At 59.6% G+C, this 218,697-nt stretch carries 208 protein-coding genes, 1 tRNA gene, 5 pseudogenes and 3 riboswitches (1 of these 217 running past the window's edge); of the genes and pseudogenes, 83 read left to right on the top strand and 131 right to left on the bottom strand.

Annotated elements, in window-relative coordinates; translation table 11 throughout:
• Positions 1 to 1,132: IS21 family transposase (istA, locus tag AB4Z52_RS06015; RefSeq protein WP_442217009.1), on the bottom strand; the 1,132-nt coding region annotated here is incomplete at its 3' end.
• 186 nt (positions 1,133 to 1,318) lie between these two features.
• Here istA and AB4Z52_RS06010 point away from each other — a divergent pair.
• Together AB4Z52_RS06010 and AB4Z52_RS06005 are read left to right on the top strand one after the other, a co-directional pair.
• The gene (locus tag AB4Z52_RS06010) at positions 1,319 to 1,648 is read left to right on the top strand and encodes a hypothetical protein (protein ID WP_442217008.1); all 330 of its coding nucleotides are present in this window, start codon (positions 1,319 to 1,321) and stop codon (positions 1,646 to 1,648) included.
• A gap of 118 nt (positions 1,649 to 1,766) precedes the next feature.
• Positions 1,767 to 2,261 carry an NUDIX hydrolase gene (locus AB4Z52_RS06005; RefSeq protein WP_442216994.1) on the top strand — a complete coding sequence of 165 codons (495 nt, stop codon included), beginning with the start codon at positions 1,767 to 1,769 and terminating at the stop codon, positions 2,259 to 2,261.
• 227 nt (positions 2,262 to 2,488) lie between these two features.
• Here AB4Z52_RS06005 and AB4Z52_RS06000 read toward each other — a convergent pair whose 3' ends face one another.
• The 6 genes and pseudogenes from AB4Z52_RS06000 to AB4Z52_RS05975 form a co-directional block, all read right to left on the bottom strand.
• The gene (locus AB4Z52_RS06000) at positions 2,489 to 2,845 is read right to left on the bottom strand and encodes a DUF982 domain-containing protein (protein ID WP_442216993.1); all 357 of its coding nucleotides are present in this window, start codon (positions 2,843 to 2,845) and stop codon (positions 2,489 to 2,491) included.
• A gap of 241 nt (positions 2,846 to 3,086) precedes the next feature.
• A complete protein-coding gene (locus AB4Z52_RS05995; protein ID WP_442216992.1) occupies positions 3,087 to 3,302 on the bottom strand; it encodes a hypothetical protein in 216 nt (71 codons plus the stop codon).
• A 360-nt stretch (positions 3,303 to 3,662) separates the two neighbouring features.
• Complete coding sequence (locus AB4Z52_RS05990) at positions 3,663 to 4,358, bottom strand: RES family NAD+ phosphorylase (protein WP_442216991.1); 696 nt, start codon at positions 4,356 to 4,358, stop codon at positions 3,663 to 3,665.
• Positions 4,351 to 5,031, bottom strand: a complete 681-nt coding sequence (locus AB4Z52_RS05985; RefSeq protein WP_442216990.1) for a hypothetical protein — start codon at positions 5,029 to 5,031, stop codon at positions 4,351 to 4,353. The genes AB4Z52_RS05990 and AB4Z52_RS05985 overlap by 8 nt, the downstream gene beginning before the upstream one ends.
• Before the next feature lie 165 nt (positions 5,032 to 5,196).
• Positions 5,197 to 5,355: pseudogene (locus AB4Z52_RS05980) on the bottom strand (haloacid dehalogenase-like hydrolase); the annotation flags it as partial.
• 173 nt (positions 5,356 to 5,528) lie between these two features.
• Positions 5,529 to 5,867, bottom strand: a complete 339-nt coding sequence (locus AB4Z52_RS05975) for a DUF2147 domain-containing protein (RefSeq protein WP_442216989.1) — start codon at positions 5,865 to 5,867, stop codon at positions 5,529 to 5,531.
• 328 nt (positions 5,868 to 6,195) lie between these two features.
• Between AB4Z52_RS05975 and dxr the strand changes: the two genes are divergently transcribed.
• Positions 6,196 to 7,371, top strand: coding sequence for a 1-deoxy-D-xylulose-5-phosphate reductoisomerase (dxr, locus tag AB4Z52_RS05970; RefSeq protein WP_442216988.1), 1,176 nt, complete (start codon positions 6,196 to 6,198; stop codon positions 7,369 to 7,371).
• A gap of 19 nt (positions 7,372 to 7,390) precedes the next feature.
• Here dxr and hemA read toward each other — a convergent pair whose 3' ends face one another.
• Positions 7,391 to 8,605 carry a 5-aminolevulinate synthase gene (hemA, locus tag AB4Z52_RS05965; RefSeq protein ID WP_442216987.1) on the bottom strand — a complete coding sequence of 405 codons (1,215 nt, stop codon included), beginning with the start codon at positions 8,603 to 8,605 and terminating at the stop codon, positions 7,391 to 7,393.
• Between the two features lie 414 nt (positions 8,606 to 9,019).
• Between hemA and AB4Z52_RS05960 the strand changes: the two are divergent.
• From AB4Z52_RS05960 to AB4Z52_RS05950, 3 genes and pseudogenes are all read left to right on the top strand, one after another.
• Positions 9,020 to 9,274 (top strand): annotated as a pseudogene (locus AB4Z52_RS05960) (YMGG-like glycine zipper-containing protein); the annotation flags it as partial.
• Between the two features lie 274 nt (positions 9,275 to 9,548).
• Positions 9,549 to 11,477, top strand: a complete 1,929-nt coding sequence (locus AB4Z52_RS05955) for an autotransporter assembly complex protein TamA (protein ID WP_442216986.1) — start codon at positions 9,549 to 9,551, stop codon at positions 11,475 to 11,477.
• A gap of 57 nt (positions 11,478 to 11,534) precedes the next feature.
• Positions 11,535 to 15,719 carry a translocation/assembly module TamB domain-containing protein gene (locus AB4Z52_RS05950; protein ID WP_442216985.1) on the top strand — a complete coding sequence of 1,395 codons (4,185 nt, stop codon included), beginning with the start codon at positions 11,535 to 11,537 and terminating at the stop codon, positions 15,717 to 15,719.
• Here the strand turns inward: AB4Z52_RS05950 and AB4Z52_RS05945 are convergent, their stop codons facing one another.
• A complete protein-coding gene (locus AB4Z52_RS05945) occupies positions 15,720 to 16,148 on the bottom strand; it encodes an Lrp/AsnC family transcriptional regulator (RefSeq protein WP_442216984.1) in 429 nt (142 codons plus the stop codon).
• A 133-nt stretch (positions 16,149 to 16,281) separates the two neighbouring features.
• Here AB4Z52_RS05945 and rocF point away from each other — a divergent pair, with 133 nt between their 5' ends.
• The 3 genes from rocF (at position 16,282) to AB4Z52_RS05930 (ending at position 19,106) form a co-directional block, all read left to right on the top strand.
• Positions 16,282 to 17,217: an arginase gene (gene rocF / locus AB4Z52_RS05940; RefSeq protein WP_442216983.1), complete on the top strand. Its 936-nt coding sequence runs from the start codon at positions 16,282 to 16,284 to the stop codon at positions 17,215 to 17,217.
• Between the two features lie 19 nt (positions 17,218 to 17,236).
• Complete coding sequence (gene rocD / locus AB4Z52_RS05935) at positions 17,237 to 18,436, top strand: ornithine--oxo-acid transaminase (protein ID WP_442216982.1); 1,200 nt, start codon at positions 17,237 to 17,239, stop codon at positions 18,434 to 18,436.
• A gap of 193 nt (positions 18,437 to 18,629) precedes the next feature.
• Positions 18,630 to 19,106, top strand: coding sequence for a chemotaxis protein CheW (locus tag AB4Z52_RS05930; RefSeq protein WP_442216981.1), 477 nt, complete (start codon positions 18,630 to 18,632; stop codon positions 19,104 to 19,106).
• A gap of 21 nt (positions 19,107 to 19,127) precedes the next feature.
• On the opposite strand, the gene AB4Z52_RS05925 is transcribed toward AB4Z52_RS05930, so the two are convergent.
• From AB4Z52_RS05925 to AB4Z52_RS05895, 7 genes are all read right to left on the bottom strand, one after another.
• Complete coding sequence (locus tag AB4Z52_RS05925) at positions 19,128 to 19,376, bottom strand: formate dehydrogenase subunit delta (protein WP_442216980.1); 249 nt, start codon at positions 19,374 to 19,376, stop codon at positions 19,128 to 19,130.
• Positions 19,366 to 20,190, bottom strand: coding sequence for a formate dehydrogenase accessory sulfurtransferase FdhD (fdhD, locus tag AB4Z52_RS05920; RefSeq protein WP_442216979.1), 825 nt, complete (start codon positions 20,188 to 20,190; stop codon positions 19,366 to 19,368). The genes AB4Z52_RS05925 and fdhD overlap by 11 nt, the downstream gene beginning before the upstream one ends.
• A gap of 73 nt (positions 20,191 to 20,263) precedes the next feature.
• Positions 20,264 to 23,143 carry a formate dehydrogenase subunit alpha gene (fdhF, locus tag AB4Z52_RS05915; RefSeq protein WP_442216978.1) on the bottom strand — a complete coding sequence of 960 codons (2,880 nt, stop codon included), beginning with the start codon at positions 23,141 to 23,143 and terminating at the stop codon, positions 20,264 to 20,266.
• Positions 23,144 to 23,148: 5 nt separating this feature from the next.
• The gene (locus tag AB4Z52_RS05910; protein ID WP_442216977.1) at positions 23,149 to 24,705 is read right to left on the bottom strand and encodes a formate dehydrogenase beta subunit; all 1,557 of its coding nucleotides are present in this window, start codon (positions 24,703 to 24,705) and stop codon (positions 23,149 to 23,151) included.
• On the bottom strand, positions 24,702 to 25,181 hold the full coding sequence (locus AB4Z52_RS05905) for a formate dehydrogenase subunit gamma (RefSeq protein WP_442216976.1): 480 nt from the start codon (positions 25,179 to 25,181) through the stop codon (positions 24,702 to 24,704). Before AB4Z52_RS05905 ends, AB4Z52_RS05910 begins: the two co-directional genes overlap by 4 nt.
• Before the next feature lie 159 nt (positions 25,182 to 25,340).
• A complete protein-coding gene (locus AB4Z52_RS05900; protein ID WP_442216975.1) occupies positions 25,341 to 26,237 on the bottom strand; it encodes a LysR family transcriptional regulator in 897 nt (298 codons plus the stop codon).
• 50 nt (positions 26,238 to 26,287) lie between these two features.
• A complete protein-coding gene (locus AB4Z52_RS05895) occupies positions 26,288 to 27,058 on the bottom strand; it encodes an SDR family NAD(P)-dependent oxidoreductase (protein ID WP_442216974.1) in 771 nt (256 codons plus the stop codon).
• Positions 27,059 to 27,152: 94 nt separating this feature from the next.
• Here AB4Z52_RS05895 and AB4Z52_RS05890 point away from each other — a divergent pair, with 94 nt between their 5' ends.
• From AB4Z52_RS05890 to AB4Z52_RS05860, 7 genes are all read left to right on the top strand, one after another.
• The gene (locus AB4Z52_RS05890; protein WP_442216973.1) at positions 27,153 to 27,938 is read left to right on the top strand and encodes a DeoR/GlpR family DNA-binding transcription regulator; all 786 of its coding nucleotides are present in this window, start codon (positions 27,153 to 27,155) and stop codon (positions 27,936 to 27,938) included.
• A gap of 100 nt (positions 27,939 to 28,038) precedes the next feature.
• Positions 28,039 to 29,556 (top strand): glycerol-3-phosphate dehydrogenase, encoded by a 1,518-nt coding sequence (gene glpD, locus AB4Z52_RS05885; RefSeq protein ID WP_442216972.1) that lies wholly within the window; start codon positions 28,039 to 28,041, stop codon positions 29,554 to 29,556.
• Between the two features lie 115 nt (positions 29,557 to 29,671).
• Positions 29,672 to 29,787, top strand: a riboswitch (TPP riboswitch).
• The gene (locus AB4Z52_RS05880) at positions 29,780 to 30,388 is read left to right on the top strand and encodes a YkoF family thiamine/hydroxymethylpyrimidine-binding protein (RefSeq protein ID WP_442216971.1); all 609 of its coding nucleotides are present in this window, start codon (positions 29,780 to 29,782) and stop codon (positions 30,386 to 30,388) included. Its footprint overlaps the riboswitch before it by 8 nt.
• Positions 30,389 to 30,401: 13 nt before the next feature.
• The gene (locus AB4Z52_RS05875; RefSeq protein ID WP_442216970.1) at positions 30,402 to 31,205 is read left to right on the top strand and encodes an ABC transporter permease; all 804 of its coding nucleotides are present in this window, start codon (positions 30,402 to 30,404) and stop codon (positions 31,203 to 31,205) included.
• Positions 31,202 to 32,011 carry an ABC transporter ATP-binding protein gene (locus AB4Z52_RS05870; protein WP_442216969.1) on the top strand — a complete coding sequence of 270 codons (810 nt, stop codon included), beginning with the start codon at positions 31,202 to 31,204 and terminating at the stop codon, positions 32,009 to 32,011. The genes AB4Z52_RS05875 and AB4Z52_RS05870 overlap by 4 nt, the downstream gene beginning before the upstream one ends.
• Positions 31,999 to 33,012: an ABC transporter substrate-binding protein gene (locus tag AB4Z52_RS05865; RefSeq protein WP_442216968.1), complete on the top strand. Its 1,014-nt coding sequence runs from the start codon at positions 31,999 to 32,001 to the stop codon at positions 33,010 to 33,012. The genes AB4Z52_RS05870 and AB4Z52_RS05865 overlap by 13 nt, the downstream gene beginning before the upstream one ends.
• Before the next feature lie 73 nt (positions 33,013 to 33,085).
• Complete coding sequence (locus AB4Z52_RS05860; protein WP_442216967.1) at positions 33,086 to 34,315, top strand: acyltransferase family protein; 1,230 nt, start codon at positions 33,086 to 33,088, stop codon at positions 34,313 to 34,315.
• A gap of 72 nt (positions 34,316 to 34,387) precedes the next feature.
• Here the strand turns inward: AB4Z52_RS05860 and AB4Z52_RS05855 are convergent, their stop codons facing one another.
• Genes AB4Z52_RS05855 through AB4Z52_RS05845 form a run of 3 tightly spaced genes read right to left on the bottom strand, consistent with a single transcriptional unit; the run spans position 34,388 to position 38,185 of the window.
• Positions 34,388 to 35,509, bottom strand: coding sequence for a mandelate racemase/muconate lactonizing enzyme family protein (locus AB4Z52_RS05855; protein ID WP_442216966.1), 1,122 nt, complete (start codon positions 35,507 to 35,509; stop codon positions 34,388 to 34,390).
• Between the two features lie 20 nt (positions 35,510 to 35,529).
• Positions 35,530 to 37,029: an aldehyde dehydrogenase family protein gene (locus tag AB4Z52_RS05850; RefSeq protein ID WP_442216965.1), complete on the bottom strand. Its 1,500-nt coding sequence runs from the start codon at positions 37,027 to 37,029 to the stop codon at positions 35,530 to 35,532.
• A 1-nt stretch (position 37,030) separates the two neighbouring features.
• Positions 37,031 to 38,185 (bottom strand): iron-containing alcohol dehydrogenase, encoded by a 1,155-nt coding sequence (locus tag AB4Z52_RS05845; RefSeq protein ID WP_442216964.1) that lies wholly within the window; start codon positions 38,183 to 38,185, stop codon positions 37,031 to 37,033.
• A gap of 109 nt (positions 38,186 to 38,294) precedes the next feature.
• Here AB4Z52_RS05845 and AB4Z52_RS05840 point away from each other — a divergent pair, with 109 nt between their 5' ends.
• Positions 38,295 to 39,215 carry a LysR substrate-binding domain-containing protein gene (locus AB4Z52_RS05840; protein ID WP_442216963.1) on the top strand — a complete coding sequence of 307 codons (921 nt, stop codon included), beginning with the start codon at positions 38,295 to 38,297 and terminating at the stop codon, positions 39,213 to 39,215.
• Positions 39,216 to 39,279: 64 nt separating this feature from the next.
• On the opposite strand, the gene AB4Z52_RS05835 is transcribed toward AB4Z52_RS05840, so the two are convergent.
• The 9 genes from AB4Z52_RS05835 to AB4Z52_RS05795 all read right to left on the bottom strand — a co-directional run bounded on the left by AB4Z52_RS05835 (position 39,280) and on the right by AB4Z52_RS05795 (position 48,860).
• Positions 39,280 to 39,687, bottom strand: coding sequence for a F0F1 ATP synthase subunit epsilon (locus AB4Z52_RS05835; protein ID WP_442216962.1), 408 nt, complete (start codon positions 39,685 to 39,687; stop codon positions 39,280 to 39,282).
• A 77-nt stretch (positions 39,688 to 39,764) separates the two neighbouring features.
• Positions 39,765 to 41,219 (bottom strand): F0F1 ATP synthase subunit beta, encoded by a 1,455-nt coding sequence (gene atpD, locus AB4Z52_RS05830; RefSeq protein WP_442216961.1) that lies wholly within the window; start codon positions 41,217 to 41,219, stop codon positions 39,765 to 39,767.
• A gap of 23 nt (positions 41,220 to 41,242) precedes the next feature.
• Positions 41,243 to 42,130 (bottom strand): F0F1 ATP synthase subunit gamma, encoded by an 888-nt coding sequence (locus AB4Z52_RS05825; protein ID WP_442216960.1) that lies wholly within the window; start codon positions 42,128 to 42,130, stop codon positions 41,243 to 41,245.
• 45 nt (positions 42,131 to 42,175) lie between these two features.
• Positions 42,176 to 43,705 carry a F0F1 ATP synthase subunit alpha gene (gene atpA, locus AB4Z52_RS05820; protein ID WP_442216959.1) on the bottom strand — a complete coding sequence of 510 codons (1,530 nt, stop codon included), beginning with the start codon at positions 43,703 to 43,705 and terminating at the stop codon, positions 42,176 to 42,178.
• The gene (locus tag AB4Z52_RS05815) at positions 43,705 to 44,271 is read right to left on the bottom strand and encodes a F0F1 ATP synthase subunit delta (RefSeq protein WP_442216958.1); all 567 of its coding nucleotides are present in this window, start codon (positions 44,269 to 44,271) and stop codon (positions 43,705 to 43,707) included. Before AB4Z52_RS05815 ends, atpA begins: the two co-directional genes overlap by 1 nt.
• A 260-nt stretch (positions 44,272 to 44,531) precedes the next feature.
• The gene (locus tag AB4Z52_RS05810) at positions 44,532 to 44,918 is read right to left on the bottom strand and encodes an AGROH133_08824 family phage infection protein (protein WP_442216957.1); all 387 of its coding nucleotides are present in this window, start codon (positions 44,916 to 44,918) and stop codon (positions 44,532 to 44,534) included.
• Between the two features lie 193 nt (positions 44,919 to 45,111).
• Positions 45,112 to 47,334, bottom strand: coding sequence for a primosomal protein N' (locus AB4Z52_RS05805; protein WP_442216956.1), 2,223 nt, complete (start codon positions 47,332 to 47,334; stop codon positions 45,112 to 45,114).
• A 58-nt stretch (positions 47,335 to 47,392) separates the two neighbouring features.
• On the bottom strand, positions 47,393 to 47,887 hold the full coding sequence (locus AB4Z52_RS05800; protein WP_442216955.1) for a GNAT family N-acetyltransferase: 495 nt from the start codon (positions 47,885 to 47,887) through the stop codon (positions 47,393 to 47,395).
• A gap of 19 nt (positions 47,888 to 47,906) precedes the next feature.
• A complete protein-coding gene (locus AB4Z52_RS05795; protein WP_442216954.1) occupies positions 47,907 to 48,860 on the bottom strand; it encodes a GNAT family N-acetyltransferase in 954 nt (317 codons plus the stop codon).
• Between the two features lie 138 nt (positions 48,861 to 48,998).
• On the opposite strand from AB4Z52_RS05795, the gene AB4Z52_RS05790 reads away from it, so the two are divergent.
• Positions 48,999 to 49,934, top strand: a complete 936-nt coding sequence (locus AB4Z52_RS05790) for a tyrosine recombinase XerC (RefSeq protein WP_442216953.1) — start codon at positions 48,999 to 49,001, stop codon at positions 49,932 to 49,934.
• 83 nt (positions 49,935 to 50,017) lie between these two features.
• Positions 50,018 to 51,106 carry a TraB/GumN family protein gene (locus AB4Z52_RS05785; RefSeq protein WP_442216952.1) on the top strand — a complete coding sequence of 363 codons (1,089 nt, stop codon included), beginning with the start codon at positions 50,018 to 50,020 and terminating at the stop codon, positions 51,104 to 51,106.
• On the opposite strand, the gene AB4Z52_RS05780 is transcribed toward AB4Z52_RS05785, so the two are convergent.
• From AB4Z52_RS05780 to sdhC, 17 genes are all read right to left on the bottom strand, one after another.
• On the bottom strand, positions 51,084 to 51,695 hold the full coding sequence (locus tag AB4Z52_RS05780) for a DUF2867 domain-containing protein (RefSeq protein WP_442216951.1): 612 nt from the start codon (positions 51,693 to 51,695) through the stop codon (positions 51,084 to 51,086). The genes AB4Z52_RS05785 and AB4Z52_RS05780 overlap by 23 nt on opposite strands.
• 66 nt (positions 51,696 to 51,761) lie before the next feature.
• Positions 51,762 to 53,168, bottom strand: a complete 1,407-nt coding sequence (lpdA, locus tag AB4Z52_RS05775) for a dihydrolipoyl dehydrogenase (protein WP_442216950.1) — start codon at positions 53,166 to 53,168, stop codon at positions 51,762 to 51,764.
• A gap of 26 nt (positions 53,169 to 53,194) precedes the next feature.
• Complete coding sequence (locus AB4Z52_RS05770; protein ID WP_442216949.1) at positions 53,195 to 53,833, bottom strand: LysE family transporter; 639 nt, start codon at positions 53,831 to 53,833, stop codon at positions 53,195 to 53,197.
• 18 nt (positions 53,834 to 53,851) lie between these two features.
• A complete protein-coding gene (locus tag AB4Z52_RS05765) occupies positions 53,852 to 54,607 on the bottom strand; it encodes an SDR family oxidoreductase (RefSeq protein WP_442216948.1) in 756 nt (251 codons plus the stop codon).
• Between the two features lie 7 nt (positions 54,608 to 54,614).
• The gene (locus tag AB4Z52_RS05760) at positions 54,615 to 55,004 is read right to left on the bottom strand and encodes an MAPEG family protein (RefSeq protein WP_442216947.1); all 390 of its coding nucleotides are present in this window, start codon (positions 55,002 to 55,004) and stop codon (positions 54,615 to 54,617) included.
• A gap of 54 nt (positions 55,005 to 55,058) precedes the next feature.
• Entirely contained in the window at positions 55,059 to 56,297 is a 1,239-nt protein-coding gene (gene odhB, locus AB4Z52_RS05755) for a 2-oxoglutarate dehydrogenase complex dihydrolipoyllysine-residue succinyltransferase (RefSeq protein WP_442216946.1), read from the bottom strand.
• A 26-nt stretch (positions 56,298 to 56,323) separates the two neighbouring features.
• Entirely contained in the window at positions 56,324 to 56,650 is a 327-nt protein-coding gene (locus tag AB4Z52_RS05750) for a YciI family protein (protein WP_442216945.1), read from the bottom strand.
• Positions 56,651 to 56,662: 12 nt separating this feature from the next.
• Positions 56,663 to 59,647 (bottom strand): 2-oxoglutarate dehydrogenase E1 component, encoded by a 2,985-nt coding sequence (locus AB4Z52_RS05745; RefSeq protein ID WP_442216944.1) that lies wholly within the window; start codon positions 59,645 to 59,647, stop codon positions 56,663 to 56,665.
• Between the two features lie 177 nt (positions 59,648 to 59,824).
• Positions 59,825 to 60,727, bottom strand: coding sequence for a succinate--CoA ligase subunit alpha (sucD, locus tag AB4Z52_RS05740; protein WP_442216943.1), 903 nt, complete (start codon positions 60,725 to 60,727; stop codon positions 59,825 to 59,827).
• Positions 60,728 to 60,732: 5 nt separating this feature from the next.
• A complete protein-coding gene (sucC, locus tag AB4Z52_RS05735) occupies positions 60,733 to 61,929 on the bottom strand; it encodes an ADP-forming succinate--CoA ligase subunit beta (protein WP_442216942.1) in 1,197 nt (398 codons plus the stop codon).
• Positions 61,930 to 61,956: 27 nt separating this feature from the next.
• Positions 61,957 to 62,919 (bottom strand): malate dehydrogenase, encoded by a 963-nt coding sequence (mdh, locus tag AB4Z52_RS05730; RefSeq protein WP_442216941.1) that lies wholly within the window; start codon positions 62,917 to 62,919, stop codon positions 61,957 to 61,959.
• A 188-nt stretch (positions 62,920 to 63,107) separates the two neighbouring features.
• Complete coding sequence (gene zapE, locus AB4Z52_RS05725) at positions 63,108 to 64,271, bottom strand: cell division protein ZapE (RefSeq protein WP_442216940.1); 1,164 nt, start codon at positions 64,269 to 64,271, stop codon at positions 63,108 to 63,110.
• Between the two features lie 51 nt (positions 64,272 to 64,322).
• Complete coding sequence (locus tag AB4Z52_RS05720) at positions 64,323 to 64,850, bottom strand: protease inhibitor Inh/omp19 family protein (protein ID WP_442216939.1); 528 nt, start codon at positions 64,848 to 64,850, stop codon at positions 64,323 to 64,325.
• 225 nt (positions 64,851 to 65,075) lie between these two features.
• The gene (locus tag AB4Z52_RS05715; protein WP_442216938.1) at positions 65,076 to 65,855 is read right to left on the bottom strand and encodes a succinate dehydrogenase iron-sulfur subunit; all 780 of its coding nucleotides are present in this window, start codon (positions 65,853 to 65,855) and stop codon (positions 65,076 to 65,078) included.
• A 17-nt stretch (positions 65,856 to 65,872) separates the two neighbouring features.
• Positions 65,873 to 67,729 carry a succinate dehydrogenase flavoprotein subunit gene (gene sdhA / locus AB4Z52_RS05710; RefSeq protein WP_442216937.1) on the bottom strand — a complete coding sequence of 619 codons (1,857 nt, stop codon included), beginning with the start codon at positions 67,727 to 67,729 and terminating at the stop codon, positions 65,873 to 65,875.
• A 7-nt stretch (positions 67,730 to 67,736) separates the two neighbouring features.
• Positions 67,737 to 68,117, bottom strand: coding sequence for a succinate dehydrogenase, hydrophobic membrane anchor protein (gene sdhD, locus AB4Z52_RS05705; protein WP_442216936.1), 381 nt, complete (start codon positions 68,115 to 68,117; stop codon positions 67,737 to 67,739).
• A 12-nt stretch (positions 68,118 to 68,129) separates the two neighbouring features.
• The gene (gene sdhC, locus AB4Z52_RS05700) at positions 68,130 to 68,525 is read right to left on the bottom strand and encodes a succinate dehydrogenase, cytochrome b556 subunit (protein ID WP_442216935.1); all 396 of its coding nucleotides are present in this window, start codon (positions 68,523 to 68,525) and stop codon (positions 68,130 to 68,132) included.
• Positions 68,526 to 68,844: 319 nt separating this feature from the next.
• On the opposite strand from sdhC, the gene AB4Z52_RS05695 reads away from it, so the two are divergent.
• Positions 68,845 to 69,441, top strand: coding sequence for a hypothetical protein (locus tag AB4Z52_RS05695; RefSeq protein WP_442216934.1), 597 nt, complete (start codon positions 68,845 to 68,847; stop codon positions 69,439 to 69,441).
• Positions 69,442 to 69,450: 9 nt separating this feature from the next.
• Here the strand turns inward: AB4Z52_RS05695 and AB4Z52_RS05690 are convergent, their stop codons facing one another.
• From AB4Z52_RS05690 to tsaD, 5 genes are read right to left on the bottom strand one after another with little or no spacing between them, the layout of a single operon-like run.
• Positions 69,451 to 70,101 (bottom strand): class I SAM-dependent methyltransferase, encoded by a 651-nt coding sequence (locus tag AB4Z52_RS05690; RefSeq protein WP_442216933.1) that lies wholly within the window; start codon positions 70,099 to 70,101, stop codon positions 69,451 to 69,453.
• Between the two features lie 33 nt (positions 70,102 to 70,134).
• Positions 70,135 to 70,566 (bottom strand): EVE domain-containing protein, encoded by a 432-nt coding sequence (locus AB4Z52_RS05685; protein WP_442216932.1) that lies wholly within the window; start codon positions 70,564 to 70,566, stop codon positions 70,135 to 70,137.
• Between the two features lie 3 nt (positions 70,567 to 70,569).
• A complete protein-coding gene (locus tag AB4Z52_RS05680) occupies positions 70,570 to 70,863 on the bottom strand; it encodes a YciI-like protein (protein WP_442216931.1) in 294 nt (97 codons plus the stop codon).
• Positions 70,864 to 70,896: 33 nt separating this feature from the next.
• A complete protein-coding gene (locus AB4Z52_RS05675; protein ID WP_442216930.1) occupies positions 70,897 to 71,889 on the bottom strand; it encodes an NAD(P)H-dependent glycerol-3-phosphate dehydrogenase in 993 nt (330 codons plus the stop codon).
• Entirely contained in the window at positions 71,886 to 72,983 is a 1,098-nt protein-coding gene (gene tsaD, locus AB4Z52_RS05670; protein ID WP_442216929.1) for a tRNA (adenosine(37)-N6)-threonylcarbamoyltransferase complex transferase subunit TsaD, read from the bottom strand. The genes AB4Z52_RS05675 and tsaD overlap by 4 nt, the downstream gene beginning before the upstream one ends.
• Positions 72,984 to 73,057: 74 nt before the next feature.
• On the opposite strand from tsaD, the gene hemC reads away from it, so the two are divergent.
• The 6 genes from hemC to AB4Z52_RS05640 all read left to right on the top strand — a co-directional run bounded on the left by hemC (position 73,058) and on the right by AB4Z52_RS05640 (position 78,934).
• Entirely contained in the window at positions 73,058 to 73,987 is a 930-nt protein-coding gene (hemC, locus tag AB4Z52_RS05665; RefSeq protein WP_442216928.1) for a hydroxymethylbilane synthase, read from the top strand.
• A 7-nt stretch (positions 73,988 to 73,994) separates the two neighbouring features.
• The gene (locus AB4Z52_RS05660; RefSeq protein ID WP_442216927.1) at positions 73,995 to 74,723 is read left to right on the top strand and encodes a uroporphyrinogen-III synthase; all 729 of its coding nucleotides are present in this window, start codon (positions 73,995 to 73,997) and stop codon (positions 74,721 to 74,723) included.
• Between the two features lie 80 nt (positions 74,724 to 74,803).
• A complete protein-coding gene (locus tag AB4Z52_RS05655) occupies positions 74,804 to 76,069 on the top strand; it encodes a COG4223 family protein (RefSeq protein ID WP_442216926.1) in 1,266 nt (421 codons plus the stop codon).
• Positions 76,070 to 76,080: 11 nt separating this feature from the next.
• Positions 76,081 to 77,718 (top strand): heme biosynthesis HemY N-terminal domain-containing protein, encoded by a 1,638-nt coding sequence (locus tag AB4Z52_RS05650; protein WP_442216925.1) that lies wholly within the window; start codon positions 76,081 to 76,083, stop codon positions 77,716 to 77,718.
• Positions 77,719 to 77,730: 12 nt separating this feature from the next.
• The gene (locus tag AB4Z52_RS05645; protein WP_442216924.1) at positions 77,731 to 78,216 is read left to right on the top strand and encodes a TerB family tellurite resistance protein; all 486 of its coding nucleotides are present in this window, start codon (positions 77,731 to 77,733) and stop codon (positions 78,214 to 78,216) included.
• Complete coding sequence (locus AB4Z52_RS05640; protein WP_442216923.1) at positions 78,206 to 78,934, top strand: glutamine amidotransferase; 729 nt, start codon at positions 78,206 to 78,208, stop codon at positions 78,932 to 78,934. Before AB4Z52_RS05645 ends, AB4Z52_RS05640 begins: the two co-directional genes overlap by 11 nt.
• Before the next feature lie 14 nt (positions 78,935 to 78,948).
• Here AB4Z52_RS05640 and AB4Z52_RS05635 read toward each other — a convergent pair whose 3' ends face one another.
• Positions 78,949 to 80,205, bottom strand: a complete 1,257-nt coding sequence (locus AB4Z52_RS05635; RefSeq protein ID WP_442216922.1) for an MFS transporter — start codon at positions 80,203 to 80,205, stop codon at positions 78,949 to 78,951.
• A 140-nt stretch (positions 80,206 to 80,345) separates the two neighbouring features.
• On the opposite strand from AB4Z52_RS05635, the gene AB4Z52_RS05630 reads away from it, so the two are divergent.
• Together AB4Z52_RS05630 and AB4Z52_RS05625 are read left to right on the top strand one after the other, a co-directional pair.
• Positions 80,346 to 80,636 (top strand): YggT family protein, encoded by a 291-nt coding sequence (locus AB4Z52_RS05630; protein WP_442216921.1) that lies wholly within the window; start codon positions 80,346 to 80,348, stop codon positions 80,634 to 80,636.
• On the top strand, positions 80,633 to 80,947 hold the full coding sequence (locus AB4Z52_RS05625) for a DUF167 domain-containing protein (protein ID WP_442216920.1): 315 nt from the start codon (positions 80,633 to 80,635) through the stop codon (positions 80,945 to 80,947). The genes AB4Z52_RS05630 and AB4Z52_RS05625 overlap by 4 nt, the downstream gene beginning before the upstream one ends.
• On the opposite strand, the gene ppa is transcribed toward AB4Z52_RS05625, so the two are convergent.
• The 5 genes from ppa to AB4Z52_RS05600 form a co-directional block, all read right to left on the bottom strand.
• A complete protein-coding gene (ppa, locus tag AB4Z52_RS05620; RefSeq protein WP_442216919.1) occupies positions 80,948 to 81,493 on the bottom strand; it encodes an inorganic diphosphatase in 546 nt (181 codons plus the stop codon).
• A 220-nt stretch (positions 81,494 to 81,713) separates the two neighbouring features.
• Positions 81,714 to 82,220, bottom strand: coding sequence for a GNAT family N-acetyltransferase (locus tag AB4Z52_RS05615; protein WP_442216918.1), 507 nt, complete (start codon positions 82,218 to 82,220; stop codon positions 81,714 to 81,716).
• Between the two features lie 200 nt (positions 82,221 to 82,420).
• Entirely contained in the window at positions 82,421 to 84,238 is a 1,818-nt protein-coding gene (gene typA / locus AB4Z52_RS05610) for a translational GTPase TypA (RefSeq protein ID WP_442216917.1), read from the bottom strand.
• 161 nt (positions 84,239 to 84,399) lie between these two features.
• Positions 84,400 to 86,490 carry a M3 family metallopeptidase gene (locus tag AB4Z52_RS05605; RefSeq protein WP_442216916.1) on the bottom strand — a complete coding sequence of 697 codons (2,091 nt, stop codon included), beginning with the start codon at positions 86,488 to 86,490 and terminating at the stop codon, positions 84,400 to 84,402.
• Between the two features lie 115 nt (positions 86,491 to 86,605).
• Complete coding sequence (locus AB4Z52_RS05600) at positions 86,606 to 87,247, bottom strand: LysE family translocator (RefSeq protein WP_442216915.1); 642 nt, start codon at positions 87,245 to 87,247, stop codon at positions 86,606 to 86,608.
• 151 nt (positions 87,248 to 87,398) lie between these two features.
• Between AB4Z52_RS05600 and AB4Z52_RS05595 the strand changes: the two genes are divergently transcribed.
• Positions 87,399 to 87,908, top strand: coding sequence for a MarR family winged helix-turn-helix transcriptional regulator (locus tag AB4Z52_RS05595; protein ID WP_442216914.1), 510 nt, complete (start codon positions 87,399 to 87,401; stop codon positions 87,906 to 87,908).
• Between the two features lie 128 nt (positions 87,909 to 88,036).
• Here AB4Z52_RS05595 and AB4Z52_RS05590 read toward each other — a convergent pair whose 3' ends face one another.
• Positions 88,037 to 89,260 (bottom strand): argininosuccinate synthase, encoded by a 1,224-nt coding sequence (locus AB4Z52_RS05590; protein WP_442216913.1) that lies wholly within the window; start codon positions 89,258 to 89,260, stop codon positions 88,037 to 88,039.
• A gap of 194 nt (positions 89,261 to 89,454) precedes the next feature.
• Between AB4Z52_RS05590 and AB4Z52_RS05585 the strand changes: the two are divergent.
• Both AB4Z52_RS05585 and AB4Z52_RS05580 read left to right on the top strand, forming a co-directional pair.
• A pseudogene (locus AB4Z52_RS05585) lies at positions 89,455 to 89,580 on the top strand (6-aminohexanoate hydrolase); the annotation flags it as partial.
• Between the two features lie 158 nt (positions 89,581 to 89,738).
• Positions 89,739 to 90,896, top strand: a complete 1,158-nt coding sequence (locus tag AB4Z52_RS05580) for a GGDEF domain-containing protein (RefSeq protein WP_442216912.1) — start codon at positions 89,739 to 89,741, stop codon at positions 90,894 to 90,896.
• Positions 90,897 to 90,992: 96 nt separating this feature from the next.
• On the opposite strand, the gene AB4Z52_RS05575 is transcribed toward AB4Z52_RS05580, so the two are convergent.
• Positions 90,993 to 91,223 carry a type II toxin-antitoxin system ParD family antitoxin gene (locus AB4Z52_RS05575; RefSeq protein WP_442216911.1) on the bottom strand — a complete coding sequence of 77 codons (231 nt, stop codon included), beginning with the start codon at positions 91,221 to 91,223 and terminating at the stop codon, positions 90,993 to 90,995.
• 84 nt (positions 91,224 to 91,307) lie between these two features.
• Between AB4Z52_RS05575 and AB4Z52_RS05570 the strand changes: the two genes are divergently transcribed.
• Positions 91,308 to 92,165, top strand: a complete 858-nt coding sequence (locus tag AB4Z52_RS05570; RefSeq protein WP_442216910.1) for an SDR family NAD(P)-dependent oxidoreductase — start codon at positions 91,308 to 91,310, stop codon at positions 92,163 to 92,165.
• A gap of 57 nt (positions 92,166 to 92,222) precedes the next feature.
• Positions 92,223 to 92,864, top strand: a complete 642-nt coding sequence (locus AB4Z52_RS05565) for a LysE family translocator (RefSeq protein ID WP_442216909.1) — start codon at positions 92,223 to 92,225, stop codon at positions 92,862 to 92,864.
• Positions 92,865 to 92,893: 29 nt separating this feature from the next.
• Here AB4Z52_RS05565 and rlmN read toward each other — a convergent pair whose 3' ends face one another.
• The 6 genes from rlmN to AB4Z52_RS05535 all read right to left on the bottom strand — a co-directional run bounded on the left by rlmN (position 92,894) and on the right by AB4Z52_RS05535 (position 97,616).
• Positions 92,894 to 94,132, bottom strand: a complete 1,239-nt coding sequence (gene rlmN / locus AB4Z52_RS05560; RefSeq protein WP_442216908.1) for a 23S rRNA (adenine(2503)-C(2))-methyltransferase RlmN — start codon at positions 94,130 to 94,132, stop codon at positions 92,894 to 92,896.
• 246 nt (positions 94,133 to 94,378) lie between these two features.
• Positions 94,379 to 94,951, bottom strand: a complete 573-nt coding sequence (locus AB4Z52_RS05555; protein ID WP_442216907.1) for an invasion associated locus B family protein — start codon at positions 94,949 to 94,951, stop codon at positions 94,379 to 94,381.
• A 368-nt stretch (positions 94,952 to 95,319) separates the two neighbouring features.
• The gene (locus AB4Z52_RS05550) at positions 95,320 to 95,706 is read right to left on the bottom strand and encodes a YkvA family protein (RefSeq protein ID WP_442216906.1); all 387 of its coding nucleotides are present in this window, start codon (positions 95,704 to 95,706) and stop codon (positions 95,320 to 95,322) included.
• Positions 95,707 to 95,785: 79 nt separating this feature from the next.
• A complete protein-coding gene (locus tag AB4Z52_RS05545; RefSeq protein ID WP_442216905.1) occupies positions 95,786 to 96,091 on the bottom strand; it encodes a 4a-hydroxytetrahydrobiopterin dehydratase in 306 nt (101 codons plus the stop codon).
• A 211-nt stretch (positions 96,092 to 96,302) separates the two neighbouring features.
• Entirely contained in the window at positions 96,303 to 96,896 is a 594-nt protein-coding gene (thpR, locus tag AB4Z52_RS05540) for an RNA 2',3'-cyclic phosphodiesterase (protein ID WP_442216904.1), read from the bottom strand.
• A 66-nt stretch (positions 96,897 to 96,962) separates the two neighbouring features.
• On the bottom strand, positions 96,963 to 97,616 hold the full coding sequence (locus AB4Z52_RS05535; protein ID WP_442216903.1) for an arylesterase: 654 nt from the start codon (positions 97,614 to 97,616) through the stop codon (positions 96,963 to 96,965).
• Between the two features lie 73 nt (positions 97,617 to 97,689).
• Between AB4Z52_RS05535 and AB4Z52_RS05530 the strand changes: the two genes are divergently transcribed.
• The 4 genes from AB4Z52_RS05530 (at position 97,690) to AB4Z52_RS05515 (ending at position 103,122) form a co-directional block, all read left to right on the top strand.
• A complete protein-coding gene (locus tag AB4Z52_RS05530) occupies positions 97,690 to 98,400 on the top strand; it encodes an ABC transporter ATP-binding protein (protein ID WP_442216902.1) in 711 nt (236 codons plus the stop codon).
• Positions 98,397 to 100,943, top strand: coding sequence for an ABC transporter permease (locus AB4Z52_RS05525; RefSeq protein WP_442216901.1), 2,547 nt, complete (start codon positions 98,397 to 98,399; stop codon positions 100,941 to 100,943). Before AB4Z52_RS05530 ends, AB4Z52_RS05525 begins: the two co-directional genes overlap by 4 nt.
• Positions 100,944 to 101,138: 195 nt before the next feature.
• The gene (locus AB4Z52_RS05520; RefSeq protein WP_442216900.1) at positions 101,139 to 101,879 is read left to right on the top strand and encodes a Bax inhibitor-1/YccA family protein; all 741 of its coding nucleotides are present in this window, start codon (positions 101,139 to 101,141) and stop codon (positions 101,877 to 101,879) included.
• Positions 101,880 to 102,564: 685 nt separating this feature from the next.
• On the top strand, positions 102,565 to 103,122 hold the full coding sequence (locus AB4Z52_RS05515) for a GNAT family N-acetyltransferase (protein ID WP_442216899.1): 558 nt from the start codon (positions 102,565 to 102,567) through the stop codon (positions 103,120 to 103,122).
• Positions 103,123 to 103,131: 9 nt separating this feature from the next.
• Here AB4Z52_RS05515 and AB4Z52_RS05510 read toward each other — a convergent pair whose 3' ends face one another.
• The 3 genes from AB4Z52_RS05510 to acnA form a co-directional block, all read right to left on the bottom strand.
• Positions 103,132 to 103,533, bottom strand: a complete 402-nt coding sequence (locus tag AB4Z52_RS05510) for a DUF2794 domain-containing protein (protein ID WP_442216898.1) — start codon at positions 103,531 to 103,533, stop codon at positions 103,132 to 103,134.
• A gap of 303 nt (positions 103,534 to 103,836) precedes the next feature.
• Positions 103,837 to 104,583: a DUF1223 domain-containing protein gene (locus tag AB4Z52_RS05505; RefSeq protein WP_442216897.1), complete on the bottom strand. Its 747-nt coding sequence runs from the start codon at positions 104,581 to 104,583 to the stop codon at positions 103,837 to 103,839.
• 220 nt (positions 104,584 to 104,803) lie between these two features.
• Complete coding sequence (gene acnA / locus AB4Z52_RS05500; RefSeq protein ID WP_442216896.1) at positions 104,804 to 107,494, bottom strand: aconitate hydratase AcnA; 2,691 nt, start codon at positions 107,492 to 107,494, stop codon at positions 104,804 to 104,806.
• 267 nt (positions 107,495 to 107,761) lie between these two features.
• Between acnA and ccmA the strand changes: the two genes are divergently transcribed.
• The 5 genes from ccmA to AB4Z52_RS05475 all read left to right on the top strand — a co-directional run bounded on the left by ccmA (position 107,762) and on the right by AB4Z52_RS05475 (position 110,890).
• On the top strand, positions 107,762 to 108,409 hold the full coding sequence (gene ccmA / locus AB4Z52_RS05495) for a heme ABC exporter ATP-binding protein CcmA (RefSeq protein WP_442216895.1): 648 nt from the start codon (positions 107,762 to 107,764) through the stop codon (positions 108,407 to 108,409).
• A 217-nt stretch (positions 108,410 to 108,626) separates the two neighbouring features.
• On the top strand, positions 108,627 to 109,286 hold the full coding sequence (gene ccmB, locus AB4Z52_RS05490; protein WP_442216894.1) for a heme exporter protein CcmB: 660 nt from the start codon (positions 108,627 to 108,629) through the stop codon (positions 109,284 to 109,286).
• 56 nt (positions 109,287 to 109,342) lie between these two features.
• A complete protein-coding gene (locus AB4Z52_RS05485) occupies positions 109,343 to 110,104 on the top strand; it encodes a heme ABC transporter permease (RefSeq protein WP_442216893.1) in 762 nt (253 codons plus the stop codon).
• 4 nt (positions 110,105 to 110,108) lie between these two features.
• Positions 110,109 to 110,282: a heme exporter protein CcmD gene (gene ccmD, locus AB4Z52_RS05480; protein ID WP_442216892.1), complete on the top strand. Its 174-nt coding sequence runs from the start codon at positions 110,109 to 110,111 to the stop codon at positions 110,280 to 110,282.
• Positions 110,279 to 110,890: a DsbE family thiol:disulfide interchange protein gene (locus tag AB4Z52_RS05475; protein ID WP_442216891.1), complete on the top strand. Its 612-nt coding sequence runs from the start codon at positions 110,279 to 110,281 to the stop codon at positions 110,888 to 110,890. Before ccmD ends, AB4Z52_RS05475 begins: the two co-directional genes overlap by 4 nt.
• Here AB4Z52_RS05475 and AB4Z52_RS05470 read toward each other — a convergent pair.
• From AB4Z52_RS05470 to AB4Z52_RS05445, 6 genes are all read right to left on the bottom strand, one after another.
• Positions 110,879 to 111,475, bottom strand: a complete 597-nt coding sequence (locus AB4Z52_RS05470) for a DUF2585 domain-containing protein (RefSeq protein WP_442216890.1) — start codon at positions 111,473 to 111,475, stop codon at positions 110,879 to 110,881. The genes AB4Z52_RS05475 and AB4Z52_RS05470 overlap by 12 nt on opposite strands.
• Positions 111,472 to 112,119 carry a septation protein A gene (locus AB4Z52_RS05465; RefSeq protein WP_442216889.1) on the bottom strand — a complete coding sequence of 216 codons (648 nt, stop codon included), beginning with the start codon at positions 112,117 to 112,119 and terminating at the stop codon, positions 111,472 to 111,474. Before AB4Z52_RS05465 ends, AB4Z52_RS05470 begins: the two co-directional genes overlap by 4 nt.
• A gap of 104 nt (positions 112,120 to 112,223) precedes the next feature.
• Positions 112,224 to 113,681 (bottom strand): signal recognition particle-docking protein FtsY, encoded by a 1,458-nt coding sequence (gene ftsY, locus AB4Z52_RS05460; protein WP_442216888.1) that lies wholly within the window; start codon positions 113,679 to 113,681, stop codon positions 112,224 to 112,226.
• A gap of 14 nt (positions 113,682 to 113,695) precedes the next feature.
• A complete protein-coding gene (gene mtaB, locus AB4Z52_RS05455; protein WP_442216887.1) occupies positions 113,696 to 114,970 on the bottom strand; it encodes a tRNA (N(6)-L-threonylcarbamoyladenosine(37)-C(2))-methylthiotransferase MtaB in 1,275 nt (424 codons plus the stop codon).
• On the bottom strand, positions 114,967 to 115,872 hold the full coding sequence (gene dapF, locus AB4Z52_RS05450; protein WP_442216886.1) for a diaminopimelate epimerase: 906 nt from the start codon (positions 115,870 to 115,872) through the stop codon (positions 114,967 to 114,969). The genes mtaB and dapF overlap by 4 nt, the downstream gene beginning before the upstream one ends.
• 106 nt (positions 115,873 to 115,978) lie before the next feature.
• Positions 115,979 to 117,019 carry an MBL fold metallo-hydrolase gene (locus AB4Z52_RS05445; RefSeq protein WP_442216885.1) on the bottom strand — a complete coding sequence of 347 codons (1,041 nt, stop codon included), beginning with the start codon at positions 117,017 to 117,019 and terminating at the stop codon, positions 115,979 to 115,981.
• Positions 117,020 to 117,345: 326 nt separating this feature from the next.
• Between AB4Z52_RS05445 and ffh the strand changes: the two genes are divergently transcribed.
• From ffh to leuC, 10 genes are all read left to right on the top strand, one after another.
• Positions 117,346 to 118,929 carry a signal recognition particle protein gene (gene ffh / locus AB4Z52_RS05440; RefSeq protein ID WP_442216884.1) on the top strand — a complete coding sequence of 528 codons (1,584 nt, stop codon included), beginning with the start codon at positions 117,346 to 117,348 and terminating at the stop codon, positions 118,927 to 118,929.
• A 17-nt stretch (positions 118,930 to 118,946) separates the two neighbouring features.
• A complete protein-coding gene (locus tag AB4Z52_RS05435; protein WP_442216883.1) occupies positions 118,947 to 119,249 on the top strand; it encodes a chorismate mutase in 303 nt (100 codons plus the stop codon).
• Between the two features lie 70 nt (positions 119,250 to 119,319).
• Entirely contained in the window at positions 119,320 to 119,694 is a 375-nt protein-coding gene (gene rpsP / locus AB4Z52_RS05430) for a 30S ribosomal protein S16 (protein ID WP_442216882.1), read from the top strand.
• Positions 119,695 to 119,820: 126 nt separating this feature from the next.
• Positions 119,821 to 120,393, top strand: a complete 573-nt coding sequence (gene rimM / locus AB4Z52_RS05425; RefSeq protein ID WP_442216881.1) for a ribosome maturation factor RimM — start codon at positions 119,821 to 119,823, stop codon at positions 120,391 to 120,393.
• A gap of 7 nt (positions 120,394 to 120,400) precedes the next feature.
• On the top strand, positions 120,401 to 121,123 hold the full coding sequence (gene trmD, locus AB4Z52_RS05420) for a tRNA (guanosine(37)-N1)-methyltransferase TrmD (protein ID WP_442216880.1): 723 nt from the start codon (positions 120,401 to 120,403) through the stop codon (positions 121,121 to 121,123).
• 233 nt (positions 121,124 to 121,356) lie between these two features.
• Positions 121,357 to 121,920, top strand: a complete 564-nt coding sequence (rplS, locus tag AB4Z52_RS05415) for a 50S ribosomal protein L19 (RefSeq protein ID WP_442216879.1) — start codon at positions 121,357 to 121,359, stop codon at positions 121,918 to 121,920.
• A 198-nt stretch (positions 121,921 to 122,118) separates the two neighbouring features.
• Entirely contained in the window at positions 122,119 to 122,916 is a 798-nt protein-coding gene (locus AB4Z52_RS05410) for a transporter substrate-binding domain-containing protein (protein ID WP_442216878.1), read from the top strand.
• Positions 122,917 to 122,950: 34 nt separating this feature from the next.
• The gene (locus tag AB4Z52_RS05405; protein ID WP_442216877.1) at positions 122,951 to 123,772 is read left to right on the top strand and encodes an amino acid ABC transporter permease; all 822 of its coding nucleotides are present in this window, start codon (positions 122,951 to 122,953) and stop codon (positions 123,770 to 123,772) included.
• A 67-nt stretch (positions 123,773 to 123,839) separates the two neighbouring features.
• Positions 123,840 to 123,962, top strand: coding sequence for a hypothetical protein (locus AB4Z52_RS05400; protein WP_442216876.1), 123 nt, complete (start codon positions 123,840 to 123,842; stop codon positions 123,960 to 123,962).
• A 71-nt stretch (positions 123,963 to 124,033) separates the two neighbouring features.
• Positions 124,034 to 125,443 (top strand): 3-isopropylmalate dehydratase large subunit, encoded by a 1,410-nt coding sequence (gene leuC, locus AB4Z52_RS05395; RefSeq protein ID WP_442216875.1) that lies wholly within the window; start codon positions 124,034 to 124,036, stop codon positions 125,441 to 125,443.
• 72 nt (positions 125,444 to 125,515) lie between these two features.
• Here leuC and AB4Z52_RS05390 read toward each other — a convergent pair whose 3' ends face one another.
• The 3 genes from AB4Z52_RS05390 to AB4Z52_RS05380 form a co-directional block, all read right to left on the bottom strand.
• Positions 125,516 to 126,055: a DedA family protein gene (locus AB4Z52_RS05390; RefSeq protein WP_442216874.1), complete on the bottom strand. Its 540-nt coding sequence runs from the start codon at positions 126,053 to 126,055 to the stop codon at positions 125,516 to 125,518.
• Positions 126,056 to 126,146: 91 nt separating this feature from the next.
• Positions 126,147 to 126,977, bottom strand: coding sequence for an aldo/keto reductase (locus AB4Z52_RS05385; protein WP_442216873.1), 831 nt, complete (start codon positions 126,975 to 126,977; stop codon positions 126,147 to 126,149).
• Positions 126,978 to 127,101: 124 nt separating this feature from the next.
• Positions 127,102 to 127,650, bottom strand: a complete 549-nt coding sequence (locus AB4Z52_RS05380; RefSeq protein ID WP_442216872.1) for a L,D-transpeptidase family protein — start codon at positions 127,648 to 127,650, stop codon at positions 127,102 to 127,104.
• Positions 127,651 to 127,799: 149 nt separating this feature from the next.
• Here AB4Z52_RS05380 and AB4Z52_RS05375 point away from each other — a divergent pair, with 149 nt between their 5' ends.
• Together AB4Z52_RS05375 and AB4Z52_RS05370 are read left to right on the top strand one after the other, a co-directional pair.
• Positions 127,800 to 128,483 (top strand): response regulator transcription factor, encoded by a 684-nt coding sequence (locus AB4Z52_RS05375; RefSeq protein ID WP_442216871.1) that lies wholly within the window; start codon positions 127,800 to 127,802, stop codon positions 128,481 to 128,483.
• A gap of 15 nt (positions 128,484 to 128,498) precedes the next feature.
• The gene (locus tag AB4Z52_RS05370) at positions 128,499 to 128,954 is read left to right on the top strand and encodes a cyclic nucleotide-binding domain-containing protein (RefSeq protein ID WP_442216870.1); all 456 of its coding nucleotides are present in this window, start codon (positions 128,499 to 128,501) and stop codon (positions 128,952 to 128,954) included.
• Positions 128,955 to 128,960: 6 nt separating this feature from the next.
• Here the strand turns inward: AB4Z52_RS05370 and AB4Z52_RS05365 are convergent, their stop codons facing one another.
• The 6 genes from AB4Z52_RS05365 to tesB all read right to left on the bottom strand — a co-directional run bounded on the left by AB4Z52_RS05365 (position 128,961) and on the right by tesB (position 136,517).
• Positions 128,961 to 129,764: an exodeoxyribonuclease III gene (locus AB4Z52_RS05365; protein ID WP_442216869.1), complete on the bottom strand. Its 804-nt coding sequence runs from the start codon at positions 129,762 to 129,764 to the stop codon at positions 128,961 to 128,963.
• A gap of 140 nt (positions 129,765 to 129,904) precedes the next feature.
• Positions 129,905 to 130,579, bottom strand: a complete 675-nt coding sequence (locus AB4Z52_RS05360) for an outer membrane lipoprotein carrier protein LolA (RefSeq protein ID WP_442216868.1) — start codon at positions 130,577 to 130,579, stop codon at positions 129,905 to 129,907.
• 130 nt (positions 130,580 to 130,709) lie between these two features.
• On the bottom strand, positions 130,710 to 133,379 hold the full coding sequence (locus AB4Z52_RS05355) for a DNA translocase FtsK 4TM domain-containing protein (protein WP_442216867.1): 2,670 nt from the start codon (positions 133,377 to 133,379) through the stop codon (positions 130,710 to 130,712).
• A gap of 279 nt (positions 133,380 to 133,658) precedes the next feature.
• Positions 133,659 to 135,041, bottom strand: a complete 1,383-nt coding sequence (locus tag AB4Z52_RS05350; protein WP_442216866.1) for an ammonium transporter — start codon at positions 135,039 to 135,041, stop codon at positions 133,659 to 133,661.
• 28 nt (positions 135,042 to 135,069) lie between these two features.
• Positions 135,070 to 135,408 (bottom strand): P-II family nitrogen regulator, encoded by a 339-nt coding sequence (locus AB4Z52_RS05345; protein ID WP_111163028.1) that lies wholly within the window; start codon positions 135,406 to 135,408, stop codon positions 135,070 to 135,072.
• Positions 135,409 to 135,632: 224 nt separating this feature from the next.
• Positions 135,633 to 136,517, bottom strand: coding sequence for an acyl-CoA thioesterase II (gene tesB / locus AB4Z52_RS05340; RefSeq protein ID WP_442216865.1), 885 nt, complete (start codon positions 136,515 to 136,517; stop codon positions 135,633 to 135,635).
• 83 nt (positions 136,518 to 136,600) lie between these two features.
• Between tesB and AB4Z52_RS05335 the strand changes: the two genes are divergently transcribed.
• Complete coding sequence (locus AB4Z52_RS05335; RefSeq protein ID WP_442216864.1) at positions 136,601 to 137,815, top strand: ubiquinone biosynthesis hydroxylase; 1,215 nt, start codon at positions 136,601 to 136,603, stop codon at positions 137,813 to 137,815.
• 12 nt (positions 137,816 to 137,827) lie between these two features.
• On the opposite strand, the gene AB4Z52_RS05330 is transcribed toward AB4Z52_RS05335, so the two are convergent.
• From AB4Z52_RS05330 to AB4Z52_RS05315, 4 genes are all read right to left on the bottom strand, one after another.
• Positions 137,828 to 138,016, bottom strand: a complete 189-nt coding sequence (locus AB4Z52_RS05330; RefSeq protein ID WP_442216863.1) for a Trm112 family protein — start codon at positions 138,014 to 138,016, stop codon at positions 137,828 to 137,830.
• Positions 138,017 to 138,025: 9 nt separating this feature from the next.
• The gene (locus tag AB4Z52_RS05325) at positions 138,026 to 138,688 is read right to left on the bottom strand and encodes an LON peptidase substrate-binding domain-containing protein (RefSeq protein WP_442216862.1); all 663 of its coding nucleotides are present in this window, start codon (positions 138,686 to 138,688) and stop codon (positions 138,026 to 138,028) included.
• 112 nt (positions 138,689 to 138,800) lie between these two features.
• Positions 138,801 to 139,772 carry a thioredoxin gene (trxA, locus tag AB4Z52_RS05320; protein WP_442216861.1) on the bottom strand — a complete coding sequence of 324 codons (972 nt, stop codon included), beginning with the start codon at positions 139,770 to 139,772 and terminating at the stop codon, positions 138,801 to 138,803.
• 56 nt (positions 139,773 to 139,828) lie between these two features.
• Entirely contained in the window at positions 139,829 to 140,338 is a 510-nt protein-coding gene (locus tag AB4Z52_RS05315) for a prolyl-tRNA synthetase associated domain-containing protein (protein WP_442216860.1), read from the bottom strand.
• 260 nt (positions 140,339 to 140,598) lie between these two features.
• On the opposite strand from AB4Z52_RS05315, the gene AB4Z52_RS05310 reads away from it, so the two are divergent.
• A tRNA-Gly gene (locus AB4Z52_RS05310) sits at positions 140,599 to 140,673 on the top strand.
• Between the two features lie 362 nt (positions 140,674 to 141,035).
• On the opposite strand, the gene AB4Z52_RS05305 is transcribed toward AB4Z52_RS05310, so the two are convergent.
• The 9 genes and pseudogenes from AB4Z52_RS05305 to AB4Z52_RS05265 form a co-directional block, all read right to left on the bottom strand.
• Positions 141,036 to 141,290 (bottom strand): hypothetical protein, encoded by a 255-nt coding sequence (locus AB4Z52_RS05305; protein WP_442216859.1) that lies wholly within the window; start codon positions 141,288 to 141,290, stop codon positions 141,036 to 141,038.
• Positions 141,291 to 141,393: 103 nt separating this feature from the next.
• Complete coding sequence (locus tag AB4Z52_RS05300) at positions 141,394 to 143,181, bottom strand: ABC transporter substrate-binding protein (protein WP_442216858.1); 1,788 nt, start codon at positions 143,179 to 143,181, stop codon at positions 141,394 to 141,396.
• A 154-nt stretch (positions 143,182 to 143,335) separates the two neighbouring features.
• Positions 143,336 to 143,611, bottom strand: coding sequence for a DUF2160 domain-containing protein (locus AB4Z52_RS05295; RefSeq protein WP_442216857.1), 276 nt, complete (start codon positions 143,609 to 143,611; stop codon positions 143,336 to 143,338).
• A gap of 10 nt (positions 143,612 to 143,621) precedes the next feature.
• Entirely contained in the window at positions 143,622 to 144,428 is an 807-nt protein-coding gene (locus tag AB4Z52_RS05290) for a carbohydrate ABC transporter permease (protein ID WP_442216856.1), read from the bottom strand.
• Complete coding sequence (locus AB4Z52_RS05285; protein ID WP_442216855.1) at positions 144,428 to 145,318, bottom strand: carbohydrate ABC transporter permease; 891 nt, start codon at positions 145,316 to 145,318, stop codon at positions 144,428 to 144,430. Before AB4Z52_RS05285 ends, AB4Z52_RS05290 begins: the two co-directional genes overlap by 1 nt.
• Positions 145,315 to 146,397, bottom strand: coding sequence for an ABC transporter ATP-binding protein (locus AB4Z52_RS05280; protein ID WP_442216854.1), 1,083 nt, complete (start codon positions 146,395 to 146,397; stop codon positions 145,315 to 145,317). Before AB4Z52_RS05280 ends, AB4Z52_RS05285 begins: the two co-directional genes overlap by 4 nt.
• Positions 146,398 to 146,404: 7 nt before the next feature.
• Complete coding sequence (locus AB4Z52_RS05275) at positions 146,405 to 147,493, bottom strand: ABC transporter ATP-binding protein (protein ID WP_442217007.1); 1,089 nt, start codon at positions 147,491 to 147,493, stop codon at positions 146,405 to 146,407.
• A 19-nt stretch (positions 147,494 to 147,512) separates the two neighbouring features.
• Positions 147,513 to 147,692 (bottom strand): annotated as a pseudogene (locus tag AB4Z52_RS05270) (glycerol-3-phosphate dehydrogenase); the annotation flags it as partial.
• Positions 147,693 to 147,694: 2 nt separating this feature from the next.
• Positions 147,695 to 147,847: pseudogene (locus AB4Z52_RS05265) on the bottom strand (FAD-dependent oxidoreductase); the annotation flags it as partial.
• 523 nt (positions 147,848 to 148,370) lie between these two features.
• On the opposite strand from AB4Z52_RS05265, the gene AB4Z52_RS05260 reads away from it, so the two are divergent.
• Positions 148,371 to 149,327: a tetratricopeptide repeat protein gene (locus AB4Z52_RS05260; RefSeq protein ID WP_442216853.1), complete on the top strand. Its 957-nt coding sequence runs from the start codon at positions 148,371 to 148,373 to the stop codon at positions 149,325 to 149,327.
• A gap of 7 nt (positions 149,328 to 149,334) precedes the next feature.
• Here the strand turns inward: AB4Z52_RS05260 and AB4Z52_RS05255 are convergent, their stop codons facing one another.
• The 4 genes from AB4Z52_RS05255 to AB4Z52_RS05240 all read right to left on the bottom strand — a co-directional run bounded on the left by AB4Z52_RS05255 (position 149,335) and on the right by AB4Z52_RS05240 (position 152,459).
• Complete coding sequence (locus AB4Z52_RS05255; RefSeq protein ID WP_442216852.1) at positions 149,335 to 149,949, bottom strand: hypothetical protein; 615 nt, start codon at positions 149,947 to 149,949, stop codon at positions 149,335 to 149,337.
• 89 nt (positions 149,950 to 150,038) lie between these two features.
• A complete protein-coding gene (locus tag AB4Z52_RS05250) occupies positions 150,039 to 150,728 on the bottom strand; it encodes an FGGY-family carbohydrate kinase (protein WP_442216851.1) in 690 nt (229 codons plus the stop codon).
• 84 nt (positions 150,729 to 150,812) lie between these two features.
• Positions 150,813 to 151,457 carry a TIGR02466 family protein gene (locus AB4Z52_RS05245; protein WP_442216850.1) on the bottom strand — a complete coding sequence of 215 codons (645 nt, stop codon included), beginning with the start codon at positions 151,455 to 151,457 and terminating at the stop codon, positions 150,813 to 150,815.
• A 177-nt stretch (positions 151,458 to 151,634) separates the two neighbouring features.
• Entirely contained in the window at positions 151,635 to 152,459 is an 825-nt protein-coding gene (locus AB4Z52_RS05240) for a DeoR/GlpR family DNA-binding transcription regulator (RefSeq protein WP_442216849.1), read from the bottom strand.
• Between the two features lie 560 nt (positions 152,460 to 153,019).
• Here AB4Z52_RS05240 and AB4Z52_RS05235 point away from each other — a divergent pair.
• Positions 153,020 to 153,310 carry a type II toxin-antitoxin system prevent-host-death family antitoxin gene (locus AB4Z52_RS05235; protein WP_442216848.1) on the top strand — a complete coding sequence of 97 codons (291 nt, stop codon included), beginning with the start codon at positions 153,020 to 153,022 and terminating at the stop codon, positions 153,308 to 153,310.
• A gap of 362 nt (positions 153,311 to 153,672) precedes the next feature.
• Complete coding sequence (locus AB4Z52_RS05230) at positions 153,673 to 155,007, top strand: glucoamylase family protein (RefSeq protein WP_442217006.1); 1,335 nt, start codon at positions 153,673 to 153,675, stop codon at positions 155,005 to 155,007.
• A 101-nt stretch (positions 155,008 to 155,108) separates the two neighbouring features.
• On the opposite strand, the gene amaB is transcribed toward AB4Z52_RS05230, so the two are convergent.
• Together amaB and AB4Z52_RS05220 are read right to left on the bottom strand one after the other, a co-directional pair.
• Positions 155,109 to 156,641, bottom strand: a complete 1,533-nt coding sequence (gene amaB, locus AB4Z52_RS05225) for an L-piperidine-6-carboxylate dehydrogenase (RefSeq protein WP_442216847.1) — start codon at positions 156,639 to 156,641, stop codon at positions 155,109 to 155,111.
• Positions 156,642 to 156,687: 46 nt separating this feature from the next.
• Positions 156,688 to 157,971, bottom strand: a complete 1,284-nt coding sequence (locus AB4Z52_RS05220) for an NAD(P)/FAD-dependent oxidoreductase (RefSeq protein ID WP_442216846.1) — start codon at positions 157,969 to 157,971, stop codon at positions 156,688 to 156,690.
• A 177-nt stretch (positions 157,972 to 158,148) separates the two neighbouring features.
• Here AB4Z52_RS05220 and AB4Z52_RS05215 point away from each other — a divergent pair, with 177 nt between their 5' ends.
• From AB4Z52_RS05215 to AB4Z52_RS05205, 3 genes are all read left to right on the top strand, one after another.
• Positions 158,149 to 159,051, top strand: a complete 903-nt coding sequence (locus AB4Z52_RS05215) for a LysR family transcriptional regulator (protein WP_442216845.1) — start codon at positions 158,149 to 158,151, stop codon at positions 159,049 to 159,051.
• A 104-nt stretch (positions 159,052 to 159,155) separates the two neighbouring features.
• Complete coding sequence (locus AB4Z52_RS05210) at positions 159,156 to 159,392, top strand: Lrp/AsnC ligand binding domain-containing protein (RefSeq protein ID WP_442216844.1); 237 nt, start codon at positions 159,156 to 159,158, stop codon at positions 159,390 to 159,392.
• A gap of 205 nt (positions 159,393 to 159,597) precedes the next feature.
• On the top strand, positions 159,598 to 160,803 hold the full coding sequence (locus tag AB4Z52_RS05205; protein ID WP_442216843.1) for a glycosyltransferase family 4 protein: 1,206 nt from the start codon (positions 159,598 to 159,600) through the stop codon (positions 160,801 to 160,803).
• Here AB4Z52_RS05205 and AB4Z52_RS05200 read toward each other — a convergent pair.
• Positions 160,779 to 161,801, bottom strand: coding sequence for a glycosyltransferase (locus tag AB4Z52_RS05200; RefSeq protein WP_442216842.1), 1,023 nt, complete (start codon positions 161,799 to 161,801; stop codon positions 160,779 to 160,781). The two genes, AB4Z52_RS05205 and AB4Z52_RS05200, sit on opposite strands and share 25 nt — an antisense overlap.
• 211 nt (positions 161,802 to 162,012) lie before the next feature.
• On the opposite strand from AB4Z52_RS05200, the gene AB4Z52_RS05195 reads away from it, so the two are divergent.
• Both AB4Z52_RS05195 and AB4Z52_RS05190 read left to right on the top strand, forming a co-directional pair.
• The gene (locus AB4Z52_RS05195) at positions 162,013 to 163,527 is read left to right on the top strand and encodes a lipopolysaccharide biosynthesis protein (protein WP_442216841.1); all 1,515 of its coding nucleotides are present in this window, start codon (positions 162,013 to 162,015) and stop codon (positions 163,525 to 163,527) included.
• A gap of 10 nt (positions 163,528 to 163,537) precedes the next feature.
• Positions 163,538 to 165,403 carry an alpha/beta hydrolase gene (locus AB4Z52_RS05190; RefSeq protein WP_442216840.1) on the top strand — a complete coding sequence of 622 codons (1,866 nt, stop codon included), beginning with the start codon at positions 163,538 to 163,540 and terminating at the stop codon, positions 165,401 to 165,403.
• On the opposite strand, the gene AB4Z52_RS05185 is transcribed toward AB4Z52_RS05190, so the two are convergent.
• The 7 genes from AB4Z52_RS05185 to epmA all read right to left on the bottom strand — a co-directional run bounded on the left by AB4Z52_RS05185 (position 165,366) and on the right by epmA (position 173,512).
• Entirely contained in the window at positions 165,366 to 167,840 is a 2,475-nt protein-coding gene (locus AB4Z52_RS05185) for a glycosyl hydrolase 2 galactose-binding domain-containing protein (RefSeq protein ID WP_442216839.1), read from the bottom strand. The genes AB4Z52_RS05190 and AB4Z52_RS05185 overlap by 38 nt on opposite strands.
• 15 nt (positions 167,841 to 167,855) lie before the next feature.
• Complete coding sequence (locus AB4Z52_RS05180; RefSeq protein WP_442217005.1) at positions 167,856 to 168,815, bottom strand: DUF1839 family protein; 960 nt, start codon at positions 168,813 to 168,815, stop codon at positions 167,856 to 167,858.
• 8 nt (positions 168,816 to 168,823) lie between these two features.
• A complete protein-coding gene (locus tag AB4Z52_RS05175; RefSeq protein ID WP_442216838.1) occupies positions 168,824 to 169,732 on the bottom strand; it encodes an amino acid--[acyl-carrier-protein] ligase in 909 nt (302 codons plus the stop codon).
• A gap of 6 nt (positions 169,733 to 169,738) precedes the next feature.
• Positions 169,739 to 170,920, bottom strand: a complete 1,182-nt coding sequence (locus tag AB4Z52_RS05170) for an acyl-CoA dehydrogenase family protein (protein ID WP_442216837.1) — start codon at positions 170,918 to 170,920, stop codon at positions 169,739 to 169,741.
• The gene (locus AB4Z52_RS05165) at positions 170,920 to 171,171 is read right to left on the bottom strand and encodes an acyl carrier protein (protein ID WP_442216836.1); all 252 of its coding nucleotides are present in this window, start codon (positions 171,169 to 171,171) and stop codon (positions 170,920 to 170,922) included. The genes AB4Z52_RS05170 and AB4Z52_RS05165 overlap by 1 nt, the downstream gene beginning before the upstream one ends.
• 221 nt (positions 171,172 to 171,392) lie before the next feature.
• On the bottom strand, positions 171,393 to 172,451 hold the full coding sequence (locus tag AB4Z52_RS05160; RefSeq protein WP_442216835.1) for a lysine-2,3-aminomutase-like protein: 1,059 nt from the start codon (positions 172,449 to 172,451) through the stop codon (positions 171,393 to 171,395).
• A complete protein-coding gene (epmA, locus tag AB4Z52_RS05155; RefSeq protein ID WP_442216834.1) occupies positions 172,448 to 173,512 on the bottom strand; it encodes an EF-P lysine aminoacylase EpmA in 1,065 nt (354 codons plus the stop codon). Before epmA ends, AB4Z52_RS05160 begins: the two co-directional genes overlap by 4 nt.
• A gap of 151 nt (positions 173,513 to 173,663) precedes the next feature.
• On the opposite strand from epmA, the gene efp reads away from it, so the two are divergent.
• A complete protein-coding gene (gene efp / locus AB4Z52_RS05150) occupies positions 173,664 to 174,233 on the top strand; it encodes an elongation factor P (protein ID WP_442216833.1) in 570 nt (189 codons plus the stop codon).
• An 88-nt stretch (positions 174,234 to 174,321) separates the two neighbouring features.
• On the opposite strand, the gene AB4Z52_RS05145 is transcribed toward efp, so the two are convergent.
• Positions 174,322 to 176,217 carry an ABC transporter ATP-binding protein/permease gene (locus tag AB4Z52_RS05145; RefSeq protein ID WP_442216832.1) on the bottom strand — a complete coding sequence of 632 codons (1,896 nt, stop codon included), beginning with the start codon at positions 176,215 to 176,217 and terminating at the stop codon, positions 174,322 to 174,324.
• A gap of 401 nt (positions 176,218 to 176,618) precedes the next feature.
• Positions 176,619 to 176,698: riboswitch (SAM riboswitch) on the top strand.
• Positions 176,699 to 176,761: 63 nt separating this feature from the next.
• On the opposite strand from AB4Z52_RS05145, the gene metA reads away from it, so the two are divergent.
• The 6 genes from metA (at position 176,762) to AB4Z52_RS05115 (ending at position 182,674) form a co-directional block, all read left to right on the top strand.
• Positions 176,762 to 177,682 (top strand): homoserine O-acetyltransferase MetA, encoded by a 921-nt coding sequence (gene metA / locus AB4Z52_RS05140; protein WP_442216831.1) that lies wholly within the window; start codon positions 176,762 to 176,764, stop codon positions 177,680 to 177,682.
• Positions 177,683 to 177,801: 119 nt separating this feature from the next.
• Positions 177,802 to 178,827, top strand: a complete 1,026-nt coding sequence (locus AB4Z52_RS05135; RefSeq protein WP_442216830.1) for an aldose epimerase family protein — start codon at positions 177,802 to 177,804, stop codon at positions 178,825 to 178,827.
• A 121-nt stretch (positions 178,828 to 178,948) separates the two neighbouring features.
• Positions 178,949 to 179,722 (top strand): GntR family transcriptional regulator, encoded by a 774-nt coding sequence (locus tag AB4Z52_RS05130; protein ID WP_442216829.1) that lies wholly within the window; start codon positions 178,949 to 178,951, stop codon positions 179,720 to 179,722.
• On the top strand, positions 179,719 to 180,750 hold the full coding sequence (locus AB4Z52_RS05125; protein WP_442216828.1) for an SIS domain-containing protein: 1,032 nt from the start codon (positions 179,719 to 179,721) through the stop codon (positions 180,748 to 180,750). The genes AB4Z52_RS05130 and AB4Z52_RS05125 overlap by 4 nt, the downstream gene beginning before the upstream one ends.
• The gene (gene nagA, locus AB4Z52_RS05120; protein WP_442216827.1) at positions 180,750 to 181,907 is read left to right on the top strand and encodes an N-acetylglucosamine-6-phosphate deacetylase; all 1,158 of its coding nucleotides are present in this window, start codon (positions 180,750 to 180,752) and stop codon (positions 181,905 to 181,907) included. Before AB4Z52_RS05125 ends, nagA begins: the two co-directional genes overlap by 1 nt.
• Positions 181,908 to 181,945: 38 nt before the next feature.
• Positions 181,946 to 182,674 (top strand): SIS domain-containing protein, encoded by a 729-nt coding sequence (locus AB4Z52_RS05115; RefSeq protein WP_442216826.1) that lies wholly within the window; start codon positions 181,946 to 181,948, stop codon positions 182,672 to 182,674.
• Between the two features lie 29 nt (positions 182,675 to 182,703).
• Here AB4Z52_RS05115 and AB4Z52_RS05110 read toward each other — a convergent pair whose 3' ends face one another.
• From AB4Z52_RS05110 to AB4Z52_RS05085, 6 genes are all read right to left on the bottom strand, one after another.
• On the bottom strand, positions 182,704 to 185,868 hold the full coding sequence (locus AB4Z52_RS05110; protein WP_442216825.1) for an efflux RND transporter permease subunit: 3,165 nt from the start codon (positions 185,866 to 185,868) through the stop codon (positions 182,704 to 182,706).
• Complete coding sequence (locus AB4Z52_RS05105; RefSeq protein WP_442216824.1) at positions 185,865 to 187,022, bottom strand: efflux RND transporter periplasmic adaptor subunit; 1,158 nt, start codon at positions 187,020 to 187,022, stop codon at positions 185,865 to 185,867. The genes AB4Z52_RS05110 and AB4Z52_RS05105 overlap by 4 nt, the downstream gene beginning before the upstream one ends.
• Before the next feature lie 316 nt (positions 187,023 to 187,338).
• Positions 187,339 to 187,740 carry a response regulator gene (locus AB4Z52_RS05100; RefSeq protein WP_442216823.1) on the bottom strand — a complete coding sequence of 134 codons (402 nt, stop codon included), beginning with the start codon at positions 187,738 to 187,740 and terminating at the stop codon, positions 187,339 to 187,341.
• 188 nt (positions 187,741 to 187,928) lie between these two features.
• Complete coding sequence (locus AB4Z52_RS05095) at positions 187,929 to 189,758, bottom strand: ABC-F family ATP-binding cassette domain-containing protein (protein WP_442216822.1); 1,830 nt, start codon at positions 189,756 to 189,758, stop codon at positions 187,929 to 187,931.
• Positions 189,759 to 189,761: 3 nt separating this feature from the next.
• Positions 189,762 to 190,412, bottom strand: coding sequence for a thiamine diphosphokinase (locus AB4Z52_RS05090; protein ID WP_442216821.1), 651 nt, complete (start codon positions 190,410 to 190,412; stop codon positions 189,762 to 189,764).
• Between the two features lie 72 nt (positions 190,413 to 190,484).
• Positions 190,485 to 191,012 (bottom strand): MarR family winged helix-turn-helix transcriptional regulator, encoded by a 528-nt coding sequence (locus AB4Z52_RS05085; RefSeq protein ID WP_442216820.1) that lies wholly within the window; start codon positions 191,010 to 191,012, stop codon positions 190,485 to 190,487.
• Positions 191,013 to 191,130: 118 nt separating this feature from the next.
• Between AB4Z52_RS05085 and AB4Z52_RS05080 the strand changes: the two genes are divergently transcribed.
• From AB4Z52_RS05080 to AB4Z52_RS05060, 5 genes are all read left to right on the top strand, one after another.
• Positions 191,131 to 192,666, top strand: a complete 1,536-nt coding sequence (locus AB4Z52_RS05080) for an MDR family MFS transporter (protein ID WP_442216819.1) — start codon at positions 191,131 to 191,133, stop codon at positions 192,664 to 192,666.
• A gap of 73 nt (positions 192,667 to 192,739) precedes the next feature.
• Positions 192,740 to 192,854, top strand: a riboswitch (TPP riboswitch).
• 74 nt (positions 192,855 to 192,928) lie between these two features.
• On the top strand, positions 192,929 to 193,930 hold the full coding sequence (thiB, locus tag AB4Z52_RS05075; RefSeq protein ID WP_442217004.1) for a thiamine ABC transporter substrate binding subunit: 1,002 nt from the start codon (positions 192,929 to 192,931) through the stop codon (positions 193,928 to 193,930).
• Positions 193,931 to 193,941: 11 nt separating this feature from the next.
• Positions 193,942 to 195,579 carry a thiamine/thiamine pyrophosphate ABC transporter permease ThiP gene (gene thiP / locus AB4Z52_RS05070; RefSeq protein ID WP_442216818.1) on the top strand — a complete coding sequence of 546 codons (1,638 nt, stop codon included), beginning with the start codon at positions 193,942 to 193,944 and terminating at the stop codon, positions 195,577 to 195,579.
• Positions 195,572 to 196,285, top strand: coding sequence for a thiamine ABC transporter ATP-binding protein (locus AB4Z52_RS05065; protein ID WP_442216817.1), 714 nt, complete (start codon positions 195,572 to 195,574; stop codon positions 196,283 to 196,285). Before thiP ends, AB4Z52_RS05065 begins: the two co-directional genes overlap by 8 nt.
• Before the next feature lie 374 nt (positions 196,286 to 196,659).
• Complete coding sequence (locus tag AB4Z52_RS05060; protein WP_442217003.1) at positions 196,660 to 198,093, top strand: M48 family metalloprotease; 1,434 nt, start codon at positions 196,660 to 196,662, stop codon at positions 198,091 to 198,093.
• 66 nt (positions 198,094 to 198,159) lie between these two features.
• On the opposite strand, the gene AB4Z52_RS05055 is transcribed toward AB4Z52_RS05060, so the two are convergent.
• The 5 genes from AB4Z52_RS05055 to AB4Z52_RS05035 form a co-directional block, all read right to left on the bottom strand.
• Positions 198,160 to 199,023 (bottom strand): RNA polymerase factor sigma-32, encoded by an 864-nt coding sequence (locus AB4Z52_RS05055; protein ID WP_442216816.1) that lies wholly within the window; start codon positions 199,021 to 199,023, stop codon positions 198,160 to 198,162.
• 367 nt (positions 199,024 to 199,390) lie between these two features.
• Positions 199,391 to 199,960 (bottom strand): CarD family transcriptional regulator, encoded by a 570-nt coding sequence (locus tag AB4Z52_RS05050; RefSeq protein WP_442216815.1) that lies wholly within the window; start codon positions 199,958 to 199,960, stop codon positions 199,391 to 199,393.
• A gap of 407 nt (positions 199,961 to 200,367) precedes the next feature.
• Complete coding sequence (fdxA, locus tag AB4Z52_RS05045; RefSeq protein WP_442216814.1) at positions 200,368 to 200,706, bottom strand: ferredoxin FdxA; 339 nt, start codon at positions 200,704 to 200,706, stop codon at positions 200,368 to 200,370.
• A 206-nt stretch (positions 200,707 to 200,912) separates the two neighbouring features.
• A complete protein-coding gene (locus tag AB4Z52_RS05040; protein WP_442216813.1) occupies positions 200,913 to 201,317 on the bottom strand; it encodes an RNA-binding S4 domain-containing protein in 405 nt (134 codons plus the stop codon).
• A gap of 3 nt (positions 201,318 to 201,320) precedes the next feature.
• Positions 201,321 to 204,494, bottom strand: coding sequence for a helicase-related protein (locus AB4Z52_RS05035; protein WP_442216812.1), 3,174 nt, complete (start codon positions 204,492 to 204,494; stop codon positions 201,321 to 201,323).
• 604 nt (positions 204,495 to 205,098) lie between these two features.
• On the opposite strand from AB4Z52_RS05035, the gene AB4Z52_RS05030 reads away from it, so the two are divergent.
• From AB4Z52_RS05030 to AB4Z52_RS05020, 3 genes are read left to right on the top strand one after another with little or no spacing between them, the layout of a single operon-like run.
• Positions 205,099 to 205,461: a hypothetical protein gene (locus AB4Z52_RS05030; protein ID WP_442216811.1), complete on the top strand. Its 363-nt coding sequence runs from the start codon at positions 205,099 to 205,101 to the stop codon at positions 205,459 to 205,461.
• Positions 205,462 to 205,503: 42 nt separating this feature from the next.
• Complete coding sequence (locus AB4Z52_RS05025; RefSeq protein WP_111163067.1) at positions 205,504 to 205,659, top strand: DUF3309 family protein; 156 nt, start codon at positions 205,504 to 205,506, stop codon at positions 205,657 to 205,659.
• Positions 205,660 to 205,712: 53 nt separating this feature from the next.
• Positions 205,713 to 205,964, top strand: a complete 252-nt coding sequence (locus AB4Z52_RS05020) for a YMGG-like glycine zipper-containing protein (protein WP_442216810.1) — start codon at positions 205,713 to 205,715, stop codon at positions 205,962 to 205,964.
• Positions 205,965 to 206,341: 377 nt separating this feature from the next.
• Here the strand turns inward: AB4Z52_RS05020 and phbB are convergent, their stop codons facing one another.
• Positions 206,342 to 207,067, bottom strand: a complete 726-nt coding sequence (gene phbB, locus AB4Z52_RS05015; RefSeq protein ID WP_442216809.1) for an acetoacetyl-CoA reductase — start codon at positions 207,065 to 207,067, stop codon at positions 206,342 to 206,344.
• 75 nt (positions 207,068 to 207,142) lie between these two features.
• Positions 207,143 to 208,324 carry an acetyl-CoA C-acetyltransferase gene (locus tag AB4Z52_RS05010; protein ID WP_442216808.1) on the bottom strand — a complete coding sequence of 394 codons (1,182 nt, stop codon included), beginning with the start codon at positions 208,322 to 208,324 and terminating at the stop codon, positions 207,143 to 207,145.
• A gap of 237 nt (positions 208,325 to 208,561) precedes the next feature.
• Here AB4Z52_RS05010 and phaR point away from each other — a divergent pair, with 237 nt between their 5' ends.
• Positions 208,562 to 209,137: a polyhydroxyalkanoate synthesis repressor PhaR gene (gene phaR, locus AB4Z52_RS05005; RefSeq protein WP_442216807.1), complete on the top strand. Its 576-nt coding sequence runs from the start codon at positions 208,562 to 208,564 to the stop codon at positions 209,135 to 209,137.
• Between the two features lie 183 nt (positions 209,138 to 209,320).
• Here the strand turns inward: phaR and AB4Z52_RS05000 are convergent, their stop codons facing one another.
• From AB4Z52_RS05000 to mtgA, 5 genes are all read right to left on the bottom strand, one after another.
• Complete coding sequence (locus AB4Z52_RS05000; protein WP_442216806.1) at positions 209,321 to 209,725, bottom strand: hypothetical protein; 405 nt, start codon at positions 209,723 to 209,725, stop codon at positions 209,321 to 209,323.
• A gap of 158 nt (positions 209,726 to 209,883) precedes the next feature.
• Positions 209,884 to 210,069, bottom strand: a complete 186-nt coding sequence (rpmF, locus tag AB4Z52_RS04995) for a 50S ribosomal protein L32 (RefSeq protein WP_006724402.1) — start codon at positions 210,067 to 210,069, stop codon at positions 209,884 to 209,886.
• 161 nt (positions 210,070 to 210,230) lie between these two features.
• Positions 210,231 to 210,878: a glutathione S-transferase family protein gene (locus tag AB4Z52_RS04990; RefSeq protein WP_442216805.1), complete on the bottom strand. Its 648-nt coding sequence runs from the start codon at positions 210,876 to 210,878 to the stop codon at positions 210,231 to 210,233.
• A gap of 12 nt (positions 210,879 to 210,890) precedes the next feature.
• On the bottom strand, positions 210,891 to 211,613 hold the full coding sequence (locus AB4Z52_RS04985) for a DUF1868 domain-containing protein (protein WP_442216804.1): 723 nt from the start codon (positions 211,611 to 211,613) through the stop codon (positions 210,891 to 210,893).
• Positions 211,614 to 211,712: 99 nt separating this feature from the next.
• Positions 211,713 to 212,423: a monofunctional biosynthetic peptidoglycan transglycosylase gene (gene mtgA, locus AB4Z52_RS04980; protein WP_442216803.1), complete on the bottom strand. Its 711-nt coding sequence runs from the start codon at positions 212,421 to 212,423 to the stop codon at positions 211,713 to 211,715.
• A 176-nt stretch (positions 212,424 to 212,599) separates the two neighbouring features.
• Between mtgA and AB4Z52_RS04975 the strand changes: the two genes are divergently transcribed.
• Positions 212,600 to 213,514, top strand: coding sequence for a polyprenyl synthetase family protein (locus tag AB4Z52_RS04975; RefSeq protein WP_442216802.1), 915 nt, complete (start codon positions 212,600 to 212,602; stop codon positions 213,512 to 213,514).
• An 18-nt stretch (positions 213,515 to 213,532) separates the two neighbouring features.
• Here AB4Z52_RS04975 and hisC read toward each other — a convergent pair whose 3' ends face one another.
• The 3 genes from hisC to AB4Z52_RS04960 all read right to left on the bottom strand — a co-directional run bounded on the left by hisC (position 213,533) and on the right by AB4Z52_RS04960 (position 217,144).
• Complete coding sequence (gene hisC / locus AB4Z52_RS04970) at positions 213,533 to 214,600, bottom strand: histidinol-phosphate transaminase (protein ID WP_442216801.1); 1,068 nt, start codon at positions 214,598 to 214,600, stop codon at positions 213,533 to 213,535.
• Positions 214,597 to 215,850, bottom strand: a complete 1,254-nt coding sequence (ispG, locus tag AB4Z52_RS04965) for a flavodoxin-dependent (E)-4-hydroxy-3-methylbut-2-enyl-diphosphate synthase (protein ID WP_442216800.1) — start codon at positions 215,848 to 215,850, stop codon at positions 214,597 to 214,599. Before ispG ends, hisC begins: the two co-directional genes overlap by 4 nt.
• Before the next feature lie 103 nt (positions 215,851 to 215,953).
• Positions 215,954 to 217,144 (bottom strand): MFS transporter, encoded by a 1,191-nt coding sequence (locus tag AB4Z52_RS04960; protein ID WP_442217002.1) that lies wholly within the window; start codon positions 217,142 to 217,144, stop codon positions 215,954 to 215,956.
• 241 nt (positions 217,145 to 217,385) lie between these two features.
• On the opposite strand from AB4Z52_RS04960, the gene AB4Z52_RS04955 reads away from it, so the two are divergent.
• Both AB4Z52_RS04955 and AB4Z52_RS04950 read left to right on the top strand, forming a co-directional pair.
• Entirely contained in the window at positions 217,386 to 218,267 is an 882-nt protein-coding gene (locus AB4Z52_RS04955; RefSeq protein ID WP_442216799.1) for a DMT family transporter, read from the top strand.
• 179 nt (positions 218,268 to 218,446) lie between these two features.
• On the top strand, positions 218,447 to 218,697 hold the start of the coding sequence (locus tag AB4Z52_RS04950; protein ID WP_442217001.1) for an amino acid ABC transporter substrate-binding protein. Its footprint extends 523 nt past the window's final position; the window shows 251 of its 774 coding nt (coding positions 1–251); it begins with the start codon at positions 218,447 to 218,449; its stop codon lies off the right edge, out of view.

The following is a 218,697-nucleotide window of genomic DNA, read 5'->3' as shown; positions in this document are numbered from 1 at the left end:
GGGCAGCGATCCGTTCGCCTTTGTAGAAGATCTCGATGGTATTGGCGGTGATCCGCGCCTCGACCTGCTCACGGGCAAAACGGTAGGGCACGGAGTAAAAGTGCTTGTCGATATCGACATGATAATCGAGACCGGCCCGGCGTATCTTCCATTCCGCAAAGACATATCGGTCGACCGGAAGAGGCCGCAAAGCGGGGTAATCAAGCTCTTCGAACAACTGTCGTCTTGTGCGCCCGACACGGCGTAGAACACGGCGATCGTTGAGATCAGCGAGCAATTCGGCAATCGCTACGTTGACCTCGCCAAGGCTGTAGAAGACGCGGTGACGCAGCCGCCCGAGAAGCCAGCGCTCGACGATACGAACTGCCGCTTCGACTTTCGCCTTGTCTCGCGGACGGCGTGGCCGGGTCGGCAGGACGGCACTGCCGTAATGAGCCGCCATCCCGGCATAAGTGCGATTGACCTGCGGATCAAAATGGCAGGCCTTGATCACCGCCACCTTGGCATTGTCAGGGACCAGCAGAGCCGGTGCGCCACTGAAGGCCTCAAGCGCCAGCAGGTGGCATTCGATCCAATCTGGAAGCGTTTCGCTCCAGCGGGCATGAGCAAACGAAAGGCTCGATGCCCCGAGCACGGCGACAAACAGATGTGCTTGCCGCGTCTTTCCCGAAAGTCTATCGATCACCACCGTCACCGTGTCGCCGGCATAATCGACAAAGAGCTTTTCACCAGCCGCATGGTTCTGGCGCATCGTCACCGGCAGCTTCAGCGCCCAACCGCGATAGAGATCGCAGTAGCGGCTGTAGCGATATCCATCAGGATGAAGACCGATATATTCGTCCCAGAGGATCTGCAGCGTGACATGTTTGCGCTTCAGCTCGCGGTGAACATGCGCCCATTCCGGCTCAGCGCTGCGGCGGTGTCCCGTCTTCGTCCCCGCAGCTTTAAACAGAGCCGCCTCAAGGGCAGCATCGCTGACATCGTCGCCCAATGGCCACGAAAGCCCAGCACGCTCAAGCCGGCGTAATGTCTCGCGCACCGTTGAAGGTGCCGCGCCAACGCGCGCAGCAATCGACTTGTGACCGAGGCCTCCCTCAAATCTGTGTCTTAGAATCTCGCGGACACGCCGCATATTCAATCTCTCCGCTGGCATCGCGTTCCTTCCTCTCAGCGCACCGAAAGGAGGAGCTTCTCACCAGCAGGAAACCCCGACAAACACCCCAACCAGGGGGCGGCATCATCTCGGAACGAGGGGGCGGTTAATTCTCGGAATTGGGGGGCGGCATCATTTCGGAATCAGGGGGCGACATGCCTCGGAATTTGCATCTATGAGGCTCTGCTCGATGGAGCAACGGCGGGGCACTCGGGCAAGCAGCTGCATGATTTTGTTGAGAAGCGCTTCCCCAAAACGTCGAGCAAGAGGATCGTGCGCGCTTCTCTGTTGGCGTTGAGGGATCCTCACGTCAAGGATCGCAACATCCTCGACACGATCTATGCGCTCGCAATCAACGAACGCCTGGGTGACGTTGGTCGCGACGACAATCATGACGATCAAGAGGCTTTGGAAGCTCCGGAGCCTTCTGCACCTATCAAACTCAGAAAGCCGAAGGCGGCTGCTGGCGAACTATCGGCCGCAAGTGAGATTTAACAGCGACTGCGATGGGCCGCGCCCTGGATAGGCCGGCAGATGCGGCCGGGGCTCACCAAAGTGAAGCCATCCAAACTTTGGGCTAGCGAGCGATGAGCGGGAAACGAGAGGACCCGAGATGTTTGAAGAGTTGTCAGGAACGGCCACTTTACTGCGACCATCTTGGGAAGCGCGGCCCCGTGGCCATATCAGGCAAGCGGGGGCGATCTGCTATCGTTGGAACGACAAAGACCGGCTGGTTGAAACGCTACTGATCGCGAGCCTGCGCAACGGACGGTGGGGAATTCCAAAGGGACACGTTGAGAGCGGCGAGACGACAAGGCAAGCCGCGCGACGCGAAGCCTTTGAGGAATCCGGGGTTAGTGGCATAGTCGACAAAGACGTTTTCGGCGCTTTCACATATTCCAAAGAGGGCAACCCCAAGCAATTTCACGTCAGCGTTCATTTATTGGCCGTCAAGGAACTGGCAGATAACTTCCCCGAAAAGCAGGTGCGCAAAATAAGGTGGGTTCCCGTTGGCACCGCGATGCGTGATACTTGGCAATCCGGGCTCAGCGGATTGTTCGTGAACCTGTTTTACAAAACGGCGGATGAGTTTCTGGCAGAGAAGTAAGCGCCGCGTGTGTTTCCGCATTTTAATTCGTTCGAGACGGTCCGTTCGGTTTCTTTCCGCAACCGTACCGGTTCGAGAGAATGTGACCTTCCGACCCTCACCCATCGGCGCTAAACACTTGCCGCCGCTTCAATATTTCCCGGAGTAGCGCCAAATTTAGCCTCACTTCGGTGGGGCTTTTCTTTGGCCTAGATCGGAGCGGCCGTTTCGCGTCGAACCAGTTAGCATTAGCGCCAATATTTCCTATGGCCGCGCTTCTTCGGGCGGAGTTTCATGTCAGTCTTTTTTGCGCCGGGCTCCAGCGATGGCGGGGTCAGATGCGGGGGCAGCTCATCCGAGACAAAGATGCCGGCCTCTTTCGCAGCCAGGATAAACGCCTGCCTTGCTTGCTCCGGTGAAAGGTTGCCCTTCATCACCTCGGCGCAGATATCAATAGCCCGCCGGTATCCGTCACCGCAGGCCGGCCATTGCTCCAACAATACGTTCGCAGCGTCCCGCGTTGACCAGACGACACGGTATTCTCCGGCCTTCTCCAACGCCATATAGACGCCGTCCGACCACATCCTATCCGACCCAAGAGCCATGACGCACTCCGCTGGCGGCCACCATTCCTATTCAATGGCGGATCGGGACAATCGTTCCGCGCTGGAAGAAAGCGAAAAAGACCCGCCACCAAGAGTGTGACGGGTTAAGCAATGGGGGTGTTATTTCAATCCAAGTGTGCATTAACATTAGACACCTTGAATATACAATCGTCAAGCGCGAAAGTTGCGCGCCTTTAGCGCCTGCGCCTCATGCATTGCGGTCGATGCGCTCGATCAGTGCTTACCAGTTTCCGGGGGCTGCGGTGTGATCGACACCGGAGAATTCGTTTGCCTTCACTCGATCTAGGACTAGATCCGTTGTCACCTGCTTTTCGTCCGTGACCGAATAGTAGATGGGAGCCGGCCCTTTGCTGAGCTGTTGATACATAAGCAGAGCGGCCTGCTCGGCGCTGTCGGCTTCGGTCTCTTGGGTGGCGGTGACTATGAATTTGTGCATGGCTTGACCTCGGTGTTCAATGAATTCAATGCGTGACGACCAATCGTTGAATTTTGACGCTGACAATTCAGGCGATAGAGATGTTTTTCTAATATTGCCGCTCAACTCGGGAGCGTGACATGATCAAATATCCAGGTTCGGTGATACTCGCCGGGTCCATTTGTCGCTTCTGAGGTTTTCGCGCGAGCACCTGGATCCGCAACTGTGAACCAAAACGGGGGCCAACCTTAAGGGGCAGGTGCCCGCCGCTGAATGGAATTCCCGGCATTGTGATCCACCGACGGGCTGCGTGTCGAATATATCTCGCTCAAGCCTGATCCTTGCACCAAATCCCCGGTGTCGGACTTGCTGCCCTTTTGCCTACATTCCGCCCACAACGTTGACCCCGATCCGCTCGGCGAGAACCAGCAGTTGCGCATAAAAGTGAATGTTCTCCAGCACACTGGTTGAGCTTCCGCTCGGGAGGAGGTCGGCTGCAGGGAGACGATCTCCAAAGAGCACGATAGCGAGCGCACGGTCGTCTTGCCGCGATACCCAACAGAGCCCATCGGCACCAGGGCGCGCGGCATGAATGGCCTCGGCCCACTTCCGCGTGTCCGGGTATTTGTCTTTCTCGGTGTCAATAAGCTCGTTGCGCTGGACGCCGAGCCTCCTGAGCGTCGTTGCGCTGAGGTCGGCAAGATTGAGATCGCGTGTCGGCGTCACCTGCGAATACACCTGATCAACCAATTTCTGTTTGTCGAACGTCTTCAATCCCGCGGCGAACGGCACATCATGGAAAATAGTCTCCATGGCTGCGCAATCGAATGTGCTACCGCCATAAAGCGTGGGGATGCTTTTGCCGCCTGAATCTCTGATCGGGCTGAACCGTGCGTTGCCCTTCAGACCCGGATTGAACTCGCTGCTTCCGTAAATTTCCAGGTGAATGCGATGAATGACCTGGCCCTTAGGCCAGGTCATGACCTTCATAAGTTTTGCAAGGTCGGCAGGCGGTGCTGATAAAGCTGGCAGACGTGTTCTAGTTGCACTACTGGCTCCGGACTTCTTCTTAGCCATGAAGCACGCCAGTCACCTCGTCCTGCGCAGCGGCGACGACGCACTCAGGCTGATCTATCAGCAGGTCTTGCGGCCGCTGCCCACCAAGGAAGCTGTTGATCGAGGCAAACCAATAAGCAAGGCCCCAATCATCCTTCTGTCCGCGAAACACGGTCAGCACTCTCGCCAAGCCTTTGGCCGGTCGATAGTCGGTTGAGGAATCCAGGGCGTAACCCGGAAAGTAGTCCACGCCGCGATGGCGCACCGCGAAGATAAACCCGTCCTTCTTCCATTTGTTCGGCTGGGCACTGGGGTTGCTAGTGCTGAAGCCCGCCATCTCGGCGATCTGTGCCGCAGTCAGCCAATCGCCGCTCTCAAGCACGGCCTTCCGCGCTTGCGCTGTCATGCGCGCCTCGACCAGCTTGTGCTGAGGAAGAGGCACCTCCGGCACGAGAGCCTCGATGATCGAGCGGAACGCAGCGTCCTGGCGCCGTTCAAGGATGCTGCGCACTAGCGGCGCCAGATTTGCCACTGTAGCCGCTAGTGCGCGAACAGAGGCTTCGCTCCCGTGCTCAAACGTCAACGCGATGACCTGTTCCGCGTGCAAGTGGCTTAGTCCGGTCCGGACTTGTTCGGGTGTCCCCGAGAGCGTCCCCACGCCTGACAGCTCAGTGGCTTTTTCAGCGGTGGCCATGGATTTCACTCCAAATTCGATGATCATGGTTATGCATATATCACGATAACTTTGATCATCAAGAAAAAGCTGCCTGCGGAGGAGGCCTGCCAAAATATAAATATCTTTTAAAAAATATTGTTCCGGAGCCGGCTCGGTTGAGCCAGACGATCGGCAAAAATCGCCTCACTTGTCGAATGGATAGATTTTCTTCCAGTCCGACTTCATGTCGACCACCAGCCAATTGCGCCGGTCCGCCTCGCCGAGCGCTTTATCGAGCTTTCCAAACTTCGATTGGCGGTCGTAGGCATATTCGCGCACCGCATCGGTATGGTGGGCGATCATCACCGAATGTGCGCCGCCGCGCAGGGGGGACGAAAATCGCTAACGCCACGGCGAGCGTTGCGATGATGGTGACAAGATATCCCTGTCTTTCGATCGCGCATCCGGGCAGCAGTCTTTTCATGGTCCTCTGCAGATGCGCCTATTGGGACTGCACGGTTCGACAGAAGGCCTGCTTAAAGACGCGTCCAGGTCTGCGTCTCGCAGAATACCTTCATGACGCAGCCTTTCATGTTCATGTTGTTGCCCGAGACTGAGAGGACGCCGTCATAGGTCTTGTCGGAATCAGGATCGGTCAGCCTGCCCGCATAGCTGCCGTCCTTGTCGCTGAACGATCCGATCTTGCGGCCGGCATATTCACCGGTTTTCAGGGTTATGCAATATTCGCCGCCGCATTGGCTGATCGCCGCCGTGCTGCCGTCTTCGGTCTTCCAATCGCCGACAATCGCATCTGCAGCATAGGCAACCCTAGCGGTCAACGCCAGTGCGGCTGCAAGTGCAAATATCCTGATCACGATGTTCTCCCCCTTTCGAACATTGTCGTCCGGCAAAGCCGCTGTCGTCCCGTTAACTCATTTTCCAGCCCGCGAGCAACAGATCCGGCCAGCCATCCCCTTTTCGTTGATGTCCGGCTATAGGTGATATTGCTCGAACGCCACGTCAAGCCTTGACCCTGGACGCGTTGCGAGCACATTTCATTCGCCGCCGGCATCAGCCGCTGCCGCGCTGCGACTTGAGCGCCAGCGGTGGATGGAAGGGAATTTCTGCGGCGTTGCACACTTGCCGCATCTGACGATCCCCTGTAGAGCCGTCTAAGACGTGGGAAAAATGCGGAATACCCCAATGAAAGCGGGCAATCAGGTGCCGCGTCGGCTGACTATTCTCGGCTCGACCGGTTCCATCGGCCAGAACACGCTCGACGTGATCGGCCATCTCGGCGGACGCGAGGCCTTTGAGGTCAGAGCGTTGACGGGAAACGGCAATGTCGCGCTTCTGGCCGAACAGGCAAAGGCAGTCGGCGCCGAACTCGCCGTGACGGCCAGCGACAAGCATTATCATTCGCTGAAAGACGCGCTGGCGGGCTCGGGCGTCAAGGCGGCGTCGGGTCGCTCCGGCCTGGCAGAGGCCGCTGATATCGACACGGATTGGGTGATGGCTGCGATCGTCGGCACCGCCGGCCTTGCCCCGACGCTCGCCGCCGCCCGCCGTGGCGCCGATATCGCCCTTGCCAACAAGGAATGTCTCGTTTCCGCGGGAGATCTTTTCGTCAAGGCTGTTCGAGAAGGCGGCGGCCGGCTGCTACCGGTCGATAGCGAACACAACGCCATCTTCCAGGTGTTGGAGGAAAACCAGCGCCACGCTGTCGAACGAGTGATCTTGACCGCGTCTGGCGGACCGTTTCGAACGTTTTCCCGGCAGGAGATGGCCGACGTCACAGCCGAGACCGCGCGCGCCCATCCCAACTGGTCGATGGGGCTGAAGATCTCGATCGACAGTGCCTCGATGTTCAACAAGGCGCTCGAGATGATCGAGGCACGTCACCTGTTCGACCTCAGGCCCGAGCAGATAGAGGTGGTGGTCCACCCGCAGTCTGTTATCCATTCGATGGTCGGCTATAGCGACGGCTCGGTGCTGGCGCAGCTCGGCGCCCCCGACATGCGCACGGCAATCGGCTACGCGCTGACATTTCCGCGTCGGTCGCATTTGCCGGTGGAGCGGCTTGATTTCGCCAAGCTGTCGCGACTGGATTTTGAAGCGCCTGACGAGGAGCGGTTTCCCGCCCTTCGGCTCGCCCGCATTGCCATGATGCGCGGCGGCGTGCAGGGCGCGGTCCTCAACGGTGCCAAGGAGGTAGCGCTCGAGGCCTTCATCGATGGTCGACTGGGTTTCCTATCGATGGCGAAGGTGGCCGGCGAGATCATGGATCGTCTGGCTCACCTGCCGACAGCTGGCAGCATGGATGATGTCTTTGCCGCAGACGAAGAAGCCCGGCGACTGGCGGCCGGGCTCCTGAACTAATTCGGATCTTAAGTAAGCCTCAGGCGACAGCTCTTGCAAGTGCGCAGCGCGCCCAAAGCGAGTGGACGGCTTCAACCAGATGCTCGATATCGGCGTCGCTGTGGAGCGGGGTCGGGGTGATCCGCAGGCGTTCGGTCTTCTTTGGCACCGTCGGATAATTGATCGGCTGGACGTAGACGCCGAAATTGTCGAGCAGGATATCCGAGATCCATTTGCACTTGGCCGCATCGCCGACCATGACCGGTACGATATGGCTCGGGTTCGGCATATGCGGAATGCCGGCGGCATCGAGCAAGCCACGCAGCTTGCGGACACGCTCCTGATGGCGCGCGCGCTCGAAGCTGCTGACCTTCAAATGCTGGATCGACGCCACAGCTCCTGCGGCCAGAGCCGGCGGCAACGACGTGGTGAAGATGAAACCCGAAGCAAATGAGCGAATGAAGTCGCACAGCGCCGCCGACGCAGCGATATAACCGCCCATGACGCCGAACGCCTTGCCGAGCGTTCCCTCGATCACCGTCACCCGGTCCATCAACCCCTCGCGCTCGGCAATGCCGCCGCCGCGCGAACCGTACATGCCGACCGCATGCACCTCGTCGAGATAGGTCATGGCGCCGTATTTGTCGGCCAGATCGCAGATCTCCTTGATCGGCGAGATATCGCCGTCCATCGAGTAGACCGATTCAAAGGCGATAAGCTTTGGCGCCTTCGGATCGGCGGCCGCAAGCTTGACTTCCAGATCATGCAGGTCGTTGTGGCGCCAGATGACCTTGTCGCACTTGGCATACCGAATGCCCTCGATCATCGAGGCATGGTTGAGCGCATCGGAGAAGACGATCAGACCCGGAATGCGGGCGCCAAGCGTGCCGAGCGCCGCCCAGTTGGAGACATAGCCCGACGTGAAGATCAGCGCCTGTTCCTTGCCGTGGAGGTCGGCAAGCTCGCGTTCGAGGAGAACGTGGTAGTGCGTCGTGCCAGAGATATTCCGGGTGCCTCCCGCACCCGCGCCACAGTGGTCGATCGCCTGTTTCATCGCCTCGATCACCTTTGGGTGCTGGCCCATGCCCAGGTAATCGTTCGAACACCAGACTGTAACTTCCTTGGGGCCATCGGGCGTGTGGCGCGTGGCGCGCGGGAAATTGCCCCGATGGCGCTCCAGGTCGGCAAACACGCGGTAGCGCCCCTCCTGGTGCAGCCCGTCCAGCTCGCCCTTGAAAAAAGCTTCGAAGTCCATCTCATTCTCCAAACCGTGCAACCGTTCTTCATGATTGCCGGACTGCACGTCAACCCCCTGCCACTCTTCTGCGGCAAAAGGCCCTCCCTTTTGAATAACTCTAAACAAAAAAATTGCCAAGGAAACCAGATTTACGATCAATCTGGAGCAAAAGTAGCAGCGGGCCGATTGTGGGCTCCTGCTCGTAGGTTTGTAAATCGGAGAGGGTTGGGTAAGCGTTGAAGCGCAATTTGCGCGCTGCTGCTGCGCAAGCAAAGACGGCAAAGAAAACTGCAAGCAAATGTAGACAATCGTATTTTGCACTATATTTTCAAATACCACGACTGCCCAAGAACGGCCATAACGGCGCAAGCAAATGAAATTGGGGACGGCCCGCGCCGGATTTTCCGGTATGACCAACGTTGGAGAGAGTGAATGAAGAAAGTCCTCGTGTTTGCCTTGATCGGGTTGTCGATAGCAAGCTGCACACCCACTGAACAAGGCGCCGGCATCGGTGGCGCCTCAGGCGCGCTGATCGGCGCTGCCGCAACAGGCAATGTGCGTGGGGCAGCCGTCGGCGGAGCGATCGGCGCCGTCACCGGTGCTCTGATCGGCAGCGTCGCCGAACAGCCCGGCCAATGCTACTATCGTGACCGCTACGGCCGTCGCTATGTCGACGATTGCCCGCGCGGCGGTTACGTGCAGGGCGGTTACCAGGGAGGCTACCAGGACGGTTACAGGCCTCGCTATAACGGCGGCTATCAGGGCGGCGGCTACTGATACATCAATGAAATTGTTTCGAAAGTCCCGGCTAACATCCGGGACTTTTTTTGTCTGCCAAAGCCCCACTTTCCATTATTCAGCTTAAAATGGTACACACGGTTATCTTTTATCGCTATGGTGACCTGGCGTTAACTGTTGGGGACGCAAAGCTGACATATCCTAATGTGACTTAAAGCGGCGCATGCAAATAAGACGCACCGGCCCGGGGATTGGTATTGCGTATCGGCGAGCAGGCACCGTTGCCGCGGTCGCGGTGTGCCTTGCGTTCGGCCCGGGTTTCGCCGGTCAGGCGCTCGCCTTCAAGCTTTTCGGCATCCATCTATGGGGTAAGGACGAGCCGACCGAGCAGGTCATCGATCCTGTCCGCTATACCGTCGATCTGCGCACCGGGGATGCCGACAAGGACCTGAAGGATGCGATCACCCAGAGTTCGATGCTGGTTGCCGACAAGGACAAGCCCGTCTCGGGCGACCTCGGCGCAGTCATCAAGGCCCGCGACGATCGCGAGCGCATACTGGCGGCCCTTTATGAAAAATCCCGCTACGGCGGCGTTGTCACCATCAGTCTCAACGGCACCAATCTGGATGATCTGGCGCCTAACCCGAGCTTCGGACGGGGCAAGCCCGTCGCTGTCGTCATCGATATCGCTCCCGGGCCGCTCTTTAAACTCGGCAAGATCCGCATGGAAGGCGACGCGGCGACCCGTGATCCGCTTAAATACGGACTGACGCCCGGCGGGGATGCCGGGTCGCTGACGATTTTGAAGGCGGGCGACAAGATCGTAGCCGAGCTTAAGAACGAAGGTCGCCCGCTTGCCAGGATCGCTACCCGCGATGTTGTCGCCGATCACGACACCAGTACCGTCGACGTGACGCTGAAGGTCGATGGTGGCCCCGTGGCCCCGATCGGCAATGTCGGCGTCACAGGACAGAAGAGCATCGATCCTGATTTCATCCGCCGCTATTCGCGCATCAACGAAGGCAAGCCCTATTCCCCCGACGACCTTAAGAAGGCATCCGACCGCTTGCGAAAGCTCGGCGTCTTTTCAAGTGTCACCATCCGCACGGCAGACAAGCTTGCGCCAAACGGCTCGATACCGACGACGATCGAAGTGTCGGAGGGCAAGCAGAAGTATTTCGGCGTCGGTGCGCAATATTCCACGATCGACGGCTTTGGGCTTCAGGGCTATTGGGGCAACCGCAATCTTTTCGGGCAGGCAGAATCGCTTCGGATCGAAGGCTCCATTTCAAGATTGGGCGAAACCACCAACTACCAGGACCTGGATTATGCGGCCGGTATCCTCTACTCAAAGCCCGGCGCTTTCTTCCCGGCTGCAACCTTTAACGCGAGCTTGAAGGCAAAAAGCGAACATCCAGACACCTATGACGCCAACTCCGTCACCGCCGACGCGGGCCTGTCCTATGAATTGACGGACTACGACACTATCTCAGGCGGCGGCCGGGTCAGTTACGAAGACAGCCGCACGGACGCCTTCGGCGACCAGAAATATCTGACCTTCTCCATACCGCTCTCCTTTGTCCGCGACACTAGGGACAACAAGCTCGACCCGACCGAAGGCTACCGTGCCACGGCCGATGCGCAGCCGAGCTATGAGGCGCTCGATGGCGCAATCTTCACGTCGCTGGAAGGATCGATCTCCGGCTACAAGGGTATCGGACCCAATGACAATGTCGTATTCGCCGGCAAGCTTGCTGCCGGCTCGTTGGTGGGCGGCGCCGGCATCGAAAGTATCCCGACCACCCGGCGCTTCTTTGCCGGCGGCGGCGGCTCGGTGCGTGGCTACAGCTACCAGGAAATCACGCCCTACAACGCCTTGAACCAGGCCACGGGTGGCCGCTCCTACGCAACGGCCTCCTTCGAGGCACGCGTGAAGATTACTGAGAGCATCGGCTTGGTGCCCTTCGTCGATGCTGGCAGCGTCACCGACAGTACAATTCCGGATTTTTCAGATATTCGCATTGGCGCGGGCCTCGGCGTTCGTTACGCTACACCTTTCGGCCCGATAAGGTTGGACTTTGCCGTTCCGTTGAACAAATACCAGAATGGAACCGCCTACGGCATCTATGCCGGCATAGGCCAGTCCTTTTAACAAGACTCCCAGCGGTAACGCCACGGGCGGTCATGCAACGAGGATAACGTCGCTCTCATGAGCATATTGATCAAAGTTTTAAACGGGTTGATGAAGCTGATCGCCATTCTGGTCTCGGCAGTCGTTGCGATCGCGGTGGCGGTCATCCTGTTTATCGGCTTTGCACCAGCCGTAACCGCCTTGGCAGTCGATGAAGTCGCCAAACTGATCTCGACGCCTGACCGTGTGATCACCATCGCCAAGCCATCCGGCCTGCTGACAGGTAGCTTGACAGCTGGCACGATCACGATCTCCGACACCAAGGGCGCCTTCGCAACGATTGACGGACTGGAAGTCGACTGGTCGCCGATGGCGCTCTTGACAGGCACGTTTCACGCTGAACGTATTGCGGCGGCCAAGGTCGATGTCATTCGCGCTCCGATATCGACCGCGACGCCCGCTTCGCAGACGGCGCAAACCACGTCGAGCGGATTGTCCCTGCCGATCAAGGTGGATGTGTCGTCGCTCTCCCTCCCCGATATCCGTCTGGGCCGCGAGATTGCCGGTCAGGATTTCGCCCTTGCCGCCGGTGGCAGTGTACGTACTGACGCCAACGGCATTGGTTTGATCCTCAACGCCAACCGGCAGGATGTTGCCGACGCAAAGCTCTCTGCCAACGTTGCCTTTGCCCCGGCCGAAAACCGCCTCGACCTCAAGGCGCAACTGGCCGAGCCGAAGGGCGGCATGCTGGCAAGCCTGCTGCATCTTCCCGGAAGCCCGGCGTTGAATATCGACCTGAGCGGTCAAGGTCCGCTGTCCGACTGGAACGGCAAGCTTCAGGCAGCACTTGACGGCCAGCCGACGGCGACGCTCGACGGCCATCATTCGCTGTCCGCCGACGGACTGCACCATCTGCAGGTCAAGGGCGGCGGCAAGGTCGATTCGCTGCTGCCTCCCAATTTCCGCCCGTTGTTTTCCGGCCAGACGACGGTTGATTTTGCAGCGACCTTCGACGGCAAGGGCAAGATCGACATCCAGACCGGCAATCTTGCGACCGGCAGCGTCGTGCTTGCAGCCTCCGGCGCCCTTGATCCGGGTGGAAACAACAATCTGAACGCCAATCTGCTCGGCACGTCAGGACCGGTCGACTTCCGCTGGCCGCTGGACAACGGCGAGGCGCGGGCGCTGATCACACGGATCGACCTTGCCGTTTCCGGGGCGGCGCAATCGGTAAAGATCAACGCTGCAGCTCAAATAGAAACCGCAACCGTGCCGCAGGGCCGGTTCGACAAGATCAACCTGACGGCCAAGAGCGATGCTTTCAACCTGGCGGGCAATTCGGGACCTGTTCAGCTTCGGCTGATCGTCGGCCAGACTTCGTTCGTCGATCCTGACATCAACCGTCTGGTCAAGGCACCGATGACGGTTGCAGCACCGCTGCAACTTTCGCCGGGGAATATCGGCTTCAACGGCACCACCTTCGAAAGCGCCAGCATCGGCGGCACGATCAACGGCCGATATACGCTGTCGTCGAAATTGCTGAATGGCAATTTCAAGGTCTTCGCCCTGCCTTCGGTTCTTCCCGATGCGATTGCCTCGAAATTCGATACGACGGTCTCGGTGGAGGGCCAAGTTGCAGGGACCATTCCAACGAAATTCAATATCTCCAATCTCGGCCTGAAATCCGGCACCGGCGAAGTGAGCGGCAATGTCGCGCTCGAAGAGCAATCGTTGACGGCTGACCTCTCCGGCAAGCTGCTCAATCTGTCAAAGCTCCTGCCCAATGCCGACGGGCAGGCCGATTTCACCCTCAAGGCCAAGGGTCCGCTTTCAGCGCTTGGCGTCGATGCGACGGTGAAGGCCATCAACGTCAAGCTCGCCGGCCGCCTGCTGGACAGCCTCGATATTGTGCTGACGGGAATAGCGGATCCAAAGGCACCGCAAGCCAAGGTCAAGGCAACCGGCTCGATCGACGGCAAGCCGATCAGCGTTGACGCCGACGCGATCTCAAAGGACGGCGCAACGAGTATTCCGGCACTGGCTGCCACCATCGGCGGCAACAAGCTCCAGGGAAAGCTCGATCTCTCGCCAAGTTTCATGCCGACTGGCGCACTGACCTTCGATTTTCCCGATCTCGGCCTGCTTGCCGCACTTGCCGGCCAAAAGGCCGATGGCGATATCAAGGGATCGCTTGACGTTACCAATGCGAACGGAAAGATAGGCCTGAAGGTCAACGCAACGGGCAGCGGTATCCGCCGCGACGACCTGTCGGTAACCAAGCCCGAGATCGCCCTGACAATCGATGACCTGAAGGCATTTTCCGCAAACGGCAGCGTCCGCGCCGCAGAGATCGCCTCCGGCGGCAACAGGATTGCCGGGCTGGGACTGACCTTTACCCAGCAGGGCAATCGCACCGACTTCAATCTCAAGGCCAGCTACGACAACGCTCCGGTGACGTCGAGCGGCAACGTTGAAACCGGCGGCGGACAGACGACTGTCAGCCTGGACAATTTTTCGGCGGCGCCGCGCCAGATCCCGGTAAAGCTCGCCGCGCCCACAAAAGTCATAGTCAAGGACGGCGTAGCGACGCTGAGCGGCCTGACCATCCAGACCGGCAGCGGGCAGGTCAGCGTCAGCGGTACGGCAGGCGATACGCTAAATATCCAGGCAAAGCTCACAAGCCTGCCGGCAAGTCTTGCCAACACCTTCGCACCGACGCTTGCTGCCGAAGGCACGATCTCGGGCACAGTGACAGTGACCGGCAAGGCTGCAGCGCCGGTCGTCGGTTTTCAGGCCGATTGGACGAACGCGGCGACCAGCCAGACAAAATCGGCCGGCGTCGGCCCGCTGGGGATCAAGACAAACGGGCAATTTGCCAACAACAAGGTCACCATCGACCTCAACCTCAGCGGCCAGGGCGGCATGTCGCTCACGGGCGGCGGCAGTGTCGAGGTTGCCGGCAATCGCGCCCTTGCGATGAAATTCGACGGCACGGTGCCATTCAGCGCCGTCTCCGCACAACTGGCAGCGCAAGGTTTCGACATGACCGGCGCGGCAAAGATCGGTTTGCAGATCGTCGGCACGACGGCGGGGCCGACGATCAACGGTACGATCAACATTGACGGAGCGAAACTTGTCGATGTCCGACGCAATCTCGCACTCGACGGCCTTGCAGCCACCATCACCCTTGACGGCAAGACCGCAAATATCACCCGCTTCAGCGGCACGCTTGCAAGTGGCGGGTCGATCTCCGCAAGCGGCACGATTGGCATGATGCCCGATGGTGGCTTTCCCGCCGACATCACCGTCAAGCTGAACAACGCTACCTATGTCGACGGGACGCTGGTGACAGCGACCGTCAATGGCACGCTTGGCGTCAAGGGGCCCATCGTCACCGCGCCGGTTTTAAGTGGCGACCTCAACCTTAGCAAGGCATCGATAACCGTGCCGGAGAAACTGCCGGCCTCGCTGTCGGAACTCAACATAAAGCACAAGAACGCCTCGCCTGCGGTTCGCGCCCAGTTCAAGGACGATAAGCCGCAGGGCCCGAGCGACAAATCGACCAGCCTCGGCCTCGATCTGAAGCTTGATGCGCCATCGCAGATTTTCGTGCGCGGCCGGGGTATTGATGCCGAGCTCGGCGGCAGCATCGTCATCAAGGGTACAGCCTCGGCGCCGATCGTCTCCGGCGGTTTCACCATGCGTCGCGGACGCCTGACGGTTTTAAGCCGCCGTCTGGATTTCACCAACACCAGCAGGATCACTTTTGCCGGCGATCTGACCCCCACCCTCGATATGGCCGCGACGTCGGCCGCCGGCTCGACGACGGTCACCGTCAGTGTCAGCGGCGTTGCAACCGACCCTGCGATTACCTTCTCCTCCTCGCCGGCCTTGCCGCAGGACGAAGTGCTCGCCCAGCTGATCTTCGGCCAATCGATGTCGAAGCTTTCGGCCCTACAGATCGCACAGCTCGCCGATGCTGCCAGTCAGCTTGCCGGCGGCCGCTCGACCTCGCTGTTTGAGGGGCTGCGCAGCCACCTCGGCGTCGACGATCTCGACATCACGACGGACGCGAAGGGACAGGCGCAGGTGAGCGCCGGCAAATATCTGAACAAGCGGACCTATATCGAATTGCAGCAGGGCGCCGCCAATTCCAGCAAGGCGATCATCAACCTCGACGTCGGCCGCGGCGTCAAGCTGCGCGGGGCGGCGGGATCGGATGGTGCCGGTGAAGCCGGTATTGTCTACGAACACGAATATTGATCAGAAGCCGGTCTTGCTGGTCTTCAGTAGAATATTCGATTCCGTCGTATTGATCCCGTCGATCAAGCGTATGCGCCTGAGCGTCTCGTCGAAAGAGGCGAGATCGCGGTCCTCGAGTTCGGCGATGAAGTCCCATTTCCCGTTGGTGCTGTGCAAGGCCCTCACCTGCGGCAGGCCGCGCAACTGATCGGCGACCCGATCGGCCAGTCTGCCCAGAACCTCGATCATCACGATCGCCCGAACCCCGGCGGCTCGTGTCTCGTGGCCGGTGCGGATCGTAAAGGAGGTGATCGTGCCGGTCTCGACCAGACGATCTATGCGGGCAGACACAGTCGCGCGCGAAACACCCGTCATCGCCGCAAGGGAAGAGACGGCAGTACGCGCATTGTGGCGCAACGCGCTCAGGAGGTCGCGGTCAAGATCGTCCATTTGCTTCTCACTTTGCAAAATATGATATCGCAATTTGCATAGATGTACTCCAATTTCGGCACTTTTCCATCTTTTTGCCGTCATCGAAGCGCGCGATAATGTGCTTAACAACAGATCCACCGGAGCGCTGCCGATGAATACGCAACCCACGTCAATCACGCTGATCGGCGTTCCGCTCGAAGAGGGTTCCGGCCGCCGCGGCGCCGCCATGGGACCGACCGCATTGCGGATCGCAGGCGTGGCGACGACGCTCGCCGAACTCGGTCATCACGTCACCGACAGCGGCGACCTGCATCCGGAGCCGGCTACCGACTTGCCGGAGCATCCGCAGGCACATCATCTGAAGACCGTCGGCGCCTTTACCCGCGCACTTGAAAAACGTGTCCACGACGTCGCAGCCGAAGGCGGCTTCCCGCTCATCCTGGGTGGCGACCACAGCTTGTCGATGGGCAGCGTTTCCGGCATGGCACGCCATGCCGCTTCCCTCGGACGCCCGCTGTTTGTCCTGTGGCTGGACGCGCATTCCGACTTCAATTCTCCGGCAACGTCGCCCTCCGGCAACATTCATGGCATGCCGGTCGCCTTCTTTTGCGGAGAGGCAGAGTTTGCCGATATCCTACCGAAGGGCAGGCCGCTGGTCGATCCGCGCCATGTCTATCAGGTCGGCATTCGCTCCGTCGATCCGCACGAGCGGGAAATGATCCGCAAGCACGGCGTCAACGTCTTCGATATGCGCTCGATCGACGAACAGGGCGTCGCTGCCATCATGCGCGATATCCTGACGACCGTCATCAATGCCGACGGGCTGCTACATGTCAGTTTCGATGTCGATTTCCTCGACCCGGAGTTCGCGCCGGGCGTCGGCACCACCGTCCCCGGCGGCGCGACATTCCGCGAAGCGCATCTGGTGATGGAGATGCTCTCTGACAGCGGCCTGGTGTCGTCGCTCGATCTGGTCGAACTCAATCCATTCCTCGACGACCGCGGCAAGAGCGCCCGCGTTCTGGTCGAATTGACGGCAAGCCTTTTCGGCCGACGCATCTTCGACCGTCCGACCCGGGCCGCCTGAGACTTCTGGAGAAACTAGTATGACCACTTCCGCCGACCTCATTGCCACCGAGCAGCGCCTGGGCGCCCACAATTACAAGCCGCTCGACGTCGTCCTGACGCGCGGAGAAGGCGTCTACGTCTGGGATACGGACGGCAATCGCTATCTCGACTGCCTGTCGGCCTATTCAGCGGTCAACCAGGGCCATTGCCACCCGAAGATCCTGGCGGCGATGGTCGAGCAGGCTGGCAAGCTGACGCTGACCTCCCGCGCATTTCGCAACGATCAGCTCGCCTATCTCTATGACGAGCTGGCGGCTCTTACCGGTTCGCACAAGATCCTGCCGATGAACTCCGGCGCCGAAGCCGTGGAGACGGCGATCAAGGCAGTGCGCAAATGGGGCTACGAGGTCAAGGGAGTCCCGGAAAACAAGGCGGAGATCATCGTCTGCTCCGACAATTTCCACGGCCGGACGCTGAGTATCATCAGCTTCTCGACGGATCCGGATGCCCGCACCGGCTTCGGGCCATATACGCCGGGGTTCACGATCGTGCCGTTTGGCGATGCCGATGCCTTGGCCGCCGCGATCAACGAAAACACCGTGGCCGCACTGATCGAGCCGATCCAGGGCGAGGCCGGTGTGATCATCCCGCCGGCCGGCTATTTCACCCGGGTCCGCGAGCTCTGCACGACCCACAAGGTCACGCTGATCCTTGACGAGATCCAGACGGGCCTTGGCAGGACGGGCAAGCTTCTGGCCGAGGAGCATGAAGGCATCGAGGCCGACGTGACGCTGATCGGTAAGGCGCTCTCTGGCGGCTTCTACCCGGTCTCGGCAGTCCTTTCGAATTCGGAAGTTCTCGGTGTCTTGAAACCTGGCCAGCATGGCTCGACCTTCGGCGGCAACCCGCTTGCCTGCGCCGTCGCCCGCGCGGCACTGAAGGTCCTGACGGAAGAAGGCATGATCGAGAATGCGGCCGAGATGGGCGCCTATTTTGTCGACAGCCTGCGATCGATCCGCTCGAACATCGTCCGCGAGGTTCGCGGCCGCGGCCTGATGATGGCGGTCGAGCTCGAGCCGGAAGCCGGCGGCGCAAGGCGCTATTGCGACGCATTGAAGGACCGCGGCATCCTCGCCAAGGACACGCATGGCCACACGATCAGGTTTGCGCCGCCCTTGATCATCACGCGCGAGCAGGTCGACTGGGCGGTTGAGAAAATCAGCGCCGTTCTCGCGTAACCAGGGCTGCAAAGCTGCGAAATCTGGCGTCGCGGTTTAGATTTGGGAAATACTCTTCCGTTACAGTTCTTGCGAAACGTCTCGATGCCCATTTAGCGGCATCGCCGGCGGTTATTCCGAGGGCAAGACCTGCTCGTGCCAATGGTGGTGCGGCGGCTTCTGCCCAGGCTCTGGATAGTTGGGAAGAATTCTAATGGCGACGATCAACTCCACCAGTTTCAGCGGCGACACACTCGAGATCATCGCCTTTCGCCTGCATGACCAGGAATTCTGCGTCAAGACGACGACGATCCGCGAGATTCGCGGCTGGGCGCCGTCGACGCCGATCCCACATGCACCGGCAGACGTCATCGGCGTTATGAACTTGCGCGGCTCGGTCATCCCGATCATCGATCTTGCCTACAAGCTCGGCATGACCAGCACGGTCGCCAACGAGCGCAGCGCAATCGTCGTCGCCGAGGTCCACAATATGGTCATCGGCATGCTCGTCGACCGCGTATCAGATATCCTGACCATCGCCTCCAACGAGGTTCAGCCTGTTCCCGAAGTGACGGCTTCGTTCGACCGCGCCTATTGTGAAGGCATCATCGCCACGGAAAATGGCATGATCTGCTTCTTGAATCTGGCAAAGATGTTCAAGGAAGGCGAAGCCGAAGAGCTGGCAGCGTAATGCGAAGCTCCGCTGGAAATCTTACGGCTGGTCGAGGCTTGCCGGCTCCGGCCGCTTGATCAATGGCGCGGCTTCGAGCACGAGCGGGCTCAAGCCTGGCTCGCCGCCGTCGATCAGCGCGAAGAGCTGACGGCGCATGCGTGGTTCCCAGAATTTATTGATATGCGTCGCCACGCCTAGAGCGGCTTCGTCAGCAGGCTGCGTCTTGAAGAAGCCGCCGATCTGGTTGGCCATGTAGATCAGCTTGGCCTCAATTTTGTCATGCGACATCGGCAACGGCCTCCGGAACGACGCGGTGTGGATGGGTGAAAATCTCGAAATCATCGCCACGCACCAAGGCAATCAACGTCATGCCGGCCTCATCGGCGGTGCGAATGGCAAGCGCCGTCGGCGCGGAAATGGCAATAAGAACTGAGCTTCCAAGAATGGCCGCCTTCTGCACCATTTCGACGGAAAGCCGGCTGGTGACGGCAACTGCGCCCTTGGAGCCCTCGGCCCCGGCGCGAACGACGGCGCCGCAAAGCTTGTCGAGCGCATTATGCCGCCCGACGTCCTCACGGACCGCCAATAGCCCTTGTCCCGGCAGATAGAAGCCTGCCCCATGAACGGCGCGCGTCTCGCGGTGTAGCGGCTGAGCTTCATTGACCAGGGCGATCGCCCTGGTGACATCACCATGCGAAAGCTGAAGGGCGGTCTGCGAGACATCCGGAACCTTGCGAACTGCCTGCTCGATCGACTCGATGCCGCAGAGCCCGCAACCGACCGGCCCGGCCATGTGCCGCTTGCGGGTCCGCAGCGCATCGGCGACCGCGTCGACCAGGGTGATTTGGACGTCTATCCCCTTGTCGCCCTCGACAATCTCGATCGCGGCAATCTCGTTCGTATCGGCGATGATCCCCTCGGTCAGGCTGAATCCGACAGCAAAGTCATGAAGATCCGCCGGCGTTGCCATCATCACCGCATGCGATGAGCCGCCGTAGGAAAAAGCGATCGGCACCTCTTCCGGCACGATCCGCAAGCCAGCGTGAACAACGCCATTGCGGCGGGCTGTCTCTGGAGCATGTGCAGTGGTTCTAAATGTCATGGGGCCTTCCCCGCATCCGGCCTTCGGCCACCTTCTCCTCGCCGAGGAGAAGGTGGAATTGGCGTCGCTCTGATCACTCCGCCGCCTCCAGTTTGCCTGCGATCCGACGGGACTGGCGGGCCTGCTCGTCATATTCGAGCTGCCATTCGGATGGCCCGTTCGAGGGCGAAACCTGCACCGCCGTCACCTTGTATTCCGGGCAATTCGTCGCCCAGTCGGAAAAATCGGTGGTGATGACGTTTGCCTGCGTCGTCGGGTGGTGGAATGTCGTGTAGACGACGCCCGGCGCGACGCGATCGGTAATCAGCGCCCGCAGCGTGGTATCGCCCGAGCGGCTGGCAAGCCGCACCCAGTCCTCGTCGCGGATGCCGCGCTGTTCTGCATCGTGCGGATGGATTTCAAGCCTGTCTTCGCCGTGCCAGACCACATTTTCGGTGCGCCGCGTCTGCGCCCCGACATTGTACTGGCTAAGAATGCGGCCGGTGGTCAAAAGCAACGGGAACCGCGGGCCGGTGCGCTCGTCCGTCGCCACATATTCGGTGCGGATGAACTTGCCCTTGCCACGCACGAAGCCGTCGACATGCATGATCGGCGATCCCTCGGGATGCTGTTCGTTGCAGGGCCATTGCACCGAGCCCATCTTGTCGAGATAATCGTAGGAGACCGACGCGAAGCTCGGCGTGGTCGCCGCGATTTCGTCCATTATCTCGGACGGATGCTGGTAGTTCCAGTCAAGGCCCATGGCCCGAGCCATCTCCTGGGTGACCTCCCAGTCGGCATAGCCGTTGCGCGGCGTCATCACCTTGCGAACGCGGTTGATACGGCGTTCCGCATTGGTGAAGGTGCCGTCCTTCTCAAGGAAGGTCGAGCCAGGCAGGAAGACGTGGGCATAGTTGGCGGTCTCGTTGAGGAAAAGGTCGTGGACGACGACACATTCCATTGCGGCAAGCCCCGCCGCCACATGCTTGGTGTCGGGGTCGGATTGCAGGATATCCTCGCCCTGGATGTAAAGCGCCTTGAAAGTGCCCTCGACGGCTGCGTCCAGCATGTTCGGGATGCGCAGGCCCGGTTCGCTGTCAATCTTGACGCCCCAGAGCTTTTCGAACGTATCGCGTGCCGCGTCGTCCGACACGTGGCGATAGCCGGGAAGCTCATGCGGGAAGGAGCCCATGTCGCAGGAGCCTTGAACATTGTTCTGCCCGCGCAGCGGGTTGACCCCGACGCCGGTCCGACCGAGATTTCCGGTGACCATGGCAAGATTGGCAATCGCCATCACGGTCGTCGATCCCTGGCTATGCTCGGTAACGCCGAGACCATAATAGATCGCGCCGTTGCCGCCCGTGGCGTATAGCCGCGCGGCGCCGCGAACGAGATCGGCCGGCACGCCGGTGTACTTTTCGCTCTCTTCCGGGCTGTGTGCCGGCTCGGCAACGAAGGCTGCCCAATCTTCGAATTCGGCCCAGTCGCAGCGCTCGCGAATGAAGCGCTCGTCAACCAACCCTTCGGTGACGATGACATGCGCAAGCGCCGTCAGAATGGCGACATTCGTGCCGGGCTTGAGAGGCAGATGGTAGGAGGCCTCGACATGGGGCGTTCTGACGAGATCGATGCGGCGCGGATCGATGATGATCAGCTTGGCGCCCTGGCGAAGCCGCTTCTTCAGCCGCGAAGCGAAGACGGGATGGCCATCAGTCGGATTGGCGCCGATGACGACGACGACGTCGGAATGCTCGACACTGTCGAAATTCTGCGTGCCCGCCGAGGTTCCGAAGGCCTGGCCGAGGCCGTAGCCGGTCGGCGAGTGACAGACCCGGGCGCAGGTATCGACATTGTTGTTGCCGAAACCGGCGCGGACCAGCTTCTGTACAAGGAAGGTTTCCTCGTTCGTGCAGCGCGACGAAGTAATACCGCCGACGGAATGTCGGCCATACTGATACTGGATACGGCGAAATTCGCTCGCCACATGGGCATAGGCCTCTTCCCAGGTGACTTCCCGCCACGGGTCTGTGACCTTTTCGCGGATCATCGGGTTGAGGATGCGGTCCTTATGGGTCGAATAGCCATAGGCGAAGCGGCCTTTGACGCAGGAGTGGCCGCGGTTCGCCTGACCATCCTTCCACGGCACCATGCGCACCAGCTCCTCGCCGCGCATCTCGGCCTTAAACGAGCAGCCGACGCCGCAATAGGCGCAAGTCGTCACAACCGAATGCTCCGGCTGGCCGATTGCGATCACCGACTTCTCGGTCAGCGTCGCCGTCGGACAGGCCTGCACGCAGGCGCCGCAGGAAACGCATTCAGAATCGATGAAGTCCTCATGCATACCTGCAGAAACGCGCGAACCAAAGCCGCGACCCTCGATCGTAAGCGCAAAGGTGCCCTGCACTTCCTCGCACGCCCGAACACAGCGCGAGCAGACGATGCACTTGGAAGGATCAAAGGTGAAATAGGGGTTCGATTCGTCCTTCGGCGTCCACTTCAGATTGATGTCGCCGCTGTTGCGGCTCTTGACGTGGTTTTCGCCGTCGTAACCGTAGCGCACATCGCGAAGACCGACCGCTCCGGCCATGTCCTGAAGCTCGCAATCGCCATTGGCAGCGCAGGTCAGACAGTCGAGCGGATGGTCCGATATGTAGAGCTCCATGACACCACGGCGAATATCCTTCAGCCGCCCCGTCTGCGTATGGACGATCATCCCGGGCGAAACCGGCGTGGTGCACGAGGCCGGCGTGCCGTTACGGCCCTCGATTTCAACCAGGCAGAGGCGGCAGGAACCGAACGCATCGACCATGTCGGTGGCGCAGAGCTTCGGCACCTCGATGCCGGCCTCCATCGAGGCTCGCATGACGGACGTTCCCTCGGCGACGGTGATCTCGCAGCCGTCAATGGTGAGCGTCACTTGTTTTTCAAGAAGCGATGCCGGGGTTCCGTAGTCGATTTCTGGGACAAGAGACATGGTTCTTACTCCGCAGCTTCAATAAGAGGTGCCGGAGAAAAGTCCTCCGGAAAATGGTTCATGGCGCTCAACACCGGATAGGGAGTGAACCCTCCCAAAGCACAGAGCGATCCGAATTTCATCGTGTTGCAGAGATCGGCAAGCAGCAGCCTATTTTTCTCCGGCTCGATGCCTTGAGCGATCTTGTCGGCAGTCTCGACGCCACGCGTCGAGCCGATCCGGCAGGGCGTGCACTTGCCACAACTTTCGACCGCACAGAATTCCATGGCGAAACGGGCCTGCTTCAGCATGTCGGCACTATCGTCGAAAACAACGAGGCCCGCATGACCGATGAGACCGTCTTTGGCGGCAAAGGCTTCATAATCGAACGGCGTGCTAAACAGCGAGCGCGGGAAATAGGCGCCAAGCGGCCCACCGACCTGCACCGCCTTGACCGGACGACCGCTGGCGGTTCCGCCGCCGATCTCATCGACGATTTCACCAAGCGACAGGCCAAAGGCCGTCTCGAACAGACCGCCAAATTTGACGTTACCGGCAATCTGCAACGGGATCGTGCCGCGCGAGCGACCCATGCCGAAATCGCGATAGAAGGCCGCGCCCTTGTCCATGATGACAGGAACGGAAGCGAGCGAAATGACGTTGTTGATAACCGTCGGGCAATCGAACAGGCCCTTGTGCGCCGGCAGGGGCGGCTTGGCGCGAACGACGCCGCGCTTGCCCTCGAGGCTGTTGAGCAGCGCCGTCTCCTCGCCGCAGACATAAGCGCCGGCCCCGGTGCGCACTTCGATGTCGAACGCTTTCCCGGAACCGAGAACCGAGGGGCCTAGAATGCCGGCCTGGCGGGCGATCTCGACGGCCGCAATCATCGCCGCGATCGCGTGGGGATATTCCGAACGCGTATAGATGAAGCCTTTCGTGGCGCCAGTCGCAAGCCCGGCAATCACCATGCCTTCGATCAGCACGAAGGGATCGCCCTCCATGATCATCCGGTCGGCAAAGGTGCCGCTGTCGCCCTCGTCGGCATTGCAGACGATGTATTTGCGGTCGCCGGCAGCATCAGCAACGGTATTCCACTTGATCCCTGTTGGAAAGCCTGCGCCTCCACGGCCGCGAAGGCCGGAATCGGTGACCTCCTTGATGACCTCGGCGGCGGACATTTGGGCAGCCCTGCGCAAGCCCTTCAGCCCGCCATGCGCTTCGTAGTCGTCAAGCGACAATGGGTCGGTGATGCCGCAACGGGCAAAGGTAAGGCGGGTTTGCTTTTTCAGGAACGGGAGGTCCTCGACCTCCCCCAGACAGAGCGGATGATCGGCACCTTCGAGCAACCCGGCTTCAAAGAGTTGAGAAACGTCCTTGGCGTTAAGAGGACCATAGCCGATGCGTCTGCCGTCGATTTCGACTTCGACGAGCGGCTCAAGCCAGATCATGCCGCGCGAACCGTTGCGAACGATCTTGGCATCAAGCCCGCGAGCCGAGATTTCCGTAGAGATCGCGGATGCGACCTTTTCGGCGCCAAGACAAAGAGCGGCCGCATCGCGCGGAACGAAGATTCTGACGGTCATCGGCGTGCTTCCAAAATAAGTTCGCCGAGGCTTTCATCGGAAAGCCTGCCGTGCAGTTCGCCATCCAGCATTGCAGCAGGCGAGCAGGCACACAGACCAAGGCAATAAACCGGCTCCAGGGTCACGCTGCCATCGAGCGTCGTCTGATGAAAATCGATGCCGAGCAATTCCTTGACGCGGTCGGCAAGGCGGTCGCCACCCATCGACTGGCAAGCTTCGGCACGACAGAGCTTCAGCACGTGCCGGCCTGCCGGATGGTCGCGATAATCATGGTAGAACGTCATGACACCATGAACTTCGGCGCGCGAAAGATTAAGCGCGCTGGCGATCAAAGGCAGCGTATCCTGCGGCACGTAGCCGAATTCCTCCTGGATCCCATGCAGGATCGGCAGAAGCGGGCCCTCCATCGACTTCATGCTGTCGATGATGGCAGCCGCTCGCGCAGCAGCGTCCCCCGCGGGGATAGACAAATTCATATCGTGCAGCCCTCCCGTGGCAGCCTTGAAACGGAGAGCGGGCCATGGCAAGACGGCCTCGCGATCCAGCGGAGCCGCTATCTCTCAGTTCAGACTGCCAGAATCGCAGAAAACCCGGATTTCATCAATAAGACAGACCCGTTGGTCGATAGGAATTTTCTATCGACCGGCTTCGCTGGCTGCAAAAACCCTTGCCTCATGCAGGAGCGCCGAGACAAGCGGCGTATATGGCTCGCGATGTGTCGCGACCAGGCCGACAAGATGATGCACTTCCGGCTCGACGATCGGTATCAGCTGGATTTCGGATGGAAAACCGAAGGATTCGGCGACGTTTTTCGGCATGATGCTGGCCCACCGACCCGTCAGCACATGGGAAAACAACAGGATCATCGAGTTCGATTCGAGCGAGGGCTTGGCCGCGGCACCGGCCTCGGCAAGATGCCGGTTGATGATCCGCCGGTTCTGCATGTCTGCGGTCAGCAAACAAAGCCTCAGGCTGCCGACCTCTTTCCAGGTGACGCTCCGCCGCTCCGACATAGGACTGCCAAGGGCCGTCACCAGATGATAACGCTCCTCATAGAGCGGAACGCTGGTAACGCGGCCAAGCGGCTCGTTTTCGAGATAGGTGATGCCCGCATCGATTTCGAGATTTTCGAGCAGGCTGAGGACCTGCAGCGAATTGCGCGAGACGACCGAAAAAGTGACATCAGGATGCCGTTCCTGGAAAGGCGTCGTCAACTTCGGGATCATCGCCAGCGCTGTCGGAATGGCTGCAATGCGGATATGACCGGCAAGACCCTTGCGCGCCGCCTTCATCTCCTCGCGCATCGTCCGGCTGTCGCCAACGATCCGCCGTGCCCATTCAAGCACGCGCTGCCCCTCCGGCGTCAGCCCTTTGAAGCGCGATCCGCGAATGACCAGCATGACCCCGAGCTGCTCCTCCAGCTGTCGGATGGCCGCAGACAAGGTCGGCTGCGTCACGCCACAGTCCTCCGCCGCACGGCCGAAATGCTTTTCGTTTGCGAGCGCGATGAAGAATTCCAGCTTGTCGATCATTCGGCGCAGTCCGATCAAGGTCCCGTCGGCACTCAAAGAATACAGCTAAATCAGCAGATAAGCTGTCCGCCGTTGACCTCGATTACCTGGCCTGTGACATAGCCCGAAAGGCTCGAGGCGGAAAGGAAGAGATAGGCAGGGGCGCAATCCTCCGCCGTGCCGAGACGCTGCAAGGGAATGGTCCGGCGCGTCGCCTCCAGCTTTTCCTTCGACGAATAGCGCTCATGGAAATCCGTGACGATCGTTCCGGGCGAGACGCAATTCACCCTTATGCCATCTGGCGCCAACTCCCGTGCCAAAGCCTTGGAATAGGTGGCAACGAAGGCCTTGGACGCCGAATAGATCGCAGAGCCGGCGCTGCCGCCGGTCAGGGCTGATATTGACACAGTATTGACGATCGCGGCCTGCTTGGCGGCCCTCAGCCGCGGCAGCAGGCCGCGCGTGACCTCCACGACCGACGTCTGGTTCAGCTGAACGACGCTTCTGTATTGCTCGTCGGTAAGCTCGCCGGCCGGAAAGCGTCCAAGCATCGTGCCTGCATTGTTGATGAGCACATCGATCCGGCCAAACAACTCGGTCGCGGTATTTACGAACTCGGCGGTCCCACCGTCTCGCAGGAAATCGCCGGGGACGAGGAAGGCGCGTCGTTCGCTTTCGGCCAGAAGCAGAAAATCGGGAAGCTCATGCTCTGGGCGGCGTCCGGTATGGACGATGACGTGCGCACCGCAATCCAGGAACTGTCGAGCGACCTCCAGACCGATACCGCGCCCGGCGCCGGTAACGACGACGTTGCGACCGTCAAACAGTTTCGGATGGAACACGAAAACCTCCCTGGTCGCAATCGACCTGCCGCCAATTGCGCTATTTTCGCTTTATCATATAGTGAAGAAAAACGAAAGAAGAGGAGTTGCCTGCATGTATTTGTCGGGGCGGCAGTCGGAAATCCTTGAGATCGCCAAGGCCGAGGGACGCGTGTTGGTCGAGGAGCTTGCACAGCGCTTCGCCGTCACCCCGCAGACCATCCGGAAGGACTTGAACGACCTCTGCGATAACAGCGTTCTGTCGCGCGTCCATGGCGGAGCCATCTTCCCTGGCGGCACCGAGAACGTCAAATACGAGGCGCGTCGCTCGATCGCGGCATTGGAAAAGCAGGCGATCGGCCGCGAGGCAGCAGCGCTCATCCCAAACAACGCCTCGCTGTTCATCAATATCGGCACGACAACGGAGGCGGTCGGCGAAGCGCTCCGCGATCACCAGGAATTGATGGTCATCACCAACAATATAAACGTCGCCAATAGGTTGCGTCTGTTCCCGTCAATCGAGGTGGTGATTGCCGGTGGCGTGGTGCGTGGCTCGGACGGCGGCATCGTCGGCGAAGCGGCGGTCGATTTCATCCGACAGTTCAAGGTCGACTACGCCGTCATCGGTGCCTCTGCCATCGATGCCGACGGCGCTCTGCTCGATTTCGACTTCCGCGAGGTGAAAGTTGCCCAAGCAATCATCGCCAATGCCCGCCACGTCATCCTTGTCGCCGACAGCACCAAGTTTGAGCGCACAGCACCGGTTCGCATCGGCCACCTGTCGCAGGTTCATACCTTCATAACCGATCAATGCCCGCTGGGTTCGCTGCGCCGCATTGCAGCGGACAGCAACGTGCGCCTGATCGAGATATCTCGGCCCAACGCCTCCAATTTGTCATGAAGCCGAGATATCGGATGTTTCGTTTGACATTCGAATTTCTTTCGTTTTAGGTAAAATAACTTTCGAAAGAGCATCCCCTCCCAGATTTTCGGAGAATGTAATGAGCGGGCCGGTCTACGACATTTTTGTCATCGGTGGCGGAATCAACGGCTGCGGCATTGCTCGCGACGCGGTCGGCCGCGGCTATTCGGTGGCGCTGGCCGAAATGAACGACTTCGCATCGGGAACATCGTCGGGAGCGACCAAGCTCATTCATGGCGGCCTGCGTTATCTTGAGCACTATGAATTCCGACTGGTGCGCGAATCGCTGATGGAGCGCGAAGTGCTCTGGGCCATGGCGCCGCACATCATCTGGCCGATGCGCTTCGTGCTGCCCTATCATAAGGGCGGCATCCGGCCTGCATGGCTGATCCGGCTCGGCCTGTTTCTCTATGATCATTTGGGCGGCCGCAAATTGCTGCCCCCGACCTCGACGCTCGACATGCGCAGCGATCCCTCGGCAAAACCGCTGAAATCGATGTTCACCAAGGCGTTCGAATATTCCGACGGCTGGGTTGACGATGCCCGCATGGTGGTACTGAACGCACGCGACGCTGCCGACCGTGGTGCTGCGATCCTGTCGCGCACCAAGGTCGTGTCGGCAAGACGCGAGGGCGCCGTCTGGTCGATCGAGACCGAGGATGCGATGACGGGCGAAAAGCGGGCGTTTCGCTCGCGCATGCTGATCAATGCCGCCGGCCCCTGGGTCGATCATGTCCTGTCGGGCGCTATTGGCGCCCAAAAGGCCCACAACGTGCGTCTCGTGCAGGGCAGCCACATCATCGTCCGAAAGAAGTTCGACGACCCCCGCGCCTTCTTCTTCCAGAATCCCGACAATCGCATCATCTTCGCAATCCCCTACGAGCAGGACTTCACCCTGATCGGCACGACCGACCGCGACTATCACGGCGATCCGAAGGATGTGAAGATTTCGCCGGATGAGATCAATTATCTCTGCAGCGCCGCATCGGAATATTTCAAGGAGCCGGTTCGTCGCGAAGACATCGTCTGGACCTATTCCGCCGTCCGTCCGCTTTTCGACGACGGTGCCTCAAAGGCGCAGGAAGCGACGCGCGACTACGTGCTGAAGGTCGAAGGCGGCGAGGGTCAGGCGCCGCTTCTCAACGTCTTCGGCGGCAAGCTGACGACTTATCGTCGGCTTGGCGAGCATGCCCTTGAAAAGATCGGCGCGGCAATCGGGGTCAAGGGCAAGCCGTGGACCGCCAAGAGTTCGCTTCCCGGCGGTGATTTCCCCGCAAAGGGTTACGAGGCAGAGGTTGGCTCACTAAAGTCGCGCTACCCCTTCCTCGCAATTGCGCTGGCTCGCCGACTGGTCCGCCGGTACGGCACTCTGGCTGGGAAGTTGCTTGGCGATATCAGCTCGATCGAAGGCCTCGGGCGGAACTTCGGCAGCGACCTCTACGAGGTGGAAGTCCGCTATCTCGTTGCCGAGGAATGGGCCAGAACCGCCGCCGACATCCTCTGGCGCCGCTCGAAGAAGGGGCTCTATCTAAGCGCGCAAGAAGTCCTCGCCTTGGACGAATACTTGGCCGGGCAGACCGCCGGCGTCGGCGCCTGACCGTGAAGCGGCCTGGGTTGCCTGTCGCAATTCAAGGGTCTTCTTTCGGATATTGCCCAGCCTGCGAGGCTGTCTTTTTCCCATTGCGCACTGGCCGAGCCGGTGCTAGCTTCCGCGAAATTCACAGGGGAGCTCCGTATTGCCGGGGCTGAGATGAGAGGCGTCATGCCTCCGGACCCTTCAAAGCTGATCTGGGTAATGCCAGCGGAGCGAGGTCAAAAAAGTGTTCTCAGGCGCACAAGTCTCCCTATATCCGATGTCCGGCAATTTTGCCGAGATCATCCTTGATGCCGTCAAGGGTCTTAATCCCTATCGCGATGCGTTGCGCATCGAGACCGACGACATATCGACACTGATGGTCGGACCGCCCGATGTGCTGTTTTCAGCAATGCGCGACCTGTTCGTCGCCGCGGCAAAATCAGGCGAGCATTGCGTGTTGTCGGCAGCGGTGTCGCGCGGCTGCCCCGGCGAGCCGGACGATCCGGCCTGTGGGACGAGCCTCTTGGAACGCGACGCGTTGCCGCTCTTAGAGCGCATCGACGCTGCCTCGAAGACCGTTGCTGCCGCGCCAGCAAGCGACCAGCCGGCCGCAGCCCAATTCTCGCTCTATGTCATGGGTATCGGCGACCACATGGATGAGATCTATGGCTGCATCGATTTCCTGAAGCGCTCCGGCACATTCGACCGCTCCAAGAATTTCTGCACGAGGCTGCGTGGCGATGCCGGCGCCGTCTTCGCGACAATCCAAGAGGCCTTCTGCCGCTTCGGTCCGCCGGAGGGCCACGTGACGCTGGACATCACCATTTCGGCAAACAGCCCGACCAAAGCCTGATCGGAATCCGGCTATGTCGCAAAAACCCGTACCGGCGCGTCACGCGTTTCATTCTACTTTCGTCGGCGCTGTGCCGGCGGTCGCTGCGGCAGTTGCGTGCCTGCTCGCCTGGGAACTCTATGCCGACCTGTCCGGTATCCGACCCTCGACGCTGCCGGCGCCCTCGCGCGTGCTGGTGCAGGCATGGGTCAACCGTCAGGCGCTGATCGACAATACCTGGCCGACGATCTCCGCAACGCTTGCCGGCTTTGCCTGCTCGCTGGCCGTGGCCTTTGTCTTTTCCGTGCTGATGGATTTTGCCCGTCCTGTTCGCCGCGCACTGTTTCCGCTCTTCGTCATCAGCCAGACATTGCCGCTGGTGGCGATCGCGCCGCTGATCGTGCTCTGGTTTGGCTTCGGCCTGCTGCCGAAAATCCTGCTTGTTGCACTGGTCACCTTCTTCCCGATGCTGGTCGCGTTGTTGCAGGGCTACGAATCGACCGACAAGGACATTGCCGAGTTGCTAACCTCGATGAAGGCGCCTCGCTGGCGCATCTTCCTGGTCGCGCGCCTGCCGTCGGCCCTGCCCTATTTCTTTGCCGGCTTCAGGATATCGATCACCTATGCGGTCGTTGGCGCGATTTTTGCCGAGTATGCCGGCGCGGCCAAAGGCCTTGGCATTTACATTCTCATTGCCAAGAACAATTTCAGGCCGGATCTCGTCCTTGCAGCCGTGTTTCTCAGCGCCTGCCTGACGCTCATCCTCTTTGCCGTCGCCGGGCTGATCGGCCACCTGGCAATGCCGTGGAACCGCAATGGCAAGGAGATAGGGCGATGAATGGTCATCGGCTGGAGCTTCGCGACATCACGAAATCCTTCGGGACAATGCCCGTCCTCGACAACGTTTCGCTGACGATCGGCGACGGCGAATTTGTTTCCATCGTCGGCCCGTCGGGCGCCGGCAAGTCGACGATCCTTCGCTTGTTAAGCGGCAGCGAGCGCAGTGACACTGGAAATATCCTCTTCGACGGCCACCCGCTTGACGAAAGCGGCGCCTCCTTCGCCTTCATGCCCCAACGTGACGCACTGATGCCCTGGCGGCGGATCATCGACAACACGACGCTCGGCCTTGAGGTCAAGGGCATGAGCCGCAGGCAGGCTCGTGAAAGAGTAGCGCCTCTGTTCGAGCAGTTCGGGCTTGCGGGCTTCGAGCATCATTATCCGGCTCAACTTTCCGGAGGAATGCGCCAGCGCGCCGCCCTGCTGCGCACCGTCGTACAGCGCCAGGATATGCTGCTTTTGGACGAGCCGTTCGGTGCGCTCGACGCGTTGACCCGCACCCAATTGCAGGAATGGCTGCAAGAGATGTGGGCCGGCCACCGCTGGACGGCGCTGCTAATCACCCATGATGTGCGCGAAGCGGTTTTCCTCTCTGATCGCATCTACGTTCTGTCGCCACGCCCGGCAGGGATCATTGCCGAGTTTCAGGTACCGCTGCCGCGCCCGCGCAGGCTCGCCGATCTCGGCACCGCTGATGCTCGTGCGATCGAGACCGACATCCTTGAAAGGCTCCTCCATGGCCAAGCCGCTCGACCAGACAATTTGACCCGACCATTTGAAAGGACGACAAAATGCCCCGTTTGACCCGTCGACAGGCGCTCGCCATGACCCTCGCCACAGTGCTGCCCCTGTCTCGCACCGCCAGCGCAGCGGCCGTGCCGACAAAAGTCACCATGGCGCTGGATTGGACGCCCAACACCGACCATATCGGCCTCTTCGTAGCGCAGGCAAAAGGCTTCTACCGTGACGCCAGCCTCGACGTGCAAATCCTGCCCTTCACCGACACTGCTGTTGGAACGCTGATCGCCAACGGCGTTGCCGATTTCGGCATATCGACCCCGATCGGCACCTTCACCCAGCGCGCCGCCGGCGTCGACATCAAGCAGGTCTACGCCATCGTCCAGACGGAGATCGGACGCCTGATCGTCAATGGCGACCGCAAGGATATCGAGCGCCCGAGGGATCTCGATGGCAAGACCTATGGCGGCTTCGGCAGCGCCTGGGAAAGCGCGATGATTGCCGCCATGATCCGCAACGACGGCGGCCAGGGCAAGGTAAACGAGATCATGCTCGGCACCTCTGCCTACGAGGCGCTTGCCAATGGCTCGATCGACTTCACGCTCGAGATCTACACTTGGGAAGGCGTCGAGGCAAAGCTCGAAAACCGGTCGATCCGCCGCTTCCGCTACGCCGACTACGGCATTCCCGATCAGCAGACCATGGCGATCGCATCCAGTGACGCCTATCTCGCCAAGAACCCCGAGACCGCAAAGGCATTCGTTCAGGCAACCAGGCGCGGCTTCGATTATTCTGTCGATCACCCCGATGAATCAGCCGATTTGCTGATTGCAGGATCGGGCGGCGCGCTCACCAACGCCGCACTGGTCAAGGCATCGCTGAAGGAACTGATCGACGGGCATTATCTCAGATCGGCCGATGGCAAGAGCGGCATCACCGATCCGGCCAAGTGGCAGGCAATTGGCGACTTCGTTTTTGCCAATGGCATTCTTCTCGATGGCCAGGGCGTTCGGCTGAAGACGGAACCTGATTTCAACGCCTTCTACACCAACGCCTTCCTCGGCTAAGCGCGCAAACGCCCCTTGCCGCCAGCTCTCCGGCACTCTAACCAGAGGTCAGGAGAATTGGCGGGAGGAACGAATGGATCGCCGGGGACGCCTGGCCGGTGCGGATTTCATCCGGGCGCTGGCCTGCCTGCTGGTGCTGGCCCATCACCTGGTGCTTCGGCTCGACCTTGGCAAGCTATCGCCATCGCTCAGCCCGACATTTGAGTTCTTCCGCTTCGGAAACTATGGCGTCTCGCTTTTCTTCGTCCTCAGCGGCTTCCTGCTGGCTCGGCCCTTCTGGTCGGCGCTGGACAGGGGGCTGCCTCCACCTTCGCTGAAGATCTACGCGCTGCGACGCGCGGCCCGTATTCTGCCGGGATATTGGGTGGCGCTGACCGTCGCTTTCGGCCTCAGCATCTCGGTTTTCCACTTTCCGCTCGACCGGGAGCTCATCGGCCGCTTCCTCGCCGGTTTTTTCCTGATGAGCCAATGGCACTGGCGCACCTTTTTCCCGGTCCAGGTCGACGGGCCGCTGTGGTCGATCTCCTTCGAGGCTACGTGTTACGTGCTTTTGCCGATGTGCCTCATGCTGCTATTCGCGCGGCAATCCGGCCGACGATCGCCCATTGCCATGCGGATCGCTTGGCTTGGCATCATTGCCATCACCCTTTTCGTCCATTGGCTTATTGTGACCTATGTTGCAATCGATGACGCCAGCCGCGGCTGGACATTCGGACTGCTGGGCGGCGCGAAGGAATGGATGCCGCGATTTAACCCGATAGGCTTTTTCGCAATCTTCTTAATCGGCGCATTTGCGGCTGGAATGCGCACCTTGTTGTCGCAACGACGATCCCCGCTTTACGACATCATCGCCACTCTCGCGCTTATAGCAGGGGCTGCCCAATTGGCGCTATCGACCGCGGGCGAGTGGGAGGGTTACGGTTGGCTTGACATCCCCTACAGATTTCCGTGGTTGCCGCTTTGCGTGGCAGTCGCACTGTGTATCCTGCCTGGCTCGATCGTCGTTGGAAGGGTGCTCGACAATCCCGTCACCCGCTTCATCGCCACGATTTCTTTTGGGATTTATATCTGGCAGGACGTTGTCCTCTTGCTCATCGTCCGCCTCGACCCTGCGGCTTTCGGCATCGGTTCCGACGACATGCTGGCCGGCTGGCTCGCCTGGACCCCGGTTGCCGTCGCAATCATATTTCTCCTGGGAACATTGAGCTACTTCTTCATCGAGCGCCCGGTCATCCTTTGGGCGCGCAACCTCGAAGGCGACCGAGCGACGTCCGATAGGCAGCCACAGGTCCCGGTGCAATGAAAAAAGCCGCCCTGCGAAGCGCGCAGGACGGCCGAAACGATGCCTGGCCAGGGAACCAGGCAGCGGCAAGGCTCAAACGCGCGTGGCCTTTAGCCGGTCTTCGTCAAGGACGACGCCAAGCCCGGGCGCTTCGCCGAGTTCAAGCCAGCCATTGTTGTGCTTGAGCGGCGCCGCCATTGGATAGTCGCGGCGGGACTCGCTCCATTCGGGATTGTCGTAGGGATACTCGAGCCAGGGCGCGTCGCCGACGCCGGCGGTCAGATGCGCGTTGGCCAGCACACCGATACCGTTGGTCCAGGAATGCGGCGTGAACATCACACCCGCCTCCCGCGCCTGATAGGCAAGACGCCGACAGCCGGTAATGCCGCCGACAAGCGCCACATCGGGCTGAATGACATCGAAGGCGCGCTCCTCGATGATGTCGCGGAACTCATAGAGCTCGCGGGTCATCTCACCGCCGGCGATCCGCAGGTCGGTCGCATCGCTCAGCCGCTTCATGCCCTTCCGGTCGGAGCGAAACAGCGGCTCTTCCATCCAGTAGATGCCAAGCCGCTCCAGTTCGCGTGCGACCGCCAGGGCATCCTTGAATGTCCAGGGTAATGTCGTGTCCCAAGGCATCCGCCAACCCTGATTGCAGTCCACCATCAATTCGATGCGGTCGCCGACCCTTGCCCTGATGGCCTCCAGGGCCTTGACATCGTCATGCCAGCTGCTGCGACCGCCTGCCGAGGAGGAGAAGCGAACCTTGAGCGCCGGGAACCCCTCGTCGATGTAGCGTTCCGCCTGCTCCGCCATGGCCGAACGTTCGCGCAGCACGCCAGAGGAAGCATAAAGCCTGACACGGTGCGAGCGTCCGCCGAGCATGCGCCAGACCGGCTCGCCGGTGATTTTGCCGGAGAGGTCCCAAAGGGCCAGGTCCATCGGCCAGCAGCGGCCATAGTGAAAATTGATGTGCGAGAGGACTTCGTAGTGCCGTTCGAGATGCCGGGGATCCTGTCCGATGAACAGGTCCTCATGGCCCTCGAAGCCCTTCATCAGGTCGCCGGACCCAATCCCCTGACGGCCGTCATCGTCTGTCACCCGCACGATCGTCGCGTCGAAATTGCGTCGTGGACGGCCGTCCCAGCTTGCCTTGAAAGGCGGGTCCAGCGGCAGTCGATGATGACTGATCTCGATGGAAACGATCTTGCTCATGGTAACGCCCCTCCCTCTCCTCAGCCGAACTGCTGCCAGATGGTCTTGTAGTCGCAATATTTGTCGACCGCATGCACCGAACGATCACGGCCGAAACCGGATTGCTTGAAGCCGCCGAAGGGCGTTGCGAAATTCGACATGTCGTAGGTATTGATCCACACCGTGCCGGCGTGGAGCGTCTCGGAAAAGCGGTGCGCACGATCCATATCCTTGGTGAAGATCGCGCCGGCAAGCCCGTAGATCGTGTCGTTGGCAATCGCCAGCGCCTGCTCTTCGGTATCGAATGGAATTGCGGCCAGCACCGGCCCGAAGATTTCCTCCCGCGCCAGGCTCATATCGTTGGTCATGTCGACGAAGACGCCGGGCGAAATGTAATAGCCCCCAGTCTCGCCCATCACCTGTTCGGCGCCGAAGACCCGGCGCGCACCTTCCTTCTCGCCGGCAGCGATCATCGCCAGCACCTTTTTCATATGCGCTTCCTCGATCAACGCGCCGATCTGCGCCGATGGGTCAAGCGGATGCTTCAGCGCGATATCGCTCTTCGTCACCGCCTTTATCTTTTCGATCAATTGATCCTGTACTGACCTTTGAACGATCAGCCGCGTCGAGGCATGGCAGGTCTCGCCGGAATTGTAGAAGCAACCCCAGGCAACGGCGACGGCAGCAGCGTCCAGATCGGCATCCGCAAAGACCACCAGCGGCGACTTGCCGCCGAGCTCCAGGGCGACCCGCTTGACGTTGGATTGGGCAGCATAGCCCATGATCAGCTTGCCGACCTCCGTCGAGCCCGTAAAGGCGATCATGTCGACATCCATGTGCAGGGCGAGAGGCTTGCCCGTCTCCTCGCCATAGCCGGTGACGACGTTGAGCACCCCTGCCGGAAGACCGGCCTCGAAGGCCAGTTCGGCGAGACGGATGGCCGAAAGCGACGACTGCTCGGCCGGTTTCAGCACGACCGAGTTGCCGGCGGCGATCGACGGTCCGAGCTTCCAGGCATCGATGATCATCGGATAGTTCCAGGGAGTGATGCAACCGACCACGCCGATCGGCACCTTGCGGACCAGAGCCCGGGCGCTCGGCCCTGTCGGCGCGATTTCGTCATACATCTTGTCGACCATTTCGGCGTAGAACTGGATGCCGTCAGCGCAGAGACGAACGTCGACGTTGAGCGAAGCCATGATCGGCTTGCCGACATCGAGCGTTTCCAGCATCGCCAGCTCTTCGCCATTGGCGCGGATCAGCTCCGCCCAGCGAAGCATGATCTTCTTCTTGTCGAGCGGGTCCTTCTTGCGCCAGACACCGCTTTCGAACGCCGCACGACCGGCAGCAACTGCCACGTCGATATCCGCAGCGTTGCCGCGTGCAAGCACAGCCCCTGGCTTGCCATCCATCGGGCGGACACGTGTAAACGTCTCGCCGGAAGCAGAAGTGCGATATTTGCCATTGATGAAGTGACGCCCCTCCAGCTTCAGCTCAGACAGGACTTTTTCCCAGTAGTCTCGGTTGAATTCCTTCGTCATTTCAATTTCCTCTCGCAAGCGCCATGACGGTCGCGGCGAATTGGTCGATGTCGGCATCGGAGACATCGCGAATGGTTGAACGGCGCATCGGCTGGTTTTCGGTTGCGCGCATCTCGGCGGCGAGATCGGCTGCCGTGAACCCGACGAATGCCGCCGGCAAGGCCCGGACAATGCCTAAGCGATCCATGAAGCCTGAGACGAAGGCTGGCAGCATCGAGGCGTCTGCAAGGCCGCAGGCCTTGGCCGCCGCATTGAGTTCTGCGGTATCTGCCTCGACCAGCCAGGCAAGCGTAGCCTCAAAGCCAAGCGCCGTTGCCAGCCCGTGGTGGATGGGCGCAAGGCCGGCAAGGGCATGGCTGACATTATGGGCAAGCGCCGTGCCGCAATTGTCGATCGCGATGCCGGCAAGGCAGGAGCCGAGCAGCACCCTGCCGCGCGCCTCGATATCGCGAGGCTCCTTAACCGCAGTCTCGAGCGAACCGGTGATCAGCCGCAGCGCCTCGTGAGCGTAGAATTGGCCGCCCTGATGGCTGTTGCGGTTGGTCGCCGCTTCGAAGGCATGAATGAAGGCATCCAGTCCGCACCAAGCGGTGAGGTTCGCCGGCAGTGTGGTCGTCAGCGCCGGATCGAGGATGACGATGTCGGCCTTGGTTTCCGCACCCCATATCCAGAGCTTCTTGCCTTCGGGCCCGGCAAAGATATTGGTCGCTGACGTTTCCGAGCCGGTGCCTGCCGTGGTCGGTACCATGATCTTTTTCAGCGGGTTTTTCGGCAGCGGATTGGCGGCAAGTGCGTAATGCATCGGATCCTTGCCGGACGCAGCAGCACAGGCGACGATTTTGGCGATATCGAGCGCAGAGCCGCCGCCAATGCCGATGACGAGGTCGGCGCCAGCAGCCACCGCCATGGCCGAGCGTAGATGCTGAAGCTTCGGCTCTCCGGAAAAATCCGAAAATACCCGCGTCTCGATACCGGCCTCGCTGAGCGCGCGTTTCACCTCGCCGGCGAGACCGGATTGTGCCAGGAAGCCGTCAATGATCACCACCGCGACTGCGACGTCGCCGAATGATTGAGCGGCAGCGGCAAGGCCTGAGAAAGCGCCTTCGCCGAAACGGATATCGGGAATGGGAGAGAGCGAAAATTGCAAGGTGATCACCTGAATGCTTGGACGCTGAATGACGTTACATATTCATGCATCACAATTTCAGATATTCAAATAAGCGGAATTATCGGGCATATTGATGATCTGAGATCATGGAGAGCCTATGCTTGAGAAAATTCCCTTGGAAGCCTTTCGCGTCTTCGATGCCGCCTGCCGCATGATGAATTTCTCGCGCGCCGGGCGCGAGCTGAATATTACCCAGGCAGCGGTCAGCCGCCGCATCAAGGGGCTCGAGGACCATCTTGGCACAGATCTCTTTACCCGCCGCGGCCGCAATCTTGCGCTGACGCCTGAGGGTGAGCGACTGTTCCAGCGCGTCAGGGCAACGCTCGAATATCTGGAAGAGAGCCTTGAACCTTTCAAAAGCGGGACGACGCAACTGATCTCGATAGCCGCCAGCGGCTCAATCTCGCATCTCTGGCTCGGGCGGCGGCTGAAGGACTTCGGCAAGGAAAGCCCTAATATTTCAGTGCGACTGCTGACGACGGACACGCCATCTGAATTGGCGTCCGAGACCAACGATCTCGTCATTCTCTATTCGACCGGCGAGCATCCTCGCTGGAACCTCACGCTGTTAATGAAAGAAATATTGGTGCCCATCGCTTCACCGGACTATTTGGCCCAGCGCGGCCTCACGGGCGATATCCTGACCGCCGAGGCGATCGCCAGGCTTGACCTTATCGACTATGAGCGCTTCAACGCCCACTGGATATCCTTCCGGCAGTGGTTCGGCCGTATCCCCCATCCCCCCAGAAGCAGCCTGCCGCAGCCAAGGCTCTCCTTTTCGACCTATATCATGGCGGTCGAAGCCGCTCTTCGCGGTGAAGGCATCGCGCTTGGAAGCCTGGGCCTGATCGAGGAGCAGCTTAAGGCTGGAGCGCTGGTGACGGTGGGCAGCGACAGGGTCGAGACCGGGTTTGGATATTATCTTGGTACGCCGCGCTTTCGTGCGCTATCGCCGGAGGCAGCGCAACTGCACCAGCATCTCCTGACGACTGACGAGACGCCGCCGGCCGTCAGCTAGTCGGCGGCAACAAAAAAAGCGGCCAGAAGCCGCTTTCTCAATCGCCAGACTGCTCTTAAAGGGTTCAGCTCGGAAGAACCGAGTTACCCAGGTGCGACAGCTCCATGATGAAGTGCTCGAGGCGAGACTTGTGCTCATGATGGAGCGCATCTTCGAGTTCCGCCTTGGCGGCATTGATGCGGCGCGTCAGCTCGTCTCGGCTAAGTTCCTCAACCGGCACGGCGGATTCGGCCAGGATCGTGCAGCCGCTCGGCAGGATGTCGGCGAGGCCGGCAAAGACCACGTAGTCCTTCTTGACGCCGGTGGCAGTGCGAACGCGAATGAGGCCCGGCTTGAGCGTCGTCATGGTCGGAGCATGATGAGCCATAACGGTCATCTCGCCCTCGCTCGCCGGGATGACGACTTCGGTCACCGTCTCAGACAGAAGCAGGCGTTCGGGAGACACCAGTTCGAATTTGAAATTGTCAGCCATGACCCGTCACTTCTCGATTGTCATCAGTGAGAGAGCGGCGCACGAAACGATATCCGCGCGCCTCTCAATTGGCAGCATCAAACGGCAGCAGCCAGCTTCTTTGCCTTTTCAACCGCTTCTTCGATGGTGCCGACCATGTAGAAGGCGGCTTCCGGAAGATGGTCGTATTCGCCGTTCACAAGACCCTTGAAGCCCTTGATCGTGTCTTCGAGAGCGACGAGCTTGCCGGGCGAACCGGTGAAGACTTCGGCAACAAAGAACGGCTGCGACAGGAAGCGCTCGATCTTGCGGGCGCGGGCAACCGACAGCTTGTCTTCTTCCGACAATTCATCCATCCCGAGGATGGCGATGATGTCCTGGAGAGCCTTGTAGCGCTGCAGCGTCGACTGAACCTTACGCGCAACTTCATAGTGTTCCTCGCCGACGACCAGCGGGTCGAGCATGCGCGAGGTGGAGTCGAGCGGGTCGACGGCCGGATAGATGCCCTTTTCAGCGATCGAACGCGAAAGGTTCGTGGTTGCGTCAAGGTGGGCAAACGAGGTCGCCGGTGCCGGGTCGGTCAAGTCGTCGGCCGGAACGTAGATGGCCTGGACCGATGTGATCGAGCCCTTGGTCGTCGTGGTGATGCGTTCCTGCATCTGGCCCATGTCGGTGGCAAGCGTCGGCTGGTAACCAACGGCCGAAGGAATACGACCGAGAAGCGCCGACAGCTCCGAACCCGCCTGTGTGAAGCGGAAGATATTGTCGACGAAGAACAAAACGTCCTGGCCTTCGTCGCGGAAATTTTCGGCAACCGTCAGACCGGTCAGCGCGACGCGGGCACGTGCGCCCGGAGGCTCGTTCATCTGACCGTAGACGAGCGCTGCTTTCGAGCCTTCGCCGCCGCCGTGCTTGTTGACGCCGGATTCGATCATTTCGTGGTAAAGGTCGTTGCCTTCGCGGGTGCGTTCACCAACGCCTGCAAACACCGAATAACCACCGTGCGCCTTGGCAACGTTGTTGATCAATTCCATGATGAGAACGGTCTTGCCGACGCCGGCGCCGCCGAACAGGCCGATCTTGCCGCCCTTCGCATAGGGTGCCAGCAGGTCGACGACCTTGATGCCGGTCACGAGGATTTGTGCTTCCGTCGACTGCTCAACATAGGAAGGAGCTTCCTGATGGATCGAACGACGCACAGATGTCTTTATCGGACCTGCTTCATCAACCGGCTCGCCGATGACGTTCATGATGCGGCCAAGCGTTTCCATACCGACCGGAACCATAATCGGCGACCCGGTGTCGGAAACGGCCTGTCCGCGAACGAGACCTTCAGTCGAGTCCATCGCAACCGTACGGACTTCGTTTTCACCCAGATGCTGCGCGACTTCCAGAACAAGGCGGATGCCGTTGTTGGTCGTTTCAAGCGCATTCAGGATCTTCGGCAGTTCGCCATCGAAACGAACGTCCACGACTGGGCCGATGATCTGCGTAACCTTGCCGGCCGAACCGATTGCAGGCGTCTTCGCTGCGGGGGTAGCTGCCTTAGCCATATTCTTACCCTCTTTCCCTTACCTCAGAGCGCTTCCGCGCCCGAAATGATTTCAATGAGTTCCTTGGTGATCTGAGCCTGACGCTGGCGATTGTAGCTGAGCGTCAGTTTGTTGATCATGTCACCAGCATTGCGCGTTGCGTTGTCCATCGCGCTCATCTTCGCACCCATCTCGCCGGCGACGTTTTCAAGCAACGCGCGGAAGATCTGGACGGATATGTTACGCGGGATCAGATCGGCGAGGATCGATGCCGCATCCGGTTCGTATTCATAGACGGCGCTCGCATGTTCGGCATCGACCACCGGTGCTGCCGCCGTGGCGGAGGCTGGGATCAGCTGCAACGCGGTTGGCACCTGCGAGATCACCGACTTGAACTCGGAATAGAACAGCGTGCAGACGTCGAACTCATCGGCTTCGAACATCTCAATGATGCGCTTGCCAATCTGATCGGCGTTGTCGAAGCCGACACGCTTGACGTCACGCAATTCCTTGCGCTCGACGATCAGCGATGCAAATTCGCGGCGCAGGATGTCATAGCCCTTCTTGCCGACCGTAAAGATCTTCACCGTCTTGCCTTCGGCAACGAGCTTGCGGGCATGGTCACGCGCAAAACGGGCGATCTGCGAGTTGAAGCCGCCGCAAAGACCGCGCTCGGCCGAGCAGACGACCAGGAGATGGACCTTGTCCTGACCCGTGCCGGTCATCAACAGCGGCGCATCGTCGGCATCGCTAATGGCGTGGACGATGTTGTCAAGCACAGCACCCATGCGTTCGGAATATGGCCGGGCGGCCTCGGCCGCCTCCTGCGCACGCCGAAGCTTCGCCGCGGCGACCATTTTCATCGCCTTGGTGATCTTCTGCGTCGCCTTGACGGAGGCGATCCGGTTTTTCAGATCCTTAAGTGAAGGCATCCGTTATCCGTCCTAAAAGTGAAGCCCGATCAGGCAAAGACCCGATTAAGCAAAAGACTTGGCGAAGTTATCGATGGCAGCCTGGAGCTTGCCCTTGATCTCGTCGCTGATTGCCTTTTGGTCACGGATTGCTTCGAGGATGTCCTTGCCCTCCGAGCGGAGGTAGGACAGCAGGCCCTGTTCGAACTTGCCGATCTGGGGAACTGCGACCTTGTCGAGGTAGCCGTTGACGCCGGCGAAGATCACCGCGACCTGCTCTTCCGTCTTCAGCGGCGAGAACTGCGGCTGCTTTAGGAGTTCCGTCAGGCGTGCACCGCGGTTAAGCAGGCGCTGCGTCGAGGCATCAAGATCCGAGCCGAACTGGGCAAAGGCGGCCATTTCGCGATACTGGGCAAGCTCGCCCTTGATCGAGCCGGCAACCTGCTTCATCGCCTTGACCTGCGCGGCCGAGCCAACGCGGGAAACCGAGAGACCAACGTTAACAGCCGGGCGGATGCCCTGGTAGAAAAGGTCGGTTTCAAGGAAGATCTGGCCATCGGTGATCGAGATCACGTTGGTCGGAATGAAGGCCGAAACGTCGTTACCCTGGGTTTCGATGACAGGCAGAGCCGTCAGCGAACCGGCGCCCTTTTCGTCACTCATCTTTGCAGCGCGCTCAAGGAGACGCGAGTGAAGATAGAAGACGTCGCCCGGATAGGCTTCGCGGCCCGGCGGGCGGCGCAGAAGCAGCGACATCTGGCGATAGGCGACGGCTTGCTTCGACAGATCGTCATAGCCGATCAGGGCGTGCATGCTGTTGTCGCGGAAATACTCGCCCATGGCGCAGCCGGCGAACGGTGCCAGGAACTGCATCGGAGCAGGATCGGAAGCGGTCGCAGCAACGATGATCGAATACTTCAGAGCGCCGCGTTCTTCGAGAACCTTGACGAACTGGGCGACGGTCGAACGCTTCTGGCCGATGGCGACGTAGACGCAGTACAGCTTCTCGCTGTCCGGTCCGTTGTCGTGGATGGCCTTCTGGTTCAGGATCGTGTCGAGAATGATGGCGGTCTTGCCGGTCTGGCGGTCGCCGATGACGAGCTCGCGCTGGCCGCGACCGACCGGGATGAGCGCATCGATGGCTTTGAGGCCGGTCGACATCGGCTCATGAACCGACTTGCGCGGGATGATACCGGGAGCCTTGACGTCGACGCGCGAACGGCGGGTCGCGTTGATCGGGCCCTTGCCGTCGATCGGGTTGCCCAGCGCGTCGACGACGCGGCCGAGAAGCTCCGGACCGACTGGAACGTCAACGATGGCGCCGGTCCGCTTGACGATGTCGCCTTCCTTGATGTCGCGGTCGGAGCCGAAGATGACCACGCCGACATTGTCGGATTCGAGGTTCAGCGCCATGCCACGAATTCCGCCCGGGAATTCGACCATTTCGCCGGCCTGGACGTTGTCGAGGCCATAGACGCGGGCGATACCGTCACCGACGGAAAGAACCTGGCCGACTTCGGAGACTTCAGCCTCCTGGCCAAAGTTTTTAATCTGGTCTTTCAGAATTGCGGAAATTTCCGCGGCGCGGATATCCATCAGCCAACCTCTTTCAATGCAAGCTTAAGGGTGGAAAGTTTGGTGCGAAGCGACGTATCAATTTGTCGCGACCCCACTTTCACGATCAAACCACCAAGAATAGACGGGTCCACCGTAACGGCGACCTTAACTTCTTTGCCGGTGACGCCCTTCAGCGCCGCCTTCAATTCTTCTTCCTGCGCCGGTGCCAGCGCATGCGCCGAGGTGACCTCGGCGGTAACTTCACCACGCTGCTCGGCAGCGATGATCCGGAAAGCCCTGATCATGCCCGGTAGGGCGAACAAACGGCGATGGCGCGCAACGACCTTGAGAAAGTTGCCGAAAAAGCCGGATATGCCAGCCTTGGCGGCAAGCGCTTCGATTGCCCTTGCCTGGTCCTCGGAAGAAAAGACCGGGCTGCCAACGAACCGCCTCAGATCTTCACTTTCGTCCAGCATGGCCTGGAAGCGGTCGAGATCGGCAGTCACCTTGTCGACGGCACCTTCTTCTAGCGCCAATTCAAACAAGGACGACGCGTAGCGTTCTGCAACACCTGATACCGGATGGGATGTGTCTGCCACGGGCACAAATTTCCCTGATTACATCCAAGAATTCGGCTTCCGGCGAGCGGATGCCCTATAGTCTTGAATTCGTTTTGATTTCCCCCAGAAAGCAGCAGGAGCTGCCTCCCGCTTCTTCCGAATTTCGGGGTCCGTCTAACATAGGATGTTGAGACTCGCAACACGCGTATCGGCCGAATAAGCCTTTCACATGAATTTCTGCGGGCAAAACGACAAAAACATCATGCGAGGCGCCATTCTACTAATATGCGCCGCATGTCGTCTGCTCAAAGAAAGCCGAAAACATAGAGAAGAGGCAGGGCGGCAAGGATGGCTTGAACAACCAGAAGTACAAGATTGATAAGCACATTTCCCTTGTCGGACATCATCGACAGGATTCGTCCGAAGGCCGCCAGTGCGAACGAACCGCCAAGAGCGAGGTAGACCATCGGCTGGGCCAGGAGGATGGCCGACAACCCCATCCCGAGGTAGAAGCCGCCCATCGTCGAGCGACCCTCGGCATAGGCTCCGGTGCGGCCTTCGCGGGTCTGCAGCCCAAGGAGACGAAAAGTGTAGCCCGGCGCAAACATCATGAAAAAGCCGATGAACGCGGTGAAGGCGGCCGCGCAATAGGCAAGCTGTTCACCAAGGTCTGCCGGAAAATAAAGCTCCATCGATCGTCCCCAAATCACCGTTATATGCAAATCGATTTATTGCATGAAGCTCAGGTGGAGGAAATGTCGAAACAAGTAATGGCACCCGACCATTCCCATCGGCAACAGCCAGAATAAACCATTGGAAAATCAGAGTTTATCCCTTTTGGTATCGCATCCGCTCGAAAAAGGGATAATTGACGACGGAAGATCCTTACAAAAAGCTCTGCGGGTCGATATCGAGCTGGACATGGATCGAGCCGCGCTCCTTTGGGCCTTGCGCCAGCATTGCCCGCAGAAAGCCCTGCATGTCGGAATTTCTCCTCCCGTGCACCAGCAGCCGGAACCGGTGGCGGCCGCGCACCAGGGCAAGCGGCGCTTCCGCCGGCCCGAGCACCGAAATACCCGTCACCTCGGGCGCGGCGTTGCGCATCCCGCGCGCATGGGTCTCCGCATCGCTGCGCGTCTCGGCCGAGACGATGATCGAGGCGAGCCTGCCGAAAGGCGGCAGGATGGCGCGCTCCCGCTCGGCAATTTCCCGCTCGTAGAAAGCAGCCGCATCGCCGGAAACGATCGCCTGCATGACCGGATGTTGCGGCTGATAGGTCTGCAGCAGGCCGTGGCTCTTCAAACCCGTTCGGCCGGCTCGGCCGGTGACCTGCGACAGAAGCTGGAACGTCCGTTCCGCCGCCCGCGGATCTCCGTTTGCCAGTCCAATATCGGCATCAACGATACCGACCAGGGTCATCAGCGGGAAATTATGACCCTTGGCGACAAGCTGCGTGCCGATGACGATATCCGCCTCGCCCTTGGCGATAGCATCTAGTTCCAGCCGCAGCCGCTTGACCCCACCTGCAATATCCGACGAGAGCACGATCGTCCTTGCCTCTGGGAAATGCTTCTCCACCTCCTCGGCAATGCGCTCGACGCCGGGTCCGCAGGCCACGAGGTGGTCCAGCGTGCCGCATTCCGGGCAGGCCTCGGGGGTGCGTTCGGCATGGCCGCACTGGTGGCACTGCAATTGCCTGCGAAACCGATGCTCGACAAGCCAGCTCGAACATTGTGGGCACTGGAAGCGGTGGCCGCAGACGCGGCATAGCGTCAGCGGCGCATAGCCGCGACGATTGAGAAACAACAGGGCTTGCTGGCCGCGCTCCATCGTCTTGCCGACGGCACGTAGAAGAACCGGGGATAAGAAGCCGCCGCGCTCGGGGGCATGCCGGCGCATGTCCACCAGGTGCAGATCCGGCATCGCCGCGTCGCCGAAACGGGTCGGCAGGTGGATCGTGCTATAGCGGCCGCTCTGGCCGTTGACCTGACTTTCGACCGATGGGGTCGCCGAGACGAGCACAACGGGAAAATCGCCGATGCGGCCACGCACGACCGCCATGTCGCGCGCATTGTAAAAGACGCGATCCTCCTGCTTGTAGGCAGGATCGTGCTCCTCATCGACGATGATCAAGCCGAGATCCTCGAACGGCAGGAACAGGGCCGAGCGCGCGCCGGCAACGACCCTGACATCGCCGGTGACCGCCTGCCGCCAGACTTTTTCGCGCGTGCGCGGTGCGAGATCGGAATGCCATTCTGCAGGCTTTGCTCCGAAACGATCCTGAAAGCGTTCGAGGAAACTTGCCGTCAGCGCGATTTCCGGCAGGAGGATCAAGACCTGCTTTTTCTGTCTCAATGTCTCGGCGATCGCCTCGAAATAGACCTCGGTCTTGCCAGAGCCGGTGACGCCGTCGATCAGCGATACGGAAAAAACCGCCTTTTCGACCTCGCTGACAAGATCTTCTGCCGCCTGCCGCTGCGGCCCTTCGAGCCGCGCTGCGGCAAAGCCGGGATCGGGCTTTGCGACGACCGGCGGTGGCGCTAGAAACATTGTCTCGAAAATGCCCTGGCCGATCAGCCCATCGACGACGCTGGTCGAGACGCCGGCGGCATGCGCCAGCCCACTGCGTGTCCAGGACATCCCATCTGCAGCGATTTCCAGCACCTTTGAACGTGCCGGCGTCAGCCGCTCGGGCGCCCCACCGACAAATCTGAGGCCTTCGACCATCGGCTCCGGATCAAACGCAGCCGGAGCTCTCAGCGCCATGCGGGCGACATGTCCGGGCGGCGACAGCGTATAGGCCGAGACCCAATCGATAAAATCACGCATCTCCTTGCCAAGCGGCGGACAATCGAACACCCGCGTGATCGGTCGGAGCTTCTTCGGATCGACCCCGCCATCCTCATCCCCGCCGTCCCAGACCACGCCGATCACCTGTCGGGGGCCGAGCGGGACCTGCACCACCGAACCGGCCTCGACCGCCATGCCTTCCGGCACGGCATAGGAATAGGGCCTCGGCGCCGGCATCGGCACGAGAACAGGCACTGTGCGCGTCACCGGCGCTGCCTTAAAAAGCGCGCCAAAAAGATCGGAAGAATCGTTGCTCATTTCGCCAGACCATGCCCGCAGTCGCCGGAAAATGAAACCGTCGACTGATCGGAAACAATCATGGGATTAGGCAATCGGCCTGATTGTCGTCGCAAGATGGGCGGGTGGACAGCGCCATCAATTCGAGACGATGGGTAGCGCCTCCGATGGAACATGACTTGAAACCCATCGATTCCCAAAAGACAGCCGCCTCATCTGTTCCGGCATGCACAGCAATCGCGCTCGCGCTCACCACTGCGCGCTTTACAAGCGCGGCCACGAGCAAGCGACCGATCCCTTTTCGTCGAGCAGCGGGCGAGACGTAAACACGCCGCATGCGCAGCACCCGCGCGATCTCCGGCTCCTGCGTCAGGCCACCGATGCCCGCAAGCCGCTTACCGTCATAGATCGCAAGGAGGCATTCACCAATTCGGTCAAAGCGGTTGATCCCCTCGTCCCATTCGTTGACGAGCCGAGCCATGTGCCTATGGCCTTCGCGATCCGCTTCGGTTCGCAGAAGCGCGATACCCTCAGGCAATTCCGCAGACACCGGTATGATTGACATCAAAGGCATTACGCAAACCAAAATTCCGTTATCCCGAATGGACAGCGAGGCGACGAACATCGATATCGGTGTCCTGCCCCTGAAGCGAAACGAACCGTGCATCGGGGTCTGCCGCCATATCGTGCACGGTCAGCTTCTCCAGCGCCTTGGTAACCTCGTTCAGATCCCCGTCTAGTTCCTCGGGCTGAATGAGCTCGCCGATCTGGAATTCGAAGCGATCGCCGCGCTTGTTTAGGAGCTCGTGGAAGATGGTCATGTCGCGCAGCTCCGTCGACCATCTGGCTAACCAATAGAACAGGCCGGAATTGCGCGCGGACATGTGGACCGGCAGGATCGGCAGATTGTATTTGCGGGCAAGGCCCACGGCAGAGGTCTTCCAGGGACGCTCATTGAGCCTGCCGTTTGCCCAGAAGGCGATGCGACCGGAGGGAAACAGGACCGTGGCCTTTGCCTCCTTGATCGCCCGGTTTGTCAACTGCAGCGTCTCGCGGGTCTTGAGCTTCGTCTTGTACTCTTCGCGCCACTCGACGGGAATGATCATCTCGGCAAAACGCGGGTTGACGCGGATAGCGTCACGATTGGCAAAGAACATCATATCCGGACGCCGCGATTTCAGCAGATCGAAGACAGCGACCCCGTCGGCAATGCCGGTCGGGTGGTTGCTGACGAGGATGAAACCCCCGGATGCCGGAATGCGCTCCTCATTGGCCACCCTGATATCGAGCTCAAGCACATTGCTCAGATATTCGAACGACTGGAAGCCCGGCATGTTGGCGACGTCATCGGCAAATTCGATTGCCTTGTGATAACGCAGCACAATGTGAAGAAACGGTCGCATCAGCGGCCAGAGCGGGTTGTTGACGATCTTTTGCCCGCGCTCGGCGATCAGCGTGTCGACGATGTGCCCGGGCTGCCCCTGCGAAACCAGTGCAATAGCGCCTGCAAGCTGCCCGAGTGCTGTCGTGGGTTCGCGCCGCGCCATCAAAGATCCTGCCTGGTTGGTGATATTCTATCGCAACGCAATGTGATCGAAGCATGACATCGCTCCCGAAACGTTAGCGATTCCATAACCCTCCTTGCCTCAAAGTGGCAGACTGAATTTCAAATTCAAGAGGTTTGCATGAACGAGCTCTTGATCATTGCCGAGGCCCCTTTGATGGCGGAACGGCAACGCTGGCTCGACGGCTTGAGCAACGAACGACGATTGTCCCGACACACGCTGGACGCGTATGAGCGCGACACGCGCCAGTTTCTGGCCTTTCTCACCGGCCATCTTGCCAGCCCGACGACGATCAAGGACATCCAGGAGTTGCGGCCGGCCGACTTCCGCGCCTTTTTGTCCGCAAGGCGCAGGGATGGCGCCGGCGCCCGTTCGCTCGGCCGCAATCTTGCGGGCCTTCGTTCACTTCTTCGCTACCTGGAAAAGAAAGGTCTGGTCAACGCGGCGGGCGCGGCCGCCGTCCGTTCGCCGAAACAGCCAAAGTCCCTGCCGAAGCCGCTCTCCGACAATCAGGCGATCAATGTGGTCAGCAATGAAGCGCAGCTGCACGACGAACCCTGGATCGCCGCCCGGGATGCAGCGGTGCTGACCATGCTCTACGGCTGCGGCCTGCGCATCTCAGAAGCGCTCGATCTGCTCGCCGCTGACCTGAGACCAGCTGCCACGTCGCTGCGCGTCACCGGCAAGGGCAACAAGACCCGCATCGTGCCGCTGCTGCCGGTCGTCGTGGAAGCTGTCGAGACCTACCGCGAGCTTTGCCCCTACCATCTCGATCCCGAGAGACCGCTCTTTCGCGGCGCCCGCGGCGGCAAGCTGCAAGCTGGCATCATCCAGCGCGGCATGCAGAAACTGCGCAGCGCATTCAACCTGCCAGACACCGCGACGCCGCATGCGCTGCGCCACTCCTTTGCGACCCACCTGCTTGCCGGTGGCGGCGATCTGCGCACGATCCAGGAACTGCTTGGCCACGCCAGCCTGTCGACGACGCAGGTCTACACCGGCGTCGATGCATCCCGTCTGCTTGAGGTGTATGATCGCGCCCATCCCAGGGCATAACGCCCCGTTAACCGAGCGCGTTAAGGGATTATCCGCAACAGGCGCGTAGAGCTTGGACCAACGCCTCTCTTTGGAACGTCAATATGATGTCTGACTTCAGCGAAAGAATGCCGCGCCTGACAGTGCCGAAACCCGGCACGGTTCTCCTGTGGCTTGCCGCATCGCTTCCTTTGGCTCTTTCTGCTGCACTCATCTTTACCATCGCATCACTGACGCCGGCGCGTGCGGACGACGTGGCCTCGGGCTGCACCGGCAAGAACCTTTTGGCCGAGCTTCAGCAAAACGACCCGATCAAGTATGCCGCCATCCTTGCCGAGAGCGACAAGGTTGCGAATGGAAAAAGCATCTTCTGGAAGCTGGAGAAGCCCGGCATCAGGCCTTCGTGGCTGCTCGGCACCATGCACGTGACCGATCCGCGGGTTTTGACCATGCCGAAGGGAGCGCCTGAGGCCGACAAGGCTGCCGACACGATCATCGTCGAATCCGACGAAATTCTCGACGACAAGAAAGCCGCCATGGCGCTGCTGGCTAAACCGGAATTGATGATGTTCACCGACGGTTCGACCATCAGCAAATTCCTGTCGCCGGCAGACAACGCCAAGCTAGAGGCAGGTCTGAAGGAGCGTGGCATTCCGCTTGCTGCCGTCTCGCGCATGCGTCCATGGATGATCTCGAGCGTCGTTGCCTTGCCGCCTTGCGAGATCGCCCGCAAGACCAAGGGTGCCCAGTTTCTTGACCAGAGGATCGCCATCGAGGCCGCTGCCGCCGGCAAACAGGTGAAGGGTCTCGAGACCCTTGGCGACCAATTGCAGGCAATGGCCGATCTTCCGGTGGAATTTCACCTCAAATCATTGATCGAAACGCTGCAACTCGGCGACAAGATGCAGGACGTCGTCGAGACGATGACGGATCTTTATCTCGCAGGCGATATCGGCGCGACGATGCCGATGCTGAAGATCGTCGCTCCCGACGGCAATGACGATGGCAGCGACTACGCCGCCTTCGAACAGCGCATCATTCTCGACCGCAACAAGGTCATGGCCGAACACGCGGCCCCGATCCTTGCCAACGGAAATGTCTTCATGGCTGTCGGCGCCCTGCATCTGACCGGCGACCAGGGGCTGGTCGAACTCTTCCGCAAGCAGGGATTTACCGTGACGGCCGTTGATTGATCGACAGCCGCCGGCCCAAGCGACTAAGTATCGCGATCACAATAAGCCGATGAAACGGCGTGATGGCAGCAATATAGATCCTGCCAAGCATGATCTTGCGCCTGACCAGCGTCGCCACGCTGATTGTTTGGCGGCCACCGCGGTTTGCAACATCGACAATGATGCGAAAATCCAGATGAAGGTCATTGAAGCCGAGCACCACCTGTTGCGCTGACTGGCTCAGCACGGGGAAAGGCCCGACCATTTCGATCGTACCTGGCGAATGGTCTCCCGTTGATTTCAGTCCGAACGGCGCGACGATGATATTTCTAAGCCGCATCAAAAGGCGCACCCAGAGCGGAAAGTGCCCCAGCGCCAGCTTCGCCGCGTCGATTGCCGACACGTTGTTTTCAGGGATATCGAGCTGGTAGCAATCCGCCCAGTCCGCCTGCGGCAAGGCCGCGTTCGGCAATTTGACCGCCACTTTTAAAGGTTTGGCTTGCATCATGGTTTCCAGCGCCTCGGTGACCGTCAGCGCGAGGGTATCACACGGGATCAGGCGTGCTAAACTAGAACGACAACCGCGACGATCTGTAGCGGCGGCCGGCAACCCTTGAATCGAGAAAGCCGTACCCCTGGGTACGGCTTTCCAAAAGTTGGGCCTTGAATTTCAAAGCTACATATGGATCGGCTTGAAGAAGGTCGCCAGCGCTGCTTCCTTGACGGCTTCCGACATCGTCGGGTGGGCATGGCAGGTGCGGCCGAGATCTTCGGACGAACCGCCGAATTCCATCAGCACCGCGATCTCGTGGATCATCTCGCCGGCGCCGAAGCCGACGATGTGTCCGCCGAGGACACGGTCGGTCTCCTTGTCAGCGAGAATCTTCACGAAGCCGTCCGTTGCCAGCATAGCGCGGGCGCGGCCATTGGCCGTGAACGGAAACTTGCCGACCTTGTAGGCGACGCCTGCGGCTTTCAGCTCTTCCTCGGTCTTGCCGACAGAGGCCACTTCCGGCTGGGTGTAGACAACACTGGGGATAACCTCGTAGTTCACATGGCCAGCTTGACCTGCGAGGATTTCGGCGAGCGCAACGCCCTCGTCCTCTGCCTTGTGCGCCAGCATCGGGCCCTTGACGACGTCACCGATCGCATAGATGCCCGGAACGTTGGTCTTATAATGTCCATCGATCTCCACGCGTCCGCGGTTGTCGAGTGCAACGCCGGCTTCTTCGAGGCCGAGATCTGCAGTGTATGGCTTGCGGCCGGTGGCAATCAGCACGACATCGGCATCAAGCACTGTCTTTTCGCCGCCCTTGGCAGGCTCGAACGTGACCTTGGCACCGTCCCCCGTCTTTTCGACGCCCGTGACCTTGGCGCCGAGATGAAAGACGATACCCTGCTTTGCGAGCATCCGCTGGAACTGCTTGGAGACCTCGCCGTCCATTCCGCCAAGGATCGTGTCAAGATATTCGACAACCGTGACCTTGGCGCCGAGGCGCGACCAGACGGAGCCGAGTTCGAGGCCGATGACGCCGCCGCCGACGACGATCATGGTCGCGGGCACCTTGTCGAGCGCGATGCCGCCGGTCGACGAGATAATGACCTTCTCGTCGATATCGACCGACACGCCGGGAATGCCGGCCACATCCGAACCGGTGGCAATGACGATGTTCCGGCCTTCGATCTCCTGGCTCTCACCTTTGTCGTTGGTGACGGAAACCTTGCCGGCGGAGATGATCTTGCCGGTGCCGATGAAGCTGTCGATCTTGTTCTTCTTGAAGAGGAAACCGACGCCATCGACATTCGATTTCACCGTCGCGTCCTTGTGGGCCATCATCTTCGCCAGATTGAGCTTTGCTTGCGCAACCTCGATGCCGAGCGCATCCATGCCATGGCCGGCCTGATGGAACATCTCGGAGGCATGCAGCAGCGCCTTGGAGGGAATGCAGCCGATATTCAGGCAGGTGCCGCCAAACGTCGCCCGCTTTTCAACGACGGCAACCTTGAGGCCGAGCTGGGCTGCCTTGATGGCGCCGACATAGCCGCCGGGGCCGGTTCCGATAATGATCACATCGTAGGACATCGATTAATTCCTTTTGGATTTTTCGGTTAGTCGGCGGCGCGCGCCAACGCAAGGCGAAGGCCGAAGCCGACAAGTGCCGCTCCGGTAATGCGGTTGAACCATTTGCCGCCGGCTATGAAGCGATCGCGAATGGGTTTTACCGTGAAGAAGATCGAGACGCCGGCGAACCAGGCGACAAGCGCCGTTGCCATGCCGATTCCATAGCTGAACTGGATCGGCGCCGGGGTGTCGTGATGGACCAGGGTGGAAAACAGCGACAGGAAGAAAAGCACCGGTTTCGGGTTCAGCGCATTGGTGACGAAACCGGTCGCCAGGCACCGCCAGATGGAAACAGGCTTCTCATCCCGCTCGCCGACGTCGATATCCGCCACCTTGAAACCGGGCTCGCGAAACGACTTGATGCCGAGATAGACGAGGTAGGCAACACCTGCCCATTTGATGAGCCCGAAAAGAAGCAGCGACTTGGAGACGATCAGGCCAAGCCCGAGGATGGTATAGCTGATGTGGAACAGCAGCGAGAAACCCATGCCGAGACCTGTCATCATCGCCGCGCGCCGGCCATGCACGATGCTCTGGCGCAGGATCACGGCAAAATCCGCGCCCGGTGCAACGATGAAGATCGAGAATACGGCCATTAGGCCGAGGAATTCGAGAATATACTGCATGACTGCGTCCCTAGCTTGTTATCGTCCGCCGCTCACATTGAGGATTGCACCGGTTATATAGGAAGCCGAAGGTGACAATAGATAAAGCACCGCATCGGCTATTTCCTGCGCTGTGCCGGCCCGTTGCAACGGAATGGCCGAACTCATGTCTCGCACCCGATCGGGAAGTCCGCCGGAAGCATGGATCTGCGTATCGACGATCCCCGGACGAACCGCGTTGACCCGCACGCTCTCCGTCGCCAGTTCGCGGGCAAGCCCGATCGTAAAACTGTCGATCGCGCCTTTGGAGGCGGCATAGTCGACGTACTGCCCGGCAGAGCCAAGTACGGCGGCCATCGACGAAATGTTGACGATGGCTCCGCCCTTGCCGCCATGGCGGGTCGACATCCGTCTTACGGCTTCGGCGGCACAAAGAACTGAGCCGGTCACATTGATACGGAACATCCGGTCCAGCCGCTCGGGCGACATCTCGTCGATCCGCTGCGGCATGTCGACGACGCCGGCATTGTTGACCAGACCATCCAGCCGGCCGAACTGCTTGTCGACCACGGAGAAGATCGACGCGATACCATCGGTCGTGCCGACATCGCCTTGAGCCAGGCAAGCCTCGCCGCCGGCATCGCGGATCGAGCCGACCACCTTGTCGGCTTCGGACCTGTTCGAAGCATAGTTGACGACGACGGCCCAGCCGAGATGGGCGGCCGAAAGGGAGATGGCCGCGCCGATCCCTCGGCTGCCGCCAGTAACAACAAGGACGGGTCGCATGTCGCTCATCTCATCCTCACAACACAATGCCTGCAAACATCAGCACGAGGCCGATGGCGGAGACGGACCATATCCACGACCGGTAGGGACTAAGACCCATGAGATAGGCGGGAAGATAGGCAACGCGCGCCCAGAACCACAACAGCGCGCCCCAATAGGTCAACGCATCGGCGCGGCCACTTGTGACGGCGACCACTGCAAGCGCGATGAAGATCGGATAGGTTTCCTGGAAATTGCGCAACGCCCGCGTTGCCCGCCCCGTCATCAGATCGGGCTCCGGCTCACTGTCCCGGGTCGAGTTTGCCGTCACAAGGCCGGTCTGGAAACGAAAGGCCGTCGCCTGCGCCATTACATAGGCGAAGGCGAGCGCCGCGCTCCAGAGAAGATAGACCAGTTCCTGTGCCATGGGAGATTTTTCCGCGATGGGAGAAAGGGTCGCAACCGCGACCCCGCCATACCCTTAGAGATCGAGAACCAGACGTTCCGGATCTTCGAGGCTTTCCTTGACGCGAACGAGGAAGGTTACCGCTTCCTTGCCGTCAACCATACGGTGGTCGTAGGACAGCGCCAGATACATCATCGGCCGAATGACGACCTGACCGCCGATGGCGACCGGGCGATCCTGAATCTTGTGCATGCCGAGAATGCCCGACTGCGGCGCATTGAGGATCGGCGAGGACATCAGCGAACCGTAGACACCGCCATTGGTGATCGTAAACGTGCCGCCCTGCATGTCGGCCATCGACAGCGTGCCGTCGCGGGCAGCCTTGGCAAGACGGCCGAGATCCTTTTCGATTTCGGCAACCGTCATCTGGTCGGCGTCGCGGATGACGGGGACGACCAGACCCTTGTCGGTGCCGACGGCCATGCCGACGTGGCAGTAATTCTTGTAGATGATGTCGGTGCCGTCGATTTCGGCGTTGACGGCCGGCAGTTCCTTCAAGGCATGGGTCACGGCCTTGGTGAAGAAGCCCATGAAGCCGAGCTTGACGCCATGCTTCTTTTCGAAGATGTCCTTGTACTTCGCACGCAGCGCCATCACCGCCGTCATGTCCACCTCGTTATAGGTGGTCAGCATGGCGGCCGTGTTCTGCGCATCCTTGAGACGACGGGCGATCGTCTGACGCAGCCGCGTCATCTTCACCCGTTCTTCGCGTGGCGCATCTTCGATCGCGGTCGGCGCGCGGGCTGCAACCTTTGCCGGCTCGGAAGCGGCAGGCGCAGAAAGACCCTTGTTGACGGCGGCGATGACGTCGCCCTTCAGCACCTGGCCGCGCTTGCCGCTGCCGTCGAGCTGATCGGCCGAGAGATTGTTTTCCGCAAGCATCTTCGAGGCAGCAGGTGCAGGCGGCATGGAGGACGCCACAGCGGCCGGAGCAGAAACGGCAGCGGCAGCAACGGGTGCTGCAGCCGCAGCGACGGCAGGCTCGGCAGCCTTGGCGGGCGCAGCGACTGCACCGGTGCCGGCACCGATCTGGCCCAGAAGCGCGCCGAGACCCACGGTCTCGCCAGCCTGGACGACGATCTCCGACAGCACACCGGAGGCAGGTGCCGGGACCTCGATCGTCACCTTGTCGGTTTCAAGCTCCAGCATCGGCTCATCGGCCTTGACGGCATCGCCGACCTTCTTGAACCAGGTGCCAACGGTCGCTTCGCTGACCGACTCGCCAAGGGTTGGAACGCGGATTTCAGTGGCCATTGTTCAAATCCTGATTGTTTTGATCACTATGTGTTTGATGATGCTCCGGCGACGGATTGCCGGAGAATGAGCGAAGGGATGGGCGAAACTTCGTATCGGAAGCCAAGGTCGGCAAGGACCACGGGATCGGCGTTACCGGCAGCACGTGCGGCTTCAACGTCCGCGACCTCGATGATTGCCATCCCCCACGCACCTTGTTGTTCGAAGACCGGGCCGACGGCGATCGCCATCCCGGTCTCCGCATTCTGCCGCCAATAGGCGGCGTGACGTTGCATGGCGGCCATTTCCTCTGCAGTCGCATCATGCGGAAAGCTTTGGCGCGGTGGCGTTAGTTTCAGATGAAAATAAGCCATCGCACCATCTCCTTAACCGCCGAGCGCATCCTCGAGGAATGCTGCAAGCTGCGCCAGATGCTTGGACATCAGGCCCGTCGCCGGCGAGGCTGCGGCCGGACGGCCGGTGTAGCGAACGCGCTGATACTTGGCATCGATATGGGCAAGCACCCATTCGAGGTAAGGATCGATGAACGACCAAGCGCCCATGTTCTTCGGCTCTTCCTGGCACCAGACCATTTCGGCATTGCGGAAGCGGGAGAGCTCGTTGATCAGGGCCTTGGCCGGGAACGGATAAAGCTGTTCGATGCGCAGCAGGTAGACATCGTCGATGCCTCGCCTCTCGCGTTCTTCCAGAAGGTCGTAATAGACCTTGCCGGTGCAGATGACGACGCGCCGGATCTTGGCGTCCTTCTGGAGCTTGATCGGACCATCCTTGATGACCTCGGCATCGTCCCAGAGAAGACGGTGGAAGGAGGATTCGCCGGCCATTTCGGCAAGGCTCGAGACGGCCCGCTTGTGACGCAGCAGCGATTTTGGCGTCATCAGCATCAGCGGCTTGCGGAAATCGCGCTTCAGCTGGCGTCGCAGGATGTGGAAGTAGTTAGCCGGCGTCGTAACGTTGGCAACCTGCATGTTGTCTTCCGCGCAAAGCTGCAGCCAGCGTTCGAGACGGGCGGAGGAGTGCTCCGGACCCTGGCCTTCATAACCGTGCGGCAACAGGCAGACGAGGCCCGACATACGCAGCCATTTGCGCTCGCCCGACGAGATGAACTGGTCGAACACGACCTGGGCGCCGTTGGCGAAATCGCCGAACTGCGCTTCCCAAAGCGTTAGCGCATTCGGGCGGGCCAGCGAGTAGCCGTATTCGAAGCCAAGCACGGCTTCTTCGGACAGCATCGAATTGATGACTTCGAAGCGGCCCTGCGTTGGCGACAGGTTGGCAAGCGGGATGTAGCGCTCTTCGGATTCCTGATCGTAGAGCACCGAATGTCGCTGCGAAAACGTGCCGCGTTCACAATCCTGGCCGGACAGGCGGATCTTGTGGCCGTCGACGCAGAGCGCACCGAAAGCAAGGGCCTCTGCCATGGCCCAATCGATGCCTTCGCCCGACTGGATCATGTTGGCGCGGTTTTCCATAAAGCGCTGGATGGTCCGGTGCGCATTAAAGCCGGTCGGAACCTCCGACAGCTTGCGGCCGATCTCCTTCAGCATCTTCATTGGCACGGCAGTCTTGCCCCGACGCTGTTCGTCGGCATTGTCGGCGGCGCGAAGGCCAGACCACTCACCGTCCAGCCAGTCGGCCTTGTTGGGCTTGTAGTGTTGGCCGGCCTCGAATTCCTGCTCGAGATGGGCGCGCCAGTCGGCCTTCATCTTCTCGACTTCGCCCTCGGTCAGGACGCCTTCGGCGATCAGGCGGGCAGAGTAGAGCTGCAGCACCGATTTGTGGCTGCGGATGACCTTGTACATCTTTGGCTGCGTGAAGGACGGCTCGTCGCCTTCATTATGGCCATAGCGGCGGTAGCAGAACATGTCCAGCACGACGGGCTTGTGGAACTTCATGCGGAATTCGGTCGCAACCTTGGCCGCGTAAACCACCGCTTCCGGATCGTCGCCGTTGACGTGGAAAATCGGCGCCTCGATCATCTTTGCAACGTCGGACGGGTAGGGCGACGAGCGCGAGAACGCCGGGTTGGTGGTAAAGCCGATCTGGTTGTTGATGATGACGTGCATCGTGCCGGCAACGCGATGTCCGCGCAGGCCGGAGAGGCCCAGGATTTCGGCAATGACGCCCTGCCCTGCAAAAGCAGCATCGCCGTGGATCAGCAAGGGCACGATCTTCGAGCGCTCGGATAGCGGGATCGTGTCGCCGTCCCAGACGGTGGCGCTCATGTCCTGCTTGGCGCGCACCTTGCCCATGACGACCGGGTCGACGATCTCGAGATGCGAGGGGTTTGCCGTCAGCGACACATGGATCTTCTGGCCATCGAACTCGCGGTCCGAGGAAGCACCGAGATGGTATTTGACGTCGCCCGAACCTTCGACTTCGTCAGGCGCATAGGAGCCGCCCTTAAATTCGTGGAAGATCGCACGATGCGGCTTGCCCATCACCTGCGAAAGCACGTTAAGGCGGCCGCGATGGGCCATGCCGAACACGGCTTCCTTGAGGCCAAGCTGGCCGCCGCGCTTGAGGATCTGCTCCAGCGCCGGAATGAGCGATTCGCCACCGTCGAGGCCGAAGCGCTTGGTGCCCTTGAACTTGACATCGAGAAACTGCTCGTAGCCTTCGGCTTCGATCACCTTCTGAAGGATCGCCTTCTTGCCTTCAGGGGTGAAGGCGACGCCCTTGTCGGGTCCTTCGATGCGCTCCTGTACCCAGCCCTTTTCCTCGGGGTTGGACATATGCATGAATTCGACACCGAGCGTCGAGCAATAGGTCCGCTCGAGGATCTCGATCATCTCGCGCACGGAGGCGTATTCAAGGCCAAGCACGTTGTCGATGAAGATCTTGCGATCATAGTCGGCCTCGACAAAGCCATAGGCTTCCGGCGACAATTCCTTGTAGTCTTCGACCGCGGCAGCGATGCCGAGCGGATCGAGCTTGGCGTGCAGGTGTCCACGCATGCGATAGGCGCGGATCATCATGATGGCGCGCACGGAATCGCGCGTCGCCTGGATGATGTCGGCGCCGTCAGTCGGCTTGCCCTGGGCCTCGGCCTTGGCCTTCACCTTCGTCTCGATAACCTTCTCGACCATGCCCCAGTTGCCGTCGAGTGCGGAGACGAGCTCGCCGTTGGCTGCGATCGGCCAGTTCTTCCGCTGCCAGGAAGCACCCTTGGCCGCCCGCTTCACGTCGGCCGGATTGTCTTCCAGCGCCTTGAAGAAGGACCGCCACTCGTCGGAGACCGACTGTGGATCGTCCTCGTAGCGCGCATAGAGCTGCTCGATATAGGCAGCGTTGGCGCCGTCGAGGAACGAGGTGATCTGAAACTGCTCGTTGGCTTCTTGCCTTGCCATGGTGATATGCGAACGCTTCCGTCCGCCTCCCGACTTGTTCTGGTTTGCCGGCGCCTAGACGTCCGGCGGTCGCATTTTCAACGCCGCTTGTCCTGCGGCTCGTCCTTACCGGGCACGCCCGGTCTTCCGTCGACAGGGGTGGCGGAGGCCTCCCCTGTCCGATCGCCATATGTCAGTTCAGCCCTTGAGGACTTCAACCAGCGTCTTGCCAAGCCGCGCCGGAGACGGCGACACGCGAATGCCGGCCTCTTCCATCGCCGCGATCTTGTCTTCTGCGCCGCCCTTGCCGCCTGAAATCACGGCGCCTGCGTGGCCCATGGTGCGTCCGGGAGGTGCCGTACGACCGGCGATGAAACCGACCATCGGCTTCTTGCGGCCCTTCTTGGCTTCGTCTTTGAGGAACTGCGCGGCTTCTTCTTCAGCCGAGCCGCCGATTTCGCCGATCATGATGATCGACTTCGTCTCGTCGTCGGCAAGGAACATTTCGAGGATATCGATGAATTCCGTGCCCTTGACGGGATCGCCGCCGATGCCGACGGCCGTCGTCTGGCCAAGGCCCTCATTGGTCGTCTGGAACACCGCTTCATAGGTCAGCGTGCCGGAGCGCGACAGAACGCCGACGGAACCCTTCTTGAAGATCGAACCCGGCATGATGCCGATCTTGCACTCGTTCGGCGTCATGACGCCGGGGCAGTTCGGTCCGATGAGGCGCGACTTCGACTTCTGCAGGCGAGCCTTGACCTTGACCATGTCGGCAACCGGAATGCCTTCGGTGATGCAGACGATCAACGGGATCTCGGCGTCGATCGCCTCGAGGATGGCAGCTGCAGCACCGGCTGGCGGCACGTAAATCACCGAGGCGTTTGCGCCCGTCACTTCCTTGCCTTCGGCAACCGACTTGAAGATCGGCAGCTTTTCGCCTTCCTTGCCAGTCCAGGTCTCTCCGCCCTTGGTCGGATGAATGCCGCCGACCATCTTCGTGCCGTGATAGGCAAGCGCCTGTTCGGTATGGAAGGTACCGGTCTTGCCGGTCAGGCCCTGAACCAGGATCTTGGTGTCTTTGTTGATGAGAATGGACATTGGTCTCAGGCTCCCTTTACCGCCGAAACGATCTTCTGGGCGGCGTCGTCCAGGTCGTCAGCCGAGATGACGTTGAGACCGGATTCATTGATGATCTTCTTGCCGAGCTCGACATTCGTGCCTTCGAGGCGAACGACGAGCGGAACCTGAAGTCCGACTTCCTTGACGGCAGCAATCACGCCCTCGGCAATGACATCGCATTTCATGATGCCGCCGAAGATGTTGACGAGGATGCCCTTCACGGCCGGATCGGCGGTGATGATCTTGAAGGCCGCGGTGACCTTTTCCTTGGTGGCGCCGCCGCCGACATCGAGAAAGTTCGCCGGCTCAGCGCCGTAGAGCTTGATGATGTCCATGGTTGCCATGGCAAGGCCTGCGCCGTTGACCATGCAGCCGATGTTGCCATCGAGGGCGACATAGGCCAGATCATACTTCGAAGCAGCGATTTCCTTTTCGTCCTCTTCGCTGGTGTCGCGAAGAGCCACGACATCTTCGTGGCGGAAAAGCGCGTTGCCGTCGAACGACATCTTGGCATCGAGCACGCGCAGGCGGCCATTGGTCATCACGATCAGCGGGTTGACCTCGAGCAGCGCCATGTCCTTCTCGACGAAGGCTTTGTAGAGGATCGGGAAAAGCGAAGCCCCATCGGTGCGGGCAGCACCTTCGAGCTTCAGCGCATCCGAGATCTTGGCAACGTCGCCAGCAGTGACACCAGTCGTTGGATCGATGGCAACGCTGATGATCTTTTCAGGCGTGTCGTGTGCGACCGTCTCGATGTCCATCCCGCCTTCGGTCGAAACCACGAAGGAGACCTGACCGACTGCACGGTCTACGAGGATCGAGAGATAAAGCTCACGATCGATATCGGCGCCATCTTCGATGTAGAGCCGGTTGACCTGCTTGCCGGCCGGTCCTGTCTGCTTGGTGACCAGCGTGTTGCCGAGCATTTCCTTGACGTTGGAAACGACCTCGTCAATCGACTTTGCAAGGCGAACGCCGCCCTTGGCTTCCGGCCCGAGTTCCTTGAACTTGCCCTTGCCGCGACCGCCGGCATGGATCTGGCTCTTGACCACATAAAGCGGACCCGGCAGCTGCTTTGCAGCCGCTGCGGCTTCGTCGGCCGAGAAGATGGCAACGCCGTCCGCGACCGGTGCGCCAAAGCCCTTCAGCAGAGCCTTGGCCTGGTATTCATGAATATTCATGGAACTATCCCTGTTGGAACGCGACGACTACTTGAGCGCCGGAGCAATGGTGATGCATGCCTCGCAGAGACCGGCGACAGCAGCGACCGACTTGTCGAATGCTTCCTTCTCGGCCTTGTTCATGTCGATTTCGATGATGCGCTCGATGCCGCCGGCGCCGATCACGGTCGGCACGCCGACATACATGTCCTTGACGCCATACTGGCCGGAGAGGTAGGCGGCGCAAGGCAGAACGCGCTTCTTGTCCTTGAGGTAGGACTCAGCCATCTCGATTGCCGATGCGGCTGGCGCATAATAGGCGGAACCGGTCTTCAGCAGGCCAACGATTTCGGCGCCGCCGTCGCGGGTGCGCTGGATGATCTCTTCAAGCCGTTCCTTGGTGACCCAACCCATGGTGACAAGGTCGGTCAGCGGAATGCCGCCAACGGTCGAATAGCGTGCAAGCGGCACCATCGTGTCGCCATGGCCGCCGAGGACGAAAGCGGTAACGTCCTGGACGGAAACGTTGAATTCCTTGGCGAGGAACAGGCGGAAGCGCGAGCTGTCGAGCACGCCGGCCATTCCCACGACCTTGTTTGTCGGCAGGCCAGAAAACTTCTGCAGCGCCCAGACCATCGCATCGAGCGGATTGGTGATGCAGATCACGAAAGCATCGGGGGCATATTTCTTGATGCCTGCGCCGACCTGTTCCATGACCTTGAGGTTGATGCCGAGAAGATCGTCGCGGCTCATGCCCGGCTTGCGGGCGACGCCTGCGGTAACGATGCAGACGTCGGCACCTTCGATCGCCGAATAGTCGCTGGCGCCGGTGAGATTGGCGTCGAAGCCCTCAACCGGGGAAGACTGTGAAATGTCGAGGCCTTTGCCCTGAGGAATGCCGTCTGCGATGTCGAACAGGACGATGTCGCCGAGTTCCTTCAAGCCGGCGAGATGCGCCAGCGTGCCACCAATCATGCCAGAACCAATGAGTGCGATCTTGTTGCGCGCCATTTCAGCGTATCCTTTACGATCAATCCGTCGATCAAAATAGCGGCCAATCCCCTTCAGGGGCAGCCATTGCCGCCAATCGCATAGACTGAAAGCCAAAATTTGGCAATGGATTATTTTTGACCAAGGAATTTCAATCGGTTAGATCGTAAAGTTCTTACGTAAACGTAAGATATCTCGTCACCAACTTGTTACTCGGCAGCGCGTTTTGCGTGAGTTTGCGCGAGGTATTCGGCGCTTCGCATCTCAAACAGCCGCGAAGTGGTGCGGTCGAATTCGAAGCCTTCCGTACCCCTTCGCTCAAGGAGAAGGTCTTCCGGCATTGCGGCCGCCGACACGAAGAGCCGGATGGCATGGTCGTAGAACGTATCGACCAGAATGATGAAGCGCTTGGTTTGGTTCCGCTTTTCTGGACCGAGCAGCGGAATATGATCGATAAAGACCATGTCGAAGCGATCGGAGATCGCCAGAAAATCCGCGGCGCCAAGTGGCGCCTCGCAAAGATCGGCAAACGAAAACCGCGCCATCCGGTCCACCGCCAGCGGCACATGGATCGTGCGGCCCTTGCGTGGGATTTCCGTCGGCTGCGCCTTGCGCCCGTGCAGCGCCTGCGCCCAGGCTGCATCCATCGCCATATCGGTTCGCTCGTTGATCGGCGAGAGATAGACGGGTTGGCTGTTGAGCTTCTCCATCCGGTAGTCGGTCGGAGAATCCAACGTCACGACATCGACATAGGTTTTCAAAAGATCGACGAAAGGAAGAAAGAGGCCGCGGTTGAGGCCGTCCTTGTAAAGGTTATCCGGCTCGACGTTGGACGTCGCGACCAGCACGCAGCCTTGCGCGAACAATTCGGAAAACAGCCGCGACAGGATCATCGCATCGGCAATGTCCGTTACCGAGAATTCGTCGAAACAAAGCAACTCCGCCTGCCCGTATAGATCGGCGGCTACCGGTGGTATCGGATCTGCCTGCTTGGTCTCGCCGTTCTTAAAGCTGAGGCGATGCGCCGCGATGCGATTGTGAACGTCCGCCATGAACTCATGGAAATGGGCGCGACGCTTGCGCTTGCAGGGCGCCATCGCAAAAAACATGTCCATAAGCATCGTCTTGCCGCGCCCGACGCTGCCGTGGATGTAAAGTCCCTTCGATATTTCGGAAGTCTTCTTGCGCGCGGCGAAAAGCCAGCCGAGAGCACTGGATTTTGCAGCCGGCTGCTTTTGTTTCAAAACAGCAAGGACGCGGTCCAGACGTTTGGCCACGTCCATCTGTGCGGAATCGATCTGAAGCGAACCAGACTCCGTCAGCGCCTTCAACTGTTCGGTGACGCTGATGGAATAGTCAGGCATGGGCTGCATGGAGTGACATCCGCCTGTGCATCGTTGACGCGGCCTTTTGGCCGCGTGGCCTCATCGGCTAAGGGTGATCGGCTGACCGGAGGCCGTGCTGCCGGTAAAGCGGTTATCCGCCGTCTTGTAGACGGAGCCGACCTGGGTGCCGTTGCGATCCTTGAGCAGAACCTGCTTGCCCGACACTTCCCAGGATCCCATTGCCGTCAACTCGCCGGAGCAACCGCGCGTGCCGCCCCGCGATCCGCTGCCGAGATTGGTCAAGGTCAGGAACATGTCGCAGGTCGCACCGCCGTTTCCGACCTTCCAGCTGCCAACCATGGATTCCTTGGTGACGTCCATTCCGGAGGCAGCCATTGCCGAATTCTGCTGCGCTGCAGCCGGGTTCGGCGAATTTGAAGGTGCTGCCGGAAACTGCGAGCCGTTGGCCGTCGGGTCAGCAAGCTGGCCGGACTGGACTGGAGAAACGGGTGCTGCCTGAAGCGGAGGAGCAGAATATCCAGAATTCACGTCGTTGTAAGCCGTGCGCTGGCAGCCGGCAAGCGACAGAACAACGGTTACAACCGTTGCCGCATATTTCAACCGCATCATTATACTCCTGAAATTTCCAAGCCTGCCCCGAATTTGGCGCGCAATGACGGCGGAATTATCGTGAAACCCCCAATTGAATCAAGCCGAGAGCCTGAAGAAATTGTGTCACATCAGAGCCTTCTGAAGTATCTGGGACAAATTTGGCGCATTTTTGCACAATTGATGGTGCATCCGTGGCGTTGAGCCGCGATATATCGCGGCTCTTGACCCTGTCGTCAGCGGTCAGACCCGCCGCTCTACCATCATCTTCTTGATCTCGGCGATCGCCTTGGCAGGGTTCAGGCCCTTCGGGCAGGTCTGGGCGCAATTCATGATCGTGTGGCAACGATAGAGCCGGAACGGATCTTCCAGATTGTCGAGCCGCTCGCCGGTCGCCTCGTCCCTGGAGTCGATCAGCCAGCGATAGGCCTGCAGCAGGACGGCTGGACCAAGATAGCGGTCGCCATTCCACCAGTAGCTCGGACAGGACGTCGAACAGCAGGCGCACAGGATGCATTCGTAAAGACCATCGAGCTTCTGGCGATCCTCGTGGCTCTGCTTCCATTCCTTGGCAGGCGGCGGCGAAACCGTCTTCAGCCAGGGTTCGATCGAGCGATGCTGCGCGTAGAAGTTGGTAAGGTCCGGTACCAGGTCCTTGACGACAGGCAAATGCGGCAGCGGATATACCTTCACCGTTCCGTTGATCTCGTCGAGCCCCTTGGTACAGGCAAGCGTGTTCGTGCCGTCGATATTCATCGCACAGGAACCGCAGATACCCTCGCGACAGGAGCGGCGCAGCGTCAGCGTCGGGTCGATCTTGTTTTTGATGTAGAGGAGCGCGTCGAGCACCATCGGCCCGCAATCATCGACGTCGATGTAGAAGGTGTCGATCGACGGGTTCTGGCCATCGTCCGGGCTCCAGCGATAGATGCGAAGTTCCCTCGTGTTCCTGGCGGCCTGCGGCTTCGGCCAGACCTTACCTTCGCGCATCTGAGAGTTCTTGGGGAGAGCGAGTTCAACCATGTCCAGTTTCTCTCAATTCAATAAACACGTGCCTTCGGCTCGATCTTGTGCGGATCGATGCCTTCGGCGATCAGTTCGGTGTGGACGGGACGGTAGTCTAGCTTCACTTCGCCGGCATCGTTGACCCAGGAAAGCGTGTGCTTGCGCCAGTTGACGTCATCACGGCCGCCGAAGGGGCCGCTGGTGAAGTCTTCGCGGGCGTGGGAACCGCGGCTCTCCTTGCGAGCTTCAGCGCCGTAGATCGTCGTAATGGCGTTGGCCATCAGATTGTGCAACTCCAGCGTCTCGACCAGGTCGGAGTTCCAGACCATAGAGCGGTCGGTGACCTTGACGTCGGCCAGTTCCTGCCAGATGGCCGAAATCCGCTTGCAGCCGGATTCCAGCGATTCCTGGGTGCGGAACACCGCAGCGTCGTCTTGCATGGCGTGCTGCATCTTTTCGCGCAGGACAGCCGTTGGCGTCGTGCCGCTTGCGTGACGCAGACGGTCGAAACGATCCATGATCTTGTCGCAGGCAGCAATGTTCAGCGCCGGCACTGCCGAGGCCCGATCGATGACTTCGCCGGCACGGATCGCAGCGGCGCGACCAAAGACGACAAGGTCGATCAGCGAATTGGAGCCGAGGCGATTGGCCCCGTGCACGGAGGCGCAACCGGCCTCGCCGACGGCCATCAGTCCGGGCAGGATCCGCTCCGGGTTGCTGCTGTCGGCGTTCAGCACCTCGCCCCAGTAATTCGTCGGAATGCCGCCCATGTTGTAGTGAACGGTCGGCAGCACCGGGATCGGCTCGCGCGTCACATCGACGCCGGCGAAAATCTTGGCGCTTTCCGAAATGCCCGGTAGGCGCTCGTGAAGCACGGCCGGATCCAGATGGTCGAGATGCAGGAAGATGTGGTCCTTGTTTTTGCCGACGCCGCGACCCTCGCGGATTTCCAGCGTCATGCAGCGCGACACGACGTCACGCGAGGCAAGATCCTTGGCCGACGGTGCGTAACGCTCCATGAAGCGCTCGCCCTCTGAATTGACAAGGTAGCCGCCTTCGCCGCGCGCGCCCTCGGTGATCAGGCAGCCGGCGCCGTAGATACCGGTCGGATGGAACTGCACGAACTCCATGTCCTGCAGGGGGAGACCGGCGCGCGCCACCATGCCACCGCCGTCGCCGGTGCAGGTATGGGCAGACGTCGCCGAGAAGTAGGCCCGGCCATAGCCGCCGGTGGCCAGCACCACCATCTTCGCGGCAAAACGATGGATCGTGCCGTCGTCGAGGCACCAGGCGACAACGCCGATGCAGCGGCTGCCATCATCGGACATGATCAGGTCGAGGGCGAAATATTCGACGAAGAATTCGGCGTTGTGACGCAACGCCTGGCCGTAAAGCGTGTGCAAGATAGCGTGGCCAGTACGGTCGGCGGCAGCGCAGGTGCGCTGGACAGGCGGGCCTTCGCCATAATTCTGCATGTGACCGCCGAACGGGCGCTGGTAAATCTTGCCTTCTTCATTGCGGGAGAAGGGAACGCCGTAGTGCTCGAGCTCATAGACGGCTTTCGGCGCTTCCATCGTCAGGTACTGCATCGCGTCGACGTCGCCGAGCCAATCGGAACCCTTGACGGTATCGTAGAGATGCCACTGCCAGCTATCCGGCGTCATGTTGCGCAGCGATGCAGCAATGCCGCCCTGCGCGGCAACAGTGTGCGAACGGGTCGGGAAGACCTTGGTGATGCAGGCGGTGCGGAAACCCTGCTCGGCCATTCCGAGCGTGGCACGCAAGCCAGCGCCGCCGGCGCCGACGACAATCACATCATAGGAATGGTCGACATATTTATAGGCCTTCCCATTCTGTGCAGGGCCATTCTGAGCGGCTGAGTTCGATGCCATGATGAAATTATCCTACGAACGCGATTTTCAGAATGGAGAAGAGACAGAGCCCAGCGACGATGATCGCAAAGAACGTGTTGAGCATCAAAAGAGCGATCTTGGCCAGCTCCGCATGCACGTAGTCCTCGATGATGACCTGCATGCCGAGCTTCATGTGAATGACGCCGGAAATGATCATAAGGCCGAGGATCACGGCCACGAACGGGTTGGCAAGCGCATGAACGACGACTGCATATGGCGCACCGGCATAGATCATCAAGAAGACGACGAAGAACACGATGAGCGGCACGTTTGCAACGGCTGTCAGACGCTGGCGCCAAAAATGCTCTGTGCCTTCCTTGGCCGAGCCAAGGCCGCGGACTCGGCCGAGAGGGGTACGCATATCCATGAGAACTACCCTTCACAAACGGATGGCAAGGCCGATGGCCCAGACAAGGACGGTAAGACAGAGCGAACCGACCAGTGTCGCCTTGGCCAGTTTCGTCGAAAAGGACTTTTCAAACCCATAGCCGAGATCCCACATGAAGTGGCGAAAGCCGCCGAGCATGTGGTGGAGCAGAGCCCAGGTGTAGCCGAGCAGGATCAGCCGGCCGATGATAGTACCCATGAACCAGTTGACCCACTCGAAATAAGCCTGGCCGGTTGCAGCGGCAATCAGCCACCAGACGACCAGCAGCGTGCCGAAATAAAGCGCGGCTCCGGTGATCCGGTGGACGATCGACATAACCATGGTCGGAATGAGTTTGTAGATTTGCAAATGCGGCGACAAAGGCCGATTTTGTGTGACGTTCGCCATCAGAACCTCGCGGCGTTACGATGCTCTTCGATCTCGGGCACCACCGGGGCAACGCACGGATGCCGAAATCCAGTGTGCGTTGCATCAATGCCGACGTTTAATGACGGAAAGGCCTGCCGACAAGCACAATTGCTGACCGTTTCGAATTTAATCGATTCGGGTCCCTCGGCTTTGCGGATCTTGGCCCAAACACCGCTTGACCGTTAACTATTCGACCCGTTTTTCACGACATTTCGTGGACTTGTGGCTTCCTTTGCGTCAAGCTCCCTTAACCTTTTGTTAATGGTTCGGCGAGGTCGGCGTTATGATGACGCGGTTTATGAAAAATGGTCCCGTAGTCCTGGCCTTGGCGGTCGTCGTCAGCGCTGCCCTGCCGGCGTTCGCAGGGGATTTTAGCGTCGGTGGTCGCGGAACCTTGCGCCCATCAATGAATGGAATGCACTTCGCCAACGGCCACGTCGATTTTCAACGCAATTTCCATCCGCGCGATCACAATCACTTCGCATCTGGCGACCGTTTCCGGTTCCAAGATCGCGATTTCAGGCACTTTGACGGCAATCGGGAATTCCGCGGTCGCAACTTTGCCCGAAACGGAAACGACAGCTTTTACGGCGGCAATTATGTTCATTCGAACAGACCCCAGCGCCTGTATTCGATCAGCGGCTATGGCTCAAACGGCGCCAGCAGCGTCAACGTCATATCGCGAAACCAGCCCGACTATGATGTCGTCAGCAACTATGCCGGCACGTCGGACGCGTATCAGAGCAATGCCGGAACTTACATCACAGGCTATGGCTATTCGACAGGCTATGAACCGGCCGGACCGAGCCAGAGGCCTCTGGCAAAAGTCATCGATGTAGCCCACCTGCCCAACTCCTGCTCGATGGAGAATGGCGTCTGCGTCATCCGCCCCTGACCGGGCCCATCAGCCGACCACAAATTTCCACACCGTCGTCTTCTTGACCTCGCTGTCTTCAAGCGCGCGGGTGACGGGGACTTGATAGGTCATGCAGGACACAAGCTTTACTCTGGGAAGATAGGCCCGACCCGGATCGCCGACGAAGACGTCGACACCTTGCACCGCCAGCGCCTCGAACCAAGGCGTAAGCCGCTCGGCAAAATCGCGATCGTAGAACACGTCACCTGCCAGCACGATATCGACATCGACCGGACGCCCGATCAGGTCTTCACCTGTAAAGCCAATCGCAACGCCGTTTTCCCCGGCATTCAGCCGAACAGCGGTCCCAGCCCAAGGGTCGATATCGGCTGCAATCACCTCGCCGGCGCCGGCAAGCTTGGCTGCGATTGCGACGAGACCGGAGCCGCTTGCAAAATCCAGCACTCGTCTGCCGGCGACCAAGCCTGGATGGTCGAGGATGTAGCGAGCAAGCCCCTGTCCGCCTGCCCAGGCGAACGCCCAGAACGGTGGCGGCAGCCCGATCTCCTGCAGCTCGTCCTCCGTCCTCAGCCAGAGATCATGGGCTTCTGTCGCCAGATAAAGCCGGATCTCCGGCACATGCGGCGACGCCACGATCTCGGTATTGGCGCGGATAAAAACGTCTGGATCGGTTTTCAAATCAGTGCGGAGACCAATTGGCGCGGAGGCGGTTCAACGGGGAGGATTGTCGAGCCCGCCCATGCGGCAGACTTCGAGATACTCATCCTCGGTCACCGGCTGGACGGAGAGCCGCATCGAGGTCACCAGCGCCATCTTTGCCAGCTTCTCACTCGCCTTGACGTCCTTGAGCGTCACCGGCTTCGGCATATCGCAAACGGCGCGGATATCGACGCAATCCCACTTCGGATCGCCCTTTGCACTCGAATCCGGATGCGACAGCGCCGAAACCTCGACGATGCCGACGATCTCGAGGCCATCGTTCGAGTGGTAGAAGAACCCCTTGTCGCCGATCTTCATCGCCCGCATGTTGTTGCGCGCAAGATAGTTGCGAACGCCGGTCCATTCGGTCCCCTTCTCACCGGCAGCCTTTTGCGCCTGCCAGGACCAGGACGAAGGCTCGGATTTATAGAGCCAATGGGCCATATTTCACGCCTCCGGATTGTTGAATACCCAGTTGAACGCCTTGATCTCGACGCTCTCGAACAGGCCGGCCTTGGTATAAGGGTCACTGTCGGCAATGGACTTGGCAGCATCGATGTTGGCTGCATTGACGACGATGAGGCTGCCGCAGGGCTTGCCGTCGGCGTCCAGAAAAGGGCCTGCCATCTTCAATATCCCATCGGTATTGAGCTTGTTCAGGTGCTCGACATGCTCTGGGCGGGTTTCCATGCGAACGTTCAGGTGGCCGGGCTTGTCCTTGCAGACAAAAGCAAAAAGCATCGTTCAATCTCCTGTTTAATTCTGTGGCTGAAATTATTCCGTGGTGATCGGCCGCGTCATCAATTGCTCGATCGCATCGGAAATGCCGAGGGTTCCGTCGATGATCGCGGTGACCGCGTCGGTGATGGGCATGCTGACGCCGAGCGCTGATGCCAGCCGCGATGCGACCGAGGCTGCAAGTGCGCCCTCGACCAGCGTTCCGCCCATCGAATCTGCCGCCAGCCCCTGGCCAAGCGCGATCCCGAAGCGCAGATTGCGCGACTGGTGGCTGGTCGCGGTTAAAACGAGATCGCCGAGACCCGACAAGCCGCGAACCGTATCCGCCTGCCCACCCTTTGCCGCAACGAAGCGCGACATCTCCGCAAGACCGCGGCTGATCAATGCCGCGCGCGCCGAATCGCCGATACCGCGGCCCTCGACGATACCGCAGGCAATCGCGAGCACGTTCTTCAGCGCCCCGCCGAGCTGCACGCCGATGCGATCGGCGGAGGCATAAAGCCGAAACGTACGGCCGGAAATAGCCTGCGCCAATCGTTCGGCGACGGCGATATCAGCCGCCGCAATCGCCATCGCGGTCGGCAAGCCCTTGGCGATATCGGTCGCAAAGCCGGGTCCGGACAGAACGGCGATAGCATGGCCCGGCAGTTCCTGTTCCAGCAGATCCGTCAAAAGGTTGCCGGAGACGCGATCTATGCCCTTGGCGCAGGTGACGACGATCGCATCCTTGCAAAGATAGGGGCCATAGTGCCGCGCCGCATCGGCCTGCGACTGCGAGGGCATGGCGAAAAGCACGATGCCGGCGTCAGCGATGGCATCGGCCTCGGCGGAAAATGTGAGCGCGTCCGGAAGCTCGATGCCGGGCAGGACGGCATCGTGAACCCGGTCCTGGCTGAGATCGGCCATCAGTGCAGGGTCGCGGCCGACGAGTGTCACGTCGCACTTGCCGGCAAGCGCGATGACGGCGGCCAATGCCGTGCCGAAAGCGCCGGCGCCGACGACGGCGAGGCGTTCCTTTTTGGTGCTCATGCCTTTGCCCCCCGCCTGCCATGACCGATCAACGCCTTGGCGCTGGCATCGAGCGGCCAACGCGACCTTGGCTGCACATCGAGGTCGTCGGGTGCAGCGCCCGTCGCCATCCGCTCCAGCCCGGCCCAGGCAATCATGACCGCATTGTCGGTGCACAAATGAAGCGGCGGGGCGATAAAGCGAAAGCCATTCGCATCGCACAGCGTCTGCAGCGTCGTGCGCAGCTCGAGATTGGCGGCGACCCCACCGGCAACGACCAGCGCCGGCCTCTCCCCATCGAGAGGAAATTCCGACTTGAACCGCTCGAGGCCACGACCAATCCTGTCCTTCAGCGTTCGCGAAATCGCGTGCTGGAACGAGGCGCAGATGTCGGCGACATCCTGCTCGGTCAAGGGCGCGATTGCCGTGGCCGCCTGGCGTACCGCGGTCTTCAGGCCCGAGAAGGAGAAATCCAGCCGCGCTTCGCCGACGAGTGGCCGGGGAAAGTCGAACCGCTTCGGATTGCCCTTTTTCGCCGCCTGCTCGACCGCCGGACCGCCGGGGTAGGCAAGACCGAGCAGCTTTGCCGTCTTGTCGAAGGCCTCGCCCAGCGCATCGTCGATGGTTGTGCCCCAGCGTTCATATTCGCCGACGCCACGGACGAGAATCAACTGCGTGTGGCCACCCGAGACGAGCAGCATCAGATAGGGAAACGACAGCCCGTCGGTCAGCCGCGCCGTCAGCGCATGACCCTCGAGATGATTGATGGCATAGAGCGGCTTGCCGGAGGCCCGCGCGATCGCCTTGCCTGTCATCAGCCCGACAAGCAACCCCCCGATGAGGCCCGGGCCCGATGTCGCGGCAATGGCATCGACGTCTGCAAGCGACACATTGGCACGTTTCAGAGCTTCTTCGATCAGCGTATCAAGTGCCTCGACATGGGCACGCGCGGCGATTTCCGGGACGACGCCGCCATAGACGCTGTGCTCGTCAAGCTGGCTCAGGACCACATCGGAGAGTATCCTGGACTGGCCGTCCGCCTGGCGTTCGACAACAGCGGCGGCGGTTTCGTCGCAGCTTGTTTCGATGCCGAGAATGCGGAGAAAGGGCGTCATGGAACCTGTACGTCGGATTGCGATGATGTGGAAACCTGTTTACGAGAACTGTCGGTAACAACGGATCAAAGCGGATGCAAACAAAACCTTTCCGGATCGGCACGCGTGGAAGCCCGCTGGCGCTGGCCCAGGCACACGAGGCTCGCGACCGCCTGATGGCGGCTCACGGACTGCCTGAGGAAATGTTCGAGATTTCCGTGCTGACGACGCGCGGCGACCGCATTACCGACCGCTCGCTGGCCGAGATCGGCGGCAAGGGCCTGTTCACCGAGGAACTGGAGCTGAAACTGCTGGCCGGCGACCTCGATTTCGCGGTGCATTCGGCAAAGGACGTGGCGACGACCCTCCCCGAGGGGCTCTGGCTCTCAGCCTATCTGCCGCGCGAGGACATTCGCGACGCCGTTATCGGCCGAACGGCGCCGAAGCTAATCGACCTGCCGCATGGTGCGACCGTCGGCTCGTCCTCGCTGAGGCGGCAGGCACTCATCCGCCGGCTCCGCCCCGACGTCAACGTGGTCACCTTCCGCGGTCTTGTCGAAACAAGGCTCCGCAAGCTGGACGAGGGCCAGGTCGATGCGACGCTGCTGGCGCTCGCCGGCCTGAAGCGTCTCGGCAAGGTCGAGGTGCTGACCGACATCCTCGATCCCGACGAATTTCCACCGGCCCCGGCCCAGGGCGCGATCTGCATCGAGAGCCGCATTGGTGACGAGCGCAGCAATGCCCTGCTCGCCGCCGTCAATGACAGCCCGACCTACGATACGGTCTCCTGTGAACGGGGATTTCTTGCAGCCCTCGACGGATCCTGCCGAACACCCATCGCCGGCTACGCCGTTTGCGAGGGCGATCATATCCGTCTCTTCGGAATGATCCTGACGCCGGATGGCCAACTGGTGCACACGACGACGATCGAAGGGCATCGCCGCGACGCCGAAGCGCTTGGCACGAATGCCGGACAGGCAATCCGCGAAAAGGCGGGCAGCACATTCTTCGACGACTGGCGATGAGGCGGCGATGCGCGTGATCGTCACCCGCCCGAGGCGCCAGGGCGAACGCACCGCAACTCGATTGGCCGAGCTTGGTCATGAAGCGCTGTTGCTGCCACTGACCCGCCCGGTTCACGATCCGAAAGTTGCACGCGACGCGCTGGCCATTTCGGAAGGTGCGATCGCCGTCACCAGCGCCGAGGCAATCCATGCGCTCCAAGCCATCGGTCCCTTTGCGTCAGCCGATCTGTCACGGCCGCTTTTCGCGGTCGGAATGGCGACCGCGTCGGAAGCTGAGAAGGCAGGCTTTAGGTCGGCTTATCATGCCGATGGAAACGGGGTGCGGCTCGCCGATTTGATATCGGACAATCCGGCCCTGCTTGGCGGCAGATCGCTGACCTATCTGGCCGGCTCGCCACGCGCCGATGGTTTCGAGACGAGGCTGATGGAACTTGGCATTCCTTTCGAGACCGTCGAATGCTACCGGATGGAAGATATCGAGCCTGAAGAGGAGGAATTGCGAAAGCTGCTTTTTGACCGGGCTGCCGACGCTATCCTGCTTTACTCCAAGCATACGACAGAGCGCTTTTTCAGCCTTCCCTTTGTTGAGTCACACCGGCCAATCGCTGCGGGCACGCGTCTCCTTTGCCTCAGCGAAGCGATCGCTGCTGCAGTTCCGAATTTTCTCCATTCGAATGTGGAAATTCCGGCGACGCCGGATGAAGAAAGTCTTCTGACGCTTCTGGACGCCGCCTAAAGGCCCTATTTTGAACTAGGGTCTTCCCATATTCGGCTGCACTCTCTACCTTCACCGCAGTGCATGAAACGAGGAATGCCATGGTATCGGGAAACCCGCCAAACCATTCGAAGACCCCCGACGAGCCGGTCACGATTGATCTGGAGGCCGACAGAACCGCTCATGCCGCGGACGCCGAGGCGGCAATTGGCCATCGTGACGGCGAAACGGGATCGTCCTCGGCGGACGAAGTGGAAATGCCGCTCGATAGTGAAAATGAGGCACTGGCAGCGCGCGAAGACGCCGGCGCTGGTGCGCAATCGCCAAAAGCCCCGGCTGATGAAGAACAACGGGCGACTTTTGCCCACGAACCTACATCGGAGCAGCATCAGCGCCCAGGTGCCACATCAGGACTAATTGCTGCCGGCATCGTCGGCGGCCTGATCGCGCTCATTGGCGCTGGCGCCATCCAATATGCCGGCCTATTGCCCGGCGGGTCATCTGCCAAGAGCAATTTTGCCGATATCTCAGCGCTGAGCGCAGAAATCGATGGGCTAAAGCAGACGGTCGCCAATCTCGCGGCAGCCCCGCCGGCAAAGCCGGATGGCGAACTGGAAGCCAGGATCGCGGCGCTGGAAACCGCCGCAAAAACCATACCCCAGGCAGCTGCTCCGACTGATGCAACTTCAAGCGATCCGGCCGCCAGCCAGAAGATCGCCGATCTCACAAACCAGCTCGCCCAGTTGAAAGCGACGATCACCCAAGCCACGCAGACACAGGCCTCGACTGGCGCTGATATCAGCAAGAGACTTGACGATGCCGAGAAAAAGCTGAACGAGCCGGGCAAGGACACCGCAGTTGCCCGTGCGATCGCGGCAGCAGCCCTCAAGGCCGCCATCGACCGCGGCGGCCCATTCCGCCCCGAGCTCGATACATTCGCCGGCGTCTCGCCGGACGATCCGGCTGTGGCGGACCTTCGCAATTTCGCCGATATCGGCGTGCCGTCGCGCACTGACCTCATCCGCCAGGTACCCGATGTCGCAACCACGATTGTTGGCGTCACACAGCAGCCGATCGAAGGCCAGAGTTGGAGTGAACGGCTGATGGCAAGCGCCAAGTCGCTGGTCAAGGTCCGCCCGGTCGGCAATGTCGAGGGCGACAGCGTCGATGCGATTGCGGCCCGCTTCGAGGACAAGGTCAAGAATGGCGATCTTCCCGGCGCGGTGACGGAATGGAACTCCCTGCCGCCGGCCGGAAAGGCCGCATCGGCGGCGTTCAAACAATCGGTCGAGGCCCGCATTCGGGTCGAGGATCTGGTCGGTGAAGCGCTGTCGAAAGCGATCGCCGGTGCCGGCAAGCAGAGCTGAGGGCGGGTTTAATGGTAGTCAGACTGCTTGTTTTCGTCATCGCCGTCCTGGCTCTCGGCTACGGCTTCTCCTGGCTGGCGGATCGGCCGGGCGACCTTCAACTGATGTGGGAGGGTCAGCTCTACCAGACCAAGCTGATAGTCGCCGCGAGCCTTTTGATCGCAATCGTCGCGGTCTTCATGCTGTTGTGGTGGTTCGCCCGGCTAATCTGGACCTCCCCGCATTCGGTCACCCGCTATTTCCGTGCCCGCAAGCGGGATCGCGGCTATCAGGCCCTTTCGACCGGGCTTATCGCCGCCGGCGCCGGCAACGCCCTTCTGGCGCGCAAGATGGCAGCGCGCTCGCGCGGCCTGATCCGTGCCGACCAGGAACCACTGATCAATCTCTTGGAAGCGCAAGCGGCGTTGATCGAAGGGAAGCACGACGAAGCCCGCGCCAAATTCGAACTGATGGCGAACGACCCGGAAACCCGCGAACTCGGGCTTCGCGGTCTCTACCTTGAAGCCAAACGGCTTGGAGCCAACGAGGCAGCACAGCAATATGCAGAGACCGCCGCCGACAAGGCGCCCTATCTGCCCTGGGCGGCACAGGCAACGCTCGAATATCGCAGCCGCGCCGGCCGCTGGGACGATGCCATCCGGCTGCTGGACGAACAAAGGGCCGCGCGCATCATCGACAGGGACGAGGCCAACCGCCTGCGGGCCGTGCTGCTGACCGCCCGGGCCGGTGACAAGCTGGAAGGCGACCCGGCGGGCGCGAGCGAAGACGCGCTCAGCGCTCTTAAGCTGTCCGACGATCTCGTGCCGGCGGCACTGATCGCTGCCAAGGCATTGTTCCGTGGGGACAAGGGCCGCAAGGCAGCATCGATGCTGGAGCAGGTATGGAAGACATTGCCGCATCCAGACATCGGGCGAGCCTATGTCCGCGCCCGTAGCGGCGATACCGTGGTCGACCGCCTGAAGCGCGCCGAAAGGCTGGAGGCGCTGCGACCGAACAACGTTGAGTCGCTACTGATTGCTGCACAAGCATCTCTCGATGCCGGTGATTTCGCCACGGCGCGCGGCAAAGCGGAGGCCGCCGCCCGCATGGAGCCGCGCGAAGGCGCCTTCATGCTGCTTGCCGATATCGAGGAAGCTGAAACCGGCGATCAGGGACGGATGCGCCACTGGATGGCGCAGGCGCTGCGTGCGCCACGCGACCCCGCCTGGACGGCGGATGGTTTCGTCTCGGACAAGTGGCTGCCGCTCTCGCCGATAACAGGCAAGCTCGACGCCTTCGAATGGAAGACGCCCTTCGGACAGATCGAGGGGCCGGTCGAGGAGGGGGCGGTGGCGTCAGTGGATGCGGCGCTGCGCACGCTGCCTCCGCTTCCTGACATGCGGCCGGCGCAGCCCTTTCCTTCTCACCCTCCTTTCCAGACCGTCGCATCGCCGGCGGCAAAGATATCGGTCGTCGATGCAAAAGCCGTGGCGCCGAAACCGCAGCGGCCTTTTGTCGAGACCCCTGTTACCGAATCCGACACCCCGAAGAAGCCGGAGGCTGCCAAGCAGCCCGAGCCGCACCCCTTCTTTGGCGGATTGCCGGATGACCCAGGCGTGCGCAATTCCAAGCTCGAACCGGCACCCAAGACCCGGCTTCGACTATTTTAAGAACGGGACAGAATGTTTGAACGCTTCCAGGAATTCTTTCAGAATCTAACGACCGACCATCCGAAATCGAGTATCGCTCCAGACGATCCGCGCATTGCCGTCGCGGCCCTGTGCATCCAGGTGATGGAAGCCGACGGCAAGGTTGAAAACAGCGAGAAGAAGAAGCTGCGCAAGCTTTTGAAAGAGCAGTACGGCCTTGATGGCCGGCAGCTCGACGCTTTGATCGCCGCCGGCCAGCAGGCAGAGAGCGAGGCGGTCGACTACTTCCATTTCACCTCGGACCTCAAGCGCCATCTCGACAGCAACCAGCGCATCGAGCTCATCGGCATCCTCTGGGACATCGTCTATGCCGACGGCGAGCGCAGCGAGATGGAAGACCACGCCATATGGCGGATCGCTGATCTTCTCGGTGTTTCGGGCAGGGAGCGGATCATGAAGCGGCAGGAGGCGGCAGCCCGGGTTCCGGGGCGCGTCGTAGAGATCGACGATGCTGATTGAGAGCCAAAGCGGCAACCAGCGACGCCCGATCCTGATCGTCCTCCACCAGGAGCGCTCGAGCCCTGGTCGCGTCGGCCAGATGCTGCTGCAAAAGGGCTATGATCTCGATATCCGCCGTCCGGTGCTCGGAGAAGCGCTGCCCTCGACGCTTAACGACCACGGCGGCGCTGTCATCTTTGGCGGACCGATGAGCGCCAATGACCCCGAACCCTATGTGAAGTCGGAAATCAGCTGGGTGGATGTTCCCTTAAAGGAAGGTCGCCCGTTTCTGGGGATCTGCCTGGGAGCCCAGATGCTGGTGCGCCATCTCGGCGGCAAGGTACAACCGCGCGACGACGGCCAGGCCGAGATCGGCTGGTATCCGCTTCATCCAACCGAAAAAGGCCGTTTGCTGATGCGCTGGCCGCAGATGGTCTATCATTTCCACCGGGAGGGCTTCGATCTGCCACGCGGCGCCGATCTTCTGGCCAAAGGCGACACCTACCCCAACCAGGCCTTTCGCTACGGTGCGAACGCCTGGGGCCTGCAGTTTCACGCCGAACTGACCCGTGCCATGATGCACCGCTGGGTCGTGCACGGCGCCCATCGCTTCGTCCTTCCGAACGCTCAGCAAGGCCGCGAACATCTGGAAGGCCGCATGATCTTCGATGGCGCCCTCAAGACATGGCTTTCAGAATTCCTTGATATCGTCTTCGAAGAACAGAAGGGCGCCGCCTGATCCGAACCACGGCTCTACGCCGGTTGCGGTTCGCCCTCGCGGATAGGCGCATCGAGCGTGTCGATCCTTCGCAGCTGCGGAAAACTCGCAGCCCAGACGATGGCAACGGCAAGCGTGCCGATGCCGCCGATGACCACCGCAGGAACCGCACCGAAAATCGAAGCCATCGTTCCCGCGCGAAATTCCCCAAGCTCGTTGGATGCTCCGACAAAGACCATGTTGACGGCATTGACCCGTCCGCGGACGTGGTCCGGTGTCCACAGCGTGATCAGCGTCTCGCGAACGTAGACCGAGATCATGTCCGAGGCGCCCATCAGCGCCAATGCCAGGACCGACAGCCACGGGGTCTGCGACAAGCCGAAGATCAAGGTACCCACCCCGAAAAGCGCGACGCCGACGAACATGTAAAGCCCGGCCTTGTGTCGCAGCGGATAGGTTGCCAGAAACAGCGCCATGGCGATCGCGCCGAAACCGGGCGCCGCCCGCAAGAGACCGAGGCCCCAGGGGCCGAGCGTCAGGATGTCGCGCGCAAAGATCGGCATCAGCGCGACCGCCCCGCCGAGCAGCACCGCGAAAAGATCGAGCGACACCGCGCCAAGCACCACCTTTTCCGACCAGATGAATTTGAAACCGGCCAGAATCTCATGCCAGCTCTTTGATTGTGCCGAGCTGCGCTGCGGCGGCCTTGGGATGAGGTAGACAAGCACGGTGCCAACGGAGAATAGACCGACGGCGATCGAGTAGGCGGCGCTCGGATTGAGGCCATACAGAAGACCCCCAGCGACCGGCCCGAGGATCGCTGCTGCGTCCCATGTCAGCGAATTCCACGCAACCGCATTCGACAGGTCCTCCGGCGGGATCAGGTTTGGCGCCAGCGACTGCATTGCCGGGGTCATGAACGCCCGTTCGATGCCGAAGACTGTAAGGATCATGAAGACCGGAAGAGGAGAGAACGCGCCGGTCAGCGTCAGAAGCAACAGCAGCAGGGAGCAGCCCGTTCCGACAAGAATGCAGATCGCAGAAATGACGCGCCTGTTGTGGCGGTCCGCGACCGAACCCGTCAATAAAATGAGCAGCAGCGACGGCAGAAATTGAACCAGACCGATCAGGCCGAGATAGATGGCGCTGCCGGTATGATCGTACATCTGCCAGCCGACGCAGACGCTGATGATCTGCGTGGCGAAGGCAACGAAAAAGCGGGCAAAGAAAAACCTGACATAACCGACATGCCGAAAAGCGGCAAAGCGGTCTCCTCTGGGTTCAAACGACATTGAAAGACTTTCCGGGCAAAACGAGCGCCCTGGCTGGCCCGACCGCCCATTGAACATGAAACAGCGTATCAGCCCGCATGGTACTTGCTCGTTAGTTCGCCAATGTCTACATGTCTGTCAATCGCGAAATGGAGACGAATATGCTCGCCTTATTTCAAACCATTGATCTGGCTTTGAATCTTTATACCTGGGTGCTGATTGGCAGCGCCATTTTCTCGTGGCTCTATGCTTTCAACGTTATCAATTCCAGCAATCAGTTCGTCAATTCGGTCGGGCGCTTCCTGTATAACGTCACAGAACCGGTGCTGCGACCCATCAGGCGTTTCCTGCCCGATCTCGGTGGCATCGACATCTCGCCGATCGTGCTGTTGCTGATCATCTTCTTCCTGCGCTCGCTGATGTGGAATACGCTTTACCCGCTGGTCGCTTGAACACGGCCTGGCAGGTCTTTGCCGACCACCTGAACCTTTCCGTTCGCCTGACGCCGAACGGCGGGCGAGACGCTATTGAAAGTTTCGAGGCCGGTGCGGATGGCGATGTCCATCTGAAAGTACGGGTCAGCGTCGCACCGGAAAAGGGCAAGGCCAACAAGGCGCTCATTGCGCTCGTCGCCAAGAGCCTTGGTGTCTCCAAATCCTCAGTCAGCCTAGTTTCCGGCGATACGGCGCGCAAAAAAATCCTCCGGATCGATGGCGACCCGGAGGATTTGTTAAAAGCGCTGGAAGCGATCTTGAAGAGGTGATCAGGCTTTTGCGGTCTTCTCAGCCTTGGCGCGCTCGATTGCCTCGAGGATTAACTTGCCGGCTTCCTCGGAGCCCTTCCAGCCGTAGATCTTCACCCACTTGCCAGGCTCGAGATCCTTGTAGTGCTCGAAGAAGTGCTGGATCTGCTTGATGGTGATCTCTGGCAGGTCGGTATATTCCTTGACCTTCTCATAGCGAAGCGTCAGCTTCGTCGACGGCACGGCGATGATTTTCTCGTCCTTGCCGGAATTGTCTTCCATCATCAGGACACCGATCGGGCGAACACTGATGACGCAGCCGGGAACCAGCGGACGAGTGCTGGCGATCAGAACGTCGATCGGATCGCCGTCTTCGGAAAGCGTATGCGGCACGAAGCCGTAATTCCCGGGATAGGTCATCGGCGTGTAGAGGAAGCGGTCAACGACCAGCGTGCCGGCTTCCTTGTCCATTTCGTACTTGATCGGATCGCCGCCGACCGGCACTTCGACGATAACGTTGATGTCTTCCGGCGGATTCTTGCCGATGGAAATTGCGTCGATGCGCATGAGAGTCCCCCAAAAAAGATGAATTCCGGCAGCCAGATAATCGTAATCGTGCGGCAACGCAACAAAGCTTTGTAGCGATGCCTGATTTTACCCGGCAGCCCCGCGAATAGCGGCACATAATGATAAGTTAGCGGCGAAATTGGGATTCGGACGAGCCATTATATCAGTTCGAAGAAAGAAACGCGGAACGCTGTTAATCCTCGCCTAACGGCATCCGGCCCTAGGCCCAGACGAAGCCGATCTTCTTGATCTGCTTCTGGTCGAAAGTCTCGATGCCTTCACAGAAATCCTGGCCGCCGTGGCTGCGATAGAAACGCTCGGCATTTTCATTCTCTTCCAGGCACCAGACCACCATGCCCTTGCAGCCGAGCGATTTCAGCAACCGCCGCGCCTCGCCGAACAGCATTCTACCAAGGCCGATGCCCTGATATTCCGGCCTGAGGTAAAGCTCGTAGATCTCGCCTTCCTGCGGCAGGGCCCGCGCCCTGTTGAGGCCGAGCGTCGCATAGCCGGCAACAATGCCGGCCACATCCAGCACCAAGAGCGTCGCCGGTCCGCTTGTCGCCCGCCGCCACCAGTTCTCTCCGCGCCGCTCGATCATCCTGGCCAGCGCGCGATGGGGAATGATGCCGGTATAGGTGTATTGCCACGAGAGACGGTGCGCCTCCGAGATGGCCGCGGCATCCTGCGGTTCAGCCCGCCTGACATCGATAGATAACGTTTTCATAACGCTTACTCTGGTCCCGCAAGGGCAAATTAACCATCCGCAAAACCAACGGTCAGTCACTTGCCCACAGACTTAACATGTGGACGACAGCTGAAAGTTAACGCTTTTTTAACGATTGTAACAAGGCCGAATAATCGAACGCACAAAATAAAAACCCCGATGCGATGCACCGGGGTTTTGTGTTTCAAAATGCGACAATCTCAGGCCGAACGGGCCTTGCTGAAGCGCTTGCGATCATTCGGATCGAGATAGGTCTTGCGCAGGCGAATCGATTTTGGTGTCACTTCCATCAATTCGTCATCCTGGATCCAGGACAAGGCGCGATCGAGCGTCATGCGGATTGGCGGGGTCAGCCTTACGGCTTCGTCCTTGCCAGCGGAACGAATGTTCGTGAGCTGCTTGCCCTTGAGCACGTTGACTTCAAGGTCGTTGTCGCGCGTGTGGATACCGATGATCATGCCGGCATAAACTTTTTCACCCGGCTCGATGATCATCGGACCGCGATCTTCCAGGTTGAACATGGCATAGGCCACAGCCTCGCCGGACTGGTTGGACAGAAGCACGCCATTGCTACGGCCGCCGATATCGCCACGGTAGGCCTGATAGTTATGGAAGAGGCGGTTCATGACGGCGGTGCCGCGCGTATCCGTCAGCAGTTCCGACTGATAGCCGATCAGGCCGCGGGTCGGCGCGTAGAACACCAGGCGCAGGCGATTGCCGCCGGAGGGGCGAAGCTCGACCATCTCGGCCTTGCGCTCGGACATCTTCTGCACGACGATGCCGGAATGCTCTTCGTCGACGTCGATGACCACTTCTTCGATCGGCTCCAGGAGCTGGCCGTTTTCGTCATTGTGCATGACGACGCGCGGACGCGACACGGCGAGCTCAAATCCTTCGCGACGCATGGTCTCGATCAGGACTGCAAGCTGCAATTCGCCGCGGCCGGAAACGTAGAACGAATCCTTGCCTTCCGATTCCTCGACCTTAAGCGCAACGTTGCCTTCGGCTTCCTTCATCAGGCGGTCGCGAATGACGCGCGAGGTAACCTTGTCGCCTTCGGTGCCGGCGAGCGGACTGTCGTTGACGATGAACGACATGGTGACCGTCGGAGGATCGATCGGCTGTGCATGCAGCGGCTCGCTGACCGAGGGATCGCAGAACGTGTCGGCAACCGTGCCCTTGGACAGGCCGGCGATGGCGATGATGTCGCCTGCGAATGCTTCGTCGATCGGCTGACGCTCGATGCCGCGGAATGCGAGGATTTTCGAGATTCGGCCTGTTTCGATCGTCTTCCCGTCCACACCCATGACTTTGATCGGCTGGTTCGACTTGATGGAGCCGGAGTGGATGCGGCCGGTAATGATACGGCCGAGGAACGGATTGGCTTCGAGAAGCGTACCGATCATGCGGAACGGACCCTCGCCGACGGTCGGCTCCGGAACATGCTCCAGCACCAGATCGAGAAGCGGGCCAAGGCCCTGGTCCATCGGGCCTTCCGGCGCGGTGTTCATCCAGCCGGCACGGCCCGAGCCGTAGAGGATTGGGAAGTCGAGCTGTTCGTCGGTCGCGTCGAGGGCTGCGAAAAGATCGAAGACTTCGTTGACAACTTCTTCGTGGCGGGCATCCGGGCGGTCGATCTTGTTGATCGCGACGATCGGGCGAAGGCCGACCTTCAGCGCCTTGCCGACGACGAACTTGGTCTGCGGCATCGGGCCTTCGGCTGCATCGACGAGGACGATCGCGCCATCCACCATCGACAGGATGCGCTCGACTTCACCGCCGAAGTCGGCGTGTCCGGGTGTATCGACGATGTTGATGCGTACGCCCTTCCAAACGACCGAGGTCGCCTTGGCAAGAATGGTGATGCCGCGTTCCTTTTCGAGCTCGTTGCTATCCATCATGCGCTCGACGGTGCGCTGGTTGTCGCGGAAGGAACCGGACTGCTTCAAAAGCTCGTCGACAAGCGTCGTCTTGCCGTGGTCAACGTGCGCGATGATCGCGATATTTCGCATAGACATATGGGCTACTCGGAGGGTTTTCGGGCAGCTGGTGTCGCGGCCCTCATCTTCAGTTGAGGCGCTCTTACCCTGTTTTTCGCATTTGCGAAAGGGGGGATGCGCGAAACCGGTCGCATCCCTGCCCTTCCAGATTGACAGTGCTTGAATCTACGAGGGTTTACCTAAGCATCGCCGCCGGACAATTCCTCGAACGTCGAGAGCCCCTTCTTGCGAAGCATGGCATCCGGGCTCGGCAGCTTGCCGCGGAAGGCTTTGTAGGCATCTTCCGGATCGACCGAGCCGCCGACCGAATAGATATTGGCTTTGAGCTTGGCCGCCATTTCCGGTTCGAACGCATCCCCCGTCTCCTCGAATGCCGCAAAGGCGTCCGCGTCGAGCACCTCCGACCACATGTAGGAGTAATAGCCCGCCGAATAGCCGTCACCGGCAAAGATGTGCTGGAAGTGCGGGGTGGCGTGACGCATGACGATCGCCTTCGGCATGCCGATCTCAGCAAGCACTTCTGCTTGAACCGCCATCGGGTCTTCGACGGCGCTGCGCGTGTGGAAAGCCATGTCGACCAGAGCTGACGAGGTGAACTCAACCGTGTTGAATCCGGAATTGAAGCTTCGCGCCGCCAGCACCTTGTCGAGCAACGCCTGCGGCATCGGTTCTCCGGTCTGATAGTGAACCGCATATTGCTTCAGGATCGCCGGAACCGTTAGCCAATGCTCGTAGAGCTGTGACGGCAGCTCCACGAAGTCGCGCGACACGCCCGTGCCGGCGACGGAGGGATAGGTGACGTTCGACAGCATGCCGTGCAATGCATGGCCGAACTCGTGGAACAGCGTGCGGGCGTCGTCCAGCGACAACAGGGCCGGCTTGCCTTGCGCAGGCTTTGCGAAATTGCAGACATTATAGATGATCGGCAGTTCGCCGACGGTGCCGTTCTTCAAGGTGAGCTTGTGCTGGGACTGGAAAGAGCTCATCCAGGCACCGGATCGCTTTGAGCTGCGCGCAAAATAATCGCCGAGGAACATGGCAACGAGCTTGTTTGAGCGATCGCGAATCTCAAAGGAACGGACATCGGGATGATAGGCCGGTGCGTCCTTGATCTCGACGGCGTGAATTCCGAACAATCGCCCGGCAACGTCGAAGCAGGCAGCGATGATTTTTTCGAGTTGCAGGTAGGGTTTTAGCTCGGCCTCGGAGAAGTCGAACTTGCGGGTGCGGATCTTTTCGGCGTAATGCCGCCAATCCCAGGGCATGACCTCATGGTTGCGGCCTTCCTCAGCGATTAGTTCTGCAATATCGGCCTGTTCCTCGCCTGCGCGAACCACCGCCTTCCCCCAGACGGTCTTCAGCAGGTTGTTCACGGCATCCGGCGTCTTGGCCATGGTATTGTCGAGCTTCAACTCGGCATAGTTTTGATAGCCGAGCAGCTTTGCCTTCTCCAGCCGCAGAGCGAGTGTTTGCTGGATCGCCTCGCGATTGTCGGTTTCGCCGCCGTTCTCGCCGCGTGCCACCCAGGCCTTGAATGCCTGCTCGCGCAAATCGCGACGCTCGGAGAATGTTAGGAAAGGCTCGATAATAGAACGCGACAGGGTCACCGCGTACTTGCCGTCTTCACCCCGCTCGCGGGCTGCCGCCGCCATCGCCTCCCTCAGAAATCCCGGAAGCCCTGCCAGATCGCCGGAATCGGTCAGCAACAGCGCCCAGCTCTTCTCGTCGGCAAGGACGTTCTGTCCGAAGCGGGCGCCAAGGCTTGCCAGGTTTTCGTTGATTTTTGCCAACCGCTCCTGCTCCGGCTTCGGCAGCTTCGCGCCTGATTTGACGAAGCCCTTCCAATGCCGTTCGAGCACACGCGTTTCTTCCAGCGTCAGCCCGAAACCTTCCCGCTTTTGCCAAAGCGCGTCGATGCGGCCGAAAAGCGCCGCGTTCATACCGATCTTTGAGTAATGCCGTGACATCTTCGGCGCGATCTCGCGCTCCAGCGCCTGGATGGCATCATTGGTATGCGCGCCGGCCCGGTTCCAGAACAATGACGACACACGCGATAGTTCGTCCCCGGCAATCTCGAGCGCGATGATCGTATTGGCAAAGGTAGGAGGCGCCGGATTGTCGGCGATCGTATCGATCTCCGCCTCATGAGACGCAAGCGCCGCCTCGAAGGCCGGTGCAAAATCAGCATCGCTCACTTTGTCGAAGCGCGGCAGACCCTGATGTCCCGTCCATTCGACGAGGGCTGGATTGAACGAAGAAAGACCAGACATGAAATAATCCCTTTCGGCAACAGACACACTAAAGATGCCGGATATAGGGCCTTGCCAACGAGATTGGTATGGCCATGGCAATGGAGGGAAGAAAAACCGCGGATCGAAACGACCCTCAGGCGCGGCGCCATCCAAGCAGACCGGGAGCCGAGTGCCACAACGCCTGGCCGGCAAAGCCTATGAACAATACGCCCGAGCAGCGGACGATCATCCGCTCGTGGGCTCGATAAAACCGCCGGACAGTGCCGGCGCCGATGACGCAGACGAGTATCATGTAGGCCGTCAGGAAACCAATAATGGAGACGCCGAGCAACAGCGGCAAGGCGGTGAACTGAAGCGCACCGGCCGAACCTGCAACCAGCGCCGTGAACGTTGCGAGCGCAACGGGATAGCCTTTCGGATTGGTCGCGCCGAATATCAGCCCGCGACGAAACGGACGTTCGACAGTGACCAGCGCCTTGCCATCTGCCTTTGGCTTGGCGGTGACGGCACTCCAACCGATCCAGGCAAGATACAATCCACAGAAAAGACCGAGCAAGTCGAAAACGAAGGTGCCGATCGTTCGAGCCCCGATGATCGCCACCAGCGCTAAGCCCGACCAAATGAGATCCCCGAAAAGATGGCCGCCCATGAAATAGGCGCCCGCTCGCCGACCCTGCCCGGCGCCGATACCGAGAAGCGCAAGAAAGGCTGGCCCTGGAATCAATACGTAAAATAGCGCAGCGAGAAATGCACCGATGAGAAGGGAATATGTCATGCTGGCCTTTCCAGGGAGCGATGACAGCAGATTATCGTGACGTCGGGCTCAGTCAAGGTTGTCGAATTATATGATAATAATATTTTAAATGTCTTGGCGGCGTTCACTTTTTAGTGAAAAGTGTCGCCGAACCTCGAACGCGGACTGTGAAATGCCCCAAAACAGAATAGATACGGACTCGCTTGCGTTCCTGGTAACGGATTGCGCCCGCCTGATGCGGGTTGCCTTCGAGCGCCGCATCCTTTCGGCAGGCCTTGAGCTCTCCGCTGGCGAAGCACGCACGCTGATCCAGGTCGCCGCCATCAATGGCAGCCGCCAGCTTGAGATCGCCAGCCGCATGGGGCTAGAGCCGATGACGGTCAGCGCGTTTCTCGACAAGCTGCAGGCAAGGGGCCTGATCGAACGCCAGCCGGATCCCTGTGACCGCCGCGCCAAGCGCATCCTGCTGTCGGATGCAGCAGAAGATATGATCAAAGCAATCAGCACTGAAATCGGCGCGGTCCAGCAGGAAGCGACGCAGGGGCTCGATCATGGAACCCAGGATCATGTCCGCAACGCATTGAAGAGTTTTAGGCAGAATCTGCAAAAATGCGATCTGGTCCCTGTTGAACGCGAGGGGCAGGCTGTCGGACGCGAGAGGGAGCAGGCCGTAGAGTGCTAGAGCGATTCCAGGAAAAGCCCAAGGCGGCTTTCCCTAGGAATTGGCTCAGACGAACTGCAACGCATATCCGACCAAAAAAGCCCGCCGCCATAACGGCAACGGGCTTGATATCGGGCAGTTAAGCCGGCTTATTTGGTCAGGTTGCGCTTTGCGAGCGTGCGAAGACGCAATGCATTGAGCTTGATGAACCCTGCTGCATCCTTCTGGTCGTAGGCGCCCTGATCGTCCTCGAAGGTGACGAGCTTGTCGGAATAGAGCGATTTTGGGCTTTCGCGGCCAGTGACCATGACATTGCCCTTGTAGAGCTTCAGCGTCACTTCGCCTTCGACATGCTCCTGGCTCCTGTCGATAGCGGCCTGCAACATTTCGCGTTCGGGCGAGAACCAGAAGCCGAAATAGATGAGCTCCGCATAGCGCGGCATCAGTTCATCCTTGAGATGCGCTGCGCCGCGGTCGAGCGTGATTGATTCGATCGCCCGATGCGCCGTCAGCAGGATCGTGCCGCCAGGCGTTTCGTAGACGCCACGCGACTTCATCCCGACAAAACGGTTTTCGACGAGATCGAGGCGGCCGATCCCATTATCGCGGCCGTAGTCGTTAAGGGCGGCCAGCAACGTCGCCGGGCTCATGCGCACACCGTTGATCGAAACAGCATCGCCGCGTTCGAAACCGACCTTGATGGTGGTGGCCTTGTCGGGTGCTGCCTCCGGAGAGATGGTGCGCATATGCACGTATTCCGGCGCTTCCTGCGAGGGATCTTCGAGAACCTTGCCCTCGGAAGAGGAATGCAGGAGATTGGCGTCGACCGAGAAGGGCGCCTCGCCCTTCTTGTCCTTGGCAACAGGTATCTGGTGCTGTTCGGCAAATGCGAGCAGATCGGTGCGCGACTTGAAATTCCAGTCGCGCCAGGGCGCGATGATCTTGATATCGGGATTGAGCGCGTAGGCGGAGAGTTCGAAGCGAACCTGGTCGTTGCCCTTGCCGGTCGCCCCGTGGGCGATCGCGTCGGCGCCGGTCTTCCTGGCTATATCGATCAGATGTTTGGAGATCAAAGGCCGCGCGATGGAGGTGCCGAGCAGGTAAACGCCTTCGTAAACTGCGTTGGCACGGAACATCGGGAATACGAAGTCACGAACGAATTCCTCGCGCACGTCCTCGATGTAGATCTCCTTGATCCCCATCATCTCCGCCTTCTTGCGCGCCGGCTCGAGCTCTTCACCCTGTCCGAGATCCGCAGTGAAGGTGACGACTTCCGCGCCGAGCTCCGTTTGCAGCCACTTCAGGATGATCGAGGTATCAAGCCCGCCGGAATAGGCGAGAACGACTTTCTTCACGTCTTTATGCGATGCCATGATGATGAGGTCCGTTTGAATGCAAGCGGCCACATCGGCCGCAAATCCCGTGTTGCGGCACTTTTAGCGAGATTATCGGAAGGCGCAAGAAAAACTGCGACCGAGAACAATCTCCAGGCGAAGGCACATCCGTTGTTCTAGGGCCTGTTGAGATTCAGCGTTTCATCGATAGAGGCATCATGATTCAAGCTCCTATTGAGGAGTTTGATCTCACCGTCGTCATGACCTCGGAAGAGAGCGGTCGGTCTGCCCGGAATGGCCACAGGGACTTGCTGCACGGTCTGTTGGCGGACATTATCGGCGCGGTGCGAGCCGCCTGAAGACCGTGCCGCGTGTCTTTGCAGACGCGTAAAGGACGCTGCAACGCTTGAATTGCTGCTTAGCAGGAAAACCCCGCGATCGTTAAATTCTTAGCGAAGCCTCCAATCAAACCGCAAAACGCTTGCTGTAAGTTCCACGGGAATTTCGGGAAAGCGCCATGTTGCTGGATCTCAGGACAATCTATTTCATCGTTGCCGTGAGCTGTTTCGTGCTGGGCATTCTCCAGCTTGCAGCCTATGCGACCCGCCGCTTCGAGAGGTGGCCGCTGTGGTGGGGCCTGAGCAACCTTCTTGTCGGCGTCGGGTCCTTCCTCGTCGCGTTGCGCAATCTCGTTCCCTACTCCGTCTCGATCGACGGCGGCAATATCGTCACCATCGCCGGCTACATGCTGATGTTCTTTGCCGTGCGGGTGTTTTCGGGACGAGCGCTCGACCAGCGCTACTTCTGGCTTGCCATCTTGCTCGTCAGCGTTCCTGTCGTACTCATTGTCAGCGATCCATCGGCAGTCTCGGCGAGGCTCCTCCACGTCTCCGTCATCTGCTGCTTCTGCGATCTTGCCGTTGCAAGGGAGGCAATCAGCATTGTCCGACGCGAGAGGCTTTATTCCGCAGCCTTGCTTGTCGGTCTCTATATTTGCACTGCGGGGATCTTTGCGGTTCGCAGCATTCTCGCGGCGACCGGTGAGATTGGCGGGCCGGATCCTTTCGGCAGCAGTGCAATTCACAGCTGGATGGCGGTGTCGGCGGTCGCGTTCATCATGCTTCGCAGCATGGCCATGGTGCTGATGGCCGCCGAGCGCAGCCGAAATCAGTTGACGGAACTTGCTCACCACGATCTTCTGACCGGCGCGCTCAATCGCGGCGGCCTTGCCCAGCATCTGCCGGCTCTCGGTTCCCAGCCCCTATCGCTGCTGATCATCGATATCGACCATTTCAAGCAACTGAACGACAGGCATGGTCACGCTGCCGGCGACGACATCCTGCGGCTTTTCGCCAGCGTTTCGAGAGGCATCATGCGCTCCAACGACCTGCTTGCCCGTCAAGGTGGAGATGAGTTCCTGGCGGTGCTGAAAAACGTTTCCCGGGAAGATGCCGTGGCGATTGCCGAGCGCATCCGTCTCGCCTTCTCCGCTGCCGTCCTGCAGCGGCCGGATCTGGCAGTCTTTCCGACGCTGAGCATCGGCGTTGCCGCGCCTGCGGAAAGCGGCGGAGATTTTGAGCGGCTGATGCAGGAGGCGGACGAGGCGCTCTATCGTTCGAAGCGCGACGGCCGCAACCGTGTCGAAGTCTTTGGAGAAAATCAGCAAGCCGCGTAGGAACGGGGCGAATGTTCCTATTTCGGAGCGGCTCAATCTTTTTGCTTTTGCGCAATTCCAGATGCAAAACCGCTGCGCACTTTTGCTGGAATTGCTTTAGAGCGCGTGCCGGCGATAGTGCTCCCGGAGAAAATTATCGAAATCGAAAGGCTGTGGCTTCTCGGATCCCCCTGCGGCCGTGCCGGCTTTGATTTCGGTCTGGTGCTGCAAAAGTCTAAGACCCGCATCGATGACCTCGGCGGGTGATCGGAATTTGCCCTGGCCGATCTGTTCGTCGATGAATATCTCCATCTGCTCGTCGAGTGTCACGGATATGACCTTTGCCATTGCAGCCTCCCGCCGTTTGACTTGGTTTCATAAATTACCATATCTGGCGGCGTCCGAACAATGTTTGCACGAGGGAGCGGTGAGATGACAAACGTTCAGTCCGTATTCGCGAAATCCAACGTCGCAGTGGTGACCGGCGGCGCCTCCGGCATCGGTCTGGCCGCTGCAAAGCATTTTGCGCACCTCGGGATGCGCGTGGTTCTTGCCGACCTTGGAGCCGACAGGCTGGCCGTCGCACGCAACCAGGTCATCGAGCACGCCGGCATAGCCGACGACGTGGCCGCCATCGAAACCGATGTCAGCGACAGGGCCTCCCTTGAGGCCCTCGAGCGCGCTGTGATACAGCGCTTCGGTCGCGTTCACGTGTTGATGAACAATGCCGGTATCGGCCCGGAGACCTCGATCTTCAGTCCGCAGGCAGGTTGGGATCATATCCTCGGGGTCAACCTGATGGGTGTGATCGACGGTACCCGCACCTTCGGCCCCAATATGCTCAGTCACGGCGAGCCTGGCGTAATCATCAACACCGGCTCAAAGCAGGGCATCACCACGCCGCCCGGCAACCCCGCCTACAACGTCTCCAAAGCCGGTGTGAAGGTATTTACGGAAGCCTTGCAGCACGAGCTTCGCAACACGGCGGGCTGCAGGATTACCGCTCATCTTTTGATCCCGGGTTTCGTCTTTACCGGCCTCACCAAAGCCGACCGAACTGAAAAGCCGGCCGCTGCCTGGACGCCGGAACAGACGGTCGACTTCATGATGCAAAGTCTTGAGCGAGGGGATTTCTATATCCTGTGCCCAGACAACGACGTTATACGTTCACTGGACGAGCGGCGCATATTGTGGGCCGCCGGCGACATCGTTGAAAACCGTCCGCCGCTGTCGCGCTGGCACGGGGACTACGCCGAAGAATTCAAAGCCTTCCTTGCCGGGAATGGCTGATTGGCAACTTGGTGAAACCCGGGTAAGACAGGATTTTCTCGTGCCACAGAGACTGTCATGGATTTCCTTCCCAGCCTGCCAACGCTTCTAGCTTTCAGCGCCGCGAGCCTCTTGCTTGCCGCGACGCCGGGTCCCGACATGACGTTGTCGATCAGCCGTGCGCTCGCCCAGGGCAAGCGCGCAGCCCTTTTTGTCGTTCTGGGAACGAGCTTTGGCATTGTCGTCCACACGATGCTGGTCGCCTTCGGCATCTCGGCGCTGATCACCGCATCGCCGACCGCCTTCCTGATTTTAAAGACCGGTGGCGCCGGCTATTTGCTCTGGCTTGCCGTAAAGGCCGTCCGCTTCGGATCAACCCTCTCGGTAAAAGAGGTGGATGAGGTCGCCGGCACGCCGCTTGCCAATATCTCGAGCGGTTTCTGGGTCAATCTTCTCAACCCGAAAGTCATCATTTTCTTCATGACTTTCCTGCCGCAGTTCGTTACTGCGGGCGACCCGGCAGTGACGCAGAAGCTTCTCTTCCTCGGGTTTTTCTTCATCCTCATCGGCATGCCGGTCAACACGCTGATCGTCTTGACGGCCGATTGGCTTGCCTCATGGCTGCAGAAGAACAAGGGTGTGCTACGCGGGCTGGACTACACCTTCGCCGGCGTCTTTTCTATCTTTGCCGCGAAGATATTGCTCACCCAGGCTCGTTGAACCGGGGGCTCTAGGGGCTGAGGCGCGGATCAGTCGTCGGCGCCGTGGTTGGCGATCATCATCGCCTCGAAGGCCAGCCGATCGGTCTTGCGCATGCGCTCGGAATCTGACTTGAGCTGTCCGCAGGCGGCGAGGATATCGCGGCCGCGTGGTGTGCGGATCGGCGACGCATAGCCGGCCGCATTGATGAAATCGGCGAACTTCTCGATCTGCTCCCAGTCCGAACACTGATAGTTGGTGCCCGGCCAGGGATTGAACGGGATGAGGTTGATCTTCGCCGGAACACCCTTGAGAAGCTGAATAAGCCCCTTGGCATCCTCCAAGCTGTCATTGACGTCCTTCAGCATCACATATTCGAATGTGATGCGCCGGGCGTTCGAAAGCCCCGGATAGTTTCGGCAGGCGTCGATCAGTTCCTTCAGTGGATACTTCTTGTTGATCGGCACGAGAATGTCGCGAAGGTCGTCGCGCACGGCGTGCAGCGAGATCGCCAGCATCACGCCGATCTCGTCGCCGGTGCGGAAAATCTCCGGTACGACACCTGACGTGGACAGCGTAATGCGACGGCGAGACAGCGACAGACCATCGCCATCGGAGGCGATCAGCAGGGCGGTCTTGACGTGATCGAAATTATAAAGCGGCTCGCCCATACCCATCATGACGACATTGCTGACCTTGCGACCTTCAGCCGGCATAACGGTACCCTGCGGCTGCTCCCGATCCGGAAAATCGCCGAGCCGATCGCGGGCCAAGAGCAGCTGCGACAGGATTTCCTCCGCCGTCAGGTTGCGCACCAGACGCTGAGTGCCGGTATGACAGAAGGAACAGGTCAGCGTGCAGCCCACCTGGCTGGAAATGCACAGTGTTCCGCGGCCCTCTTCGGGGATGTAGACGGTTTCAATCTCGACCGGCCTGCCCGCGCCGCGCGCCGGGAACCGCAGAAGCCATTTGCGCGTGCCGTCATTGGATACTTGTTCCTCGACGATCTCGGGACGCGCGATGGTAAAATGCTGTTTCAACATCTCGCGCATGTCCTTGGCGACATTCGCCATGGCATCGAAATCGGAGACGCCGCGAACGTAGAGCCAGTTCCACAACTGGCTGACGCGCATCTTGACCTGCTTTTCCGGAACGCCCTTTTCCCGCAGCGCCTGCCCCATTTCCTCGCGCGTCAATCCGATAAGCGACGGCTTTGGCGATAGCTCGCCGCCGCGCGCTAAGGGCGCAGTCGCTGGCTTTGCAACGGTCATGGTGTCTGTGAAGGACATGGTTTTATCCAAACGGTTTGTATCTGCCGTGCTTCCGGAAAAGCTGCAGGCTCGATCGAGGCACTGAAAGAGAAATTCGCATGCGGCAAGGGCAACATCGTTGCAGGCTCGCTCGCAGTTTGCGCGGCCTTTAGCATCAATTTGGCCGCTCGTCATCCCTCTTTCAGAAACGCAAGAGGCCAGCCACATGGCCAGCCTCGACGTCTACAATCCAATTTTCGCCCAAAGCTGAGCGGCACCGCGATATTATTTGCAGTTTTCGATCTGCTTTAATGAAGCAGAGATGCCGGCCAGCGAATAGCTGTAGGAGGTGCCCGTGCCCTTTTTCGAGGTCGCAGCGACGGAAAGCGAATGGCCGGTCTTCATGGCCGCCACCAGCGCTGGCTCCTGTGCGGCGTTTTCAACCCAGGCAGCCTTGTCCTTGGTGAACATCACAAACGTCTTGTTGTCGATGGTCACGTTGACCTTGGAATTTTCCTTCAACGCATAGCCCATCATGACCTGCGGTTCATAGGAAATATTCTGGCCGGGGCGCTGCGTGACAATGAAGAAATTATCGCCGTGGTCGACGCCGGTCGTCGGCAGTTTCGTGGTCGGTACCGAGAGTACGTAGCAAACCTTGCCGCTGCCGGACTGGTAAGAATAGGCGCCCCATGCATCGAACTGCTTGATGCGCGTCGGAGAGGGCGACGCCGCCTGCGCCGGCGCTGCGGCTGCGGCTGCAGCTGCAGCCTTCGGCTTTGTCTTGGCTTGAGCGGATCCGAACCCGGCGCCGGCCAGTACGATTGTAAGAGCGATTGCGAGACGTTTTACGAACATGATTTCCTGCCGGTTTCTTGCGATCCAGAGCCCGATGCAATTTGGGCCCGGACGATGCGTGTTCACGAGCTGCTTCATTTTGACTTAATTCAGGTTACCAAACCGTCAACATGGCGGCTTTCGCGGGACGAGCTGTTTCATTTCTGACCAATTGCCAATCATTTGGTCGTGATATGGCCGAAGAGAAAAATCGAGCTATTGAGGTGGTAAAGCACCATCTCTGTGAAAGAATCTAAGACATAAAGATAAAGGCAAGAGTTTGACCTTTCCCAAATCCGATGTACCTCATAATGCTTACAAACTTCGGCTGGAACGGCGATGACGGGAGGCTTTTGACCCGGCAAATGGAAGTTGAGGAACGACGGCGCTCAAAGATCTGAAGCTAAAGGCTCGTCGGCAAGCGCCCTGTCGGCGGCCTCATAGTGTTGGGGGCGGATATTTCCGCTGACCATGGCAAACGCCGCCGCAAGGACCGCGACATCATCCGTATAGCCAATGACCGCAAAAAAGTCCGGTATGACATCAAACGGCATAATGAAGTAGGCAAGCGCTGCCAGAAGGATGCCGCGAACCCGCAGGGGCGTCTCAGGATCGAGCGCGCAGTAGAAGGCGGCGACCAGATCACGCGCAAATGGGATATGCCGCACGGCCTTTCGAAAGGCCGGCCAGAATTTTCGTCTCACCGTCTTTTCCCGCTTGCCCTGCGTGTCCTCGTCGCCCGGCAACAGGATCTCACCAAACTTGATGTCATTCATTCCGGTCGTTCCCGTTGGTGGTGGCCTGCACAAACAGGCGCTACCACATGAGGAAAATATGGAGATCGCCGGCCGTCATTCAACCGGCACGCAGGGCTGCTGCCTTCTCCATGGCTTTGGCAAGGCGAAAATCCTGCTCTGTCAACCCGCCGGCATCGTGGGTGGTGAGCGTCACGTCGACGCGCGAATAGACGTTGAACCACTCGGGATGGTGATTGAACTTCTCGGCAGACAAGGCCGCTTCGGTCATGAAGCCGAATGCCTCGACAAAATTGCGGAACTTGAAGCTTTTCGAGATCGAGGCGGCATCCGCGCCGAGTTTCCACCCGGCCAAAGCGCCGAGATTTTCGTCGATGGCGGCTTTCTCCAGCTTTTCGAATTTCATGTGATGATCCCTTCTCCCCAGCAGCGGTAACGACGTGTAACAGCCGACCGCTTCGACCTGATCCTTGCAATGGATCATGACAATTTGAGGAATTCGCGAGAATTCGCCTCCGTGGAGCGATTGGAAAAATCCATCTCTTCAACAGCTATGCAATGGCAGGAAAAGACCTTCCCGACCCCTGTTACGGCGGTCTGGAAGGCCTCTAATCCATCTAGACCATGCTTTTGACAGGCTGCAGCTCTTTGCTGGCCGCCGCCGGGAAGGTCCGGGCTTCGTGAAGCGGGAAAATCTCTTCGGTGAGGTAAGGGCCGCCGCCCACTGATTCTCGCGACGACAGAAGCACGAAGCGCGAGGCGGTGAACAGCGAGGTCTGGAAATTGCCGCGACCGGAGAGATAGTGGACGACATCGTCCAGCCGCGATGACTTGAGCCGCGCCAGCGTCACATGCGGTGTGAATTTGCGCGGATCGGACGGCAGGCCGATGCGTTGGCAGATGCGCTCGATCTCTCCTTGAAGAGCGAACATGTCAGGCGTCGGGGTGACGCCTGCCCAGACGGAGTGTGGCTTCTTCGATCCGAAGGAGCCGATCCCGTCCAATCTGATCTGGAACTCGGGCCTGTCGATCCGATCCAGCCGCTCGACGAGCTCGTCGGCGGTACGTCCGTCGACGTCACCGATAAAGCGTAGGGTTATGTGGTAATTCTCTACGTCGATCCACCGGGCTCCGGGAAGACCACCGCGCAACAAAGAAAGGCTCATCGCCGCGTTGCGAGGAATTTCGAGGGCGGTAAATAGTCTCGGCATGGCGAGATCCCCGAATCTTTTGCAGATGCACACAGCGAATCATGCAATCAAGTCAGGCGCAAGCCCCTATTTCAGCTTTGCCCCGATCGTTGCGATGAAACCTTCGACCATGGGTTGGAACCGTTGAACCATCACGTCTACGCCTTGCGAATTAGGGTGCATCCCATCGGCAAGTTGCAGCCTGGCCTCAGCAGCGACCCCATCAAGGAAAAAGGGGTAGAGCGTCAGGTGGTACTTATCGGCAAGCCGCTTGTAGATCGGATTGAACCTTGAGGCATAATCTGCACCCATGTTCGGCGGCGCCAGCATCCCGGCAAGCAGGACCGGGATGTTGCGCGCGCTCAGTCGGCCGATGATCGCATCAAGGTTGTTCTCGCTCTCCTCGGGTGGAATTCCGCGCAGCGCATCGTTCGCGCCAAGTTCGAGGATGACCCCATCGGTCCCATCCGGCACCGACCAGTCCACGCGAGAAAGCCCGCCCGAGGTCGTATCACCGGAAACGCCGGCATCGGCGATGACGACATCAATGCCTCTGGCTTTCAACGCCGCCTGAAGCTTTGCGGGAAAACCGTCGCCCGGCGGCAGCTGGTATCCGGCCATCAGGCTATCGCCGAGCCCGACGATCTGTATCGTTCGCGCATTGGCGCTTTCGGTGAGGCCACAGAGGAACATGCCGGCGGCGATGACGGCTATTTGAAGGGCGGCAACTTTAAAACTCATCATCAAACCCCTAGATTGCTCGAAGGTCGCGTCGCGCCCGGCAGTTCGTCAACGATATATAGGGCGGTTCCCATTGGCAAAAACCATCATCGAACTGAAGAACGCGGATTTGACGCTTGGCGATGCGGCGGCCTCGGTTCACGTTCTCAAGGGGATGAGCCTGACGATCCTGGAAGGCGAATCGGTCGGTATCCTGGGGCCTTCCGGCTCTGGAAAATCAACGCTGCTGATGGTTCTGGCCGGCCTCGAAAAGCTCGATAGCGGCGAAATCATTATCCGCGACACGCCGCTCCACGCGCTTAGCGAAGACAAGGTCGCTGATTTCCGCGGCCGCAATATCGGCATCGTCTTCCAATCCTTCCACCTGATCGCCAACATGACGGCACTGGAAAATGTGGCTGTGCCGCTGGAACTGGCGAATGTGAAGGATGCCTTCGACATTGCCCGTCGCGAGCTTCAGTCCGTCGGCCTCGGCGAGCGCCTAAGCCATTATCCCGGCCAACTTTCCGGCGGCGAGCAGCAGCGCGTGGCAATCGCCCGCGCGCTCGCGCCTTCGCCCAAGCTTTTGATCGCCGACGAACCAACCGGCAATCTTGACACCGATACCGGCCGGCAGATTGCCGACCTGCTCTTTGCCAAGCGAGCCGAACGGGGCACGACGCTGCTTCTTGTCACCCACGACGCAGCACTTGCTGCCCGATGCTCCCGTCAGATCCACGTACGCTCAGGTGAAATCGAGGGCGATAGCGCAGGGATCCGAGCAAACCAGGCCGCAATCGCATGACGCTTGCTAGAGCTCGCCTTTCCCTCGCCTTTCGTCTGGCACTTCGCGAGCTGCGTGGCGGGTTGAGGGGATTTTACATCTTTCTCGCCTGCATCGCCCTTGGCACGGGTGCGATTGCCGCGGTGAATTCCGTTTCGCATTCCATCACCGACGCGATCTCGACCCAAGGCCAGTCGCTTCTTGCCGGCGACGTCCGTTTCGAGATCAACAATCGCCTGGCGACGTCGGATGAACTTTCCTATCTGAAGGGGCTCGGCACCGTCTCCGCCTCGACCGGGCTGCGCTCGATGGCCCGTCTGCCGGATGGTTCGGACCAGGCGCTGGTCGAGGTCAAGGCGGTCGACCAGGCCTATCCCCTATACGGAACCTTCGAAGCCGAGCCGCAACAGCCCCTGGCAAGCCTGCTTTCCGAACAGGGTGGCAGCTATGGTGCCGTGGTGGCGCCATTGCTGCTTGAGCGCCTGCATCTGGGGATCGGAAGCCAACTTCTTCTTGGAAACGCCAGGCTTCGGATCACTGGAACCGTGAAGAACGAGCCCGACGCGATTTCCGAGGGCTTCGGCTTCGCGCCGCGACTTTTGACCAGCAATGAGGCGCTGGCAGCCTCCGGGCTGATCCAGATGGGCAGTCTCGTCCAGAATGCCTACAAGATCCGCATGGACTATCCGACCGTCGCCATCAAGGACATCGCGGACCGTTCCAACAAGGCATTTCCATCGGCCGGCTGGTCCATCCGCACCAGCGAAAAGGCCGCTCCGTCGCTGGCAGACAATGTCACCCGCTTCTCTCAATTCCTGACGCTGGTTGGCCTCACGGCGCTCATCGTCGGCGGCGTCGGCGTTGCCAATGCCGTACGTGCCTTCCTGGATGCGAAGCGGACGACGATTGCCACTTTCAAATGCCTCGGCGCTCCGGCCTTCGTCGTGGTGATGATCTACCTGATCCAGATTGCCCTGATCGCGCTTGCGGGCATCGCGGCCGGCCTCGTGCTCGGTGCCATCGCACCGATTTTCGCGGCGCAGTTCATGGCGAGGTTTCTGCCAGTCTCCACCGATCCGACGCTTTATCCAGGCGCATTGTCGCTCGCGGCCGTCTTTGGCCTGCTGACGACATTTGCATTTGCTATTTTGCCACTCGGCCACGCCCGCGAGGTGCCTGCCACCGCGTTGTTTCGCGAACAGGGGTTCGAGACCCGCAAGCTGCCATCCTGGCCCTATGTCGGCGCTGCCGGGTTGTTGATGGCAGGGCTTGCCGGCCTTGCCATTCTCACGGCCTATGATCGATTTATTGCCATCGTATTCGTTGCCGCCATCGCCATTGCCTTCGTGGTGCTGCGCAGCGTTGCGGCTCTGGTTTCCTATCTGGCCAAACGCAGCCCGCGCGTCCGCTCCCCGGCGCTGCGGCTCGCCATCGGCAATATTCATCGGCCAGGATCGTTGACGGCCTCCGTCGTGCTGTCGCTCGGCCTCGGACTTGCTCTGCTCGTCACCTTGACGTTGATCGACGGCAATATGCGGCGGGAATTGACCGGGCACATGGCCGAGCGGGCACCCAATTTCTTCTTCGTCGACATCCAGGGGTCCGAGCTCGACGGCTTCCGCAAGGTCGTTTCGAAAGCGGCGCCGGATGGCAAGCTGGTCGAGGTCCCGATGCTTCGCGGGAGGATCGTCGCCTTTAATGGCGAGGACGTGACCAAGCGCAAGGTGCCGCCGGCCGGCCAATGGGTGCTTCGCGGCGACCGCGGCATCACCTATTCGCAAACGCCGCCTGAGAATGCCTCGATCACCGAAGGCAAATGGTGGGACAAGGAATATGCCGGCGAACCGCAGGTCTCCTTTTCCGACGAAGAGGGCAAGGCGCTCGGCCTGAAGCTCGGGGATAGTGTCACCGTCAATGTGCTCGGCCGCAACATTACCGCCAAGATTGCCAATTTCCGGAAGATCGAATGGCAATCGCTGTCGATCAACTTCGTCATGATTTTCACGCCGAACACATTCAAGGGCGCTCCGCACGCCTGGCTTGCGACGCTGACCGACCCCACGGCCACCGCCCAACAGGAGGCGACGATCCTTAGAACCGTCACCAACGCCTACCCGACGATCACCAGCGTTCGCGTCAAGGATGCGCTTGATATGGTCAACACGCTGGTCGGCCAATTGGCGACTGCAATACGCGCTGCCGCCTCGATAGCGCTGATCGCCTCGGTGCTGGTGCTGGCTGGAGCTCTTGCTGCCGGCAACCGCGCCCGCACCCACGACGCGGTGGTGTTGAAGACCCTCGGCGCCACACGGGCGATGCTGATCCGCGCCTTCAGCTACGAATACCTGATCCTCGGCACCGCAACCGCTGTCTTCGCACTTCTCGCCGGGTCGGTTGCAGCCTGGTATGTCGTCAACCGCATCATGCATTTGCCGTCGGCGTTTCTGCCTGACGTTGCGTTCTCAACGATCGCAATAGCCCTTGTTCTGACTGTCGGCATCGGCCTGATCGGCACCTGGCGAATTCTCGGCCTGAAAGCCGCGCCCGTCTTGCGCGAGCTCTAAGACGAGTCGGAGCGTTAACCCATGCGGGGGAATCGGACTATATTACACCGATTTAACTCGTTTGACGATTGCTTGGCACTTGTACCCAACTCACGAAAGCCTCATATTCTCGTTAGGCATGCTGAAGCTCCGCAGCGGCGCCCGGGACGAACGAGCCCGACACCGTCATAACATCGGCGCTTAAAAGAGGAAAACATGGCTGACTTTCGTAATTTCCCCAATCGCGCGGCCGGCGCTCAGTCCGGTGCGCTGATAGACGAGGGCCTTCGCGCTTACATGCTGAAGGTCTACAACCTGATGGCGCTGGGTCTGGCGATCACGGGTATTGCCGCCTATCTGGCCTTCTCCTTCGCCGTTTCCAATGGACAGCTGACCGCGTTTGGCCAGGCGATCTACACGAGCCCGCTGAAGTGGGTAGTGATCCTGGCTCCGCTTGGCTTGGTCTTCTTCCTGAGCTTTCGGATCAACACCATGAGCGTGTCGGCTGCGCAGGCGACGTTCTGGGCCTATGCGGCGCTGGTCGGCCTATCCCTGTCCTCGATCTTCCTGATCTATACGGGACAGAGCGTGGTCCAGACCTTCTTCGTGACCGCAGCCGCCTTCGGTGGCCTGTCGCTCTACGGCTACACGACGAAGCGTAGCCTGTCGGCCATGGGCTCCTTCCTGATCATGGGCGTGTTTGGCATCATCATCGCGTCGATCGTCAACATCTTCCTGCAGTCCTCTGCGCTCCAGTTCGCGATCTCGGTGATCGGCGTTCTGGCCTTCGCAGGCCTCACCGCCTACGATACGCAGCGTATCAAGGAAATGTACTTCGAAGCCGACGACGCGGCCGTTGCAGGTCGCAAGGCGATCATGGGCGCGCTGACACTCTACCTCGACTTCATCAACCTGTTCATGTTCCTGTTGCAGCTCATGGGCAATCGCCAGCGCTAAGCACTGAGGATAACTTCGAAAAGGCGGCTTCGGCCGCCTTTTTTGCGGAATTATGCAGCAAATGCCACCAGAGCCGCAAACATAAGAGCGCTGTCCGCAATCACAGGACGAGCTCCTTTCCAGGCTTCAAAATAGCATTCCAAAGGGTGCTGGGCGTAAAATCATAGCCCAAGCGTATCCATTCTATGGCATCGAACGGGTGCGCGACAATCAGGTCCGCATTTCCGATCTCATATCTCAGGGCCTGCAAGGTTCGCTGGCCCGAAGAAGTGGTGTCCACCACCTGGGTATCTACAACAGAAGCATCCTGGTCGTAAAATCCTTCAAGTTGTCAGTGACAAGAATGTCGGCTTTGGCACCGAAGGCCGTTGCTAGCACGCCGGCATCCTCTACTTCAGAAATAGCGAAGTGCTCTCCTCCACCCAAAATGAGATAGGGATCGAGCCCATCTGGGCCTGAATTTCATAATGTCAACAATGGAACCAGAGTATGATCTAATGCGATCCTCTGAGAATTGCAGTCGACGGAGTACCGTTTCGAGGGTCTCGATCATCTCGAACGAGATGACTAGCTGCGCTCTGTCCGCGATGCCCCATGCAGATGCTAATTCCGCTTTTTTGTTGCCTCGATGGCAAGCTGATGATTGTTATCGGAAATCCGAGACCAGATCAGGTGCCATTGCTAGATGAACTTTCGCCTTCGAGACGCCACGAGCGCAGACTTGGCCACTATTACCGCCATTTATCGCGAATCGGTTCTGACCGGCACCGCGAGCTATGAAATCGTTCCTCCCACCGAAAGCGAGATGGCGCAGCGGATGGACGCAATCCTCGAGAAGGGCTACCCCTATCTGGCGGCCTGCGGCGACGGCGGCGAGCTCCTCGGCTATGCCTATGCATCGGCCTTTCGCACCCGGCCCGCCTATCGTTGGATGGTTGAGGATTCGATCTACCTGGCGTCTGCTGCTCAAGGTCGAGGTATTGGCAAATCGCTCCTGGCTGCACTTGTCGAGCGTTGCACTACACTCGGCTTCCGCCAGATGGTGGCGGTTATCGGCGGAGCGCAGCCAGCTTCGATCGCCCTGCACAGAAGGGCCGGGTTTTCAGAGACAGGACTGCTGGTCGGAGCGGGCTACAAGCACGGCCGTTGGCTCGACACCATGTTGATGCAGAAAGCGCTTGGCGACGGCAATTCCAGTCAACCCGATACGTCGTCCTATCCAGGTACTTTGTTTGGTGAATAGCTTTGCCCGCTACTTGTCGACGAGTTTCAGAGTCTTGTCGAAGACCTTCAAGACCTGGCGCAGATCGTGCCCGCGCTTGAGGATGGTACCGTGGGTGTTGATCACGGAATAGGCGCCCTGCTTGGCGGCGAGCTTCGGGTTCTTCTCAATGCGGTAAAGTGGCATTTCGCCTGCGCGCTTGAAGACGGAAAACACGGCCTTTTCAAGCATATGGTCAATGGCATAGTCGCGCCACTCGTTCTCGCCGACCATCCGGCCATAGATCCAGAGGATAGCATCGAGCTCGCGGCGCTGGAACGTCACCGGAAGCGGGTCCTTGCTCTGCCTATATTCCCTGAGATCGACGACAACCGAGGGCTCTCTATCGACATTGCGGCTTTCGCCGTGTCGCAAATCCGGCTGATCGGTCATCTAGCTCGCAAGGCTCCGCTCGTGACAGGAGGATGACAGTTTGCCTCAGCCGCGCCAAATTGCAAGGCCGCCGGGCGCATGACCGTCCTTTCCACTAAAATTATAGAGACACACGCTTCCTTGCCGGCGCCGCATTTCAGTCAAAACAGTGCCGTATTTAAGGGAGACTTAATATACACATTTTGGCGCCAGCGCGCCAAAATGGCCCGGCGTGGCGCATCGGCCTAACCCCAGCCCCGAATGCGTCGCAGCCGGGCCGCTTCTCTCTTAAAGAGCCTGACTGGCGGCGTTTCCCAAGAAAATTCAGTTGCGGCCATTGCCGATTGTTAGCACGGTCGCGCCGATGATCGCGGCTGGATCGCCTCCTGATGAAGCCGATTGCAGAAGCACGGCAAGGCCGTCGCGATCCGACTTTTCCATAACACTTGCCGGCAGCACTAGGTTCATCGGCTTGCCGTCCCACATGCCGACAGTCTCGACATCTGAAACGCTGTGCATGTAAGCGATTTGCCGGCCGGTATTCTCGCCCTTGGCGACGGTTACCAATTGATCGCGATCGAAATAGGCGACCACGACATTGGCCTTGCCCTCACCCGCACCGATCTTGATTTCCAGCTCGTCACCCTTCATGGCGGCGTGGACTGGAACTGTCAAACCCTTGCCGCCGCGGTCAAATTGGTCGAGCTTGAGGTTGATGGCGGTCAAGTCGGCGCCATTCAAGTGATCCCGACCATTGATGATTGCCTGCGGCGTATAGACATTGCTACGGCCTAGCGTCCGCGCATAGGCATATTGCCGGGCCGTGTTTTCCTTGGAGCTCATGGTGTCGTTCCAACCCATGTAGTTCCAATAGTCCACGTGGTAGGCGAGTGCTACGACATTGCCCTGACTTACGAGCTTTTGAAATGCCGCGTCGGCCGGCGGACAGGAAGCGCAGCCCTGCGAGGTGAACAGCTCCACGACACCCTTCACCTTGGCAAGCTCCTGCGCTTGCGCCGAGCTGGCAAGGGCCACACCGGCCAGAAGGGAAATCAGTAACCGCAAGGACATCTAGCAAAACCTCTGTTCAGACTGTGGCAGTTCGCCTCCGGCGCCATCAAGCCTGAGAAACCTGAAACAAGAGATAATGAATTGTATCCTCACCGCAAAGTCACGAAGGGGTGAGACGCAGCAAGAACCACCCGGAACACTACACATCACCGTGAAACTGGCAAAATGAAGACGCCGCCGGGAGGTTTTCCCGGCGGCGTCTTTGAAAGTTGCAGAACGATCAGGCCGCGAGGTCGCGCAGAACCGTCTGCAGGATGCCGCCATTATTGAGGTAAATGACCTCGTCGAGCGTATCGACACGGCTGATCAGCGGAACGTCCTTCACCGTGCCGTCGCCATAGGTGATCTTGGCGATCTTCCTTTCGCGCGGCTTGATGTTCCCAAGGCCTTCGATCGTGACGACCTCGTCCCCCTTGAGACCGAGGCTTGCCCAGGTCGTGCCCTCTTCGAAAACGAAGGGGATGACGCCCATGCCAACCAGGTTCGAACGGTGGATGCGCTCGAAGGATTGGGCGATGACGGCCTTGACGCCCAGCAGGTTCGTGCCCTTTGCCGCCCAGTCGCGCGAGGAGCCGTTGCCATATTCGACACCGGCGAAGATGACGAGCGGAACGCCTTCGGCCTTGTATTGCATGGCCGCGTCGTAGATCGATTCCTCTTCCTTCGATGGGTAGTGGATGGTGTAGCCACCTTCCTTGCCGTTCGGGCCGAGCATATGGTTGCGGATGCGGATATTGGCGAAGGTGCCGCGCATCATGACCTCATGATTGCCGCGGCGCGTGCCGTACTGATTGAAGTCCGCGACGCCGACATGGTGATCGAGCAGATAGGCGCCGGCTGGCGACGCTGCCTTGATCGAACCGGCAGGCGAGATGTGGTCGGTGGTGATCTTGTCGCCGAAGAGGCCAAGAACGCGGGCGCCCTTGATATCCGAGATGCCCGCGCCGGTCTTGCCCATGCCGACAAAATAGGGAGGGTTCTGCACATAGGTGCTGTCGTCGTCCCAGGCATAGGTCTGGCCCGGAGGAACTTGGACCGCCTGCCAGTTGGCATCGCCCTTGAAGACGTCGGCGTACTTGGTCTCGTAGAGCTCGCGGGTGACGTATTTCAGGATGAATTCCTGGATCTCATGCGAGGTCGGCCAGATGTCCTTGAGGAACACGGGCTTGCCGTCTTGGTCTTCACCGAGCGGCTCTGTCGTCAGGTCTATCTGCACCGAACCGGCCAACGCGTAGGCGACCACCAGCGGCGGCGAGGCGAGATAGTTCGCCTGGACATCGGGCGACACGCGGCCTTCGAAATTGCGGTTGCCCGAGAGTACGCCGGCGGCAATCAAGCCCTTGTCGTTGATGGTCTTGGAGATGGGTGCGGGCAGCGGGCCGGAATTACCGATGCACGTCGTGCAGCCGAAGCCGACCAGATTGAAGCCGATCTTGTCAAGATCGGTCTGCAGACCGGACTTCGCGAGATATTCCGCCACGACCTGGGAGCCAGGTGCCAACGACGTCTTGACCCAAGGCTTGGATGTCAGGCCCTTGGCGACAGCGTTGCGGGCAAGCAGGCCGGCAGCGATCAAGACCGAAGGGTTTGATGTGTTGGTGCAGGAGGTGATCGCAGCAATCGCTACGTCGCCGTGACCGAGATCGAAATCGGTTCCTTCAACGGCATAACGGTTGGTGAGCTGCCCGGGCTTCTTGTAGTCGGCTTCGAGCGCGGCTGCGAAACCGGCGGCGATGCTTTCCAGCGCGACCCGACCTTCCGGACGTTTCGGGCCGGCCATGGCTGGCACAACGTCGCCAAGATCGAGCTCCAGCGTGTCGGTAAACACCAGGTCGGAGCCATCGCCCTCGCGCCACATGCCCTGCGCCTTCGAATAGGCTTCGACCAGGGCAATCCGGTCGGTCGTGCGGCCGGACATGGTCAGATAGTTGATGGTTTCGCCATCAACCGGGAAGAAGCCGCAGGTCGCGCCGTATTCCGGACCCATGTTGCCGATGGTGGCGCGGTCTGCAAGCGACATATTGTCGAGGCCGACGCCGAAGAACTCGACGAACTTCGACACGACGCCCTTCTTGCGCAGCATCTGAACGACCATCAGCACCAGGTCGGTTGCGGTGACGCCTTCCCTAAGTTTGCCGGTGAGCTTGAAGCCGACGACCTCAGGCAGAAGCATCGAGACTGGCTGACCGAGCATGGCCGCTTCGGCTTCGATGCCGCCGACGCCCCAGCCGAGAACACCGAGACCATTGATCATCGTCGTATGGCTGTCCGTGCCGACGCAGGTGTCGGGATAGGCAATCGTCTCGCCATCCTCTTCCTTGGTCCAGACGGTCTGGCCGAGATATTCGAGATTGACCTGGTGACAGATACCCGTGCCGGGAGGAACGACGCGGAAGTTCTTGAAGGCCTGCTGGCCCCATTTCAGGAAGCGGTAGCGTTCGCCGTTGCGCTCATATTCGAGCTCGACGTTGCGGGCAAGCGCCGTCGGCGTACCGAACTCGTCGACGATGACGGAATGGTCGATGACGAGATCGACGGGGACCAGCGGATTGATCTTTTCCGGATCGCCGCCGAGCGACACCATCGCGTCGCGCATGGCGGCAAGGTCAACCACGGCAGGCACGCCAGTGAAATCCTGCATCAGCACGCGCGCCGGACGATAGGCAATTTCGTTTTCAGCCGTGCCCTTGTCGATAAGCCAGGCGGCGACGTTCTCGATATCCTTCTTCGTTACCGAACGGCCGTCTTCGTTGCGCAGCAGATTTTCCAAAACCACCTTCATCGAATAGGGAAGCCTGGATACGCCGGAAAGGCCGTTTGCTTCAGCCGTGGGCAGGCTGTAGTAAACATAGTCCTTCCCGTTCACGCTGAGCGTGGAACGACATTTGAAACTGTCAAGAGATTTAGCCACGAGGGACCCCGTTTCTGATAGCCAACACAGTCGTGCGAACGCCTATGCACTTTATGCACATCAGGATGCGGGTACGGCCATTTCCGCTGTCCGCACGTGAAGTTGCGTAAAAACAACCGCATGTTCGGCGCAAGATGAAGTTCACGCCGACCGCTGGCGTGGTTGCAGGTCTTATAGATAATTTCGTAAAAACTTGCCATAGCAGGCAAGGGCAAAATCGGACAATTTTTTGCGTCTGCGACAGCGAAACGGGGAAAGCCGGAATCCATGCATCTGAGTGCCGAAAACCTGGCCGCAAGGCGTGGCGAAGACCTGATTTTCGTTAGTATTTCCTTCAACTTGACAGCCGGAAAAGCCCTCATTTTGACGGGACCCAACGGGGCTGGAAAGTCGACGCTTTTGCGCGTGGTCGCCGGTCTTCTGGCCCCTGAAAAAGGACGCGTGACCTTCATCGACAACAAGGGTGGAGCGGATCGCCGCCCGGGCGAGGTCAGCCACTATCTTGGGCACAGAAACGCGATGAAGAACGAACTCACGGTTGCAGAGAACCTCGCCTTCTGGAAGCAATTCCTCGGCGACGACGAAGGCGGGTCGGGGTTGTCGATCGAGGATGCCGCTGATGCTGTCGGCCTTGGCGGCATCATCCACCTTCCCTTCGGCTACCTCTCGGCCGGGCAACAGCGTCGCATGGCCTTTGCCAAATTTCTCGTCGCCGACCGCCCGGTCTGGATCCTCGACGAGCCGACCGCCGCGCTGGATTCAGCTGCAGAGCGCGTCCTTACTGAGTTGATCTCCAGACATCAAAAGGACGGCGGGTTGGTGCTTGCAGCGACGCATCAGCCTCTTGGCCTGGGGGATGCGCAAGAGTTGAAAATGACGGGATTTGCCGGGGTTGTGGGAGGGGTATGGGGATGATCTGGTTCCTGTCACGACCTCTCATCCGGCCTTCGGCCACCTTCTCCCGACGAGCAGGAAGAAGGGGATGCCGCACGTTCCGTAGCGCCTTCATCCTCCAAAGTGGAAGTTGCAACAATTCCCTGGTGCCGTCGTCCCCTCTCCCCGCTAGCGGGCAAAGGGCTAGGGTGAGGGGCGCCTTGCATCCCGAAGGCTGCAAACGCAAAGGCCAGCCCGCATGATCGCCCTCTTCCTGCGCGATCTGAAACTCGCCGTGCGCGCCGGTGGCGGGGCATTGATCGGGGTGTTGTTCTTCCTGACCGTCGTAACAGTCATTCCCTTCGGCGTCGGCCCGGACTTGAGGCTGCTCGCCCGCATCGGACCGGCGATCGTCTGGATCGGCGCGCTGCTTTCGGCCCTCCTTGGCCTCGACCGGCTGTTCCAAGCTGAACGCGACGATGGCTCGCTCGATCTTCTGGTGATGCAGGAGACGCCGCTTGTGCTGACGGTGTTTGTCAAATGCGCGGCGCACTGGACGGCAACCGGCTTGCCGTTGGTGATCGCCTCGCCACTGCTCGGCCTTTTCATGAACATGAACGCGACAGCGATCGGGGCGACAATGCTGACCTTGCTGGTCGGTTCGCCGGCCATCACCTTCATCGGCGCGGTCGGTGCCGCCACTGCCGTGGCGCTGCCGCGCGGCGGGCTGCTGGTATCGATCCTGGTGCTGCCGCTGACGATCCCGGTTTTGATTTTCGGCGTCAGCGCCACCTATGCCGCCGTCGAAGGTCCGCAGCCCTTCCTGCCGCCCTTCCTCATTCAGATCGCGCTGACGCTTTTCTTCGCGGTGCTCGGCCCGGTGGCGGCCGCACTTGCACTGGGCAACACGGCGGATTGATTGGAGCCGCCAGCCCGTCAATTGCGATGGTCCCGATATCACGCTAAAGAGAGCACATGAGCGAATTCAGTCCCGCGATCAGCCGATTTTCGGACCTTGCCAACCCTACCCGGTTCCTGGCGCTGGCGTCCCGTATCATTCCGTGGCTTGCAGCCATATCGGCGATCCTTTTCGCCGCCGGGCTTTACCTTTCCTTTTCCACCGAGGGCGATTACCAGCAGGGCGATACCGTCCGCATCATGTACATCCATGTGCCGGCGGCCTGGCTGTCGATGATGTGCTATACGATCATGAGCATTTCAGCGATCGGCACCCTTGTCTGGCGGCATCCGCTTGCCGACGTCGCTGCCAAGGCAGCGGCACCGCTCGGTGCGGCGTTTACCCTTTTGGCGCTGGTCACGGGTTCGCTGTGGGGCAAGCCCATGTGGGGCACCTACTGGGTCTGGGACGCGCGGTTGACCTCCGTCTTTATCCTCTTCCTGATGTATCTTGGCCTGATCGCGCTCAACCGCGCCATCGACGATCCGTCGAAGGGCGCGCGCGTGACGGCAGTGCTGATCCTTGTCGGCTTCGTCAATATCCCGATCATCAAGTTTTCCGTCGACTGGTGGAATACGCTGCATCAGTCCGAGAGCATCATCCGCCTCGATGGCCCGACGGTGGATTCCGAGTTTCTCTGGCCGCTCTTTACCATGGCGCTCGCCTTCACCCTGTTGTTCTTCACGCTGCATACCATGGCGATCCGCAACGAGATCTGGCGCCGCCGCATCGCGGCCCGACGACGGCTTGCAGCGCGCATGGCAAGCCGGGAGGAATAATCGGATGTCGCACGCATTTTACGTCTATTCATCCTACGGCTTCGCCGCGATCATCGTGATCGCGATCACTGGCTGGACCTGGATCGACGGGCGCCTGCGCCAACGGGAACTCGCAACTCTGGAAGCATCAGGCATTCACCGTCGTTCGGTGCACAAGACAGAGGGCGACACCAAATGACATCAGGTGCTGACGACCGCCAGGCGCCGAAGCCGCGCGGCCTTGGACGCTACGCGATGGCGCTGTTGCCGCTGGTGGTCTTCGGGGGCATTGCCGGAACTGCGGCAAAGATGCTTTACGAGCAGGACGTTCACGGCAAGGATGTCTCGGCAATTCCCTCGGCCCTGATCGGCACCAAGGCCCCCTCGTTGGCGCTGCCGCCGCTTGAAGGATCCAAGGTGCCGGCACTGAGCGATGCCGCCATCAAGGGCAAGCTTACCCTCGTCAATGTTTTTGCATCCTGGTGCATTCCTTGCCGGCAGGAACACCCTCTCCTTCGGGAGCTTGCCAAGGACGGGCGCCTCAATATCGTCGCCATCAATTACAAGGATCAGCCCGATAACGCATTGCGCTTCCTAAGCGATCTCGGCAATCCGTTTCAAGCCATCGGCATCGATCCGAAGGGTGCAACGGCCATCGACTGGGGCGTCTACGGCATTCCGGAATCCTATCTCGTCGGTCCGGACGGCACCATACTCTACAAGCGTGTTGGCCCGTTCGACGATCTCAGCCTGAAGGAAGGTCTTTATCCCGCCATGGAAAAGGCCCTGGCCGGATCAGCCTCCTAAGGCACTCTGCCAGGTTTTGACGGCCTCGACCGGCCAGATTAGCATCAGCACGTTGAGCGTGAGATTGTCGCGGATCATCCAGCCGGTGAATATCTCGAAAAATATTGCGATTGCCACGGTGAGCATGACCGGCGCCCGCGAGGCAAACAGGAAACCCAGGATCATGAAGACAGCATCCATCGCGGAGTTGAGGATGCTGTCGCCGTAGTAATCGAGCGAGATCGTCGCGGCTCGATAGCGGTTGATGATCAATGGTGAATTTTCGAGGATTTCCCAACCGGATTCGATCAGCATGGCAAGGAAAAGGCGCATCGATAGCGGCTTGCCACGCATGATCAGATGGGTCAGCCCGAAGAACAGGAACCCGTGAATGATGTGCGATGGGCTGTACCAGTCGGCGATGTGCTGGGAGTTGCCGCTCGAATTGACGGTACCCTCCCACAATTTGACATAGCCGCAGGTGCAGATCGGCGTGCGGCCCATTAGATATTCGGTGACGATCTGGGCGACCAGGACCGCAAAGCAAGCAACGAGCCAGAAGCTCAGATGGCGATTGCGGCTTATCTCCTGTCGAAGCGCCGTCACTTCTCCGTTTCCACGGCGGGCGCCACCGTATGTTTCATGATCAATGGCATCTGCGCCAGCGTGAACAGGATGGTGATCGGCATCGTTCCCCAGACCTTGAAGGCGATCCAGAAATCGTCGGAAAAATTCCGCCAGATGACTTCGTTGAGCACTGCGAGGAAGAGGAAGAAGATACCCCAGCGGATCGTCAGCTTCCGCCAGCCGGCTTCATCGAGCTGGAACGCCGCGTTGAAAACATAGCCAAGCAAGGATTTGCCGAAGGCAAGGCCACCCAAGAGGGCAACGCCGAACAGCGTGTTGATGATCGTCGGCTTCATCTTGATGAAAGTCTCATCCTGCAGATAGATCGAGAGCGACCCGAAGACCAGCACGACTAGGCCCGAGATAAAGGGCATGATCGGCAAGTGGCCGAGCACGAACTTCGATACCACGAGGGAAAGGACGGTTGCCGCCATGAACAGCGCCGTCGCCACGAACAGCGGACCGCCGAGGCTTGCCAGCGCTGGAAACTGCTGCACGAGCCATGGCCCGCGCAGGTTCCCGAAAAAGAAGACCATCAGCGGGCCGATCTCGAGCGCCAGCTTCAGCATGGGATGCTGCCGGTCGGCGGCACTCGGGGTAATATCGCTTTCGCTGGTCGTCATCGCTGGTCCAAACCTTCGAGCTTTCTAGATTTCGGTCCGCCATTGATAGGCGTCAGTGGCATATCTATGGCGCTTTGTGCGTTTCGTCATCCGTCTATCCCCTGTCATTGACCAAGACCGGCGATTGCATGGGCGAAATCCTCGGCCTCGAAGGGTTCGAGATCGTCGACACCCTCGCCGACGCCGATGAAATAGACGGGCAATTTGTGCTTGGCAGAGATGGCGACAAGAATTCCGCCGCGCGCGGTGCCGTCAAGCTTGGTCATGATCAATCCGGTGACGCCGGCAATATTGCGGAAAATCTCGACCTGGTTAAGCGCATTCTGCCCGGTGGTCGCGTCCAGCGTCTGCAGAACCGTGTGCGGCGCCTCCGGATCGAGCTTGCCGAGAACTCGGACGATTTTCTCGAGCTCCGCCATCAGTTCGGTCTTGTTCTGCAGCCGGCCGGCCGTGTCGATAATCAGCACGTCGCTCTTGCTTTCCCTAGCCTTCTGAAAGGCGTCGAAGGCAAGGCCCGCGGCATCCGCACCGATCTTGGTACCAACGAATTCCGATTTCGTCCGGTCCGCCCAGATCTTCAACTGCTCGATCGCGGCGGCTCGGAAAGTATCGCCGGCAGCGATCATGACTTTCAGTCCGGCGCCAGACAGCTTCGCCGCGAGCTTGCCGATCGTCGTTGTCTTGCCGGTGCCGTTGACGCCGACGACGAGGATGACATGAGGCTTGTGCGACAGATCGAGCTGCAGCGGCTTAGCCACCGGCTTTAGTACCTTGGCGATTTCGGCCGCCATGATCCGGCTGACATCCTCGCCGGTGACATCCTTGCCGTAGCGCTCGGAGGAGAGCGCATCGGTCACGCGCATCGCCGTTTCGACCCCGAGATCCGCCTGGATCAGCAAATCCTCAAGGTCCTGCAGCGTCTGGTCGTCGAGCTTGCGCTTGGTAAAGAGAGCTGCGATCTGGCCGGTCAGCTGCGACGAGGTCCGCAACAGACCGGCGCGCAGGCGCTGGAACCAGGTTGTTTTCGGTGCCTGCGCTATAGGCTCGACAATTACGGGGCCGGTGGCGAAGCCCTTTGGGAGGATAGGTGTGTCTGGCTTTGGAGCAAGATCGCCCCCCTCTGTCGGCTGCACCGACACCTCCCCCACAAGGGGAGAGATTGGATCTTGGGCAGCCTCTGGAACCGCAATTGTCTGATCCGCCGGATTAGCCAGCCTTTCGGCGATTGCCTCCGGAGCGACGTCACCCCCCGGCCAATCTTTCCGATCGTAGGGGAGATGTCCCACAGGGACAAAGGGGGGTATCGCGGCGTCCTCTGTTTCATCCGCCAGCACTTCCGCCTCAAGAAGCGACAATGGCGTCAGGCCGAGCTCGCTTAATTCGCCAACATCGGGAAGGATCGGGGGCGTCTCGCTTTGCGCGGCGGCGTCCACATCAACATCGGCAATCAGTCCGTCAGCCGCTTCCTTAATATCGGTCACAGCATTCGGGGTCGGTGCCTGTCCTTCTGCCGGCTTGTCTCGGCCGAAGGTGAAGACTTTCTTGATGAAACCCAGCGCCATGAAAATTCCGTCAGTCAGGCCGCATCGGCCGCAATAAGTTGCATGTCGAGATGCTTGCCATTGTGGCTGGTGATGGTCACCGACACAAGGTCGCGCGGCCTAAGGCCCGGCGCTGCGACAAGCGTGAAGTTCTCCGTATGCGCCATACCGTTGTTTTCGACAAGCAGCCATTGCGTCGTGCCGATCATCCTGTCCAGATGGGTCCGATGCAACCGCTGTCCAGTGGATCGCAGCCTTGCCGCTCGTTCCTTGATCAGCGCTCGATCGAGCTGGGGCATGCGCGCCGCAGGTGTTCCCGGCCGCGGGCTATATGGGAAGACATGGAGGAATGCGATATCGCATTCCTCGGCCATGCTTGCGGCATTGGCGAACATTTCCTCCGTCTCTGTCGGGAAGCCGGCGATCATGTCGGCCCCGAAGCTCATCTCCGGCCGCAATCGTCTTATGTCCTGACAAAAGCGGATGGCGTCGCTGCGCAAATGGCGCCGCTTCATCCGCTTCAGGATCATGTCGTTGCCGTGCTGCAGCGACAGATGAAGATGCGGCATGAAACGCGGCTCGTCGGCGATCAAGTCGAGCAGATGCCGATCCGCCTCGATGCTGTCGATAGAGGACAACCGCAACCGGCGGATTTCGGGTATCTGCTTGAGCAATGTCTTCGCCAACAACCCCAGGGTCGGCTCGCCTGGCAGGTCCGCGCCGTAGCTGGTGGCATCGACGCCCGTCAGCACGATCTCGACATAGCCGCCGGCAACAAGTTTGCGCGCCTGCTCCACGACGGCGCCCATCGGCACGGAGCGCGAATTGCCCCGACCATAGGGAATGATGCAGAATGTACAGCGATGGTCGCACCCGTTCTGTACCTGGATGAACGCGCGGACATGGCCGTCGATATGCTTGACCATCTGCGGCGCGGTGTGACGAACGCTCATGATGTCGTTGACACGCAGCTTTTCTTCGGCCGACACGCCAAAATCGGGAAGCGCGCGATAGGATGCGGCGGCGAGCTTCTCCTCGTTGCCGAGAACGACATCGACCTCGGGCATCTCGGCGAATACCTGCTTCTCGGTCTGGGCCGCGCAGCCGGAGACGATGATGCGCGCGTGCGGGTTATCCCGCCGTGCCCTGCGTATCGCCTGGCGTGCCTGACGCACGGCCTCGCCGGTGACGGCACAGGTATTGACGAGGACGGCATTGTTAAGCCCGGCCTCTTCCGCCTGCGCCCGCATCACTTCGGATTCGTAGGTATTGAGACGGCAGCCGAAGGTAATGACCTCGACGCCGCTCACCGCGCCTGAGCCTCCGGCTCCGCGTCGCGTGAAAAGGCGCCCGTTGCGGGATCGACCGTGCCGGACCATTCCCATTCCGCAGGCCCGGTCATGACGACGTGGTCGTCGCGCTCGCGCCATTCGATCTGCAACTTGCCGGGTGGCTTTGCCGTCGCCACCTCGATGGTGACCTTGCGGCCGGTGCGACCCGTTCGCGCAGCACTGACGGCAGCGGCACAGGCACCCGAGCCGCAGGCAAGCGTCAGCCCCGCTCCGCGTTCCCATGTGCGCATGCGCAGCGACGTCGGCGATGTCACCTGAACCAGCGAGATATTGGCGCGCTCGGGAAACATCGGATGGTTTTCGAGAAGCGGCCCGAAGCGGCCAAGGTCATAGGACATGACATCCTTGTCCACCCAGAATACCGCGTGCGGATTGCCCATCGAAACGACGGCGGGCGAATGAAGGATTGGACCGTCGATCGGCCCGATCTGCAACTCGATACGGCTGGTATCGTGGAATTCCTCGGCAAGCGGTATCTTGTTCCACTCAAAGACAGGCTTGCCCATGTCGACCGAAATCGTCCCGTCCTCATGCTCGACGGCGTTGAGGATCCCGGCGATGGTCTGGAATGTGAAAGCCTTGCGTCCGCTTTCGGCAGCAAGAGCCTGCACGACGCAACGCGTGCCGTTGCCGCAGGCCTGCGCCGTGGAGCCGTCGGAATTCAGGATGTCGATAAAGGCATCAGTGCCCTCGGCCTTCGGATCATGGATCGCCATGATCTGGTCGAATTGCGTCGCCGGATCGGCGTTGAGCGCAACAGCAGCGGCTGGCGCGACCTTATCCTTGCGGCCGCGCATGTCGACAACCAGGATCTTGTTGCCAAGCCCGTTCATCCTCGCAAATTCGACCGTATCTGCCATCGTCTCAATTCTCAGTCACACGCCGACGCTCTCGGCATTTCTGGTCTATATGGCGGAAATGAGCTGGAATTACCAGTGGTGAGCTGCGATGCGCATCAGCGTTGTCTCAGCCGAACTCGCGCTCTGGTGAGGCCGCCGGCACATCAAATACCTCGCCGGCATGCAACGGCCGAAACCGCTCAGGCCCGATCGAGTGTCGCTTCAGCGCGTCGCCCAGCTGGCGAACCGGATCGTCGATCGCCTCGTCCGTCAACTGGAACGTGCCGAAGTGATGGCCGACCGCATGAGCCGCCTTGCACAGCTGCATACCCTGCACGGCTTCCTCAGGATTTTGGTGCTGCCCCTTCATGAACCATCGCGGCTCGTAGGCGCCGAAAGGCAGGATCGCGAGGCGGAAGCTGCCGTGCTTGTCGGCTGCGGCCCTATAGTTGATGCCATCGTGAAAGCCGGTGTCGCCGACATGATAGATCTTGCCCGCAGGCGTCGAGATGACGAAGGCGGCCCAGAGCGCCATCCGACGATCGCCCATGCCGCGGGCCGACCAGTGATGGCAGGGCTCGGCGTCGATCGTCACCTCCTTGCTGATGGCGATCCGCTCGTCCCAGTCCGTCGTGGTAATATTGGCCTGCGGCACCGCCCGATGGATGATCGTGTCGTTGCCGAGTGGCGTAACAAACCGTGGAGCATGAGCCTCGTGCAAGCGCTTGAGCGTCGCGACATCGAGGTGGTCGTAGTGGTTGTGCGATACAAGGACGAGATCGATTGGCGGAAGGTCCTCGAAACGTATCCCCGGCGGGACGACGCGCTTCGGACCGATGAAACTGAAAGGGCTGACGCGTTCGGACCAGACGGGATCGGTCAAGATATTCAGCCCCGCGACCTGGACCAGCAATGAGGCATGGCCGATCATCGTTACCCTCAGAGCCTGATCCCCGACGCGAACATCGGGCCTTACTGGCGCAGAGCAACTAGCAATGGAGCTTGGCCACTTCGAACGACCGCCGGCGAACTGCCATTTGAGCAGCGCGCGGAGATTGCCCGGTTCGACACCGTCGGGATTGAAGAAGAGGGAGCCGTCGAAATGATCGGAAACCGGCCCTTGATAATAGGGATTGCGCTTGCCTTTGCGGATGGAACTGTCTGCCATGCTGCCTCGTCGCCTGTGTGACGAAAGTTAAGTGGTGCAGCTCGCGTCCGTTTAAAAGCCGGCAGTGGCGCCATTTGCCGGTTTTGCCGTCTCTGCCTTGACTTTCAGCGCTCTTTCCTGTTAATCGCGCCTCATCTGCGACGAGCACAAGCCTCCGAGCCGCCGACCGGGACCCTGAATAAGGTATAAAACGATCCCGGAGGTCCACACCCGACAGCGCGCTGCGCCCTCGGGTGCTTTTTGGCTTTGCGTCTTGTTTTCGTCAAGGAAAAGAACAACGTTTCTGACTATCCCCGGATAGATTTGAAGCGACGAAGGAAGAGCTGATGTTTGAAAACCTCCAGGACCGTCTGAGTTCCATTCTGAATGGACTGACCGGCCGTGGCGCCTTGTCGGAAGCCGATGTTTCCGCAGCGCTGCGCGAGGTTCGCCGTGCGCTGCTCGAGGCCGACGTAGCGCTCGACGTTGTGCGCTCCTTCACCGACCGCGTTCGCGAAAAAGCCATCGGCGCAGAAGTCCTGAAGTCGATCAAGCCCGGGCAGATGGTGGTCAAGATCGTCCATGACGAGCTGATCGAGATGCTTGGCTCCGAGAGCGTCGGCGTCGATCTGCATGCGGCAGCGCCCGTCGTCATCATGATGGTCGGCCTGCAGGGCTCGGGCAAGACAACGACTTCTGCCAAGATCGCCCACCGCCTGATGACGCGCGAGCGCAAGAAGGTCCTGATGGCCTCGCTCGACACGCGTCGGCCGGCGGCCCAAGAACAGCTCCGTCAGCTCGGCGTCCAGGGCAATATAGACGTTCTTCCGATCATCGCCGGCCAGTCGCCGACCGATATCGCCTCGCGTGCCGTCCAGGCGGCAAGGCTCGGCGGCCATGACGTCGTCATCCTTGACACGGCCGGCCGTACGCATATCGACGAGCCGCTCATGGTTGAGATGGCGGAGATCAAAAAGAAGTCCAATCCGCACGAAATTCTGCTGGTCGCCGACAGCCTGACCGGTCAGGACGCCGTCAATCTCGCCCGCAATTTCGACGAGCGCGTCGGCATCACCGGCCTAGTTCTGACCCGCATGGACGGTGACGGCCGCGGCGGTGCTGCCCTGTCGATGCGCGCCGTGACCGGCAAGCCGATCAAGCTCATCGGCGTCGGCGAAAAGATGGGCGAGCTCGAAGAGTTCCACCCGCGCCGCATCGCCGACCGTATTCTCGGCATGGGCGACATCGTCTCCCTCGTCGAGCGGGCAGCTGAAAACATTGATGCCGAAAAGGCCGCCGCCATGGCCGCCAAGATGGCCAAGGGCAAGTTCGACCTCAACGACCTTGCCGACCAGCTGCGCCAGATGCAGAAGATGGGCGGCATGGGCGGCATCATGGGCATGATGCCCGGCATGGGCGGCATGAAGGACAAGATGGCTGCCGCCGGCCTCGACGACAAGCTTTTCGGCCGGCAGATTGCCATCATCCAGTCGATGACCAAGGCCGAGCGCACCAACCCCGACATCCTGAAGCATTCCCGCAAGAAGCGCATTGCCGCCGGCTCCGGCACCGATGCTGCCGCCATCAACAAGCTTTTGAAGATGCACCGTCAGATGGCCGACATGATGAAGGCGATGGGCGGAAAGGGCAAAGGCGGCATGATGAAGCAGATGATGGGCGGCCTTGCCGGCAAGATGGGTCTTGGTGGCATGGGCGGAATGGGCGGCGGCATGGGCGGGATGCCCGACCTGTCGAACCTTGATCCCCGTCAGTTGGAAGCCTTGCAGAAGCAGGCGGAAGCAGCCGGTCTCGGCAAGCCGGGCGGTATGCCGAACTTCGGCGGCGGCCTGCCGGGTCTGGGCGGCGGGGCCAAGTTGCCCGGCCTTGGCGGAGGCTTGCCTGGTCTTCCTGGATTGCCGAAGAAGAAGTGAAGAGGATCGCCTGACCCATGATTGATCCAGACGTCAAGACCCAGCTTGCAGGCTACCGCCAGTCGATCGACAACATCGACGCGGCCCTGGTGCATATGTTGGCCGAACGTTTTCGCTGCACCAAAGAGGTCGGCAAGCTGAAGGCCAAATTCGACCTGCCGCCGGCTGACCCGGCGCGCGAAGAATACCAGATCGAACGCCTGCGCCTTCTGGCAAAGGACGCCAATCTGGATCCGGATTTCGCCGAAAAGTTCCTGAACTTCGTCATCAAGGAAGTGATCCGGCACCACGAACAGATCGCCGCCGATTTCAAGGCGTGATCTCGACAGTTTGAAATGAACAACGCCGCAACGAAATGCGGTCAATGAAAAGTCTGAAGGAGTAAAGAAAATGGCACTGAAAATTCGTCTTGCTCGCGGTGGTTCCAAGAAGCGCCCGTACTACCACGTTGTCGTTGCCGACGCCCGTTCGCCCCGCGACGGCCGCTTCCTCGAGAAGCTCGGCTCCTGGAACCCGATGCTGGCCAAGGACGACGCAAAGCGCGTCGAGCTCAACGCCGAGCGCATCAAGCACTGGATGGACCACGGCGCACAGCCGACGGACCGCGTCCTGCGCTTCCTCGACGAAGCCGGCGTTGCAAAGCGCGAAACCCGCTCCAACCCGGAAAAGGCAAAGCCAGGCAAGAAGGCCCAGGAACGCATCGCCGAGCGCGCCCAGAAGGCTGCAGACGCTGCTGAAGCAGCTGCAACCGCATCTGCGGAATAATCCCGGCCAATTCCGGTCAACGGATTTGAAGCGGGTGGCATGGCGACATGCCGCCCGCTTTTTGTTTGCCATCCCCGGATGTTGCTCTATGAGAGGGATGATATTGAACCAACCAGTGACCAGGCCATGACAAAGCTCGAAAATCCGGTTCTGATGGCAACGATCGGCGGCGCCCAGGGGCTGCGTGGAGAAGTGCGGGCCCGTGCCTATACTTCCGACCCCTCGGCCCTCGGCGACTACGGCAACCTCCAGACCCTCGACGGCCGCAGTTTCGAGATTCTCGAAATCCGCCAGGCGAAAAACGTGGTTATCGTCCGCTTTCGCGGCATCAACGATCGCGAGGCGGCCGAGGCGCTGAATGGACTGGAACTCTATGTCGACCGGGACAACCTGCCGGACGATGAGCTGGACGAGGATGAATTCTTCTATGCCGACCTGGAAGGTCTGGAAGCGGTCGACGATACGGGGACCGGCTATGGCGTCGTCAGCGGCGTCTACGATTTCGGCGCCGGCGACCTACTGGAGCTGAAAGGTCCGGGCAAGCGCCCGGTGCTCATTCCTTTTTCGGAGGCTGCTGTTCTTGAAATCGACCTTGAACGCGGCAAGATCCTCATAGACCCTCGCGCGGCCGGCCTGATCGAAGATCCCAAGGATCAGATCGGCAAGGCGCAGAAGCCGTCGGGCAAGTCGAAGGGTTGATCCGGCGATGAGCTTCCGGGCGACTGTTCTCACGCTTTACCCCGAAATGTTTCCCGGCCATCTCGGGGCATCGCTTGCGGGCAAGGCGATGGAGCGTGGCCAATGGTCGCTCGACACCTTGCAGATTCGCGATTTTGCCACCGATCGCCACCGAACCGTCGACGACACACCTGCTGGCGGCGGTGCCGGCATGGTTCTAAAGCCTGACGTGCTTGCCCGTGCCATCGACCATGCCTGCGAGAACGACAGCCGTCCCCGTTTGTTGATGAGCCCGCGCGGCCGGCCGCTGACGCAGGCGCGGGTTCGCGAATTGGCGCAAGGTGAAGGCGTCGTCATTGTCTGCGGCCGCTTCGAAGGCGTCGACCAACGCGTTATCGACGGCCGACATCTCGAGGAAGTCTCGATCGGCGACTATATCCTCTCAGGGGGTGAACCAGCCGCGCTAACGCTCATCGACGCCATTGTCCGGATCCTGCCCGGCGTGATGGGCAACGATCTCTCCGGCCTGCATGAGAGCTTTGAGGATGGCCTGCTCGAGCATCCGCACTATACCCGCCCGCAGGAATGGGAGGGTCGCGAGATCCCCGCGGTGCTGACCTCGGGCAATCACGGCGCCATTGCCAAATGGCAGCGGCAAGAGGCGCTGAGGCTGACGAAGGAACGCCGCCCCGACCTGTTGGACAAGGCGGCCACCGCTCCAGACCCGCCAAAAGACGAACCGCCACGCTAGAGAGCGCCACAGGCCGCAAATTTCGGCATTCTCGTCGATAAAAATGACGTACAAGGGATGACAAACCCTGATGTTTCGTGTAACTGCCCACGCGGACATGGGTATTACCCGTCGACCAGCAAACAAAGAATAGCGAATTCGCTCCCGTCCGGAAGGACAAAATCCCGAGGCAACGACCAACGGATCATTGGCTGAGCGCTCTGGCTGTTTCAGAAAAACTAGAGGTTAGACCAATGAACATCATCCAGCAGCTGGAAGCCGAACAGGCCGCCAAGATCGAAGCTCAGCGCAAGCTTCCTGAATTTTCTCCGGGCGACACGCTTCGCGTCAACGTGAAGGTCACCGAAGGCACGCGTACCCGCGTACAGGCCTATGAAGGCGTTTGCATCGCCCGCTCCGGCGGCGGCATCCATGAGAACTTCACGGTTCGCAAGATCTCCTACGGCGAAGGCGTCGAGCGCGTATTCCCGGTCTATTCGCCGATGATCGAAAGCGTCGACGTCGTTCGCCGCGGTAAGGTCCGTCGCGCCAAGCTCTATTACCTGCGCGACCGTCGCGGTAAGTCTGCCCGTATCGTCGAAGACACCGGCACCCGCGCCCGCAAGCTGAACGACGCCGAGCGCCAGGCTTTTGCCGAGGAAAAGGCACGTCTCGAAGCCGAGAAGGTCGCAGCAGCTCAGGCTCTCGCAGCCGAGAAGGCAGCAGCTGAAGCCGCCGAAGCAAAGGCCGCCGCTGATGCAGCCGCTGCCAAGGCAGCAGAAGAAGCAGCCGCTGCCGCGGAACCCGCAGCAGAATAAGCTTCGACAAATTGAATTTCGAAAGGGCGGCTCTTAGGCCGCCTTTTTTGTTGGCGAGTTGGCCTGGAAAGGATTTTCCGGCTTTGTCCGAGCTTTGGATCGACGTTCCTCATTTTATGAGTTGCGCGATGCCAACCGGCTTGTCATCCCCTTGGCAAATATGACAGTTTCCTTTCGCGCTAATATGGGGAGATTTTCATGTCGCTACGCCGCTCGTTTCTGCTGGGCCTGACCGCCCTTGCCATGATGCCGTTTGCAACCTTCGCCGCAGATCTACCGAACCTTGCTGGCAAGAAGGTCATCGTCGTTACAGAAAATGCCTATCCGCCGCTGCAATTCGTCGACCCGAAATCGGGCAAAGCGATCGGCTGGGAATATGACGCGATGAACGAGATCGCCAAGCGGCTGAATTTCAACGTCGAGTACCAGAACACCAGCTGGGATGCGATGATCCAGGCGGTATCGGATGGCCAATACAATATTGGCATGACCGGCATCACCATCAAGGAAGACCGCAAGCAGAAGGTCGATTTCTCAGATCCCTACATGCGCTCGCAGCAATTCATGCTGGTGCGTGGCGACGAGAAGCGCTTCACCGATGCGAAGACTTTCGGTGCCTTCAAGGATGGCCTCGTTGGCGCCCAGCCTGGCACCACGCCCTTCTACACGGCCGTCTACGAGGTGCTCGACGGCAACGAGCAGAACCAGCGCATAAAACTGTTCGAGACGTTCGGCGCTACCGTGCAGGCACTAAAGACCGGCGACGTCGATACCGTCCTTACCGATGGGACCGCTGGCAAGGGCTACGTCGATGCATCGGGCGGTGCATTGAAGCTGATCGGCGGCCCACTTGGCGTCGAGGATTTCGGCTTCATCTTCCCCAAGGGCTCGGATCTCGTTGCTCCCGTCAACGCGACAATCGCCGCATTAAAGGCGGACGGCACGCTTGAGGCGCTGAACAAGAAATGGTTCGTCGACTACAAGATGGGCCAATGAGCCAGACCTCCGTAAAGATCGGAAGCCGCGGCTTATGACATTGCAGCCATCTCGCGGCGCAGACGCGAAGGGCGACTATCCCTGGTGGCTGGTTGCCCTCGTCCTATTGGCAATCGGCATTGCCGTCGTCATCGTCGTCAACGACATCTATGCACAAGTCTTCCTAACGGTCGTCAACGGTGTTTCTGTCACCGTCTTCGTGACCCTCGTCGCCTTCGTCATGGCGACGCTGCTGGGCCTCGCCATCGCGCTGCTTGGGCTTTCGGACAGCCTAGTGCTACGCCAGATCTCGCGCTTCTACATCGAGGTGATCCGCGGCATCCCGATGCTTGTGCTGTTGTTCTACGTTGCCTTCGTCGGTGCGCCGGCCATCGTCACGCTCTACAATTTCGCGACGGCGCCGCTCGTGTCCGCGGGCTGGGCGGAGCCGCTCCAGGTGAGGGAAGTCTCCCTGATGTGGCGCGCCATCATCGCGCTGACGGTCGGATATGCCTCCTTCATCGCCGAGATCTTTCGCGCCGGTATACAGGCGGTCGACCACGGGCAGATCGAGGCCGCAAAAGCACTCGGACTTTCACGCTATCATCGTTTCCGGCTGGTCGTCTTCCCGCAGGCGATCCGCGTCATCTTTCCGCCGCTCTCCAACGATTTCGTCTCGATGGTGAAGGATTCGTCGCTGGTTTCGGTCCTCGGCGTCGCCGACATCACGCAGATGGGCAAGGTCTACGCATCAGGTTCGTTCCGCTTCTTTGAAACCTACTCGATCGTCACCTACATATATCTTCTCCTGACGATCGGCCTCTCGCTTCTCCTGCGCGGGGTTGAAAAACGGATGCGCAAGGCGCCGGCGCGATAGAGCCGACACCGGTGCGTGCGAATGTCGTCATTGCCCAGTGCGTGAAAAATTGATAAGAGCGTCGCTTATGACAAGGATCATGGGGAAAAACGGACAGTATGTCCCGGTTTTCGTGCTGCAGGACCATAAGCGCCTGCCGGCCCGTTTCTTTGCGATGATTTCCGGCGCGCTCAACAGCCGACTTAGCTGATCTCGCCTGAGGCCGGCGGACCGGTTCCGCCAACTCCTGTTTTTCCATGATACCAATACGGATTTGTAGCCATGAGCGCACCCCGCACCCTTTACGATAAAATCTGGGACGATCACGTCGTCAACACCCAGGAAGATGGCACCTGTCTTCTCTATATCGATCGGCACCTCGTCCATGAGGTGACGTCGCCGCAGGCCTTCGAAGGTCTGCGCATGACCGGTCGCCGCGTCCGCGCGCCACAGAAGACGCTTGCCGTCGTCGACCACAATGTTCCGACCTCGCCTGATCGCCACCTCGGCATCAAGAACGAGGAAAGCCGCATCCAGGTCGAAGCGCTGGCCACGAATGCCGCCGAGTTCGGCGTTGAATACTATTCGGCAAGCGACAAGCGCCAGGGCATCGTCCACATCGTCGGTCCCGAGCAGGGCTTCACGCTTCCGGGCATGACCATTGTCTGCGGCGATAGCCATACGTCGACCCACGGCGCCTTCGGGGCTCTGGCCCACGGTATCGGCACGTCCGAAGTCGAGCATGTTCTGGCGACCCAGACGCTGATCCAGCAAAAGGCAAAGAACATGCTGGTCCGCGTCGATGGCCAATTGCCGCCGGGCGTGACTGCCAAGGACATCATCCTTGCCATCATCGGCGAGATTGGCACTGCCGGCGGCACCGGCCATGTCATCGAGTTCGCAGGCGAGGCGATCGGTGCGCTGTCAATGGAAGGCCGCATGACGATCTGCAACATGACGATCGAGGGCGGCGCCCGCGCCGGTCTTATCGCGCCGGATGAAAAGACATTCGAATACATCACTGGCAAGCCCCGCGCCCCGAAGGGCGAGCAGCTTGTGCAGGCGATCAAATACTGGAAGACGCTGCAGACTGACGAAGGCGCGCATTATGATCGCGTTGTCGTCCTTGACGCTGCCGCCCTGCCGCCGATCGTCTCCTGGGGATCATCGCCGGAAGATGTGATTTCCGTTCAGGGTATCGTTCCCGATCCGGACGAAATCCAGGACGAGAACAAGCGGACATCCAAGTGGCGCGCGCTCGACTACATGGGCCTGAAGCCGGGCACGAAGATGACCGACATCACGCTTGATCGCGTCTTCATCGGTTCCTGCACGAACGGCCGCATCGAGGACCTGCGCGAAGTCGCAAAGGTCGTCGAAGGCAAGACCGTGGCATCCACGGTTGACGCGATGATCGTTCCAGGCTCCGGCCTGGTCAAGGAACAGGCGGAAGCTGAAGGCCTCGACAAGATCTTCAAGGCGGCGGGATTCGACTGGCGCGAGCCCGGCTGTTCCATGTGCCTTGCGATGAACGACGACCGCCTGAAGCCCGGCGAGCGCTGTGCCTCGACCTCGAACCGCAACTTCGAAGGTCGCCAGGGGTTCAAGGGCCGCACCCATCTGGTGTCGCCGGCCATGGCCGCCGCTGCCGCGATCGCCGGCCACTTCGTCGATATTCGCGACTGGAAGTAAACGGACACAGCAATATTTCTCAGAGAGAAAGGCCGGCTCGTCCGGCCTTTTTCTATCTCTGCGAACCCATCCTCACAGTATCTGGCGCAACGCGCCGAACCAGCGGCCGACAAAGTCTCCGAAGAAATAGGGACCCAAACCCCATGCGCCCACCCATAAGGCCGCCCCGATCATATTGGCGATGACGAAGCGAAACCATGGCATGTCCATCGAGCCGGCAACCAGGCCGTTCAACTGCCGGAGAATGACGAAGAAGCGCGCGGTAACGACAATGAGTGCACCGCGCACGCGAAAAACCTCCTCCAATTTGTGCAGCCGTTCGGGCGTCAGCTTCACCAGCCAGCCATAGCGCTCGAGGATGGGGCGCCCGCCGAAACGGCCGATCAGGTAACCGGTGAAATCGCCGAGCACAGCTGCGACCCATACCACAAGGCAAACGTCGGCGATGGCAAGATCCTGTCGCGATGCAAGCAGCGACGCACTGACAAGTGCACTTTCGCCTGGCAAGGGCACGCCGAGCGATTCGAAATAGATAATGATGAAGAGGGTCAGCAATCCATATTGATGGAGGTAGGTGCCAATCGCCGACCAGGCGTCATGCAGGAAGCTCAAGCGATGGCTTTCATATTGAACGGAGAGAAGTCGGATGCCGATACTCCACTCTCGGCCTGGATACCAGAAGAGAGTGGATCGGCTTGTCAGATTAGAACGCTGCGGTCATCGGATCGGGCCCGATGCGACCCTTCGGCGTATCAAGCCGGGCGATTCGAGCCAGATCGTCGGCATCGAGCTTGAAGTCGAACACCTTCAGGTTCTCCTCGATCCGGCTTGGGGTGACCGATTTCGGGATGACGATCAGCCCATTGTCGATGTGCCACCGAATGACGACTTGCGCCGGCGTGCGGCCGTGCTTGGCAGACACCGCGCCGATGACCGGATTGGTCAGGAGATGGCCTTGGCCCAGCGGGCTCCAGGATTCGGTTCTGATACCCAGCTCCTCGTGGATGTCACGCAGGGCGCGTTGCTGAAAATCCGGATGCAGCTCGACCTGATTGAGGACGGGCGTGACGCCGGTTTCGCCGATGATGCGTTTCAGCTGCTCTGCGCCGAAGTTGGAGACGCCGATCGACTTTGCCTTGCCCTCCTCCTTCAGCCGCACGAAAGCCTTCCAGCTGTCGACATAACGGTCGCGCTTCGGCGCGGGCCAGTGAATGAGGTAAAGATCGACATAATTGGTGCCGAGCCGCTTCAGGCTCGCCTCCATCGCCCTCAATGTCTGATCGAAGCCCTGCGCGTCGTTCCAGAGCTTGGTGGTGAGGAAAATCTGCTCGCGCTCGACGCCCGACGTGCGAATGCCCTCCCCCACGCCATCTTCGTTGTTATAGATCGCCGCGGTATCGACATGGCGGTAGCCCGCCGCAATTGCTGTGCGCACGGTTGGAGCCGCGATATTCTCAGGCGTCCGCCAGACGCCGAGCCCAACCTGGGGGACGGAATTTCCGTCGTTGAAGGTGATTGAAAGTTGATCGGTCACAATATCTCTCCGAATGACTAACGCATCGTGGATCAGGGAAAAGCGCAAACGGCACGAACGGCCGAGACATCTATATAGGTCGCAGGCACGAGGATTAAAGTTTTCCGAGCAAGGAGAGCCACCGCTACAACACGCGAACGATCGTCCCTTTCCGCATGTATCGAACCAGACGCCGCATATTTTCAAGGCTAACCGCGATACATCCGGCGGTCGGCTCATAACCGGGCTTGATCAGATGAAAGAAGATTGCCGATCCGCGATTGCGGCGCCGCGACGTGATATTCCAGTCGAGCACGAGACAGATGTCATAGAGGCCGTCGCCGCGCATCATCTCCTCATGGCTGGCCTTGATCGGCCGCTTTACAAGCCTGTTGTAATTGGGATTTTCCGGCTGATCGCACCAGGACATCTCTTTCGCGATGCGCCGCATGGAAAGCGGCGTCGGCAAAGGCTGCAGCTTGTCTCCGCGGACAAAGCCGTAGAGCAGCGACATCGCCGCGATCGGCGTGGCGCCGTCGCCCTCCCGCTTCGATGCGCTCCTCCCGGCCCGACCGATCGCTGCGGGTACTGTGAAACCGCCAAACTGCACCAGCGCACGGCTTTGATTGCGCGGCGCAGGACGAACAAGGATCGTTGACGGGGTCTGACGACGCCCTTGCCTTGCTTTTTCCATCTTTCTCACATGTTTTTGCTTTGCGCGTGATTTCATTTGAAATCATAGCAGTTTCAAGGGGAGGACCAAGCCGCGGCCGTCGTCTCGCTTGCCAAAAACGCAATTTGGCGTAGGACTTTACTAGATCGAACCACGAGGACGAGATCCGCATGACCGCACGCACCATCCTATTGGTGGACGATGACAACGACCTCCGCGAAATGCTGGTGGAACAATTGTCGCTTTATGAGGAGTTCTCAGTCCTGCAGGAAGTCAACGCCGCTAAAGGCATCCAGGCGGCCCGCGCAACACCTGTGGATCTTCTGATCATGGATGTCGGGCTTCCTGACATGGATGGCCGCGAGGCGGTGAAGCTTTTGCGCAAAGGCGGCTTCAAATCGCCGATCATCATGCTGACCGGCCATGATACCGATTCCGATACGATCCTCGGCCTCGAAGCAGGCGCGAATGACTATGTCACCAAGCCGTTCCGCTTCGCCGTGCTCCTTGCCCGTATCCGCGCGCAGCTGCGCCAACACGAGCAGAGCGAGGATGCCACCTTCACCGTTGGACCCTATCTGTTCAAGCCTAGCCAGAAGCTCCTGACGACAGACGACGGCCAGAAGATCCGATTGACCGAGAAGGAAGCGGCAATCATCCGCTACCTTTATCGCGCCGACCAGAAGGTGGTCACGCGCGACATCCTTTTGGAAGAGGTCTGGGGGTACAATTCCGGCGTCACGACGCACACGCTTGAGACCCATGTCTACCGCCTGCGCCAGAAGATCGAGCGCGATCCGTCGAATGCCGAAATCCTGGTGACGGAAAACGGCGGCTACAAGATCATCCCGTAAGGCAGGAACCTGACGATGGCGCTAAACGACGACATCCGCCTGCTTTCGCACCTGCCGCTGTTTCAGGGCATGGGAGATGAACAGCTGCGCCTGATCGCCTTCGGCGCTGATCGACGCCATATCACTGCCGGCCAAACGCTCTTTCGCGAAAAATCACCGGCAGAATGCGCCTATGTGGTCACCGGCGGCAGCTTCGAGCTGACGACGCTCGACCAGAAGGGGGTCTCGCGCGTCGAGGCGGTCGTCCAGCCGGGTACGCTTCTGTCCGAGCTTGCACTTGTGACGCTGGTCGAGCGGAAATACACGGCGGTGGCGCTCGAGGATTCCGACGTCATCCGCATCACCCGCTCGCTCTTTCATAGGCTGATCGAGGAATATCCCGAGGCAGCAAGACTGATCGAGGGGCGGGTACGCGACAATTTCAACGCCATGGCAAAGCAGGCCGCGGCAATGCTTTACCGGTTTTCCTGATCGACGTCAGAGGTTGAAATGCGCCGTCACCGGCACGTGGTCGGACGGGCGCTCCCAACCACGCGCAGCCTTCAGGATTTCGATCCGCTGAAGCAGCGGCCCGAGATCCGATGACGACCAGATGTGATCAAGACGACGGCCGCGGTCGGCCTCTTCCCAATCCTTGGCGCGGTAGCTCCACCATGTGTAAAGCTTTTCGCTGGCAGGCACATGCTGGCGCATCAGATCGAGCCAGGCGCCGCGCTTCATGACCTCTGTCAACCCGTCGGTTTCGATAGGCGTGTGGCTGACGATCTTCAGAAGCTGTTTGTGCGACCAGACGTCCTGCTCGAGCGGCGCGATATTGAGATCACCGACGAGAATGGCCGAGGTATTCGGCTCCGCATCGGCATGCAGCCGCTTCATTTCCTCGATGAAATCCAGCTTATGACCGAATTTCGGATTGATCGCGCGATCGGGCTCGTCGCCACCGGCGGGAACGTAGAAATTATGCAGGCGAATGCGCCGCCCACCACGCTCGAAGATCGCCGAGATATGCCGCGCATCGCCAACGCCACAATAATCCTGCCGATGGTCCTCGACGAGCGGGATGCGCGAAGCGATCGCAACGCCGTGATAGCCTTTCTGGCCGTGGATAATGATGTGCTCGTAACCGAGCGCGCGCAGCGGCGACAGCGGGAAGAGATCGTTGCGGACCTTGGTCTCCTGCAGGCAGATGACATCCGGCCGATGCTGCATCACGAATTTTTCGATGATCGGCATACGCAACCGAACGGAATTGATGTTCCAGGTCGTGATCGAAAAACCCATACAGCACCCCTTGTACCCAGTTTGCGTCAAGGGTTTAGACCGCCGGAATGCGAAAGGAAACCGGCTCCGTGCAAAAATTGAAACAGGCGACATCGTGTCCCCACGATACCGCCTGCGAGAGGTCGGATAAGGCTCGGCGATCAACGTTTGCGGGCGTTGAGGTCGTTGTAGGGAATACGAAAAACGCTCTCGTCGAACGCGGTGTTGGACTTCACGTTGTTGATAATGACGGAGGTATCCTTGCCCTGGTTGTCGGTGACTGTCCATTGCCTGAGATCATAGGTCTTGGAATCGAACATCATGGTGATGGTCGAATCGCCGAAGATGGTCCGGCTGCCAAGCACGATCGTTGTCAGGTCGGGTTCGGTCTTGACGCTGCGAACCATGTCGGCCGACAGATCAATCTTGCTGGCAAGCAGCAGCGTCAGCGGCGTTTTCGACAAGGGATAGATGTCCCAGGTCTTAAGCTGGACGTTTCCGACGACGACATTGTTGCCGTCGGCGATAACGCGCATTGGCGACGGGTCGTCATAGTTGAAGCGCAGCTTGCCCGGACGCTCGATGAAGAACCTACCGCTCGTCTGCTCGCCGCGCGGCCCGAACTGCACGAATTCACCCTGCATGGTCTTCGTGGCCGAGAAGTGGTCGGCAATTTGCTGCGCAAGGCCCGATGTGCTAGCGGAGGCCTGGGCGAAGGCTTCGAGCGGGATCGCCGTGGCAACGGCTGCGATTGCGCAGGCGCCGAAAAAATCGCGCCGCGTCATCGTCCGGCGGCCTGAGAGTTGCGCCGAGGGGCGGACGTTCGTCTTTTTCATTCAATTCTCCTTTGTCCGATCTTCATGGCGCTGAAAACCGGCGTCTTCATGGCGTGTCTTGCGGGATGATATAGGGCGCGCGTCGACGTTGCCGAGAGGATATTCGACAGATGTGATGCCCTATTGGGGACTATCGCTCGAGAATGTCGGCTTCGGTCGGCACGAGAATCTCGCGCTTCCCGGCATGGTTTGCAGGCCCGATGATGCCTTCCTGCTCCATGCGCTCGATCAGCGAGGCGGCCCTGTTGTAGCCGATGCCGAGGCGGCGCTGGACATAGGATGTCGATGCCTTGCCGTCGCGCAAGACAATAGCCACGGCCTGATCGTAGGGATCGTCGGACTCGGACAGGTTGGAGGTGCCCATCGGGCCGCCGCCTTCGTCGTCGTCGTCATCGTCAGCGGTGATCGCATCGAGATATTGCGGCGAGCCTTGGGTCTTCAAATAGGACACGATGTCCTCGACTTCGCCGTCTGACACGAATGGCCCGTGGACGCGCTGAATGCGCCCGCCGCCGGCCATGTAGAGCATGTCGCCCATTCCAAGCAGCTGTTCGCCGCCCTGCTCGCCAAGAATGGTGCGGCTGTCGATCTTCGAGGTCACCTGGAAGGAAATGCGTGTCGGGAAGTTGGCCTTGATCGTGCCAGTGATGACATCGACCGACGGGCGCTGGGTCGCCATGATGACATGAATGCCGGCTGCGCGCGCCATCTGCGCCAGACGCTGCACCGCACCTTCGATGTCCTTGCCGGCCACCATCATCAAGTCGGCCATTTCGTCGATGATGACGACGATGTAGGGCATGGGCTTCAGGTCGAATTCTTCCGTCTCGTACATCGCCTCGCCGGTCGCACGGTCGAACCCGGTCTGGACGGTGCGCGAGATCGCTTCCCCCTTGGCGGCAGCCTGCTCGACGCGCGTATTGAAGCCATCGATATTGCGCACGCCGATCTTCGACATCTTCTTGTAGCGCTCTTCCATCTCGCGGACGGTCCATTTGAGCGCGACGACGGCCTTCTTCGGATCGGTGACGACGGGAGAAAGCAGATGCGGAATGCCATCGTAGACCGACAGCTCGAGCATCTTCGGGTCGATCATGATCAGGCGGCACTGCTCCGGCGTCAGCCTGTAGAGAAGCGACAGGATCATCGTGTTGATGGCAACCGATTTGCCCGAGCCGGTCGTGCCGGCGACGAGCAGGTGCGGCATCTTGGCAAGATCAGCAATGACGGGTTCGCCGCCAATCGTCTTGCCGAGCGCCATGGCAAGCTTCGCCTTGGAGCCCTCGAAATCGCGGCTGGCTACGAGTTCCCGCAGATAGACCGTCTCGCGAATATTATTCGGCAGCTCGATACCGATTGCGTTGCGACCAGGGACCACGGCGACGCGAGCGGCAATCGCGCTCATCGAGCGGGCGATATCGTCGGCAAGGCCGATGACCCGCGACGATTTGATGCCAGGAGCCGGTTCGAGCTCATAGAGCGTCACGACGGGACCTGGGCGGACATGGATGATCTCGCCCTTAACGCCGAAATCTTCCAGCACGCCTTCAAGCATGCGGGCATTCTGCTCCAGGGCATCGGCAGACAGGGTCGAATCGCGAACGATCTGACGTGGCTCCGCCAGCAGGTGAACGGCCGGGAGCTGGAAGCCCTGCGGTCTGATAAAGGAGGTCTGTGCTTCCCGCTCGGCACGCACGCCCGGCTTCGGCCGTGCGGCGGGCGGAATGACCCGATGTCCGATGTGCGCTCCTCCAGCAGATTTGGCGGCCGCCGGGCGAATAGCCCATTCGTCGTCGTCATCCGGCAGGATATCGTTCGGACGCTTCATCCCCCGTTCGAAGGGCAGATCGTTGTCTTCGTCTTCGTCATCGTCGTCATTGCCGACGCTGATGGAAGGTGCCGATACGATGCGACGTGCCGGACCTTCCATTGACGGCTCCAATCGCTCACCGCGGGTGATTGGCGTCTTTGAGCGAACGGGTTCGTTCAGCGTGCCAAACTCATCGTCGTTAAAATCGTAAGGCGCATCGAATGCATGATCGCGCCGTTTGCGTGGGCCCATGCCGAAGAGACGGCGTATGCGTGCCTGAGCGTTGTACCACATGTGAATGACAGCGCCGAAGGCAAGGAAGCCGCCGTCGCTATCCTCGTCGTCATCGCTGTCGCCGACGGTGCGGGCGCGGCTCGGCACGTCTTCGAAAATCTCGTCTTCGTCTTCAGGCAGGGTACGGCTGACGATGCCGGCCGCAAACAGCATGAGCCACGCGGTCGGCACGGCAAAGATGCAACCGAGTATGATGGCGAAGAGGCCACTTGGATAGGCTCCGACGAACAGGGCCGGGAAACGCAGGATCATGTCGCCGATCACGCCGCCGATGCCGTTCGGGATCGGCCAGGTAAGCGGGGCCGGAAAGCATCCGACGACAGCGGCTGCAGCGATGGAGCCCAGCGCCCAGGCACCAAATCGGGCGGGCAAGCGGTCGATTCTCCGGCCGGAAACAAGGGCAAGGCCCCAGGCTACGACCGGCAGCATAGCCAGCACGCTGGAAAGACCAAACGCCTGCATGACGATGTCGGCAAAGGCGGCGCCGGTATAGCCGAGAATATTCGTGGGCGGATTGCCGGTGGCATAGGAATAGCTCGGATCCAGCACGTTCCATGTTGCGAGCGCCGCAACGGCAAGCGCCAGCACCAGGAACAGGGCAAAGCCTGCAAGACCCGTGATCTGCCTCAATACGAATGTCGAGAGCGTGAAGCGGACGGGACGACCGTCCAGTGCCGCCGAATTGCTTCTGCCCATAGTGCCCAGCCCGTCAGTTGGCAAATACCGGGACGAATCGACGACATGTCGCCCGCCCGATGAATCCGCTCCACCTAATCAGACGAGGGTTAATGGCCTATTAACCATCCACCCGAGCTTGCGCCTTCCAGCGGATTTATGCCGAACGTCAGAACCGCGCAAACATCGAAAAAGGCCCGAACCAGAGGTCCGGGCCAAGAGCGGCTCATATTTCTACAAGCCGCGACGGGCCGTTCAGCAGCGGCGGAGACGTTGCTGCGCCGCTGCAAGCTTTGGATATCAAGACGTGTGGTAAGCAGCTTCGCCGTGCGAAGCCAGGTCGAGACCTTCGCGTTCGGCTTCAACGGTGACGCGCAGACCAACGATCACGTCGACGATCTTGTAGAGGATGATCGAGCCGACACCGCACCACACGATCGTGGTGATGACAGCCGTCAGCTGAACCATGAACTGGCTGCTCATGGTGACGCCGTCTGCATAGCCGACGCCGCCGAGCGATGCGCTGGCGAAGATGCCGGTTGCAAGCGCGCCGAAGATCCCGCCGACGCAGTGTACGCCGAAGACGTCAGCCGTATCGTCGTAGCCGAACTTGTTCTTCACAACGGATACGAAGAAGTAGCAAAGCGGCGAGACGATGAGGCCCATGACGATCGCGCCCATCGGACCGGCAATGCCGGCGGCGGGCGTGATGGCAACCAGGCCGGCAACCATGCCGGAAGCGCCGCCGAGCATGGAAGCCTTGCCGCGCGTGAAGGTTTCAACGACCGACCAGGAAACGATCGCCGCAGCCGTCGCGATGAAGGTGTTGACGGTGGCAAGCATCGCGCCGCCAGAAGCTTCGAGGTTCGAACCAGCGTTGAAGCCGAACCAGCCGACCCAGAGCATGGAAGCGCCGACCATGGTAAGCGTCATGGAGTGCGGAGCCATCATGTCCTTGCCGTAGCCTGTGCGCTTGCCGATGAGGAGAGCGCCGCAGATGCCGGCGATACCGGCGTTGATGTGCACGACGGTGCCGCCGGCGAAGTCGAGGGCGCCCATCTTAAACAGGAAGCCGTTTGAATCCCAGACCATGTGAGCGATTGGGAAATAGACGAAGGTTGCCCACAGCGCGCAGAAGAGTACCGATGCGGAGAACTTGATGCGCTCGGCATAGGCGCCGATGATCAGGGCCGGCGTAATGGCGGCAAAGGTCATCTGGAAGAGCATGAAGATGAATTCCGGAATGACCACGCCCTTGGAGAAGGTCGCAGCCGTCGTGGTCGTATTGACGCCCATCAGGAACATCTTCGCCGTGCCGCCCCAATATGGGCTGGTGCCGCCGCCGAAGGCGAAGGAATAGCCGTAGATAACCCAGATCAGCATGACGACAGCGCCGATCATCGTGCACTGCATGAGAACCGACAGCATGTTCTTGGAGCGCACCAGGCCGCCGTAGAACAGAGCAAGGCCCGGGACAAGCATGAACAGCACGAGAATGGTCGCGATGAACATGAAGGCGGTGTCGCCCTTGTCGACGACAGGAGCAGCTGCGGTAGCGGCAGTCGCTGCAGCGTCTGCGGCAGCCGGTGCGGCCTGCTGCGCAAATGCGATCGCCGGGGCTAGCAGGGCCGCAGAAGCAGCGCCCACCCTGGCAAGAGTGGAAGAAAACTTAGGAAATGACATTGCAAAAAACTCCCTGATCGGCCGTGACTTACAGCGCTTCTGAATCGGTTTCGCCAGTACGGATGCGCACGGCATGGTCAATCGAATAGACAAAGATCTTGCCGTCGCCGATCTGGCCGGTCTTGGCAGCAGCGGCAATAGCTTCGACGGCCTTGTCAACGATTTCAGTTGCAACGGCGACTTCGATCTTCAGCTTCGGAAGAAAGCTCACCGCGTATTCAGTGCCGCGGTAAATTTCAGTATGTCCCTTCTGGCGCCCGTAACCCTTCACCTCGGTCACGGTCAGGCCTTGAATGCCGACCGCTGTCAGGGCCTCGCGGACCTCATCGAGCTTGAACGGCTTGATTATGGCCATCACAATTTTCATCTGGTTCCCATCCTTTGTTACCCTCGGCACGGAGCCGACTCTCCTTGCCCGCTGACATCAAATCGAGCAGCGACCGAACTTATACATTCAAAGGCCGTGCCAGTTTCGTGGCGGCCTATAACATATTGAAAAATAAAGGTTATAATTGGAGACGCTAAAAAAGAAGCATACGGTAGGTGAGTAATCGTGCAAATTATAGGCAATTTCGCGAAAATGCACAACTATTAATCATTTGCCTTTTTCCGAATCAGCCCCTCTTGAGCGACAGACGCAATCAGAACACCGGATCGCGTAAAAAGACTACCGCGCGAGATCCCGCGCCCGCCGAAGGCACTCGGGCTATCTTGCGTATAGAGCAGCCAGTCATCGAGCTTGCAGGGCCTATGGAACCACATCGCGTGATCGAGGCTGGCGATCTGGAGGCTTTGATCGAAGACGGACGTGCCATGCGCGTAGAGAGCCGCGTCCAGTAGCGTCATGTCGGAGAGATAGGCGAGCACGGCGGCCTGATAGATTCGGTCGTTGGGCACCGGCCCGGTGGCCCGCACCCAGACATCTTGCCGCGGCTCAAGCTTCGTATTCGAAAAATAATGCTTCAGCGAGACCGGCCTGATTTCGATCGCCCGTTCCCGTTCCCAATATTTGCGGATCGGCTCGGGCGCATTGGTCAGATATTTTTCCTTGATTTCCTTTTCGCCAAGCAGGGTCTCGGGCACCGGGGCATTGGGTATGCCGATCTGATGATCGAAACCGGGTTCGTCCAACTGGAAGGACGTCGACATGGCAAAGATCGCGTGACCGTGCTGAATGGCAAGGACCCGTCGCGTGTTAAAGCTTGCGCCATCGCGCAGCCGTTCCACCTGATAGACGATCGGCACGGAAGGGTCGCCGGACCGCATGAAATAGGCATGCAGCGAATGCACGAAGCGGTCGCGCTCGACGGTTCGCTGAGCCGCCATCAGCGCTTGAGCGATAACCTGGCCACCGAACACCCGCTGCCAGCCGGCCTGGGGGCTGTTGCCGCGAAAAAGGTTGACCTCGATCGGTTCCAGATCGAGCGTCTCGATCAGTTGCTCCATGGCGGTTGAGTTCGTCGTCTCGCGCGTCATTTTAGACATACCCCAAAGGTAGGAACGAATGGCTTCCTGCTCTATATAGATCAGGAATGGACGGCGAGGAACAGGAGCGCGCGATGTTGGACATGCTGGTGGTGGGTGGCGGCTATGTGGGTCTGGCAGCAGCGGTCGCCGTCAAGCAGGCAGCACCTCATCTCGAGGTCATGGTTGTCGAGGCCGCGCCTGAGAGCGTGTGGAAGAATGACACCCGCGCATCCGCCATCATCGCCGCCGCCTCGAAGATGCTGACGGTTTTCGGCGTCTGGGACGAAATCCTGCCGGAGGCCGAGCCTATCACCCGTATGATCGTCACCGACAGTCGCACCTCTGACCCTGTGCGCCCGGTCTTCCTGACCTTCGACGGTGAAGTCGCCGAAGGTCAGCCCTTCGCGCATATGGTGCCAAATGTCACAATGGTCGCCGCATTGCGCGGTGCCTGCGAACGGCTTGGCATCGAGATCCGCCATGGCCTTACCGCCACCGACTTCAAGACAAGCGACACAAGCGTTGCCCTTTCGCTCTGCGACGGGACGACGCTGGACACGAAACTGCTTGTCGCCTGCGATGGCGTTCGCTCGAAACTGCGCGACATGGCCGGCATCAAGACCGTCAATTGGGATTATGGCCAATCGGGCATCGTCGCGACCGTCGAGCACGAACGCCCGCATAATGGCTGCGCCGAGGAGCATTTCCTGCCGTCTGGCCCGTTTGCGATCCTGCCTTTGAAAAACAACCGCTCTTCCCTCGTCTGGACCGAGCGCACAGCCGATGCGGACCGGCTTGTTGCTGCCGACGATCTGATTTTCGAGGAGGAATTGGAGCGCCGCTTCGGCCACAAGCTCGGAGGCCTGAAGGTCATCGGCGGCAAGCGGGCCTTCCCGCTCGGCCTCACGCTTGCCCGCTCCTTCGTGGCACCGCGCTTTGCGCTTGCCGGCGATGCCGCCCATGGTATCCACCCGATTTCCGGCCAGGGGCTCAATCTCGGCTTCAAGGATGTGGCAGCACTTGCCGAAACGGTCGTGGAGGCCGATCGCCTGGGCCTCGACATCGGCTCGATCAACATTCTGGAACGCTATCAGACGTGGCGGCGTTTCGACACGTTCCGGATGGGCGTGACGACAGACGTGCTCAACCGCCTGTTTTCCAACGACGTAGGCCCGATCAGGATTGCCCGCGATTTCGGCCTCGGCCTTGTCGATCGGATGCCGAAGCTCAAATCCTTTTTCATCGGCCAGGCAGCCGGGACGACGACAGCAAGCAATCCGCGTCTGCTTGCCGGACAGACGATCTGATCGCTTGAGGGCTCAATCCTCGATCCGGCGGGCCTCTGATGTCAGCATGATCGGAATGCCGTCACGTATGGGATAGGCAAGCCGCGCCTTTTCCGAGATGAGCTCATTCTTCTCGCGGTCATAGCTCAACCGGCCCTTGGTCAAAGGGCAGACCAGTAGCTCGAGAAGTTTCGTGTCCACTTTGCTGACGGTGTCGTCCATCAAAATCGCCTATTGGAGGACCGAATCGGAATCGCCGAAGCTGCGGGCAAGCACGATCTCGGTAATGGCAATAAAGGTTTCCGCCCGGCTCTTCAGATCCGGAGCCTCGAGCAGCGCCTGCTTTTCAGCCGGCTCGAAAGGCGCCATCATCGATAGCGAGTTGACCAGCGTCATGTTGCTCGCGCGCTCGACGCTCTCCCAGTCCGCCTCCAGTTTGTTGGCTTCAAGATAGGCCTTGAATGCTGCAAGCAAGGAGGTGCGGTCGACCGCATCCTCCTCGTCGCGGGACCTGAGGTCGGCGACAAAGGGCGCGATGCGAAAACTGCGATAGGGATGGTGGCCGCCCACCTCGTCAAGCAGACGGAAGCGGCAGATGCCGGTCAGCGAGACGATGTATCGCCCGTCGCCGGTTTCGGCAAAAGACGTGATCCGGCCGAGGCATCCGACTTGCGTCAGGTGCGTGGTGTCGGAGGGCTCGCCGAGAGCCGGCTGCACCATTCCGATCAGGCGATTGCTTGAGATCGCGGCATCGAACATCGTAAGGTAGCGCGGCTCGAAGATGTTCAGCGGCAGTTGACCACCGGGAAGAAGGAGCGCGCCGGCAAGCGGAAAGACGGCAACCGAATCCGGCAGATCGTTCGGCTTCAGATATCTCGCATTCCCGACTTGCATGAACGCACTTCCCGCCTCGGTCGTATTCGGCCACGACTAGCCTGTTGATATCGATCGTCCCTGACCAAAATGTGGTGCCGACAGCCCAAAACGCAATGTAGCCCTTAAAACTTTAAGAGAAAAGGATCGAAGACAATTTGCGCCGCGCCGTCACCGTCGCCGGATCCTTGAAGCCCCACACGTCGAAGAACTGCAGAAGCTGCCGGCGGGCACCGTCGTCATCGAATGTACGGTCACGGCGCATCACTGTCAAAAGATGCTCGGCCGCGTCGTCGCGCTTGCCCTGGACGTTGAGGATCTTCGCAAGGCTGATACGTGCCTGGTGATCGTCAGGGTTCACCGCTAATGCATGCTCAAGTGCAGCCGGATCGCCCAGCTTGCGCGCCTCGTCGATCTGATCGAGCTTTTTGACTACGGCAAGTATGCCGGCATCCTGGGCAAGCGTGTCCGGCAGGTCCGACAGCGCCTGGCGGGCGCGATCGCTCTGGCCGGCCGCGATCATGCATTCTGCCATGCCGGCCAATGCCTTGGCATTTTCAGGATCGGCTTGGAGCACCGCGCCGAAAAGCTCGGCAGCACCATTGATATCGTCGTTGGCAAACAGTGCCGCGGCTTCATCGAGGATCGACGCGATCTGCGCTGCGTCATCGCCCTCGCTGCCATTGTCGGGGCCTGCGATCCGATCGATGAATTCGCGGACCTGGCTCTCGGGAACAGCGCCCATGAACCCGTCGGCCGGACGGCCGTTGACAAAGGCGATGACGGCCGGAATGGACTGGATGCCGAGCTGGCCGGCGATCGATGGATGGTCGTCGATGTTCATCTTGACCAGCTTGACCCGGCCACGGCCCTCGTTGACGACTTTCTCCAGGGTGGGCGTCAACTGCTTGCACGGACCGCACCAGGGCGCCCAGAAATCGACGAGCACAGGCTGGTGGCGAGACTCCTCAATAACGTCGCGCGCAAAGGTCGCAGTGGTGGTGTCCGTGATGTAGGACCCGCCTACTGCCTGCGCGCCCATATTGACGGTGCCGGACATCTGGCCGCCTAGGGAAGCGTTGTAGGGATTGTCTGAGCCGCTCATGAATGTCTCCCGCCTGCCCGGCATTCCGGGCCGTTATTGTAGCGTTAAATCGTATCTCAGGCTGTCACTTTCAAGACAAGCGGCTGATGGCCAGTCGCTTCCATGAAGCGTACGAGATCGTCGTTGCTAATCGAGGTGGTCGCATCGTTCGACAGCGGATGGCAGTTGATGACGTTATGCGCCATCAGATCCGCATCGAGTACGAAGGTGACGTTGTTTCCCGCATCGTTGATCGCGCCGAAGGCTGTTACTGCGCCTGGAATGACACCGAGATATTCCATCAGCTTTTCCGGCTTGCCGAACGAGACCTTGCTCGCCGCGGCGATGACCGTGTGAACCGTCTTCAAATCGACGGTGGCGTTTTCCTCGACCGTCAAAAGGAAGAAATTGTCCTTCTTGTCCTTCACGAACAGGTTCTTCGTGTGCCCGCCGGGGATTTCGTCGCGCAGCGACACCGATTCGGCAACGGTGAAAACCGGTGCATGGTCCTTGGTACTGTGCTTGATCCCGAGATCGTCGAGAAACGCAAGGAGGTCGTCGCGGGTCTTGGGAAGCTGTTCGGTCATTACATACTCGCGCAAGCAGATCGGATCGGGCTTAGATGATTGCGCCTCTGATACGTCCGCGCCTGGAATTTGGCAATCTTCCAGCGTCCGGATGGTCCGCATTTCAAGACTTTCTTGGCAAAAGCCGGCGCGCTCCGATTTTTTTCTTGGGCGCCCTGATATTTCCCTGTTGCATTTGAAAAACAGTTGGGCCATATAGCGCCCGTCGCCGCAAGGTGGCCTCCACGGTCCAACGATTACCCCGGACCAATGTGGAATGAGCGGGTGTAGCTCAGGGGTAGAGCACAACCTTGCCAAGGTTGGGGTCGAGCGTTCGAATCGCTTCACCCGCTCCAATTTTCCTAATAGATGCAATAGGTTATGTTCGCCGTCGGGCGAACTTTCCCTAAAGTTCTGTCGCAAGATACCACCGGACGTGAGACGCGAACCGACGCAACTAAGGACACTCCTTTCAGGTGCTAGAGGGCAACTAGCGATACAAAAGCGATCACTTCGCCGCAAAAACGCTTGGTCATGTGTGGATGATTTGGAATCGCATGATTTCAACGGGTATGAAAACAGAAAGCGGCGTCCTGAAAAGAGCAGCGTGGAAATGAGCTTAGCGCCCAGGCGCTTTCACCTCGGATTAAATGCTGAGATCGATCTTCAGCCTGAAAAAGCAGCGCTGTGTCTAGACAACGCTATCTTCGCACGCCCTTCAACACAGCCATACCCCTAGCTTGTCGAGGCCGAGAATGGAGGAGGCACAGCTTACGCGCGCTGCAAAGTCCGTCGCTGGGCAACGCTTTACCTGCAAGGCGGAGCCCATGTTCTGAGCTACCGTCATGTGGGGATAAAGCGCGCAATATTGAAAAACCATTGCGATGTCCCGCTCCTTGGCGGACGCATCGTTGATCACCTCATTGTCGATCGCAATCTCGCCGTCGGTAATATCTTCACGCCCCGCTATCATGCGAAGGGACTATTCCGAGGGTGAGACTGGCGGCGGTTGCCCGCCGCCGCTCTTCGCAGTCAGACCGGATCGCAATCGGATCTGGCCATCTCAAGGAGCTCGATCAGACCTTCTTCGGAGCCGTCGCCTTCCAGCTCTTCAGCAGTTCATCGTAGTCGACCGTGATACCCTGCGGCTTCTCGTTGGCCAACTTGCGCTGTGGCGCAAGATTGCCGTCGGTTTCGGCCTTTTTGTACCAGTATTCCGGATCCTTCTCTTCGTTGAGCTTCGGGCCGAGCTTGCCCTGCACTCCGGACTTCTCCAGGCGAGCCATGATGGCGTCCTGTGCGTTGGCAAGGCCGTCCATGGCTTCCTGAGGCGTGGCTTCGCCGGAGATCGCCTTGGATACATTCTGCCACCAGACTTGGGCGAGACGTCCGTAATCCGGCACGTTGACGCCCGTCGGAGTCCAAAGCTTGCGCGCCGGGCTGCGATAGAATTCGACGAGACCGCCTACCTTGGGAGCGATTTCCGTCATCGCATCCGACCAGATGTCACTGTCACGGATAAGATGTAGCGACAGGAGCGACTTTTTCAGCGTCACGGTCTTGGATGTGCAGAACTGCGCGTAGAGCCAACCGATCTTGGTCTTCTCGAGCGGAGCATACTTCAGCAGCGTCCAGAGACCCACATCTTGGTAGCCAAGCTTCATGCCGTCCTTCCAGTAGGCGCCATGCGGGCTTGGTGCCATGCGCCACTTCGGCGTACCATCCTTGTTCATGACCGGTAGGTCTGGCGCACTCAGGGCATGCGTGAACGCAGAATACCAGAAGATCTGCTGGGCGATGTGTCCCTGTCCCGGCACTGCGCCGGACTCCAGGAAGTCCATACCGGACGCTTCCGGCGGAGCATATTTCTTGAGCCATTCCACGAACTTGCTCGTGGCATAGACTGCTGCCGGGCCATTCGCGTCGCCGCCACGTGTGATCGAAGAACCGCGCGGGATCCCGTCTTCCATGCGGATACCCCATTCGTCAACGGGCTTGCCGTTCGGCAGCCCCTTGTCTCCACTGCCAGCCATCGAGAGCCAGGCATCAGTGAAGCGCCAGCCGAGCGACGGGTCCTTCTTGCCATAGTCCATGTGGCCATAGACTTTCTGGCCATCGATTTCCTTCACCTCGTTGGTGAAGAAATCGGCGATGTCTTCGTAGGCCGACCAGTTGACTGGAACGCCGAGGTCATAGCCGTACTTCTTCTTGAAGGCGGCCTTCAACTCAGGCTTTTGGAACCAATCGTACCGGAACCAGTAAAGATTTGCGAACTGCTGGTCCGGCAGGCCATAGAGCTTGCCGTCGGTGAAGGTGGCGAAGTCAAGACCGATGAAATCCTTTAGGTCGAGGGTCGGGCTGGTGACATCCTTGCCCTCGTTGGCCATGAAGTCGGTCAACGAACCGCCGACGATGTCATTGAAGCGTGGGTGAGTTCCGATGAAGTCGGAGTCGTTCATCCAAAAATCGTAGATCGGTTTTCCGGATGCGATTTCAACCTGGATCTTGTCGACCAGCAGGCCTTCGTCCATGAGTTCATGGTTAACCCTGATGCCAGTGATTTCGGCGAAGGCCTTGGTAAGCGTCTTCGACTCGTAGTCGTGGATGCTCAGAATTTCCGAAACAGTACTTGCTTCCATCCCTTTGAACGGCGCAGAAGCCTTGATGAACCACTCCATTTCGGCCATCTGCTGCTCTTTGGTGAGCGTGGATGGCTGGAATTCGTTGTCGATCCATTTCTTGGCAGCGTCCGTCTGCTGTGCCACGCTGGGCGTCGCGGTGATGATCGCTCCGCCCCAAGTCACCGCGGTGGCAGCCGTTGCGACCGCCGCCCCCTTCAATACGTCACGACGCTTCAAATCCATGTCATTTCCTCCCATTAAGCCCCGCGACACCATGCCGAAAGGCGGCCATTGGATCGGTCTGGCGGTTTCTTGAGCCGTCTGGTCGAGCCATATGTTTAGTTCGCGCTGGACTTTGCCGAAACCTGCTTCGCGGCCTCAGGCATCCCGCGCCGGGTTACGCAAACCTGAACATCGCGATCCCGTAGAGCACGGACGCAGCGAGCGGGTACCAGAGCAGCCCACCTCCGAGCCGCATCCAGAATATAAAGATGAAGGCCGAGCCGATCATCGTGACGAAGAACCGGTCGCCCCGCGTCGTCGGGAATCCCAGGATGCCCTTGCGCGGTATCTCCGGCCGAAAAATTGCCAGCAGGGTCAGAATGGTGAGTATCGTCACGACGGTTCCGAAGAAAGCCGCCGTCTGCCAGGTCCAGGCCATCCAGTCGAGCATCTCGGTCTCCTTAAACGCGCCCAAGGGCAAAGCCCTTGGCGATGTGATTGCGCACAAACCAAATGACGATTGCACCCGGGACCATCGTGAGTACACCGGCGGCGGCTAGCAGCGACCAGTCCATGCCGGCGACCGAATAGGCGCGTGTCATGACGGCAGCGAACGGCAGCGCATGTGACGAGGTGAGTGTCGTCGCCAGCAGCTGCTCGACCCACGAGAACATGAAGCAGAAGAATGCGGTAACACCGATACCATTGGCGATCAGCGGAATGAAGATCCGGATGAAGAAGTGTGGGAAAGAGTAGCCGTCGATTGCCGCTGTCTCATCGATCTCGCGCGGAACGCCGCTGACGAAGCCTTCCAGGATCCACACCGCCAAAGGCACGTTGAAGAGGCAATGCGCCAAAGCGACGGCCCAGACCGTGTCGAACAATCCAACTGCGTAGTAGAGCTGGAAGAATGGCATGGCGAAGACCGCTGCCGGTGCCATCAGGTTGGTCAGCAGCCAGAAGAATAGATGCTTGTCGCCGACGAAGTGGAACCGGCTGAAGGCGTAGGCTGCTGGCAGCGCCACTGTGACCGAGACGACTGTGTTGATGGCCACGTAAGAGAGCGAAACACCGAACGCATGCACCCAGCTGGGATCGTTGAAGATTGCGACGTATTTTTCCAGCGTCGGATGATGCGGATAGAGTGCCAACCCTGAACTGATGTCGGCATTTGTTCTGAGGCTCATGCTGATCAGCCAATAGATCGGCAGCATCAGGAGCACGAGATAAACGATAAAGACTATTTTGCTGACGATACCAGAACGCATCAGACATCCCTCCGACGTTCGAGCTGGGTCATGATGGTGAAGAAAATCCAGCAGACGGCCAATGTGATTAGGTTGTAGACGAGCGACATCGCACCGGCATTGCCGAGGTCAACCTGGCCAAGGGCGATCTTGTCGAGATCAATCGAGAGGAACGTGGTGGCGCTGCCAGGACCACCACCTGTTACGACGAAGGGCTCGGTGTAGATCATAAAGGTCTGCATGAAGCGCAAGAGCACCGCTATGACCAAGACTTTCTGCAGCTTGGGCAATTCGATATTTGCAAAGACCGCCCAGCGGCTGGCGCCATCGATCCGCGCAGCCTGATAATAGGCATCCGGAATGGCTCGCAGTCCGGCGTAGCTAAGGAGAATGACCAGCGGCGTCCAATGCCAGACGTCCATGACGACGATGGTCACCCAGGCCGAAGCGGCGTTCTGGGTCACGTTGTAATCGATCCCGAGGCCGACCAGACTTGCGCCGAACAGGCCGATGTCTGCGCGGGTAAAAATCTGCCAGATCGTGCCGACCACGTTCCACGGAATCAGCATCGGCAGCGCGATCAGTACCAGGGAAATGCCGACTGCCCAACCTTTGCGCGGTACGCAAAGGGCTATGCCGATTCCAAGTGGGATCTCAATCACGAGGCACGCAAAAGAAAATGTCAGAGTGCGAAACAGCGCGTCGTTGAAGCGCGCACCGATCTCTGTCGAGGGATTGAGCAGGTCCCGGAACCAAGCATCGCCATTCCAGAAGAAGCTATTGTTGCCGAGCGAATCCTGGACGGAGTAATTCACCACGGTCATCATCGGAATAATCGAGGAGAACAGCACGAACCCCAGTACCGGAACGACCAGGAACCAGGCCTTGTTGTTGATGGTCTTGCCGTTCATACCGTTACTCCCTGTACGCGTATGTCGTTGAGGTAAACATGCGTCTGGGTTCGGTCGAGCGCGATGTTTACCTCGTTAGGGATTGTTTCCATCTCCGGCGGTACCACGGCGACCAATGGGTGATCCCCAAGCGTGACGTAGGCAAGACGCTTGCGACCTAAATCGGCAATACGGCGTACCTGCACCGCCAGACCTGGGCCAGACGTCAGCCGGACGAACTCAGGCCGGATGCCGACTTTCACGGCCGTCATCGCGCTCAGGTTCGGGTAGGCCGCGCCAAGGTCCAAGACCTTGCCGTTGACTATCGCCTGATTGCCTGAAACCTTCGCGTCCAGAAAGTTCATGCCGGGCGAACCGATGAAATAGCCGACGAAAGTGTGTTCCGGCCGCTCGAATAATTCAGCCGGCGTACCGATTTGCACGGCCTTACCGTCATTCATTACGACCACCTTGTCGGCAAACGTCAGCGCCTCGATCTGGTCATGGGTGACATAGATCATGAGCAGGTCGAGTGCGCGGTGGACCGCCTTTAGTTTCGAGCGCAGCTCCCATTTCAGCGCCGGATCGATCACCGTTAGCGGCTCATCGAAAAGGACCGCCGACACGTCCGAGCGAACCAGTCCGCGCCCGAGCGAAATCTTTTGCTTGGCATCGGCCGTAAGACCGCGCGCCCGGCGCTTCAGATCGCTCGTCAAGTCGAGCATCTCGGCAATCTCGCCGACGCGCCGATCGATGATCTCCCTAGACATCCGGCGATTTTTCAGCGGGAACGCAAGATTTTCCGCGACCGTCATCGTGTCGTAGATGACGGGAAACTGGAACACCTGTGCGATATTTCGCTTCTCTGTGGGCAGCCGGGTGACATCCTTGTCGCCGAACATCAGCCTGCCCTCAGACGGGATGACGAGACCGGAAATAATGTTCAAAAGCGTTGTCTTGCCGCAACCTGACGGTCCAAGCAGCGCATATGCCTGCCCCTGCTGCCAGACGTGATGCAGCGGCTTAAGCTGATAGTCGGCGTCTGATTTCGGATTGCCGCTGTAACTGTGCGCGATGCCATCGAGTGTTATCTGAGCCATGTCGCCCTCAAACCTTTTTCGCATTGAGTGACCCGGCAACCCGGTTTCCAGCGGCATCGAACACAAAGACGCGCTCGACGTTCACCCGTACTTGGACCTCGGCCGCGGGCAGCAATTCGTGCACGTAGGGTATGAGGCAAACCCACACGCCATGACCGACATCCACGTGCACGAAGCTCTCTGAGCCGCTCAGTTCCGTAACGATGACTTTCCCCGAGAATGCTAGGCCCAGACGAGTGGCATCACCGATCTCGACACCGTCGGCCCGAAATCCCAGCGTGTAAACGCCATCGGACAAGGCCGCGAGATCGCCGGCGGCCGGCAGCGTGCGGCCATCGGTCAGCACCAGCTCCGTCCCCCGTTTCGTCACCCGCAACTCGTTCAGCGGCGGATCAGAGAAGACGCGTGCCGCATCCAGATTGTCTGGCGAATGATAGATCTTAGCGGTCGGGCCGAATTGCGTGGCGCGGCCCTCCCGTAGCGTAATCGTATTGCCGCCGAGCAGCAGCGCTTCGGTCGGCTCCGTCGTCGCGTAGACGAGGATCGCGCCGGTTTCGGCAAAGAGGCGCGGCAGCTCTTCGCGCAGTTCTTCACGTAGCTTGTAGTCGAGATTGGCGAGGGGCTCGTCGAGCAGCACCAGATCCGCTCGCTTGACCAGCGCGCGCGCAATCGCCGTGCGCTGCTGCTGACCACCGGAAAGTTGTGCAGGCAGCCGCTGCAGCAAGGTCTCCAGACGCAGAATGCGTGCCGCTTCCCGCACGCGTGCATCGATCTCGGCCTTGCCGATGCCCTTGAGCCGGAGCGGCGAGGCAATATTCTCGTAAATCGTCAGCGAAGGATAATTGACGAACTGCTGATAGACCATCGCGACCGAGCGGCTGCGCACCGCTACCCCCGTCACATCCTTGCCATCGGCAATCAGCTTGCCCGTCGTCGGCCTGTCAAGCCCAGCCATCAACCGCATCAGCGTCGTCTTGCCCGCTAGTGTCGGCCCAAGCAGGACGTTGACCGTCCCGGCATCGAGATACAGATCGACCGGTTCGATCATCACCGTCTCGCCGACTGTCAGGCCGATATGGTCGAGTACAAACGCCACTACGCAGTTCCTCCAGATGTCAGTTTTGGGTTTGAGCCGCGAATTGATCTCCAAGCAGATATGTGTCGAGATCCACGATTTCGGCCTTGGAGAGGCGAAGCCCGAGCTTGGTTCGCCGCCTTACGATATCGGTAGCGCTCATCGCCCATTCGTTCTTTGCTAGATACTTGACCTCGGCCTCGCTCAAATCGGCCCCGAACATGATGCACTCGACGTTGCCGAAGCGAGGTCGCCCTTTTCAGCAAGGAAAACCGACCAGCCACGTCCGGCCGCATCGCGGGCGATGCCGCACCCGTTGATTCCGCCGCCGATAATAGCAATGTCGAAAGGGACATCAGACGTGTCCGCCGGCATCTGACGCAAACCCTCTCTCCCTCATTTCTTTTTCGACGTCTTGAAGCGCCGTTCTTTCGATGTTCGAATGAAGCCTACGACGAAAGATAACGAACATACAAGCGAAAAAAAACGAACCTTTTAATCATATGTTAGCTCGTTTGCACATCGACGCGACGTCGAGATTTGATCGCTGACTTTGAACAGTCCATCGATCAATTTCGCAGGATAAGTACCCATGAAATCCTCTTTTCCAATTCTAAAAATTCACAAATTTTTCAGACAGGCGACCGAGAACCTGATCGCCTCACCTCCGTATCGAAGGGATCATTTTCACAGCTACTTCCACAACGCCTCGGCTCTCCGCGGCAAGCGAAGGCTCTTAAATGTAATAGAAATTCTGAAAATTGGTTCGCAATTTAATTGCGCGGCAAAAGTTGATTTCGACATCTAGACGCAAGAAGGCCTCACGAGGATCGACTTTCAGGTTAGGATCAGTGAAACTGCGCTATCCGCTATCGGCCGGAAACGGATGGCAAATTCGATGGAAAATTCATTGGCGGCAAGACAGGCACAACTGGCACGCGCCCTCGCTGATCTGAGTGCCGGGAATGAGGGCGCAGCCAGACAGATTTGTGCGTCACTGCTTCGCCAGGCCGCCGACGATCCCGCAGTTCACCAATTGATGGCGACGATCGCCCTTAGAGTGGGCCGCCTGCCCGAAGCCGAACAGCATGTCGCTATCAGCTTGAAACACCGTCCGCAGCACCTACCCACCTGGCTGCTGGCCGGGCAGATAGCACAAGCCGCGGGCGATCTTCGCCTGGCCGCTCAGCGGCTCGATCGGGCCGTTGCGCTGGATCCTGCGCGAGAAGATACGGCATTTGCGCGTTGCCGGATCTGGATCGCGTTGGCGAAGAGTGGACAGTTCGATGCGGCGGATCGCCCGGATCACATCAGGCTCATCGCTGATCTGCTGGCACGCTTTCCTGATTTCGCGCCGGGCTGGGCAGCAATTGGATCCGACATGGAGCTGATGGGCCAGTTGGACGCAGCACTTGTCGCAACGACCCGGGCGGCAAAAGCATCGCCATCGGTCGCCGCCAACCTGAAGAGCGCGCAATTGGCCCTGCGGCTCGCCCGCCCGTCGGAAGCCGCCGATGCACTGCAACGCGCCTTGGCTCTTGATCCCACCATGGCGCCCGTATGGTTCAAGCTCGGCGTCATCCTGCAGGATTGTCGCCAAGCCGATCGAGCGATTGGCGCCTACCAGCAGGCGTTGGCGCTCGATCCAGCCCTGTCGGAAGCTGCGACCAACCTCGGCATCATGCTACAGGAAACCGGCGATCTTGCCGCTGCCAAACGTGCTTACGGTCAGGCATTACGGGCGCGTGTCGATAGCTTCGGGCGGATTTCCCAAGCCTTGACAGCGGCACCCAAGGGCGAACTGTGGATGGATCTTAGCGCTCTGCGCGCCCATTTGTTGGCATCGGGAGCTTGATCCCAGCTCAGGATGCCGGCCGCTTGGCGCGGAATTTCTTGCGATAAACTCCCGGCGCGCTCAGCAACGTTTTGGCGACCTCATCATACTCGGCGATGCCTGCCTCCGACAACGGCTCATAGACCAGATCGAGCGTATCCCGCGCGACTGGGAAGCATTGCGCGATTGGCGTGCCCGCCGGCAGTACGCCCTCAAAACTTGGATCGATCCAGCTAGCAGGAAACAGGATACCGACGGACTTAAAGCTGTCGGCATCGACCAATCCGGTCAAGGTTCGAAATGGCAAGTCTGGGCGGTTTAACGGGTGAGTTGCAAACAGCGAATAGCCCTCTTCCAATGCGATCGTCCAGAAGTTGTTGAATTTGATCAACGTATGCCCGCCAGGATCAAGCGGAGATCCCTCCACTTGCGCCGGCACGTGAAAGCTCAACGGCGATCGCGGATGTGTTTCGATACTGAGCGGTGGCAGATCCCAATTCCAGGTAAAGCAACCACCGGCGACATAAACATCGCAGGCCAGCGGTATCATAAAACCATGGCTCATTGCGTCAACAAACGGCGGGCACTGTTTGACGGTCCGCACATCTTGCCCATGCGTATCCGAGAAAGCCATCGCCGGCATGGTCCGAAGCCACTCGGGCAGAGCCCGCCGTGCGGCGACGGGCCGTGGCAAGCGCTCGATCAAGGCAGGATCGCAGCTGAAGACGATTTTCATGGTGCCCTTCCGGTATCGAGCAAAGTTCGCGCCACGGCATCACGCCAGCCGGCCCAACGCGTCGCGCGCTCGGCCTGCGACATCTGGGCAGCAAACCGCCGCTCAAGCTTCCATGTCCCGCCGAAATCATCCGGGCTCGGATAAAGTCCCGCTTGCCAGCCTGCGAGCAACCCGACACCAAGCGCCGTGGTTTCCGTCACGACCGGACGATCGATGGAGGCATCGAGAATATCGGCAAGGAATTGCATCGTCCAATCGCTCGCCGTCATGCCCCCATCGACGCGGATAATCTGCGCACTCGAGGTCTCGGTCGATGCGTCGTCATACATCGTGGACAACAGGTCCAGCGTCTGGAAGCCAACGCTTTCGAGAGCTGCGCGGGAGAGTTCCTTGCGGGTCGTCCCTCGGGTCAGACCGACAGGCGTGCCACGCGCCTCGCTGCTCCAGTATGGCGCGCCCAATCCGGCAAATGCCCGCACCAGATAAACCGGCTGCTCCTGATCCGCTTCCGCGGCCAGCGCCCCTGCCTCTGCTGCAGAGGAAATGATGCCCAGCGCATCGCGCAGCCACTGCACGGTTGCGCCGGCAGAAAAGATAGATCCCTCAAGAGCATAATGGCCAGCATCGAAGATAATTGTCCTCGACGACGTCGTCCCTTGATCGATAACGAGAATATATTTGCCCATTGCCGTTGACGTCTCCCGTCGCGCGTCAATTCTCAGATCTCGACGAGGCGCTTCGTATTTTGATTGAGTGATATCGTCAGGCGGTCAGTTGCCCGACGGGTAGACACCGAAATTGAAGGCAATCGAGATCCGGAGGCCTGTGCCCCGATAGGGCCGCACGCTGTGCATCAGGAACGATGGAAAGATGAACAACAGCCCCGGACGCGGCACGATCGTTTCGGCGCTTCCTGCCGATAGGCCATCCTCGCCGGCAAATTTCAGCATCGGAGCGTGCATCATGGGCGCCGCGCCGCGCGGATCGAGCATCTCAAATTCGCCGCCGAGCGTCGAATCCTCGGCACATCCGCCATCGGCAACATAATAGGCGCCCGACCAGAACGAGCCCGGATGATAATGAACCGCGTTCGAGCCATAAGCGCCGGTGACATTGGCCCAGGCTTCAACCGTCCAGTCAGGTCTGATCGACTTTCCCGTTCGATCGGTCGTCATCTGATTGACTGCAGATTGTGCAATCGTCATCAGGTCAAGGGCCGGTTTTCCGCCCCAGTTGGTGAAATCGCGGGTAGAATGCCAACCACCGATGTTGGACGCTTTGACGGATGGGTGGGTTTCGCGCCGCTTCAGGATGATATCCGTCAATTCGGCGTTGCGGGTCTCGGCGCCCGGCAGCATGATGGCCGCGACAGGGGTTGCGAACAAACCTTTGACCTGAATTTCCAACGCCGACATTTCCATCCCTCGGGCTCGGATTTTGCTTGGTCGCCGGACGTCGCCGGTCACCGTTGATCATGTCGCTAACGCCAGTCGTGATCCGGTGCGGTTCAGGACTTTGTACTTTAGTTCGTTATTATTGAAAAGCGAACCTAAGCGAACTTTCTGGCGGCGGCAAGCTGCTATCGCCATCCATCAGTCAACATCGTGGAGACCGATGGCTTGGTTGATGTCGGCAGCGGAGCTTTCAGGGGCGGCATCAGTCTCGATCAACTGAATCCGGAGGGAGCTGCACAGCTGGCGCAGTGGCTCCGACGTGAGATAGTCGGTAACAAACGTGTGGATCTGGCTGAGATGGGCAATTCGCACCGGCGCCAGACGTTGAACTTTTGTTCGATCGGCAACCAGCATGACGTGGCGGGCGTTCTTGATGATTGCCTGGGCAACACGGACCTCGCGGTGATCGAAATCCAGCAGCGTACCGTCAGCGTCGATCGCTGAGACACCAATGACGGCGACATCAACTTTGAACTGCCCGATTAGGTCGACCGCCTGAGCGCCAACGACGCCACCGTCGGTGGGTCGGACAGTCCCGCCAGCTATTATGACTTCGAACGTGGGTTTGCGGTGGAGAGCCATCGCCACGTTAAGATTGTTGGTGATGACCAGTATGTGCTCATGCGTGGCAAGGGCGGCAGCAACTTCTTCAGTGGTGGTGCCGATATTGATGAATAGCGATGACCGGCTGGGGATCAACCGCGCGGCCGCCTGTCCAATCCGCTGCTTCTCGCTTGTTGCCACAAACCGACGCGCTTCATACGACATGTTCTCAACGCTGGAGCCGATGGTCGCTCCACCATGAATCCGCACCAGGATTTTTCGATCGCATAACTCGTTAAGGTCCTTGCGGATTGTTTGCGGTGTCACATCCAACCGACGCGCGAGGTCGTCGACTTCGACGCGTCCGACGTCCCTTGCCATGGCGACGATGTCGGTCTGGCGGGTGGAAAGATCATTCATCGGTTAGTCACGCTCCGGAATTCGTCTGCGCCACATCCAATCGACAAACTCTGGACGCCATCTATTCTTATTTATATGGCCCACCTGCAATCGATAATTGTAAGCCATCTAACAGACAAAAATCCAGTCCTTGCCAGCAGCTTCGGCTCGATATCTGCGGTCATTGATTTGGCAACCAGCGTCGCCGAAACTCGGCCATTGAGGCGGTGTTTCGCACAGAGCTTCTTAAAAAACAACGGTGTTGATGAGCGTTGGTGCGCCTGCCGACACCCCTTAGGATGCACGACAAATCTTGATTTTATGGCGTGTAGTTGAGCACCGTCATCTGTCCGGCTGTCAAGTTCCACCTCGTCTTCACCGATTTTTCCATTCACAGAACCGCGGCCAATATGAATAGAGCAAAGCGCGGTAAGGCTACCCGACCGTTTTGATGGATCACCGCGAAATGAAAAATCAGGGTAAAGACGACGCGGAATTCAACAGCCACGCGATACGACCGCAGAACCATTCACTTCGAAGGCTTCGTCTATCTCGTCACCGCAATGATCTGGCTCCGATGAATGTCAATTGCTCCTGGGGCCAGCGGTCTGCCAAGCCTCTTAGAAGCATTGATTGCTGGTTTGAACCGTCTCGGTGACCCACGCTATCATGATGAAGCCCAAAAGCAGCCCATCACCCTGACAAAGCATGGCCGTCCGTCTGTCGTCGTGCCCATCGAGCTTTTCGAACGTATGACAGGAATGGAAGATCCGCGCAGCGTCTACAAGACCAGCAAGACGCCCCCAGAGCTGGCCAACATGATTTTGGCGGAGCTTGACCGCCAAACCGCGGAAGTCGAGCCGCAGCAATGAGCGCAAGCCACACGCAGGGACAGGGAGTGGACTATCCATACCTTTGGCTTTGGCAGGCCGAGCAGGGGCGGCATCAAGGTTGGGGTCGAGCGTTCGAATCGCTTCCCCCGCTCCAATTTTCCTCTTGAGACTTATTGTGAAGATGATAATGGGCGATATGGTCGGCGCGTTTGAGCGGCGTCATATTGGCGGATCGCCCGCCTACAGAGCCTTTGCAACAGGGGTTTTGCCCTCGCATTCAGCATGCGCTGCTTTATTAAGCAATCGTCCATAATCGCGTGTCACCATCAATCAAGTTTGATTTGCAGTTGCGGTTTTCGCATGCTGAAGCAAAAATGGGGCGGTAAATGGATGGGTTTGCAATGCTTCAACGCAACAACGAGACCGAGACCGAGACCGACGATGCGCTGATAGACCGGCTGCAGCGCTCCGCTTTTGACTATTTCCTGCGTTACACCAATATCGAGAACGGCCTCGTGGCCGACACATCGATCAAGACGAGCCATTGCAGCATAGCAGCTGTCGGCTTCGCGCTCTCCAGCTACCCCGTAGCCGTTGAACGCGGCTGGATTGAACGGGCCGCCGCGGCCGAGCGTGTGCTCACAACCCTCGTCTTCTTCGCCGAAAGTCGTCAGGGCCAAGAACGGCATGCCACGGGCTATCGCGGCTTCTACTATCACTTCCTCGACATGAAACATGGGCACCGGGCCTGGAACAGCGAACTCTCGCTGATCGACAGCGCGCTACTCATCCTCGGTGTGCTGACCGCAGCTGCGTATTTCACCGGTGACGACGACGCCGAAAAAGAAATCCGGGAACTTGCGACAATGCTTTACGAGCGCATGGACTGGCGCTGGGCGCTGAACCGGGGGCAGACGCTCACCATGGGGTGGAAACCCGGCGGTGGCTTCCTGCGCTGGCGCTGGCAGGGCTACGACGAGGCAATCCTGCTTTACACGCTGGCGATGGCGTCACCGACCCATTCGATCCCGGCCTCAAGCTACGACGCCTTTGCCTCGACCTATACCTGGATGATGTTCAAGGAAAAGCCGTTTCTCTATGCAGGACCGCTGTTCATCCACCTGTTTTCGCACGCATGGATCGATTTTCGCGGAATTCGCGATCGCTATATGGCCGAGAAGGAAAGCGACTACTTCACCAACACGCAGATGGCCATCGAGGTTCAGCGTGACTACACAGAACGCAACCCCGGGCATTTTGTTGGCTACAACAGCAACGTATGGGGTCTGAGCGCCTGCGACGGACCATCGCCGTCAGGCGGCCGGCACAGCCGCAACCATCGCCCCAAGGTTCTGGGCTACGCCGCCCGTGGCGCGCCGCTGGGGCCGGACGATGGTACGATCGCTCCCTGGGCTCCGCTTGCCTGCCTGCCATTTGACCGAAAGGCAGCGCTGGACGGCACCAAGGCGATCCTTGCGACCTATCCAAACCTTTTGCTCGACGAACGCTTCCCCGGTGGCTTCAATCCTACGGTTGAAGGCAAAGGTCCGGAAGGCTGGGTCGACGATCGATCGGTCGCCATTGATCAGGGCATCCTTGTCATGATGATCGAGAATGAGCGCACCGGGCTGATCTGGAACCTGATGCGGCAATCGCCGATCCTTCGCAAGGGCCTGGAGCATGCAGGCTTTACCGGCGGTTGGCTTGATGAACCGTCCTCGGACGCCATCGCATGATCGCATAGGCGAGGTTTCGTCAGCTACGCCGTCTTGATGGCAGCGGTGACTTCGCAATCGATGTCAACGCTGCCATTTTCAGTTGGGCCGCGGCTTTGCCGCTATTCCACGTCGAATTTCACGCCCTGCGCCAGCGGCAACGTCTTGCCGTAATTGATGGTGTTGGTTGAGCGGCGCATATAGGCCTTCCAGGCATCCGAGCCGGATTCGCGGCCGCCGCCGGTTTCCTTCTCGCCGCCAAACGCACCGCCGATTTCGGCGCCCGAGGGGCCGATATTGACGTTGGCGATGCCACAATCGGATCCGCGTGACGACACGAAGGTCTCGGCCTCGCGCATGTCGTTGGTAAAGATCGACGACGACAGGCCCTGCGGCACCGCATTGTGGAGCGCGAGCACGGCGTCAAAATCACTGTAGCGGATGACGTAGAGGATCGGCGCGAAGGTTTCCTCGATGACCGGCCCGGTTTGTGCCGGCATTTCGACCAGCGCAGGGCGGACATAGTATGCTTCGGTGGAGTTGCCGCTTTCGACACGTTCCCCGCCGGTGACCCTGCCGCCCTCGGCCTTTGCCGCAGCGAGTGCGCCCTGCATCTTGTCAAAGGCCGGCTTGTCGATCAGCGGGCCGACGAGCGTGCCGGCTTCCAGCGGATTGCCGATCGTCACCGATCCGTAGGCTTTCTGCAGCCGTGGCACGAGCTGGTCGTAGACGCTGTCGTGAACGAAGAGGCGGCGAAGAGACGTGCAGCGCTGGCCGGCAGTTCCCATGGCTGAAAACGCAACGCCTCGCAATGTCAGGTCCAGATCGGCCGACGGGCAGACAATCGCTGCGTTATTGCCGCCAAGTTCGAGAACGGCGCGGGCAAAGCGATTGGCCAGCCGCGGGCCGACGGCGCGGCCCATGGCTGTCGAGCCGGTTGCCGAGACCAGCGGGATCTTCGGGTGATCGACAAGGACCTCCCCGAGATCGCGACCGCCGATGAGCAATGTTGACAGATTGGCGGGCGCGCTGCCGCCCTCGGCGACATAGCGCTTCAATGCCTTCTCGAACAGAGCCTGGACGGCAAGTGCGGTGAGCGGTGTTTTTTCCGACGGCTTCCACACCGTCGAATTGCCGCAGACCATGGCGAGCGCCGCATTCCACGACCAGACGGCGACGGGAAAATTGAATGCCGAGATGATGCCGATGGCGCCAAGCGGATGCCAGCTTTCCATCATCCGGTGCTCGGAGCGCTCCGTCGCGATCGTCAAGCCGTAGAGCTGGCGCGATAGGCCGACGGCGAAATCGCAAATATCGATCATCTCCTGAACTTCGCCGAGACCTTCGGACGTGATCTTGCCGACTTCGATCGAGACCAGCCGCCCGAGCGCCGCCTTGCCCGCCCGCAGCTCCTCGCCGAGGAGACGGATCAGCTCGCCGCGCTTTGGACCAGGCACGTCTCGCCACGCGAGAAACGCCTCATGGGCGCTGTCGATCGCAGCCTTGGCTTGCGCTGCGGAGTGTTCCTTCAGTCGGGCGATCTCTTCGCCGGTAACCGGCGAGGTCACCGAAAGTGTGCCACCCCGATAGCGCTCAGCGGCGACACCGAGTTCGGTCAATACTGCGCTGGTTTCTTTGACGAGATCGAGGGTCATGTCGGCTATCCAATATCTGTTGTTCTGGTCAGTGGAACGGTCCGCATCAGAAGCGGGCATCGGCGAGATGGGCGATCTGGGCACCGGCTTCGTACCACATTTCCTTGATGGCACGAAAGCTGGCGTCGCGCGGGTCGGTCAGCGGCAAAGGCAGGTCCGCCTCGGCGACGCGTCCGAGAATATGGGCGGCAAGGGTCTTTCCGAACACGGTGCCAGGTGCAATGCCGCGTCCATTATAGCCGGAAAACCCAACGACATTGGGCGCAAACCTATGGAAACGCGGCAAGGCGTTGTCGGTCATGCCGATCTTTCCATACCATTCACACTCGAACTGGACGTCGCCGATCTGCGGAAAAAGCCTTGCGAGCGAACGCCTGGCCCAGCCTTTGTGGACGGCGGCACCGGTATTGCGCAGGGAACCAACGCTACCGAAAACGAGGCGCCCGGTCTGGTCCATGCGGAAGGAAGACAGGATTTCCTTAGTATCCCACGCACCCTCGCGGCCAGGCAGGATGGAGCGGCAGAGGTTTTCTCCGAGCGGCACAGTCGCCAAATTGAAGTAGGGCAGATGGACCTGCTCTCGGCGCACCATTTCCCATGGGCCGGTGCTGTAAGCATCAGTCGAGACGACGATCCAATCCGCCGAGACGCTACCCGACGCCGACTTGACGACCCAGCGGGCGCCATTGCGCTCGGTGGAAGTTATCCGGCTACCGGTGTGAAGTTCCGCCCCCGCCCTGATCGCAGCATCCGCCAATCCGCGCGCATAGCAAAGCGGCTGGAGGGTTCCGGCCCGCATGTCGAGCAGCGATCCGACATAGGTAGAACTGCCGACGCGACGTGCCGTCTCGGCGCCGTCAAGCACAGTCACTGGCGCGCCGCGGGCGCCCCACTGGCGGGCCCGATCCTCGATTTCCTTCAATCCATCAGGTCCGACGGCACAGTGCAGCGTGCCGTTCCTCTCCAGTTCACAGGCGATACTGTGCTTCTCGATCAGTGCCATGACCAGTTGCGGAGCATTGCCGAGGACGTCGAGCAAGCGCTCTCCGTAGACCGGACCGAGCACGCCGGGTACATCGTCCGGCATAACCCACATGCCGGCGTTTATCAGCCCGACATTGCGCCCGGCACCGCCAAAACCAATCTCGTTGGCTTCGAGCAGAACGACCCGCGCGCCTTCTTCAGCCAGATGAAGCGCCGCGGATAGGCCTGTATAGCCGCCGCCGACGACAACCACGTCCGCGGCCAGATCGCCAGCGAGCGGCGACGTTTCCGGCGCTGGCGCGGCGGTCTTTTCCCATAGCCCATGGGAGCGCGGATCGTTGAGCATCGTTTCTCCCGTTGGCGTTGGCGTTGCCGCTGCGCTGCCCCAACAACACTATCGCGCTGGCGGTTCGACACATTGGAATAAGCATGGGTCATTCCAATGGTGCGCAACATAGCATCTTTACAGCCGCTCCTGGACCGGAAATAACAATATTTCCTCACGAGTTCATTCGGATTGGGAATGACCATGCTGCCGGCCAGGCGCTTCCTGCCATCAATTTCGCTGCTTGCCGCCTTCGAGGCGACGGCGCGCGCGGGCAGCGTAACAGTCGCAGCAAGAGAGCTCAATCTGACGCAAAGCGCGGTCAGCCGTCAGATCCGTTCACTGGAACAGCAACTCGGGGTCGAACTGTTCATTCGCGAGCGGCAGACCATGCGTTTGACACTTGCGGGAGATAGCTATGCTCGTGAGGTTCGCGAAGCGCTCAGGCGTATCTCGAGTGCCTCGCTTAACCTGCGCGCCAATCCACATGGCGGCACGCTCACGCTTGCCATATTGCCGACGTTCGGCACCCGCTGGCTTGCACCACGGCTGCCAAAATTTCTGGGTGCCAATCCGGGTGTCACCATCAATCTGGTGACACGCCTTTCGCCGTTCGATTTCCGGCTCGATTCCATCGACGCGGCAATCCATTTCGGCCCTGCCCATTGGCCGGGCGCGGAATTGACCTTGCTGATGTCGGAACGCACATTGCCTGCCTGCAGCGCCGCCTTCCGGGAAAATCATCGGCTGGAAACGGCGGCTGACCTCCTTGATGTGCCTCTGCTGCACATCACCACGCGCCCTGACGCCTGGGAAACCTGGTTTGGGGTGAACGGCGTGCCATTCCAGAGTGTCCACGGCATGCTCTTCGACCAGTTCGCGACTGCAGCGCAGGCGGCAAGGGCGGGTCTCGGCGTCGCCCTTTTGCCGACCTTCCTCATTCAGGAAGAACTTGGCCGGGGCGATCTTGTCGCAGCAGTCGAGCGCGAGATGGAGAGCACCGAGCGCTACTATCTCGCCTGTCCGATCGAGCGCGCCGACTATCCGCCGCTTGCCGCATTTCGAAGCTGGATTTTGGCGGAAGCTGCAAGCGAAGTCTGATCATTGTCGACGAATGACTTGCACGAGTGGCCGCGTTTCGACCATTATGACCACAGCAGCCGCCTGGAAAGGCGGTCGAACCACTGCCATTCCAGGATATCCCCATGCATCCGATTTTCGTTCAGCTTCAATGCGCCCCCGGCAAGACCTACGAGGTTGCCGACGCCGTCTACCAGACGGAACTGGTATCGGAGCTTTATTCCACCAGCGGCGACTACGATCTGATGCTGAAGATCTACCTCCAGGACGGCCAGGACATCGGCAAGTTCATCAACGACAATATCGCCAATATACCAGGGATCGTCCGCTCGCTGACGACGCTCACCTTCAAGGCGTTCTGAGCTGCGGCTGTCGCTTGCGACCACCCCGAACTATCTGGACCAAAGGCGCGGGCGTTAACCCTTTTGCCAGAAGGCGGACGTTTGGGCGCGCAAAGCTAAGGCTTTCTTAACCACCTTGGTGATTTCCTGATCTCGAAGGGGCCGCGATCATACCGATTTACTTCGGGCGCTGCACCAACTGTGGCCGGGGCATGAAGGTAGACCGATGAGATTGGCAGAGACGCCGATATCCGAGACGCTGGAGACGAACAAAGCCCGGCCGCTGATCGTCCACGTCGTCCGACAATTTCTTCCAAACAAAGGTGGCCTCGAAGACGTGGTCGCCAACCTTTGTCGCCAGTTGCTGGCCCGGGGTTATCGCATCCGCGTCGTCACCTGCGACAGCCTGTTTTCCGACCCGGACCACAAGCTTGCCGCACAGGAGATCCTCGACGGCATCGAGGTCGTCCGCATTCCCTGGTCGGGCAGCAGCCGCTACCCCGTTGCACCCCAGATATTCAAACACCTGGCCGATGCCGATCTCGTCCATGTCCATGCGGTCGATTTCTTTTTCGATGCGCTGGCCTGGGGCAAATTTCTTCATCACAAACCGATGGTTGCCACGACCCATGGCGGTTTCTTTCACACTCGGAAATATGCCGCGATCAAAGCCATCTGGTTCAACCTGATGACGCGGCTTTCTGCGCAAGCCTATCAGCAGATCGTCTGCTGCAGCCAATCGGACACGAGGCTGTTTTCGCGAATTGCCCACAGCCGTGCGGTTTTGATCGAAAATGGGGCCGATGTCGCCAAGTTTGCACATTGCGCTGCACTCGAAGCACGCCGGCGCATTGTCACGATCGGGCGCTTTTCCACCAACAAGCGGCTGGGTCGGCTATTGGACACGATGCAGGTTTTGGCGCCGCGCCATCCGGACTGGCATCTCGATATCATCGGCGCGGAATCCGATCTGGATCGGGCCATCCTTGCGCGTGAAATCGCTACTCGCGGCCTTGGACGGCACGTCGCCCTGCACATATCGATCGACAACAGCACGATCCGCAACCTTATCGCCCGCGCATCGATCTTTGCCTCCGCTTCGGACTATGAAGGTTTTGGTCTCGTCGCCGTGGAAGCCATGAGCGCAGGGCTTCTTCCGGTCCTCCATCCAAACGAAGCCTATCGCGATCTGGCTGAACGGCACCGGGCAATCCGGCTTGCCGATTTTGGCAACGCAGAACTTGCAGCGGATGCCATCACGGCGGCATATGAAACCCTGGTTTCCAACGGTAGCGCGTTGCGCGGTGAAATTGTCTCGGAAGCGGCCCGTTATTCCTGGAGCGCCGTGGCGGATCTTTATGTCGACACCTATGCTGCGGCGTTGCGCCAGCCCGGCAGGCAGGCGGGCTACGACGTGAAGCTTCTCTCATAGAGGGCAAGATGTTCGCGCGCGATCTCGTGCCAGTCACGCGATCGCAACTCCTTTGCGAGGATTTCCGGCGCGCGCGTCCGATCGATTTCGCCCCCGATGATTTTGGCCACGGTCGATGCTGCGTCCCCGGGCGAAGTGACGCCATGCGTCGTCGCCGACAGCCACTCAGGTGTCAACGCTGTGTGGGTTGTCAGGACATTGAGACCGTGATCGAGGCAAGCCAGCGCCGATCCACGTTTGTTTGAGACACCATCCGGAAACGGAAGCAAGGCAAGGGTCGCGTCATTCAATGCGGCCGAAACCTCGGCTTGCGGCAAATTCAGTCGCAATAGAATTTCAAGGCGCGACGCCGCTGCCTTTACCATCTCGACGAAGGCTGCATCCGTTTCGACGAGTGCGCCGATCATTTCCGCCTCGATGGCAATGCCCGCCCCGCGCAGCTCGGTGATGGCATCCAGAAAGAACTCAATCCCCTTGTTGCGGGAAATCTGTCCGAAGTAGACAAGGCGCTCGACGATATTTCCCGACGGTCGCGGCTGGATTCTCGCAATGTTGTTGCCGATCGGCAGGACGCAGAGGCGAGCCTTCGAGATCGGGAAATAGCTCTGAAAGAGATCCTTTTCCGCATCGTTTGAGAAGATCACGCACCGTGACAACAAAGCCGGGAAGAGAAATATCCACTTACGAACAACGTTGAACAGCCGGAACTCGTGCAGGGTAACGAAGGAATTAGGCAGCATGAACGGCAGGAAGCCGGGGGCAACAGATCGTCCCAGATGGAGCGACGGATATTGCATGTGGAAGACCGTCCGACCGGCGCCGGCGTACTTCCGTCGCAGCGCGTAGATCTCCGAAAAGGACCAGCTGTCGAGAAATTCCAGGTGAACGCGCTCGCCGATGTCAGCAAGGGCACAGGCCAGCCGCTCTGTATAGTCGGCAACCCCGCACATCTCGCCTTTCGACGAGGCAATCAACAATACGATGTTCAACTTGCTCAATCCCGTCCGGCTATCCCGTCCGGCAGGAAAGCTCTGTGCGCTTTGCGCTGATATTCAACAGTAAAACCACTAAAATAATGTGACCGCGATCGGCACAATTTTCCCTGCATTCCGGGCCCAAGCATTAAGCTTTTTCTTATAGAGAAAAGACCAAGATCGAAGCCTTCGATGGCGCCTAGACGACAACATCGAACTTGGGGCGAGCTTGCTTATGACGAAGAGTATCATGGCGAATTCGGCATTGAACGCTGCAGCCGGGCTGACGTTGCTGGCCGTCGGCTTCGCATGTTCGATTATCGCCGCGCGCCTGCTTGGCCCCGAAGCCAACGGTATCATTGCCTTCTCTCTCTGGCTGGTGGCCACAGGTGCTCTCGTCGCCGAACTGGGCACCGGCGTGACGTTGCTGCGTCTGTTGCCGCAGCTCAAGGTCCAGGGATATTCGCCGGACGATAGGCGCGGCTTTGCCGCCTATCTGATGCAGCCGACGATCGTTTCGACCTGCATTCTGCTCGTCGGCTATGTCGCTTACTACTGGGAGGCCGAGCGTCTGCATTGGGCGGCGGACGCGCATGCGGTCATTTGGATCACCGCCGGCCTTTTCGTGACCCAATCGATCGGCGCCTACACCAAGAACTATCTGATCGGCGAGCAGCAGCTCGCACCATTTTTTAAGCTGACGATCGCAAGCGCCGTCCTGCAGGTTGTCACCGTACTCCTGGGTGCGCTGTTCTTTGGCGTGAGCGGTGCCCTCGCTGGCTACGTCGCGGGCGCGCTGCCCATGTTCTTCTACACGCTGTGGGTCGCAGCCGCGAAGAAGAATTCCTGCGGGGTCAATTTGAACTACCTCGTCCGCTCCTCCCTGGTCTTGTCGGTCGAGTTCATCAATAGTTCGATATTCCTCAATCGCATCGAACTTGTCTTTCTTCAAAGATATTGGGGTATCCAGGAAGTCGGATTTTATGCCGTCGGCTTGTCCATTACCAATCTCGCCTTGCAGCTTCCGGTGCAATTGAGCGGCAGTCTCCTGCCCTACTATTCCGAGAAAATGCATCTGCATGCCAGCGGCAGGTTGCCCGTCAGCGTCTTTGAAGGCGTTGTTCGCAGCATTTCCTATATCACGTTGCCGATGAGCTTCGGTCTGGCAGCGATTGCGCCTGAGCTTATTAGCACAATCTTTGGTGCGCCTTTTTCTCCAAGTGGAACAATGGTTGCATTTTTAGCCTTGACGGCCGCGCCTTACGTCTTCATCCAGATAGCAACGCAATACATGTACTCAATGGACCGGATGAGAGAGCGCACTGTGATTGGGGCAATGACCAGTGTCATAATGGTGGGCGGCTGTTTTGCTGTCATCCCGTGGTATGGTGGGGAAGGTGCTGCAATCGTGCGCCTAATCGCCTTCACGACAATGTGCGTTTTGATCGTCCGCCGCATGGAATTCGATGGTTCGATGCGCGGCATGTTCGCAGCCCTTTCGAAGGTCGGCGCGGCTGCGATCCTTTGCGCACTTGCGGCCTACGGCCTCGTTCAGCTGCTTCCGGGTCTCCCCGGCATAGCGGGGGCGGTCGTGGCGGGCGCACTGGTCTACGTGCTGGCCTTGCGGCTCTTCAATGCCGTGCCCGCAGACGACATAGAGGTCATGCAGCAAATTGCCTCGCGTTTGCCGACAAAAGCCCACCCCATCGCAATTCACGCGTTGGCGCTTCTAGCGCCACGCCGCGCCTAGGGAGGCTACGATGGCGGCGCGGAGCAGCGTTACCATAGAGACGAAGTCTAGCGAAGCGATCGCCGCAGCTGTTCCTGTAACGTTTGCCGGAACGGTTGGCTTGTACACGCCGGCAAGGAATTCCAGCGCCTCGACCGCGGTGCTCTTCCTCAGCCCCTGGGGCTTTGAGGAAATGTGCACTCGGAAGTTCTGGCGCATCCTGGCAGACGATTTCGCCGGCGCGGGAATTGCCAGCCTCCGGTTCGACTATGCAGGTACCGGCGATGCACTGGATGTGTCCGACACAAGTCCCGGCCTTGCGATTTGGAAACAGACGGCGATCTCTGCAGCTACCTTGTTGAAATCGCTTTCCGGATGCGATCGGTTGATCGTCGTCAGCCAAGGGCTGGGCAGCGCGATCGCCGCCAGCATTGCCGAAAATATATCAACTGTTGATGGCATTTGTTTTTTGGCGCCTATGACCTCCGGTCGGCTCTATTTGCGGGAATTGACAGTCTGGTCGAAGATGATCGATGAGGGTATGGGACTTCCCGATCACCAACGCGAAACCGAAGGCATCTCGATTGCCGGCCTCAAGATGCCGGAGGCAATCGGCGCCGATGTGCGCAAGTTGAACCTGATTGCGATGGCCGTGTCGCCCGCACCAAATTGTCTGGTTCTGTCAAGGCCCGGACGCCCCGGCGATCTGGAATTCGCCACGCATCTCAAAACTCTCGGCACGCGTGTCGAGGAGTTTGGCTATGACGGATATGACGAGCTGGTTTCCAACCCCACTATCGCCACCATGCCGCTGGCCGCCGGCCTACGGGTCGTGCGTTGGGCGCGATCGATTGTCGATGCGGGGGCCGTACCCTTGTCAAAGAGAACCAAGGTCATCCCAAGCGCTGACCCGCTCATTGGTAACGGTTTTCGCGAGACGGCACTTCGCCTTGGCGAAGGTGATCGGATGTTCGGCATTCTTTGTGAGCCGCTCGGGTACACAGAAGGAGCGACTGCCATCCTCTTGACGACGGCCCATGACCGGAGCGCCGGATGGGCGCGAACGGCCGTCACCACTGCAAGGAACCTCGCCCGCAACGGCGTTCCATCGCTTCGCTTCGATACAGCAAATATTGCAGATAGCCCGCCCCGTCCAGGTGAGCCGGATCAGGTTCTTTATTCAGAGAACCAGCCACAGGATGTTGTCGAGGCCCTCAACCTCGTCCAATCGCGCAAACTGCTGCCAGCCTTCGTCGTCGGTCGCTGCAGCGGCGCATATCTCGCCTTCCAAAGTGCCATTCGAGACGCCCGCTGCAGCGGCGTCATTGCTGTCAATCCCTACGTCTTTCACTGGGATCGCACTCGACCTGTCGATGGTGATCTGCGCCTCATCTCTAGATCTCTTGAAACCTATGGCCAGAAATTCCTTCAGCTCCAGACGTTGAGGCGGCTCTATGAGGGCGGTATCGACGCAAGGAGTGCGGCTCGCAATATTGTTTCGTCGTTGCTAAAACGCACATCCCGTCTCAGCCGGCCTCTTCTTGACGTCTTTCCGTTCCTTTCAAAGGCACACGCCGCTATTCTCGGTGGGTTTCAGGCCCTGTTGGAACGCAAGGTCGCCATCTCGCTGATCTATAGCGCACATGACGTCGGTCTTGAACATTTCTGGCTTCATTTCGGCCAGGGTGCCGGCGGTCTGAAGAACCTTCCCGGCGTTCGTCTAACGATCATTCCGGACTCGAACCATAACCTTGCGACGGTCAGCTCGCAGGAAATCTACCTAAAGTCGATCGAAGAAATGGCGCTGCACATCGGTTTGCGTGGAATGGATCCAGCCAACGAAAAAGCCGTCGATCCCGTCATATCTCAAAAATACGCCGGCTACCCAGTGCCTTGATCCGCCCCGAAGGAACGACATCGGCAGCGATGTCCTCCCGGGGAAAAAGCTGCAGGCGGCGGGCGGCACCTGGCGCCAGGTGAAACCAGTCGTCAGCCACCCGGTAAGCGTCGATATCGACGTGAACAGACTGAACCAAACGGTCGCACTTGATTTCGACGAACCAGTCCCCGTCATGCTGGGTTACCGCGCCTTCAAGCTGGGCCGCATGCAGCGCCTTTGCTCGGCCAAGCGGAAAATGAAACGCCTCGGCCAACAGGGCGCCGGTTGCTCGTGAATGCAATCGAGCGACGGCGACATCGTGGGATGGCGGGCCGAAGCGGAAGGCATACGTGGTGTCGAAGAACGCACCGAAAAGATCGGTGCATGCAATCTTTTCCTTTGCCCGCGCAGCGATCTGGAGCTCCCTGCGACCACTGACAACCGCCTGTTGCCCTTCGCGCAGGCAGACGACATCCAGATCGAGGTCGAGCGGGACGCCCAGTTCATTGATCACATGCACATCGAGACCGTTCGTCCCCTCGTCCACCAGCAGCACTTGAACTGGACGAAAAGCACGGCGCATCGCGTACCACACGGGCTTCGGTTCCCGCATCGCGTCGATCACGCCCCATCCCGCGCCAGGAACGAGATCCTGCAACGTCCATGCGAGTGCGCCATTGCAGCGAGATCCCTTCCGTCGCCATTCCGCATAGGTCGCTTCAACGATTTCGCCGGTCACCGCGCGAGCAAGATCGAGATAAAGCTCCGGATCCTCCCGTCGCAGACGTTCCGGCGCAAAGCCGTAGAGTTCATTCAGATAGTGGTCGCGCACATCCTCGAAATCCCAGGAAGCACTGCGATCCCGCGGCACGCGCGCCTTCCATAGCGGGCTATGGACTGCGGGGACCGCCAGATGCCGCGCCAAGGTCCCCTCCTGTGGCACATGCGCAAAAGCAAGACTTTCGGCTGCAAAGCGCACGTCCGCGTGACGCGCATCGGAAAGCGGGCGCATATAGGCGCCGACCCCGTAATAATGGGTAATGCCCGCATTCGGCGTGAACGGCATGACGCCTCCCGATGGCGAATTCACCACGTAAGGGACATCGACGCGCAGCCGGTTTGCGATATCGGGAATGATTTCCTCTGTGATTGGGTTCGTCCAATAGCGCTCAGGCAGGCCGAACATCGCCGCTTGCTGGTACATCTCGCTGCCCCCGCAAATGACTGCGAGAGATGGCGACAAACGAGTTTCGCTTAGAAATTGGGTGACTTCCGTTTCGACATGCGTCTGGAATGCCTTGTCGGCTTTCGGGTAGTCGAAGTTGGCAAGCATCACGTCCTGCCAGACAAGAATTCCCAACTCGTCGCAAAGGGCAAAGAACTCGCGCGTTTCATAAGCCATGGTGCCGCCGATGCGCACCATGTTCATCCCGGCCTCGGCGGCAAGCGTCAGCCACGGCCGGTAGCTCTCACGGTCTCCTGAGAGCCGGACGATATCATTGGTGGTCCAAACAGCACCGCGGCAAAAGACAGGCTCGCCATTGACAACCAGCGAAAAGCCCTGGGCATCCATACCGCGATCGACCGCCACGCGGCGAAAGCCGGTTCGACCGAGATCGTGAACAACACCGTCGATGACCACCGACACGTCATACAGGAAGGGTATGCCATGCGTATGCGGCCACCATGGCTCTACATCGGAAATCTTGAGGGTCGCCACATATTGGCCGCCGCCATTCCTATCAAACGCCTGTTCGCACGTCCCGCAACGCAGGACGATCTCGTCAACGCCGCCCTCGATGACGAGGGACGCGTAGAGCCGTCCCTCGCCGCTATCGGTAAGTTCAGGCCTGAGGGTCAGATCCCGAATGACGACAGCTCCTGTGCGCAACAGCGAGATCGGTCGCCACGGGCCGACGGCGTGAATTTCGGGGCACCAGCCGGGCATGTAGCCGAGCAGCGTCGTGCGGACTATACGCAGTCCTTGCGGCGTGATCATCTGCGGGCGCCAGCGCGCGCGGGGGCCCGCCTCTGCCAATTTGGGCTCCAAGGCTCGAAAGCAAAGCGCCAGCTCATCGCCGCCAAACAAAGTTACCGGAACATCGTGGCTTTCGAACATGCTCTCGCTGGACAGGATCTTTGCGCCGTTCAGAAATACGTCGCAAAGCGTCGCCAGGCCTTTCAGTCGCAGCAGAGCCTCGCCGGCCTCCTCGTCGAACAGCCGGCAAAGATACCAGGCATCGCGGGCGTTCAGCGGATAGGGATTGTCGCGATCGAAGAGGCCTGCATTCTCGAGCGCCTGGGCAACAGTGCCCGGGACGGTCGCCGGAATGAACTGCGAGGCAAAGGGCACGTCCGAAGGCACGGCGCAGGAGCCCGCTTCTGTAAGAACGAGGTTCCACCCTTCGGTGAGCAGGGTCTCCTCAGCACCGATACTTGCCAACCGTCCCTGCATTGAATTTCCCTAAGGCTAGCTGCGCTTCTCGAGCAGGCTCATCATCGCATCCCATGCATCCGCTGCCGGATCAAGCGCCGACTGCAGTGGCTCGAATTTCTTCCGCGTCACCGCGCGGGCAAGCTGAAATTGCACGGATTTTGCTGCCTCCGATATCAGGCGGGCTTTGACCGCAGCCTCCCCGAATTCGGGAGACAGCCAATCGAGATGGCTGCCGGCCAATTCGAAATTGGCCCCGAGCTGCCTTAGCGTATTGAAGGCATATTTATGAAAGAAGCCGAACGGCCGCTCGGCGATCTCCTCGACCTGAGACGGAAATACCGCCGAAAAGGCGCGGATCGGATTGAGTTTCGGGCGGCGGCGAAAATGGAAGTTCAAAAGCCGCAACGACGTTTCGCGAATGGAAGCCCTCTCAGGGCTGCCATCTGGAAATTTCGCGAATTCCGTATATGGAAGAAAGGGGAGTTCTTCCTCGCTTAGGCGAAGCTGGAAGATGCCGTCAAAATCCTCGCCGGCCAGCTGAAAGAAGCCGCCATTGTGGAAATAATCGAGCTCGCGCTTGTCCATGTCGATGCGGTTGATTGCGATAGTCGTCTTGCCATGCTCCCGGCGATAGGCGACGCCTTGCGTATCCGGCATGAAGTAGGAATCCATTTCCACGAGGCAGAGCCGCCGGCGACGGATCTGCTCGGATACATGGCGCTCGACCTTGTCGTAGATCGCAAGCTCGGTGCAGACGATGCCGTAAAGCGCTTCGATATCCTCAAGCGGAGCTTTGAAGAAGGTGAACTGATCTCCTTCGAAATCCTGCGTCATCGTAAAGCCGAGCATCGCCTCCGGCGGTAGCCGCAGGGTGCTCAATACCTCGATCCAGAGATCGACATAGCAGTTGGTTTCCGGCCACATGCGCTCGCTGTCATGCAGCGAATGTGTGGAATAGGTCGCAGGGTTTAGCTCGGGAAAAACGGATGGCATGGAGACGATCAGCCCCACAGCGTCTTGCGCACCTTGGCCGGCCATTCCTTGACGTCCAGGCCGTGGTGGTGAAATAGCGCGAGCGCTATGCGCTCCAAACCGAAGCCGACGCAGGCCGTGTGTGCGACACTACCGTCCTCAAGGTTCAGCCCCCACTTGATCCCGAAGGAATCCTGATGGTAGTTGAAGCTCATGCAGGCGGTCGGATTGGCTGGCGACGTGATCGGGATCAGCAGCTCGAATTTGAGGTTCTGATCGCGCTGGTTGTTGACCAGCATCTTACCGGCGCGCCCGAAAAACGGGTCGTTGGCAACATCGATGGTGACGTCGAGGCCGACTGCCTCCATCATCTTGATACCGCGATCCATCCAGCTCTGACGGAAATCGGTGACGTGTTGCTCGGTCCCCATGCAAACATATTCGCGCATGCGGAAAAGCTGCTGACGCGCCGGATCCTTTGAGGGCTCGTGGCGGAAGCAATAGGACTGCAGGTCGAAGAGGCCGCCCTTGGCCGGAAGGCGGCCGCGCTTGGCAATCGTCGGATAGAGCGGATAGCAGGCAGCGGGCGTGAGCACGATATCGGTCGGTTCCTGGCCCTTGGTCCAGTCGTCGCCGACTTCCATGCATTGAAGCAGGCTCATATGGTCGAGTTCGTTGCCGCAGAAACTATGCACCGTGCCGGCGAGCTGTGGGAAGCTCTTCATGTAGCCGCTTTTTTCGAAGATGGCGCGATTCATGCCGGGCGGGAAGCGCATCGCTTCTGCGCCGTCGGCACCGCCGAACGTATCGATTAGCCGCTCAAAAGCCGAGATCACGTCTTCGAATTGGCCGCTTCGCCCATAGAGTCCGTCAACGCCGGTATCGATCAGAAGACCGGATTCAAAAAGGCGATCGAGAAAAGAAACCTGCATATCCATTTGATACTATCCCAATAGACTTGTGTCTTGTTTGTGGACGAGCAGCATGGTCGACGTGTTGCCGAGGATGCGATCGTTCGAGATCATCAATTGAGCCGAATGCGCATCGCGCAGATGGCGTCCAAGGCTGAAGGGCGTACCGTTCTTGTAGCCCATGATGCCGCAGATCAGCATGGCATGATTGATGATCGGCAGGATCATCTCGGAAGAGGCAATCTTGACGTTGTTCATGGCAACGGCAAACGCCATCGATGAGAGCCTGTCGGCATCGGCCTTGGCTTCCTCGTAGACCTTGAGACCAGCAACGACATTCGATTTGACCATCTGTAGCAGGCTGGACACTTCCGCCAGCCGGAGCGCACCTGGAGGAGGCACGCCCGGCGACTTGCGCGCGGCAGCTCGTACGAAGGCCTGTGCCCTTGCAACAGCGTCAGCAGCGATCCCGTACCAGACACCGCTCCAAAGAAGATGCGAGGTGGCAAGCATCGACTGCGCTGCGATTTCGGCAAATGGCTTTGGCAGGGTTTGGACAGCCGACGCCTCACCCTTGAACAGGAAGCCATCAGAGCAGGTGCCTCGCATTCCCAGCGTATCCCACTCGATGGTGCGCTCCAGCGAGTATTGGTCCTTTAGAAACACAGTCAGGACCTGGTCGGAAGAGGCGGCATCGGGGTGGCTGCGCGAGGTGATGAGAATAGCGTCGGCGTGAGCTCCGTAGGAAATGACTGTTGCATCCTTTTCCAGAAAGCAGCGGTCGCCTTCGACCCTGACTGCACAGATGCTATTTCTAAGATTGCCGCCGATCCCGCCTTCCGTTGTCGCCGACGCGAGCAGCAGCTGATTTTTGGCGATGCGGCGCATAAAATCTTGGTGCCATTCGCTACCTTTGCCGTGTTCGACCAAGCTTGAGAGCTTGATATGGTGCATGGCGAAAACCATGGCGCTCGCAGCGCAGGACTGACCGAGGATAGAGCACAGCTCTGCAATCTCTGTGATCGACGCGCCCTCGCCGCCTAGCGCGACGGGGATTTGAATCGAGAGCAGCTGCTCTGTGCGCAGCGCTTCGACAGTTTCACGGGGGAAGCGCGCATCGGCATCGACGGCGTCGGCATACTTGGCTGCGATCGCAGCGACGCGAGTGGCGCGGGCCGCAAAGCTGTCCTTCGCTATCGCGACCACGACGTTCATTATGCAACCTTCCGGTGATCAAGGATCATGCCGACCGTCTTCTCGATCGCGGCGATACTGGCAAACGACTTGCGATTGAGCAGATTGTCAGGAAATTCAATATCGAAGGCGTCTTCGATGCCGAGCATGAGCTGGACCGAAGCGAAAGATGAAAGACCTGCCGAATAGAGATCGGTCTCGTCGGCAATCTGGTCCAATGCCACCGGAAGGCCACCGAATTTTCCCAGCAAGCCGCGAATAGTATCGTTCATTCCGTCACCTCTGAAATCGCTTACCGATAGCCTCTACGGCTTGTCTTGCGTTGTCTTTTACCAATCAAAATAGAACATTCCGCTAATCGTCTTAGTTAAAGAACGCTAACGGTGTTAAGTAAAAAGCATCATTTTACAATATTCGTCTGCCAAGACCGCAAAACGCAGCGATCACGACTAGGATTCGTCACAACCAAGCCGAAAGGCACATGGCTACAACTTCACGACAGCTGGACCGACGGCGGGTAAGCATGTGCGACGCCCCGATAGTCGGAAACCGAGTAGCATCCTTCGCCAGTCTCCTGCACGGCACTTTCACCGACGACGGCCTTGCCGTGACCACCAGGAATATCAAGGATATAGGTTGGCTGACACAATCCGGAAATACGCCCGCGCAAGCCGGCCACGAGCTTCTGCCCCTCAGCTATCGTGAGGCGGAAGTGACTGGTCCCTGGCGCAAGGTCCGGGTGGTGTAGGTAATAGGGCTTGATCCGCGTCTCGACGAACGCGCGCATCAATGCGGCTAGGACATCGGGATCGTCATTCACACCCTTTAAAAGCACCGACTGGCTGAGCATGACGATACCGGCATCGACGAACCGCGCGCAGGCGGACCGCGCTTCCTTTGTGAGCTCGCGTGGATGATTGGCGTGCAGGGCGACGTAAACGGTCTTGCCGCTGGCCTTCAACGCTCCAATCAGCGCCGCATCGATCTTCTGCGGATCGACGACCGGCACCCGAGTGTGAAATCGCACGACCTTGACATGGTCGATACCCGCCAGCACTTCAAGCATCTCGTGTAACCGCCGAGGCGACAGCACCAGCGGATCGCCGCCGGTAAGGATCACTTCCCAGATCTCGCTGTGGCTTCTGATATAGTCGAACGCAGCCTCGAGTGCGCCGGCATCCAGCGTGCCCAAACCCTGAGGCCCCACCATCTCCCGTCGGAAGCAGAAGCGACAATAGACAGGGCAGATGTGGACGGCCTTGAGCAGCACGCGGTCCGGATAGCGATGGACAATGCCCTCGACGGGACTGTGGGCGTGATCACCGATCGGGTCGGCTCGCTCTTGCGGTGTGACGAGAAGCTCTGCAGGGTCGGGCACGAATTGCCGCGCGATCGGATCAAGCGGGTCGGCGCGATCGATAAGGCGGGCTATCGTCGGTGTCACCGCGATCGCGTAACGAGCTGCAACCGCTTCGAGCGCAACTTTGTCGCCGTCATCGACCAGGCCGGCATTTTTCAGGTCGTCGATGCTTCGGATCGGGCGCATGGTCATGAACCGAACTCCGCCACCGGCGCCCACAGGACCTGATCGATCCGCGCGGCGCCTGTCGCGAGCATCACAAGCCGGTCAAAACCAAGGGCGATGCCGCTTGCTTCGGGCATCAGCGAAAGCGCATCTAGAAAATCCTCGTCGAGCGGATAGGTTTCGCCATAGATACGAGCCTTTTCCGCCATCTCGACTTGGAAACGACGGCGTTGTTCCTTTGCATTTGTAAGCTCGCCGAAGGCATTCGCCAACTCGACGCCGCAGGCGTACAGCTCGAAACGCTCCGCCACACGGGGATCGCGCGCCGAAGGACGGGCAAGAGCTGCTTCGCATACCGGATATTCATCGAGAATGGTCGGGCGTCCGAACCCGAGATGCGGCTCGATCTTTTCCACCAGGACACGGCTGAAAAGATCGGCCCAGCCATCGTCGTTGGCAACCCTTATGCCGGCGTGCTTGAGTTCCGACGCCAGATGATCGCGGTCGGTTGCTCCATCTGCGAAAACGCTGGCGAGCAGATCGATGCCCGCATAGCGATCGAAGGCCTCAGCGACGCTAAGACGCTCCGACACGGCAGAGGGATCCACGTCCCTGCCGCGATAGGTAAGGGCCTTCGCACCCATCGTTTCTGCTGCCAAAGCAAGGATGTGGGCGCAGTCAACCATCAGGCTCTCGTAGCCTTCGCCTGCACGATACCATTCCAGCATGGTGAATTCCGGGTGGTGCAGGGGCCCCCGCTCGCGATTGCGGTAGACATGGGCGAAGCAGGCGATACGTCTTTCTCCCGCAGCCAAAAGCTTCTTGCAGGCAAATTCCGGCGACGTGTGAAGGAAGAACGGGTGAAGCTGCCCATCCGTCGTCACCGCCTCGGTGTGAAAAGCATGCAGATGGGCCTCGTTACCGGGCGAAATCTGCAGCGTCGAGGTATCGACCTCGATAAAATCCCGACGTGCAAAGAAGCCACGCAGCGCCGCTTGTATGGCATTGCGGCCAAGTAGGAACGGCCGCCGGTCCGCATGAACACCGGGGGTCCACCAGGGAGATGGTTTGCTGCTTGCAGCCTTCATTCCAAGCTTTCTTCATCGCCCCAACCAACACAGGCTGGCTATTTACACGATTTTAGGTTAGTTGCGCCCCGAAGAAAAACATTGCGTGCGTCTTGCGAGGACATTTCGGAAGTCCTCTACGCCGCACAAAGCCGCGTTACAAGGAAGTCTTATGGTCAAGGTCATCGCCTCTTCGATCCGCAAGGGCAATGTCATCGATGCCGATGGCAAGCTATACGTCGTTCTCACCGCCCAGAACTTTCATCCAGGCAAGGGAACGCCAGTCACCCAGGTCGATATGCGCCGCATCTCCGACGGCGTGAAAGTCTCCGAGCGCTGGCGCACCACCGAGCAGGTCGAGCGCGCATTCGTCGAGGACACCCCCCATCAGTTCCTTTACGAGGATGGCGAAGGCTTCCATTTCATGAATCCGGCAAACTACGATCAGGTTGCCGTCGACGCCGAAACCATGGGTGACCAGAAGGCCTATCTTCAGGAAGCAATGACCGTGACGCTCTCGATGCATGAAGGCATCGCGCTTGCCGTCGAGCTGCCGCGCCACGTGACACTGGAGATCATGGAAACCGAGCCGGTCGTCAAGGGCCAGACAGCCTCTTCTTCCTACAAGCCTGCGATGCTGTCGAACGGCGTGCGCACCATGGTGCCGCCGCACATAAACGCCGGCACCCGCGTGGTCATCATGACTGAAGACAATTCCTACGTCGAACGCGCCAAGGATTGATGCCGCAAGGCTGATGTTGGTTCTGAATTAGAAACGCCCCGATGCTGTCAGCACTCGGGGCGATTTATATTCCGGCATTTGTTGAAGCTCACTGTCGGCGCGAACGCTCCCCTCCGCTGGGGTACACCATGGAAAGCGCCTTCGCCTTCGGCAATCCAGTTGCAGCAGGGGTCGTCGCAACAGTTGGTGCAGCTGTGGGACTGACCGTGTCTGCGGGTGTCGCCAGCGCCTGAAGGTGGATGACCCGCGGCGACAATGCCTGCACATAGGCCTCGGAGCGGCCGATATAGATCGTGGTCGTGTCTTTCATCTCGGTCAGAAGCCCGGCAAAACGTTCCTGGATATCAGGCTCGAGACCTTCGAGCGTTTCGTCGAGTATCAGCCAGCGAGGCTTGGCAAGCAGCGCGTGGGCAAAGGCGACTGCCTTTTGTTCGTCGGTATCGAGCATGCGATCCCAGCGCGCCCGGGTGTTGAGCTTGCCCTTGAGGCGATCAAGGCCGGCCTTTTCAATGGCTGTCTCAACATCGGCATCGGCATAGGTATTTTGATCCTCGGGAAACGTCACGGCTTCGCGCAGCGTGCCGCCCGGTACATAGGCGGTGTGCGGCATGAACAATATCTGCTCCATCGGCGGCAGATCGATCTCGCCGGTGCCGCAGCGCCACTGGCCGGCGAGAGCCTGGAACAGCAGCTTGCGATTTACCCCGTGGTCACCATTGACCATGATATGTTCGCCAGCCTCGATGGTGACGGTGCCTTCGCGGATCCGGAAACCGTTTTCGACGATCTCATCGGTCGTCTTAGTCGAGATTTCGAGATCCCTCAGCGTCAACTTATCTCCCGATGACGGTTGGAGCGCGATCGTGTTCGGCAGGTCGCGGGCAATGTCCATATCCACCAGCGCCTGGCGGAAATCGGTGACGCGCATCAGGGTTGCCCGCCACTCGGCGATCGGACCAAAATTAGCAACGTACCAGCGCAGTGCCGTGTTGACCTGATTGAACGCGCCAACCGCCATCATCAGCTGCCCAAGGCTGAGGCCACCGGCAAAGTAAGCCGGTGCCGCGACCAGGATCGGGATGACCAGGACCATCCAGCCGTAACTTGCCGACACCCAGGTAAGGTTGGTATTGGCGATCGCCAATTGGCGGATGACGGATAGGACCGACGATATATCGGTGTTGATGCGCCGGCGCTCGTTTTCCTGGCCGCCTGCAACCGTGATCGCCGGCATATACTCATTGGCATGCATCAGTGCAAAGCGCAGTTCTGCTTCCTTGGAATACCGGTCGGCGTTCAGCCGAACCAACCGCCGCCCGACAAGCTGACTGAGGATCGAGGCGGAGGCTGCATAGATGATCGCCGCCCAGACCATATAGCCCGGGATAGAGAAACTCGAACCGCGAAAATGGAAGATGAAACCGCTCGACAATTCCCAGAGGACGCCGATGAAACTGATGAGCAGGATCGTCGACTGGACGAGCCCGATCGCCAGGCCCGTCGTGCTTTCGGCAAGGTTACGGGCGTCCTCGTGCAGGCGTTGATCCGGATTGACGCCGATCAGCCCGGACGAGCCGAGCTTCAACGCGCGCTTGCCCTTCAGCCATTGATCCACCAGATCGCGGGCAAGGCCTTCGCGCATAAAGAGCGCCGCCATTTGGTTGAACCAGGCCTGGATCACGTTGAGGATAAGCAGGGTGCCGGCAATCATGCCAAACACACCGAGCTGATGGAAAAACTCGCCCACGTCGCGACGCGCCAGCGAATCGTAGAACGGTGCGTTCCACTCGTTGAGCATGACTTGAACATAGGCTGTAATGAATATGATCGCGAAAAGCGCGACGGTGATGGAAATGATCTTATAGCGGACGGCTGAATTCCAGAATGCAGAAAGCATGACCCCGAGCCTGCGTAACACGCTCAGTTCATAACCTACCCGATCGTCTCCCTGTGTGCTTGGCTTGCTTTGGCTATCGACGGCCATCAATACTTCCCTGCAACGTCTTCTCCCCAGATAATCATGGCCAACGCGCATGTCCACCCCATGCGGCGGTTCTACGCGATCACGTTAAGTTCCTTCCGGTCTCGCGCGTTGAACCTGATACAGCCAACCGATAGTCTGCGCTTCAAACCTTTATGAAGCCTTCCCCTTGGTTTTGCCGTTCGCCATGGCACATCGACGCCTGGAGCCCGGTCAGCGCTGCGAAGCGCACGCAAATCGATTCGGAGGCTGACAACATCGATAGTATATCTCAAAAGGCCGATTGTTGCAGGTCACCATCGCTCCACTAAAATGCGTAGTTCCAACCGACTGGGGTCGTAATCCTCCGCCCTGTCGCGGCAACGCCGATTCACCGGTTGATTCGCAACCTGTCCGGCGCTATCTAAGCAATTCGTGGTGATTTGGCCGGCCGGCTTGCAGCCACGTTAAATAAGTCGCTAAATGGGGCCGCATGCGGACCGGTAGCGATTCTTTTTCGCCGCCGGTTTTTTGTTTTGCCGGTTCTAGTTCCGATCGAGTGACCGCAATGCCCATCAGGATTCCCGATACGCTCCCCGCCTTCGAAACCCTCGTCCATGAGGGCGTGCGGGTGATGACCGAAACGGTGGCCGTCCGCCAGGACATCCGCCCGCTGCACATCGGCCTTCTGAATCTCATGCCGAACAAGGTCAAGACCGAGGTACAGATGGCACGCCTCGTTGGCGCATCTCCGCTGCAGGTCGAGCTTTCATTGGTTCGCATCGGCGGCCACAAAGCCAAGAACACGTCAGAAGAACACCTTCTTTCCTTCTATGAGACCTGGGAGGAAATAAAGGACCGCAAATTCGACGGCTTCATCATCACCGGTGCTCCAATCGAGCTATTGGACTACAAGGACGTGACCTACTGGGACGAGATGCGTGAGATTCTCGACTGGACGACGACAAACGTCCACTCGACGCTGAACGTCTGTTGGGGAGCCATGGCTGCGATCTATCACTTTCATGGCGTGCCGAAGCATACCCTGAAGGAGAAGGCATTTGGCGTGTACAGGCACCAGAATCTTGCGCCCTCGTCCGTCTACCTCAACGGCTTTTCCGATGATTTCGCCGTGCCCGTATCGCGTTGGACCGAGGTGCGCCGCCGCGATATCGAGGCGGTGCCGGACCTTGAGATACTGATGGAATCGCCTGAGATGGGCATCTGCCTGGTGCATGAACAGGCCGGCAAGCGGCTCTATATGTTCAATCACGTCGAATATGATTCGACGTCGCTGGCCGACGAATATTTCCGCGACGTCAATACCGGCGTGCCGATCAAGATGCCGCATGACTACTTTCCGCACAACGATCCGGCGCTGACGCCGCTGAACCGCTGGCGCAGCCATGCCCATCTCTTCTTCGGCAACTGGATCAACGAAATCTATCAGACCACACCCTATAGCCTTGAAAAAATCGGCACGCAGTAACTGACATCACTTGCCATTCCGGCGCCGGATCCAATTTTGGGAAGCGGGGCCGTTGCGGATTTGGGCAAATCCGGGCAGGGTCGGGGAAGCGAATTTCAGCCATGGATGGATGATCGACAATGACGGAAAGTGCTTTGGAACGGGAGGTCTTCGGCAAGACCACAGCGGGCGAGACCGTTTATCGCGTCAAGATCAGCGGCGGCGGCTTGACGGCACACATCATCAGCTGGGGTGCCGTCATCCAGGATCTGCGCCTCGAAGGGCATCAGCCATCGCTCTTGCTCGGCTTTGACGATTTCGACAGTTATCCCGCTCATTCCTCATATTTCGGCGCGACGCCGGGGCGCTGCGCCAACCGGATCGGCGGCGGCAAATTCACCATCGACGGCAAGAACTACCAGCTCGAGCTCAACGAAAAGGGCGTCACCCACCTCCACGGCGGCAAGGACAACACAGCCAAGCGCAACTGGACGATAGTCGAGCACGCCGCCGATCGCGTCGTGCTGAAGATCGTCGATCCCGATGGCCGCGCCGGCTACCCGGGCAACTGCACCATCCAGGCCACCTATTGGGTCCACGGCGATGGCGAATTATCCGTGACCTACGAAACCACGACGGATCAGCCAACGCTTGCCAATGTCTGCCAGCACGCCTACTTCAATCTCGACGGTCACGACGACGCACTCGGCCACGACATCATGATCGCAGCCGACGGTTACCTGCCGACGGATGAACATCAGGTTCCAACGGGCGAAGTCCGGCCCGTTGACGGCACGCCGTTCGATTTCCGTGAGATGTCGCCGATGAAGCGCTTCGCTGGGAGCGAGCAGATGCTCTACGACCACAATTTCTGCCTGTCGCCTGAGCGCACCGCAAAGCGCTCGGTCGTGCTGGCCCGCAGCAACAATTCCGGCGTTGCGCTGGAAGTCCGGACTTCCGAACCCGGCGTGCAGTTCTATACGGGCTTCAAGCTCAATGTCCCCGTCCCCGGTCACGATGGCCAGCGGATCGGACCATTCGCGGGGTTCTGCCTGGAAACGCAAATATGGCCCGATGCCGTCAATCACGAAGGCTTCCCCAATGCCGTCCTGCGCCCGGGCGAAGTGCTGCGGCAGGAAACGGACTACATCTTCACCAGAAGCTGACCGGTCTTCGGTTCGTCACGTCGCGGCCGCATGCTGAAAAGCATGCGGCCGTTTTCGTTTGGCCATAGTTTCACAAATCAATCCTTGCCAATTGGTTCTAGATAGGTTCTATAATCGAGCCATGGATAGAACCATTTTAATCTCAGAGCTGAGTGCCAGGGGTTTGCGAGATGGGGCCTTGAGTGGCCCGTTGTACAAACGGCTGGCGCAGGCGCTGACGGGATTGATCCACGAAGGCCTGCTGAAGCCCGGTGCGGCGCTTCCCGCTGAACGCGATCTTGCAGAGGCGCTGCAAATTGGCCGGGTCACGGTGCGCACCGCCTATCGTGACCTGATGTCGTCGGGAGCGCTGGAATCGCGGCATGGCAGCGGCACCTTCGTATCGCAGAAGGTCGAGCGGATGGAGCAATCTTTGTGGCGGCTTTCATCTTTCTCGGCAGACATGCGCTCGCGCGGACGCTCGCCTGCGGCTCGGATATTGTCACGCACGGTGGGCAAGCCGGCACCGGAGGAAAGTTTCGTCCTCGGCCTCGGCCTCGACGAACCGGTATTGCGGCTCGACCGCCTTCGTCTGGCGGATGGACTGCCGCTCGCCATCGAGCGCGCCGTCGTGCCGATAAAATTTCTTCAACAAGATGCGGCAGGTGAAGGTTCGCTCTATGATGCGCTGACCGAGAACGGTTTCCGGCCGGTCCACGCCTTGCAGCGCCTGACGGCGGTCACGCTGGACCCATCCTCTGCCGCGATCCTCGACGTTCAGCCCGGCGCACCGGCGCTATTGATCGAGCGCGTTTCCCGCCTGGAAGACCAGCGTGTCGTTGAATACACGCGATCACATTATCGCGGCGACGCCTATGATTTCGTTGCCGAACTGAAAATTGGAGATGACCTATGAGCGACACCCAATCCCTGATGCTGAAGGAGGCAGGCGAGGCGCCTCACGTCGTGGCAACTCTGCTTGAAAAGGAAAAGCCCGTCTTTGTCGAGATTGCAAAGCTGTTCTCCGCGGCCCGTCCGCCGGTGATTACCACGGCAGCGCGAGGCTCATCGGACCACGCAGCGACTTTCTTCAAATATCTGTTCGAAATTTCCTGCGGCATCCCGGTTGCATCAGTCGGCCCTTCCATCGCTTCGGTCTATGGTTCGGCGCTGCACCTGCAAGGCGGCATCCACTTCACCGTCTCTCAGTCCGGCGGCAGTCCCGACATTATCGCGCTGCAGGCGGCGGCAAAACGAGGCGGCGCAACCACGATCGCCGTTGTCAATGTCACCGACAGCCCGCTGGCCAAACAGGCCGACATCGTGCTCGACCTCAATGCCGGCGCTGAAAAAAGCGTGGCAGCGACGAAATCCTTCATAGCGGCGGTTGCAGCCCTTGCCGGTGTGACGGCAGCGGTTGCCCATAGCACCGACTTGCAGACCGGCCTTGCAAGGCTGCCGGAGGCTCTGGCGGCAACGGCCGGCATCAATGCCGCCGAAGCCGAAGACGTGTTCTTCAACGCGACATCGCTTTACACCGGCGGACGCGGCCCGGCCTTTGCGATTGCGCTTGAAGCGGCATTGAAGGCAAAGGAGACCTCTGGTCTGCACGCGGAGGCCTTCTCTCTTGCCGAATTGATGCACGGCCCGATGCGGCTGGTTCAGCCAGGCTTTCCAGTCGTTGCCTTCGCTCCTGATGACGCCGCCTTCGCAAACAATGCCCAGGCGCTGGAGCGCCTGCAGAAATTGGGGGCGACTGCGGTATCCTTCTCGACGACGGCATTGCCCGGTGTCAATCTGCGCACGCCCTCGACCGGAAACGGCCTCTTGGACCCGCTTGTGTCGATACTCTGCTACTACCGACTGATCGAGTCCGTGACGCGTCGCAAAGGTTTTGATCCGGATAAGCCGGCCAATCTCCTCAAGGTCACGGAGACTATGTGATGGATTACAAGGTCTTCACCGGTGCCCGGATCTTCGACGGCGAGCGTCTCCATGAGAATAGCGCGCTCGTCACCAGCAATGGCCGCGTGCAGGCAATCACATCTTATAGCGGCCTGCCCGAAGGCGCCGAGATCATCAGCCTTGAGGGCGGCGTTCTGTCGCCCGGCTTCATCGATGCGCAGGTCAACGGCGGCGGCGGCAGGATGCTCAACGACGATCCCTCGCCGGACTCCATGTACATCATTGCCAAAGGCCATCGAACCTACGGCACGACCGCCATGCTGCCCACCTTGATTACCGACGTCGGCGCCGCATCGACAGCGGCGATCGAAGCCGCGATCGAGGCGGTCAAGGCCGGCCGCGGCGTTGTCGGTCTGCATCTCGAAGGGCCGCATCTATCGCCAGCCCGCAAAGGCGCGCATCTGCCGGAACTCATGCGGCCGGTGGAAGACAGCGACGTCAAGACTTTCATCCGCGCTCGCGAGGAGATCGGCACGCTGCTTGTCACCATAGCAGCCGAGCAGGTGACCGATCGTCAGGTTCAGGCGCTTAACGAGGCAGGCGTCATCGTCAGCATCGGCCATTCCGATTGCACCGCCGACGTCGCCGACATGCGCTTTGACGCCGGCGCGCGCGGCGTCACCCACCTCTTCAATGCCATGAGCCAGCTCGGCCACCGCGCGCCCGGCCTGGTCGGCGCGGCGATCGATCATCCCTCCGCCTGGTGCGGCATCATCGCAGACGGACACCATGTCGACCCGCGGGCGCTTCGTGTCGCACTGCGCGCCAAGCGCGGTGAAGGGCGGCTGTTTTTCGTCACCGATGCGATGTCGCTCGTCGGTTCAGACAAGCAGAGCTTCACGCTGAACGGCCGCACCGTCTATCGCAAGGAAGGCGGCTTTTGCTCGAGGGTCGTGCTCGCAGACGGCACGCTTGCAGGCTCCGACGTCGATATGGCGTCAACGATCCGCTACGGCGTCAGCGTGCTCGAATTGTCGCTGGTCGAGGCATTGCGCATGGCCACTTCCTACCCTGCCCGCTTCCTGCGGTTGGCTGATCGCGGCCATCTTAGGCCTGGCGCCCGCGCTGATCTTGCTCACATCAATGACACCATTGAGGTAACCGCCACCTGGATGGCAGGCGAGCTCTCGGCCTAGAGGCTCCAGCCAAAGTACAAAGAAAGAGAGACGCCGGCATGACTGCGATCACCGACGCTTATTTCACAAGCCTCATCCAGAGGCTCGGGGAACTGCGCGAAACACTTGCCGAGCCGATGTCGAAAGCGGCGGCGGTCATCTGCAAGGCCGCACGGGCCGACCACCGTGTTTATATCTTCGGAACCGGCCATTCACATATGCTGGCCGAGGAAGTCCACTACCGCGCCGGTGGCGTGGCAATCACCATCCCCATCCTGGTGGGCTCGGCCATGCTCCACGAAGGCGCTGTCATCAGCTCGGTCTATGAGAGGACCGAGGGCCTCGTTCGCCCGGTCATGGAGCGCTATCGCATGGAAAAGGGCGATGTGCTGATCATAGCCTCCAATTCCGGCGTCAACGCCGCACCGACGGAGGCAGCCGACTATGGTCGCGAGATCGGCGCGACGATCATCGCCGTGACATCCCTTGCCTATTCGGCAGCGATCGCCAATGGCCGCCGCAGATTGGCAGATCTCGCCGATATCGTCCTCGACAATGGTCTTCCGCCGGGCGATGCCGTGATCGACCTGCCTGGAAGCGGGCTGAAGGTCGGCCCGGTCTCGACGGCGATCGGCGTGACGGTGCTAAACGCCATCTTCGCCGAAGTCGCTGCGGAACTGTCGAAATCCGGCGAGGCACCGGTCTATCTCAGCGCCAACATGCCTGGCGCCAAGGACATCAACCAGCGGCTGGTGACCAAATACCGGCCACGCAATCCGCACCTCTGATGTCCATTCGGCCGCTTGACGGACGCCTTTCAGGCGGCCGCTTCTTCCTTGATTTCAGATTCTACGCGCTTTTGGCGTCGGCGCAGGACCACGTAGAACACCGGCGTCAGGAACAGGCCGAACAGGGTTACGCCCAACATGCCCGAGAACACCGCGGTGCCGAGAGACTGGCGTAGCTCCGCGCCGGGTCCGGTTGCAATCATCAGCGGCACGACGCCGAGGATGAAGGCGAAAGCAGTCATCAGGATCGGACGCAGCCGCAGATGGCTCGCCTCGATTGCCGCCTCGACGGCGTTCTTGCCCTCAAGCTGCGCTTGTCGCGCGAACTCGACGATCAGGATGGCGTTCTTGGCCGCAAGGCCGATCAGGACGATCAGGCCGATCTGCGTCAGGATATTGTTGTCCTGGCCCCTGAGATGGACGCCGATGAGGGCAGCCAGAACTGCAAGCGGTACGATCAGGATGATCGCCAGCGGCAGGATCCAGCTTTCATACTGCGCCGCCAGCGCCAGGAAGACGAAGATCACCGACAATGCGAAGATATAGACCGCCGTGTTGCCGGTATTCTTTTCCTGATAGGCAAGCTCGGTCCATTCGAAGGTCGTGCCTGCCGGAAGCAGGCTCTTTGCCATGCCTTCCATCGTATCGAGCGCGGTACCGGTCGATATGCCGGGGCCGGGATTGCCCTGGAGCGGCACCGATACATACATGTTGTAGCGCTGGACGAGCGACGGGCCGGTCGTGTCGCGGATATCGACCAGCGTGCCGAGCGGCACCAGCGCGCCGGTGGCTGAGCGAACCTTTAATGCCAGAATATCGTCCCTGTCCATGCGGTATTGCTGGTCCGCCTGCGCTCGCACCTGATAGATGCGGCCGAAGGCATTGAAGTCGTTGACGTAGGATGTGCCGAGATTGATCGACAACGTTTCGAAGATATTCGGGATCGGCACGTTCAGCGCCCGCGCCTTGTCGCGGTCGACGGCGAGGAAGAATTGCGGGCTGTTGGCCGAGAAGGTGGTGAACACACCCGACAGCCCCTTATTCTGCGCCGCCGTGCCCATCATCTGATAGGCAAGCGGCAGGATGCGGCGCATGTCGGGATTTTCACGGTCCATGATCTGCATTTTGAAGCCACCGGAATTGCCGACGCCGCGGATCGAAGGCGGTGGCACCGCGATGATGAAGGCTTCCTGGATGCTCTGTAGATTGCCATAGAGCTGCCCGATGATCTTGCTCGCTGTCAGACCGCTCTTCTGTCTGTCCTCGAAACTGTCAAAGGGCGTGAAGATAACCCCCGAATTCGAGGCATTGGTGAAGGTCGCTCCATTGAAGCCGGCGAAAGCGACCGCATTCTTGATGCCGGGCGTCTTGCGGATGATCTCGGAGGCCCGCTGGATCACCGCGTCGGTACGCGACAGCGACGCTCCATCTGGCAATTGCACGACGACGATCGCGTAGCCCTGGTCGACGGTCGGAATGAAGCCCTGTGGCACGATCTTGCCCATGTACCATGTCGCTCCAAGCAATCCGACGAAGACGAGGAGCGCGCAGAAAAGAGCAATCCCGGTGCCGACGATGTGGCGCACAAGCCAGGAATAGCCGTGGCTCATCCGGTCGAAGCCGCGGTTGAAACCGTTGCCAAGGCTACGGCCGAACCGCGAGAAGATGTTGTGGGATTTATTGTGGTCGTGCGGACGAAGCACGATCGCTGCCAGTGCTGGCGACAGCGTCAGCGAGTTGAGGCAGGAAATCGCCGTCGCAACGGATATGGTCACGGCGAATTGCCGGTAGAACTGGCCGGAGATTCCCGGAATGAACGCGGTCGGCAGGAAGACGGCGATGAGGACGAGCGAGATCGCAAGCACTGCCGTGCCGACCTCGTTCATCGTCGTGTGCGAGGCTTCCCTCGGGGTCATGCCCAGCGAAAGATTGCGTTCGACATTTTCGACGACGACGATCGCGTCGTCGACGACAATGCCGATGGCAAGTACCAGCCCGAACAGCGTCAATAGGTTCAGCGAGAAGCCGAATGCGAGCAGAAAGGCAAAGGTGCCGATCAGCGACACCGGAATGGCAACGATCGGAATGATCGCCGTGCGCCAGGACTGCAGGAACACCAGCACCACGATCGCCACAAGGATCGCTGCTTCGAAGATCGTCTTGTAGACCTCGGTGATCGATTCGGAGATGAACTCGGTCGGATTATAGACGATGCGATATTCGAGCCCCGGCGGGAAATCCTGCGACAGGGCGGTCATCATCTTTTGGATATCGGCTGCCGCTTGCAAGGCATTGGTGCCAGGCCGGGAGAAAATACCAAGCGCCACGGCCGGACTGCCGTTCAGATAGCTGTTGGTGACATAGTCCTGGGCACCAAGCTCGACGCGGGCCACATCTTGCAACTGGACGAGACGGCCGCTATCGGTCGCCTTGACGATGACATAGCGAAACTGCCGCGCATCGGAAAAGCGTCCCTGCGTCGTCACGGTATATTGGAAGGCGTTGGTCCCTGATGCCGGCGGACCGCCGATCGAACCGCCGGAGACCTGGACGTTCTGATCTCTAAGCGCCTGAACGATATCCCCGGCAGTCATGCCATAGGCCGACAGCTTCTGCGGATCGAGCCAGATGCGAAGCGCATATTGCCGTTCGCCGAAGAGCTGCACGTCGCCGACGCCGTCGAGGCGGACGAGAAGATCGCGGATGCGCGAGCGTGCATAATTCGAGATATAAAGCTGGTCATAACGATTGCTGGGCGAAAGCACGTGCACGACCATCATCAGATCGGGTGAGCTCTTGACCGTCGTAATGCCGATGCGCCGCACGTCATCCGGCAGGCGCGGTTCGGCAATGGCGACGCGGTTCTGGACCAGCACCTGCGCCTTGTCGAGATCGGTGCCGAGCTTGAAGGTGATAGTGAGTGCCATTGAGCCGTCGGCGCTGGAATAGGAGGACATATAAAGCATGTCCTCGACGCCGTTGACTTCCTGTTCGATCGGCGTTGCCACCGTGTCGGCGATCGTCTGCGAATCCGCGCCGGGATAGGAGGTGCGCACCACGATCGTCGGCGGTGCGATCTCGGGGTATTGCGCGACCGGAAGCTGGAAATAGGCAATGCCACCGACGATCAACAGCACGATCGATAGAACCGACGCAAAGATCGGTCGGTCGACGAAGAAATGGGAAAATCTCATTGGCCGGACCCCGCATTCGGAGCTTCCGGTGGAAGCGTGCTCATCTGCGGTGCGACCTTGGCACCGGGCCGAATGCGCATCAGGCCGTTGACGACGATGGTCTCATCGCCGGTCATGCCGCTGCGAATGACCCGGTAACCGTAAAGCTTGGGTCCGAGGCGCACCGGCTTGCCGGTGACGCTGCCGTCGCTGCCGACCACATAGACGACCCGCTGGTCCTGGTCGGCTGCGATCGCCTCGTCGGGGACGAGGATGGCTTGATAGCTATTCGAACCGGCCACTTCGATCCGGCCGAAAAGGCCGGGCTGCAGCACGAAGTTCGGATTCGGGAAACGGGCCCGGACCCGCATCGTGCCGGTCGCGTTATCGACGCGGTTCTCGGCGAAATCGAGCTTTCCCTTGAATTCCTGTTGCGCCTGGTCGGCGATCTTCACCGTGACTTCAAGCGCGCCGCCACCTTCCTGCAGATTACTGCCGTTCTTGCGGGCCTGGTCGGCATAGGAAAGCAGCCGGCGTTCATCGACATCGAAATAGAAATCGATCGGGTCGAGCGACACGATCGAGGTGAGCGCGGTCTGGTCGGCCTGGACGAGATTGCCGACCGAGATCAGCCGGCGATCGATGCGGCCGGAAAGCGGCGCGGTGATCTTGGTGTATTCCATGTCGAGTGTCGCCCGATCCACGGCCGCCTGGGCACCGCGAACATTGGCCTGTGCAGAAATCAGGTCACGGCGGCGGTCGTCGAGATTTGATGCCGACAAGCTGCCGGTGCTGGCGAGCGATTGCGTGCGGGCGAATTGTGCGTCGGCATTGGTCAGCGTCGACTTTGACACTTCGAGTGACGCGGTCGCCTCGTTAAGCGCGTTGATATAGGGCCGCTGGTCGATGACAAAGAGCAAGTCGCCCTGCTTGACCATGGCACCGTCCTGGAAATCTACCTCCTGCAGATAGCCACCGATACGCGAGCGCACGGAGACCTCGTCGACGGCCTGGAAGCGGCCGATGAATTCGTCACTGTCGGTCACCTCGCGAACGACCGGCTTGGCAACCGTCACCGGGGCCGGCGGCGGGGCGCTCTGTGCGGATACCGGCGTCCAGGTGAGAAGCGCAACCGAACAACCGAGAAGTGCGAAGCGAATAAAGTCGCGTTTCATGGAAATCCCCTCACCAATAGCCCGCAGGCTCTCCGGAGGAGCCAGCGGCTTTGCCGACAACATGCAGTCCGTATTCGATCCGAGGTACGAAATATTTATTTGCGAAATTCGCGCAGTCTAGCAGTTACCATTGTGCGGAGGCATTTAAGGTCTTGAATCCGGCCTGCTATTCGTAGCCGCGAGCAGTTACCTCGGTCTTGGCCACGATCATGCCCATTCTGCTACCGATGTAAATAGGCTTCGCCAATCAATCAATTGTCAAATCAATCAATGCCTGTAAGGCTCCGGACTTCGACCCACAGCCGGCTATTGAAAGCTAGGCGACAAAAACCTGCATCTCCGCCGGGACGGTTGCAAGCTGGCCGGCGCGCCGCCGCATCGCATATCTTAGCGACTGCTCCACCACGCGTGGCGCGATCGGTTTTGTGACGACACCGAGCGTCCCGCTTACGCCCTGGGCAACCACCTCCGGATTGGCTGTCATGAAGATCACCGCGATACCGAATTTCTCAGCGAGCATCTGCCCGATCGCCGGACCTGTGGCTCCATCCGACAGGTTGACATCGACGAACGCGATGTCGGCGAGCGGGGCGGCTTGCATCGCTCGCTCCATGTTGTTTGCGATGCCGACAACCTTCATTCCGCTCTCTTTGACCATATCCTCGAGGTCGAGCGCGACCAGCATTTCATCTTCCACGATCAGTACTTTTTCGTTCATCACATCATTTCCTTCTGCCAACGACGCATTACATTTGCCGGCATGAGACCGATCCGATTTTGATCGGACTCCAGGGGATATCCCGCGTCAGCTGGATAATGGCCGGTAAACAGGAATGTTCCGCCGTGAGACAAAAAAATATCTGCTAACTATTTGTTAACTATAGAATTTTTGAAGTAAACGAAAAATTAGCCTTCGAGTTCTTCACGCAGGGCCTCGAGCTCCAGCCATTCCTCTTCCATCCTGGCAATGCTTGCCCGCAGCTTTTCCATCTCCGCTGCAAGTCTATTGAAGCCGGCCGGATCCTTGGTGAAAAGGCTTGGGTCAGCCATCTTCTTCTCACGAGCGGCGATCTCGGCTTCCGCCTTGACCATCTCATTTGGAAGGTTGTCCAAGGCGAATTTCTGCTTGAAGGATAGCTTTCCCTTGGCCCGCGGAGAGTTGTTCTGGGCAGGCGCGACCACGTCGGGCGCTTTGGTCCGATCCGCCTTTTCGACCCGCTTGCGGTCCTCAATGACGCCCTTGCGCTGGATCAGCATGTCCGAATAGCCGCCGGCGTACTCGATCCAGCGCCCATCCGGGTCGTCCGGATTTGCCGGCGCGATCGTCGACGTCACGGTGCGGTCGAGGAAATCGCGATCATGGCTGACGAGGATCACGGTTCCGGCAAAGCCTGCGACAATCTCCTGCAGCAAATCCAGTGTCTCGATGTCGAGGTCGTTGGTCGGTTCGTCGAGGATCAAAAGGTTCGTCGGTCGCGACAGGATGCGCGCAAGCATCAGGCGGGCACGCTCGCCGCCCGAAAGTTTGCGGATTGGCGTGCGGGCCTGTTCCGGCTGGAAGAGAAAGTCTTTCATATAGCCCGTCACATGCCGCTGCTCACCGTTGACCAGCAGGTTCTCGCCGCGCCCGTCCGTCAGATAATGCGCGAGCGTCTCTTCCGGATTGAGGTCTTCGCGTTTCTGATCGAGAGTGGCGATCTCCAGATTGGTTCCGAGCTTTACTGTCCCGCTGTCGGGCACCAGCTCGCCGGTCAGCATCTTCAGGAGCGTCGTCTTGCCGGCGCCGTTCGGCCCGACCAAGCCAATGCAATCGCCGCGATGAACCCGGATCGAGAACGGCGCGACGATCGTGCGATCACCATAGGTCTTTGTGATGTTTTCGGCCTCGATCACCAGCTTGCCGGATTCCTGAACGTCGGAGATATTGGCCTGCACAGAGCCCTGCGGTCCCTTGTGCCCGCGATAGTCCGCCCGCATTCCCTGCAATTCGCCGAGCCTGCGCATGTTGCGCTTGCGCCGGGCGGTGACGCCGTAGCGCAGCCAGTGCTCCTCGCGTTCGATCGCCTTGCCAAGCTTGTGCTGCTCCAGCTCTTCGGCTTCCAGCACCTGGTCGCGCCAGGCCTCGAACGACCCGAAGCCCCTGTCGAGCCTGCGCGAGGTGCCGCGGTCGAGCCAGACGGTGGCGGTCGATACCTTCTCGAGGAAGCGCCGGTCGTGCGAGATCAGCACGAGGGCGCTGCGCGTCTTCCTGAGCTCGCCTTCCAGCCATTCGATCGTCGGCAGGTCTAGATGGTTGGTCGGCTCGTCCAAGAGCAGGATGTCTGGCTCCGGCGCCAGCACGCGCACCAGTGCCGCCCGGCGCGCCTCGCCCCCCGACAACATGTTCGGGTCTTCCTCGCCGGTCAGTCCAAGATGGGACAACAGATAGCTGACGCGATAATGATCGTCGCTCGGTCCAAGGCCCGCCTCCGCATAGGCGGCGACAGTCTTGAAATCGCCGAAGTCGGGCGCCTGCTCGAGATATCTTACCGTCGACGAGGGGTGACGGAAAAATTCGCCGGATTGCGCTTCGACAAGTCCGGCAGCGATCTTCAGCAATGTCGACTTGCCCGAACCGTTTCGGCCGACCAGGCAGATTTTGTCTCCCGGCTCGATCTGCAGCGACGCTCCTGCCAGAAGCGGCGCTCCGCCAAAGCTTAGAAAAATATCGTCGAGTTTAAGAATAGGAGGCGCCAAGGATCAGACTCCGGAAAGGTCATAGGGGCGGGCGAGTATGATCGCCCTGCCGCTTGCAAGCGAAAAGCGCACAGGGCCTTCCGCGACATTGGAAATGGTGCGCGACGAGCCGAACGGCAAATGGAAGTCGGCAAGCGGATAGCGCGCATCATGGATGAAAAGGCCCTTGAGCTCGCTGAAGCCAGGGACCGAAAACAGGCTGCCCTTGGGCAGATCGAGAACGATCTCGCCGGGCAGAAGCGGCACTGCCTCTTCATGACCAGAGGTCAAGAGAACGTCAAAGCCCTGTTCGGCAAGGCGGACGCCATAAAGAAGAAGCGCCAGCGCATGGTCGGAGCGCTCGCCGCCGAGCGCTCCGGCAAGGATCAGCCGCTTGGCACCGCGATGGATTGCCTCCAGCACCGCGATCTCACCATCGGTTGCGGCCTTTGCGGCCGGATAGGGTTGCTTCGCCACATCTGGAAAGGCATCGCGCAGATCGGGTGGCGTCGAATCGAAATCGCCGACCCAAAGCTCGGGAACCACTCCAAGTGCCGCCGCATGGCGCATCCCTCCGTCGGCCGCGATGAAGCGGCTGTCCTTGACGGCCGCTTTCAAGCGATCCGTAAGGTGCAACTCGCCGCCGAGCAGAATGGTGAAGGTGGATTGGTTCATGCGCCAAGCCCATAGCGCAAAGACGGGCCTATAGGGAAGAGCAGCCCGGCGCCGAAACCGAAAAGGCGGCCGTCAACCGTCCGTTTCCTTGTAGTGCGCCTTGAACGCCTGCTCGAAACCACCGATGAACTGGTCGAACAACCGCGAGAACGCCTCGATATCATCAGGCGACCAATCCGCGACAATACCCTTAATCAACGACAGCTTCTGAGCCTGGATCTCGGCAACCAACCGCTGCCCAAGTGCTGTCAGCACGACGACGATGCGCCTGGCATCCGCCTGTGAAGCCTTACGGCGCAGAACACCGCGACTAACCATTTCGGCAACGATCCGGCTTGCCCGCGACGGATCGATGCGCATGATATCGGCAATGGCACCAACCGTCACTTCTCCGGCAACTTCCGCACGCCTCACGGCGTCGAGAACGTCGAGATGGGACAATTCCAGCCCCGGCGAAACATTCTGAATTGCCAGCCGCCCGATCATGCGGCGTCCGGTCATCAAACGCATGCGCGTCATGACCCGGCCGATCCGGAGGACATTCTCCATTTCACTGGCTTTCAAATCTTCGTTTTCGTGCGTGATCGAGGCTGACGTCATTGCTCAGACATATCAGAACATTCCTTGAATTAAAATATGCATCCGTCATTCACGTGTCATTGACATTTATATGCCAATAGCACATATATCGCGCTATTCGAGATTGGTACCTGTTTCCATGGCTATACAAACTGCGACCGCGCCGCTCGTTACAGATCCTCGCCGGCGATTTATCCTCTTTCTTTTCCTCCTGACCGCGATGTTCATGGCAACGCTCGACAATCAGATCGTGTCGACGGCTTTGCCGACGATCGTCGGCGAGTTCGGCCATCTCGAGCGGTTCGGCTGGATCGGCTCTGCCTACCTGCTTTCGCTCAGCGCAGTGATGCCGATCTATGGCAAGTTGGGCGACCTGTTCGGCCGCAAATATGTGATGATCACGGCCATCACCATCTTCACTGTCGGATCTGCCGTTTGCGGCCTGTCCGTATCAATGAACACGTTGATCGCAGCTCGCGTCCTCCAGGGTTTCGGAGGAGGCGGAATTCTTGTCTCCATTTTCTCCATCAACGCCGACCTGTTCGAACCACGCGAACGGGCCCGCTACCAGAGCTATTCCAGCCTCGCGCTTATGGCATCAGGTGCCATCGGTCCGGTTCTCGGCGGTACGATGAGCGACCTCTTCGGCTGGCGTTCGATTTTCCTCGTCAATCTGCCGATCGGCTTCATCGTGCTTGCCGGGCTTGTGACGATGCTTCCCTATCGCAAGCCTGAGCGTAAGCCGAAAATCGACTACGCCGGCGCAATTCTTCTCGCGATGACGACGACGAGCATCGTGCTCGCTGCCGACGGCGCGGATCTTTTCGGATCGCTGCTGTCGCCCGCAAGCCTTGGCGTCATCGCATTCGGTGTCATCTGCGCAATCTCCTGGGTATTTGTCGAACGGCGCGCGCCCGAACCCATCGTGCCGATGACCCTGTTCCGCAACTCCACATTCAGCCTCCTGCTGATCTGCTCGGTCACGAGCGGGGCGGTGGGGATAGGCATGGTCAACTATTTCGCCCTGTTCCTTCAAACAACGACCGGCCTTTCGCCGTCTATGGCCGGGCTGCTGTTCATCCTCTTGACGGGTGGCATCGTCTGCGGCTCGCTATCGACCGGTCGATTGATCTCAGCGACGGGACGCTACAAGCCATTTGCCGTTGCCAGTGCTGCCTGCAGCCTGATTGTGTTCGCCGCATTGTCGCAGGTCCATGCGGGCACTCCGATCGCCCTCATCGGCTTCTTCATGCTCCTGCACGGCATTGGCATTGGCCTTGCGCAGCAGGTCCCCATCATCGGCGTGCAGAATGCCGCAACAAGCCGCGATGTCGGCGCTGCAACCGGTGCAGTGACCCTGTCGCGCATGGGCGGTGCGTCGATTGCCATCTCCATCTATGGAGGCATCGTTGCCGCCAGGCTGTCGCATATCGGCCTCACCATACCTGGGATCAGTAACATCGAGGAACTGACGCCGAAGATGATGGCATTATTGCCTGATGCAACACGGGAGGCGGTCGCCAATGCCTATGCTGCAGCTTTCAATCCGCTGTTCATGACTGCCGCCGTCACCTGCCTTATCGGCCTCGTCTCGGCATCGATGTTGAAGAACGTCCAACTGCCCGGAGCCGTCAAAAAACCGGATCCGACGACTGCCGCGCAAGCTGCCGAATAGCTGGGCTGATTGCAGTGCAAGGGACGACAATCGCCGCCCCTTGCCACCGGGCGACCTCCACGCTAAATCTTCAAGCGCTCTAACGGGGTGCCCTGCGTCAAGTGCGCAAGGCTGAGAGGCTTTAGACAAGCCAACCCGCGGAACCTGATCCGGCTAACACCGGCGGAGGGATTAGACGCGTGATATGTCAAAGCGCCCTTTTCCCGTTCAACACGAACCATGGAGGAGGCGCGACATGCCCACCGGATCGCTGACGACATTGATGGCAGGCCTTGCTTTGGCTCTGGCCGCAGCATTCACTATTCCCGGCAACGCTGAGGCGGCCGACAAGACGCTGACAATCTATACCTATGAAAGCTTCACCGCAGACTGGGGCCCCGGCGCCAAGGTCAAGGCCGCTTTCGAAAAGACCTGCGGCTGCACCGTCAACTATGTCAGCGTCACCGACGGCGTCGCGCTGCTTTCCCGGCTGAAGCTCGAGGGCGCCACCACCAAGGCGGACATCGTCCTCGGCCTCGACACCAACCTCATCGACGAGGCCAAGGCGACCGGCCTGTTCGACGCCCACGGCATCGACACGAGCGGCCTGAAGGTGCCGGGCGAATTCAAGGACGACGTCTTCGTTCCCTACGACTACGGCCATTTCGCAGTCGTCTATGACACGCAGGCTATCAAGAACCCACCGACAAGCATGCTCGAACTCATCGAGGGCGATCCCTCGCAGAAGATCGTCATCGAGGACCCGCGGACCTCGACACCGGGCCTTGGGCTGCTGCTCTGGGTGAAGTCCGTCTATGGCGACAAGGCAACAGACGCGTGGAGCAAGCTGAAAGGCCGTGTGCTGACGGTAACGCCGGGTTGGTCGGAAGCCTATGATCTCTTCACCAAGGGCGAAGCGCCGATGGTGCTTTCCTACACCACATCGCCGGCCTATCACATGATCGTCGACAAGACCGATCGTTATCAAGCCGCCGCCTTCTCCGAAGGTCACTATATCCAGATCGAGGTCGCCGGCCTGATCAAATCCTCCCCCAACGAGGACGTGGCGCGTCAGTTTCTCAAATTCATGGTCTCTCCGGCATTCCAGGATACCATTCCCACCAACAACTGGATGATGCCGGTATCGGCTACATCCGAGCCATTGCCCGAGGCTTTCAGCAAATTGGTGGTGCCGTCGAAGACGTTCCTGATGTCCCCTTCCGCGGTGGCCAAGAGCCGCAAGGCATGGATCGATGAGTGGCTGAAAGCCACCGGCACGAACTGAAGCCTTAGCCAATGCAGACAATGGCGGAGCGAAGACGCGCTTTGGCGGGCGGGGCAACAAGCCTCGCCGGCATGGCGATATTTGTCGGCCTGCCGATCATTACGCTTCTCGCCGTCGGTATTAAGACCGGAAGCAGCAATCCGCTGTACGACACGTATATTCTTGGCGTTCTGCGTTTCACGCTTCTCCAGGCAACACTTTCAACCGTTCTGTCCGTGGGGTTGGCGATTCCTGTTGCCCGCGCACTTGCGCGACAGCAGCATTTCGCTGGTCGCATCTGGATTATCCGGTTGATGGCCGTCCCGATGGGGCTTCCGGTACTGATCGGCGCCATCGGCATGCTGGGCATATGGGGTAGGCACGGGCTGCTCAATCAAGCGCTCCTCGCAATCGGCCTTTCTCAACCCATCAGCATCTATGGTTTGACCGGAATCCTCATTGCTCACGTCTTTTTCAACCTGCCGCTGGCATGCCGGCTGATGCTGGCGGGACTGGAGCGTGTGCCGGCAGAATATTGGCTGCTGTCGGCAGGGCTCGGCATGCGGCCAGGCTCCGTTTTCCGTTTTGTCGAATGGCCTGTTTTGCGCGGGCTCATCCCCGGCATCGCGGGATTGATCTTCATGCTGTGCGCGACGAGCTTCACGTTGGTCCTGACGCTTGGAGGCGGCCCGGCCGCCACGACACTCGAAGTTGCGATCTACCAGGCGCTCCGCTTCGACTTCGATCCCGGTCGTGCCGTCGCCTTGTCGCTGATGCAGATCGCCGTGACCGCGATTGTCCTTGGAGCGATGGCGCGGTTTCCAACCGCCGATGATCACGGCCTGACGGCGGGCAGGCGAACAAGGCGCATCGACGGGGAACAAGCGGCCACGCGGCTGATTGACGCGGCATTGCTGCTGCTGGCAGTGCTATTTGTCGGCCTGCCGCTCGCAACGGTCGCGGTGACCGGATTGAAAGCAGATCTCGTCAAGCTCATCGGCCAAGCCGTTTTCATTCAGGCAGCAATCACCAGCCTTGCAATCGCACTCTCAGCCGGGGCGCTGTCGGTGCTAACCTCGCTGGCAATCATCCGGGCGCGCCATGCCATCACTGCAAGGCGTTCAAAGCCGACAACTCTGTCAATCGTTGCGACAGCGCTCCGCACTTCGTCGTCGCTGGTCTTGCTGGTTCCACCGATCGTGCTCGCCACCGGCTGGTTTCTGGCATTGCGGCCGATCGTTGACCCGACGCACTTTGCCGCATTGCTCATCGTCCTTATCAACGCGCTCATGGCTCTGCCGTTCGTCATCCGCGTCCTCGATCCCGCCTATTTCATTCACCATCAACGCACTGACCGACTGGCAACAAGTCTCGGGCTCGCAGGCCTTGCGCGGTATCGTCTGGTGGATTGGCCGGGCTTGCGCAGGCCGGTGTTGATGGCAATGTCCTTTGCCATGGCACTGTCGCTCGGCGACCTCGGTGCCGTTGCCCTTTTCGGCTCAGACAGCCTTGTGACCCTGCCGTGGCTGGTCTACAGCCGCCTTGGCAGCTACCGGACCAATGATGCCGACGGCTTTGCCCTGCTCCTCGGCCTTCTATGTTTTCTGCTGACGATTGCGGGAACCGCTGGTCAGGGACATAAGCCTGGAGAAGGCAAAATGCATGGCTGACGCACTGGGCATCGTGATGACCGACGTGCGACTGAAGCTCGGGACGCAGGAGTTCCGCTTCGACTGCAATATCCCGAAAGGACACATCATCGCGGTGACAGGGCCATCCGGGGCGGGAAAGTCCACATTTCTAAATCTGCTGTCGGGCTTCGAGACACCGGACACAGGCACAATCTCAATGGGCGGCCAGGATGTCACGTCGCTCCATCCTGCCGAGCGCCCAGCATCGCTTGTCTTTCAGGACAACAACCTCTTTGCACATCTCGATCTTTTTACCAATGTCGCACTGGGCGTCAGTCCCTCGCTGAAATTCGCAGCAGAGGACCGTCACCGGATATCACAGGCATTGGCAAAGGTCGGCCTTGCCGGCTTCGAGAGGCGGATGCCAGGAACGCTCTCGGGCGGCGAACGCCAGCGCGCAGCGTTTGCGCGCGCATTGGTGCGCAACCGCCCGCTGCTTCTGCTTGACGAACCGTTTGCAGCACTCGATCCCAGCCTACGGGCCGGGATGGCCGATCTTCTGAAGCGCCTTCATCAAGAGACCGAAAATACCGTTCTCATCGTCTCGCACGATCCAAGAGAGATCAGGCGGCTTGCCGACTACGCCGTCTTCCTCCACGACGGCAAAATTCGGTTGGCAGCACCGATCGATGCTTATCTTGAGCACAAAGACATCCCGGAGTTGCAGGAATTTTTGCAGCATTGAATTGGCTGCGCAGACGAGGCGCCACTTTCGCCATAATTTCATTGTTGCGAGGACGGGAGAATATCGACGTCATGCTGGCTAAAATACAACGCCGCCACAATTAAGCAGAGTCTCGCTATGCAACCGATGCTGAAATCAGCTAGAGCAAAAGGCCTATACCATCCGCAAGAGCGGCGCGGCGACTTGGATGGGCTTAACCTTCGACAAGATGCGATGACGATCGGCTCCATCCGGCGTCCCGCCGACGTGTATACGAGATGAGTGGAACACAGGCCCTGAAGCAGACGAAACGCCAGCGACGTGAAGCAACAGGCTCCGGCTCGGCGTGGAAACGCGGCGTCACGACGCGTGCGCGGCGCTTTGCGCTCGTCTTCATGGCTGCGTCCGCGCTGAACGGCTGCCAATCGCTTGTCGACCAGTCATACCAGCCGAACGTTTCGCCTTCAGCCAACCCGCAAATCGTCTCGGAAGTTCAAAAGAACGATCCACGCGCGCAAATGGGTGCTCGCGAGCATCCGCGCATCGTCGCGAGCTATGGCGGCGAATACAAGGATGCCAAGACCGAGCGCCTCGTTGCCCGCATCGCCGGTGCGTTGACGAGCGTTTCCGAGAACCCGCAGCAGTCTTACCGCATCACCATTCTCAACTCGCCGGCAATCAACGCCTTCGCTTTGCCGGGCGGTTACCTCTATGTCACCCGCGGCCTGTTGGCGCTCGCCGACGATGCCTCGGAAGTCGCCGCCGTCCTGTCGCACGAGATGGCCCATGTCACAGCCAATCATGGCATCGAGCGCCAGAAGCGCGAAGAGGCCGAGGTCATTGCCAGCCGCGTTGTTGCCGAAGTCCTCTCGAGCGATATCGCCGGCAAACAGGCCCTGGCACGCGGCAAGCTGCGCCTTGCCGCCTTCTCGCGCCAGCAAGAGCTTCAAGCCGACGAAATCGGCATCCGCACCCTTGGCCAGGCGGGATATGATCCTTACGCCGCAGCCCGCTTCCTCGACGCCATGGAAGCCTATAGCCGGTTCATGTCGGCAAACTCCGATGTGGACCAGAGCCTCGACTTCCTGTCCAGCCACCCAAGTACGCCTCAGCGCATCGACCTTGCCCGTGATCACGCCCGCGAATTCGGCGAGGACGGCAAAGTCGGCGACAAGGGCCGCGACTACTACCTCGACGGCGTCGACGGACTTCTCTACGGCGATAGCCCGGAAGAAGGCTATGTCCGCGGCCAAACCTTCCTCCACGGTGGCCTTGGCATCCGCTTCGATGTGCCGCCAGATTTTCGGATCGACAACAAGGTCGAGGCGGTGCTCGCCACCGGCCCCGGCGACATTGCAATTCGCTTCGACGGCGTTGCCGACAGCCAGAACCAGAGCCTCACCAACTATATCTCCAGCGGCTGGGTCACCGGCCTCGACACATCGACCATCAAGCCCATGACGATCAACGGCATGGAAGCTGCAACCGCACGTGCTTCCGCCGATCGCTGGGACTTCGATGTCACCGTCATCCGCGACAAGTCGCAAATTTTCCGCTTCCTGACGGCTGTGCCAAAGGGAAGCCCCGCGCTGGAGCAGACCGCCGATACCCTGCGCGCCAGCTTCCGCCACATCACATCGTCCGAAGCTGCATCGCTGAAGCCGTTGCGCGTCCGTGTCTTGACGGTAAAGCCCGGCGACACCATCACCACGCTTGCCTCACGCATGATGGGGACGGACCGAAAACTTGATCTGTTCAAATTGATCAACGCACTTCAGACCGGCGCCTCGATCGCGCCAGGCGATAGGGTCAAGATCATCGCGGAATAAAAGAGGTCCGGCGAGAACCGGACCTGAGCTTCGTCGTGCTGATGTTGTGGAAACCTCGACCGAGGCTCAAGCGTATGTTGCCATCCGCGGATCTGCGGTGACCAGCGCGGTCTTTAGCTTTTCCATGGCCCGGCTTTCGATCTGGCGGACACGCTCCTTCGATATCCCGAGATGTGCGCCGAGTTCTTCGAGCGTCGCTCCGTCTTCCGCCAGTCGACGGGCGCTGATGATCTTCATTTCCCGTTCGTTGAGCTGCGTCAGAGCAGATGCGAGCCAGGTCCGGCGACGCTCTCCGTCGATCATGTTCGACACCTGCTCGTCCGGCAGCGGCTCGTTGCTGACGAGGAAATCCATGCGCTCGGCACTATCTGCGTCGCCGGAAATCGAGGGGGCCTGCAAAGACGCATCATTGCCGGAAAGGCGAGCGTCCATCACCTGCACATCGTTGAGGCTGACGCCGAGCGCGGCAGCGATCTCCTGGTGAATCGATTGCACCGTCAGCTGGGTATCTCCCTTGGAAAGCTTTGCGCGCAGCCGCCGAAGATTGAAGAACAGGGCCTTCTGGGCCGAACTCGTACCGCCTCGCACGATCGACCAATTGCGAAGAATGAAGTCCTGAATGGAAGCCCGGATCCACCAGCTGGCATAGGTGGAAAAGCGGACTTCCCGCTCCGGCTCGAAACGAGCGGCGGCCTCGAGAAGGCCGACATATCCCTCCTGCACCAGATCGCTCATCGGCAGGCCAAAATTGCGAAACTTGCCCGCCATTGAAATAACAAGGCGCATATGCGCGGTCGCGATCTTGTTGCGGGCACCACGGTCGTCGTGCTCTTTCCAGCGAATTGCAAGATCATGCTCCTCGGCGCGCTCCAAGTAAGGGGCAGCCATGGCGATCTTGATCATGCGCCGATCTGCGGACATGCTCTTCATTTCATTCTCCCTAACTCGGCCTGGCGCCGTAACTCAAAGAAAAAGGAAAGTCGTTTCCGCGCAGCAATGCGCAGATGACATCGGCTCGGCGTTTGGTACGGGGTCTTCAGTGTCGATCCCGGAAATCAATCAGAATTTCAGTGGGGCTTGTCAGATCGATGCGGTGAACTACCTACCTTCAAGGATATGCGAAGGCTCGATGAAAAGCGCATGATCCGGTCCTCTCGAATATTTCGGGACGCAACAGACATGCGAAAACACGCGGTCTGTTACAGATACATGCGCTAAACGCTGCAGCATGGAATTAGTTCCAAAGAAAAACCCGGCGCAAGCGCCGGGTTTTTGGTCTTAGCGAAACTGCCTGAAATCAGGCTGCTTCGTCTTGCGAATCCTCGTCCTCGACTACCTTGCCGCGCTTTGGACCCTTGTTCAGATTGGTTTCGACAACGCGAACTGCTTCCGTCTCCGACATCTTGTTGACAGCCGCAATTTCACGCGCCATGCGATCAAGGGCGGCCTCGTATAGCTGGCGCTCAGAATAGGACTGCTCTGGCTGGTTCTCGGCGCGATAGAGATCGCGAACCACCTCGGCGATGGAAATCAAATCGCCAGAATTGATCTTGGCATCATACTCCTGAGCGCGCCGCGACCACATGGTACGCTTGACGCGAGCCTTGCCCTGGACGACCTTCAAGGCACGTTCCACGAAGTCCGTTTCGGAAAGCTTGCGCATGCCGATGCTCATTGCCTTGGCTACCGGCACCTTGAGACGCATCTTGTCCTTTTCGAAATCGATCACAAAAAGCTCGAGCTTCATGCCCGCGACTTCTTGCTCTTCGATCGCGGTAATCGTACCAACGCCGTGGGCCGGATACACGATCGATTCGCCTGTCTTGAAGCCATGGCGCACTGAAGGTTTCTTCTGCTGGGTCGTCATTCTTATCAAAAACTCCCTGTTACGCACTCGGCTAACGCCGAGGCCGGGTCAGTCAGGCCCGGATGAGACGATATGACCGTCGGGGTGACTTCATCCTGGTCCAGCCAGTGACACACAAAAAGAAATCCGATCATCGCGGTCCATGACCCGACAACTCAAAACATTGATATGTCGAGGAAACCGCTTGCGGATTGTCTGTTTGCTTTCGTGGTGGTTTGAGGCATGCGATATGCCACAATGGATCAGTATGAGGAAGCTATCACAAAAATCTGAGGAAATCAATAATTTGCTTCGTCCGCTTCAACGGGCGTCGCAGGCCCGTCTCAAAAAACGTCAACGATGATACGTTTAAGCGGTTCATTTCGATCTAGGCTCTTGGGTCAAAGCCAGACGCCGGTGTCAGAGCGTCAATCGCCCTGACCGGGTTCGGCCGAGAAATACTTCTCGAACTTGCCTTCCTCGCCATCCATGGCTTTCGCATCCGGCAAAGGATCACGCTTCACGGTGATATTCGGCCAGATGGCTGCATAGTCGGCGTTGATCTTCAGCCATTTGTCGAGGCCCGGTTCGGTATCCGGCTTGATCGCCTCAGCCGGACATTCCGGCTCGCAAACACCGCAGTCGATGCATTCATCGGGATGAATGACCAGGAAGTTCTCGCCCTCATAGAAGCAATCTACGGGACATACTTCGACGCAATCCATGTATTTGCAGCGTACGCAGTTATCGGTCACGACATAAGTCATGAAACACTCCAGGAGTTTGTGTTCTCCGGGGCGGGCAACCTGGAACGTCGCGCCTTTCCTCGGGAGCCGGCGCGGACATGAGGATGCGATAAGATGCATACATGCCGACCGGCGGTTTGCCAGCAGGTTGCACGTGAGGTATCGGCTTTATCGGCGGATTTCAAGGATAAACCATCCGGAAATCTGCCGCATTGCAACAGAGTTTTCTAATCGTCGTCCGACATCAGCCGATCTATCGCCCGACGCTCGCGCTTGGTGGGACGCCCGGCACCTGGAGAGCGCAACGCCTGTTCCAGCGAGGTGAGACGTTTTGCCTCAGCAGGCTGAGGTGTCAGATCGTCATAGAGCTGCCTTGCTTCTTCGAACGGGCCGCGCCTGCTGCCTGGCAGTTTCACCACCAGGACAAGATCCCGCCGCTCCAGGGTCAGCTCGATCCGGTCGCCGGGCTTGACGCCGTAACTCGGCTGCACCACGCGCTCGCCGTTGATCCGCACATGTCCTTTTTGGACGAAAACCTGTGCCAGCGATCGAGATTTGGCCATGCGCGCGAAAAACAGCCATTTATCGATACGCTGACGCGGACCGGGTGATGGCTGCCTTTCTTCCGTCATGGCTTACTTCTTCATTTGCTCCTTGAGAGCAGCGAGCTTGGCAAAGGGCGAATCCGGATCGATCGGCTTTTCCTTGCGTGGTGGCTTGGCTTCGAAGCGCAACGGCTGCGATGCTCCGCCGGGCCGGTTGTTTCCGCGATCATTGCGGTCGTTGCGATCCTTGCGGTCACCGCGATCCTGGCGATCATTGTTGCGATCACCGCGGTTGCCCTGCTGTGGTGGGCGGCCACCGCCACCTTCCTTGCCGGGCTTGCCGCGATTGCCACGCGCCTCGCGATTGCCCTCAGTCGCGGGGGCTGCCGCTGCATGTTCGCCACCATTGCGACGGTTGTTGTTTTGGGCTTGATCCTGCCCCTGTCCTTGGCCGCCTCCATGGTGAGGCCGGCGATCACCGTGATTGCGGGGTTGGCGCTGATTGTCGTTGCGCCCGCCAAGCCGCCAAAGCAGCACCGGTTTCGGCTCTACAGCTTCCGCGGCAATCACTTCCGCACCTGGCAATTGCGAGGAGCCGTCGGTCGGCGGTTCGCCAGCACCTGACGCCTCCACGAGGACTGCTGGAGCCTCCGCAATGGCAGGAGCGGCTGCTGGCTCGACTGCAGGGGCTTCCTGCGCCGGCTCTTCCCCGGCGTGGTCGGCGTCGTCGTGATCTGCCTTTTCGGAGGCTTCGGCAGAAGAAGCCAATGCCGCCGGCACCCCATGCGAGGCGAGATAGGCGGCGGCCTCCTCGGGTTTCACCGCATCGGCGCGATAGCCGAGACCCTTGAGGATCTCTTCCATATCATCGAGCGTTGCACCGAGGATGGACAGCATCGCAGTGGTGGTCGTAAACCGACGACCATCATAGGCACCCTCAGGACGAGCGGCCTGGCCCGGCTTCCACTGCAGCAACGGGCGGATGATATCCGCCAGACGCTCCAAGATATCGATACGCACCGCGCGCTTGCCGAGAAAACGGAAGCCTGCAAGCTTATAGAACGTTCGTTCATAGGTGGGGTCGGTGACGACGGAGGTGCGACCGGCGGCAAGGACAGGGATGAGGTCGCCATAGCCGGGCTTGTCCAGGCCATCGTTGCGCAAGGCCCAGAGCAATGTGATGAGCTCAGCGGGTGCCGGCTTCAGCAGCGCGGGCACGAAGATATGATAAGCGCCGAACCGGATGCCATAACGGCGCATGGAGGCGCGGGCATCCTGATCGAGCGACTTTACTTCCTCGGTTACATCCCGGCGGAAAAGCACGCCAAGGTTCTCAACGAGCTGGAAAGCAAGCCCCTTGGCAAGACCTTGCAGATCCTCCGCGCGCGACAGGTCGTCGAGCGGTTTCAGCACGGTGCTGATATGATGATTGACGAAGCGCTCGATGCGCGTGGCAACATGATCGCGGGCGTTGCTCGTCAATTGTTCGTCGGCAAGCAGGATGACGCGCGGCCGCATGACATGATCGCTGCCGACCAGACGAGCCACGGGATCGCCGAGCCAACGCACCATACCATCGGCGCTGACGGCCAGATCGCTGTTGCCGGCTGCGTGCATGCGAGCAGCCCGCGCTTCGAATTCCAGCGCAAGCGCCCTCAGCGAGGCTGCATTGACAGCCTTTGCATCAGGTCCCTCAGTTCCCCCGATGGGCGTGAACCGGAAACCGGTCAACTGTCCCACATGATGTCCTTCAACAAAGACATCCCCATTTACACTGATTTCAGCTTCCAGCATTGCATTCTCTCTCAGGCGCTTCATGAGCACAGATGTCCTGCGATCAACAAAGCGGTTCGTCAACCGTTCATGTAACGCATCGGACAATCGATCTTCGATTTCCCGCGTCTTTTCTTGCCAGTGTGTCGGATCGGCAAGCCAGCCGGGCCGGTTCGACACATAGGTCCAGGTCCTTATCTGCGCGATTCGTGCCGAAAGCGTGTCAATCTCGCCATCCGTTCGGTCGGCACGATGCACCTGCTCGGCGAGAAAGTCTTCTTTGACAGTGCCATAGCGAACCAGATCGGAAAAGAGGGTGGCGATAAGATCGGCATGCTGCGCCGGCGTGATACGCCGGTAATCGGGCAGCGCGCAAGCTTCCCACAATTTCTCGACACGCTCGGCCCCAGTCGCCAGATCGATGATCTCAGGATAGCGCGACAGCTGCTCCAGGGCTTGTTGGTCGACAGCCGGCAACGCCCGCGTCAAACCGGAAATTTTCGGCACGGCATCCAGGCTCGAGTGCAGGGCGGCGATCGAGGAATAATCGAACTCCTTGGTCCGCCACTGAAGAACTTTGACATTGTCGAATTCATGCCCCTCGATCCGGCGCACCAGATCGTCGTCAAGCGGATCGACCTGGCCGGTCACGCCAAACGTGCCGTCCCTGAGATGCCGGCCGGCGCGGCCGGCGACCTGGCCGAGTTCTCCGGGATTTAGATGGCGGAACTGATAGCCGTCGAATTTCCGATCTTGGGCAAAGGCGACGTGATCGACGTCAAGGTTCAAGCCCATGCCGATGGCGTCCGTCGCCACCAGATATTCCACATCGCCCGCCTGGTAGAGCGCAACCTGGGCGTTGCGCGTCCGCGGACTGAGCGCCCCGAGCACCACGGCGGCACCTCCGCGTTGGCGGCGAATGAGCTCGGCGATCGCGTAGACCTCATCGGCCGAGAAGGCAACGACGACGGAGCGCTGCGGCAGACGGGTGATTTTCTTCTGGCCGGCATAAAACAGGTGCGAAAGCCGCGGGCGCTCGACAACGGTAATGCCAGGCAACAGATGCTCGAGGATCGGCCGCATCGTGCCTGCGCCCAAGAGCAGCGTCTCGTCCCGGCCGCGCAAATGCAGAATGCGATCGGTAAAGATATGTCCGCGCTCAAGATCGCCGGCGAGCTGCACCTCGTCGATGGCGACGAACGACGCCCTCGTCTCCCGTGGCATCGCCTCGACAGTGCAGACGGAGTAGCGCGCATTTGGCGGCGAGATCTTCTCCTCGCCAGTGACCAGGGCGACGTTCTGCGCGCCGACCTTTTCGACGACGCGCGTATAGACCTCGCGCGCCAAAAGGCGCAGCGGCAATCCAATAACGCCATTGCCATGCGCCACCATGCGCTCGATGGCATAATGCGTCTTACCGGTATTGGTCGGTCCAAGCACTGCGGTCACGCCGCGTCCGCTTAGGATCATGGGCTGCGAAGTCAGGGTCATATGTCCATGTAAGGATGAGGCGCGGTCGCGTTTCCGTCAACGCGCTCCTCCGTGAAGTGAGCAACAGATGACGAGCATATGCGACAAAGGCAAGACCTGAGGCAAAAAAGGACGGCGAAAATGAAATATACTCGGCCTTTGTGCACAACCAGAAGGTACATTCGACGCACAGCCAGCGCGAGTCCGGCCTTCGGAGAACACGTTGGGAACGAATCGGCGACGAATCGCTGACTCGAACGAGTTCTTGCTTTGTTCATCGCTACATATAGGACAGAAATGGCGCAATCGCACCAGATGCTGAATCGGGCGGATGCCCGGCCGCGTGCTTGCGCGAGCAACAATCATTTATCAAAAAAGCATGCGACACCAATTGATTGTAGCTGTTAACAATTTGTAAAACATCGCAAAATTCCGATCTGCAAAGCGCTGCGGCCCGTAGCCGAGAGGTGCATGAAAATTGGCGCTGCCGGCTTGAAATCAGCGGGTCGATCTGGTGGTGCCACCATATCTAGTGTGATTCTCGCGCCGACATACAGGACTCTGGATGGTTGAGCCGCAGAATTGGAATGAATCGGAGATTGAGACGATGCCTCGATAGAGGATCGTGGATATCTTCAATAAATTCATTCCAAGGTTGAATTGTGATCCTATCGCGCCAACCTCTGACAACCTGCCGGCCCAACGTCCATACTTGCATCTGACCAAAGCCGAGCCGTCGTTAGGTGCCGCCAGGGAAATGCCGCTTCTGCGTCGAAAGCAAACCAACGGCGTGCAAGCTGAGGGCCGATTGGTCTCAAGCATTTATATTTATGGCATTTTTAACCTTGCCTTCACTTTGCACAAGATCCTCTTTGCGGCTCCATGCATGTCATGGCTGTGGAAAAGCGGGGCGGGGTCGATGTTGTCGCGGGGACGGAATGCCGCCCTTAAAGGCCATGGAACAATTTCCTGTGAAAGAAGTTTCTAATGTCAGCGAATATCGCTGGTTGGATGCTGGAGGAAATGGACCATGCTTGGCACAATATTGCTTGTCATTCTCATTTTGCTGCTGATTGGCGCGCTGCCGAATTGGGGATATAGCAGTGGTTGGGGCTACGGCCCGTCGGGAGGACTGGGACTTGTTGTCGTAATTATCCTCGTCCTGGTGTTATTGGGACGGATTTGACACGCAATAAATACTAGATCAGTTATGTAATCAGAGATCCACGGAGCAGTGACATGAAGAAACTTGTAATCGCAATCGCTCTTATCGGCACACTCGCGTCCTGCACGCCTGAGGAGCAGGGAACCGCCATTGGCGCAGGTAGCGGCGCAATTATCGGCGGCGCTGTTTCGCATAGCTGGGGTGGCGCTGCCATCGGCGCAGTGGCAGGCGGTGTTGTCGGCAATCTTATCGGCCGCTCGCAGCGCCAGGGCTATTGCATCTATCGCGATCGCTATGGCCGCCGTTATGAGGCCCGTTGCAACTAAAACAGTCCTGAACGGACGCTTCGGCGTCCGTTTTTGCATCTATGCCGATCGTCAACGCTTGGTTGACGATCGGTTTCCAGAATCGAGCCTTCCGCTTGCAAGCGTGGATACCGATATCGTTGTTATGCGAGCATTAGAGCCCGCGCCGAACCGATAGAATCGGGTTATTTTGTTGAAAGGACCGGCAATATGGCCGAGGCAATCACAAATATCACAACGCTCATCCTTCTTTCGGCCGCGATAACCACACTGGCGACTGCCATCTTGCAAGAAGGCAAAATGATTCGGCGCCCGATTCCTGTCAAACTGCGCAGCCGTCGCCGGTCCGGCCAAAACTGACCTGACCGAGCGAGGCAGCCAACCTCTTCAAAAGCCACCTAAACGACGAACTGGCCGCCATTGGCGCTGATCGTCGAGCCGGTAATGAAGCCGGCGTCATCAGCCGCAAGGAAAACCACGCATCGCGCGATCTCTTCAGGTTCTCCGATCCTGCCGATCGGAATCTGTGGGAGCACGCGCTCATTCATCACCTTTTCGGGCACGGCCAGCACCATTTCCGTCGCAATATAGCCGGGGCAGATCGCGTTGACGGTGATGTTTTTTGAGGCGCCCTCCTGGGCGAGAGCCTTGGTGAAGCCGAGATCACCGGCCTTGGCGGCCGAATAGTTCACCTGCCCCATCTGCCCCTTCTGTCCGTTGATCGAAGAGATGTTGATGATGCGGCCAAAGCTGCGATCACGCATTCCAGACCATACCTGGTGGGTCATGTTGAAGAGCCCGGTAAGGTTGGTATTGATGACCTCGTGCCACTGCTGCGGGGTCATCTTGTGGAACATGGCGTCCCTAGTGATGCCGGCATTGTTCACAAGAATTTCGACCGGCCCGAGATCGGCCGACACCTTGGCGATGCCGGTTCCGCAGGCATCATAATCTGTGACATCCCAGCGGTAGACAGCAATACCTGTCACCTCATGGAAGGCCTGCGCCTTCTCGTCGTTTCCGGCGTAGGTCGCAGCGACCTTGTATCCGGCATTTCTGAGCGCCATTGCGATCGCCGCGCCGATGCCACGGGTGCCACCGGTAATAAGGGCTACTCTGCTCATGTTCCCCTCCCCTTACTTTTCCGTTGCGTGACTGACTTCACGCAACGGCTCATTGAAACATTAATGGCACGCTATTCAAAGCGCCTCGAAGCACATGGCGACTCCCATGCCGCCACCGATGCAAAGCGTGGCAAGACCTTTCTTCGCGCCACGACGCTTCATCTCGAACAGAAGCGTATTGAGGACGCGGGCACCGGACGCTCCGATCGGATGGCCGATGGCGATCGCACCTCCGTTGACGTTGACGATTGAAGGATCGAGGCCCAATTCCCTGGTGACTGCGCAGGACTGGGCAGCAAAGGCTTCGTTCGCCTCGACGAGATCGAGATCACCGATCGACCAGCCGGCCTTTTCCAGCGCCTTGCGCGACGCCGGGATCGGTCCTGTTCCCATGATCTGCGGATCAACGCCGGCCGTCGCCCAGGAAACGATGCGGGCAAGCGGCTGAATACCACGCCGCCCGGCTTCGGCCTCCGTCATGAGAACCGCGGCGGCGGCACCGTCATTGAGACCGGAAGCGTTGCCGGCGGTAACCGTACCCTCCTTGTCAAAGGCCGGGCGCAGCTTTGCCATTCCCTCGAGCGTCGAGCCGTGACGGATATATTCATCGGCATCGATGCTGACATCGCCCTTGCGGCTCTTTACGAGAAACGGAATGATCTCGTCCTTGAAACGTCCGGCATTTTGGGCCGTCTCCGCCTTATTCTGCGATGAAACGGCAAATTGATCCTGCTCTTCCCGCGAAAGCTGCCATTGGCGGGCAATATTCTCGGCTGTGATGCCCATGTGGTAACCGTAGAATGCGTCGGTCAGGCCATCCTTTATCATGGTGTCGATCATCTTCATGTCGCCCATTTTCGTGCCCGAGCGCAGGTTCGCAGCATGAGGCGCCATTGACATGCATTCCTGGCCGCCGGCGACGATGATCTTGGCATCCCCCAAGGCGATCTGCTGCATGCCGAGCGCAACGGCGCGCAGGCCTGAGCCGCAGAGCTGGTTGACGCTCCAGGCGGTCGCCTCCTTCGGCACGCCTGCTTTGATCGCAGCCTGGCGCGCGGGGTTCTGCCCTTCGGCTGCCTGCAGCACCTGGCCGAGGATCACCTCGTCGACTTCGTTGGGATCGACGCCGGCGCGCTCCAGCGCGCCCGTGATCGCTGCGGCGCCGAGTTCGTGCGCCGGGATGGATGCGAATGCGCCATTAAAGGCGCCAACGGCAGTGCGTCCTGCGCTGGCGATGACGATAGATGGATTGCTCATGGAAGCCTCCTCGATTGCTGACCACTAGAGGCGACCCTGACAAAGCTTGCCGCTCAAGTCAAACGACAAGAATTTTGGGCTTTAAAGATTTCACCTGGCCGTCATATCAGTTGAAAAACGCAATTCCTGGAAAGGGCTTGCCGCATTGCACAAAGCGATTGTCACCGGCCTTCCTTTGCGTCTACACTCCCTGATGGAGGAGTATCCATACAATCAGACGGGGTTAGGAGACTGATAATGGCGAAAAACGAGGGCCAGATCGTAATCAAGAAATATGCAAACCGCCGGCTCTACAACACCGGCACCAGCACCTACGTCACGCTGGACGACCTGGCGGAAATGGTGAAGAAGGGGGAGGAGTTCAATGTTCAGGATGCCAAAAGCGGCGACGACATAACGCATTCAGTTTTAACGCAGATCATATTTGAACAGGAATCGAAGACCGGCAATACGTTGCTGCCGATCTCATTTCTGCGGCAGCTTATCGGCTATTATGGCGACCAGATGCAGATGGTGGTGCCGAGCTTTCTCGAGCATTCGATGAAAGCCTTTACCGAGCAGCAGGTGCAGATGCGCGAGCAGATCAACCGTGCATTTGGTGAGACGCCGCTTACCAAGAACCTGTCGCTGCCGATCCAGATGGTCGAAGAGCAAGTGCGCCGCAACACCGACATGTTTCAGCAAGCGATGCAGATGTTCTCACCGTTCATGAAGCCCCCTGCCGTTAAGGAAAGCCGGAAGGCCGAGGCAAAGGATATCGACGAATTGAAGGAACAGCTGCGCGCGCTGCAAAGCAAGCTCGACAGCCTCTGAAACGGGCCTATCGCTTTGATGGCAGACATATGAACGCGGCGCAAGCTGCGGTCATATGCTCATTGCACCGATGACGATTAAGGTATCGTGCGCAGTTTCGGCGGCATTTGCTGTCGGTTCCGATCTTACTGGTCACACCATCCCTATAACGATATCGTTGCCGCTAATCCCATGTGGCCAATCCTACAAGCCGATGGAAACGTCGCGCCCGGCGGTGCGGATCGAAACGGCAAACCCGCCGATGACGTCGATAAAGGCGATCGTCATGAGGATGAAGAAGATCTGCGTCGCTGCATCCCGGACCAGCAGGAATTCGACTAGGAAAGCGATGAATACCAACATCGACAACAGGTGATTGCTGAGCGAGCCGGTATTGCGGGTCGCTTTCAAGATCTCGAAGAATAGAAGAACAAGAGCAACGATGATGAAAAGGTCGCCGAGTGCCATGCTCCACATTGCCCCCGATAGCATGGATAAAACGATGACATCGTTGTTCAGCGCGACGATGCCACCACTGCCCATCAAGCCCAACATGGCAAGGTTATAGAGCACGAACGGGATGATCATCAGTGGAAAGGCGGCAATCATGGTCGGCAGCACTCCCTTGTGGGATATGGATATATGCCGCAAGTCATAGACTAAATAATAGCAAGTTGGAATGTATGCGATCTAATTGCCATTTCAGCACAACAAAAAGGCCGGCGCAAAGCCAGCCTCAATGGTCAATTCTTAACTTGCGCAAGAAATTATGCGCTTTCCTTCGGCGTCAGAACCTGGCGGCCGCGATACATACCGGTCTTCAGATCGATATGATGCGGGCGGCGCAGTTCGCCGGAGTTCTTGTCTTCAACGTAGGTCGATGCCTTCAGAGCGTCAGCCGAGCGGCGCATGCCACGCTTGGACGGGCTCGTTTTTCTTTTCGGTACAGCCATTCTCGTTACTCCACTTGACGCAAGAAGCATGGTATCGGCCGGTTGAGCGACCGAAATCGGACATGCATCCACGCATTGATTTCGCAAATTTTGCGCTGCTATACATGGCTCTTCGCGGTTTGACCAGTCCCTCGGCACTTTTTTTGCCGAGGGCTTTCATCCTATGCCTCGTCCTCAGGAACGACCCAACTTTCCTCCAGCGCAGCCGTTTGCCATTTCCTCCAGGCGGGGTGCGCCTTCATTGCAGCCATATAGCTCAACGTATCGGCAGCCGTCACCAACTCGTAGGTCTCAAAACGATTGACGACAGGCGCAAACATCGCGTCAGCTGCGGAAAATGCACCAAACAGGAAAGGCCCGCCCGAATGGGCACGCATATCGCGCCAGATCGCTTCAATGCGCGCCACGTCAGCCATGACGCCGTCGGGGAGCGCTATTCGTCTCTTCGGGCGGCGAAGGTTCATCGGGCATGCACCCCGCAGGGCAAGGAAGCCTGACAGCATCTCCATTGAGATTGAACGCGCCTTGGCCCGGTACGCACTATTTTCCGGCCAGAGACCGGCCTGCGGAAAGAGCTCGGCGACATATTCGATGATCGAAAGCGATTCCCAGACCCTGACATCGCCGTGGTGCAGAACCGGCACGCGGCCTGTCGGCGAGATCGCATGGAAGCGCGGATTACCGGCGGGCATATCGAAGGGAATAAGCACCTCCTCGAAATCGACACCGCACCCCTCCATCGCCAGCCATGGGCGCAACGACCACGAGGAATAGTTCTTGTTGCCGATATAGAGGGTTAGCTTATTCATTATCCTATCCTGTCAGGGCTTGAAGTCGAACACCAATAGCTCTTCGAAATGGTTCATGTCGTCGAACGAACAGAATGCCGGCGGGTTGAGCTCGAGGACTTGAGCGCGATCACGAATATCGGCGGCGACCTCGTCCAACAGCTGCTGCCAACGCGGCAGGGCATCATCTTCCAGCCGCTCGATCACATAGTCAAAGGTGACGTGAAAGACATAGTCTTCGTGGTCGGGATGGCGGTAGCCGAGAACGTCGGCGAAGGCATCGCGCCACGACCGCATCGTGCGTCGGTCTGCTTCCGTGGCCCCCTCGACGATCAGCCCAGTCGGCCGGGCATGTGTGACCGCGACATTGAATGGCTCCTGCGCTGGAAATGCTCCGAGGCGCTCCAGCATGACGTCGGTCATCTCGTCAATCGACGTGTCGTGGGCAAGATCCGTCGGCCAGAACAGCGGCTTGCGGCGATACTCGATAATGCCCTGGAACAGGGTCATGTGCAGGCTGGAGATCGGTGTGAAAGCAAGCTGCTTTGCCTCCGGCATTGCCAGAAACCGCGCCCGCGCGTCAATTAGCACCTCCTGCGTCCGCGAACCCTCAACGACGTGGCAGACAATGGTGTTACCCGGCTCGTATTGAAAGTCGCCGGACGCATTGAAGCGCGTGCCGAAATGCGGCGGCGGTTCGGGATGGCGGCTCTTGGAATATTTTAACAGGTCCGGCGAGAGGGAGGCAACGCTCATAGGGGCAGATCCAGTCGTTGATTGGAAGGTGACCTGCCAATTACGTCATGAGCAAGAATGCCAGATGACAACCCGATGATCGAACGACAAGTTCTGATGTCAATCATAAAGACATTTGATGTACTCGCCGGAGCCTTGCGCCCGTCGCTGGATGAGCAAGGCCAGCTGGCGCAATCCCCGCCCGGGCTTGCTGGCGACCCGGTCGATCGGATTGGGAAGCGACACAGCTAGAAGAGCCGCCTGCCTGGCCGATAGCTTCGACGCAGGTATCTTGAAATGGTAGCGGGATGCAGCTTCGATGCCATAGATTCCTGGCCCCCACTCGGCCACGTTGAGATAGGTCTCCATCATACGCCGCTTGGACCAGACGAATGATGACGTCACGGCCAGCGGCAGTTCCAGTGCCTTGCGAACAAAGGACCTGCCGTTCCAGAGAAACAGGTTCTTTGCCGTCTGCATGGGAATGGTGCTGCCGCCGCGTGTGGACTGACCGTGGAGCGCATCGACAGCCAGCGTCCGCATTTCACCCCAGTCGACGCCGCCATGGAAGCAGAATTGTCCATCCTCCGAGGTCATCACCGATTGCACAAGAACTGGCGCGATTTCGTCGAACGACACCCAGCGCCGGTCGTAGCCTCGCAGCATGACCGCATCGCGCAGCATCAAGGTCGATACCGGATGAACGAAGGGAAACACGTAGAGCGCGATAAGGAGATAGGGCAGGAGGAGGAGCGCCAACAGGACCACCAGCACGCGCTGCCAGAGCGGACGTCCATTCAGCAACGCCAGCCGACTGCGCCGCCGCGGCATCTGGGCCTCCTCCGCCTCGCTGTCAGTCGAAATGTCCAATTCCGGTAAGCCTGTTGCTGTCCGACAGACGTTGTCATATCGCCTGTATTAGCGGATGACCATAGCGGTGGCTGAATCTGCTTGCCTCCTGTTGACAACCCCGTTGCCAGCCGCAACCGCGCGTGCGAAACAGCGGCATGGATAGCCGAACCACTCAATTCGAACACCGTCTCAAGGAAAATGCCGCAAGGGTCGAGGCCATGCTTGCCCAGCTATTGGCAGATACCTGTCTTGATGGCGAACGCGCCCGACCTGCCTCGCTATTGGCGGCGATGCGTCATGGTGTCTTGAACGGCGGAAAGCGGTTGCGTCCATTTCTCGTCATCGAAAGCTCTGCGCTTCTCGGCGGCGATGCGAATGTTGCCTTGCGGATTGGCGCGGCGCTTGAATGTGTCCATTGCTATTCGCTGGTCCATGATGACCTGCCTGCCATGGACGACGACGACCTGCGCCGCGGCAAGCCAACCGTGCACATCGCATTTGACGAAGCCACGGCGATTCTGGCCGGCGACAGCCTTCTCACCTATTCATTCGATATTATTGCAGCCGCCGAAACGCAGCTTTCGCCGCCTCAAAAGCTGGAGCTTATCCTGGCGCTCTCACGCGCCTCTGGTATCGGCGGCATGGCCGGCGGCCAGGCGCTCGATCTTGCCGCGGAAAAAGAGACACCCGACGAACAGGGCATTATGACCCTCCAGGCGATGAAGACCGGGGCATTGATCCGCTTTGGTTGCGAGGCTGGCGCCATTATCGCCGGCGCGGACCTCGACGTCCGCCGGCGCCTATCCGCATTCGGTGAGAAGATTGGTCTTGCCTTCCAGCTCGCCGACGACCTCCTCGACCTGACCGCCGATGCTGCCACTATGGGCAAGGCAACCGGCAAGGATGCCGCCCGCGGCAAGGGCACTCTCATCGCCCTGCACGGCCAGGCATGGGTTGAAGCCGCCCTTACGCGGCAAGTCCAGGAGGCGGCCGAACTTCTCGCGCCATTTGGCAAACGGGCTTCCGTGCTTGTCGAAGCCGCGCACTTTGTCGCAAGCCGCAAAAGTTGATCGACTTTGCCCGCAGGCTCAGTTCGGGGCTGACAGAAGATCTTTCAGAGCGGCCACCAGTTTCCTGCATTGTTCGTCCGTGCCGACGCTGATGCGAAGAAAATTGGAAATACGCGGATCGGCAAAGTGGCGGACGATGACGCCATGGCAGCGAAGCTGCGACTGAAGCGTTGCTCCGTCCTTGCCGGGGTGGCTTGCGAACAAAAAATTCGCCGCCGAGGGCAGCACGTGGAATCCAAGGCCGGCGAGCTCCTGCGCCAACCGATCTCGACTGGCCATTACCTTCAGCCGGCAAGTCTCGAACCACTCCTCGTCCTTAATGGCTGCCGTGGCGCCGGCCTGCGCGAGACGGTCGAGCGGGTAGGAGTTGGAACTGTCTTTGACGCGCTCCAACGCGTCAATCAAGGGGCGCTGGCCAAGGGCAAAGCCGACACGAAGCCCGGCGAGCGAGCGCGATTTCGACAGGGTCTGGATTACCAGCAAATTCGGACATGATCGAACGAGGAAAGCAGCACTCTCGCCACCGAAATCGATATATGCCTCATCGATCACAACGACCTTGTCCTGATGGCGGCGGACAAGCGCTTCGATTTCCACCAGCGGCAGAGCTATCCCGGTCGGAGCGTTGGGGTTGGGTAGGATGATGGCCCCGCACTCGCGATCATAGTCCATGAGGCGAACCTGAAAAGTCTCGTCAAGCGGAATTGGCACCGTCTTCACGCCATATAGCAAACTATATGATGCGTAGAAGCTGTAGGTAATATCCGGATAGAGGAGGGGCAGTTCGTGCTGAAGCAAAGCCTGGAACGTGTGCGCGAGCACCTCGTCCGACCCATTGCCGACGAAAATCTCGTTGACATCCAGCTGATAGCGGCTGGCAATCGCTTGCCTCAACGCCGTCGCGTTTGGATCGGGATAGAGCCTCAAGCTGTCGTCGGTCGCTTGCCGAATGGCTGCAAGAGCCCTCTGCGAAGGCCCATAGGGATTCTCATTTGTATTCAGTTTGACGAGATCGGCAACCGCGGGCTGCTCGCCAGCCACATACGGCTTGAGCCCGCTGACAATCGGCGACCAGTACCGGCTCATTCCGCAGCGACGTTTTTGCTGCCGAAGCGCTTTTCGATATAGTCGGCTACGAGAGCCTCAAAATCGGAGGCGATGTTCGGGCCACGAAGCGTCATTGCCTTCTGGCCATCGATGAAGACCGGGGCAGCGGGGCTTTCGCCGGTGCCGGGCAGGGAGATGCCGATGTCGGCGTGCTTGCTCTCGCCAGGGCCATTAACGATGCAGCCCATGACAGCGACGTTCAGCGCCTCGACGCCAGGATATTTCTCGCGCCAGACCGGCATGTTCTTGCGAAGGTCGCCCTGGATATTCTGCGCCAGCTCCTGGAAGACGGTGGAGGTGGTGCGCCCACAGCCGGGACAGGCGGCAACGACCGGCACGAACTGGCGGAAGCCCATCACCTGCAGGATTTCCTGCGCCACCTGTACCTCACGGGTCCGGTCTCCATTGGGTTCCGGCGTCAGCGATACACGGATCGTATCGCCGATGCCATTCTGCAGAACATAACCCATGGCCGCTGACGACGCGACGATGCCCTTGGTGCCCATGCCGGCTTCGGTAAGCCCGAGATGCAAGGCGTGATCGGAGCGATCGGCGATCATCGAATAAACGGCAATCAGGTCCTGCACCTGGCTAACCTTGGCCGAAAGGATGATGCGATTGCGGGCAAGTCCGATCTCTTCGGCGAGATTTGCGGAAATGAGCGCGGACTGCACGATCGCCTCGCGGGTGACTTGGCGGGCGGAAAGCGGGAAGCCCTCCGCCTGGTTCCTGTCCATGAGAGCGGTCAGCAGATCCTGATCGAGCGAGCCCCAGTTGACGCCGATGCGTACTGGCTTGTCGTGGCGGATCGCCATTTCGACGATCTCGGCGAACTGCTTGTCCTTCTTGTCCTTGAAGCCGACATTCCCAGGGTTGATGCGATATTTTGCCAGCGCTTCGGCGCAGGCCGGGTGATCGGCGAGCAGCTTGTGACCGATATAGTGAAAGTCGCCGATGAGCGGCACGTCGAGGCCGAGCCGCAACAGCCGCTCGCGGATTTTCGGCACGGCCGCAGCACTCTCGTCGCGATCGACGGTAATGCGCACCAGCTCTGACCCCGCCTTGAACAGCGCCGCGACCTGGGCGACCGTCGCATCGATATCGGCGGTGTCCGTGTTGGTCATGGACTGGACGACAACCGGCGCGCCGCCGCCGACAATGACGCCGCCGACATCGACGGCGACGGAAGACCGGCGCGGCTTCGGATCAAAATCGGTGGCTGACAACATGAAAAACTCTTCGATAGTCTCAAAAATCAATGCATCTCAGGTGGATCACGATGCCTGCCTTGTCAACCGTCACAGGTATCACTTTTGCTTGGTGACCTAGCGCTCAATGCGCGCTGTGACCGATCCCGTCGGCGTAGCGGGCAAGGTTCGATAGCGCAAGGACGATCAGAAGGAGCACGGGGAGCACCATGAACACGGCCGCAAAACCGATATGCTCGGCAGCAAACCCGATGGCCGACGGCGCGACCAGCATGCCCGAATATCCCATGGTCGTGACGACCGAGATGCCGATCCCGGGCTGCAGACCGGGAATATTGCCGGCAGCTGAGAAGGCGATCGGAACCATGTTGGAAATGCCGATGCCGCAGAGCGCGAAGCCGAGGATGGCAATAGCGGCATCGGGAGACAGGCTGGCCATGAGCATGCCAGCGATGGCGAACACGGTCGATAAGCGCAGCGTCTTCACCGCGCCCAACCGGTCGCGGATCAGGTCTCCGCCAAAGCGCATGACCGCCATGGTCAGCGAGAATGCGGCAAACCCGAAGCCGGACAGGGTGACGCTGGCACCAAGCTCCTGGCGAAGATAGAGCGCGCCCCAATCGAGCACCGCGCCTTCGGGTACCATGCAGAACAGCGCCATAATGCCGAGCAACCACGGCAACGCAATGAGCGGCAGACGCGCGTTCGGCTTTTTTTCGCTTGGATGCGGCTGATCACTGAAGATCATCGGCCATGCCGCCGCAAGGAAGATGACGGAGAGGACGGTCGCCACCTCGGCATGCCCAAGCACGTTCAGCCGCGAGATCAGGAAACCGCCGAGGGCAGAACCTATCAGCCCGCCAAGGCTCCAGAAGGCGTGGCATGAAGACATGATCGCCCGACGCATGGATTTCTCCACCGCCACGGCGTTGGCATTCATCGCCACGTCCATCGCGCCGACAAAGCCACCGAACAGGAACAGCGCGACGGCACCCGTCAAGACATTGGGCGCGATCGTCAATGCAATGAGGCTCGGCAGGAGCAGGCCGCCGGTGACCTTGACCACGATCTTGGAACCGCGCCCGGCAATCTGCGCCCCGGCGATCGGCATCATGACAAGCGACCCGATGCCGAAACAAAGGATCATCAAGCCGAGCTCGAATTTGCTGAGCTGGAGGCGCTCGGCGAACTCCGGAATTTTCGGGGCCCAGCAACCGACGGTGAAGCCATTCATCAAAAACAGCAGCGAGACAGCCGCGCGCGATTTTGTGAAGAATCCGCTCTTTTCAGGCTGGACAGTGCCAACTCGCTTCATTTCATCCATGAATCTCACTCCTCAACGCCGCCGCACCATATTTAAATCGATTGAATTTGCAACAAGGTCCGAGTTTATCGGCAGTCACGTTTCGTCTCGCGGTGTTAAATTGAGAGGTGTTGCCTGCAACCAAAGGACAAGATCCCGATTTAAGTGCAGGCCGTCGAATATGGCTATTGACGAAGAAATCGCCTGCTCCTATCGCTTGAACCTTCAATAATCGACGCGTTTTTGCGCCTCTGTGGTGTCTCCCGTGAAAAACCAAGTCGGCTACGGCATTCTGCTCACCAGCTTTGCCTATATGCTTTTCACCGTCCACGACGCAACCATCAAGCTGCTCGTGGTGACGATCCCGGTGTGGCAGATTCTTTTCATCCGAAGCCTAACCATTCTTGGCGGCTGCCTTCTTGTCGAAGGGCCGTCGCTGGTCAGGAAGGTCTCCCGCTCGCCGATCATCAAGCCGATGATCGTGCGAAGCATCCTGCTGCTGGTCGCCTGGATATCCTATTATTCGGCCGCCAGATATCTGCAGCTTGCAGAAGTCACCACGCTATACTACGCCGCACCGATCGTCGGTACGATATTGGCCACGATCGTCTTGAAGGAGAAGGTCACCTTGCCACGTTGGATGGCCGTTGGTGTTGGATTCTGCGGCGTAATAATCGCCTCCAATCCTGTCGGCCTGACGATTTCCTGGCCGGTTTATCTTGCGTTGCAAGCAGCGGTCTTATGGGCAAGCGGCATGGTGCTGCTGCGCAAGACCGCCTTGCATGAAAGGAGCCTCATCCAGATGACGGTCTCTAACGGCTTGTTCACGCTGATGACGGGAGCCATGACATTTCTTCACTGGAAGACGCCCAATTTACACGAATTCATTCTCCTCTGCGGCACTGGTATCCTTGCCGGAGTGGCACAGTTCTCGCTGTTTGAGGGCATGCGCCAGGCGCCCGTTTCCGTGCTGGCGCCGTTTGAATATTCCTCGCTGGTATGGGCATTCGTTCTCGGCTACCTGATTTGGAGCGATATTCCCCCACAGAACGTATTTCTCGGCGCCATCCTCATCCTCAGTGCCGGCGCCATCATCATTATCAGCGAGCGCATGCGACGCCGCCAGCCGGCGTAAGTGGATCGGAGTTTCATCACAAACCGTTCACGACCGATAAAACATGCGTGCCAGACGGCTTTGAGAAAAATATTCGCATTTGCTCATTTGTTTTGCAGTTTTCGACGCTTCCCAGGGCGCTCATTTCTGCAATGTATTCGTCATCGTTCTATCAACGCTTAAAGAAACGGAACATGACAATGAATTGGTTGAAGACCTTTGCCGCCTTGGCGCTCGTTCAAGCTGCAATCTCGCTGCCCGCCCATGCCGGCGATAACCTGCAGGCCGTCAAATCCGCCGGCGTCCTAAAGATCGGCACGGAAGGCACCTACGCGCCTTTCACCTTTCATGACGGCAGCGGCAAGCTCGTTGGTTTCGATGTCGAGATCGCCGAGGCGATCGCACAAAAGCTCGGCGTCAAGCCACAGTTCCTCGAAGGCAAGTGGGACGG

Source organism: Rhizobium sp. 2YAF20, assembly GCF_052114685.1.
In the GTDB taxonomy this organism is placed as follows: domain Bacteria; phylum Pseudomonadota; class Alphaproteobacteria; order Rhizobiales; family Rhizobiaceae; genus Rhizobium.
The sequence above is the reverse complement of the archived record's forward strand: the minus strand, read 5'-3'. Positions and strand labels throughout refer to the sequence as shown.

What these genes read in the sequence shown, in the direction of transcription:
- AB4Z52_RS06005 (WP_442216994.1), top strand. Translation starts at nt 1,767, where the DNA reads ATGTTTGAAGAGTTGTCAGGAACGGCCACTTTACTGCGACCATCTTGG.
- AB4Z52_RS06000 (WP_442216993.1), bottom strand. Translation starts at nt 2,845, where the DNA reads ATGGCTCTTGGGTCGGATAGGATGTGGTCGGACGGCGTCTATATGGCG.
- AB4Z52_RS05995 (WP_442216992.1), bottom strand. Translation starts at nt 3,302, where the DNA reads ATGCACAAATTCATAGTCACCGCCACCCAAGAGACCGAAGCCGACAGC.
- AB4Z52_RS05990 (WP_442216991.1), bottom strand. Translation starts at nt 4,358, where the DNA reads ATGGCTAAGAAGAAGTCCGGAGCCAGTAGTGCAACTAGAACACGTCTG.
- AB4Z52_RS05985 (WP_442216990.1), bottom strand. Translation starts at nt 5,031, where the DNA reads ATGGCCACCGCTGAAAAAGCCACTGAGCTGTCAGGCGTGGGGACGCTC.
- dxr (WP_442216988.1), top strand. Translation starts at nt 6,196, where the DNA reads ATGAAAGCGGGCAATCAGGTGCCGCGTCGGCTGACTATTCTCGGCTCG.
- hemA (WP_442216987.1), bottom strand. Translation starts at nt 8,605, where the DNA reads ATGGACTTCGAAGCTTTTTTCAAGGGCGAGCTGGACGGGCTGCACCAG.
- AB4Z52_RS05955 (WP_442216986.1), top strand. Translation starts at nt 9,549, where the DNA reads ATGCAAATAAGACGCACCGGCCCGGGGATTGGTATTGCGTATCGGCGA.
- AB4Z52_RS05950 (WP_442216985.1), top strand. Translation starts at nt 11,535, where the DNA reads ATGAGCATATTGATCAAAGTTTTAAACGGGTTGATGAAGCTGATCGCC.
- AB4Z52_RS05945 (WP_442216984.1), bottom strand. Translation starts at nt 16,148, where the DNA reads ATGGACGATCTTGACCGCGACCTCCTGAGCGCGTTGCGCCACAATGCG.
- rocF (WP_442216983.1), top strand. Translation starts at nt 16,282, where the DNA reads ATGAATACGCAACCCACGTCAATCACGCTGATCGGCGTTCCGCTCGAA.
- rocD (WP_442216982.1), top strand. Translation starts at nt 17,237, where the DNA reads ATGACCACTTCCGCCGACCTCATTGCCACCGAGCAGCGCCTGGGCGCC.
- AB4Z52_RS05930 (WP_442216981.1), top strand. Translation starts at nt 18,630, where the DNA reads ATGGCGACGATCAACTCCACCAGTTTCAGCGGCGACACACTCGAGATC.
- AB4Z52_RS05925 (WP_442216980.1), bottom strand. Translation starts at nt 19,376, where the DNA reads ATGTCGCATGACAAAATTGAGGCCAAGCTGATCTACATGGCCAACCAG.
- fdhD (WP_442216979.1), bottom strand. Translation starts at nt 20,190, where the DNA reads ATGACATTTAGAACCACTGCACATGCTCCAGAGACAGCCCGCCGCAAT.
- fdhF (WP_442216978.1), bottom strand. Translation starts at nt 23,143, where the DNA reads ATGTCTCTTGTCCCAGAAATCGACTACGGAACCCCGGCATCGCTTCTT.
- AB4Z52_RS05910 (WP_442216977.1), bottom strand. Translation starts at nt 24,705, where the DNA reads ATGACCGTCAGAATCTTCGTTCCGCGCGATGCGGCCGCTCTTTGTCTT.
- AB4Z52_RS05905 (WP_442216976.1), bottom strand. Translation starts at nt 25,181, where the DNA reads ATGAATTTGTCTATCCCCGCGGGGGACGCTGCTGCGCGAGCGGCTGCC.
- AB4Z52_RS05900 (WP_442216975.1), bottom strand. Translation starts at nt 26,237, where the DNA reads ATGATCGACAAGCTGGAATTCTTCATCGCGCTCGCAAACGAAAAGCAT.
- AB4Z52_RS05890 (WP_442216973.1), top strand. Translation starts at nt 27,153, where the DNA reads ATGTATTTGTCGGGGCGGCAGTCGGAAATCCTTGAGATCGCCAAGGCC.
- glpD (WP_442216972.1), top strand. Translation starts at nt 28,039, where the DNA reads ATGAGCGGGCCGGTCTACGACATTTTTGTCATCGGTGGCGGAATCAAC.
- AB4Z52_RS05875 (WP_442216970.1), top strand. Translation starts at nt 30,402, where the DNA reads ATGTCGCAAAAACCCGTACCGGCGCGTCACGCGTTTCATTCTACTTTC.
- AB4Z52_RS05870 (WP_442216969.1), top strand. Translation starts at nt 31,202, where the DNA reads ATGAATGGTCATCGGCTGGAGCTTCGCGACATCACGAAATCCTTCGGG.
- AB4Z52_RS05865 (WP_442216968.1), top strand. Translation starts at nt 31,999, where the DNA reads ATGCCCCGTTTGACCCGTCGACAGGCGCTCGCCATGACCCTCGCCACA.
- AB4Z52_RS05860 (WP_442216967.1), top strand. Translation starts at nt 33,086, where the DNA reads ATGGATCGCCGGGGACGCCTGGCCGGTGCGGATTTCATCCGGGCGCTG.
- AB4Z52_RS05855 (WP_442216966.1), bottom strand. Translation starts at nt 35,509, where the DNA reads ATGAGCAAGATCGTTTCCATCGAGATCAGTCATCATCGACTGCCGCTG.
- AB4Z52_RS05850 (WP_442216965.1), bottom strand. Translation starts at nt 37,029, where the DNA reads ATGACGAAGGAATTCAACCGAGACTACTGGGAAAAAGTCCTGTCTGAG.
- AB4Z52_RS05840 (WP_442216963.1), top strand. Translation starts at nt 38,295, where the DNA reads ATGCTTGAGAAAATTCCCTTGGAAGCCTTTCGCGTCTTCGATGCCGCC.
- AB4Z52_RS05835 (WP_442216962.1), bottom strand. Translation starts at nt 39,687, where the DNA reads ATGGCTGACAATTTCAAATTCGAACTGGTGTCTCCCGAACGCCTGCTT.
- atpD (WP_442216961.1), bottom strand. Translation starts at nt 41,219, where the DNA reads ATGGCTAAGGCAGCTACCCCCGCAGCGAAGACGCCTGCAATCGGTTCG.
- AB4Z52_RS05825 (WP_442216960.1), bottom strand. Translation starts at nt 42,130, where the DNA reads ATGCCTTCACTTAAGGATCTGAAAAACCGGATCGCCTCCGTCAAGGCG.
- atpA (WP_442216959.1), bottom strand. Translation starts at nt 43,705, where the DNA reads ATGGATATCCGCGCCGCGGAAATTTCCGCAATTCTGAAAGACCAGATT.
- AB4Z52_RS05810 (WP_442216957.1), bottom strand. Translation starts at nt 44,918, where the DNA reads ATGGAGCTTTATTTTCCGGCAGACCTTGGTGAACAGCTTGCCTATTGC.
- AB4Z52_RS05805 (WP_442216956.1), bottom strand. Translation starts at nt 47,334, where the DNA reads ATGAGCAACGATTCTTCCGATCTTTTTGGCGCGCTTTTTAAGGCAGCG.
- AB4Z52_RS05800 (WP_442216955.1), bottom strand. Translation starts at nt 47,887, where the DNA reads ATGCCTTTGATGTCAATCATACCGGTGTCTGCGGAATTGCCTGAGGGT.
- AB4Z52_RS05795 (WP_442216954.1), bottom strand. Translation starts at nt 48,860, where the DNA reads ATGGCGCGGCGCGAACCCACGACAGCACTCGGGCAGCTTGCAGGCGCT.
- AB4Z52_RS05790 (WP_442216953.1), top strand. Translation starts at nt 48,999, where the DNA reads ATGAACGAGCTCTTGATCATTGCCGAGGCCCCTTTGATGGCGGAACGG.
- AB4Z52_RS05785 (WP_442216952.1), top strand. Translation starts at nt 50,018, where the DNA reads ATGATGTCTGACTTCAGCGAAAGAATGCCGCGCCTGACAGTGCCGAAA.
- lpdA (WP_442216950.1), bottom strand. Translation starts at nt 53,168, where the DNA reads ATGTCCTACGATGTGATCATTATCGGAACCGGCCCCGGCGGCTATGTC.
- AB4Z52_RS05770 (WP_442216949.1), bottom strand. Translation starts at nt 53,833, where the DNA reads ATGCAGTATATTCTCGAATTCCTCGGCCTAATGGCCGTATTCTCGATC.
- AB4Z52_RS05765 (WP_442216948.1), bottom strand. Translation starts at nt 54,607, where the DNA reads ATGAGCGACATGCGACCCGTCCTTGTTGTTACTGGCGGCAGCCGAGGG.
- AB4Z52_RS05760 (WP_442216947.1), bottom strand. Translation starts at nt 55,004, where the DNA reads ATGGCACAGGAACTGGTCTATCTTCTCTGGAGCGCGGCGCTCGCCTTC.
- odhB (WP_442216946.1), bottom strand. Translation starts at nt 56,297, where the DNA reads ATGGCCACTGAAATCCGCGTTCCAACCCTTGGCGAGTCGGTCAGCGAA.
- AB4Z52_RS05750 (WP_442216945.1), bottom strand. Translation starts at nt 56,650, where the DNA reads ATGGCTTATTTTCATCTGAAACTAACGCCACCGCGCCAAAGCTTTCCG.
- AB4Z52_RS05745 (WP_442216944.1), bottom strand. Translation starts at nt 59,647, where the DNA reads ATGGCAAGGCAAGAAGCCAACGAGCAGTTTCAGATCACCTCGTTCCTC.
- sucD (WP_442216943.1), bottom strand. Translation starts at nt 60,727, where the DNA reads ATGTCCATTCTCATCAACAAAGACACCAAGATCCTGGTTCAGGGCCTG.
- sucC (WP_442216942.1), bottom strand. Translation starts at nt 61,929, where the DNA reads ATGAATATTCATGAATACCAGGCCAAGGCTCTGCTGAAGGGCTTTGGC.
- mdh (WP_442216941.1), bottom strand. Translation starts at nt 62,919, where the DNA reads ATGGCGCGCAACAAGATCGCACTCATTGGTTCTGGCATGATTGGTGGC.
- zapE (WP_442216940.1), bottom strand. Translation starts at nt 64,271, where the DNA reads ATGCAGCCCATGCCTGACTATTCCATCAGCGTCACCGAACAGTTGAAG.
- AB4Z52_RS05720 (WP_442216939.1), bottom strand. Translation starts at nt 64,850, where the DNA reads ATGCGGTTGAAATATGCGGCAACGGTTGTAACCGTTGTTCTGTCGCTT.
- AB4Z52_RS05715 (WP_442216938.1), bottom strand. Translation starts at nt 65,855, where the DNA reads ATGGTTGAACTCGCTCTCCCCAAGAACTCTCAGATGCGCGAAGGTAAG.
- sdhA (WP_442216937.1), bottom strand. Translation starts at nt 67,729, where the DNA reads ATGGCATCGAACTCAGCCGCTCAGAATGGCCCTGCACAGAATGGGAAG.
- sdhD (WP_442216936.1), bottom strand. Translation starts at nt 68,117, where the DNA reads ATGGATATGCGTACCCCTCTCGGCCGAGTCCGCGGCCTTGGCTCGGCC.
- sdhC (WP_442216935.1), bottom strand. Translation starts at nt 68,525, where the DNA reads ATGGCGAACGTCACACAAAATCGGCCTTTGTCGCCGCATTTGCAAATC.
- AB4Z52_RS05695 (WP_442216934.1), top strand. Translation starts at nt 68,845, where the DNA reads ATGAAAAATGGTCCCGTAGTCCTGGCCTTGGCGGTCGTCGTCAGCGCT.
- AB4Z52_RS05685 (WP_442216932.1), bottom strand. Translation starts at nt 70,566, where the DNA reads ATGGCCCATTGGCTCTATAAATCCGAGCCTTCGTCCTGGTCCTGGCAG.
- AB4Z52_RS05680 (WP_442216931.1), bottom strand. Translation starts at nt 70,863, where the DNA reads ATGCTTTTTGCTTTTGTCTGCAAGGACAAGCCCGGCCACCTGAACGTT.
- AB4Z52_RS05675 (WP_442216930.1), bottom strand. Translation starts at nt 71,889, where the DNA reads ATGAGCACCAAAAAGGAACGCCTCGCCGTCGTCGGCGCCGGCGCTTTC.
- tsaD (WP_442216929.1), bottom strand. Translation starts at nt 72,983, where the DNA reads ATGACGCCCTTTCTCCGCATTCTCGGCATCGAAACAAGCTGCGACGAA.
- hemC (WP_442216928.1), top strand. Translation starts at nt 73,058, where the DNA reads ATGCAAACAAAACCTTTCCGGATCGGCACGCGTGGAAGCCCGCTGGCG.
- AB4Z52_RS05660 (WP_442216927.1), top strand. Translation starts at nt 73,995, where the DNA reads ATGCGCGTGATCGTCACCCGCCCGAGGCGCCAGGGCGAACGCACCGCA.
- AB4Z52_RS05655 (WP_442216926.1), top strand. Translation starts at nt 74,804, where the DNA reads ATGGTATCGGGAAACCCGCCAAACCATTCGAAGACCCCCGACGAGCCG.
- AB4Z52_RS05650 (WP_442216925.1), top strand. Translation starts at nt 76,081, where the DNA reads ATGGTAGTCAGACTGCTTGTTTTCGTCATCGCCGTCCTGGCTCTCGGC.
- AB4Z52_RS05645 (WP_442216924.1), top strand. Translation starts at nt 77,731, where the DNA reads ATGTTTGAACGCTTCCAGGAATTCTTTCAGAATCTAACGACCGACCAT.
- AB4Z52_RS05640 (WP_442216923.1), top strand. Translation starts at nt 78,206, where the DNA reads ATGCTGATTGAGAGCCAAAGCGGCAACCAGCGACGCCCGATCCTGATC.
- AB4Z52_RS05635 (WP_442216922.1), bottom strand. Translation starts at nt 80,205, where the DNA reads ATGTCGTTTGAACCCAGAGGAGACCGCTTTGCCGCTTTTCGGCATGTC.
- AB4Z52_RS05630 (WP_442216921.1), top strand. Translation starts at nt 80,346, where the DNA reads ATGCTCGCCTTATTTCAAACCATTGATCTGGCTTTGAATCTTTATACC.
- ppa (WP_442216919.1), bottom strand. Translation starts at nt 81,493, where the DNA reads ATGCGCATCGACGCAATTTCCATCGGCAAGAATCCGCCGGAAGACATC.
- AB4Z52_RS05615 (WP_442216918.1), bottom strand. Translation starts at nt 82,220, where the DNA reads ATGAAAACGTTATCTATCGATGTCAGGCGGGCTGAACCGCAGGATGCC.
- typA (WP_442216917.1), bottom strand. Translation starts at nt 84,238, where the DNA reads ATGTCTATGCGAAATATCGCGATCATCGCGCACGTTGACCACGGCAAG.
- AB4Z52_RS05605 (WP_442216916.1), bottom strand. Translation starts at nt 86,490, where the DNA reads ATGTCTGGTCTTTCTTCGTTCAATCCAGCCCTCGTCGAATGGACGGGA.
- AB4Z52_RS05600 (WP_442216915.1), bottom strand. Translation starts at nt 87,247, where the DNA reads ATGACATATTCCCTTCTCATCGGTGCATTTCTCGCTGCGCTATTTTAC.
- AB4Z52_RS05595 (WP_442216914.1), top strand. Translation starts at nt 87,399, where the DNA reads ATGCCCCAAAACAGAATAGATACGGACTCGCTTGCGTTCCTGGTAACG.
- AB4Z52_RS05590 (WP_442216913.1), bottom strand. Translation starts at nt 89,260, where the DNA reads ATGGCATCGCATAAAGACGTGAAGAAAGTCGTTCTCGCCTATTCCGGC.
- AB4Z52_RS05580 (WP_442216912.1), top strand. Translation starts at nt 89,739, where the DNA reads ATGTTGCTGGATCTCAGGACAATCTATTTCATCGTTGCCGTGAGCTGT.
- AB4Z52_RS05575 (WP_442216911.1), bottom strand. Translation starts at nt 91,223, where the DNA reads ATGGCAAAGGTCATATCCGTGACACTCGACGAGCAGATGGAGATATTC.
- AB4Z52_RS05570 (WP_442216910.1), top strand. Translation starts at nt 91,308, where the DNA reads ATGACAAACGTTCAGTCCGTATTCGCGAAATCCAACGTCGCAGTGGTG.
- AB4Z52_RS05565 (WP_442216909.1), top strand. Translation starts at nt 92,223, where the DNA reads ATGGATTTCCTTCCCAGCCTGCCAACGCTTCTAGCTTTCAGCGCCGCG.
- rlmN (WP_442216908.1), bottom strand. Translation starts at nt 94,132, where the DNA reads ATGTCCTTCACAGACACCATGACCGTTGCAAAGCCAGCGACTGCGCCC.
- AB4Z52_RS05555 (WP_442216907.1), bottom strand. Translation starts at nt 94,951, where the DNA reads ATGTTCGTAAAACGTCTCGCAATCGCTCTTACAATCGTACTGGCCGGC.
- AB4Z52_RS05550 (WP_442216906.1), bottom strand. Translation starts at nt 95,706, where the DNA reads ATGAATGACATCAAGTTTGGTGAGATCCTGTTGCCGGGCGACGAGGAC.
- AB4Z52_RS05545 (WP_442216905.1), bottom strand. Translation starts at nt 96,091, where the DNA reads ATGAAATTCGAAAAGCTGGAGAAAGCCGCCATCGACGAAAATCTCGGC.
- thpR (WP_442216904.1), bottom strand. Translation starts at nt 96,896, where the DNA reads ATGCCGAGACTATTTACCGCCCTCGAAATTCCTCGCAACGCGGCGATG.
- AB4Z52_RS05535 (WP_442216903.1), bottom strand. Translation starts at nt 97,616, where the DNA reads ATGAGTTTTAAAGTTGCCGCCCTTCAAATAGCCGTCATCGCCGCCGGC.
- AB4Z52_RS05525 (WP_442216901.1), top strand. Translation starts at nt 98,397, where the DNA reads ATGACGCTTGCTAGAGCTCGCCTTTCCCTCGCCTTTCGTCTGGCACTT.
- AB4Z52_RS05520 (WP_442216900.1), top strand. Translation starts at nt 101,139, where the DNA reads ATGGCTGACTTTCGTAATTTCCCCAATCGCGCGGCCGGCGCTCAGTCC.
- AB4Z52_RS05515 (WP_442216899.1), top strand. Translation starts at nt 102,565, where the DNA reads ATGAACTTTCGCCTTCGAGACGCCACGAGCGCAGACTTGGCCACTATT.
- AB4Z52_RS05510 (WP_442216898.1), bottom strand. Translation starts at nt 103,533, where the DNA reads ATGACCGATCAGCCGGATTTGCGACACGGCGAAAGCCGCAATGTCGAT.
- AB4Z52_RS05505 (WP_442216897.1), bottom strand. Translation starts at nt 104,583, where the DNA reads ATGTCCTTGCGGTTACTGATTTCCCTTCTGGCCGGTGTGGCCCTTGCC.
- ccmA (WP_442216895.1), top strand. Translation starts at nt 107,762, where the DNA reads ATGCATCTGAGTGCCGAAAACCTGGCCGCAAGGCGTGGCGAAGACCTG.
- ccmB (WP_442216894.1), top strand. Translation starts at nt 108,627, where the DNA reads ATGATCGCCCTCTTCCTGCGCGATCTGAAACTCGCCGTGCGCGCCGGT.
- AB4Z52_RS05485 (WP_442216893.1), top strand. Translation starts at nt 109,343, where the DNA reads ATGAGCGAATTCAGTCCCGCGATCAGCCGATTTTCGGACCTTGCCAAC.
- ccmD (WP_442216892.1), top strand. Translation starts at nt 110,109, where the DNA reads ATGTCGCACGCATTTTACGTCTATTCATCCTACGGCTTCGCCGCGATC.
- AB4Z52_RS05475 (WP_442216891.1), top strand. Translation starts at nt 110,279, where the DNA reads ATGACATCAGGTGCTGACGACCGCCAGGCGCCGAAGCCGCGCGGCCTT.
- AB4Z52_RS05465 (WP_442216889.1), bottom strand. Translation starts at nt 112,119, where the DNA reads ATGACGACCAGCGAAAGCGATATTACCCCGAGTGCCGCCGACCGGCAG.
- ftsY (WP_442216888.1), bottom strand. Translation starts at nt 113,681, where the DNA reads ATGGCGCTGGGTTTCATCAAGAAAGTCTTCACCTTCGGCCGAGACAAG.
- dapF (WP_442216886.1), bottom strand. Translation starts at nt 115,872, where the DNA reads ATGGCAGATACGGTCGAATTTGCGAGGATGAACGGGCTTGGCAACAAG.
- AB4Z52_RS05445 (WP_442216885.1), bottom strand. Translation starts at nt 117,019, where the DNA reads ATGGCAGACAGTTCCATCCGCAAAGGCAAGCGCAATCCCTATTATCAA.
- ffh (WP_442216884.1), top strand. Translation starts at nt 117,346, where the DNA reads ATGTTTGAAAACCTCCAGGACCGTCTGAGTTCCATTCTGAATGGACTG.
- AB4Z52_RS05435 (WP_442216883.1), top strand. Translation starts at nt 118,947, where the DNA reads ATGATTGATCCAGACGTCAAGACCCAGCTTGCAGGCTACCGCCAGTCG.
- rpsP (WP_442216882.1), top strand. Translation starts at nt 119,320, where the DNA reads ATGGCACTGAAAATTCGTCTTGCTCGCGGTGGTTCCAAGAAGCGCCCG.
- rimM (WP_442216881.1), top strand. Translation starts at nt 119,821, where the DNA reads ATGACAAAGCTCGAAAATCCGGTTCTGATGGCAACGATCGGCGGCGCC.
- trmD (WP_442216880.1), top strand. Translation starts at nt 120,401, where the DNA reads ATGAGCTTCCGGGCGACTGTTCTCACGCTTTACCCCGAAATGTTTCCC.
- rplS (WP_442216879.1), top strand. Translation starts at nt 121,357, where the DNA reads ATGAACATCATCCAGCAGCTGGAAGCCGAACAGGCCGCCAAGATCGAA.
- AB4Z52_RS05410 (WP_442216878.1), top strand. Translation starts at nt 122,119, where the DNA reads ATGTCGCTACGCCGCTCGTTTCTGCTGGGCCTGACCGCCCTTGCCATG.
- AB4Z52_RS05405 (WP_442216877.1), top strand. Translation starts at nt 122,951, where the DNA reads ATGACATTGCAGCCATCTCGCGGCGCAGACGCGAAGGGCGACTATCCC.
- AB4Z52_RS05400 (WP_442216876.1), top strand. Translation starts at nt 123,840, where the DNA reads ATGACAAGGATCATGGGGAAAAACGGACAGTATGTCCCGGTTTTCGTG.
- leuC (WP_442216875.1), top strand. Translation starts at nt 124,034, where the DNA reads ATGAGCGCACCCCGCACCCTTTACGATAAAATCTGGGACGATCACGTC.
- AB4Z52_RS05380 (WP_442216872.1), bottom strand. Translation starts at nt 127,650, where the DNA reads ATGGAAAAAGCAAGGCAAGGGCGTCGTCAGACCCCGTCAACGATCCTT.
- AB4Z52_RS05375 (WP_442216871.1), top strand. Translation starts at nt 127,800, where the DNA reads ATGACCGCACGCACCATCCTATTGGTGGACGATGACAACGACCTCCGC.
- AB4Z52_RS05370 (WP_442216870.1), top strand. Translation starts at nt 128,499, where the DNA reads ATGGCGCTAAACGACGACATCCGCCTGCTTTCGCACCTGCCGCTGTTT.
- AB4Z52_RS05365 (WP_442216869.1), bottom strand. Translation starts at nt 129,764, where the DNA reads ATGGGTTTTTCGATCACGACCTGGAACATCAATTCCGTTCGGTTGCGT.
- AB4Z52_RS05360 (WP_442216868.1), bottom strand. Translation starts at nt 130,579, where the DNA reads ATGAAAAAGACGAACGTCCGCCCCTCGGCGCAACTCTCAGGCCGCCGG.
- AB4Z52_RS05355 (WP_442216867.1), bottom strand. Translation starts at nt 133,379, where the DNA reads ATGGGCAGAAGCAATTCGGCGGCACTGGACGGTCGTCCCGTCCGCTTC.
- AB4Z52_RS05350 (WP_442216866.1), bottom strand. Translation starts at nt 135,041, where the DNA reads ATGTCATTTCCTAAGTTTTCTTCCACTCTTGCCAGGGTGGGCGCTGCT.
- AB4Z52_RS05345 (WP_111163028.1), bottom strand. Translation starts at nt 135,408, where the DNA reads ATGAAAATTGTGATGGCCATAATCAAGCCGTTCAAGCTCGATGAGGTC.
- tesB (WP_442216865.1), bottom strand. Translation starts at nt 136,517, where the DNA reads ATGACGCGCGAGACGACGAACTCAACCGCCATGGAGCAACTGATCGAG.
- AB4Z52_RS05335 (WP_442216864.1), top strand. Translation starts at nt 136,601, where the DNA reads ATGTTGGACATGCTGGTGGTGGGTGGCGGCTATGTGGGTCTGGCAGCA.
- AB4Z52_RS05330 (WP_442216863.1), bottom strand. Translation starts at nt 138,016, where the DNA reads ATGGACGACACCGTCAGCAAAGTGGACACGAAACTTCTCGAGCTACTG.
- AB4Z52_RS05325 (WP_442216862.1), bottom strand. Translation starts at nt 138,688, where the DNA reads ATGCAAGTCGGGAATGCGAGATATCTGAAGCCGAACGATCTGCCGGAT.
- trxA (WP_442216861.1), bottom strand. Translation starts at nt 139,772, where the DNA reads ATGAGCGGCTCAGACAATCCCTACAACGCTTCCCTAGGCGGCCAGATG.
- AB4Z52_RS05315 (WP_442216860.1), bottom strand. Translation starts at nt 140,338, where the DNA reads ATGACCGAACAGCTTCCCAAGACCCGCGACGACCTCCTTGCGTTTCTC.
- AB4Z52_RS05305 (WP_442216859.1), bottom strand. Translation starts at nt 141,290, where the DNA reads ATGATAGCGGGGCGTGAAGATATTACCGACGGCGAGATTGCGATCGAC.
- AB4Z52_RS05300 (WP_442216858.1), bottom strand. Translation starts at nt 143,181, where the DNA reads ATGGATTTGAAGCGTCGTGACGTATTGAAGGGGGCGGCGGTCGCAACG.
- AB4Z52_RS05295 (WP_442216857.1), bottom strand. Translation starts at nt 143,611, where the DNA reads ATGCTCGACTGGATGGCCTGGACCTGGCAGACGGCGGCTTTCTTCGGA.
- AB4Z52_RS05290 (WP_442216856.1), bottom strand. Translation starts at nt 144,428, where the DNA reads ATGCGTTCTGGTATCGTCAGCAAAATAGTCTTTATCGTTTATCTCGTG.
- AB4Z52_RS05285 (WP_442216855.1), bottom strand. Translation starts at nt 145,318, where the DNA reads ATGAACGGCAAGACCATCAACAACAAGGCCTGGTTCCTGGTCGTTCCG.
- AB4Z52_RS05280 (WP_442216854.1), bottom strand. Translation starts at nt 146,397, where the DNA reads ATGGCTCAGATAACACTCGATGGCATCGCGCACAGTTACAGCGGCAAT.
- AB4Z52_RS05260 (WP_442216853.1), top strand. Translation starts at nt 148,371, where the DNA reads ATGGAAAATTCATTGGCGGCAAGACAGGCACAACTGGCACGCGCCCTC.
- AB4Z52_RS05255 (WP_442216852.1), bottom strand. Translation starts at nt 149,949, where the DNA reads ATGCCGGCGATGGCTTTCTCGGATACGCATGGGCAAGATGTGCGGACC.
- AB4Z52_RS05250 (WP_442216851.1), bottom strand. Translation starts at nt 150,728, where the DNA reads ATGGGCAAATATATTCTCGTTATCGATCAAGGGACGACGTCGTCGAGG.
- AB4Z52_RS05245 (WP_442216850.1), bottom strand. Translation starts at nt 151,457, where the DNA reads ATGTCGGCGTTGGAAATTCAGGTCAAAGGTTTGTTCGCAACCCCTGTC.
- AB4Z52_RS05240 (WP_442216849.1), bottom strand. Translation starts at nt 152,459, where the DNA reads ATGAATGATCTTTCCACCCGCCAGACCGACATCGTCGCCATGGCAAGG.
- AB4Z52_RS05235 (WP_442216848.1), top strand. Translation starts at nt 153,020, where the DNA reads ATGTCAATTGCTCCTGGGGCCAGCGGTCTGCCAAGCCTCTTAGAAGCA.
- AB4Z52_RS05230 (WP_442217006.1), top strand. Translation starts at nt 153,673, where the DNA reads ATGCTTCAACGCAACAACGAGACCGAGACCGAGACCGACGATGCGCTG.
- amaB (WP_442216847.1), bottom strand. Translation starts at nt 156,641, where the DNA reads ATGACCCTCGATCTCGTCAAAGAAACCAGCGCAGTATTGACCGAACTC.
- AB4Z52_RS05220 (WP_442216846.1), bottom strand. Translation starts at nt 157,971, where the DNA reads ATGCTCAACGATCCGCGCTCCCATGGGCTATGGGAAAAGACCGCCGCG.
- AB4Z52_RS05215 (WP_442216845.1), top strand. Translation starts at nt 158,149, where the DNA reads ATGACCATGCTGCCGGCCAGGCGCTTCCTGCCATCAATTTCGCTGCTT.
- AB4Z52_RS05210 (WP_442216844.1), top strand. Translation starts at nt 159,156, where the DNA reads ATGCATCCGATTTTCGTTCAGCTTCAATGCGCCCCCGGCAAGACCTAC.
- AB4Z52_RS05205 (WP_442216843.1), top strand. Translation starts at nt 159,598, where the DNA reads ATGAGATTGGCAGAGACGCCGATATCCGAGACGCTGGAGACGAACAAA.
- AB4Z52_RS05195 (WP_442216841.1), top strand. Translation starts at nt 162,013, where the DNA reads ATGACGAAGAGTATCATGGCGAATTCGGCATTGAACGCTGCAGCCGGG.
- AB4Z52_RS05190 (WP_442216840.1), top strand. Translation starts at nt 163,538, where the DNA reads ATGGCGGCGCGGAGCAGCGTTACCATAGAGACGAAGTCTAGCGAAGCG.
- AB4Z52_RS05185 (WP_442216839.1), bottom strand. Translation starts at nt 167,840, where the DNA reads ATGCAGGGACGGTTGGCAAGTATCGGTGCTGAGGAGACCCTGCTCACC.
- AB4Z52_RS05180 (WP_442217005.1), bottom strand. Translation starts at nt 168,815, where the DNA reads ATGCCATCCGTTTTTCCCGAGCTAAACCCTGCGACCTATTCCACACAT.
- AB4Z52_RS05175 (WP_442216838.1), bottom strand. Translation starts at nt 169,732, where the DNA reads ATGGATATGCAGGTTTCTTTTCTCGATCGCCTTTTTGAATCCGGTCTT.
- AB4Z52_RS05170 (WP_442216837.1), bottom strand. Translation starts at nt 170,920, where the DNA reads ATGAACGTCGTGGTCGCGATAGCGAAGGACAGCTTTGCGGCCCGCGCC.
- AB4Z52_RS05165 (WP_442216836.1), bottom strand. Translation starts at nt 171,171, where the DNA reads ATGAACGATACTATTCGCGGCTTGCTGGGAAAATTCGGTGGCCTTCCG.
- AB4Z52_RS05160 (WP_442216835.1), bottom strand. Translation starts at nt 172,451, where the DNA reads ATGACCATGCGCCCGATCCGAAGCATCGACGACCTGAAAAATGCCGGC.
- epmA (WP_442216834.1), bottom strand. Translation starts at nt 173,512, where the DNA reads ATGAAGGCTGCAAGCAGCAAACCATCTCCCTGGTGGACCCCCGGTGTT.
- efp (WP_442216833.1), top strand. Translation starts at nt 173,664, where the DNA reads ATGGTCAAGGTCATCGCCTCTTCGATCCGCAAGGGCAATGTCATCGAT.
- AB4Z52_RS05145 (WP_442216832.1), bottom strand. Translation starts at nt 176,217, where the DNA reads ATGGCCGTCGATAGCCAAAGCAAGCCAAGCACACAGGGAGACGATCGG.
- metA (WP_442216831.1), top strand. Translation starts at nt 176,762, where the DNA reads ATGCCCATCAGGATTCCCGATACGCTCCCCGCCTTCGAAACCCTCGTC.
- AB4Z52_RS05135 (WP_442216830.1), top strand. Translation starts at nt 177,802, where the DNA reads ATGACGGAAAGTGCTTTGGAACGGGAGGTCTTCGGCAAGACCACAGCG.
- AB4Z52_RS05130 (WP_442216829.1), top strand. Translation starts at nt 178,949, where the DNA reads ATGGATAGAACCATTTTAATCTCAGAGCTGAGTGCCAGGGGTTTGCGA.
- AB4Z52_RS05125 (WP_442216828.1), top strand. Translation starts at nt 179,719, where the DNA reads ATGAGCGACACCCAATCCCTGATGCTGAAGGAGGCAGGCGAGGCGCCT.
- nagA (WP_442216827.1), top strand. Translation starts at nt 180,750, where the DNA reads ATGGATTACAAGGTCTTCACCGGTGCCCGGATCTTCGACGGCGAGCGT.
- AB4Z52_RS05115 (WP_442216826.1), top strand. Translation starts at nt 181,946, where the DNA reads ATGACTGCGATCACCGACGCTTATTTCACAAGCCTCATCCAGAGGCTC.
- AB4Z52_RS05110 (WP_442216825.1), bottom strand. Translation starts at nt 185,868, where the DNA reads ATGAGATTTTCCCATTTCTTCGTCGACCGACCGATCTTTGCGTCGGTT.
- AB4Z52_RS05105 (WP_442216824.1), bottom strand. Translation starts at nt 187,022, where the DNA reads ATGAAACGCGACTTTATTCGCTTCGCACTTCTCGGTTGTTCGGTTGCG.
- AB4Z52_RS05100 (WP_442216823.1), bottom strand. Translation starts at nt 187,740, where the DNA reads ATGAACGAAAAAGTACTGATCGTGGAAGATGAAATGCTGGTCGCGCTC.
- AB4Z52_RS05090 (WP_442216821.1), bottom strand. Translation starts at nt 190,412, where the DNA reads ATGAACCAATCCACCTTCACCATTCTGCTCGGCGGCGAGTTGCACCTT.
- AB4Z52_RS05085 (WP_442216820.1), bottom strand. Translation starts at nt 191,012, where the DNA reads ATGACGTCAGCCTCGATCACGCACGAAAACGAAGATTTGAAAGCCAGT.
- AB4Z52_RS05080 (WP_442216819.1), top strand. Translation starts at nt 191,131, where the DNA reads ATGGCTATACAAACTGCGACCGCGCCGCTCGTTACAGATCCTCGCCGG.
- thiB (WP_442217004.1), top strand. Translation starts at nt 192,929, where the DNA reads ATGGCAGGCCTTGCTTTGGCTCTGGCCGCAGCATTCACTATTCCCGGC.
- thiP (WP_442216818.1), top strand. Translation starts at nt 193,942, where the DNA reads ATGCAGACAATGGCGGAGCGAAGACGCGCTTTGGCGGGCGGGGCAACA.
- AB4Z52_RS05065 (WP_442216817.1), top strand. Translation starts at nt 195,572, where the DNA reads ATGGCTGACGCACTGGGCATCGTGATGACCGACGTGCGACTGAAGCTC.
- AB4Z52_RS05060 (WP_442217003.1), top strand. Translation starts at nt 196,660, where the DNA reads ATGGCTGCGTCCGCGCTGAACGGCTGCCAATCGCTTGTCGACCAGTCA.
- AB4Z52_RS05055 (WP_442216816.1), bottom strand. Translation starts at nt 199,023, where the DNA reads ATGAAGAGCATGTCCGCAGATCGGCGCATGATCAAGATCGCCATGGCT.
- AB4Z52_RS05050 (WP_442216815.1), bottom strand. Translation starts at nt 199,960, where the DNA reads ATGACGACCCAGCAGAAGAAACCTTCAGTGCGCCATGGCTTCAAGACA.
- fdxA (WP_442216814.1), bottom strand. Translation starts at nt 200,706, where the DNA reads ATGACTTATGTCGTGACCGATAACTGCGTACGCTGCAAATACATGGAT.
- AB4Z52_RS05040 (WP_442216813.1), bottom strand. Translation starts at nt 201,317, where the DNA reads ATGACGGAAGAAAGGCAGCCATCACCCGGTCCGCGTCAGCGTATCGAT.
- AB4Z52_RS05035 (WP_442216812.1), bottom strand. Translation starts at nt 204,494, where the DNA reads ATGACCCTGACTTCGCAGCCCATGATCCTAAGCGGACGCGGCGTGACC.
- AB4Z52_RS05025 (WP_111163067.1), top strand. Translation starts at nt 205,504, where the DNA reads ATGCTTGGCACAATATTGCTTGTCATTCTCATTTTGCTGCTGATTGGC.
- AB4Z52_RS05020 (WP_442216810.1), top strand. Translation starts at nt 205,713, where the DNA reads ATGAAGAAACTTGTAATCGCAATCGCTCTTATCGGCACACTCGCGTCC.
- phbB (WP_442216809.1), bottom strand. Translation starts at nt 207,067, where the DNA reads ATGAGCAGAGTAGCCCTTATTACCGGTGGCACCCGTGGCATCGGCGCG.
- AB4Z52_RS05010 (WP_442216808.1), bottom strand. Translation starts at nt 208,324, where the DNA reads ATGAGCAATCCATCTATCGTCATCGCCAGCGCAGGACGCACTGCCGTT.
- phaR (WP_442216807.1), top strand. Translation starts at nt 208,562, where the DNA reads ATGGCGAAAAACGAGGGCCAGATCGTAATCAAGAAATATGCAAACCGC.
- AB4Z52_RS05000 (WP_442216806.1), bottom strand. Translation starts at nt 209,725, where the DNA reads ATGATTGCCGCCTTTCCACTGATGATCATCCCGTTCGTGCTCTATAAC.
- rpmF (WP_006724402.1), bottom strand. Translation starts at nt 210,069, where the DNA reads ATGGCTGTACCGAAAAGAAAAACGAGCCCGTCCAAGCGTGGCATGCGC.
- AB4Z52_RS04990 (WP_442216805.1), bottom strand. Translation starts at nt 210,878, where the DNA reads ATGAATAAGCTAACCCTCTATATCGGCAACAAGAACTATTCCTCGTGG.
- AB4Z52_RS04985 (WP_442216804.1), bottom strand. Translation starts at nt 211,613, where the DNA reads ATGAGCGTTGCCTCCCTCTCGCCGGACCTGTTAAAATATTCCAAGAGC.
- mtgA (WP_442216803.1), bottom strand. Translation starts at nt 212,423, where the DNA reads ATGCCGCGGCGGCGCAGTCGGCTGGCGTTGCTGAATGGACGTCCGCTC.
- AB4Z52_RS04975 (WP_442216802.1), top strand. Translation starts at nt 212,600, where the DNA reads ATGGATAGCCGAACCACTCAATTCGAACACCGTCTCAAGGAAAATGCC.
- hisC (WP_442216801.1), bottom strand. Translation starts at nt 214,600, where the DNA reads ATGAGCCGGTACTGGTCGCCGATTGTCAGCGGGCTCAAGCCGTATGTG.
- ispG (WP_442216800.1), bottom strand. Translation starts at nt 215,850, where the DNA reads ATGTTGTCAGCCACCGATTTTGATCCGAAGCCGCGCCGGTCTTCCGTC.
- AB4Z52_RS04960 (WP_442217002.1), bottom strand. Translation starts at nt 217,144, where the DNA reads ATGAAGCGAGTTGGCACTGTCCAGCCTGAAAAGAGCGGATTCTTCACA.